The organism is Actinomadura sp. 3N508, assembly GCF_044326375.1.
GTDB lineage: Bacteria > Actinomycetota > Actinomycetes > Streptosporangiales > Streptosporangiaceae > Spirillospora.
The window spans coordinates 111,748-333,512 of record NZ_JBIRAX010000003.1 but is presented as its reverse complement, the minus strand read 5'-3'; the positions used below and the strand labels follow the sequence as shown (position 1 = coordinate 333,512).

Annotated in this window: 239 protein-coding genes, 1 pseudogene and 1 riboswitch (2 of these 241 only partly in view); of the genes and pseudogenes, 168 read left to right on the top strand and 72 right to left on the bottom strand. The window is 70.8% G+C overall.

The annotated features are described in order from the left end of the window. Positions 1-89 carry the start of a hypothetical protein gene (locus tag ACH34S_RS12880; RefSeq protein WP_395952788.1) on the bottom strand. The gene continues 184 nt to the left of window position 1, outside the view, so 89 of the gene's 273 nt are visible here — the first part of the coding sequence; it begins with the start codon at positions 87-89; its stop codon lies off the left edge, out of view. A 713-nt stretch (positions 90-802) separates the two neighbouring features. On the opposite strand from ACH34S_RS12880, the gene ACH34S_RS12875 reads away from it, so the two are divergent. From ACH34S_RS12875 to ACH34S_RS12855, 5 genes are all read left to right on the top strand, one after another. Further along, complete coding sequence (locus tag ACH34S_RS12875; RefSeq protein ID WP_395952787.1) at positions 803-1,672, top strand: hypothetical protein; 870 nt, start codon at positions 803-805, stop codon at positions 1,670-1,672. A 66-nt stretch (positions 1,673-1,738) separates the two neighbouring features. Next, positions 1,739-1,849, top strand: a complete 111-nt coding sequence (locus ACH34S_RS12870; protein ID WP_395952786.1) for a DUF397 domain-containing protein — start codon at positions 1,739-1,741, stop codon at positions 1,847-1,849. After that, positions 1,807-2,835: a tetratricopeptide repeat protein gene (locus tag ACH34S_RS12865; RefSeq protein ID WP_395952785.1), complete on the top strand. Its 1,029-nt coding sequence runs from the start codon at positions 1,807-1,809 to the stop codon at positions 2,833-2,835. Before ACH34S_RS12870 ends, ACH34S_RS12865 begins: the two co-directional genes overlap by 43 nt. A gap of 118 nt (positions 2,836-2,953) precedes the next feature. Continuing rightward, positions 2,954-3,637: a DUF6193 family natural product biosynthesis protein gene (locus tag ACH34S_RS12860; RefSeq protein WP_395952784.1), complete on the top strand. Its 684-nt coding sequence runs from the start codon at positions 2,954-2,956 to the stop codon at positions 3,635-3,637. Between the two features lie 16 nt (positions 3,638-3,653). Beyond that, positions 3,654-4,724 carry a DUF6348 family protein gene (locus tag ACH34S_RS12855; RefSeq protein WP_395952783.1) on the top strand — a complete coding sequence of 357 codons (1,071 nt, stop codon included), beginning with the start codon at positions 3,654-3,656 and terminating at the stop codon, positions 4,722-4,724. Positions 4,725-4,746: 22 nt separating this feature from the next. Here the strand turns inward: ACH34S_RS12855 and ACH34S_RS12850 are convergent, their stop codons facing one another. From ACH34S_RS12850 to ACH34S_RS12840, 3 genes are all read right to left on the bottom strand, one after another. Then, positions 4,747-5,814, bottom strand: coding sequence for a glycerophosphodiester phosphodiesterase family protein (locus ACH34S_RS12850; protein ID WP_395952782.1), 1,068 nt, complete (start codon positions 5,812-5,814; stop codon positions 4,747-4,749). Positions 5,815-6,034: 220 nt separating this feature from the next. Continuing rightward, a complete protein-coding gene (locus ACH34S_RS12845) occupies positions 6,035-7,291 on the bottom strand; it encodes a hypothetical protein (protein ID WP_395952781.1) in 1,257 nt (418 codons plus the stop codon). 50 nt (positions 7,292-7,341) lie between these two features. Continuing rightward, positions 7,342-7,797 (bottom strand): hypothetical protein, encoded by a 456-nt coding sequence (locus ACH34S_RS12840; RefSeq protein ID WP_395952780.1) that lies wholly within the window; start codon positions 7,795-7,797, stop codon positions 7,342-7,344. 247 nt (positions 7,798-8,044) lie between these two features. On the opposite strand from ACH34S_RS12840, the gene ACH34S_RS12835 reads away from it, so the two are divergent. After that, complete coding sequence (locus ACH34S_RS12835) at positions 8,045-8,548, top strand: HAD domain-containing protein (RefSeq protein ID WP_395952779.1); 504 nt, start codon at positions 8,045-8,047, stop codon at positions 8,546-8,548. A gap of 5 nt (positions 8,549-8,553) precedes the next feature. Here ACH34S_RS12835 and ACH34S_RS12830 read toward each other — a convergent pair whose 3' ends face one another. Together ACH34S_RS12830 and ACH34S_RS12825 are read right to left on the bottom strand one after the other, a co-directional pair. Then, a complete protein-coding gene (locus ACH34S_RS12830) occupies positions 8,554-9,267 on the bottom strand; it encodes a hypothetical protein (protein ID WP_395952778.1) in 714 nt (237 codons plus the stop codon). 40 nt (positions 9,268-9,307) lie between these two features. Beyond that, positions 9,308-9,814: a DUF1772 domain-containing protein gene (locus ACH34S_RS12825; protein ID WP_395952777.1), complete on the bottom strand. Its 507-nt coding sequence runs from the start codon at positions 9,812-9,814 to the stop codon at positions 9,308-9,310. A 202-nt stretch (positions 9,815-10,016) separates the two neighbouring features. Here ACH34S_RS12825 and ACH34S_RS12820 point away from each other — a divergent pair, with 202 nt between their 5' ends. The 3 genes from ACH34S_RS12820 to ACH34S_RS12810 all read left to right on the top strand — a co-directional run bounded on the left by ACH34S_RS12820 (position 10,017) and on the right by ACH34S_RS12810 (position 13,461). Continuing rightward, positions 10,017-10,466, top strand: coding sequence for a helix-turn-helix transcriptional regulator (locus tag ACH34S_RS12820; RefSeq protein WP_395952776.1), 450 nt, complete (start codon positions 10,017-10,019; stop codon positions 10,464-10,466). Between the two features lie 5 nt (positions 10,467-10,471). Continuing rightward, positions 10,472-10,885: a VOC family protein gene (locus ACH34S_RS12815; protein ID WP_395952775.1), complete on the top strand. Its 414-nt coding sequence runs from the start codon at positions 10,472-10,474 to the stop codon at positions 10,883-10,885. A gap of 185 nt (positions 10,886-11,070) precedes the next feature. Next, positions 11,071-13,461 (top strand): ATP-binding cassette domain-containing protein, encoded by a 2,391-nt coding sequence (locus ACH34S_RS12810; RefSeq protein ID WP_395952774.1) that lies wholly within the window; start codon positions 11,071-11,073, stop codon positions 13,459-13,461. Between the two features lie 53 nt (positions 13,462-13,514). On the opposite strand, the gene ACH34S_RS12805 is transcribed toward ACH34S_RS12810, so the two are convergent. Beyond that, positions 13,515-14,195, bottom strand: a complete 681-nt coding sequence (locus ACH34S_RS12805; RefSeq protein ID WP_395953316.1) for a peptidoglycan recognition family protein — start codon at positions 14,193-14,195, stop codon at positions 13,515-13,517. A gap of 185 nt (positions 14,196-14,380) precedes the next feature. On the opposite strand from ACH34S_RS12805, the gene ACH34S_RS12800 reads away from it, so the two are divergent. The 3 genes from ACH34S_RS12800 (at position 14,381) to ACH34S_RS12790 (ending at position 16,977) form a co-directional block, all read left to right on the top strand. After that, a complete protein-coding gene (locus ACH34S_RS12800; protein ID WP_395952773.1) occupies positions 14,381-14,857 on the top strand; it encodes a MarR family winged helix-turn-helix transcriptional regulator in 477 nt (158 codons plus the stop codon). 90 nt (positions 14,858-14,947) lie between these two features. Continuing rightward, a complete protein-coding gene (locus tag ACH34S_RS12795) occupies positions 14,948-16,045 on the top strand; it encodes an NAD(P)/FAD-dependent oxidoreductase (RefSeq protein ID WP_395952772.1) in 1,098 nt (365 codons plus the stop codon). A 17-nt stretch (positions 16,046-16,062) separates the two neighbouring features. Then, on the top strand, positions 16,063-16,977 hold the full coding sequence (locus tag ACH34S_RS12790; RefSeq protein ID WP_395952771.1) for an LLM class flavin-dependent oxidoreductase: 915 nt from the start codon (positions 16,063-16,065) through the stop codon (positions 16,975-16,977). Positions 16,978-16,980: 3 nt separating this feature from the next. On the opposite strand, the gene ACH34S_RS12785 is transcribed toward ACH34S_RS12790, so the two are convergent. Further along, positions 16,981-17,436 (bottom strand): DUF4260 family protein, encoded by a 456-nt coding sequence (locus tag ACH34S_RS12785; protein ID WP_395952770.1) that lies wholly within the window; start codon positions 17,434-17,436, stop codon positions 16,981-16,983. Positions 17,437-17,512: 76 nt separating this feature from the next. Next, positions 17,513-18,262, bottom strand: a complete 750-nt coding sequence (locus ACH34S_RS12780) for an FkbM family methyltransferase (protein ID WP_395952769.1) — start codon at positions 18,260-18,262, stop codon at positions 17,513-17,515. Positions 18,263-18,333: 71 nt separating this feature from the next. Between ACH34S_RS12780 and ACH34S_RS12775 the strand changes: the two genes are divergently transcribed. Then, the gene (locus ACH34S_RS12775) at positions 18,334-18,990 is read left to right on the top strand and encodes a class I SAM-dependent methyltransferase (protein WP_395952768.1); all 657 of its coding nucleotides are present in this window, start codon (positions 18,334-18,336) and stop codon (positions 18,988-18,990) included. Here the strand turns inward: ACH34S_RS12775 and ACH34S_RS12770 are convergent. From ACH34S_RS12770 to ACH34S_RS12750, 5 genes are all read right to left on the bottom strand, one after another. After that, positions 18,963-19,730 (bottom strand): SAM-dependent methyltransferase, encoded by a 768-nt coding sequence (locus tag ACH34S_RS12770; RefSeq protein ID WP_395952767.1) that lies wholly within the window; start codon positions 19,728-19,730, stop codon positions 18,963-18,965. The two genes, ACH34S_RS12775 and ACH34S_RS12770, sit on opposite strands and share 28 nt — an antisense overlap. A 231-nt stretch (positions 19,731-19,961) precedes the next feature. Next, positions 19,962-21,110, bottom strand: coding sequence for an acyl-CoA dehydrogenase family protein (locus ACH34S_RS12765; RefSeq protein ID WP_395952765.1), 1,149 nt, complete (start codon positions 21,108-21,110; stop codon positions 19,962-19,964). Next, positions 21,110-22,036, bottom strand: a complete 927-nt coding sequence (locus ACH34S_RS12760) for a hydroxymethylglutaryl-CoA lyase (protein ID WP_395952764.1) — start codon at positions 22,034-22,036, stop codon at positions 21,110-21,112. Before ACH34S_RS12760 ends, ACH34S_RS12765 begins: the two co-directional genes overlap by 1 nt. Positions 22,037-22,112: 76 nt before the next feature. Further along, on the bottom strand, positions 22,113-24,056 hold the full coding sequence (locus ACH34S_RS12755; protein WP_395952763.1) for a biotin carboxylase N-terminal domain-containing protein: 1,944 nt from the start codon (positions 24,054-24,056) through the stop codon (positions 22,113-22,115). 7 nt (positions 24,057-24,063) lie between these two features. Then, complete coding sequence (locus ACH34S_RS12750) at positions 24,064-25,677, bottom strand: carboxyl transferase domain-containing protein (RefSeq protein WP_395952762.1); 1,614 nt, start codon at positions 25,675-25,677, stop codon at positions 24,064-24,066. An 81-nt stretch (positions 25,678-25,758) separates the two neighbouring features. On the opposite strand from ACH34S_RS12750, the gene ACH34S_RS12745 reads away from it, so the two are divergent. The 3 genes from ACH34S_RS12745 to ACH34S_RS12735 all read left to right on the top strand — a co-directional run bounded on the left by ACH34S_RS12745 (position 25,759) and on the right by ACH34S_RS12735 (position 29,590). After that, positions 25,759-26,421, top strand: a complete 663-nt coding sequence (locus ACH34S_RS12745; protein WP_395952761.1) for a TetR/AcrR family transcriptional regulator — start codon at positions 25,759-25,761, stop codon at positions 26,419-26,421. Between the two features lie 163 nt (positions 26,422-26,584). Next, positions 26,585-28,135 carry an AMP-binding protein gene (locus ACH34S_RS12740; protein WP_395952760.1) on the top strand — a complete coding sequence of 517 codons (1,551 nt, stop codon included), beginning with the start codon at positions 26,585-26,587 and terminating at the stop codon, positions 28,133-28,135. An 87-nt stretch (positions 28,136-28,222) separates the two neighbouring features. Further along, positions 28,223-29,590, top strand: coding sequence for a chromosome segregation ATPase (locus ACH34S_RS12735; RefSeq protein WP_395952759.1), 1,368 nt, complete (start codon positions 28,223-28,225; stop codon positions 29,588-29,590). Between the two features lie 107 nt (positions 29,591-29,697). Here ACH34S_RS12735 and ACH34S_RS12730 read toward each other — a convergent pair whose 3' ends face one another. The 4 genes from ACH34S_RS12730 to ACH34S_RS12715 form a co-directional block, all read right to left on the bottom strand. Further along, entirely contained in the window at positions 29,698-30,417 is a 720-nt protein-coding gene (locus ACH34S_RS12730; RefSeq protein ID WP_395953315.1) for an adenosylcobinamide amidohydrolase, read from the bottom strand. Between the two features lie 8 nt (positions 30,418-30,425). After that, on the bottom strand, positions 30,426-31,319 hold the full coding sequence (locus tag ACH34S_RS12725; protein WP_395952758.1) for an ABC transporter ATP-binding protein: 894 nt from the start codon (positions 31,317-31,319) through the stop codon (positions 30,426-30,428). Beyond that, positions 31,316-32,353, bottom strand: coding sequence for a FecCD family ABC transporter permease (locus tag ACH34S_RS12720; protein WP_395953314.1), 1,038 nt, complete (start codon positions 32,351-32,353; stop codon positions 31,316-31,318). The genes ACH34S_RS12725 and ACH34S_RS12720 overlap by 4 nt, the downstream gene beginning before the upstream one ends. A 148-nt stretch (positions 32,354-32,501) precedes the next feature. Next, complete coding sequence (locus tag ACH34S_RS12715; RefSeq protein WP_395952757.1) at positions 32,502-33,416, bottom strand: ABC transporter substrate-binding protein; 915 nt, start codon at positions 33,414-33,416, stop codon at positions 32,502-32,504. A gap of 62 nt (positions 33,417-33,478) precedes the next feature. Continuing rightward, positions 33,479-33,603: riboswitch (cobalamin riboswitch) on the bottom strand. A gap of 485 nt (positions 33,604-34,088) precedes the next feature. On the opposite strand from ACH34S_RS12715, the gene ACH34S_RS12710 reads away from it, so the two are divergent. Continuing rightward, a complete protein-coding gene (locus tag ACH34S_RS12710) occupies positions 34,089-34,499 on the top strand; it encodes a RidA family protein (protein WP_395952756.1) in 411 nt (136 codons plus the stop codon). A gap of 796 nt (positions 34,500-35,295) precedes the next feature. Here ACH34S_RS12710 and ACH34S_RS12705 read toward each other — a convergent pair. From ACH34S_RS12705 to ACH34S_RS12690, 4 genes are all read right to left on the bottom strand, one after another. Then, positions 35,296-35,943 (bottom strand): hypothetical protein, encoded by a 648-nt coding sequence (locus tag ACH34S_RS12705; protein WP_395952755.1) that lies wholly within the window; start codon positions 35,941-35,943, stop codon positions 35,296-35,298. A 40-nt stretch (positions 35,944-35,983) separates the two neighbouring features. After that, positions 35,984-36,295 carry a hypothetical protein gene (locus ACH34S_RS12700; RefSeq protein WP_395952754.1) on the bottom strand — a complete coding sequence of 104 codons (312 nt, stop codon included), beginning with the start codon at positions 36,293-36,295 and terminating at the stop codon, positions 35,984-35,986. Between the two features lie 1,248 nt (positions 36,296-37,543). Next, entirely contained in the window at positions 37,544-38,824 is a 1,281-nt protein-coding gene (locus ACH34S_RS12695) for a VOC family protein (RefSeq protein ID WP_395952753.1), read from the bottom strand. Further along, positions 38,817-39,389 carry an RNA polymerase sigma factor gene (locus ACH34S_RS12690; protein ID WP_395952752.1) on the bottom strand — a complete coding sequence of 191 codons (573 nt, stop codon included), beginning with the start codon at positions 39,387-39,389 and terminating at the stop codon, positions 38,817-38,819. Before ACH34S_RS12690 ends, ACH34S_RS12695 begins: the two co-directional genes overlap by 8 nt. A gap of 181 nt (positions 39,390-39,570) precedes the next feature. Here ACH34S_RS12690 and ACH34S_RS12685 point away from each other — a divergent pair, with 181 nt between their 5' ends. Together ACH34S_RS12685 and ACH34S_RS12680 are read left to right on the top strand one after the other, a co-directional pair. Next, positions 39,571-40,323, top strand: coding sequence for an alpha/beta hydrolase (locus tag ACH34S_RS12685; RefSeq protein ID WP_395952751.1), 753 nt, complete (start codon positions 39,571-39,573; stop codon positions 40,321-40,323). Positions 40,324-40,517: 194 nt separating this feature from the next. Further along, positions 40,518-41,423 carry a hypothetical protein gene (locus ACH34S_RS12680; protein WP_395952750.1) on the top strand — a complete coding sequence of 302 codons (906 nt, stop codon included), beginning with the start codon at positions 40,518-40,520 and terminating at the stop codon, positions 41,421-41,423. 251 nt (positions 41,424-41,674) lie between these two features. On the opposite strand, the gene ACH34S_RS12675 is transcribed toward ACH34S_RS12680, so the two are convergent. Continuing rightward, a complete protein-coding gene (locus ACH34S_RS12675) occupies positions 41,675-42,022 on the bottom strand; it encodes an MmcQ/YjbR family DNA-binding protein (protein ID WP_395953313.1) in 348 nt (115 codons plus the stop codon). 1,172 nt (positions 42,023-43,194) lie between these two features. On the opposite strand from ACH34S_RS12675, the gene ACH34S_RS12670 reads away from it, so the two are divergent. Continuing rightward, positions 43,195-43,758: an HU family DNA-binding protein gene (locus ACH34S_RS12670; RefSeq protein WP_395952749.1), complete on the top strand. Its 564-nt coding sequence runs from the start codon at positions 43,195-43,197 to the stop codon at positions 43,756-43,758. 150 nt (positions 43,759-43,908) lie between these two features. Here the strand turns inward: ACH34S_RS12670 and ACH34S_RS12665 are convergent, their stop codons facing one another. Then, positions 43,909-44,505, bottom strand: a complete 597-nt coding sequence (locus ACH34S_RS12665) for an HPP family protein (RefSeq protein ID WP_395952748.1) — start codon at positions 44,503-44,505, stop codon at positions 43,909-43,911. 116 nt (positions 44,506-44,621) lie between these two features. Here ACH34S_RS12665 and ACH34S_RS12660 point away from each other — a divergent pair, with 116 nt between their 5' ends. Beyond that, positions 44,622-44,852 (top strand): hypothetical protein, encoded by a 231-nt coding sequence (locus ACH34S_RS12660; protein WP_395952747.1) that lies wholly within the window; start codon positions 44,622-44,624, stop codon positions 44,850-44,852. Between the two features lie 60 nt (positions 44,853-44,912). Here the strand turns inward: ACH34S_RS12660 and ACH34S_RS12655 are convergent, their stop codons facing one another. Continuing rightward, positions 44,913-45,764: a DUF72 domain-containing protein gene (locus ACH34S_RS12655; RefSeq protein ID WP_395952746.1), complete on the bottom strand. Its 852-nt coding sequence runs from the start codon at positions 45,762-45,764 to the stop codon at positions 44,913-44,915. Between the two features lie 120 nt (positions 45,765-45,884). Here ACH34S_RS12655 and ACH34S_RS12650 point away from each other — a divergent pair, with 120 nt between their 5' ends. The 8 genes from ACH34S_RS12650 to ACH34S_RS12615 all read left to right on the top strand — a co-directional run bounded on the left by ACH34S_RS12650 (position 45,885) and on the right by ACH34S_RS12615 (position 54,438). Beyond that, positions 45,885-47,003 carry a S1 family peptidase gene (locus ACH34S_RS12650; protein WP_395952745.1) on the top strand — a complete coding sequence of 373 codons (1,119 nt, stop codon included), beginning with the start codon at positions 45,885-45,887 and terminating at the stop codon, positions 47,001-47,003. Positions 47,004-47,485: 482 nt separating this feature from the next. After that, the gene (locus ACH34S_RS12645; RefSeq protein ID WP_395952744.1) at positions 47,486-48,337 is read left to right on the top strand and encodes an SAM-dependent methyltransferase; all 852 of its coding nucleotides are present in this window, start codon (positions 47,486-47,488) and stop codon (positions 48,335-48,337) included. Positions 48,338-48,825: 488 nt separating this feature from the next. Next, positions 48,826-49,407 carry a dihydrofolate reductase family protein gene (locus ACH34S_RS12640; protein ID WP_395952743.1) on the top strand — a complete coding sequence of 194 codons (582 nt, stop codon included), beginning with the start codon at positions 48,826-48,828 and terminating at the stop codon, positions 49,405-49,407. Between the two features lie 291 nt (positions 49,408-49,698). Then, entirely contained in the window at positions 49,699-50,181 is a 483-nt protein-coding gene (locus ACH34S_RS12635; protein ID WP_395952742.1) for a YdeI/OmpD-associated family protein, read from the top strand. Positions 50,182-50,639: 458 nt separating this feature from the next. Continuing rightward, positions 50,640-51,245 carry a dihydrofolate reductase family protein gene (locus ACH34S_RS12630; RefSeq protein WP_395952741.1) on the top strand — a complete coding sequence of 202 codons (606 nt, stop codon included), beginning with the start codon at positions 50,640-50,642 and terminating at the stop codon, positions 51,243-51,245. Positions 51,246-51,555: 310 nt separating this feature from the next. Further along, positions 51,556-52,113, top strand: coding sequence for a GNAT family N-acetyltransferase (locus ACH34S_RS12625; protein ID WP_395953312.1), 558 nt, complete (start codon positions 51,556-51,558; stop codon positions 52,111-52,113). Positions 52,114-52,333: 220 nt separating this feature from the next. After that, on the top strand, positions 52,334-53,371 hold the full coding sequence (locus ACH34S_RS12620; RefSeq protein WP_395952740.1) for a phosphotriesterase: 1,038 nt from the start codon (positions 52,334-52,336) through the stop codon (positions 53,369-53,371). Then, on the top strand, positions 53,368-54,438 hold the full coding sequence (locus ACH34S_RS12615; protein ID WP_395952739.1) for a phosphotriesterase: 1,071 nt from the start codon (positions 53,368-53,370) through the stop codon (positions 54,436-54,438). The genes ACH34S_RS12620 and ACH34S_RS12615 overlap by 4 nt, the downstream gene beginning before the upstream one ends. 24 nt (positions 54,439-54,462) lie before the next feature. On the opposite strand, the gene ACH34S_RS12610 is transcribed toward ACH34S_RS12615, so the two are convergent. Then, positions 54,463-55,053, bottom strand: coding sequence for a TetR/AcrR family transcriptional regulator (locus ACH34S_RS12610; protein ID WP_395952738.1), 591 nt, complete (start codon positions 55,051-55,053; stop codon positions 54,463-54,465). Between the two features lie 67 nt (positions 55,054-55,120). On the opposite strand from ACH34S_RS12610, the gene ACH34S_RS12605 reads away from it, so the two are divergent. After that, entirely contained in the window at positions 55,121-55,549 is a 429-nt protein-coding gene (locus tag ACH34S_RS12605; RefSeq protein WP_395952737.1) for a nuclear transport factor 2 family protein, read from the top strand. Between the two features lie 34 nt (positions 55,550-55,583). Here the strand turns inward: ACH34S_RS12605 and ACH34S_RS12600 are convergent, their stop codons facing one another. Further along, a complete protein-coding gene (locus ACH34S_RS12600; RefSeq protein ID WP_395952736.1) occupies positions 55,584-56,492 on the bottom strand; it encodes a cytochrome c biogenesis CcdA family protein in 909 nt (302 codons plus the stop codon). A 7-nt stretch (positions 56,493-56,499) separates the two neighbouring features. Continuing rightward, positions 56,500-57,057: a redoxin domain-containing protein gene (locus ACH34S_RS12595; RefSeq protein WP_395952735.1), complete on the bottom strand. Its 558-nt coding sequence runs from the start codon at positions 57,055-57,057 to the stop codon at positions 56,500-56,502. A 221-nt stretch (positions 57,058-57,278) separates the two neighbouring features. Here ACH34S_RS12595 and ACH34S_RS12590 point away from each other — a divergent pair, with 221 nt between their 5' ends. Further along, on the top strand, positions 57,279-57,932 hold the full coding sequence (locus tag ACH34S_RS12590; protein ID WP_395952734.1) for an MIP/aquaporin family protein: 654 nt from the start codon (positions 57,279-57,281) through the stop codon (positions 57,930-57,932). 33 nt (positions 57,933-57,965) lie between these two features. Next, positions 57,966-58,553, top strand: a complete 588-nt coding sequence (locus ACH34S_RS12585) for a ferritin-like domain-containing protein (RefSeq protein WP_395952733.1) — start codon at positions 57,966-57,968, stop codon at positions 58,551-58,553. A gap of 37 nt (positions 58,554-58,590) precedes the next feature. Here the strand turns inward: ACH34S_RS12585 and ACH34S_RS12580 are convergent, their stop codons facing one another. Then, positions 58,591-60,213, bottom strand: coding sequence for an FAD-dependent oxidoreductase (locus ACH34S_RS12580; RefSeq protein ID WP_395952732.1), 1,623 nt, complete (start codon positions 60,211-60,213; stop codon positions 58,591-58,593). 185 nt (positions 60,214-60,398) lie between these two features. Between ACH34S_RS12580 and ACH34S_RS12575 the strand changes: the two genes are divergently transcribed. Together ACH34S_RS12575 and ACH34S_RS12570 are read left to right on the top strand one after the other, a co-directional pair. Beyond that, on the top strand, positions 60,399-61,091 hold the full coding sequence (locus ACH34S_RS12575) for an IclR family transcriptional regulator (RefSeq protein ID WP_395952731.1): 693 nt from the start codon (positions 60,399-60,401) through the stop codon (positions 61,089-61,091). Between the two features lie 315 nt (positions 61,092-61,406). Then, positions 61,407-62,711 carry an MFS transporter gene (locus ACH34S_RS12570; RefSeq protein WP_395952730.1) on the top strand — a complete coding sequence of 435 codons (1,305 nt, stop codon included), beginning with the start codon at positions 61,407-61,409 and terminating at the stop codon, positions 62,709-62,711. A gap of 242 nt (positions 62,712-62,953) precedes the next feature. Here the strand turns inward: ACH34S_RS12570 and ACH34S_RS12565 are convergent, their stop codons facing one another. From ACH34S_RS12565 to ACH34S_RS12550, 4 genes are read right to left on the bottom strand one after another with little or no spacing between them, the layout of a single operon-like run. Then, entirely contained in the window at positions 62,954-64,138 is a 1,185-nt protein-coding gene (locus ACH34S_RS12565) for a homogentisate 1,2-dioxygenase (protein WP_395952729.1), read from the bottom strand. 12 nt (positions 64,139-64,150) lie between these two features. Then, positions 64,151-65,110: an MBL fold metallo-hydrolase gene (locus tag ACH34S_RS12560; RefSeq protein ID WP_395953311.1), complete on the bottom strand. Its 960-nt coding sequence runs from the start codon at positions 65,108-65,110 to the stop codon at positions 64,151-64,153. Beyond that, positions 65,104-66,201 (bottom strand): mandelate racemase/muconate lactonizing enzyme family protein, encoded by a 1,098-nt coding sequence (locus ACH34S_RS12555; RefSeq protein WP_395952728.1) that lies wholly within the window; start codon positions 66,199-66,201, stop codon positions 65,104-65,106. The genes ACH34S_RS12560 and ACH34S_RS12555 overlap by 7 nt, the downstream gene beginning before the upstream one ends. After that, complete coding sequence (locus ACH34S_RS12550; protein WP_395952727.1) at positions 66,198-66,866, bottom strand: peroxiredoxin-like family protein; 669 nt, start codon at positions 66,864-66,866, stop codon at positions 66,198-66,200. The genes ACH34S_RS12555 and ACH34S_RS12550 overlap by 4 nt, the downstream gene beginning before the upstream one ends. A 206-nt stretch (positions 66,867-67,072) precedes the next feature. Here ACH34S_RS12550 and ACH34S_RS12545 point away from each other — a divergent pair, with 206 nt between their 5' ends. Beyond that, a complete protein-coding gene (locus ACH34S_RS12545) occupies positions 67,073-68,245 on the top strand; it encodes an alpha/beta hydrolase (protein WP_395952726.1) in 1,173 nt (390 codons plus the stop codon). Beyond that, positions 68,242-68,751: an OsmC family protein gene (locus ACH34S_RS12540; protein ID WP_395952724.1), complete on the top strand. Its 510-nt coding sequence runs from the start codon at positions 68,242-68,244 to the stop codon at positions 68,749-68,751. Before ACH34S_RS12545 ends, ACH34S_RS12540 begins: the two co-directional genes overlap by 4 nt. Before the next feature lie 21 nt (positions 68,752-68,772). On the opposite strand, the gene ACH34S_RS12535 is transcribed toward ACH34S_RS12540, so the two are convergent. Further along, a complete protein-coding gene (locus ACH34S_RS12535; RefSeq protein ID WP_395952723.1) occupies positions 68,773-69,498 on the bottom strand; it encodes a S1 family peptidase in 726 nt (241 codons plus the stop codon). Between the two features lie 153 nt (positions 69,499-69,651). After that, positions 69,652-70,254 (bottom strand): HdeD family acid-resistance protein, encoded by a 603-nt coding sequence (locus tag ACH34S_RS12530; protein WP_395952722.1) that lies wholly within the window; start codon positions 70,252-70,254, stop codon positions 69,652-69,654. 205 nt (positions 70,255-70,459) lie between these two features. On the opposite strand from ACH34S_RS12530, the gene ACH34S_RS12525 reads away from it, so the two are divergent. Next, entirely contained in the window at positions 70,460-70,897 is a 438-nt protein-coding gene (locus ACH34S_RS12525; RefSeq protein ID WP_395952721.1) for a hypothetical protein, read from the top strand. Between the two features lie 196 nt (positions 70,898-71,093). Then, entirely contained in the window at positions 71,094-73,793 is a 2,700-nt protein-coding gene (locus tag ACH34S_RS12520; RefSeq protein ID WP_395952720.1) for a LuxR C-terminal-related transcriptional regulator, read from the top strand. A 15-nt stretch (positions 73,794-73,808) separates the two neighbouring features. Here ACH34S_RS12520 and ACH34S_RS12515 read toward each other — a convergent pair whose 3' ends face one another. The 6 genes from ACH34S_RS12515 to ACH34S_RS12490 form a co-directional block, all read right to left on the bottom strand. Beyond that, positions 73,809-74,852, bottom strand: a complete 1,044-nt coding sequence (locus ACH34S_RS12515; RefSeq protein ID WP_395952719.1) for a formylglycine-generating enzyme family protein — start codon at positions 74,850-74,852, stop codon at positions 73,809-73,811. Positions 74,853-74,855: 3 nt separating this feature from the next. After that, positions 74,856-76,199, bottom strand: a complete 1,344-nt coding sequence (locus ACH34S_RS12510; protein ID WP_395952718.1) for a radical SAM protein — start codon at positions 76,197-76,199, stop codon at positions 74,856-74,858. After that, positions 76,192-76,824, bottom strand: a complete 633-nt coding sequence (locus ACH34S_RS12505) for a hypothetical protein (protein ID WP_395952717.1) — start codon at positions 76,822-76,824, stop codon at positions 76,192-76,194. Before ACH34S_RS12505 ends, ACH34S_RS12510 begins: the two co-directional genes overlap by 8 nt. Positions 76,825-77,329: 505 nt before the next feature. Then, positions 77,330-78,526, bottom strand: coding sequence for a cytochrome P450 (locus tag ACH34S_RS12500; RefSeq protein WP_395952716.1), 1,197 nt, complete (start codon positions 78,524-78,526; stop codon positions 77,330-77,332). A 492-nt stretch (positions 78,527-79,018) separates the two neighbouring features. Further along, positions 79,019-79,708, bottom strand: a complete 690-nt coding sequence (locus tag ACH34S_RS12495) for a class I SAM-dependent methyltransferase (protein ID WP_395952715.1) — start codon at positions 79,706-79,708, stop codon at positions 79,019-79,021. Positions 79,709-79,723: 15 nt separating this feature from the next. Further along, positions 79,724-81,184 (bottom strand): MDR family MFS transporter, encoded by a 1,461-nt coding sequence (locus ACH34S_RS12490; protein WP_395952714.1) that lies wholly within the window; start codon positions 81,182-81,184, stop codon positions 79,724-79,726. 127 nt (positions 81,185-81,311) lie between these two features. Here ACH34S_RS12490 and ACH34S_RS12485 point away from each other — a divergent pair, with 127 nt between their 5' ends. The 4 genes from ACH34S_RS12485 to ACH34S_RS12470 all read left to right on the top strand — a co-directional run bounded on the left by ACH34S_RS12485 (position 81,312) and on the right by ACH34S_RS12470 (position 85,323). Continuing rightward, positions 81,312-81,710, top strand: coding sequence for a MerR family transcriptional regulator (locus tag ACH34S_RS12485; protein WP_395952713.1), 399 nt, complete (start codon positions 81,312-81,314; stop codon positions 81,708-81,710). A gap of 167 nt (positions 81,711-81,877) precedes the next feature. Next, a complete protein-coding gene (locus ACH34S_RS12480) occupies positions 81,878-82,378 on the top strand; it encodes a hypothetical protein (protein WP_395952712.1) in 501 nt (166 codons plus the stop codon). A 3-nt stretch (positions 82,379-82,381) separates the two neighbouring features. Next, the gene (locus tag ACH34S_RS12475) at positions 82,382-84,466 is read left to right on the top strand and encodes a hypothetical protein (protein WP_395952711.1); all 2,085 of its coding nucleotides are present in this window, start codon (positions 82,382-82,384) and stop codon (positions 84,464-84,466) included. A 44-nt stretch (positions 84,467-84,510) separates the two neighbouring features. Then, entirely contained in the window at positions 84,511-85,323 is an 813-nt protein-coding gene (locus ACH34S_RS12470; RefSeq protein ID WP_395952710.1) for an SAM-dependent methyltransferase, read from the top strand. Positions 85,324-85,357: 34 nt separating this feature from the next. Here the strand turns inward: ACH34S_RS12470 and ACH34S_RS12465 are convergent, their stop codons facing one another. Then, positions 85,358-87,163, bottom strand: coding sequence for a thiamine pyrophosphate-requiring protein (locus tag ACH34S_RS12465; protein ID WP_395952709.1), 1,806 nt, complete (start codon positions 87,161-87,163; stop codon positions 85,358-85,360). 228 nt (positions 87,164-87,391) lie between these two features. Here ACH34S_RS12465 and ACH34S_RS12460 point away from each other — a divergent pair, with 228 nt between their 5' ends. After that, on the top strand, positions 87,392-87,865 hold the full coding sequence (locus ACH34S_RS12460; RefSeq protein WP_395952708.1) for an FAD-binding oxidoreductase: 474 nt from the start codon (positions 87,392-87,394) through the stop codon (positions 87,863-87,865). On the opposite strand, the gene ACH34S_RS12455 is transcribed toward ACH34S_RS12460, so the two are convergent. Together ACH34S_RS12455 and ACH34S_RS12450 are read right to left on the bottom strand one after the other, a co-directional pair. After that, complete coding sequence (locus ACH34S_RS12455; protein ID WP_395952707.1) at positions 87,792-89,162, bottom strand: FAD-binding oxidoreductase; 1,371 nt, start codon at positions 89,160-89,162, stop codon at positions 87,792-87,794. The two genes, ACH34S_RS12460 and ACH34S_RS12455, sit on opposite strands and share 74 nt — an antisense overlap. Positions 89,163-89,246: 84 nt before the next feature. Beyond that, on the bottom strand, positions 89,247-90,155 hold the full coding sequence (locus tag ACH34S_RS12450) for a PaaX family transcriptional regulator C-terminal domain-containing protein (RefSeq protein ID WP_395952706.1): 909 nt from the start codon (positions 90,153-90,155) through the stop codon (positions 89,247-89,249). Between the two features lie 152 nt (positions 90,156-90,307). On the opposite strand from ACH34S_RS12450, the gene ACH34S_RS12445 reads away from it, so the two are divergent. Genes ACH34S_RS12445 through ACH34S_RS12430 form a run of 4 tightly spaced genes read left to right on the top strand, consistent with a single transcriptional unit; the run spans position 90,308 to position 95,043 of the window. After that, positions 90,308-91,351 carry a sugar ABC transporter substrate-binding protein gene (locus tag ACH34S_RS12445; RefSeq protein WP_395952705.1) on the top strand — a complete coding sequence of 348 codons (1,044 nt, stop codon included), beginning with the start codon at positions 90,308-90,310 and terminating at the stop codon, positions 91,349-91,351. A 1-nt stretch (position 91,352) separates the two neighbouring features. Further along, entirely contained in the window at positions 91,353-92,855 is a 1,503-nt protein-coding gene (locus tag ACH34S_RS12440) for a sugar ABC transporter ATP-binding protein (RefSeq protein WP_395952704.1), read from the top strand. Continuing rightward, positions 92,852-93,868 carry an ABC transporter permease gene (locus ACH34S_RS12435; protein ID WP_395952703.1) on the top strand — a complete coding sequence of 339 codons (1,017 nt, stop codon included), beginning with the start codon at positions 92,852-92,854 and terminating at the stop codon, positions 93,866-93,868. The genes ACH34S_RS12440 and ACH34S_RS12435 overlap by 4 nt, the downstream gene beginning before the upstream one ends. Next, positions 93,865-95,043 (top strand): acyl-CoA dehydrogenase family protein, encoded by a 1,179-nt coding sequence (locus ACH34S_RS12430; RefSeq protein ID WP_395952702.1) that lies wholly within the window; start codon positions 93,865-93,867, stop codon positions 95,041-95,043. The genes ACH34S_RS12435 and ACH34S_RS12430 overlap by 4 nt, the downstream gene beginning before the upstream one ends. A gap of 11 nt (positions 95,044-95,054) precedes the next feature. On the opposite strand, the gene ACH34S_RS12425 is transcribed toward ACH34S_RS12430, so the two are convergent. Further along, the gene (locus ACH34S_RS12425) at positions 95,055-95,669 is read right to left on the bottom strand and encodes a flavin reductase family protein (protein WP_395952701.1); all 615 of its coding nucleotides are present in this window, start codon (positions 95,667-95,669) and stop codon (positions 95,055-95,057) included. 118 nt (positions 95,670-95,787) lie between these two features. Between ACH34S_RS12425 and ACH34S_RS12420 the strand changes: the two genes are divergently transcribed. From ACH34S_RS12420 to ACH34S_RS12350, 15 genes are all read left to right on the top strand, one after another. Beyond that, positions 95,788-96,615, top strand: a complete 828-nt coding sequence (locus ACH34S_RS12420) for an alpha/beta fold hydrolase (RefSeq protein ID WP_395952700.1) — start codon at positions 95,788-95,790, stop codon at positions 96,613-96,615. After that, positions 96,612-97,430, top strand: coding sequence for an alpha/beta fold hydrolase (locus tag ACH34S_RS12415; protein ID WP_395952699.1), 819 nt, complete (start codon positions 96,612-96,614; stop codon positions 97,428-97,430). The genes ACH34S_RS12420 and ACH34S_RS12415 overlap by 4 nt, the downstream gene beginning before the upstream one ends. Then, complete coding sequence (locus tag ACH34S_RS12410; protein WP_395952698.1) at positions 97,423-98,772, top strand: LLM class flavin-dependent oxidoreductase; 1,350 nt, start codon at positions 97,423-97,425, stop codon at positions 98,770-98,772. Before ACH34S_RS12415 ends, ACH34S_RS12410 begins: the two co-directional genes overlap by 8 nt. Next, on the top strand, positions 98,769-99,884 hold the full coding sequence (locus tag ACH34S_RS12405; protein WP_395952697.1) for an LLM class flavin-dependent oxidoreductase: 1,116 nt from the start codon (positions 98,769-98,771) through the stop codon (positions 99,882-99,884). Before ACH34S_RS12410 ends, ACH34S_RS12405 begins: the two co-directional genes overlap by 4 nt. Positions 99,885-99,888: 4 nt before the next feature. Further along, positions 99,889-100,809: a 2-hydroxyacid dehydrogenase gene (locus tag ACH34S_RS12400; RefSeq protein ID WP_395952696.1), complete on the top strand. Its 921-nt coding sequence runs from the start codon at positions 99,889-99,891 to the stop codon at positions 100,807-100,809. Positions 100,810-100,821: 12 nt separating this feature from the next. Further along, on the top strand, positions 100,822-101,754 hold the full coding sequence (locus ACH34S_RS12395) for an LLM class flavin-dependent oxidoreductase (RefSeq protein ID WP_395952695.1): 933 nt from the start codon (positions 100,822-100,824) through the stop codon (positions 101,752-101,754). Continuing rightward, a complete protein-coding gene (locus tag ACH34S_RS12390; protein ID WP_395952694.1) occupies positions 101,751-102,227 on the top strand; it encodes an ester cyclase in 477 nt (158 codons plus the stop codon). Before ACH34S_RS12395 ends, ACH34S_RS12390 begins: the two co-directional genes overlap by 4 nt. 5 nt (positions 102,228-102,232) lie before the next feature. Next, positions 102,233-103,168: a zinc-binding alcohol dehydrogenase family protein gene (locus tag ACH34S_RS12385; RefSeq protein ID WP_395952693.1), complete on the top strand. Its 936-nt coding sequence runs from the start codon at positions 102,233-102,235 to the stop codon at positions 103,166-103,168. Continuing rightward, complete coding sequence (locus tag ACH34S_RS12380; protein WP_395952692.1) at positions 103,158-104,150, top strand: amidohydrolase family protein; 993 nt, start codon at positions 103,158-103,160, stop codon at positions 104,148-104,150. The genes ACH34S_RS12385 and ACH34S_RS12380 overlap by 11 nt, the downstream gene beginning before the upstream one ends. After that, positions 104,137-104,412, top strand: coding sequence for a hypothetical protein (locus tag ACH34S_RS12375; RefSeq protein ID WP_395952691.1), 276 nt, complete (start codon positions 104,137-104,139; stop codon positions 104,410-104,412). The genes ACH34S_RS12380 and ACH34S_RS12375 overlap by 14 nt, the downstream gene beginning before the upstream one ends. Next, complete coding sequence (locus ACH34S_RS12370) at positions 104,409-105,212, top strand: IclR family transcriptional regulator (protein WP_395952690.1); 804 nt, start codon at positions 104,409-104,411, stop codon at positions 105,210-105,212. The genes ACH34S_RS12375 and ACH34S_RS12370 overlap by 4 nt, the downstream gene beginning before the upstream one ends. 6 nt (positions 105,213-105,218) lie before the next feature. Further along, the gene (locus ACH34S_RS12365) at positions 105,219-106,061 is read left to right on the top strand and encodes an alpha/beta fold hydrolase (protein WP_395952689.1); all 843 of its coding nucleotides are present in this window, start codon (positions 105,219-105,221) and stop codon (positions 106,059-106,061) included. After that, positions 106,058-107,014 (top strand): MBL fold metallo-hydrolase, encoded by a 957-nt coding sequence (locus ACH34S_RS12360; protein WP_395952687.1) that lies wholly within the window; start codon positions 106,058-106,060, stop codon positions 107,012-107,014. Before ACH34S_RS12365 ends, ACH34S_RS12360 begins: the two co-directional genes overlap by 4 nt. A 2-nt stretch (positions 107,015-107,016) precedes the next feature. Further along, positions 107,017-108,579 (top strand): FAD-dependent monooxygenase, encoded by a 1,563-nt coding sequence (locus ACH34S_RS12355; protein ID WP_395952686.1) that lies wholly within the window; start codon positions 107,017-107,019, stop codon positions 108,577-108,579. A 119-nt stretch (positions 108,580-108,698) separates the two neighbouring features. Further along, positions 108,699-110,270 carry a sulfatase gene (locus ACH34S_RS12350; RefSeq protein ID WP_395952685.1) on the top strand — a complete coding sequence of 524 codons (1,572 nt, stop codon included), beginning with the start codon at positions 108,699-108,701 and terminating at the stop codon, positions 110,268-110,270. 46 nt (positions 110,271-110,316) lie between these two features. Here ACH34S_RS12350 and ACH34S_RS12345 read toward each other — a convergent pair whose 3' ends face one another. The 5 genes from ACH34S_RS12345 to ACH34S_RS12325 are packed head-to-tail and all read right to left on the bottom strand — an operon-like array spanning position 110,317 to position 115,525. Next, the gene (locus ACH34S_RS12345; protein WP_395952684.1) at positions 110,317-111,108 is read right to left on the bottom strand and encodes an ABC transporter ATP-binding protein; all 792 of its coding nucleotides are present in this window, start codon (positions 111,106-111,108) and stop codon (positions 110,317-110,319) included. After that, a complete protein-coding gene (locus tag ACH34S_RS12340; protein ID WP_395952683.1) occupies positions 111,101-112,135 on the bottom strand; it encodes an ABC transporter ATP-binding protein in 1,035 nt (344 codons plus the stop codon). Before ACH34S_RS12340 ends, ACH34S_RS12345 begins: the two co-directional genes overlap by 8 nt. Then, the gene (locus tag ACH34S_RS12335) at positions 112,128-113,018 is read right to left on the bottom strand and encodes an ABC transporter permease (RefSeq protein ID WP_395952682.1); all 891 of its coding nucleotides are present in this window, start codon (positions 113,016-113,018) and stop codon (positions 112,128-112,130) included. The genes ACH34S_RS12340 and ACH34S_RS12335 overlap by 8 nt, the downstream gene beginning before the upstream one ends. Beyond that, entirely contained in the window at positions 113,015-113,974 is a 960-nt protein-coding gene (locus tag ACH34S_RS12330) for an ABC transporter permease (RefSeq protein WP_395952681.1), read from the bottom strand. Before ACH34S_RS12330 ends, ACH34S_RS12335 begins: the two co-directional genes overlap by 4 nt. Before the next feature lie 33 nt (positions 113,975-114,007). Next, positions 114,008-115,525, bottom strand: a complete 1,518-nt coding sequence (locus tag ACH34S_RS12325; RefSeq protein WP_395952680.1) for an ABC transporter substrate-binding protein — start codon at positions 115,523-115,525, stop codon at positions 114,008-114,010. A 110-nt stretch (positions 115,526-115,635) separates the two neighbouring features. On the opposite strand from ACH34S_RS12325, the gene ACH34S_RS12320 reads away from it, so the two are divergent. From ACH34S_RS12320 to ACH34S_RS12305, 4 genes are all read left to right on the top strand, one after another. Further along, positions 115,636-116,835, top strand: a complete 1,200-nt coding sequence (locus ACH34S_RS12320) for an RNA-guided endonuclease InsQ/TnpB family protein (protein ID WP_395952679.1) — start codon at positions 115,636-115,638, stop codon at positions 116,833-116,835. A 272-nt stretch (positions 116,836-117,107) separates the two neighbouring features. Next, a complete protein-coding gene (locus ACH34S_RS12315) occupies positions 117,108-118,085 on the top strand; it encodes an amidohydrolase family protein (protein ID WP_395952678.1) in 978 nt (325 codons plus the stop codon). 41 nt (positions 118,086-118,126) lie between these two features. Next, positions 118,127-119,284, top strand: coding sequence for an amidohydrolase family protein (locus ACH34S_RS12310; RefSeq protein ID WP_395952677.1), 1,158 nt, complete (start codon positions 118,127-118,129; stop codon positions 119,282-119,284). A gap of 131 nt (positions 119,285-119,415) precedes the next feature. After that, positions 119,416-120,102 carry a TetR/AcrR family transcriptional regulator gene (locus ACH34S_RS12305; RefSeq protein WP_395952676.1) on the top strand — a complete coding sequence of 229 codons (687 nt, stop codon included), beginning with the start codon at positions 119,416-119,418 and terminating at the stop codon, positions 120,100-120,102. Here ACH34S_RS12305 and ACH34S_RS12300 read toward each other — a convergent pair. Continuing rightward, positions 120,095-121,627, bottom strand: a complete 1,533-nt coding sequence (locus tag ACH34S_RS12300; protein WP_395952675.1) for an AMP-binding protein — start codon at positions 121,625-121,627, stop codon at positions 120,095-120,097. The genes ACH34S_RS12305 and ACH34S_RS12300 overlap by 8 nt on opposite strands. 16 nt (positions 121,628-121,643) lie before the next feature. Next, the gene (locus tag ACH34S_RS12295) at positions 121,644-122,885 is read right to left on the bottom strand and encodes a CaiB/BaiF CoA transferase family protein (RefSeq protein ID WP_395952674.1); all 1,242 of its coding nucleotides are present in this window, start codon (positions 122,883-122,885) and stop codon (positions 121,644-121,646) included. A gap of 221 nt (positions 122,886-123,106) precedes the next feature. On the opposite strand from ACH34S_RS12295, the gene ACH34S_RS12290 reads away from it, so the two are divergent. After that, positions 123,107-124,078, top strand: coding sequence for a hydroxymethylglutaryl-CoA lyase (locus ACH34S_RS12290; RefSeq protein WP_395952673.1), 972 nt, complete (start codon positions 123,107-123,109; stop codon positions 124,076-124,078). 28 nt (positions 124,079-124,106) lie between these two features. On the opposite strand, the gene ACH34S_RS12285 is transcribed toward ACH34S_RS12290, so the two are convergent. Beyond that, complete coding sequence (locus tag ACH34S_RS12285; protein ID WP_395952672.1) at positions 124,107-124,730, bottom strand: TetR/AcrR family transcriptional regulator; 624 nt, start codon at positions 124,728-124,730, stop codon at positions 124,107-124,109. Between the two features lie 191 nt (positions 124,731-124,921). On the opposite strand from ACH34S_RS12285, the gene ACH34S_RS12280 reads away from it, so the two are divergent. Genes ACH34S_RS12280 through ACH34S_RS12240 form a run of 9 tightly spaced genes read left to right on the top strand, consistent with a single transcriptional unit; the run spans position 124,922 to position 134,853 of the window. Further along, on the top strand, positions 124,922-126,304 hold the full coding sequence (locus ACH34S_RS12280; protein WP_395952671.1) for a 4-hydroxyphenylacetate 3-hydroxylase N-terminal domain-containing protein: 1,383 nt from the start codon (positions 124,922-124,924) through the stop codon (positions 126,302-126,304). A gap of 3 nt (positions 126,305-126,307) precedes the next feature. Next, complete coding sequence (locus ACH34S_RS12275) at positions 126,308-127,540, top strand: acyl-CoA dehydrogenase family protein (protein ID WP_395952670.1); 1,233 nt, start codon at positions 126,308-126,310, stop codon at positions 127,538-127,540. 17 nt (positions 127,541-127,557) lie between these two features. Then, on the top strand, positions 127,558-128,652 hold the full coding sequence (locus tag ACH34S_RS12270) for a homogentisate 1,2-dioxygenase (protein WP_395952669.1): 1,095 nt from the start codon (positions 127,558-127,560) through the stop codon (positions 128,650-128,652). Next, positions 128,649-129,836, top strand: a complete 1,188-nt coding sequence (locus ACH34S_RS12265) for an alpha/beta fold hydrolase (RefSeq protein WP_395952668.1) — start codon at positions 128,649-128,651, stop codon at positions 129,834-129,836. The genes ACH34S_RS12270 and ACH34S_RS12265 overlap by 4 nt, the downstream gene beginning before the upstream one ends. After that, positions 129,800-130,939, top strand: a complete 1,140-nt coding sequence (locus ACH34S_RS12260; RefSeq protein ID WP_395952667.1) for an acyl-CoA dehydrogenase family protein — start codon at positions 129,800-129,802, stop codon at positions 130,937-130,939. The genes ACH34S_RS12265 and ACH34S_RS12260 overlap by 37 nt, the downstream gene beginning before the upstream one ends. Positions 130,940-130,968: 29 nt before the next feature. Further along, positions 130,969-132,180, top strand: a complete 1,212-nt coding sequence (locus tag ACH34S_RS12255) for a thiolase family protein (RefSeq protein ID WP_395952666.1) — start codon at positions 130,969-130,971, stop codon at positions 132,178-132,180. Further along, positions 132,177-132,926, top strand: coding sequence for an SDR family NAD(P)-dependent oxidoreductase (locus tag ACH34S_RS12250; RefSeq protein WP_395952665.1), 750 nt, complete (start codon positions 132,177-132,179; stop codon positions 132,924-132,926). Before ACH34S_RS12255 ends, ACH34S_RS12250 begins: the two co-directional genes overlap by 4 nt. Before the next feature lie 11 nt (positions 132,927-132,937). Then, on the top strand, positions 132,938-134,116 hold the full coding sequence (locus ACH34S_RS12245) for an acyl-CoA dehydrogenase family protein (RefSeq protein ID WP_395952664.1): 1,179 nt from the start codon (positions 132,938-132,940) through the stop codon (positions 134,114-134,116). After that, positions 134,113-134,853, top strand: a complete 741-nt coding sequence (locus ACH34S_RS12240; RefSeq protein WP_395952663.1) for an enoyl-CoA hydratase/isomerase family protein — start codon at positions 134,113-134,115, stop codon at positions 134,851-134,853. The genes ACH34S_RS12245 and ACH34S_RS12240 overlap by 4 nt, the downstream gene beginning before the upstream one ends. Before the next feature lie 168 nt (positions 134,854-135,021). Here ACH34S_RS12240 and ACH34S_RS12235 read toward each other — a convergent pair whose 3' ends face one another. From ACH34S_RS12235 to ACH34S_RS12220, 4 genes are all read right to left on the bottom strand, one after another. Continuing rightward, the gene (locus tag ACH34S_RS12235) at positions 135,022-135,213 is read right to left on the bottom strand and encodes a hypothetical protein (protein ID WP_395952662.1); all 192 of its coding nucleotides are present in this window, start codon (positions 135,211-135,213) and stop codon (positions 135,022-135,024) included. 228 nt (positions 135,214-135,441) lie between these two features. Next, positions 135,442-136,680, bottom strand: coding sequence for a wax ester/triacylglycerol synthase domain-containing protein (locus tag ACH34S_RS12230; RefSeq protein ID WP_395952661.1), 1,239 nt, complete (start codon positions 136,678-136,680; stop codon positions 135,442-135,444). A gap of 230 nt (positions 136,681-136,910) precedes the next feature. Beyond that, on the bottom strand, positions 136,911-137,921 hold the full coding sequence (locus ACH34S_RS12225) for a 3-oxoacyl-ACP synthase III family protein (protein ID WP_395952660.1): 1,011 nt from the start codon (positions 137,919-137,921) through the stop codon (positions 136,911-136,913). Continuing rightward, the gene (locus ACH34S_RS12220) at positions 137,918-139,393 is read right to left on the bottom strand and encodes a cytochrome P450 (protein ID WP_395952659.1); all 1,476 of its coding nucleotides are present in this window, start codon (positions 139,391-139,393) and stop codon (positions 137,918-137,920) included. Before ACH34S_RS12220 ends, ACH34S_RS12225 begins: the two co-directional genes overlap by 4 nt. A gap of 250 nt (positions 139,394-139,643) precedes the next feature. On the opposite strand from ACH34S_RS12220, the gene ACH34S_RS12215 reads away from it, so the two are divergent. The 14 genes from ACH34S_RS12215 to ACH34S_RS12150 all read left to right on the top strand — a co-directional run bounded on the left by ACH34S_RS12215 (position 139,644) and on the right by ACH34S_RS12150 (position 155,656). After that, on the top strand, positions 139,644-140,450 hold the full coding sequence (locus ACH34S_RS12215) for an SDR family NAD(P)-dependent oxidoreductase (RefSeq protein ID WP_395952658.1): 807 nt from the start codon (positions 139,644-139,646) through the stop codon (positions 140,448-140,450). A gap of 137 nt (positions 140,451-140,587) precedes the next feature. Next, entirely contained in the window at positions 140,588-141,670 is a 1,083-nt protein-coding gene (locus ACH34S_RS12210) for a type III polyketide synthase (RefSeq protein WP_395952657.1), read from the top strand. A gap of 1,019 nt (positions 141,671-142,689) precedes the next feature. Then, positions 142,690-144,819 (top strand): hydantoinase/oxoprolinase family protein, encoded by a 2,130-nt coding sequence (locus ACH34S_RS12205; RefSeq protein WP_395952656.1) that lies wholly within the window; start codon positions 142,690-142,692, stop codon positions 144,817-144,819. Beyond that, positions 144,816-147,014, top strand: a complete 2,199-nt coding sequence (locus tag ACH34S_RS12200) for a hydantoinase B/oxoprolinase family protein (RefSeq protein ID WP_395952655.1) — start codon at positions 144,816-144,818, stop codon at positions 147,012-147,014. The genes ACH34S_RS12205 and ACH34S_RS12200 overlap by 4 nt, the downstream gene beginning before the upstream one ends. Next, positions 147,014-147,832, top strand: a complete 819-nt coding sequence (locus tag ACH34S_RS12195) for a hypothetical protein (RefSeq protein ID WP_395952653.1) — start codon at positions 147,014-147,016, stop codon at positions 147,830-147,832. Before ACH34S_RS12200 ends, ACH34S_RS12195 begins: the two co-directional genes overlap by 1 nt. Then, entirely contained in the window at positions 147,829-148,083 is a 255-nt protein-coding gene (locus ACH34S_RS12190; RefSeq protein WP_395952652.1) for a hypothetical protein, read from the top strand. The genes ACH34S_RS12195 and ACH34S_RS12190 overlap by 4 nt, the downstream gene beginning before the upstream one ends. Before the next feature lies 1 nt (position 148,084). After that, a complete protein-coding gene (locus ACH34S_RS12185) occupies positions 148,085-149,629 on the top strand; it encodes a sugar ABC transporter ATP-binding protein (RefSeq protein ID WP_395952651.1) in 1,545 nt (514 codons plus the stop codon). Continuing rightward, positions 149,626-150,600, top strand: a complete 975-nt coding sequence (locus ACH34S_RS12180) for an ABC transporter permease (RefSeq protein ID WP_395952650.1) — start codon at positions 149,626-149,628, stop codon at positions 150,598-150,600. The genes ACH34S_RS12185 and ACH34S_RS12180 overlap by 4 nt, the downstream gene beginning before the upstream one ends. 57 nt (positions 150,601-150,657) lie before the next feature. Beyond that, entirely contained in the window at positions 150,658-151,662 is a 1,005-nt protein-coding gene (locus tag ACH34S_RS12175) for a sugar ABC transporter substrate-binding protein (protein WP_395952649.1), read from the top strand. 7 nt (positions 151,663-151,669) lie between these two features. After that, entirely contained in the window at positions 151,670-152,485 is an 816-nt protein-coding gene (locus ACH34S_RS12170; protein WP_395952648.1) for an IclR family transcriptional regulator, read from the top strand. A gap of 15 nt (positions 152,486-152,500) precedes the next feature. Further along, positions 152,501-153,247, top strand: a complete 747-nt coding sequence (locus tag ACH34S_RS12165) for a dienelactone hydrolase family protein (RefSeq protein WP_395952647.1) — start codon at positions 152,501-152,503, stop codon at positions 153,245-153,247. Continuing rightward, complete coding sequence (locus ACH34S_RS12160; protein WP_395952646.1) at positions 153,244-154,098, top strand: alpha/beta fold hydrolase; 855 nt, start codon at positions 153,244-153,246, stop codon at positions 154,096-154,098. The genes ACH34S_RS12165 and ACH34S_RS12160 overlap by 4 nt, the downstream gene beginning before the upstream one ends. Continuing rightward, positions 154,095-154,970: an alpha/beta fold hydrolase gene (locus ACH34S_RS12155; RefSeq protein ID WP_395952645.1), complete on the top strand. Its 876-nt coding sequence runs from the start codon at positions 154,095-154,097 to the stop codon at positions 154,968-154,970. Before ACH34S_RS12160 ends, ACH34S_RS12155 begins: the two co-directional genes overlap by 4 nt. After that, the gene (locus ACH34S_RS12150; protein WP_395952644.1) at positions 154,967-155,656 is read left to right on the top strand and encodes a class II aldolase/adducin family protein; all 690 of its coding nucleotides are present in this window, start codon (positions 154,967-154,969) and stop codon (positions 155,654-155,656) included. The genes ACH34S_RS12155 and ACH34S_RS12150 overlap by 4 nt, the downstream gene beginning before the upstream one ends. Before the next feature lie 298 nt (positions 155,657-155,954). Here the strand turns inward: ACH34S_RS12150 and ACH34S_RS12145 are convergent, their stop codons facing one another. Next, positions 155,955-158,774, bottom strand: a complete 2,820-nt coding sequence (locus ACH34S_RS12145) for a penicillin acylase family protein (RefSeq protein WP_395952643.1) — start codon at positions 158,772-158,774, stop codon at positions 155,955-155,957. Positions 158,775-159,484: 710 nt separating this feature from the next. Here ACH34S_RS12145 and ACH34S_RS12140 point away from each other — a divergent pair. From ACH34S_RS12140 to ACH34S_RS12125, 4 genes are all read left to right on the top strand, one after another. Then, positions 159,485-159,838 carry a peptidase inhibitor family I36 protein gene (locus ACH34S_RS12140; RefSeq protein WP_395952642.1) on the top strand — a complete coding sequence of 118 codons (354 nt, stop codon included), beginning with the start codon at positions 159,485-159,487 and terminating at the stop codon, positions 159,836-159,838. A gap of 295 nt (positions 159,839-160,133) precedes the next feature. After that, positions 160,134-160,445 (top strand): hypothetical protein, encoded by a 312-nt coding sequence (locus tag ACH34S_RS12135; RefSeq protein WP_395952641.1) that lies wholly within the window; start codon positions 160,134-160,136, stop codon positions 160,443-160,445. A 222-nt stretch (positions 160,446-160,667) separates the two neighbouring features. Then, positions 160,668-160,928, top strand: coding sequence for a hypothetical protein (locus ACH34S_RS12130; RefSeq protein WP_395952640.1), 261 nt, complete (start codon positions 160,668-160,670; stop codon positions 160,926-160,928). A gap of 357 nt (positions 160,929-161,285) precedes the next feature. Continuing rightward, positions 161,286-161,516, top strand: a complete 231-nt coding sequence (locus ACH34S_RS12125; RefSeq protein WP_395952639.1) for a hypothetical protein — start codon at positions 161,286-161,288, stop codon at positions 161,514-161,516. 105 nt (positions 161,517-161,621) lie between these two features. Here the strand turns inward: ACH34S_RS12125 and ACH34S_RS12120 are convergent, their stop codons facing one another. Continuing rightward, on the bottom strand, positions 161,622-162,101 hold the full coding sequence (locus ACH34S_RS12120; RefSeq protein ID WP_395952638.1) for a helix-turn-helix domain-containing protein: 480 nt from the start codon (positions 162,099-162,101) through the stop codon (positions 161,622-161,624). Between the two features lie 539 nt (positions 162,102-162,640). Between ACH34S_RS12120 and ACH34S_RS12115 the strand changes: the two genes are divergently transcribed. The 3 genes from ACH34S_RS12115 (at position 162,641) to ACH34S_RS12105 (ending at position 163,975) form a co-directional block, all read left to right on the top strand. Next, complete coding sequence (locus ACH34S_RS12115; RefSeq protein ID WP_395952637.1) at positions 162,641-162,832, top strand: hypothetical protein; 192 nt, start codon at positions 162,641-162,643, stop codon at positions 162,830-162,832. 73 nt (positions 162,833-162,905) lie between these two features. Further along, on the top strand, positions 162,906-163,070 hold the full coding sequence (locus tag ACH34S_RS12110) for a hypothetical protein (protein ID WP_395952636.1): 165 nt from the start codon (positions 162,906-162,908) through the stop codon (positions 163,068-163,070). After that, the gene (locus tag ACH34S_RS12105) at positions 163,070-163,975 is read left to right on the top strand and encodes a hypothetical protein (RefSeq protein WP_395952635.1); all 906 of its coding nucleotides are present in this window, start codon (positions 163,070-163,072) and stop codon (positions 163,973-163,975) included. The genes ACH34S_RS12110 and ACH34S_RS12105 overlap by 1 nt, the downstream gene beginning before the upstream one ends. 11 nt (positions 163,976-163,986) lie before the next feature. Here ACH34S_RS12105 and ACH34S_RS12100 read toward each other — a convergent pair whose 3' ends face one another. Continuing rightward, positions 163,987-164,223: a helix-turn-helix domain-containing protein gene (locus tag ACH34S_RS12100; RefSeq protein WP_395952634.1), complete on the bottom strand. Its 237-nt coding sequence runs from the start codon at positions 164,221-164,223 to the stop codon at positions 163,987-163,989. A 183-nt stretch (positions 164,224-164,406) separates the two neighbouring features. Here ACH34S_RS12100 and ACH34S_RS12095 point away from each other — a divergent pair, with 183 nt between their 5' ends. The 24 genes from ACH34S_RS12095 to ACH34S_RS11980 all read left to right on the top strand — a co-directional run bounded on the left by ACH34S_RS12095 (position 164,407) and on the right by ACH34S_RS11980 (position 178,504). After that, entirely contained in the window at positions 164,407-165,756 is a 1,350-nt protein-coding gene (locus ACH34S_RS12095; protein ID WP_395952633.1) for a YqaJ viral recombinase family protein, read from the top strand. Then, complete coding sequence (locus ACH34S_RS12090) at positions 165,753-166,802, top strand: recombinase RecT (RefSeq protein ID WP_395952632.1); 1,050 nt, start codon at positions 165,753-165,755, stop codon at positions 166,800-166,802. Before ACH34S_RS12095 ends, ACH34S_RS12090 begins: the two co-directional genes overlap by 4 nt. A gap of 184 nt (positions 166,803-166,986) precedes the next feature. Continuing rightward, positions 166,987-167,436: a hypothetical protein gene (locus tag ACH34S_RS12085; RefSeq protein WP_395952630.1), complete on the top strand. Its 450-nt coding sequence runs from the start codon at positions 166,987-166,989 to the stop codon at positions 167,434-167,436. Beyond that, positions 167,436-167,816 carry a hypothetical protein gene (locus ACH34S_RS12080; RefSeq protein WP_395952629.1) on the top strand — a complete coding sequence of 127 codons (381 nt, stop codon included), beginning with the start codon at positions 167,436-167,438 and terminating at the stop codon, positions 167,814-167,816. Before ACH34S_RS12085 ends, ACH34S_RS12080 begins: the two co-directional genes overlap by 1 nt. Continuing rightward, entirely contained in the window at positions 167,813-168,391 is a 579-nt protein-coding gene (locus tag ACH34S_RS12075; RefSeq protein WP_395952628.1) for a hypothetical protein, read from the top strand. Before ACH34S_RS12080 ends, ACH34S_RS12075 begins: the two co-directional genes overlap by 4 nt. Continuing rightward, positions 168,388-168,672, top strand: coding sequence for a hypothetical protein (locus tag ACH34S_RS12070; RefSeq protein ID WP_395952627.1), 285 nt, complete (start codon positions 168,388-168,390; stop codon positions 168,670-168,672). Before ACH34S_RS12075 ends, ACH34S_RS12070 begins: the two co-directional genes overlap by 4 nt. 79 nt (positions 168,673-168,751) lie before the next feature. After that, complete coding sequence (locus tag ACH34S_RS12065) at positions 168,752-169,600, top strand: hypothetical protein (RefSeq protein WP_395952626.1); 849 nt, start codon at positions 168,752-168,754, stop codon at positions 169,598-169,600. Between the two features lie 20 nt (positions 169,601-169,620). After that, positions 169,621-169,779, top strand: a complete 159-nt coding sequence (locus ACH34S_RS12060) for a hypothetical protein (protein WP_395952625.1) — start codon at positions 169,621-169,623, stop codon at positions 169,777-169,779. A 73-nt stretch (positions 169,780-169,852) separates the two neighbouring features. Continuing rightward, on the top strand, positions 169,853-170,326 hold the full coding sequence (locus tag ACH34S_RS12055) for a RusA family crossover junction endodeoxyribonuclease (protein WP_395952624.1): 474 nt from the start codon (positions 169,853-169,855) through the stop codon (positions 170,324-170,326). Continuing rightward, positions 170,323-170,853 carry a DUF6248 family natural product biosynthesis protein gene (locus tag ACH34S_RS12050; protein WP_395952623.1) on the top strand — a complete coding sequence of 177 codons (531 nt, stop codon included), beginning with the start codon at positions 170,323-170,325 and terminating at the stop codon, positions 170,851-170,853. Before ACH34S_RS12055 ends, ACH34S_RS12050 begins: the two co-directional genes overlap by 4 nt. Beyond that, positions 170,853-171,158, top strand: a complete 306-nt coding sequence (locus ACH34S_RS12045; RefSeq protein ID WP_395952622.1) for a hypothetical protein — start codon at positions 170,853-170,855, stop codon at positions 171,156-171,158. Before ACH34S_RS12050 ends, ACH34S_RS12045 begins: the two co-directional genes overlap by 1 nt. Further along, positions 171,155-171,325, top strand: a complete 171-nt coding sequence (locus tag ACH34S_RS12040) for a hypothetical protein (RefSeq protein WP_395952621.1) — start codon at positions 171,155-171,157, stop codon at positions 171,323-171,325. The genes ACH34S_RS12045 and ACH34S_RS12040 overlap by 4 nt, the downstream gene beginning before the upstream one ends. Positions 171,326-171,434: 109 nt before the next feature. Continuing rightward, positions 171,435-172,340, top strand: coding sequence for a ParB/RepB/Spo0J family partition protein (locus ACH34S_RS12035; protein WP_395952620.1), 906 nt, complete (start codon positions 171,435-171,437; stop codon positions 172,338-172,340). Next, the gene (locus ACH34S_RS12030) at positions 172,337-172,654 is read left to right on the top strand and encodes a WhiB family transcriptional regulator (protein ID WP_395952619.1); all 318 of its coding nucleotides are present in this window, start codon (positions 172,337-172,339) and stop codon (positions 172,652-172,654) included. The genes ACH34S_RS12035 and ACH34S_RS12030 overlap by 4 nt, the downstream gene beginning before the upstream one ends. Continuing rightward, complete coding sequence (locus ACH34S_RS12025; RefSeq protein ID WP_395952618.1) at positions 172,651-173,070, top strand: hypothetical protein; 420 nt, start codon at positions 172,651-172,653, stop codon at positions 173,068-173,070. Before ACH34S_RS12030 ends, ACH34S_RS12025 begins: the two co-directional genes overlap by 4 nt. Before the next feature lie 136 nt (positions 173,071-173,206). Next, entirely contained in the window at positions 173,207-174,448 is a 1,242-nt protein-coding gene (locus ACH34S_RS12020) for a hypothetical protein (protein WP_395952617.1), read from the top strand. Beyond that, positions 174,445-174,711: a hypothetical protein gene (locus ACH34S_RS12015; protein ID WP_395952616.1), complete on the top strand. Its 267-nt coding sequence runs from the start codon at positions 174,445-174,447 to the stop codon at positions 174,709-174,711. The genes ACH34S_RS12020 and ACH34S_RS12015 overlap by 4 nt, the downstream gene beginning before the upstream one ends. Next, positions 174,708-175,202 (top strand): hypothetical protein, encoded by a 495-nt coding sequence (locus tag ACH34S_RS12010; protein ID WP_395952615.1) that lies wholly within the window; start codon positions 174,708-174,710, stop codon positions 175,200-175,202. Before ACH34S_RS12015 ends, ACH34S_RS12010 begins: the two co-directional genes overlap by 4 nt. A 23-nt stretch (positions 175,203-175,225) precedes the next feature. Next, positions 175,226-175,570, top strand: a complete 345-nt coding sequence (locus ACH34S_RS12005; RefSeq protein WP_395952614.1) for a hypothetical protein — start codon at positions 175,226-175,228, stop codon at positions 175,568-175,570. Beyond that, positions 175,567-175,959 carry a DUF6283 family protein gene (locus ACH34S_RS12000; protein ID WP_395952613.1) on the top strand — a complete coding sequence of 131 codons (393 nt, stop codon included), beginning with the start codon at positions 175,567-175,569 and terminating at the stop codon, positions 175,957-175,959. Before ACH34S_RS12005 ends, ACH34S_RS12000 begins: the two co-directional genes overlap by 4 nt. Then, positions 175,959-176,738 carry a hypothetical protein gene (locus ACH34S_RS11995; protein ID WP_395952612.1) on the top strand — a complete coding sequence of 260 codons (780 nt, stop codon included), beginning with the start codon at positions 175,959-175,961 and terminating at the stop codon, positions 176,736-176,738. Before ACH34S_RS12000 ends, ACH34S_RS11995 begins: the two co-directional genes overlap by 1 nt. Continuing rightward, complete coding sequence (locus ACH34S_RS11990; protein ID WP_395952611.1) at positions 176,738-177,133, top strand: antitoxin Xre-like helix-turn-helix domain-containing protein; 396 nt, start codon at positions 176,738-176,740, stop codon at positions 177,131-177,133. Before ACH34S_RS11995 ends, ACH34S_RS11990 begins: the two co-directional genes overlap by 1 nt. Positions 177,134-177,177: 44 nt before the next feature. Then, the gene (locus ACH34S_RS11985; RefSeq protein ID WP_395952610.1) at positions 177,178-177,567 is read left to right on the top strand and encodes a hypothetical protein; all 390 of its coding nucleotides are present in this window, start codon (positions 177,178-177,180) and stop codon (positions 177,565-177,567) included. A 55-nt stretch (positions 177,568-177,622) separates the two neighbouring features. Then, a complete protein-coding gene (locus tag ACH34S_RS11980; protein ID WP_395952609.1) occupies positions 177,623-178,504 on the top strand; it encodes a hypothetical protein in 882 nt (293 codons plus the stop codon). A 107-nt stretch (positions 178,505-178,611) separates the two neighbouring features. Here the strand turns inward: ACH34S_RS11980 and ACH34S_RS11975 are convergent, their stop codons facing one another. After that, the gene (locus ACH34S_RS11975; protein ID WP_395952608.1) at positions 178,612-178,761 is read right to left on the bottom strand and encodes a hypothetical protein; all 150 of its coding nucleotides are present in this window, start codon (positions 178,759-178,761) and stop codon (positions 178,612-178,614) included. A gap of 165 nt (positions 178,762-178,926) precedes the next feature. Here ACH34S_RS11975 and ACH34S_RS11970 point away from each other — a divergent pair, with 165 nt between their 5' ends. The 9 genes from ACH34S_RS11970 to ACH34S_RS11930 all read left to right on the top strand — a co-directional run bounded on the left by ACH34S_RS11970 (position 178,927) and on the right by ACH34S_RS11930 (position 183,376). Beyond that, entirely contained in the window at positions 178,927-179,217 is a 291-nt protein-coding gene (locus ACH34S_RS11970; RefSeq protein WP_395952607.1) for a hypothetical protein, read from the top strand. Positions 179,218-179,557: 340 nt separating this feature from the next. Beyond that, entirely contained in the window at positions 179,558-179,893 is a 336-nt protein-coding gene (locus ACH34S_RS11965; protein ID WP_395953310.1) for a MerR family transcriptional regulator, read from the top strand. Positions 179,894-180,142: 249 nt separating this feature from the next. Continuing rightward, the gene (locus tag ACH34S_RS11960) at positions 180,143-180,397 is read left to right on the top strand and encodes a hypothetical protein (RefSeq protein ID WP_395952606.1); all 255 of its coding nucleotides are present in this window, start codon (positions 180,143-180,145) and stop codon (positions 180,395-180,397) included. Between the two features lie 133 nt (positions 180,398-180,530). Further along, complete coding sequence (locus ACH34S_RS11955; protein ID WP_395952605.1) at positions 180,531-181,049, top strand: hypothetical protein; 519 nt, start codon at positions 180,531-180,533, stop codon at positions 181,047-181,049. 3 nt (positions 181,050-181,052) lie between these two features. Beyond that, a complete protein-coding gene (locus ACH34S_RS11950) occupies positions 181,053-181,613 on the top strand; it encodes a hypothetical protein (protein WP_395952604.1) in 561 nt (186 codons plus the stop codon). Continuing rightward, positions 181,610-182,044, top strand: coding sequence for a hypothetical protein (locus ACH34S_RS11945; RefSeq protein ID WP_395952602.1), 435 nt, complete (start codon positions 181,610-181,612; stop codon positions 182,042-182,044). Before ACH34S_RS11950 ends, ACH34S_RS11945 begins: the two co-directional genes overlap by 4 nt. Then, complete coding sequence (locus ACH34S_RS11940) at positions 182,044-182,469, top strand: hypothetical protein (protein ID WP_395952601.1); 426 nt, start codon at positions 182,044-182,046, stop codon at positions 182,467-182,469. The genes ACH34S_RS11945 and ACH34S_RS11940 overlap by 1 nt, the downstream gene beginning before the upstream one ends. Before the next feature lie 11 nt (positions 182,470-182,480). Then, the gene (locus ACH34S_RS11935; protein ID WP_395952600.1) at positions 182,481-183,089 is read left to right on the top strand and encodes a hypothetical protein; all 609 of its coding nucleotides are present in this window, start codon (positions 182,481-182,483) and stop codon (positions 183,087-183,089) included. Positions 183,090-183,106: 17 nt separating this feature from the next. After that, on the top strand, positions 183,107-183,376 hold the full coding sequence (locus tag ACH34S_RS11930) for a DUF2829 domain-containing protein (protein WP_395952599.1): 270 nt from the start codon (positions 183,107-183,109) through the stop codon (positions 183,374-183,376). Positions 183,377-183,383: 7 nt separating this feature from the next. On the opposite strand, the gene ACH34S_RS11925 is transcribed toward ACH34S_RS11930, so the two are convergent. The 5 genes from ACH34S_RS11925 to ACH34S_RS11905 form a co-directional block, all read right to left on the bottom strand. After that, positions 183,384-183,866, bottom strand: a complete 483-nt coding sequence (locus tag ACH34S_RS11925; protein ID WP_395952598.1) for a hypothetical protein — start codon at positions 183,864-183,866, stop codon at positions 183,384-183,386. 210 nt (positions 183,867-184,076) lie between these two features. Next, complete coding sequence (locus ACH34S_RS11920; RefSeq protein WP_395952597.1) at positions 184,077-185,189, bottom strand: DUF3560 domain-containing protein; 1,113 nt, start codon at positions 185,187-185,189, stop codon at positions 184,077-184,079. Positions 185,190-185,263: 74 nt separating this feature from the next. Beyond that, on the bottom strand, positions 185,264-185,761 hold the full coding sequence (locus tag ACH34S_RS11915) for a hypothetical protein (RefSeq protein WP_395952596.1): 498 nt from the start codon (positions 185,759-185,761) through the stop codon (positions 185,264-185,266). 25 nt (positions 185,762-185,786) lie between these two features. After that, the gene (locus ACH34S_RS11910; RefSeq protein WP_395952595.1) at positions 185,787-185,951 is read right to left on the bottom strand and encodes a hypothetical protein; all 165 of its coding nucleotides are present in this window, start codon (positions 185,949-185,951) and stop codon (positions 185,787-185,789) included. A 338-nt stretch (positions 185,952-186,289) separates the two neighbouring features. After that, positions 186,290-187,039: a DUF2786 domain-containing protein gene (locus tag ACH34S_RS11905; RefSeq protein WP_395952594.1), complete on the bottom strand. Its 750-nt coding sequence runs from the start codon at positions 187,037-187,039 to the stop codon at positions 186,290-186,292. 300 nt (positions 187,040-187,339) lie between these two features. On the opposite strand from ACH34S_RS11905, the gene ACH34S_RS11900 reads away from it, so the two are divergent. The 10 genes from ACH34S_RS11900 (at position 187,340) to ACH34S_RS11855 (ending at position 194,596) form a co-directional block, all read left to right on the top strand. Continuing rightward, positions 187,340-188,050: a hypothetical protein gene (locus tag ACH34S_RS11900; protein ID WP_395952593.1), complete on the top strand. Its 711-nt coding sequence runs from the start codon at positions 187,340-187,342 to the stop codon at positions 188,048-188,050. Then, positions 188,037-188,738, top strand: a complete 702-nt coding sequence (locus tag ACH34S_RS11895) for a hypothetical protein (RefSeq protein ID WP_395952592.1) — start codon at positions 188,037-188,039, stop codon at positions 188,736-188,738. Before ACH34S_RS11900 ends, ACH34S_RS11895 begins: the two co-directional genes overlap by 14 nt. Positions 188,739-188,872: 134 nt before the next feature. Next, the gene (locus ACH34S_RS11890; RefSeq protein WP_395952591.1) at positions 188,873-189,322 is read left to right on the top strand and encodes a P27 family phage terminase small subunit; all 450 of its coding nucleotides are present in this window, start codon (positions 188,873-188,875) and stop codon (positions 189,320-189,322) included. A gap of 6 nt (positions 189,323-189,328) precedes the next feature. After that, positions 189,329-189,892 (top strand): hypothetical protein, encoded by a 564-nt coding sequence (locus ACH34S_RS11885; RefSeq protein ID WP_395952590.1) that lies wholly within the window; start codon positions 189,329-189,331, stop codon positions 189,890-189,892. A 456-nt stretch (positions 189,893-190,348) separates the two neighbouring features. Continuing rightward, positions 190,349-191,632: a PBSX family phage terminase large subunit gene (locus ACH34S_RS11880; RefSeq protein ID WP_395952589.1), complete on the top strand. Its 1,284-nt coding sequence runs from the start codon at positions 190,349-190,351 to the stop codon at positions 191,630-191,632. Positions 191,633-191,709: 77 nt separating this feature from the next. Then, positions 191,710-192,585: a hypothetical protein gene (locus ACH34S_RS11875; RefSeq protein ID WP_395952588.1), complete on the top strand. Its 876-nt coding sequence runs from the start codon at positions 191,710-191,712 to the stop codon at positions 192,583-192,585. Next, positions 192,582-192,770, top strand: coding sequence for a hypothetical protein (locus ACH34S_RS11870; RefSeq protein ID WP_395952586.1), 189 nt, complete (start codon positions 192,582-192,584; stop codon positions 192,768-192,770). The genes ACH34S_RS11875 and ACH34S_RS11870 overlap by 4 nt, the downstream gene beginning before the upstream one ends. A 5-nt stretch (positions 192,771-192,775) precedes the next feature. Beyond that, entirely contained in the window at positions 192,776-193,174 is a 399-nt protein-coding gene (locus ACH34S_RS11865; RefSeq protein ID WP_395952584.1) for a hypothetical protein, read from the top strand. Next, complete coding sequence (locus ACH34S_RS11860) at positions 193,174-194,226, top strand: YaaC family protein (RefSeq protein ID WP_395952583.1); 1,053 nt, start codon at positions 193,174-193,176, stop codon at positions 194,224-194,226. The genes ACH34S_RS11865 and ACH34S_RS11860 overlap by 1 nt, the downstream gene beginning before the upstream one ends. A 226-nt stretch (positions 194,227-194,452) precedes the next feature. Then, the gene (locus ACH34S_RS11855; protein ID WP_395952582.1) at positions 194,453-194,596 is read left to right on the top strand and encodes a hypothetical protein; all 144 of its coding nucleotides are present in this window, start codon (positions 194,453-194,455) and stop codon (positions 194,594-194,596) included. Here ACH34S_RS11855 and ACH34S_RS11850 read toward each other — a convergent pair. Then, positions 194,593-195,738: a pentapeptide repeat-containing protein gene (locus ACH34S_RS11850; RefSeq protein WP_395952581.1), complete on the bottom strand. Its 1,146-nt coding sequence runs from the start codon at positions 195,736-195,738 to the stop codon at positions 194,593-194,595. The genes ACH34S_RS11855 and ACH34S_RS11850 overlap by 4 nt on opposite strands. A gap of 40 nt (positions 195,739-195,778) precedes the next feature. Here ACH34S_RS11850 and ACH34S_RS11845 point away from each other — a divergent pair, with 40 nt between their 5' ends. The 7 genes from ACH34S_RS11845 to ACH34S_RS11815 all read left to right on the top strand — a co-directional run bounded on the left by ACH34S_RS11845 (position 195,779) and on the right by ACH34S_RS11815 (position 201,604). After that, the gene (locus ACH34S_RS11845; protein ID WP_395952580.1) at positions 195,779-195,973 is read left to right on the top strand and encodes a hypothetical protein; all 195 of its coding nucleotides are present in this window, start codon (positions 195,779-195,781) and stop codon (positions 195,971-195,973) included. A gap of 116 nt (positions 195,974-196,089) precedes the next feature. After that, complete coding sequence (locus ACH34S_RS11840) at positions 196,090-197,715, top strand: phage portal protein (protein WP_395952579.1); 1,626 nt, start codon at positions 196,090-196,092, stop codon at positions 197,713-197,715. A gap of 109 nt (positions 197,716-197,824) precedes the next feature. Further along, positions 197,825-198,781: a hypothetical protein gene (locus tag ACH34S_RS11835; protein ID WP_395952578.1), complete on the top strand. Its 957-nt coding sequence runs from the start codon at positions 197,825-197,827 to the stop codon at positions 198,779-198,781. A 51-nt stretch (positions 198,782-198,832) separates the two neighbouring features. After that, the gene (locus ACH34S_RS11830) at positions 198,833-199,894 is read left to right on the top strand and encodes a major capsid protein (protein ID WP_395952577.1); all 1,062 of its coding nucleotides are present in this window, start codon (positions 198,833-198,835) and stop codon (positions 199,892-199,894) included. Positions 199,895-199,897: 3 nt separating this feature from the next. After that, positions 199,898-200,491: a hypothetical protein gene (locus tag ACH34S_RS11825; RefSeq protein ID WP_395952576.1), complete on the top strand. Its 594-nt coding sequence runs from the start codon at positions 199,898-199,900 to the stop codon at positions 200,489-200,491. Continuing rightward, a complete protein-coding gene (locus ACH34S_RS11820; RefSeq protein WP_395952575.1) occupies positions 200,488-201,072 on the top strand; it encodes a hypothetical protein in 585 nt (194 codons plus the stop codon). Before ACH34S_RS11825 ends, ACH34S_RS11820 begins: the two co-directional genes overlap by 4 nt. Before the next feature lie 136 nt (positions 201,073-201,208). Then, positions 201,209-201,604 (top strand): hypothetical protein, encoded by a 396-nt coding sequence (locus ACH34S_RS11815; RefSeq protein ID WP_395952574.1) that lies wholly within the window; start codon positions 201,209-201,211, stop codon positions 201,602-201,604. Here ACH34S_RS11815 and ACH34S_RS11810 read toward each other — a convergent pair. Then, the gene (locus tag ACH34S_RS11810; RefSeq protein WP_395952573.1) at positions 201,598-202,767 is read right to left on the bottom strand and encodes a PIN-like domain-containing protein; all 1,170 of its coding nucleotides are present in this window, start codon (positions 202,765-202,767) and stop codon (positions 201,598-201,600) included. The genes ACH34S_RS11815 and ACH34S_RS11810 overlap by 7 nt on opposite strands. An 80-nt stretch (positions 202,768-202,847) precedes the next feature. Here ACH34S_RS11810 and ACH34S_RS11805 point away from each other — a divergent pair, with 80 nt between their 5' ends. The 20 genes from ACH34S_RS11805 (at position 202,848) to ACH34S_RS11710 (ending at position 217,741) form a co-directional block, all read left to right on the top strand. Further along, positions 202,848-203,192 (top strand): head-tail adaptor protein, encoded by a 345-nt coding sequence (locus ACH34S_RS11805; RefSeq protein WP_395952572.1) that lies wholly within the window; start codon positions 202,848-202,850, stop codon positions 203,190-203,192. Positions 203,193-203,248: 56 nt separating this feature from the next. Beyond that, positions 203,249-203,629 (top strand): hypothetical protein, encoded by a 381-nt coding sequence (locus ACH34S_RS11800; protein ID WP_395952571.1) that lies wholly within the window; start codon positions 203,249-203,251, stop codon positions 203,627-203,629. Positions 203,630-203,631: 2 nt separating this feature from the next. Continuing rightward, complete coding sequence (locus ACH34S_RS11795) at positions 203,632-204,087, top strand: hypothetical protein (RefSeq protein WP_395952570.1); 456 nt, start codon at positions 203,632-203,634, stop codon at positions 204,085-204,087. A 1-nt stretch (position 204,088) separates the two neighbouring features. After that, positions 204,089-204,496, top strand: coding sequence for a hypothetical protein (locus ACH34S_RS11790; protein WP_395952569.1), 408 nt, complete (start codon positions 204,089-204,091; stop codon positions 204,494-204,496). 82 nt (positions 204,497-204,578) lie between these two features. Next, positions 204,579-205,160: a hypothetical protein gene (locus ACH34S_RS11785; RefSeq protein WP_395952568.1), complete on the top strand. Its 582-nt coding sequence runs from the start codon at positions 204,579-204,581 to the stop codon at positions 205,158-205,160. 97 nt (positions 205,161-205,257) lie between these two features. Then, the gene (locus ACH34S_RS11780) at positions 205,258-205,635 is read left to right on the top strand and encodes a hypothetical protein (RefSeq protein WP_395952567.1); all 378 of its coding nucleotides are present in this window, start codon (positions 205,258-205,260) and stop codon (positions 205,633-205,635) included. Positions 205,636-205,700: 65 nt separating this feature from the next. Then, entirely contained in the window at positions 205,701-206,090 is a 390-nt protein-coding gene (locus ACH34S_RS11775; RefSeq protein WP_395952566.1) for a hypothetical protein, read from the top strand. A gap of 29 nt (positions 206,091-206,119) precedes the next feature. Beyond that, positions 206,120-209,431: an NlpC/P60 family protein gene (locus tag ACH34S_RS11770; RefSeq protein WP_395953309.1), complete on the top strand. Its 3,312-nt coding sequence runs from the start codon at positions 206,120-206,122 to the stop codon at positions 209,429-209,431. Further along, positions 209,431-210,375 carry a hypothetical protein gene (locus tag ACH34S_RS11765; RefSeq protein WP_395952565.1) on the top strand — a complete coding sequence of 315 codons (945 nt, stop codon included), beginning with the start codon at positions 209,431-209,433 and terminating at the stop codon, positions 210,373-210,375. The genes ACH34S_RS11770 and ACH34S_RS11765 overlap by 1 nt, the downstream gene beginning before the upstream one ends. After that, on the top strand, positions 210,372-211,514 hold the full coding sequence (locus ACH34S_RS11760) for a siphovirus ReqiPepy6 Gp37-like family protein (RefSeq protein ID WP_395952564.1): 1,143 nt from the start codon (positions 210,372-210,374) through the stop codon (positions 211,512-211,514). The genes ACH34S_RS11765 and ACH34S_RS11760 overlap by 4 nt, the downstream gene beginning before the upstream one ends. Before the next feature lie 15 nt (positions 211,515-211,529). Continuing rightward, positions 211,530-212,453 (top strand): hypothetical protein, encoded by a 924-nt coding sequence (locus ACH34S_RS11755; protein WP_395952562.1) that lies wholly within the window; start codon positions 211,530-211,532, stop codon positions 212,451-212,453. Between the two features lies 1 nt (position 212,454). Continuing rightward, positions 212,455-212,991, top strand: a complete 537-nt coding sequence (locus tag ACH34S_RS11750) for a hypothetical protein (RefSeq protein WP_395952561.1) — start codon at positions 212,455-212,457, stop codon at positions 212,989-212,991. 1 nt (position 212,992) lies between these two features. Further along, on the top strand, positions 212,993-213,934 hold the full coding sequence (locus tag ACH34S_RS11745; RefSeq protein ID WP_395952560.1) for a hypothetical protein: 942 nt from the start codon (positions 212,993-212,995) through the stop codon (positions 213,932-213,934). Beyond that, the gene (locus tag ACH34S_RS11740) at positions 213,934-215,007 is read left to right on the top strand and encodes a hypothetical protein (protein WP_395952559.1); all 1,074 of its coding nucleotides are present in this window, start codon (positions 213,934-213,936) and stop codon (positions 215,005-215,007) included. Before ACH34S_RS11745 ends, ACH34S_RS11740 begins: the two co-directional genes overlap by 1 nt. Before the next feature lie 3 nt (positions 215,008-215,010). Then, complete coding sequence (locus ACH34S_RS11735; RefSeq protein WP_395952558.1) at positions 215,011-215,304, top strand: hypothetical protein; 294 nt, start codon at positions 215,011-215,013, stop codon at positions 215,302-215,304. Between the two features lie 10 nt (positions 215,305-215,314). Further along, complete coding sequence (locus ACH34S_RS11730; RefSeq protein WP_395952557.1) at positions 215,315-215,992, top strand: hypothetical protein; 678 nt, start codon at positions 215,315-215,317, stop codon at positions 215,990-215,992. Positions 215,993-216,004: 12 nt separating this feature from the next. Continuing rightward, positions 216,005-216,262 (top strand): hypothetical protein, encoded by a 258-nt coding sequence (locus tag ACH34S_RS11725; protein WP_395952556.1) that lies wholly within the window; start codon positions 216,005-216,007, stop codon positions 216,260-216,262. Next, complete coding sequence (locus ACH34S_RS11720) at positions 216,262-216,390, top strand: hypothetical protein (protein ID WP_395952555.1); 129 nt, start codon at positions 216,262-216,264, stop codon at positions 216,388-216,390. Before ACH34S_RS11725 ends, ACH34S_RS11720 begins: the two co-directional genes overlap by 1 nt. 148 nt (positions 216,391-216,538) lie before the next feature. Then, entirely contained in the window at positions 216,539-217,249 is a 711-nt protein-coding gene (locus ACH34S_RS11715) for a peptidoglycan-binding protein (protein WP_395952554.1), read from the top strand. A 108-nt stretch (positions 217,250-217,357) separates the two neighbouring features. Next, positions 217,358-217,741, top strand: coding sequence for a hypothetical protein (locus tag ACH34S_RS11710; protein ID WP_395952553.1), 384 nt, complete (start codon positions 217,358-217,360; stop codon positions 217,739-217,741). A 125-nt stretch (positions 217,742-217,866) separates the two neighbouring features. On the opposite strand, the gene ACH34S_RS11705 is transcribed toward ACH34S_RS11710, so the two are convergent. Together ACH34S_RS11705 and ACH34S_RS11700 are read right to left on the bottom strand one after the other, a co-directional pair. Further along, the gene (locus ACH34S_RS11705; RefSeq protein ID WP_395952552.1) at positions 217,867-218,163 is read right to left on the bottom strand and encodes a hypothetical protein; all 297 of its coding nucleotides are present in this window, start codon (positions 218,161-218,163) and stop codon (positions 217,867-217,869) included. A gap of 735 nt (positions 218,164-218,898) precedes the next feature. After that, a complete protein-coding gene (locus ACH34S_RS11700; RefSeq protein WP_395952551.1) occupies positions 218,899-219,168 on the bottom strand; it encodes a hypothetical protein in 270 nt (89 codons plus the stop codon). A 56-nt stretch (positions 219,169-219,224) separates the two neighbouring features. Between ACH34S_RS11700 and ACH34S_RS11695 the strand changes: the two genes are divergently transcribed. After that, positions 219,225-219,611: a hypothetical protein gene (locus ACH34S_RS11695; protein WP_395952550.1), complete on the top strand. Its 387-nt coding sequence runs from the start codon at positions 219,225-219,227 to the stop codon at positions 219,609-219,611. Between the two features lie 63 nt (positions 219,612-219,674). Here the strand turns inward: ACH34S_RS11695 and ACH34S_RS11690 are convergent, their stop codons facing one another. Continuing rightward, complete coding sequence (locus tag ACH34S_RS11690; protein ID WP_395953339.1) at positions 219,675-220,619, bottom strand: hypothetical protein; 945 nt, start codon at positions 220,617-220,619, stop codon at positions 219,675-219,677. Positions 220,620-220,760: 141 nt separating this feature from the next. Then, a pseudogene (locus ACH34S_RS11685) lies at positions 220,761-221,765 on the bottom strand (pentapeptide repeat-containing protein) (its annotated part continues 66 nt past the right edge of the window); the annotation flags it as partial.

Below are 221,765 nucleotides of genomic sequence, written 5' to 3'. Positions count from 1 at the left end.
CGTAACTGATCCGTGACAGTGACCAACTGGGTGGTGTCATTCTCAGGATAGATCAGGAGGGTCTCGCAGAAGTGCGGCTGCTTCTCCACGTCACTGACGGGGTGCCCGACCAGCAATGCCGTGAGGTGACCAAGCTCTAGGAACGCATCGACCCCTCTGGTCTTGAGTGTTCGGAAGCCGGCGTCTTCCAGGCCGACGACTTCTGGCGAATCGTCTTCCGACTCGAGATCAAAAATCGTCAGTGCGGCTTCGGCGCGCTGAAGTAGTCGTAGTTGAAGTAGTCGTGTTTCTGGGTGAAGTAATCGTAGAGATCAGTCATGTCCATATGCTGCCAGCCTGACGGTGTGTTCGTGCGGCTTTGCAGCGAAAGAGCGCCAGGTCGAGGTCGGTTTCTCTCGCCATATCGAAGGTCACGCCCTCCTTGATTTTCCACCAGCGGTAGATGGTCTGTTCGCCCACACCCGCGCGCGCCGTGATCGCTCGCCGCCGTTGGTGGCAGGTGCGGGCCCGGGCTTGGTGGGGGCGGCGTCGGTGTGACCAGCGCAGGTGGTGGGCGGAGTGTCGGCAGCTGGGTCCGCCGGAACCGTCGTGGCCTTTGATCTCGCCACTTTCCATCGCGGCACGGGACTGGGAGCGACGTTCTGTGATTCGTCAGTAACTTAAAGTTGCGTGCATGTTCTCGGCTCTACTCTCCCCGGCCCTGACTGCACCGGCCCCCGGGCAGGATTCCTGCGACACACTCTGGAGCCCCATCGAAGCGGCGAAGGCCTCCGTGCCGTTCGCGGGGCTGCTCGCCGGGTTCATGTTCGCGGCGCTCATCGAGGTCGTCACCGGTTCCCGGCGATGCCCCAAGGCCGCCCTGGCCATGCGGCTGCTTCTCACGGCGCTCATGTCGTTCACGTTGACGGCGAGCGCCGGCATCAACATGGCGGGCGAGCGGGTCTGTGGCAGGGCAAGGACCCAGTGGGTGCTGGCGGTCAATATGTGCTGGTCCGCAGCGGTCGCCCTGGGCATGGTGCTGATCTGGCTGATCATCGCCTACGGATGGCAGGTCGAGGGTGTACTGCGGCTGATGATCGTCACCGTCCACGTCCTGCTCTTCGCGCGGCTGCTGGGCGCGGTGGTGGCCGCCGACACCTATGTCTCGGAAATGCTGCGCGGGGAGGAGCATTGGGGGTTCCACATCGGCTCTTGGGTCGTCGCCGCCTTGACGCTCGTGATCACCTTCGTGGTCGCCGTTCGCGGCCGTCCACCCCGCGGGCACGTGGCATGGCGGAGGCGGGTCAACCTGTTCTGTGGCGTCACCATGGCCTACCTCGTCCTGTCGCTCCCCGTCTTCGACTACGTTTCGGCATCCCACGCGTCCATGTGGGATCTCAGCCGTCCGACCCCCGGGCTCAGGACGGCGGTGTACGTGACCGGGACACTGGTGCTCATCCTTCCGCTGCTCGCGCTTCCGCTTGCGGTTCGGGCAATTCCCAACACCAGACGGCAGCTCGAACCGCTCTTGCATTCCGATGTCGATGAGATCGACCAGCCCGCCGCCGATGTGCCACGGCCACACCCGAGCCCGGGGCGTACTCCTCTCGTGCTGGTCCTGAGCGCGGCCGCCATCGCCGCTCTCGTCCTCGCCGAAAGGCGCGTCTGCCCGCGTTCCCGAAAGCCTTCTTGAACCGGTCGGCGGCCGAGTCTCAGCGGCCCTCTTTCTTTTTGACCGCAGGTGTCTAGTGTCAAAGACATGATCAGCCAAGAGTTGGTTCTTTCCTTATGGCGTAAGAGCACCCCCAGCGGCAGCGAAGGCCAGTTGTGCGTCGAGGTGGCCGCTTTGAGGCCTGGGTTCGCGACGTGAGCTCGGGTGAAGGCGGGGAGCCGTGGGCCGAGGCGGCGGAGCTGAACAATCGCGGCCTCTCGTTGGCTCGGGAGGGGCGGTATTCGGAGGCGATCACCGTCTACCTGCGGGCCGTCGACATCAGCCGGGCGGCGGGGCACCGGAAGGCCCTGGCCACGGCGCTGGACAACCTGTCGAGTGTGCTCGCATGGTCCGGCCGGATCGAGGAGGGCATCGCCGCCCATGAGGAGGCCCTCGCGATCTTCGTTGAGCTGGGGGACGTGGACGGGCAGTGCGCCGCGTTGTCCAACCTCGCGGCCATCCACGTCAAGTCGGGCTGGCCCGGTCTCGCCGTCGCGACGGCGCGGCGGGCCGTCGAGGTCGGCCGCCTGGCCGGTGACCGGTCGGCCGAGGCCCTCGCCACGTCGCATCTCGGCCAGATCCTCGCCGTGGCGAGCCCCGGTGATCTGGCGCGGTCGATCAAGGCCCATCGGGACGCACTTGCCATCTGGCGTGAAGTGGCCGACAGGAAAGCCGAGGCGGCGACGTTGGAAACGCTGGCCCAGCGGCTAGCTGAATCGGGCCAGTACAGCGCCGCGCGCGCGACCTTGGAACAGGCCCTCGTGGTGCTCACCGACTTGGGCCACCTGGAGGACGCCGCGGCTCTCAAGCAGTTCCTGGAGTCTTTCCCGGCGGGCAAGACCGGCGCGCCCGGCCATGCGATCCCGCCCGTGCCCGGGGTCATCTCCATGTTCGGCTGCCTGAGCCAACTCGCATCTATTGGCGTGGGCGCGTTCGTCATCTGGAAGAACTGGGGAACGTGGTGGTGGGTCGTTGCCGGCGTGGTTCTGGTGGTCTATGGCCTCGTCCCGAAGCGTCCTCAGTTCACCAGCTTCGGTACGAGCGGAACGCTCGGGGTAAGCACCCCCTTGGATCCTGGCGGGGATGGACGGCAAGAAGAACGACCCACGATGACGCGGGCCTACACCGGCGCCGGACACTTCTGATTGCCCGGTTCAAGATCAGCGACACTCGGGCAAAGTGGGAGCCGTGACCCGGCAACCCCGCCCCGAGTACGTGGATCTGTATCCCGAGATCGCCCGGACGGGGAGCCTGCGGGCCGCGATGCAGGCCGCGCTCGACGACACCGGGCATGACTTGACAGCGCAGCTCACCAGCTCCCCCGGATGGTGGGACTGCGTGACACGAGTCGGTGACGATCACCGGCACGTCACCACCATCGCGGGCAGCGAAGAACGCTGTTTCCGGATGGAGTTCTGGCAGCGGGGCGTGGCGATGGCCGGCGCGAAAGCCGCCGACCTTCCTGCGGCGGCCCGAGCCATAAGCCTCTGGCAGACGGGCCGGTGCCTCTCCGAGTTGCAGTCCGCGTGCTCGTTCGTCCAGTACGATCCGCTTGCCGAAGCCCATGAACGCGGCGACGCGGTCGAAGTCCGGTGGGCGATCTACCGGCGAACCTCGGCCCCGCACGTCGACCATGACCTGATCGAGGCCGCATACGCCCAACCGCGACTGCGAGCGCTGTTTCCCTTCCACAGCCACCGGTCGCTGAACTTCAGCCGCTGCACCGGGTTCCCGTACACCCATGACGTCCCCGTGATCGATCCCCGGCCGCATGGGACCTACCGCGTCGTGTGGTGGCAGAACCGCTCGCCGCATATCCCGGCGTCCATCGGAGAGGCCGACAACCCGCACGATGCGGTCGCCCTGGTCGTCGCCCACCTTCCGCGCAACTGCGGGCCGGCCGTCGCCGGCACCGCTGATGACCTTGATGGGACGGATTCCACCTGAGCGGTAGGGTTTCGCGATGATCGTTTCAGTGGGGTTCGACGCTGCCGTCGAGGCGGGGGTCGCGGCGTTCTGCGCGGGTGCGGAGCCGCCGAGTGATGGTGAGGTGCGAGACCGTCTGACCGGGGCCGGTGTCGAGCCGTGGCTGGCCGAGCGGCTGCTGCTGTTCCTGCCGATGGCGTTCACGCGGCGGTTGCTGCGGGAGGTCGCGTACCCGGACGAGGTGGAGGCCCCGGGCGGGCGGGTCGACCTGCGGGCCGAGCCGGTGTTCGTGGCCGCGCTGGCACGCGCCGAAAGGGCCGATCGCGGTGAGATCGAACGGATCGCGGTGCGCAGCGCCGAGTTCAACGCGATCAACAGCTCGCTGGGCGATGGGGCGCGGCTGGCGGACCTGGAGATCGGCGCGACCAGGCTGGCGCGGGATCTGGAGCCGGCCCGGCCGGGGGACGGTGGCGTACCGTCGCCCCGGGCCGTGTTCGAGGACTTGCTACGGGGCCATGGTGTGCCGCTCGGCGGCGAGACGAAGGTCGACGCGAAGCTGTTCGTCCACCCAGCTCCGGAAGGCCTGGTGTTGGTCCAGATCGACTTCGCCGTGTCGCACCCGGCGCTTGCCACACCATGGCTGGTGGAGAGCTTCGCCGGCCACGGCGCCACGTGGCGCGACGCGATCGGCTGGGCGTTGCGAAGCTTCGAGCGCGGCGCGTTGCATCCGATCGTCGACGGCCTGCTGCGTTCAGGTGCCGCGCCTGACCAGGTGGAGCGGGAGCGATACGAGCATCCGGACGGCGCGTTCGAGCTGGTTCTGGGGGCTCAGATCAACCTGTTCGCCGATCGGCCGGTGCCGTCCGCCGCGCCCCTGCTCGACCGGCTGCTGGAGGCGCTGCGCTCGCAGCCGCTCACTCGAAAGGTGCACGGGCTGCGCTTCTTCGTCGCCCACCACGACGGCCGGTTGGAGACCAACGAGGTACTCCTCGACAACCAGGAGTGGTCCGGCGGAAAGGCGGTGGTCGCCGACAGCGCGGCGCCGCTGCCCGAAGGGAGGGTCGCGGTCCGGCTCTTCGGCCTGCTCGTGCCCGTCGACAGCGTATAAGGACGGGTGCGGTGAACTCGGGTCAGCGGGGCCGGTATGCCTTGGGCAGCCGCATGCCGCGGTCTTTCATGATCTGGCGGAGGCGGTCGGGGTGGTTGGTGATGATGCCGTCGACACCGAGGTCGATGAGGGCCTCCATGGTGGCGGGGTCGTCGCAGGTCCACGGGACGACCTTCAGGCCGCGGGCGTGCGCCGCCGAGATCATGGCCCGGTCGGGGTAGAAGCGGAAGCCCGGGTCACCGATCTTGCCGTTCTGCGGGAAGCCGTAGTTGGGCGACAGGGCCGTGACGCCGCGGATGGCGGCGGCCGCCTTGACGAAGTCGCCGTCGTAGTCGTCGACGTCCAGTCCGCCCAGCCAGGGGGAGGCGCCGGGCCGGCCGATCTGGAGGAAGTCGTAGTTGGTCAGTGCCACCAGCGGCCACCGGGGCGCGAGCCGGTGCATGGACTTCAGTGCGCCCCAGTCGAAGGACTGGATGGTGACCTGCCGTTCGATGCCCGAGGCGCGGATCTCCTCGAAGACCCGGCGGACGAATAGCTCGCGCGGTGCGGTCTGGTGGGGCGCGCCCGCCTCGACCTTGGTCTCGATGTTGAGCGTGATCTGCTTGGCGCGGTAGCGCTTGACCAGGTTCAGCACGTCCTTGAGCTGCGCCATGCGGAAGTTGCGGACGACTTCCTGCTCGGGGAAGCCGGGTAGTTGCTGGTAGCCGCAGTTCATGGTCTTGATCTGGGCCAGGGTCAGGTCCTTGATGTATTTGCCGACGTAGGGATACATCGGGTCGCCGGGTGTGACCGGTGCGGTGTCGCGGCATTTCTGGGCGCTGACCTGCCGGTCGTGAGTGACGACGACCTTCTCGTCCTGGGTGACCTGGGTGTCCATTTCCAGCGTGGTGACACCCAGGCGCATCGCCTTTCCGAATCCTTCCAGCGATCCCTCGGTCGTCATGCCGATGCCGCCGCGGTGGGCCTGCAGATCGAAATGAGTCTTCTGAGGCAGGACACCGGGACCTGCGGTGGTGGACGCGTGGGCCGCCACGGGCAGGGCGGCCGTGGACGCAAAGGCCAGACCGGCAAGGGCAATGCGCATGGACATCGGAACCTCCGCTTCGTCAATGCTCCGATCAACTCCCGCGACGCTAGAACCAGCGCCACGGCCCGCAATTGACACGGTGTGATGGCGCCATGAACGTTCCCCGAACGGCAGGCGCCGGCAGAACCGGAAAATCGGCAGGTCAGAGCAACGGTCCGTTGGAAGGCCGGCTGGCCGGTTGGCTCGTCAGGGTCCGCAACGGCAACGCCCTGTCACTCAGCTCCTAGAGGCGATGGGCTTGGCGTAGTGCGCCGGCGGCCATGGCGTTGGAGCCGGTGACGAGGTGGCAGAGGGCCTGATCGGTCAGAGCCCGGATCAGCCGCTGGGGCCCTCGTCCCGGGGCGATGGCGCGGAGACGGCGCTCGACCTCGACGCTCTGTCGCAGTGCCGGGGTGATGGTCTCCAAGAATTGCGCCCAGTCGCGGTCGAACAGCACCGATGCGCGGATGTTGCGGCGGCGGAGGAGAGTCCCGAGCTCGGCCAGCCCGTGTGGGTCGTCTGGCGGCGGGTCCGCGGTGGCGGCGATCGCTTCGTTGATCGCCTCGTATCCGGCGCGGTAGCTCTGCCTGGCGCTGTAGGCCCAGTGGTGGAAGCTCAGCCCCGGAACCGGCTGACGAGGCTGTTCCGGGTCGACGCCGATCGGGGGTGTCCGCCCTGTGGGGGTCTGCTCGTCCGCTGTGCCGGACCGGGCGAACAACGCGGCCTGGAGAGCTTGGTAGCCGAAGGTGAAGCTGCTGCGGCCGCCCTCGGCGGGAAGCCGCTCACATGCGTGGATCGCTTCCTCCATAAGCCCTCGGGCGTCCTGGTGGTGGCCGAGGCCGGCGAACCTGAGCGATGCTCCGGCGGTCCACATCGCCAGCCCGGCGAGTCGGTCTGGAGCGTGGTGGGTCATGCGGCGCTCGAGGGCGAGAGCCTCGCGTTCGATCTCCAGGCTCGCGCCGGTCTGCCCGGCCAGGTCAAGGTAGATCGCCAGATCGAGCAGCGCCCACGTGATGACGTTGCGCCAGGCATGGCCGCCTGCTGTCTCCATCGCACGATAGATGGCGATCACTCCGCGCTGAACGGCGACGGCCTGAGCGAACTGCCCGGCTTCAGCCAGGCCGTACCCGAGTTCCATGAGAAGCCTGGTCTCTGCCTTGGTGCTCTCACGTCGCAGGTTGGCGCGTCGGCTGAGTTCCGCAGCCTCGTGCCTGGCCGCCAATGACAGCTCGTCGGCGTGTGCCAGGGAGTACTGGCGTCCGAGCGAGGAGATCGCGTGCGCGGCCGCCCTGAGGTGTTCTTCGGCCCCTTCGGCGACAAGGCTTCGGTAGACAGTGGCGCCTTCCTCGAAGTACGGGATGCGCAGCGACGGCTGGTCCTGGTCGATCTGCCAGCCGAAAAGCAGCAAGGAGCGAGCCAGTTCGGGGAGACCGGTCGCCGGGTGTTCTTTGGCCAGTCTCCGGTTGTGCGCGATGGTCTGCTCTGTGACCGGCTCCCTCATCGAGATCCTCCAGCGATGCTGGTGTCGAGCCTGGCATGGGCGCCGTGACGTCAGGTGGTCGAGTCTGCTACGCGGAGTTGGAGGGAGCGTAGGACCATCGCCATGGCCATCGCGCTCAGGGCCACGCCGAGGGTGACGTGGGCGGTGCCCGATCCCTCCACGCCCAGTGCGACCTGGGTGAAGGTGAAGACCAGGATGCTGATCGCCCCGGGGAGCGGCCATTTCAGCCAGCGGTTGCGGCGCCACACGAGGATGGCCAGCACGAGTTGGACGACCACCAGAAACTCCACCACGAAGGCGCTCGTCTGGTGCGGATCGATCGAACTCGCGTCGCCGTTCAGGAACATCCCGGCCGTCAAGCCCTGCGACAGGGTCCCGAGCAGGTTGAGAACCGCCACGGTCCGCAAGAGGGTGACCGCCGTCCTGCCCTGCACGGTCTGGTTCGTGATGGCCGCCGTGCCGGTCCCGGAGCCGGATTGTGCGCCCTCGGGAGGGGTGTCGTGCATCGGAGTCCCCATTTCTCTCTGCTGCTTGGCGTGTGGGGGCAGGGGTTCGACCCCGGCCTCACCCAATGACGAAATGGGCTGGTGGATTGTGACAGGTAGCTGTGCAAGAGACGTTCGACGACGGCGCTACCATTGCTCGGATTCCGCCATCCACCCTCAGGGCTGTACTTATGACGATCAGCTGGGCGCAGTATCCCCAAGTGGTCCTGGTGGCCAGGCTCATCGAGCGAGATCAACACGTCGCGGCATGACCGACCATGCGCGAAGCGCGGTTCTCTTCCTCGACGTCGATGGGCCGCTCCTGCCCTTCGGTGCGGCCCCGCAGCGCGAACCCCGGGGCACCACGCCGGATTCGCGCCTGGCCCGCCTCACCCCCGAGGTGGGGCGTCGGCTGGCGGCGCTGCCGTGCGAACTCGTCTGGGCCACGGCTTGGGAGGACGAGGCGAATATCGAGATAGCGCCCCGGATCGGGCTGCCGCACCTGCCTGTCGTGAACTGGCCGGAGGCGTCCGACGCGCGGGAACGCCTGGACCAATGGTTCGGGCTCAGCTGGAAAACCCGGACCCTGGTGAACTGGGCGGCCGGACGCCCCTTCGCCTGGGTCGACGACGAGATCACCGACGCCGATCGCGAATGGGTCTTTGAGCACCATGGCGGCCGGGCTCTTCTCCACCACATCGAGTCATCCCGAGGACTCGCCGACGAAGATTTCACAGCCCTCGATCAATGGCTTCGGGCTCTCCGGTCGTGATCCGGTTAGGACCAGGTGATCGGGCCGAGGTTGTAGTGCTTGTTGAAGTCCGGTGACGGGTCATCTTCGGCCTGGACGTCCTTGCCGTATGGCGGGTCGTCGTACTGCACTGCCTTCATGGGGCGGGAACGTGAGGACACACCGAGCAGGCAGGTCTTCCATACGGCGCCCTTGCGGCCGAACTCGTTGTCGTCGGGCGGATTCCCTTCCCGGCAGCCCGGCAGGCCCTCCTCGCCGAGCATGGTGACGGCGGGACCCCAGTCGCCGAAATCGGCGTTGAGGCCCGACGTGTCCGGAGTGAAGGCGCCGCCGCTCTCGTTGGTGATGGTGACCTTGGTGTAATAGGCGATGTGGCGGTTCAGGGTCGCTCTGTCCTCTTCGTCGAAGGCGCCCTGAACCCGCGAACCCGGGCTCGTCCGGATGCGGTGCACGACGATGCCGATCACGCCCTCGGTGTAGACCCTCTGCAGGCGATAGAACTCGCGGACGGGGACGATCGCCTTTTCGCCGAATCGCAGCCGCGTCCCAGGCCGGGTCATTTCATCGGTCAGCCGGAGCGGCCCGGTCGGGACCGCGGTGGTCCCGAATGTCGGCGCCGGCGTGGCGGGGTGCGATGGTCCCCTGGTCGCGGCGGGGGCCGCCGGTGGTTCGCCGGTCCCACCGGCGGAACAGCCCGCCAGCATCAGCCAGGAGATCAAGACGATGGCATGGCCGCGCATGGACGAAGTATCGCCGAATGCCATCGGGACCGGTCCTGCGTCACGAGTGGTCTGCTCGATCGCGGCGCTGGACGGTCAGGGCCCAGGTGAGGCAGGCGAAGGCGATCGTCGTCGCCAGGGCGCGGACGATGTTCCAGGCGGTCCACTTCGATTCGTCCAGCTCGGCGCGGGCGGCGGCGTAGTCGCTGGCGGTGGTGAGCGGTCCGGCTTCCATGATCTTGTCGTTCAGGGGGAGGTGGACGGCATAGGTGACCGCGTGCGCCACAACGTAGAACGCGAGTGCCGCGCCGATCCAGACCAGGGTCCGCCGGTGCTCCGCGCGCAGGTGGAGGACGAGGGACAGGCCGATGAACAGCAGCGCTCCCAAGAACTCCACACCGATGAACAGCGGATTCTCGATCGCGCTGTTGAGTGCGCGGAAGGCCGTCACGAAGGTGCGGTCGTCGGTGTCGCCCAGTCCCGGCATGATCGTGCTCGACCAGTCGGTGAAGACGCCCGCGGTCAGGCCGGTCATGATGGTGGCGATGATCAGGATTACGGTTCTCATGGTTCAAGGAAATCCGGATGGCGCCAGATCAGCCATGGCTGAGAAGCTCGCCTCCATTCGTGTCCGTCTAACCGGCCGCGGTCCGCTGACGGGCAGCGCCCAGGGTTCGAGGGCGCCGAGTAGCAGGGTGACCACCTGTAGGAGCCCGCTGCGGGGGCCGCGCGCTTAGACATATCGGGCGTGGCGTGGCACGATTTCGCAGGTGAGCAGCAGATCAGCGGAGGCGCAGCGGCTGAGCGACCTCGCCTTGCTGCGCCGCGTCCGCGACCGGATCGACCGCGAGTACCAGAAGCCGCTGGACGTCGAGGCGCTCGCGCGCGGCGTGAACATGTCCGCCGGGCACCTCAGCCGCCAGTTCAAGCTCGCCTACGGCGAGTCACCGTACGGGTACCTGATGACACGGCGCATCGAGCGCGCGATGGCGCTGCTCCGCCGCGGGGACCTCAACGTCACCGAAGTGTGCTTCGAGGTCGGGTGCTCGTCGCTCGGCACGTTCAGCACCCGGTTCACCGAGCTGGTGGGCGTGCCGCCGAGCGTGTACCGGCGGGAGCAGGCGGCCGCGACGGCGGGGCTGGCGCCGTGCGTCGCCAAGCGGGTCACGCGACCGATCAGGAATCGAGAAGCGCAGGTCACCGAGCCGCAGCTAGCGTGACGGGCATGGACATCAGCATTCACCAGACCTTCCTTCCGCACGCCGACCCGGACGCGTCGCTGGCCTTCTACCGCGACATTCTCGGCTTCGAGGTCCGCAACGACGTCGGCTACGGCGGCATGCGCTGGATCACGGTCGGCCCCGCGGGACAGCCCGGTACGTCGATCGTCCTGGAGCCGCCGGTCGTGGAGGGCTGCGGCATCACCGAGGACGAGAGCCGCATGATCACCGAGATGATGGCGAAGGGCACGTACGCGGGCATCAACCTCGCCACCTCCGATCTCGACGAGACCTTCGCGAAGCTGGAGGCGAGCGGCGCGGAGGTCGTCCAGGAGCCGACCGAGCAGCCGTACGGCGTGCGCGACTGCGCCTTCCGCGACCCGGCGGGGAACCTGCTGCGCATCCAGGAGCAGCGCTGAACCGCATGGCTTGACCTGCATGGACGAGGCCGCCGCCGGGGTCGGAGGCGGCCTCTCGCCCCGGCCGGGGCGCTCCCGCGGCCGGGTCCGGCGAACCGGACGTATCCTTCGGAGTCGGCGGGCTCGTGACAGGCGGCGCCGACGGAGACCGCGGAGGGCGGCTCCACCTGACAGATGGAGAGACGATGAGCATGACCAGGGGGACGGAGGCGGAGTCGCCTGCGGAGCACGTCGCCGACCGCCATGACCTGATCCGCGTGCACGGCGCGCGGGTGAACAACCTCAAGGACGTCAGCGTCGAGATCCCGAAGCGCCGGCTGACCGTGTTCACCGGCGTCTCCGGCTCCGGCAAGAGCTCGCTGGTGTTCGACACGATCGCCGCCGAGTCGCAGCGGATGATCAACGAGACGTACAGCGCGTTCGTGCAGGGCTTCATGCCGACGATGGCGCGTCCCGAGGCGGATCTGCTGGAGGGGCTGACGACGGCGATCATCGTCGACCAGGAGCGGCTGGGCGCCAACCCCCGCTCCACCGTCGGCACCGTCACCGACGCCAACGCGATGCTGCGGCTGCTGTTCAGCAGGCTCGGGCAGCCGCACATCGGGCCGCCGAACGCGTTCTCCTTCAACGTCCCGTCGGTGAAGGCGGCCGGGGCGATCACCGTCGAGCGCGGTGACGGGTCCAAGGCCGAGAAGGTGACCTTCAGCCGCGCGGGCGGGATGTGCCCGCGGTGCGAGGGGCGGGGTGCGGTCTCCGACATCGACACGCGGCAGCTCGTCGACGACTCCAAGTCGCTCAACGAGGGCGCGATCACCATCCCCGGGTACAAGGCGGACGGCTGGTCGGTGAAGATGATCGTCAAGACCGGCTACTTCGACCCGGACAAGCCCATCCGCGAGTACACCGACAAGGAACTCCACGACCTGCTGTTCCGCGAGCCGGTGAAGGTGAAGATCGAGAACACGAACATCACCTACGAGGGGCTGGTGCCGCGCGTCAAGAAGTCGTTCCTGTCCAAGGACAAGGACGCGATGCAGCCGCACATCCGCGCGTTCGTGGAGCGGGCGGTCACCTTCACCACCTGCCCCGACTGCGGCGGGACGCGGCTCGCGGCGGCGGCCCGGTCCTCGAAGATCAAGGGGATCAACATCGCGGACGCGTGCGCGATGCAGATCAGCGACCTGTCCGACTGGGTCCGGGCGCTGGACGAGCCGTCGGTCGCGCCGCTGCTCACGACGCTGCAGGGCACGCTCGACTCGTTCGTGGAGATCGGGCTCGGCTACCTGTCGCTGGACCGGCCGTCCGGGACGCTCTCGGGCGGTGAGGCGCAGCGCACCAAGCTGATCCGGCACCTCGGCTCCGCGCTGACCGACGTCACCTATGTTTTCGACGAGCCGACCATCGGGCTGCACCCGCACGACATCCAGCGGATGAACGACCTGCTGCAGCGCCTGCGCGACAAGGGCAACACGGTCCTGGTCGTGGAGCACAAGCCGGAGACGATCGCGATCGCCGACCACGTCGTCGACCTCGGGCCCGGGGCCGGGACGGCGGGCGGCACGGTCTGCTACGAGGGGACCGTCGAGGACCTGCGCGGGTCCGACACGCTCACCGGCCGGCACCTGGACGACCGGGCCGTGATCAAGGACACGGTGCGCAAGCCGACCGGGACGCTGGAGATCCGCGGAGCCAACGCCCACAACCTCCAGGACGTGGACGTCGACATCCCGCTCGGCGTGCTCTGCGTCGTCACGGGCGTCGCGGGCTCCGGCAAGAGCTCGCTGATCAACGGCTCGGTCTCCGGGCGCGACGGCGTCGTCACCGTCGACCAGGCCCCGATCCGCGGCTCGCGGCGCAGCAACCCGGCGACCTACACGGGGCTGCTCGACCCGATCCGCAAGGCGTTCGCGAAGGCCAACGGCGTCCAGGCGTCGCTGTTCAGCGCCAACTCCGAGGGCGCCTGCCCCGCCTGCAACGGCGCCGGTGTCATCTACACCGAGCTCGGGTTCATGGACGGCGTCACCACCACCTGCGAGGACTGCGAGGGCAAGCGGTTCGAGGCGTCGGTGCTCGACTACCACCTCGGCGGCCGCGACATCAGCGAGGTGCTCGCGATGTCGGTCGCGGAGGCCGAGGAGTTCTTCGGCTCCGGCGACGCGCGCACCCCGGCGGCCCACAAGATCCTCGCCCAGATGGACGCCGTCGGGCTCGGCTACCTCAAGCTCGGGCAGCCGCTGACCACGCTGTCCGGCGGCGAGCGGCAGCGGCTCAAGCTCGCCACCCACATGGGCGAGAAGGGCGGCGTCTACATCCTGGACGAGCCGACCACCGGCCTGCACCTCGCCGACGTCGAGCAGCTGCTCGGGATGCTCGACCGGCTCGTCGACTCCGGCAAGTCGGTCATCGTGATCGAGCACCACCAGGCGGTCATGGCGCACGCCGACTGGATCATCGACCTCGGGCCGGGCGCCGGTCATGACGGCGGCAAGGTCGTCTTCGAGGGCACGCCCGCCGATCTGGTGGCCGCCCGCTCCACCCTCACCGGCGAGCATCTCGCCGAGTACGTCGGCCGCTGACGATCCGGCCGGATGCGGGGCCGCCTCCCTCGTGGAGGCGGCCCTGTCCGCGTTTATGCGGCCGGGCCGTGGTCGAAGGTGAAGCGCGGCCCCGGCAGCCCGCTGGGCTTGGGCGGCGGGGATGTGCGGACGCGCCGCCGCAGGCCGAGCTCTCCGGCGACCTCGTCGCGGAGCCGCGGGAGCAGCGCGTAGAGGGCGTCGCCGGGACAGGCGGTGGTGTTGTAGTCGCGGTGCCCGACGATGGCGGCGTACGGGTCGAGGTCGTGGACGTCGCACAGCCAGGCGCAGGTCGCGACGAGGGCGTCCCACAGCGCGGTGGTGGGCTCCTCGGTCATGTAGGTGCCCTCGTTCTCGATGCCGATCGTGTGTTCGTTGTGCCCGCGCGTCTGCGCGCCGACGACGAGATCACCGGCGTTGATGGCGGCGAGGCTGCGGTTGCGTCCCTCCATGAGGTGGCCGCCGCGGCTGATGGTGAGCTGCTGGCCGGCGTCCGCCCAGCCGTTGGTGTCCATGTGGAAGTTCTGGATCGCGCGGGACAGGGCGAGCGCATGCTCCAGCGACAGGTCGGTGGCGTTCGCCGACGCGGTGTGGTGGACGACGATGTGATCGGGAGCGCGGTTCAGCACGGTCGCCGCGGTCGCGGGCGGGCGGGCCGCCCACTCGGCACGGGTGTACCGGCGGGGCATGACCCGCGCTACAGCGGTCGGCGGCGGGCCGAGCAGCAGGCCGCCCATGGCGGCGGCGGTGACGCTTCCGAGCAGGCCACGTCGGGTGAATGGAAGGTTGGCGGGCACGAGCGGCTCCCCTCTAGGTGTCGATCGGCCGGGGCTGCCGATCATGGGTGAGATCCGGCGCCACCACAACCCCGTCGCCGCAGAAGGAATCAGTTCGTGGTGCGAACTGTGGGTATGCTGGTCGGGTGGGTACGCAGGATGGTGAGCGGTTCGGGGTCGTGAGCGCGCTGGTGCAGAGCGCGTTCCTCGTCAATGCCGTGTACACGGAGTCGGCTCGGGAGCATGGCATCACGTCGCAGCAGGGCGTGCTGCTGTGCGTGCTGATGATGCGGCCGCGGGGGATGGGCGAGCTGGGCGCGATGCTCGGGCTGGCCAAGTCGAGCCTGACCGGCCTGGTCGACCGGACGGAGCGAAACGGCCTGGTCCAGCGGGAATCCGACCCGGACGACCTGCGGGCGGTGCGGGTCGCGCTGACGCCGCGGGGTCGCAAGCTCATCGACGAGTTCTATCCCGAGACGTGCCGGCGGGTGGAGAGGCTCGCCGAGGGGCTCGGCGACGCCGAACGGGACGCGCTCGCCGAGGTGCTGGGCCGCGTCGTCCGCGACAACGAGGTCCCGGTGGTCTTCATGGAACCGGGCGAGGGGCCGTTCTCCAAACACTGACTCCGCGAATACGAGGTTGAAGTTCGGAGTACGAACTAATATGGTTCGTAGTACGAACTCTTCCTCTATGTGTGTGCGGAGTGTGTGATCATGAGTCGAACGGTCGCCGTCATCGGCGGTGGTTACGGGGGATCGGCCGTCGCCAAGGCGCTGGACGCCGAGGCCGACGTCGTCCTCATCGAGCCCAGGGACGCGTTCGTCAACGCGGCGGGATCCCTGCGGGCGCTGACCCGGCCCGACTGGGCGGGCAACATGTTCTTCCCCTACGACACGCTGATGGCCAGGGGCACGGTGATCCGCGACCGCGCCGCCTCCGCCGACCCGGGCGGTGTCACGCTCGCCTCGGGACGGCGCGTCGAGGCCGACTACCTGGTCCTGGCGTCCGGCTCCAGCTATGCCTACCCGGCCAAGCCGGAGGCCGATTCGACGGACGCGGCGCTGGACGACCTGCGCCGCACCCACAAGGAACTCGCGGGCGCCGAGCGGGTGCTCATCACCGGGGCGGGCCCGGTCGGGCTCGAGCTGGCCGGTGAGATCAAGGACGTCTGGCCGGGCAAGCGGGTGACCATCGTCGATCCGGTCGGGGAGCTCCTGCCGGGTTTCCACCCCGAGCTGCGCCGCGACCTGCACCGCCAGCTCGACGAGCTGGACGTCCGGCTGCTGCTGGGCACGCGGTTGGCGGCCCCGCCCGCGACGCCGTCCGGGCGCGCCGGGACGTTCACCGTGCGGGCCGGCGGCGGTGCGGAGATCACGGCCGACATCTGGTTCCGCGCCCACGGGGTGCGCGTCAACAGCGGCTACCTCGCCGACGGGCGGCTCACGCCCCGGACGGCGCAGGGCGAGGTGCCGGTCTCGGAGACCCTCAACGTCCGCGGGCACGACCACGTCTACGCGATCGGCGACCTCACCGATCTGGCGGAGGCGAAGCGGGCCGGGCACGCCATGCGGCACGCCGAGGTCGTGGCGGAGAACATCCTCGCCCAGCTGCGAGGGGAGCGGGCGGCCGCGGTCTACCGGCCGTCGCCCGAGCCCATGATCCTGCTGCCGCTCGGTCCGCGCGGCGGCGTCGGCCAGATGCCCATGGAGGACGATGGCCCCGCCGTCCTGCCGGCCCCGGCGGTCGCCGAGTACAAGGGCGCCGATCTGTTCACCGGACGGTTCGCCGAACTCTTCGGCACCGCTGTTTGAGAAGGGAGGGCGGCACAATGCCTGTGCAGAACGTCGTCTTCGGCTTCGGTGCCCATACCGGCGTCGGCGACGTGCCCGGACTGCTCCGCCTGGCCCAGCAGGCCGACCGGGACGGTCTCGACATCGTCTCCCTGTCGGACCACCCCTACATCGGCGGACGCCTCGACGCCTACGCCGCCATCGGGTTCGTCCTCGGCCGGACGGAGCGCATCGCGGGCCTCGCGAACGTCACCAACCTGCCGACCCGGCCGGCTCCGATGCTGGCGCGGACGGTGACGTCGCTGTCGGCGCTGTCCGGCGGCCGTGTCGTGCTCGGCATGGGCGCGGGCGGGCTCTGGGACCGGATCACCGACATGGGCGTCCCGCGGCTCTCTCCGGGCGCTGCCGTGGACGCCTTCGAGGAGGCGATCGTCCTGGTCAGGAAGCTGTCGGGCGGCGGCCCGCCGGTCACCCACCGGGGCCGCCACTACCGGGTGGACGAGATCGAGCCCGCCCCCGTGGCCGCGCCTCCGGTCTGGACCGGATCGGTCGGACCGAAATCCCTGGCCGCAACCGGACGCGTCGCGGACGGCTGGATCCCCGGCCACGCCGCCGACTGGCTCAGCGACCGGTACCGGGAGTCGCGGCCGATCATCGATGAGGCCGCCGCGGCGGTGGGCCGCGATCCGGGGGAGATCCGCACGATCTTCAACCTTCCGGGGCGCATCACCGGCCGTCCGCTGGCCGCGACCCGTGACCGGTCGGGGCGCTGGATCGGCGGGTCCGCCGAGCAGTGGGCCGAGGAGCTGACGGGGGCGGTGCTGGAGCACGGTGCGTCGGGCTTCACGCTCTTCCCGGCCGGCGACGGGGCCCTGGACGAGGTGTTCCTCGGGCGCTGGGCCAGGGAGATCGTCCCGGCGGTGCGCGAAGCGGTCATGAAGGAGGAGGGGTGAAAGTCAGCGGCGCTGGAAGCCTTCCCTGGTGCGCAGGCCGTAGCCGAACGCGCGGTCGAAGGAGATGTGGGCCAGCCAGCCGCACAGCCCGGCAAAGATCGGCGCCCAGGTGAGCGGCCCGAAGGTGTAGGCCACGATCAGCGCGACCGGGATCAGCGCCCGGTGCGCGGTGTTGTAGTACCGGACGGCGCGCGGCGGGAGCTGGCCCTTCTCGACCTTGTGGGCGTCGCGAGCCCCGGCCAGGAAGGTCAGGTCGGGCGCGATGAAGAAGGCGACGGCGAGGACGACCGCGAGCCAGCCGTGGTTGACGCCTTCGAGGACGGCGAAGGCCGTCCAGAAGAGGGCGTTGGCCAGCCACGCGACCCGGAGGACGGCGCGGGCGGGGCTCGGCTTGACGGCGGTCGGGGTGACGGTGGCGGTCGGGGCGGTGATGGTGGTCGGGGCGGTGATGGTGGTCATGGCCTGGCTCCCTCGCGACAGCGGCGGCTAATGCTCTTAGCCATAACCATAAAGCTAAGAGCATTAGCCGTCAAGCTCAGCGGAGTCGCGCGTAGATGTCGCCGGACCTGCCGCGCGGGCGGATGCGTTCCAGCCGCCGTTCCAGGGTGGCGGCGTCCAGCCAACGCGGGGCGCCGAACCGCATCGACTCGATGGGGGAGTAGTTGTACTCGTAGCCGCCCGCCGTCGCGCCGAGCCGCTCCACCAGGCGCAGCGCCTCCAGCCCGGCCTCGTGCGCGGACGGGATGTACTCGAACGACAGCGCGGGCAGGGCGCTGCTGAGGCCGGCGAGGACGTCCGCCTCGAAGCCCTCGACGTCGATCTTGCAGAAGGCCGGGACGCCGTGCGCCGCGATGAGGTCGTCCAGCGTCGTCACGGCCACCTCGACGGAGCGGTCCCATCGGACGCGGGCGAAGCCGCGGTCCGCCGCGACCGACTCGATCCAGCCGCGCGACATCGAGGACACCGTCGGCGTCGCCGTCGAGAGGGCCAGATCGGCCCGGCCGCGCCGCGCGCCGACCGCGTCCGGCACGATCGTGACGGCATCGTCGCGGCCGTAGAGGAGGCGCAGGACGCGCAGGCAGTCGGGCTGCGGCTCGGCCGCCACGATCCGCGCTCCGAGCCCGCGCCAGACGCGCACCCGCCCGCCCACGTGCGCGCCGATGTCGAACGCGAGATCGCCCGGCTTGATGAACTCGCCGTAGAGGCGCGTCGCGCGGCGGTGCTTGCCCGGGACGCCGTAGTACATGACCAGGGAGCGAGCGATCCCGTAGGCGCGCAGCAGCATCCGCCGACACTACCGCGCGGGTCCGCCGCCCCGGCCGGATTCCTCGCGCCGTGTCAGGGAACGTCCCCGGGATGGAGACCAGGCCGTGGACCTCTGACCGGGCCAGCCGCTCGCCGTTCGTGCTGCCGCGCGGGCTGCGGGGACGGCTCGCCGGACGCCTCATGCTGCGGATGAACAGGCAGGACGAGGTCGCCCGCCTGCTCGCCGTCCGGCCGGGGGAGCGGGTGCTGGAGGTCGGGTACGGGCCGGGCGGGCTGATCCGCCGCCTCGCCCGCACGCCCGCCGAGCGGGTCTGCGGCGTCGACCCGTCCCCGGAGATGCGCGCCATGGCCGCGAGGCAGGCGGCGCGGGCGGATCTCCGGGTGGGGACGGCCGAGCACACGGGATTCGGCGAGGCCGAGTTCGACTGCGTCGTCTCGGTCAACAGCGTGGCGCTCTGGCCGTCTCTGGAGCGCGGGCTGGACGAGCTGCGCCGCGTCACGCGTCCCGGCGGACGGGTGCTGATCGCCTGGCACGGCGGCCGCCGGCCGCCGTGGATCGCGCGGCGGTTCAGGCTGCCGGGCGACCGGCTCGACCGCATCGAGGACGCGCTGCGCAGCCGTTTCGCGGACGTCGACCGGCACGAGCTGTCCGATCTCACGGCGTTCACGGCCAGGCGGGACCGCCCGGCCGGGCAGCGGGAGGGGCGCCGGGGCGCGGGTCAGGGCTTGCGGGCCACGCCGCCGTAGACGGAGACCTGCGTGTCGTCGATCTTCCGGGCCTCGTCGTCGGGGCGCCAGTGGTGAACGGCCGTCACACCCGGTTCGACCAGTTCCAGTCCGTCGAAGAACCTCGTGATCTGCGCCTTCGTCCGGCCCTTGGCGCGGATCCCGTGCTCGTTGTGCTTCTGCAGGGCCCTGCTCGGCTGGGCGGCGCTCTCGATGTTGATCGTGGAGAGCGCGAGGAAGCTGCCGGACGGGAGCGGCTCCAGCAGCCGCCGGACGACCCCCTGGGCCTTGTCGTCGTCGGGGATGAAATGGATGACGGTGAGGAGGCACAGCGCGACGGGCTCGTTCAGGTTGAGCGTCTCGTGCAGCTCCGGCGCGGTCAGTATGGCGTCCGGCTCGCTCAGATCGGCCTGGATGTAGCGAGAGCGGCCCTCAGGGGTGCTGGTGAGCAGGGCGCGGGCGTGCACGAGCACGATCGGGTCGTTGTCGACGTAGACGACCCGGGAGGTGGGATCGACGCCCTGGACGACCTCGTGCAGGTTGGGCGAGGTGGGCAGGCCGGTCCCTATGTCGAGGTACTGCCGGATGCCGTGGTCGACGGCCAGGTGGCGCGCGACGCGGACCATGAAGTTCCGGCTGGCCCGCATTGACGTGCGCATATACGGCGCGATCTTGACGATCTCCTCCGCGGCGTCCCGGTCGGCCGCGTAGTTGTCCTTGCCCCCCAGCAGGTAGTCGTAGACCCGGGCCGAGTGGGCCACGTCTGTACGCAGATCGGCCGAGCGCGGCCCACTGTCCGCTGTGTCCGGCACGTGAAGCCCCCATCGGTTGGTGCGGTGGCACGCCCACATACTAATGAGGCCGCTCACCCTTTGGATCACGTTTTGTGGGGGTTGAAGGCACGTTGCGGTAAAGGCAATCCCATTGGCAGGGCGAATTCCGTTCAGGACGGCCGGCCGCGAGGTCCCTTCAGGACGAAGTGTAAGGGCCGGTCAGGACGGTGGCAGGCCGAGCGCGCGGGCGATCAGCATGCGCTGCACCTCGGAGGTCCCCTCGCCCACCTCCAGGATCTTCGCATCCCGGTAGAAGCGGCCGACCGCGTACTCGTTCATGAAGCCGTAGCCGCCGAAGATCTGCGTGGCGTCGCGGGCGTTGTCCATCGCGGCGTTCGAGGAGACCAGCTTGGCGATCGCCGCCTCCTTCTTGAACTCCTCGCCCGCCAGCAGCTTCGCGGCCGCGGCGTAGTAGGCCAGCCGGGAGGTGTGGGCGCGCAGCTCCATGTCGGCGATCTTGAACTGGATCGCCTGGTAGCGGCCGATCTCCTTGCCGAACGCTTCGCGTTCGCGCACGTAGCGGAGGCATTCGTCCACGCAGCCCTGGGCGAGGCCGACCGACAGCGCGGCGATCGCGATGCGGCCCTCGTCCAGGATGCGGAGGAACTGCGCGTAGCCGCGGCCGCGCTCGCCGACGAGGTTCCCGGCCGGGACGCGCACGTCGTCGAACGACAGCTCGCGGGTGTCGGACGCCGACCAGCCGACCTTCGAGTACTTGCGCCCGACCGTGAACCCGGGCGTCCCGTTCGGGACGATGATCGTGGAGATCTCGCCGTCGCCGGTGAACGCGGTGACGGTCACGAACGCGGTGATGTCGGTGCCGGAGTTGGTGATGAACGCCTTCGACCCGTTGATCACCCACGAGTCGCCGTCGAGCCGGGCGGTGGTGCGCATCCCGCCTGGCACGTCGGAGCCGCCGCCCGGCTCGGTGAGCCCGAACCCGGCCAGCCGCTCGCCGGAGGTGAGCTGCGGCAGCCAGTGCGCCTTCTGCTCCGCCGACCCGAACCGGTAGATCGGCATCGCGCCCAGCGACACCCCGGCCTCCAGCGTGATCGCGACCGACGAGTCGACGCGCGCCAGCTCCTCCAGCGCCAGGCAGAGGGCGAAGTAGTCGCCGCCCATCCCGCCGTGCTCCTCCGGGAACGGCAGACCGAACAGGCCCATCTTCCCCATCGCGGCGACGATCTCGTACGGGAACTCGCCGCGCTCGTACAGGTCCCCGATCACCGGGGCGACGCTCTCGCGGGCGAACCGCTCGACCGTGCTCCGCAGCTCTTCCTGCTCCTCGGTGAGCGTGAAGTCGATCATCATGTCTCCGTTGCGGGTGAGAGGGCCTGGACGACGCGCGACGGGCTGGGACGGCCGAGATGGCTCGCCAGCCAGCGGCTCGTCGCGACGAGCTTGTCGAGGTCGACGCCCGTCTGGATGCCGAGCCCGTGCAGCATCCAGACGAGGTCTTCGGTGGGCAGGTTGCCGGTGGCGCTCCCCGCGAACGGGCAGCCGCCGAGGCCGCCGGCGGAGGCGTCCACGACCGTGACCCCGGCCTGGAGCGCGGCGAGCGTGTTGGCGAGCGCCTGCCCGTAGGTGTCGTGGAAGTGGACGGCGAGCCGCTCGGTGCCGATGCCCGCCGCGCCGAGCGCCTCGATCAGCGCGGTGACCTGTCCGGGCGTGCCGACGCCGATGGTGTCGCCGAGGCTGAGCTGGGAGCAGCCGAGATCCATCATCCGCGACGCGACGGACACGACCTGCTCGATCGGCACGTCCCCCTCCCACGGGTCGCCGCACACCATCGACACGTACGCCCGCACCCACAGCCCTTCGGCGCGGGCGCGCCCGACGACCGGGGCGAACATGGCGAGGGACTCGTCCACGGTGCGGTTCAGGTTGCGCTGGGAGAACGTCTCGGTCGCGGAGCCGAAGATCGCGATCTCGGTGACGCCGTTGGCGAGCGCCCTTTCGAGACCCCGCTCGTTGGGGACGAGAACGGGATAGCGCAGCTCGGGGGACCGGGGGAGGACGTCCAGCAGCTCCTCGGCGTCGGCGAGCTGCGGCACCCACTTCGGGTGCACGAAGCTGGTCGTCTCGATCGTGCGCAGGCCCGCGTCCGCCAGCCGGGTCACGAACTCGGACTTGACGTCCACCGGGACGACGGCCTTCTCGTTCTGCAGCCCGTCCCGCGGCCCGACCTCGTAGATCGTGACCTCGGCCGGGAGACCGGAGAGAGGAACCCGCATCGTCATGCCCTTCCTTTCTGGGGGGCGCCCCCCAGACCCCCGAGTAGCCGGCCCGATGATCCTCGCTCCGCTCCGGTCATCCGGCCTCCTCGATCACGGCCAGCACCGCGTCGAGCGCGACCTGCGCGCCCGCGCGGACCGGCAGCTTCGCCACGACCCCGGCGAGCGGCGCGGTGACGGTGTGCTCCATCTTCATCGCCTCGACGACCACGAGCGGCTGCCCCTCGGCGACCCGGTCGCCCTCGGCCGCCTTGACGGCGAGGACCGTCCCCGGCATCGGGCTGCGCAGCACCCCGTCGCCCGCCCCGGCCGCGTCCGGGCCGCCTTCGGCGCGGACGTGCTCGCTCAGCGCCCAGGCGTGCCCGGCGCGTCCGAGCCAGAGCGTGTGGCCGTCGCGGGCGGCCTCGAACGAGGTCGTCCTTCCAGCGTAGGTGAGGGTGAACGGCCTGGTCAGCGATGCCGCGACCGGTGGATCATCGCCGATCGCGACGCGGGCGTCCGCGGCCCGCCCCTGCACGCGGACCTCCACCGGCTCGCCGCCGGACGGGGTGATGATCCACGGCGTCCAGGCGTGCGCGCCGGGACGCCAGCCGTCCGGGACGTCCCAGGGGTCGTCGCCCGAGCCTTCGAGGGCGAGCATCCGCTCCAGCGCGGCGGCGGCCAGCACCTCGGGCGGGACGGACGCGTCCGCGGTCAGCTCGTCCAGGGCTCGCTCGACCAGGCCCGTGTCGAGATCGCCCGACACGACGTCCGGATGCGCGAGCAGGCGCCGCAGGAAGGCGACGTTCGTCGGGACGCCCAGCAGCGTGTACGAGGCCAGTGCCTGGTCGAGGCGGCGCAGCGCCTCGGCCCGGTCGGCGCCGTGGACGATCACCTTCGCGAGCATCGGGTCGTAGGCCCCGCCGACCTCCGTCCCGACGTCGAGCCCGGAGTCGACGCGGGCGTGCTCGGGCTCGGTCAGGGCGAGGACGCGCCCGCCGGTCGGGAGGAATCCGCGCGAAGGGTCTTCGGCGTAGACGCGGGCCTCGATCGAATGGCCGTCGAGGGTCACGTCGTCCTGGGTGAACGGCAGCGGCTCGCCCGAGGCCGCGCGGAGCTGGAGCTCCACCAGGTCGAGGCCGGTGACGAACTCGGTCACGGGGTGCTCGACCTGCAAGCGGGTGTTCATCTCCATGAAGAAGAACTCGTCGGGGCGGTCGGCGGAGACGATGTACTCGACCGTCCCGGCGCCCACGTAGCCGACGGCCTGCGCGGCGGCCACGGCGGCGGTGCCCATCCGCTCGCGCGCGGCGCCGTCCAGCAGCGGCGAGGGCGCCTCCTCGATGATCTTCTGGTGGCGGCGTTGCAGGCTGCATTCGCGTTCGCCCAGGTGGACGGCGTTGCCGTGGGCGTCGGCGAAGACCTGGATCTCGATGTGCCGCGGGTTCTCGACGAACCGCTCGGCGAGCAGCGTGTCGTCGCCGAACGAGCCGCGCGCCTCGCGGCGGGCGGACGCGATCGCGTCGGGCAGCTCGGCCGCGTTCCAGACGAGCCGCATGCCCTTGCCGCCGCCCCCGGCCGACGGCTTGATCAGCACCGGAAGCCCGACCTCCAGGGCCGCGGCCTTCAGCTCAGCGTCGGAGAGGCCGGGCTCGTCCCGTCCCGGGACGACGGGCACGCCCGCCGCCGCGACGGTCCGCTTCGCGCGGATCTTGTCGCCCATCGCCTCGATCGCCCCGGCGGGCGGGCCGATGAACACCAGCCCCGCCGCGCCGCACGCCCGCGCGAACGCGGTGTTCTCGGCGAGGAACCCGTACCCGGGATGGACGGCGCCCGCCCCGGACGCCCGCGCCGCCCCGATCACGGCGTCGATGTCGAGATACGACGGGACGCGGAGCGCCTCGTCCGCCTCCCGCACATGCCGGGCCCGCGCGTCGGCGTCGGTGTGGACGGCCACCGAACGCACGCCCAGCCGCCGCAGCGTGCGGAACACGCGGACGGCGATCTCCCCCCGGTTGGCGACCAGGACGCTGTCGAACATCACACCCTCACATCCGGAAGACGCCGTAGCCGACCGGCTCCAGCGGTGCGTTCGCGGCGACCGACAGCCCGAGCCCCAGCACGCGCCGGGTGTCGGCCGGGTCGATCACCCCGTCGTCCCAGAGCCGCGCCGTCGAGTAGTACGGGTTGCCCTGTGCCTCATACTGCTCGCGGATCGGCGACTTGAACGCCTCCTCGTCCTCGGCGGGCCATTCCTCGCCGCGCGCCTCCAGCTGGTCGCGGCGGACGGTCGCGAGGACGCTCGCCGCCTGCTCGCCGCCCATGACGGAGATCCGCGCGTTCGGCCACATCCAGAGGAAGCGCGGCGAGTACGCGCGCCCGCACATCGCGTAATTGCCCGCGCCGAACGACCCGCCGATGACGACGGTGAACTTCGGGACGCGCGCGCACGCGACCGCCGTGACCATTTTCGCGCCGTGCTTGGCGATGCCGCCCGCCTCGTATTCGCGGCCGACCATGAACCCGGTGATGTTCTGCAGGAACACCAGCGGGACGCTGCGCCGGTCGCACAATTCGATGAAGTGCGCGCCCTTCTGCGCCGATTCGCTGAACAGGATGCCGTTGTTGGCGACGATCCCGACCGGGTGCCCGTGAATGCGCGCGAAGCCGGTGACGAGCGTCGCGCCGTATTCCTTCTTGAACTCCTGGAAGCGGCTGCCGTCCACGATGCGGGCGATGACCTCCCGCACGTCGTAGGGGGTGCGCGGGTCGGGCGGGACGACCCCGTACAGCTCCGCCGGGTCGGCGGCGGGCTCCTCCGGCGCCGCGACGTCCCACGGGCGCGGCTCGCGCGGCCCCAGCGTGGACACGATCTCGCGGACGATCCGCAGCGCGTCCGCGTCGTCGTCGGCGAGGTGGTCGGTGACGCCGGACGTCCGCGAGTGCAGCTCGCCGCCGCCCAGCTCCTCCGCCGTCACGACCTCGCCGGTCGCGGCCTTCACCAGCGGCGGCCCGCCCAGGAAGATCGTCCCCTGGCCGCGGACGATGACGGCCTCGTCGCTCATCGCCGGGACGTACGCGCCGCCCGCCGTGCACGACCCCATCACGGCCGCGATCTGCGGGATCCCGAGCCCGGACATGGTCGCCTGGTTGTAGAAGATGCGGCCGAAGTGCTCGCGGTCGGGGAACACGTCGTCCTGGCGGGGGAGGAACGCGCCGCCGGAGTCGACCAGGTAGACGCAGGGGAGGCGGTTGTGCAGCGCCACCTCCTGCGCCCGCAGGTGCTTCTTGACCGTGACCGGGTAGTAGGTGCCGCCCTTCACGGTGGCGTCGTTGGCGACAATCACGCATTCGCGGCCGGAGACGCGCCCGACCCCCGTGATGATCCCGGCGCCGGGCGCCTCGTCGTCGTACATGCCGTTCGCGGCCAGCGGGGACAGCTCCAGGAACGCCGAGCCCGGGTCGAGGAGCGTGTCGACGCGGTCGCGGGGGAGCAGCTTGCCGCGCGCGACGTGCCGCTCGCGGGCCCGCTCGGGGCCGCCGCGCCCGGCCCGGTCGACGTGCTCGCGCAGCTCCGCGGCCAGGGCCTCGTTGTGCGCGGCGTTCGCCTTGAACGCCTCGGCCGTCACGTCCGCGCGGGAGCCGATCCCGGGTCCGCTCATGACCGTCCGTCCCTCCGGTTAACGATCGTTAACAATGCCGATGTTAATGCCTGTTAACAACTCTAGTCTAGACTGGCGGCCATGACATCCCACCCGGCCGGGGACCCGGCGGCGGAACCGGCCGGCGCACCGCCGGCCGGCCCGCCGCCCGGCAGGCCCGCGCCCGGGGCGCCGCCTGCCGGGCCGCCGCCGAACCCGCGCCGGGCCGAGATCCTCGCCGCCGCGGCCGAGCTGTTCGCGCGGCGCGGCTACCACGGGGTGTCCATCGGCGACCTCGGGCGGGCCGTCGGCCTCACCGGCCCGGCCCTCTACCGGCATTTCCGCGGGAAAGAGTCCGTACTCGCCGAGATGCTCCTCGACATCAGCGAGCGGCTGCTCGCCGAGGGCGTCCGCCGCGCCGCCGACCCCGATCCGGGACGGGCGCTGGACGCGCTGCTCCGCTGGCACATCGCGTTCGCCCTTGACAACCCGGCGCTCATCACCGTCCACGAGCGGGAACTGGACAACGTGCCCGAGCCGCAGCGGCACCGCGTCCGCCGGCTCCAGCGCGCCTACGTGGAGGAATGGGTCGCCGTCCTGCGCCGCCTGAACCCGGCCCTGCCGGACGACCGGACGCGCGCCGCCGTCCACGCCGCCTTCGGCCTCCTCAACTCGACCCCGCGCAGCGCCACCGGTCTCGACCGCGCCGCGATGTGCGCTCTCCTGCACGGCATGGCCCGCGCCGCCCTCGAAAACGCGCGCTGACGCCATTCACCGGTATGTGAACGGTCAATTAAATCGCCGACTCGGACCGGCCGATTTACCCGGGTGCACGATTGTGGACCGTCCACAATCTTGACTTGATCCCCGCGCCATAGGTCAGATGGACGTGAAGGTCACCCGCTCTGACCGAACTAAGGAGTAACCCATGGACGTCGAGGACGTCGGCTTCTACGAGATCGCACAGAAATACCCGGACCGTCCCGCCGTGCTGGCACCCGGCGTGCCGATGTCGTACGGCGGGCTTCACGCCGAAGTGAACCGCCTCTCGAACTCGCTGGAGGGGCTCGGGCTGCGTCCCGGAGACGCCCTTGCGACCGTGCTCGGCAACCGTCCCGAGTTCCTGACAGTCATGCTCGCCGCACTGCAATCAGGCCTCTACCTCGTGCCCGTGAGCCGCCACCTGACCAGGCCCGAGATCGCTCACATCCTCGCCGACAGCGGTGCCAGGGCGGTCGTCACGGAAAGCGCGTTCGCCGACGTTGTGTCGGGCGCGGCCGACGAGGCGGGCATCCCCGCCGAAGGGCGCGTGAGCGCGGGCCCCGCGAACGGCTTCCGCTCGATGGCCGGGCTGTGCGCGATGGGCAGCGCCGAACCGCCCGGCAAACGCCGGACGGGTTCGATCATGCTGTACACGTCCGGGACGACGGGACGCCCCAAGGGGGTCCGGCGGCCGCTGCTCGACATCGCGCCGGAGACGGTGGCCGGTGTCCTGCGGCGGACCCTGATGCGCCAGCTCGGCCTGGAGCCCGGCGACGACGAGGTCCACCTGGTCGTCGGCCCGCTCTACCATTCGGCGCCCTGCGTCCACGCGCTGATGTCGCTGCACCTCGGGCACGCCGTCGTGGTCGCGTCGCGGTTCCGGCCCGAGCACACCCTCGAGCTGATCCAGCGGCACGGCGTCACCAACACGGTCATGGTGCCGACGATGTTCCACCGCATGCTCGCCCTGCCGGACGAGGTCAAGGCCCGCTACGACGTGTCCTCGCTCCGCCGCGTCTACCACACCGCCGCGCCCGTCCCCGTGGAGACCAAGACACGGATGCTGGACTGGTGGGGACCGGTCCTCTACGAGTACTACGGGTCGACGGAGAGCGGCCCCGTCGTCCTCGCCGAGCCGGACGAGTGGCTCGCCCGGCCCGGCACGGTCGGCCGCCCGGTCGACGGCGTCCAGATCAAGATCCTCGACGCGGAGGGCCGCCCGCTGCCCGCAGGGGAGACGGGCCTGATCTACGCGAACGGCCATCTGGGCTTCGAGTACCACGGCGACCCCGCCAAGACCGCCTCCTCGATGCACGACGGCTTCTACACCGCCGGCGACCTCGGCCACCTCGACAAGGACGGCTGGCTCTACATGAGCGACCGCCGCACCGACCTCATCATCTCCGGCGGCGTGAACATCTACCCGGCCGAGATCGAGAGCGTCCTCCTCCAGCATCCGGCGGTCGCCGACGCGGCCGTCATCGGCCTCCCCGACGACGACTGGGGCCAGGTCGCGGTCGCGCTCGTCGAGCCCGCCGAGGACGCCCACCCCGGCGACGCCCTCGCCGCCGCGCTCCTCGCGCACTGCGAGCCGCGGCTGGCGAAACAGAAGCATCCGCGCCGGGTGGAGTTCCGCGCCTCGCTGCCCCGCACACCCTCAGGCAAGCTCAGCCGCCGCCGCGTACGGGACGACTACCTGCACGGATTCCCCGACTGACCGCGCCTCGCCGTTCCGCGCGGAACGCTCCCGAACTATTCGCGGCGGACGTCGAACGCCGCCGGGCGCCGCTGCGTACAACGGCACATGAAAGACCTGAAGGTCGCCCCACTCGACGACGTCGCCCCGACCCAAGCCGCTCCGACGAAGACCGACCTTCCCGTCCTCCCCGACCCCACCGTCCACACCGAGGCGGCGACCGCTTCGGCCGATCACAGCGCCCCCGCTCCACGCGCGAGCACCGCACCAGGCCAGGCGTCCGGCGACGAGGCGCCCGGCGCCGACGACGACCGCGACGGGATCACACGCCTCGGTGACCTGGTCGCGGTCTGGCCGTGCGCCGGCTGCGGACGGCCCGTGCCGCAGCCGGTGCGCGGCGTCCGCACCGTCCGCCACTGCCAGGACGGCGACGGCGCGTGCGAACGGTCCGCGCGCGACGCCCGCGAACGCGGCCTGGAGTCCCCGGGCCTCACCGGCCAGGTCGCCTGGACATGGGAGATGGTCGACCGGCTCGAAGGCGCCGCCGACCGGCTCGCGGGCGCGCTGATGTCCGAACTGAGCGTCGCGGGCGTCGAACGGCGGATCGCCAACGCCCGCGCCGACGCCGCGGGAGAGATCGCGATCGCGCAGCGGGAACGCGACGCGTCCGAGCGGCAGGCGGAGGCCGCCTGGCGCGAAGTGGCCTCCGCCCGCGGCCGCGCGGACCTCGCCTGCGACCGCGCGGACACCGCCCAGCGGGACGCCGCGGCCGCCCGCGCCGACGCCGAACGCCTCACCGCCGAACTCGACACCGCCAGGCGCGAATGCCGCGACGCCCAGGACGACGCCGAAGCCGCCGGCGCCGCCCGCCTCGCCGCGGAACGCGACCGCGACCGCGTCGCCGCCCGCGAGGGCGAACTGCTCGCCTCGCTGGAGAACGCCCGCGCGGAACTGGTCGCCCTGCACGGACGGCTGTCGGACGCGGAGACCCTCGCCGAGGGCCAGCGCGTCGAGGCGGACGCCGCGAAACGCTCCGCCGAGGACCTGCGCTCCGCCGTCCGCGACGCCGAGGCCAAGCGCGGCCAGGCCGTCGCCGACCGCGACCAGTTCCAGGCGCGGGCACGGGAGTTCGAGCGGCACAACTGGCAGCTGTCCCGCATCGCCGAGGAACTGCGCGCCGCGGTCAAGGCCCTCACCGCCGAACGCGACGCGGCCCGCGCCGAAGCCGACCGCGCCCGCCGCCGGGTCGACGCCATGACCGCCGTCAACGACGGCCGCCCCGACTTCGCCCCCCGCGACGCCGGCCCGCACCGCTTCGCCGACCGGGAGCCGCCGACAGGCCTGCACCCCCTCCCGCCGCTGAACGGACCGCCGCTGAACGGATCGTCCCTGAACGGACCGCCGCTGTATGGCGCCGACCCGCTGGCCGTCGACCCCAGGACCGGCAGCGGACATCGCCTGCCCCACGCCGGTTGACCTTCGCTGGCAGGACGTTGAACAGCTAGGAGGTGAGGCCCTTCCCCACACTGCACTGGCCCTGAACCGGCCGCCGTATCGCACCGGGGTGGTACGGCGGCCGGTACCTATCTGCGCGCCTGCAAGAAGGCCGCGTAGCCGAGGGCCCCGGCATGGACGGCGGCGTGCACGGCGCGGGCGATCCTCGCCCCCCACGTGGAACGCGGCCCCGCGAACGGCTCCTGTGCCCCGCCACCGGTCGTCGCGGCGACGCAGATGACGTCGGACGCGGTGCCCGTGCACGGATATCCCGCTTCGAGAAGCGCCTGGGTCTTGGCCTCGGTGGCGGTGACGACCGCGTTCACCAGCGCCCCGTCGCTCAACGGCACCGGAATGGCGACGACGATGTTGACGGTCCCGGGCGTCCACGCCGACGGCGACTCACCGCTCGGCTGCAGCGGTGGCGAGGGAGGCGTCGCGCCGTCCAGAAGCATCGGCGCGAGCTCGGGGTCGACGGCCCCGGCGGGCGCGGCGGCCCAGGTCGGGACGCGCAGCCCGACCGTCGCGGACACGCTCACGCCCTCGTCGTCCCCCCGCATCGTGCGGGACACCGACGCCGCCGTGAGCATGCCGACGCCCGGCCCGTCCAGGCCGTGCGACGCGGCGAGCTCCTCCAGATGGACGACCGGGTCCATCCGCGAGTAGCCGCCCGGGACCTGCGCGTTCAGCACCCAGCGGGCCGGGCCGATCCCGCCGCCGAGCATCGCCGAGGAGATCATCCGCTGCCCGTCCCCGGCCCGCCACACGGTGGACGCGAGCCGCTTCCCGCCCTCCACCCGCCACGTCATCTCAACCTTCACGAACGCTCCCACGCCCCTTCATCCGACGACCGCCCCGATGGCCGTTCCGTCGGCCTTCCCGCAGGCCGTTCCGCAGGCCGTTCCGTTGACCCTCCCGCAGGCCGTTCCTCAGGGCGTTCCGTAGGTCGTTCCAGCGACAGGATCGGTCGCCCGCCGGGGCCGGGCCCGACATGCACCCGCGCGTCGAAATGCTCCTCGACAGCGCCACGGGTGAGGACCTGCGCCGGCGAACCCGCCGCGGCGACCCGCCCGTCCGAGAGGAGGACGAGGTCGTCGGCGTACTGCCCCGCCAGCGTCAGGTCGTGGATCGTCGTCACCACGGTCAGCTCGTCGGAGAGCCGCAGCTGGTCGACCAGCTCCATCACCTGCTGCTGATGGCCGATGTCCAGGGCGGTGGTCGGCTCGTCCAGCAGCAGCACCGACGTCTGCTGCGCCAGCGCCCGCGCCAGCACCGCCCGCTGCCGCTCACCGCCCGAGAGCTCGTCCAGCGGACGGGACGCGAACCCGGTGAGATCCAGCCGGTCGAGCACGTCGGCCGTGATCGCCCGGTCGCGGGCGCTCTCGCGTCCGAGATGCGAGATGTACGGGGAACGCCCGAGAAGCGTGTAGTCGAAGACGGTCATCCCGGCCGGGATGTTCGGGCTCTGCGGCGCGTAGGCGATCAGCCGGGCCCGCTGCCTCGGCTTCAGCGCCGCCACGTCCGAACCGGCCAGCGTGATGCCGCCCTCGGACGGCACCAGGCCCAGAACGGCGCGCAGCAGCGTCGACTTCCCGGCCCCGTTCGGCCCGATGACGGCCGTCCACGACCCGGACGGGACGTCCAGCGACACGCCCTTCAGCACCGGCCGCCCGCCGAGCGCCACGTCCAGTCCCCGGATCTCGATGGTCACGTGTCCACCCGCCTGCGGCTGGCGCGCAGCACGGCGACGAAGAACGGCCCCCCGACGAACGCCGTCACGACGCCGAGCGGAATCTCCCCGGGCTTGATCGCCGTCCGCGCCACCAGGTCCGCGACGCCCAGGAACGCCGCGCCGCCGAGCAGCGACAGCGGCAGCACGATCCGGTACGAACCGCCCGCCAGCCGCCGCACGATATGCGGCACCACGATCCCGACGAACCCGATCAGCCCGCTCACCGCGACCGCGCACGCCGTCGCCAGCGACGCCGCCATCAGCACCGTCAGCCGCACCCGCGCCGCCGACAGCCCCAGCGCCGCCGCCTCCTCGTCGCCGACGCTCAGCACGTCCAGCAGCCGCCCGTGCACCAGCAGCACCACGGTCGACACCAGCGCATACGGGGCGACCATGGCGAGCTGGTGCCAGTCCGCCGACCCGACGCCGCCGAGGATCCACGAGAAGATCCGCTGCAGCTCCTCGGTCTTCAGCTGCTGGACGAACGTCTGCACCGCCGAGAGGAACGTCGACACCGCGACCCCCGCCAGCACCAGATTCGCCATCCCGTTCCCGCGCCCCGCCGTGTTGCCCAGCGCGTACGCCATGAACACCCCGGAGATCGCGCCGACGAACGCCGCCAGCGGCACCCCGTACCCCGGGTCGCCCGGCACCAGCGCGATCACCAGGGTCGCCCCGACCCCGGCACCGCCCGCCGCGCCCAGCAGATACGGATCGGCGAGCGGGTTGCGGAACACCCCCTGATACCCGGCCCCCGCCAGCGCGAGCATCCCGCCCACCAGCGCCGCCATCAGCGCCCTCGGCACCCGCAGCTCGAACAGCACGTTCTCGTCGATCACGGCGAGCCCGGAGTCGACGTCCACGAACGGCAGCCGGTCGGCCAGCGCCTTCAGCACTCCGCCGACGGGCAGCCCCGCCGACCCGACCAGCACCCCCGCCAGGAGGGTCGCCGCCAGCAGCGCCACCGCCACCCCGAGCGGCACCACTCGCAACCGCGCCTGCTGCCGCGGCACCGAGTACGCCCCCCGCCGGAGCGAACCACCACGTCCCCGGACGTCCTCGCGGACGTCCGGGGACGTCCCGGCCGGAAGCCGGTCGGCCGGGACGACTCCGGAACGGCGGCGCCGAAGGCTCACGAGCGAACGTCCATCAGGGCAGTGATCACTGGGTCTTCTGCACCGCGGCGCCGATCGCCTTCGCGAACTCGGGCAGGCGCGGCCCCCACCGGGAGGCGACGTCGTCGTCGAGCTCGACCACGCCCTTGTTCTTGACCGCGTCCAGGTCCGGCCAGCCGGGCCGCTTCGCGACCGTGGCGGCGTTCTGCCCGCAGCACTTGGTGTCGGCCAGGAAGATCAGGTCCGGGTCCTGCTTGAGGAGGTATTCGCGGGACAGCTGCGGGTACCCGCCGGACGCCTTGTCCGCCGCGTCCGCGATGTTGCGGAGCCCGAACAGCCCGTACACCTGGCCGACGAAGGTCTGGGACGTTACGGAGTGCAGCTGGTTGTCGAGCTCGTGGTAGTACGTGAGCCCCTTCGCCTTGGACGACGCGGCGACGGTCTTCGCTATCTCGGTCCGCATGCCGTCGACGACCTTCTTCGCCTCCGCGGCATGTCCGGTCGCCAGGCCGAGATCGTTGATCTCGTCGTACGCCTCGTCCAGCTTGGTCGCCGCGGGCTCCAGCAGAACGGGGACCTTGACCTTCTCCAGCGCCTTCACGATGCCGTTCAGGTCATCGGACAGGACGACGAGATCGGGCTTGTACGCGATGATCGCTTCGGCGTTCGGCTTGAAGCCGGACAGCTTCGTGCGGGGCGCGTTCGCCGGGACGTTCGAGTAGTCGTCCACCGCCACGACCTGCGGCCCGGCGCCGATCGCGAACAGCGTCTCGGTGTGCGTGGGGGAGAGTGACACGATCCGCTTCGGATCGGCCGGAACCTGCACCGCGCCGTTGGCGGCCTGAACGGTGACGGTCTTCGCGCCTGACGTCTTGGTGGTGCCGTCGTCGCCGCCACATGCACCGGCGAGTGTGACGACGCAGGCCGCCATCACCACGACGAGGGAACGTACGGGTCTCACTGAAGCCTCCTGGCTACAGGGAAGCCGCGGCCCGTTCATGACGGATCGCCCTTCCACGAGGTCGAAAATCGTCGACGCGCGGGAGGCGACCTGGCTCGGCCCTTTCGGGCACCACAGTTGCGGGACAGCACCGGATTCACACCGGATTTCGCTCCTCGCGCGCAGCACCGCAACGGTATCAGCCGCCGAATCCGGATTCGTCCTGCTCGGAGCGCGATAATTCACTACCCGCCCGATACGGAGTGAGCTCCCACTAACGCTCCGTAAGACTCCGCCACCCTCCACGGCCCGACCGCCACACCGCGCACGTCACCGCCTTGGCGACCTCCGTCACCGCCACGATCCCCGCCCACGCCGTCGCGACGGCTTGCAGCACGTTGTCGAGGAACGGCCTTGCTCGACGGCTTGCCGACCAGGGCTCGCAGCCGGATGCGGTCGTCGGCAAGCGGCCGGACGCGCAGGCGCCTGCCGAGAGTGCCCACAGCATCGGCATGGCGGGTGCCTTCCCGTGACGCCACGCATCAGGGGTGTCTCTTCGAGCACGTGAGATCCATCGGGCGGCCGACGGCCGTGCTCCATCGCGGGAGTCGACGGGCCAGAAAAATGTGTCGAACGCGGAGCCGAGCTTTGAGAAGGTCGTGAATGACCCGGAACTGCTGCGAAAGGAAGCCCGTGCCGCGTGCCGTCACATTGATCCGCTCCGCCTCCCTGTCCGATGTTGCCGAGTACGCCTACGCGGCCACGGCCCCGGCCGAGTCACGGCTGATCTTCCTGGCCGGAGCATGCCCACTGAACGAGGACGGTTCCACTGCGGCGCTCGGGGACTTCGCGGGGCAGGCGGCCAAGGCCGTGGAGAACATGCGGACCGCTCTGACGGACTCCGGCGCGTCTCTGCACGATGTCATCAGCACCCGCGTTCTCGTTGCCTCCCAGCGGCAGGAGGACCTGGTGACCGCATGGGAGGTCGTCCGGGAGGCGTTCGGCGACCATGACGTGCCCAGCACATTGATGGGTGTCACCGTGCTCGGCTATGACGGCCAGCTCGTAGAGATCGAAGCCATCGCCGCCGTGCTCGATTCCTGAGCCGACGAGCCGTCCCTGCCGAGGACCAACCGCCCCGCCCGGGTTTGGCTCCGGTTGCGATCGGAGCCAAACGAGGAGGGCGGCAGCGGTGACGATGCCGAGATAGCCCTGCCCGCGCTTGTCGTAGCGGGTAGCGACGGCTCTGAACTAGCTGAGCTTCCCGGTAGCCCGCTCCACCGTGTTGCGATCTTCGTACCGGTCCTTGTTGAAGCCCGGGGCCGTCCGCCACATGACGCCCGGCGCAGGCGGGCGCCCGTGTGGTCCTTCTTCTCCGGGATCACGTGCCGGATACCGCGCTCACAGAGGCAGACGCGGATCTGCCATTGCTGGACGCCTCGTCTGCTGGACGCCTTGTCGAGGCTCACGCTGTCCGGGATGCGGCGGGGACGCCCGAGCCCCACGCGGGGAACCGGATCTCGTCCATGACTAGCTCCAACTGGGTGCGGTCCGTCCGTTGTCCGGGGGTGACGAGCAGGGAGAACGGCGGCGGCGGCCCTCCGCGGCCAGGTGGGTTTCGGTCGCCAGTCCGCCGCAGGAGCGGCTAGGGCCTTCACCTTCATGCCCAGTTCGCTGACCCAGCCCCAGCTGGCCGCTGGACTCTCCCAGAAGCGAACGGGGTCGGTGACCACGGCTGGGGCTGGCTCTCACACAGAGTTCTGCCGGCTTATGGGCACCCACCGTCGCGACCGTCGCCGCCGCCACGACTGCCACCACCAGCGCACTGGCTCAACCGCTCTGGCTCGCCGCTGGGACGGATTGCCATGCAGTGCGGTCGTGAACGGGCGACGGTGACCGTTCAGGAGTGGGGCGGGTTGTCGGCTGCGGCCTGATCCATGGCTTCTGCGTAGAAGTCGTGCAGGGCAGTGGGGTCGGGGAGCAGTCGCATCGGTCGTGCCGCCCCGAATGGGGCGTTCCAGAAAGTCCCGTGGCGTGGCGTCCACGGCCCGGCGTACGCATATGGCTCGTCCAAGTAATCATCACCCAGGCTTACGCCGTAGTTGACCTCGACGAGGCTTACTCCCACATCGAAATGTTCAGGCCAAAGTACTGGTATGGAATTCGGTGCAAACCTGGAAAGAGCCTCATGGCCTTGGTGGAAACAATCCGCGATGTACTGTGCTGCCTGCGCGTCGACTCCGAGGATGTCGTCCGGTCCGACGCCGCTGCCCTCCTTGTAGAGGTCCTCCACGCCACCGGCATCGATGCCCGCCGCTGCGGCGAGTTCTCTGCAGGTGGTGCCGTTCAGCGGAATCTCCCGGTCGCCGGCCACGAGCTCTGTCCCGTTCACCCGCAGGTCAGGGTCTTGGACGGTGCCGAACCCTCCCGGGACGATCCTCAGCCGAATCGTCCCGCTCTGCCGGTACTGCGGCCCGGCAAGCACCAGCTCGGCCACTCCATGCAACGAGCGACGGGCCGTGTCCAATGTCTGCCGATCGACGTCCATGCTCCGTCCTCCTGCTGGGGCTCCCGCACAACTCGGGCGATCACAAACCGTCCGGGTCTCCGCTTCGCGTCGCGTACTGTTCCGCCAGTTTCCGGTCGTTCTTCGCCCACATGCGGTGCCGAGCTGCCGACTGCAGATGCAACTCGGCCTCCTCCGGATCGGACGTGGCCATCCGTTCCAGCAGATTCGCCGCCCGGTCGTGCGCTCGCGCCGAGGAGACCATCGCCTGACGCGCGTACTCCTCGGTCTCACGCCTGCGCTCCGCGGGATCCGGCAGCTCGCCGCCGCGGACACTGGCCGTCCGCCGACTCCCGCGCGCCTTCAGCGGCAGCGCGCGGTCTCTGCTGCCCATACCAGCCAACCGGACGCCCAAGCCCGTCGATCAACCAGCTCTCCAGACACGTTCGACTATCTACCCAGTAACCCAACTGTTCAGCCCACCCAAGGCACCAGCGACCATCAGCTACGAACAAACCGGGACAAATCTCATCTCGTGCCCGCCGCCTATCCGATCATGTAATCGATGTTGCGACGAAGTCATGATTTGTGCCCATCACCGGAATTGTCGTCGGTCTGTGCGGTCCAAGGCGCACACGACAGTTCGTCGGCGATCTTGATGCGGAGACGGCGCATCACAGTCCCGGAGCCCATGCCGAGCCGCCGTGCTTGCGGGCCTCGTGGTCGGCGTCCGGCAGGTCCTGCCAGCCGGCGAGTGAGGTGTGCGTGGAGACCATGACGGCGCGTTCGCCGGGCGGTCGAGCGGATGCCGTATCCACAGTCCTCGAACTCGTGGATCTGGGCGTGTTCAGCACGGGTACGTTCGGCGATCCTGGCCAAGCCCCTACGTTCCAGGCTGAGCGGTGCGCTCTCCGGCTTGGGGAGCACGGATCGCACAGATCACACAGACCGGAGCGGTACCGGGAGACGGGTTGCTCGATGGCCCGAACCGATTTGTGCCCCAGTCGCCACCTCCCGGTGCACCGGATCGCTCCGGGAGCACCGTGGCGGGCTTCCTCGGTGTGGCGCGGGGCGCGGTTGCGGTGCTTGACTTCGGCGGTCGGCGGTCGGCGGTCGGCGGTCGGCGGTCGGCGGTCGGCGGTCGCGAGCTGGGCGGCCGGGTTATCGGCTCGTGGTCGGGCAATGGCGGTGGGGTTCTCCGCCTGGCTCTGGTAGTAGGCGACGGCCGGTCCGCCGCCGCTGAACCCGGCGAGCACGACCCGCTCGTTGGTATCCATGCCGATCAAGCGTTTCTGATCGCCGCCAGTGAGCGCTACACCGACTTTGGATCAGATCCGCCGGGCGGCGGGCCAGCGCCATCGGGTGTAGGCCCGTGCCCCAAAGATTCGCAGGGTTGGACTCCTACTGGATGGTGTCTGGGCAGGTGGCCGGGGTGTCGGCTTGGTGGTCGGGCAACAGGTCGATCGGACGTTGGGTGTCCATGCCGATCAAGCGGCTCCTGATCGCCGCCCGTGAGCACTTCAGCGCCTTTGGGTCGGCTCCGCCGGACGCCGGGGCTGCGCCATCGGGTGCAGGCGGGTGCCCGAAAGATTCGCAGGGTTGAACTCCTACGGGATGGTGGTCTGGGCGGGCGGTCGGGGTGTCAGTGTTGGCCCAGGTAGAAGCGGCTTCCTTGGTCGTCGGTGCATTCGGAGGTGATGCCGTAGGGCTGCTGGGCGGGGGCGGTCGCCGATCCACCGGCTTCGCGGACGCGGGTGACGGCGCTCTCGATGTCGTCGACCGCGTACATGGGGACTACGACGGGACGTTCGGTGCCGCCGTGCATACCGGTCATGGGACGTACCTCGGTGTCGCCCAGCCGGACGCTCCAGCCGCCTGGAGTGTGGCCGGGGATGAAGTCCCAGCCCAGAACGGTGCCGAAGAAGGTGCGGGCGCGGGTGATGTCGGGGACACCGATGGTGAGGTAGGAGATCTCGCCGTGGGAGACTCCGGCGGATTGTGCCAGCCTCTCCTCGACGGGGCTGGTCCTCTCCGGGGGCTGGTAGATGGAAAAGCTCATGCCCTGGTCGTCCGTGCACATGGCGGAGAGGCCGTACGGCTCATCGGTCGGTTCTTCCGCGTGACCCCCTGCGGCGCGGATTCGCTGGATGGCGTCACGGATGTCTTCGACGGCGAACGCCAGGAACATCGTCCGGTGCTCTTGTCCGCCGAACATGCCGATGTGCTGTTCGGGCAGTCCTTGGACGTGGCGGCTGGAGCCGCTAGCGGGCGAGGCGTGCCAGCCGAGGACGGTTCCGTAGAACGTGGCCGCACGGTCGACGTCCGGAACCCAGATCGAGGCGTAGCCGACGTCGCCTTCACGCAGTCGTGGGCGTCCGGGTGAGGGCGGGGTGGTGATCATCCAGCGGTGTCCGAACGGGTCGGTGACGACGCCGTTTCGGCCGTAGGGGTAGTCCGCCACGGGACGGTCGGGTGCGGCTCCGAGCTCGACGGCGCGTGAGAAGACCACGTCGACGTCCGGGACCGTCAGGTAGAGCGACTGACTGGGGCCACCGCGCGCGGTGGGGCCGAGGAGGCCCTCCTCGGGCCATTCGTCGGCGAGCATCATCACGGAGTCGCCGATGGTCAGTTCCGCATGCCCGACGCGCCCGTCGTCCATGACGATCGGCTCGCTGCGGAGCTCGGCCCCGAACGCTTCCGCGTACCAGCGCAGGGCGTGCTGTCCGTCGTCGACGCAGATGTACGGCGTGAGGGTGCGCACCGGTGCTGGTGCCGGTGCCGATGTCTCCTGGACGGTGGTCATGGTGTCTCCCATGGGTTGCAGCAGCGCGCGGCGCAGGCGTTCGCGCAGCCGCGCCGCGAAATCCGGATCGGGGTCGACCGGGACGATCGGCGTGTGGAGAGCCTCCAGCGGATCAGTCATCGTGGCCCTCCTTTCTGCCGCGGGGTCCTGATGGTCGTCTTCGTGGTGAACGGTGGTCGGTGTAGGCCTTGCGGAACGCGGCCCGGGCCCGTACCAGCAGCGCCTCGGTGGCTTGGAAGGTGCGGCCGAGATGCTCGGCGACCTGCGGGACGGGTAGCCCGTCGAGGTAGCGGAGAGTCAGGGCCGCCTGGTGCTGGGGGCTGAGCGTGCCGAGAACCTCCCGGGCGAGGAGTGCGTCCAGGCGCTCGTCCCAGGGGTCTTCGGTGGCCTCCCGGGCACCCCCGTCCAAAACCTGGAGGCTGCGTTCCTCTCGTGCGACGCGCCGCCAATGGTCGGCGAGCTTGTGCCGGGCCACGCCGACCAGCCACGCGACCGTCAACGCTGGTGGCGGCTCCTTGCGCACTGCTTCGACCGCGGCCAGAAAGGTCTCTGCCGTGAGGTCTTCTGCCAGGGCACGGCGTCCGCACCGGGGCAGCAGGTAGCCGTAGACCTGGGGGAGCGCCGTGTCGTACAGATCGAGCAACGCCGGCCCCGGGTCGGGCTGAAGATGTCCCGGGTGGTTCATGCCCCTCCATCGTTCGCCGGGCAGGTTCTCCGACGGGTCAATCCAAGATTTTCGAGGAAAGTTGATGATGATCTTGAGGTTGGCGCTCGTTCGTCCTGGTCACGCAGGCGACCCCGCAGATTCGAGGACGGTGCGGCCGGGTGGCGCTTCGTGGCCGGTGCGATGGCCGACCATGGGAAGCGTGGTGATTCCCGAACCGCTCACGCTCTACACCGCTGACGATGTCCGGATCGATGCAGGTCATCTGCAGGGAGACGGCGATCTGTGCTTCGTCCTGGCACACGGGTTCACCTGCTCGTGGCGGCAGCCCGTACTCCAGCGGATCGCCGGTGTTCTCAACGGGCACGGCGGTGTCATCGGGCTGGATTTCCGTGGCCATGGGAGATCAGGTGGCCGCTCCACCGTCGGTGACCGTGAGGTCTTCGACATCGACGCGGCGGTCGCCGCCGCACGCCGGAGAGGGTACGGCCGGGTCGCTGTGACCGGGTTCTCCATGGGAGGTGCCATCGTCGTCCGTCACGCGGCGTTGCACGGCGGAGTGGACGCGGTGGTCTCGGTCAGCGCCCCGGCTCGCTGGTATTACCGCGGGACGGTACCGATGCGTCGCGTGCACTGGGTGATCGAACGACGTGTTGGGCGGATGGCGGTACGACTGGCCCGGGGCACCAGAGTTGCGCCAAGTGGGTGGAATCCGGTGCCAGAGGCGCCGTACGAGGTTGCCGGACGGATCGCTCCGATCCCCCTACTGGTCGTTCACGGAGAGGCGGACCCGTTCTTGCCTCTGGACCATGGCCGACAGCTGTACGACGCGGCGCGCGATCCTCGTGAACTGTGGGTGGAGCCCGCGTTCGGCCACGCGGAAGTCGCCGCCACGCGTGACCTGATCAAGCGCATCGGTGAATGGTCAGAGACCGCTGCTTCCGCCACGGCGTGACGAGTGTCGGCTTTCGTCTGAAATGCGCCTGGCCCAGGTCAACGGCTTTGAGGGTGGTGCGAAGAGCTGTTGGACGGCGTCGGCGATCTAAGTCATGATCACGACTTCGGCGGGGATGAGCTGCGGCGATCTGAGGTTATCCACATTTTCGCGGCGGCTTTCACGGTGGCGGGCCGGCGGGCAGGATCAGGGACGTGAACGGATTCAGCATCACCTGGAAGCGAGCGTCCGCCGATTCGATCGTCCCTGTCGGAGCCGGTGTCTATTTCGTGCCCGTCAAGGGGGCTTCGTTGGCCTCGCGTGCCGCAGCGCTCAGCGATCTCCTGCCACAGGACGTCGTCGTCGCCAGGCGCACCGCCGCGTGGATCTGGGGTCTTGACGTCTTACCACCGGGAGTGGACGAGGCCGACTGGGACGTCGAACTCATCACTCCCGAATCAGCGGAGAACCCACCGTCACGGGCCACCGCAGAAACCGTCGAACTTCCCGCAGACCACGTCGCGGAAGAGTTCGGGGTGCGCATGACGACATTCGCACGTACTGCCCTGGACTGCGCCCGTTGGCTTCCTCGCTACGAGGCGGTCGCGGCGCTCGATCAATTCCTGCGGAGAGGAGTGAACAGCGATGAACTCACTGCAATGGCCCGGGGCCTGCCGGGATATCGCGGCAACAAGCGGCTGCGGGAGATCGTCCGCCTCAGCGATCGCGGTGCCGCGTCACCAGGCGAGAGCTGGACCCGTGTGGCCGTCGTGGACTCAGGTCTTCCGAGACCGAAGACCCAGGTTCCGGTAAGGGGCGAGGACGGCCAGTGGCTATACGTAGACCTTGGCTACCCGGAGTTCCGCGTAGGTCTCGAGTACGACGGCGAGCGTCATCACACGGGTCCCGAGGCCAGGGCTCATGACGCGCGACGGCGAGCTTGGCTCACCAAGGAGATGGGATGGGAGATCCTCCCGGTGACCAAGAACTTCTTAAACCATCCCGCAGCTTATCTGGAGGCGCTTCTGACCACACTAACCCAACGAGGATGGAACCCCGATAATTCAACAATGGAGAAAATAGCCTGCCGGTTCGCTCGCCTTAGCCACCGACGATGGTGACCATTCCGGCTCGATCGAAGTCGCGGTCCGTGGGCAGAGTATCTGTGCAGGCGGTGTTTCGGGAGGGGGAGCTTTCAGTGGCGCCCTCCACCGATGCGCTGGGTTTTTGCGGGAGACGCTGATTCTGCTCACAGGTGTGAGGGTGCGGCTCTGGCCGCCCTGTTCGGGCGGTCTCGGATGGAGATGCCGACGGGATGAGGGTCGGCTTCCATGGAGCGGTTCCAGCGCATTCCTTAGGTTTCTGTGCGAGGCTAGTCCCGATCCAGCAGTCTCACTAGGCTCTTCGGCGCGATCAGGCGGTAGCTGTCCTCGATGAGTTCGGCCATTTCGTCCCAGTCGTGGTCGACGTTGAGATGCGCCCCCACCCATCCCTTGCTGCCGACATACTTCGGGACGAAGAAGCGATCGGGATTCTCGGCTACGAGCGCTTCTTGCACACCCGGGCCTGCCTTGAACGTCATCGAAAGGCCGTCTTCGCTGGTCATCACGAACAACTTATCGCGAACTCGGAAGGACGGTGCCGTGTGCCCGCCAAATGGCTTCTCAGTCGCGTCCGGCAACGAAAGGCATATTTCTCGTACTCGAGATTGCGCATCCATGGCGGTCATTGTACTTCTTCGGATTGAGGGGCACCTGTACCGAATCGTGGAGGCCGACATGCGCGTCCCCCGGCGAGATTGTCCGCGTCCCGTCCCGCGACGCTTGGCCTCGCCCTGCCCTGCCCGCCCCGCTGCGACCGCGATCAGCGCCTGTCACGTCCAGACATAGGAAGAGGAACGGTAGGTCGTGGGCCGTTGGCCAGACGCCCCACCTGCGTAGCCATCATCTCGCTCGACAGTGTGTCTCGCACTGGGCAGGCATCAGCCACGCGCAGGCGTCCGGCTCGTCGGTCCGGCAACGCTGAAGTGGGCCTGAGCGGGCATTGTGTCTGGTGACGCTGCGCTCGCTCACGGCCGGGCTCGGGAGCGGGGCTCGCAGGCGAGCGTCGTGACGGGTCCTTGAGTTCCGCCGCGACCTGAGCTGGCACGAGATGAGGCGGCGCGAGCGGGCGGCGCGGACTGCGGCTGCGGGTGGCCGCGCCCCCCGGGCGCAGCCGCCGCCCGACCGGTTCGGCGCGCGGAACAGGCCACCCGCCTCCCGCGACGACCGCCCCGAGCCCCTGGACGCGAACCGGCAGTTCGACGCGCGCAACGAGCGGCCCGGCCCGGCGATGGAGGCTCCCCCTTCAATCGACAGTGCGAAGGTCGGGAGGCGCATGGCGCACAGCGGAACCGATGACCGACGAATCCAACCGGTGCGGCTCCGCCAACCCGAACGCGCCTGCCCCACTGCAAGGGCATCGGGCTGTCCGGTACCTGCTGTGCTCGTCTGAGCAGGTCTGCGGGCTCCTCGGGTGGATTGCCATGGTGGACCCGAGCGTCGTCCCAATGGCGAGGTGGCGCCCGGACTCGGTTCCGCTATGTGTTCCTGCGGTCGCCGACGGCGGAGGCGGCTTCACATCGGGCATGCGTAGACAGCAACACAGGCTGGTGTTCGAGCACGTGCTGGCAGCCGGAAGACAGGGGGGAGGGCCGGGTTTGAGCCTGTGCCCCCAACGGAGGGAGGACGGAGGGAGGTACGACGCCGGGCGTGTGTCGGGATCGCGGCACCTCGGCACGCTCGGCGGCGTCGGCCGGGAAGACACGCTGATTCCGACGCGGATGTCCGGCTCCGGAACATCACGCAGGTTTACGCTGGGCCGTACATTTCACTGCAGTGGAGGGCAAGGCGTATGAACCGCAGCGAACTGGTCAGAGCCGTGGCGGAACGCGCGGGAAGCGACGAGGCCGCCGCCCGCCGGCACGTGGACGCCATCGTCGAGACGGTGATGGAACGGGTGTCCGCCGGGGAACGTGTCATCGTCACCGGATTCGGCACGTTCGACCGCCTGTCCCGTCCAGCCCGCAGTGCCCGCAATCCGCGCACTGGACTTCCGATCGAGGTGCCCGCCGCCGAGGTGCCGCGGTTCAGGTCCGGGCAGACGTTCCGGAACCGCGTCGCGGAGAGCGGTCCCGCCGCCGTTCACACGCCGGTTGCGGCGGACCCGGTCGTTGAAGAGCCGGCCGTGGCGGCCGCCGCTGCGCCGGACACGGCAGTGAGTGTCGTTGTCGATTCGCCGTCCCGCAAGAAGGCCAAGAACGAACAAAAGCCCGAGAAGTCGGGGAAGAAGGCCAAGAAGGACGCGGTGGCGAAGAAGGCGTCGAAGAAGGGCAAGGCGGTTAAGGCTCCCAAGGTGGAGGCCTCCTCGAAGAAGCGGCCGCGCAAGTCCAAGCCCCGTTCCAAGGCCTCCAAGTAGCATCGCGCGGCCAGTCGTTGCTGCGCCCTGGCGGCGGGTCGGACGAACGCGGTCTGGCAAAACGGCGTCGCACCTGGACGGTTCGGCCGTCGAGTGCCAGATGGTAGTGCCAGAGTGGGCGGTGCCGTGTTCTCGGCGAGGATCGGTGCGTCAATCTCGGATGGAGACGTGGGTGACGCCTGGGACCGTCTGCGCCAGGACGTCAACGATCCGCAGGGCCGATGCGTCCGCGCGGCCGTGCACCTCGACCGCGCCGTCTCGCACCGATACGTCCCAGAGCGCGACGTCCGGTCCGTATTCTGCGATCGCGGCCAGGACGTCGTCACGGATGCGGCTGTCGTCGTGGGCCAGGATTGCGATGAGGTCCCGGTAAGTGACGATCCCGACGATGTCGGAACCGGCCAGGACCGGGACGCTTCTGATCCGCATCTTCATCATCGTCTCGGCCAGCACCGCGATGTCCGTGTTCGGCTGGGCGACTTCGACGTCGCGGGTCATGACCTCCGCCACGCGACGCGGTGATGGCGCCGCACCGGTGGCGGCCGCCTGGGCCAACGCTCCCGGGTCGTGCTCGAACACGTCGCGCAGGAGGTCCGTCTCGTCGGCGATGCCGGCCAGCTGCCCTGACCGGTCCACGATGGGCAGCGCGGTCACGTCGTGCTCGTGGAGGACGCGGATGGCCTGACGGACCGTGGCCGTCGGCGGAATCGTCACGACGGGCGAGGTCATCGCCTCCCGGACCAGCATGGCGCGTCTCTCCTTCCGGCAAGGACGCCCCTTCATTTACCCGGGCGGCGACAGTTTGACCCATTCGTCCGAAATTGTCCGAGGTTGGTTCACTGGCCGCGGCGCCTGGGCGCCTCATGTCAACGATCACGAGGAGAGCTCTTGAACGAGCCCAGAAGTCGCTCCTCGGGCTCCGCCACAAGGTGCCGATCGACCATGTCGGGCTCGACCAGGGTGGCGATGTCGTCGAGGTCGATGGCATAGACGTTGCCATAGCGGTGGGTCTCGACGACCAGGCGGCCATTGGCGCGCAGCTTCTGCGGATCGGCGCGCGGTGTCGGGCCGGGGGGTGTGAAGCCGGGCGGTGATGAGTGGTGTAGGCCGTGCGGTCGGGCGGTGCGGTCGGGCGGTGCGGGGTGGGTGGGGTGTTAGAAGAGGGTTGGTGGGCCGGTTGGTTCTGGGGGTGGTAGAGGGGCGATTTCGGGGAGGCGGGTTCTTGCCTCTTCGTGGAAGCGGCGGGCGAGGGTCAGGGCGTCCGCGTTGTCGGGGGTGTGGATGAAGACGGTCGGCGAGCGTCCCTCACGGAGCCAGTCGGTGACCCTCTCGACCCAGAACTGCCATCCTTCGACCGTTTCCGTCGTGTCGTCCCGTCCGAGGTAACGGACGATCGGACGGTCGGTCAGGGCCTCCGACCGGCGTGGAACGCGGGGCTTCTTCGTCCAGGCGTCTCGTTCGGCGTCGCTGCCGGGCCGTTTCTGGAAGAACATGGTGGTGTCGAACGGAACCCACTCGGCCTTGGCGGCGTCGAGGACGCGTTCAAGACTCTGTGCGCACCCGGCGTCCTCGAAGAATGCGCGGTGACGCACCTCGACCGCATACCTGTGCATTGTCGGAAGGCGACGCAGGAATCCGGCCAGCGTCCCGAGGTCTGCGGGGCCGAATGAACCCGGAAGCTGCACCCACAGCGCATGCGCCCGCGAGCCGAGAGGCTCCATGGCGCTCAGGAACGTGCGGAGCTCGTCATCGAATCCGACCAGCCGCCGCTCGTGCGTGATCGACTTCGGCAGCTTGACCACGAACCGGAAGTCCGGCGCCGTCTGCTCGGCCCAGGACTGCACCGTGCCGCGTGACGGCGTCGCGTAGAAGGTCGTGTTGCCCTCCACGGCGTTGCACCAGCTCGCGTAGGCGCGCAGGCGCTCGCCCGGAGCCAGCGGATGCGGGAGGAAACGCCCTTGCCATGGCGGATGAGCCCACATCGCGCACCCCACATGAAGCCGCATGAACACGACGCTATCGAAATCGGCGCCTGACGGTGTCCGTGACCTGCGTGCGCTCCCGCGCTTGAACTCCGTCCGGCCGTGCGCCGTATCTCCACGCACAGACCGGACCTTGGAGGACGAATGACCCGCCGTAACGCCGCGAGGAAGACTCGTCTGCGCACCGTGGTCACGTGGGCCGCGGTGACCGCCGGATCCGCCGGACTCGTGGCCGGCTCGCTGTACGCGGTCCGGATGCCGGACCAGTCCGGCGGTGACCGGCAGGCCGCGCTCGCCGGACAGCAGGCATCGAACACCCGGGAGAGATCGGCCGGCGCCCTGGCCGCCGAACTGGCCGACCGGCTCGGGCCGCGCACCGCCGGTGCGTACCTCGACCCGTCCGGCCGGCCCGTCGTCACGGTCACCAACCAGGCGGACGCCGCCATGGTGCGCGCCGCCGGTGCCGTGCCGAAAGCGCTGCAGAGAAACCCCGCGACGTTGAAGCGGATCACCGCCGCCCTTCGCGAGTCGACGTCCGGCGTACCGGGCACGGGCTGGGCCGTCGACCCCGTCACATCCAAGGTGACCGTCTGGACGGACGATTCCGTCACCGGCACGCGCATGGCCGCCGTCCGCCGGATGGCCCGGGAGATGGGACCGGCGATCCGCATGGTCCGGATCCCGGGACGCCTCCGCACCTTCGCGCTCGGTGGTGACGCGATCTTCGGGCAGGGTACGCGCTGCTCGCTGGGCTTCAACGTCAAACGCGGTGACCAGGACTTCTTCCTCACGGCCGGGCACTGCGGCAACGTCGTCCGCACCTGGACCGCCGACCAGCAAGGCGGTCAGGCCCTCGGTACGACGGTGGAGAGCAGCTTCCCGGGTGACGACTTCGCGATCGTCCAGGCCGAGGAGGCCGGGGAAGGAGCCGTGAACCTGTACAACGGCCAGTCGCAGGAGATCACCGAGGCCGGGGAGGCCGTCGTCGGCCAGCGCGTCACGCGCAGCGGCAGCACCACCGGCCTCCGCGACGGCACCGTCACCGCCATCAATGCGACGGTGAACTACCCGGAAGGCACCGTCACCGGGGTGATCCAGACGACCGTCTGCGCCGAACCGGGTGACAGTGGCGGGCCGCTGTTCAGCGGCAGCACCGCGCTGGGCCTCACGTCCGGTGGCTCGGGAGACTGCCAGTCCGGTGGCGTGACCTTCTTCCAGCCGGTGACCGAGCCCCTCCAGGAATTCGGTGCCGAAGTCAGCTGACGATCGGGATCTCGCGAGGGGGCCGGTTCCGGCGTTCGGAGCCGGCCCTTGATCTGCTCTCGGACGGTCGCTTCCGAGGTCGGTCCCGAGCTTCCGAGGGCCCGAGCTTCTGAACTCCCGGGTTCTGGGCTTCTGGGCTCCTGCGCCGCCTCGTCTCGTGAGGAGGTCTCTTTGCTCTCGTGCGGCTGACTCACGATCTTCCCTTGGGCGCCTCGATCCGGGTTGCTCCGGGTTCCCGTTCTCAACGGCAGTCTGCATTAGGGGCTCGTGCCTCTAGGTTGTGCGGTCATCCTTTGCGGCTGTGTCGGATCTGTGGAATCGAACTGACCTGAACCTGGGTGCCACGGTGCTGAGTGGCTGTATGGCGATGCCCAGGCGTCTGGGCAGCGGTAATTACGTACCGTACGGTCTTCTCCCTTGACTGTCGCGCCGGTAGGATTCCCGGGCTCAGTCAGCCTGGCTTGGACGATGTGGAGCCTGCCGTGTCAACGGATGATCCCTCGTATTCCGCGAAAATCTCGGTCGACGTTCCGACGCCCGCGCGAATGTACGATTACGCGCTGGGTGGCAAGGACAACTACGCCGTCGATCGTGCGGCCGTCCGGGCGGTCAATACCAGGTTTCCCGAAGCTCTCGACGCGACGCGGGCCAACCGGCTCTTCCTCTACCGTGTGGTCCGATTCCTGGCACGCGACGCGGGGATCGCGCAGTTTCTCGACCTCGGCAGCGGATTGCCCACCCAGCACAATGTGCACCAGGTGGCGCAACGCTTCCGGCCGGACGCGCACGTGGTCTATGTCGACAACGACCCCATCGTGCTGACGCACGGCCGGGCCGTCCTGGCCGAGAACGAGCACACCACGGTGATCGCGCGGGACCTGACGCAGCCCGACGAGGTGCTCGATCACCCCGACGTGCAACGCCTCATCGACTTCACGCAACCGGTCGCTGCGCTGTTCCTGTCGGTTCCGCACTCGATTCCCGATGACGAGACGGCTCGGTACACCATCGGCACCATCACGGACGCTCTGGTTTCTGGAAGCTACGTCGCGTTGTCCCAGTTCGTTGGCGCCGACCAGCAGACGGCCGACGAGTTCACCGCGATCATGCACAGCGTCGGCATGAAATGGAAAAGCCGTACGCCCGGCCAGGTCGCGGAACTTGTGAGCGGGTTGGAAGCCGTCGAACCAGGAATGGTCAACGTCATGGACTGGCGTCCCGACCCCACGCAGCCGGCATTGGCCCCAGTCGACCCGGCCTTGCGATCCGTCCTCGGCGCCTCGACCGAACGCGAACTCGCCAGGGAGTTCGGCGGAGTGCTTCGCAAGCCCTGATATCTGCGATTCTGCAGGTCACCCGTCCTAACAGCCTGCCTGCCGCGGGCTTGTAGTAGCTCGGACGGAATGGCGGTGGCCCAGAGCGGCCGCCGGTCGCCCATCGCTGGTCGCCGATCGCCGATGCGCAAGGGCGCGGGCTCTGGCGGGCGAACACTACGCGAGTGGGCGAACGACAGCCCAGCGGCATCAGGGGTACGTATTCCAGGGTGGCAAGGGCATTGGCGTTCGCGTCTAGGCCTGTTCTGATGTGCCGTTGGACGGACGGTGCGCTTTTGTCAACGGTTGACCTGGAGGATAGACGGTGACGAGGTCTCCCAGCGCGATCTGGTTGGGAGAAATATTCGAGGCCCGCAGATCGGCGTGCTATGTTCCTTCTTCCCGCTCGTGGTGTTGCCGACAGCACTGGCCTGATGGCGATGAGTTTCGGCGTGATTTCAGTCTGTGTCCATACCTGAACAACCGCATCCGAGAGAGAGCAGAGCATCATGACCGCTATCTATACCTTCGACGTATTCTCCACTCTCGACGGTTTCGGTTCCTACGACGGCGGCGACTGGGGCGGCTACTGGGGTAAGCACGGACCCGAGTTTCTCGACCGCCGTCTCGCCCTCTACGGCGAGGAGCAGCGGATGGTTCTCGGCGCCACCACTTTCCGGCAGTTCGCGCAGCTGATGGGCCCGCGCTCCGGGGAGTTGAAGGAGCTCGACCCGGTGAACAGCCGGATGCGGGACATGCCGACGACGGTGGTGTCCACGACGTTGGAGGGTCCCCTCGACTGGCCGGACGCGACCCTCGAGAACGGCGACGCCGTCGAAGTCGTCGACCGGCTCAAGACGGAGTCCGAGGTGCCGTTGCGCTCCCATGGCAGCCTGTCGCTGAACCGGGCACTGATGGCGGCCGGCCTGGTCGACCGCGTCCAGGTGACGATCTTCCCGGCGCTCACGGGGCAGACCGGGACGGACCCGATCTTCCAGGGTGCGGCCGACTTCGACCTGGAACTGATCGAGAGCCGGACACTCGACGGCCATATCCAAGAGCTCATCTACCGGCCCACCCTGCATGTCTGAGCACGTTCCCGTGTCCTGCCGATCAGGCGGGCGAACCTGACGCGGAAAGTCCGGCGACATAGCGGCCGGGTTCATGGATGGCCCTGTTCGCGCGGGTTGACGATCTCATCCCAATTCGCCGGCCCGTCCGACGGGCCTGCCTGCCGTTCTCGGACTTCGCAGACGGCACGGACGATGCGGACGAGCCCGACCAGGTGCTGCGCGTTCGGCGCCCGGTATCGCCGTGGGCGTGGGCATCGTCCTGCCGCGTCCAGCCGCTTCTGTTGCGTCGTTGAACGGCGGTGTGCTTTCGTGATCGGGCTGATCGGGAGGGGGCGCACGATGGTGAAGTTCCGCACCACAATCGAACTGGGTGGGAAGACCGCGACCGGTTTCGAGGTCCCGGCCGATGTGGTCGAACAACTCGGGGCGGGCAAGAAGCCGAAAGTGAATGTGACCATCGGCGCCCACAGCTACCGCAGCACGATCGCCGTCTACGGCGACCGGTTCATGCTGCCGTTGAGCGCCGAGAACAGGGCCAAGGCCGGTGTCGAGGCGGGGGACGAGACCGAGGTCGCCCTTGAATTGGACACCGCGCCTCGTGTGGTCGAGGTTCCCGAAGACTTTGCGCAGGCCCTTGCCTCCGACCCGGCCGCGCAGCAGACCTGGAACAGCCTGTCGTACAGCAACCAGCGGTATCACGTGCTGCAGATCGAGGGCGCCAAGACCGAGCAGACCAGGCAACGGCGCATTGCCAAGTCGGTGGACACGCTCAGCCAGGGCAAGCAACGCTGACCCGACCGACCGACCGACCGGCACCGCCGCCGTCACCACTGGCCTGCCGGCCAGTCCACCCATGGGGCCCGCTAGCCCCTCATCGGCTCATCGGCCCGGCGGCCTCAGTGGCTCACTAGTTCGGCGGTCTTGCCGGGGCGATCGGGCCGGGAACCCACCGTTGGGTGATCTCGAAACTGCTCCCGAAGGCCGGACGGCGCGGGAACCTGCCGAGTAGCCGGTTAGGGAATGTGTCCGCCTAGACATCGCGTGGGTAGAGATAGTCGTTGCGAGCGTCGCATCCCTGGGATGCCTCGCAAGGCGCGGGTGCGAAGGCGTGCTGGGCGCACGTCGAGTGCTCCGCAACGCAGGTTCGGTGGGGGTGTACTGGCGAGGCGCTGGGTTACCCCACAGCGCGGCCGATGAGTTTGTGGCTCCCGGCCGGTCAACCTGGTGACACCCAAGGAAAGGACATCGCAATGTCGGAGCTTCTCGTCGACTTCATCACCTCCCTTGACGGCTACGCATCGGGAGAGGGATGGCCCGGGTTCTGGGGCCTGGAGGGTCCGGAGTACCTCGCGTGGCTCGGTGAGCAGCCCGAGGCCACCCTCCTGATGGGAGCGAACACCTACCGCCTGATGTCGGGCTTCGCCGCCGGCGAGGTCCCGAGCGGCCAGGACGAGTTCAGGCCCGAAGAAGAGGCGTCCGTCGACGAGCTCACGCGAGCGTCCAAGGTGGTCTTCTCCTCCACACTCCAGGAGCCACTGACGTGGGCCAACTCCACGCTCGTCCGCGACGACGCCGTCGAGGCGGTCCGCGCCATGAAGTCGAGCGGCTCGGGGCTCCTCAGCACGATCGGCAGCCTGAGCCTGTGCCGGTCCCTGCTACGAGCCGGGCTCGTCGACCGGTTCCGGGTCGTGATGTTCCCGGTGATCACCGGGGCCACGGGCGCGGAACGCATCTACGACGGCTATCCGGACGTCGCCCTCGAGATGACCGACCACCGCACCTTCGACGGCCGCATCCAGCTGGTCGAGTACAAGCCCCGCGTGCTCGAGCACCCGCCGCTCGGTGCCCCCGCGTGACGTCGCCACGTCCGCCGGTCTGGACCGTCGCCGGGCCGGCGGTCACGGAGCAAGCCATAGAAATAGCTGTGCAAAAATCGCCCGGGTAAGTGCGTGTCGGTGATGCAGAACAGGCACGAGCCTCGGCAATAGAAGCGGCCATGGGGAGTCAAGGGCGGCCTTGCCCCTGATCCTCAGGAAGGCCTTCTTCAGGTGAGATCGTCCATAAAATTCCATCGCCTCAGCCCACCAGGACGTTAGTCGGGCTGCCATTGATCGGCTTCCGGCCGATGCGTGATCAGTGATGGAGGTGTACTCTCCGATCGTGAGCATGGGGGCACGTAGCGCGACGGAGGAGACGGAGGATCTGTTCCTTCGCCGCGGGGAGAGAGTGGGTCTCCGCAGGGTCGCCGCCGGCGATCGGGATGCCTTTGTCGAACTGTCCAGGCGGAGCGAGTCGTACTTCCGTCCCTGGATCGTGGCTCCGAAGACCGCGGACGAGTTCGACCGGTACATCAAGCGATTCGACCGGGTGTCCGCCGACGGGTTCGTGATCTGCCTGCTCGATACGAAGGCCATGGCGGGGTTCGTGAACATCAACGAGATCGTTCGCGGGCCGTACCAGCGCGGGGTCATCGGTTATGGGGCATTCGTCTCCGGTGCCGGGCACGGTTACATGACCGAAGGGCTTCGACTGCTGCTCAATTACGCCTTCACTGACCTGGGCCTGCATCGCGTCGAAGCCGATATTCAGCCGGGTAACCACAGGTCGCGGAACCTGGTCGAGCGACTCCAGTTCCGCAAAGAAGGATTCTCGCCCAACTTCATCAAGATCAATGGGCGATGGATGGACCACGAACGCTGGGCGATCGTGAAAGGCCAGATCTAACGCCGACCGCTGCCGGTCACCGGAGACGGCGACCCGAGCCGCGATGGCCCTCCGGATGAGGCCGGTTGCTGAAAGCAGGGGCAGGCCTCGACCGCTCCGGGGGGTGATCGGTGTGCGGGGAAGGTCAACAAACGTGCGGTGACGCACAAGGGGGTGTCCGGGCGGCGGTCGATACATTGACCGGCGTGGAGCCAGTAATGACGACCGTCCTGTCCGCGGGATGAGCATGCCGAACACGACCGGGCAGGTCGTGACCGTCACCGGGCCGGTCGATCCGGGGTCCCTAGGGCACACGGTCACCTCCGTGCACCTGGTCAGCGACCTGAACGGCCGCTCCGAAACGGATACGAACGGTCTCCTCGAAGACGAGGCGCCGGTGCGCATGGACATGCTCGGTGCGCTCGCCCTCGGCGTCGTGAACCGGGACGACCGGCGGCTCACGGAGGCGATCGTCCGGCCCGAGCTCGCCGATTTCGCCGCCCTGGGCGGCGGCGCCGTCGTCGAGGTGACCGGCGTCGACCTCGGGCGCCGGGCGCGGGCGCTGGCCGATCTCTCCCAGGCGACCGGTGTCGCCGTGGTGATGGGCTGCGGCGGATACGCCCCGGCCCGCACACCCGACCTCGCGACCGAGCCGGATGGTCAGGCCGAGCGTCTCGCCGCGGAGATCGTCGGTGCCCTCCGCGAAGGCGTGGACGGCGTCCGAGCGGGTGTGATCGGCGAGATCGCGGCGCTGGATCTCGACCGGCCCGCCGACCGTGCCCTGGCGATGGGCGTCGCGTATGCCGCCCGGCGCACCGGGGCTCCCGTGCTGGTCGGCCGCGCCGCGACGGCGGACGCCACGCACGAACTCCTCGACCTGATGGCCGCGTGCGGCGCCGACCTCGGCCGCGTCGCCATCGGGCACTGCGACGGTCTCGCGACCGACGCCGACGCCCTCGCCCGGCTCGCCGACCGCGGCGTGTTCCTGCAGTTCGACGGGCTCGGGCGCCTCCCGACCGTGTACCGGGAGGTGGACGACCAGGACGTCGCCGCGGCCGTCCTGGCTCTCGCCGGACGCGGTCACGCCGAGCGGATCCTGCTGTCGCCGCGCGTCGCCCGCAAGATCGATCTCAAGGCGTTCGGAGGCGGCGGGTACGGCTTCGTCGCCGAGCAGTTCATCCCCTACCTGGGGTTCATGGGCGCGGACGACGACCTCGCGCGAACCCTCACGGTGGCGAATCCGCGCCGCTGGCTGACCATGACGGAGGGCCGCGGATGAACCTGCCGCCGACCATTCCCGACCTCGCCGGTCAGGTGCTCACGGTGACCGGGCCGGTCGACCCGTCGGTGCTCGGCCCCACGCTGATGCACGAGCACCTGTTCGTCGATCTTCGCCGTCCGGCCCATGCGCTGCGGCCGGGCGAGGACGCGCCGCAGGCGAGCGAACCGCTCACCCTGGCCAACCTGGCCCGCACCCGGCACGGCGCCGTCAACGCCGACAACGACGTCCTGGCCGACTTCGACGAGATGCTCGCCGAGGTGGGGGAGTTCCGGCGCGCGGGCGGCGGGACGGTCGTGGAGGTCACCAGCCTCGGCATCGGCCGCGATCCCGGTTCGCTGCGGCGGATGGCGCAGGCCAGCGGGCTCCACATCGTGATGGGGGCGGGCTGGTACACCCCGACCTTCCACCCGCGGGACATGGACGAACGCACCGTCGATGACCTTGCGGCCGTGATCGTCCGCGACATCGTGGACGGCGCGGACGGCACCGGGATCCGGGCCGGGATCATCGGCGAGGTCGGTGCCGAGAGCGCGCCGCTGACGCCCGGGGAGCTCAAGAGCGTCCGGGCCGCCGGACGTGCGAGCCGGATCACCGGCGCTCCGATCACGTTCCATGTGGGCGGGGTCGGCGAGGAGAAGTTCACGGTCCTGGACATCCTGGACGAGGAGGGCGTGGACCCGTCCAACGTCGTCATGGGCCACGCTGGAACCATGGCCGTCGACCTGCCCTTCGCGCGGCGGGTGCTCGCCCAGGGCGTCTTCATCGAGTTCGACTTCCTGGCCTCGCCGGGCAGCCCCTGGGGACATCTCGTGCTGCTCGGCGACCACAAGGTCGCCCGCGGAATGGCCGACCTGGTCGAGGACGGGTACGCGGGCCAGATCCTGCTCGGCCACGACGTCTGCCAGAAGATTCAGCTCAAGCGGTACGGCGGCCAGGGATACAGCTACATTCCCGACCATTTCCTGCCGGCGCTGCGCCGCCTCGGCGTTTCGGACGAGGCCATTCACAAGATCATGGTGGACAACCCCGCCCGTGCTCTGACCTTCACCGCCCCGTCCCCCTGACGGGCACGGCGCCCCGCCGGCGCGTCAGCGCTGCGGGGCGAGGCCGTCGAAGATGATGCCGAGCGTGCGGGAGCGGACCGGCTCGTCCAGGCGGAGATGGGCGGCCGCGCGGGAGGCGCCGATGAGGAGCGCGTAGACCTCGTCGAGGCGGACGTCCGCCCGGACCGCTCCGGCCTCCTGGGCCCGCCCGAGCAGGACGCCGACGGCTTCGCGCAGGTCACGCGGGCCCTGCGCCGCCCTGCCCGCGTCGCCGCCGCCCGCGTCGCCGTGTGTGTCGCCGCCCGCGTTGGTGAACGCCTCGATGATGGCGAGTTTGCTTGCGGCGTCCTCCACCAGATGGCGGAAGAAGCCGAAGAACGCCGGGCCCGGATCGTCCGCGTCGGCGAGGCTTCGCGCCTCCGCGCACAGGCGGTCGAAATGCCCCACCAGGACCGCTTCCACCAGCGCCCGCTTGGTGGGGAAATGGCGGAAGACGGTGGCGATGCCGACCCCGGCGAGCCGTGCGACCTCCTCGGTGGAGGCCGCCGAGCCGCCCCTGCCGAAGACGTCCTCCGCCACTTCCAAAATCCGCGCGCGGTTGTCGCGGGCGTCGGCGCGCATAGGTTCCGTTGACATCCGAAGTCTCCACTCCGTATATTCGGAGTCATCACTTCGGAAGCTTACCGTGCCGCCGGGAGGCATCATGGCGTCCAGTCCTCGCGAGGTATTCCTCCAGCTCGTGCATGGCGTCGCGGAAGGATGCTGGGACGAGCTGCCCGACCTCTACGCGGACCAGACCTGCGTCGAGCATCCGTTCTCGCCGTTCGAGGGCGAGCCGATGCGCTCCCGGGAGGAACTGCGCGAGCACTTCTCGGCCGGCAAGAACCTGCCGCCCCTCCGCCAGGAACCCGCCAACATCACCGTGCACGAAACCGCGGATCCGGAGGTCATCGTCGCCGAGTTCGAATACCGCGGGACGACCGGGAGCGGCGAACCGTTCCGGGTGCCGTGCATATTCGTCCTGCGGGTCCGGGACGGAAAGATCATCGCTTCGCGCGACTACATCGATCACATTTCGTCGGCCCGCCGCCGCAATGCTCTCGGCGAGTTCATTGAGGCCATCCGCCCCTGAACGGCTGGGCGATCGGGCTCTGCCCCGGGTCACGCTAAGGGCGTTCCTGGGTGGGGGCTTCCTGTTCGGCGGTGGCGGCACTGCGGGAGTGCTCGTCCAGCACAGCGATTCCTGATCCGCTGCGACGGCGGCGCCACAGCCTGCGCGACGTCACCGTTCCGGCGGCGAGGACGCCGAAGGCCGCGGTGATCCACCAGATTCCGATCCGATCGATCCCGTCGGTCAGCGCGCCCTGAATCTCGGTGACCGTCCGGACGACGGGGGAGTCGGCGGCGGCGCCCGCGTTGACGCGCTTTTCGTACCAGCCGTAGTAGGTGACATAGATCCCGGCCAGGAGCAGCAGGCCGCCGCTGACGCGGGAGACGTACGGCAGGATCCGGCGGGTGCGCGCCACCGCGGCCTCGTGTGCCAGCGCCACCAGCATCGACAGGAACCCCACGACCAGGCCCATTCCGGCGCCGTAGGCGGCGAACGCCGCAAGCCCGGCCACGATGCCCGTGCCATCGGACACCAGTCCGGTGACGGCCAGGAACGGTGCGATCGTGCACGACAGGGACGCGATCGCGTACGAGGCTCCGTAGCCGTACAGGCCCGCCAGCGAACCCGACAGCCCGCCCGTCTGAAGGCGTGGCAGCCGGACCAGCAGTTCCCGCCCGGTCACCAGCCACCCGCCGAGCGCGACCAGGACGAGGCCCACCACGATGGTGAGCCAGGGCAGGTACTGGTGGATCGAGGTCGTCAGCGCCGAGATCAGCAGGCCGAACGCGCCGAAGACGGTCACGAACCCCGCGGTCATCGCGGCCGACAGCCGCAGCGCCCGCCAGATGCCGCCGGTGCCCGGCGTCGCGATCAGCAGGGTCAGGTAGGACGGCAGGAGCGCGAAGCCGCACGGATTGAACGCCGCCACCAGCCCGGCGGCCAGCGCGAGCGAGATCTCCTCCATCGGCGCGTCAGCCGAGGAGCTTGCCGACGTGCCGGTTCAGCTCGGACTCCCCGAGCGGCCCGGAGTCCTTGGACGTCGTCCCATCGGGTGCCATGAACACGAACGACGACTGCGAGGTCACCTTGAAATGGGCGTACAGCCGCCCGGTCCGGTCGTCGAGGTGGGTGAGCCCTTCGGTGCCCGTCCGGGAGACGAATTCGTCCAATCGGCCCTTGTTCTTCTCCAGCCCTCCGATGCCGACGAAGGACGCGCGGCCCTTGAACTTTCCGGCGGCCTTCGCCACATCGGGGCCTTCGGCCAGGCATTTGGGGCACCAGGGGGCCCAGAACCAGAACACCACCGGCTTGCCCGCGAGGCTCGTGCCGTCGAAGGCCTTGCCGTCGAGCGTCTCGCCCGTGAACCGCAACGTTCGCGGCGCCTCCTGGCCTGCTCCGCCTGGGCTCTGCGCAGCGGGGCTCCGGGACGCGGTATCCGCCGGCTCGACGGCGGCCGTGCCATCGCCGCCGCCCCCGCAGCCGGCGATGAGCGACACCGCACCGATCACGATCGCAAGCGCCTTCTTCATGCCGGTCACCCTATTGTCCGGCGCGGGCGGCGGGTCCTTACGAAGCAATGACGTCCCTGCGACGAAATGCGGAGCCTCGCAGGCAGGAGCGGAACTACGCCGCGCGCGGCGCCGACCGTAATCGCCCCGTAAGGCCCGCCGGGCTCGGCAGTGGCGAAACACGGTGACAGGCTCAGGGCGCTGCGGGGTCGGAGCCATTTCCCAAACGCTGGAGGTCGATTATGCGGAGTTACGTTGCGGAGTTCATCGGCACATTCTTCCTGGTCTTCACCGTGGGCTGCACCGTCCTGGCGACGGCTCCGTTAGCCCCGCTGGCCATCGGCGCGGTGCTGATGGTCATGGTGTACGCGGGCGGGCACGTCTCCGGCGCCCACTACAACCCGGCGGTGACGCTGGCGGTCCTGCTGCGCGGGCGGATCCGCTGGGCCGACGCCCTCGCCTACTGGGCCGCGCAGCTCATCGCGGGCGTCGCCGCCGCGCTCACCGCCCGCTATGTGGTGGATCCGGGCAAGGTCGCGGAGCTGTCCCCGTCCGGCCGCGCGGTCGGGACGGCGCTCCTGGCCGAGGTGGTGTTCACCCTCGCCCTCGCCTACGTCGTCCTCAACGTGGCCACCAGCAGGGACCACCCGGACAACGGCTTCTACGGGCTGGCCATCGGATTCACCGTCGTGGCCGGGGCCTTCGCGGTCGGCGGCATCTCCGGGGGAGCGTTCAACCCCGCGGTCGCCACCGGTGCGGCGACGATGGGCCTGTTCGCCTGGTCGAAGCTCTGGATCTGGCTGCTGGCCGACCTGGCCGGGGGAGCCCTGGCCGCGGTGGCGTTCCTGGCCCTCAACCCGGAGGACCGCGCCCCGGCCGAGTCCTCCGCGGCGTGACGGGCCGGCGCCGTCTCGCGAAGGGATCGACGCATGAGCAGAATCGCACGGGAACTCGTCGAGCGCGCCGGTGTCGACGTGGACGTCCTGATCGGGGACCTGACGGCGGCCGCCCGAGCGAAACTGGCCGCCCACTACCGCTACACGATCCTGCACGCCGGCCTGGCGGGTCTGATGGGCGCACATCTGCAAGAGGTGCTCATGGACGTTCGCGCCGAGCATCTCCACCATTTCGACGCCCTGGTGGCGCGCATTTACGAACTCGACGGCCGCCTGCCGGACGAGCTCGTCCATTTCGCGATCACCGACCCGGCGGACGGGAGTCTGCCGGACGGCATCGGAGGTGATCCGAAAGCGCTGGTGACCGCACTCATCGATGCCATCAGGCGCGCGACACCCCTCTACACGGGCCTGTGCGAACTCACGGAAGAGAAGGACGACCGTACCTATGACCTCGCCCAGGCGATCCTCTTCGAGGAGAGCGAGCACGACGCATGGTTATGCGAGTTCCTCGGGACGGGCTCGCCGCCCCGCTTCCAACGCGGCTTCCGTGGCCGGTCCCCGTACGTGACCCGGCTGCCTCCCACCGATCCCGCCGGCCCGGATGCACCGGACCCATGACCCTCGCTGTGCGCGGGGGCGGGGGCGGGTCTGGCCATCAGGCCGGTTGGCGGTCGGGGGCGGACGGGCGGCTCGCGAGCGGGGGGTTGAGCGTGGCGGCCAGCGTCCGGGTCACGATCGCGGCGGTCTCGCGGGCGGTCCTGGGAAGCGGGAGGCTGGCGCCGACATAGCAGTCCGGGCGGACGATCAGCAGGCGGTCGGTGTGGTCGGGCAGCCAGCCGGTGAGGCCGCCCGTCCGGTCGTGGAGGGCCGTGGTCGCGGGGTCCGGCGCCGGACCCTGCGGCCTGACCAGCGTGAGACGGTGGTCCGCGGCGATCGCCGTGGCGTCCGCGAGCCGTTCCTCGACGTCCCGCGGCGAGGTAGTGGAGGCGGGGACGGCCAGCAGGGAGAAGTCGCCCGCCAGCCGGGCGCGCAGCGTGGTCGCGCCCGCCGCGCCGTCGGGGACCAGGGCGCCCGCGCCCTCGCCGGGAACGGTCAGCGGGGAGCCGACGTAGGGGAACGGCTCGTACAGGCGCCCGCTGTCCACGTCGGACCGCCGCGCCGGATCGGTCGCCGCGGCGGCGAGCACCGCGTCGCGCCGGGTGACGCCCTCGGCGGACGCGGGCGTCATGAACTTCATCGTGGCGCCGGTGACCGCGACGTGGTGCTCGGCCGCGGCACGGCGCTCCATGTCGTAGGTGTCCAGGAGGGCGGCGTCCGCGCGTCCGGTGAGGACGAAAGCGAGTTTCCAGGCGAGGTTCTCCGCGTCCTCGATCCCGCTGTTCATCCCGCGCGCGCCGAACGGGGAGACCACGTGCGCGGCGTCGCCCGCCAGGAACACCCGGCCCTGGCCGAAGCGCTCGGCGCAGCGCTGCTGGAAGGTGTAGGTGTTGGCGCGCAGGATCCGCGTGTCGTGCTCGCCGATGACGCCGCGCAGCATGTCGTCCAGCCGGGACAGGTAGTGGTTCTCGTCGGCGTCGGGTTCGATCTGCCAGTCGACGCGCCACCGGTCGGGGCCGAAGCTGTGCATGAGGACGATCCGGCCCGGGTGGAACGGCGGGTCGAACCAGAGCCGCCGCTCCCGGCTGAAGGGCAGGTCGGCGGCGAAGTCGCAGACCAGGAAGCGGCCCTCGGTCTGCCAGCCGGAGTAGGCGATGCCGAGCCCGCCGCGCACCCGGCTGCCGATCCCGTCGGCGGCGATGACGTAGGGGGCCCGGTGGGTCTCGGTGCCGTCGGGGCCGTCGGCGGTCACCACCACCTCGTCGCCTCTGTCGTCGACCGAGGTGACCGTGTGCCCGTGCCGGAACCGCACCAGGCCGCAGGCCTGCGCCCGGGCGTGGAGCAGCTCCTCGGTGCGGAACTGCGGGAAGTTCACGAACGGGGGGTAGAGCTCGTCCGCCGAGGTGGGGAAGCGGAGCTGGAGGAGTTCCCGTTCGCGGAAGTAGGTCCGTCCGAGCGACCAGCTCGCGCCGTCCCGCAGGATCTCCTCCGCCACCCCGAGCCGGTCGAGCAGGGAGAGGACGTCGCGCTGGACGGTCACCGCACGGGACTGCCCGCAGCTCGGCGTCGTGCGCCGCTCCAGGACGGTGCTGCGGACGCCCTGACGAGCCAGCAACAGTGCCGCGGTCATCCCCACCGGTCCGGCCCCGATGATGACGACCGGGCTCTCGGTTGTCGACACTCGTCCACCTCCACAGCTCTGACCGATAATCGGTCATATAGATCGCATATAGAGCAATCCTGACGGCTGGCAGCCGAATGTCAACCCTTCGGCCCGGCCTTTTGCATCAATCGATCAAGGTGTGCGATAATCGGTGTCCGATTATCGGTGGGTTGATGACGCACGGCGGACGGGGTGGGGGGCGCATGAACACGCGTTCGGGCAAGCCGGTGGAGGTCGCCCAGACGCTCGATCGCGGTCTCCAGGTGCTCGAAGCCCTCGCGGACGCGTCGGACGGCATGACCGCGACCGACGTCGCCGCGGCGCTCGGCGTGCACCGCTCGATCGTCGCCCGGCTGCTGACCACGCTGCTCAACCGCGGCTATGTGGGCAGGCGCCGCGACGGCCGGTACGTGCTGGGCACCACGCTGCTCAGCCTCGCCCGGCAGGTCTCGAACAACCTGCTGGTCGTCGCGGGCCCGGAGCTCTCCGAGGTGTCGGAGCGGCTCGGGCTCACCGCCGTCCTGCACATCGCGGACGGCGCCGACGCCGTCGCGCTGGCCTCGGTGGAACCCCGCAACGCGGCCTTCCACGTGGGCCTGCGCCCGGGTTCCCGGCATCCGCTGCCGCAGGCCGCCTCCGGCATGGCGATCCTCGCCGGCCGGCCGCCGGTCGAGGGGGAGGACCCCGAGATCACCGAGGCCCGCGCCCTGGGGTACGCCAAGACCACCAGCAGGCTGGTGCCCAACTTCACCGGCATCGCCGCGCCGATCACGATCGCGGGCGAGGCCGAGGCCGCCGTCGGGCTGATCGTCCCGGCGCACGAGGTCCACGACGACGACATGCTCGCCCGCGAGGTCGTCGCGCTCGCCGGCCGCATCGGCCGCGCCCTCCACTGACCAACCTCGCACTGATCGGCAGGACGCTGACCAACCGGGTGTGCCGCGCCTCGTCGCGGCGGTCCTGATCCTGCTCTCCTGCCCGCCGCTCAGGCGGTGTGGTGCCTTCCATCGCCCGGCCCGATTCGGCGTTCCGTTCTGACGGTGGGCCGCTCACCTGCCCGTTCCCGTGCCGCCGCGCTCGCGCGCGGACGGCGCGGATCCGTTCGCCGGGATGCCGTCACGTCGTTGACAGTGGCCGCCGTCACGGTGCATGCTCTCGCTATCCGGTCTATGAAACCGATTATCGGTGAAGACATCGGCGAAAGGCGGCGCATGACGGTCCCCACCCCACCCACACCCCGCGGCCTCAGACGCGTCGCGCTCGCCAGCCTCGTCGGCACGGCGATCGAGTGGTACGACTTCTTCATCTACGGCACGGCTGCGGTGCTGGTGTTCGCGCCGCAGTTCTTCCCCGGGTCCTCCGACCTCGCCGGGACGCTCGCCGCGTTCAGCACCCTGGCGGTCGGCTTCCTCGCCCGGCCGCTCGGCGGCGCGCTGATGGGCCACTTCGGCGACCTCGTCGGACGCAAGGCGATGCTGGTCCTGTCGCTGCTGCTGATGGGCAGCGCCACCTTCGCCATCGGCCTGCTGCCCACCTACGCCGACATCGGCGTGTGGGCGCCGATCCTGCTGGTCCTGCTGCGGTTCCTGCAGGGCTTCGGCGTCGGCGGCGAGTGGGGCGGGGCCGTCCTGCTCGCGGTGGAGAACGCGCCGCCCGGAAAGCGCGGCTTTTACGGGAGCTTCCCGCAGATGGGGGTTCCGGCCGGGGTGATCCTGTCCAACTCGGTCTTCCTGCTCATCCTCGCGACGGTGGGGAAGCAGGGGTTCGTCGACTGGGCCTGGCGGCTCCCGTTCCTGGGCAGCATCGTGCTCGTGGCGGCGGGCATGCTCATCCGCTCCAAGATCGGTGAGACCCCGGAGTTCGCCGAGACCCGGGACCAGGGCCTGCGCCGCAATCCGCTGCTGACGGTGGTCAGGGACAATCCGCGGCAGCTGCTGCTGGCCGGCGGGACCTTCCTCGCCAACAACGCCATCGGCTACGTGATGATCGTCTACATGCTCAGCTACGGGACGAAGACGCTCAAGCTGAGCCAGAACACGATGCTCACGCTGGTCCTGATCGCCAGCGTCGTATGGCTGGTCACGCTGCCCGCCTTCTCCGCGCTCTCCGACCGCGTCGGCAGGCGCCCGGTGTTCCTCGGCGGCGGGCTCGTGCTGCTCGTGTGGTCGATCCCGTTCTTCCTCCTGCTGGACACCAAGACCATTCCGCTGATGGTCGTCGCCGTCGTCATCACCGCGCTCGGGCTTTCCGCCACCTATGGGCCGCAGGCCGCCCTGTTCGCGGAACTGTTCGACGCGGACGTCCGCTACAGCGGCGCTTCTCTCGGATACCAGCTGGGTGCCATTTTCGGCGGCGGATTCGCGCCCTTCATCGCGGCCTGGCTGTATGGGACGACCGGTTCCACGTTCTGGATCGGCGCCTATCTCACCGTCCTCTCGCTGATCAGCTTCGTGTGCATCACCGTGCTACGCGGACGGGAACGGGCTACCGTGGAGGCCACTCCCCAGCTCGTGTAGCGGCGGTGCTCACGGGCGGGCTCAGGGCCGCCGGCCACCACCTGGCCGGCGGCCCTCGCACGTCCGCCCAGAGCACGCCGCCACGCCCAGAGCATGTCCGCTCGCCGTATCGGGTACGTCCGCCTGCCGTCCTTCAGGCCGCCCGCTCGCCGTCCCGGGCGGGGGTCTTCTGCGCTATTCCTGGAATGAGGAAGGGGCCCCGCTGGCTTGTCGCGGGGCCCCTTCCGGGAGTTAGGAAATGGTCAGGCGTCTACGTGGATGCCTTCGCCGCGTGCCCAGCTCCATGCGTAGTCCTGGTCCTCGATCTCGGCCGCCGCGGCGCCCAGGCGCAGCGGGCGGAACGTGTCGAGCATGACCGCGTACTCTTCGGTGCGGACCGCGTCCCGGCTCTTCTCCGCGCTGCCGGGCTGCGGGCCGTGAATGTAGCCCGCCGGGTGCAGCGACATGGAGCCCTGGCCGATTCCGCTGCCGGACCGGCTCATGAAGTCGCCCTCGAAATAGAACAGCACTTCGTCGGAGTCGACGTTCGCGTGGTTGTAGGGCACCTTCACCGCGTCCGGGTGGTAGTCGAACATGCGCGGCACGAACGAGCAGATGACGAATCCGGGGCCCTCGAAGGTGATGTAGGTGGGCGGCGGCAGATGCAGCGCGCCCGTCGAGGGCGTGTAGTCCCTGATCGAGAGCGCGTACGGGTAGTTGTAGCCGTCCCAGCCGACCACGTCGAACGGATGGTGGGCGTAGGTGTAGCGGGTCATGCCGCCCCGGTGGCGGACGAAGACCTCGGCCTCCCCCGAATGGTGCGGAAGGGGGTCTGCCGGGGCGCGCAAGTCGCGTTCGTTGTACGGGGAGCCGTCCAGGAACTGGCCGACGGGGGAGAGGAACCGCTTCGGCGGGCGGATGTGCCCGCCGTCGGCCGCCGCGATCACCAGCAGCCGCAGCTCCGGCCCGTCCAGCAGCCAGCGATGCGTGGTGGACGTGGGAATGACCACGTAGTCCCCGCTGGTCACGGCCAGGGTGCCGTACGCCGATTCCAGCACGCCCGACCCGCTCTCGACGAACACCAGCTCGTCGCCGGACGCGTTGCGGTACAGCACGCCGTCCCGGTCCGCGCACACCGACGACACGCGCACCTGCCCATTGCCCAGCAGCACGCGGCGGTCGAGCGCCGGGTCACCGCCGGGCTTCAGGTCGTGCGTGCGCAGGTGCCGGGGGAGGAGCGGCGCGTTGTCGACCAGCCCCTCGTCGGGCGGCTCGACCGTCGTCGCCGACGTGATCACCGTGGGCGCCTTGCGGTGGTACAGGAACGACTGGGTCCAGCTGAACCCTTCCTCGCCCTGCATCTCCTCGTGCAAGAGGGCGCCGTCAGCGCCGGTGAAGCGGGTATGGCGCTTGCGCGGGATCTCGCCCGCGCTGCGGTAGAAGACCATTTGTGTCGTCCTTCAGCCGGTGAGTTCGTCCCAGACCTGGTGGTCCCGGTCCGTCGTCCAGATGGCGGGCGGCTCGCCGGCCAGTTCCTCCCAGACCCGCTGGGTGTCGAACACCAGCGCGTGCTCGAACACGGGCATGCCGCCGTAGACGGGCAGCAGCGCCTCGCGCGCGGCTCGGTAGGCGTCGCGGCGCGAGCCGCCCTTGTCGCGGACCTCGCCGACCGCGCGCAGCAGCGTGGTCAGGAAGTCGCGGGTGCTCTCGACGGCCTGGACGCTGTCGGCGGCGGTGCGCGCGATGTCGCCGCGCCCGCCGACGAGGATCTCCGGGCGCAGCGCCTTCACCGCGTCCAGCGTGCTCGTGCTCCACTCCTGGTGGTAGGCGTCGCCGGTGTAGACGGCGGAGCCGTTCTCCACCAGGTCGCCCGCGTACAGGACGCGCTGCTTCGGCAGCCAGGCGTAGATGTCGCCGGAGGTGTGGCCGCGTCCGGCGAAGCCCAGCTCGACGGTGCCACGGTCGCCGCCCAGCTCGATCGACAGCTGGTCGGCGAAGGTCAGCGTCGGCCAGGTCAGGCCCGGGATCTCCTCGTGCCCCTCGAACAGGCGCGGCATCCGGCCGAACTCGACGGCCCAGTCCTCCGCGCCGCGCTCGCCGATCAGCCGCCTGGTCTCGGCGCTCGTCACGATGATCTCCGCGTCGAACGCCGCCGCGCCCAGCACCCGCACCGCGTGGTAGTGCGACAGGACGAGGTAGCGCACCGGCTTGTCGGTGTGCTCGCGCAGCCGGTCGAGCCAGCGCCGCGCCATCAGCGGGGTCGCGCGGGCCTCGAAGCAGACCAGGAAGTCCTCGCCCTCGATCGCGCCGACGTTCGGGTCGCCGCCGGTCGTGAGCGCGTACACGCCGTCGGCGAGCACCTCCAGCGTCTCGGTCTTCTCCTGCGTGTCCGCGGTGGACGCGAACGGCTTGCTCATGATCCCTCCTCGGGAAGCTCGATGGTGTGGCGGTCCAGCGCGTCCGGATCCCAGCGGATGCCGTGGCCCGGACGGTCGGGAGGCGTCGCGTGCCCGCCGTCGACCGCGACGGTCTCGGTCAGCACGTCGTCGATCAGCGGGAAGTGCTCGACGGTGGGGCAGTTCGGCACCGCGGCCGCGAGGTGGACGTGCAGTTCCGGCAGGAAGTGCGGTGCCAGGACGGCGCCGAACGGCTCGGCGATCGCGCTGATCCGCAGCCACTCGGTGACGCCGCCGGTCAGCGGGACGTCCGGCTGCAGCACCGACGCCGCGCCCGCCCGCAGGTAGTTCGCGAACTCGAACCGGCCGTGCAGGTGCTCGCCGACCGCGATCGGCAGCCCGGCCCGCTCCGCGAGCTGGACGTGCCCGGCGATGTCGTCCGACACCAGCGGCTCTTCCATCCAGTACACGCCGAGGTCGGCGAGCCGCCCGCCCATCCACAGCGCGGTCGGCAGGTCGAGCCGCTCGTTGCAGTCGACCATGATCCGGACCCGGTCGCCGAGGGCGGCGCGGACGGCGGCGACGCGCTCCACGTCCTCCGCCGCCGGACGCGCCCCGACCCGCAGCTTGACCGCGTCGTACCCCTCGGACACGTACGCCTTGGAGCCCTCGATCAGCTCGTCCACGCTCATCGCGTGGGTGGCGCGCCCGCTGCCGTAGATCGGGACGCGGTCGCGGTGCGCGCCGATGAAGCGGTAGAGGGGCTCGCCGGCGCGGCGGGCGCGCAGGTCCCACACCGCGATGTCGGCGGCGGACAGCGCGGGGAGGGCGACGCCGCGTCCCAGCCGGTGGGTCTTCGCCCAGATCTCCTGCCAGGTGGACGGCCAGTGATCGAGCCGGGAACCGGCCACCAGCTCGCGGACGAGCCCGGTCGTGAGCGCGTGCACCGCCTCGATGCCGCCGGTGAGCGCGTAGGTGAAGCCCGTCCCGGACGCGCCCTCGTCGTCGGTCACGGTCACCAGCAGCAGATCGACCCGCGTCGCGCCGGAGCCGCCGCGGCCCGCGCCGAGCGGGATCCGGGCGACGCGCGCCCGCACCCCGGTGATCACGCTCATCGCCGGGCCGCCTCGTTGATCTCGCGGACGGTCCGCAGCGCCTCGGCGGGCTCCATCCTGGTGCGGTAGGCCATGGTGGCGTGCCTGGCGCGCACGACCCCGTCCCGGTCGAGGACGAAGGTGGCGGGGACGGGCAGGCTCCACTCGCCGTCCGGCTGCTGCTTCGCCAGCGCCTTCGCGGTCCCGTCGAGCAGGTACGGCAGCGCGACCGCGGGGAAGACGAACCGGACCTTGTAGGCGGCCAGCACTTCCTGCGACAGGTCGGACAGCACGTCGAACTCCAGGCCGTGCTTGTCGCGCATGTCGAGCGAGTCGTCCGGCGCCTGCGGGCTCACCGCGACGATGTGCGCCCCCTCCGCGCGGAACGCGGGCAGCGCCTCCTGGTAGGCGTGCAGCTCGATGTTGCAGTAGGGGCACCACGTGCCCCGGTAGAAGGTGAGCACGACCGGTCCCGCGGCGAGCCGGTCGGCCAGCCGCACCGGGTCGCCCACCGCGTTGGGGAGCGTGAAGTCCGGCGCGGTCTCGCCGACCTTGAGCCCCGGGGCGATCCCCTCGCGCTCCAGCTCGGCGAGCGCGTCGTTGATCGCCTTCTTCGCCTCCTCCGGCCGGTTCACCGACGCGGCCTTGGCCAGCAATCGCTCACTCAGGGACGGCAGTTCCCCCACGATCCTCCACCTCGCCTCGTTAACACCGATAATCGGTTAGCATGTTCGTCTAACGGTTACACACTTCCCTCCCGGGGTCTCCCATGTCAACCGGCCGGCGGGCGGGCGAGTCAAGGCTCACGCTCGCTTGACACTGCGCGCCGACTGACCCGACAGTGTTCAATATACGCATTCAATGACCGATAATCGGTAATCTGTTGGAGGCCGTGAACGTCATGACCCTGCTCCACGAGCTGCAGGCCATCCCGATGGACCCCGGCACCACCGCGAGCCGCATCGAGATCCACTCGGGCCTGGCCAGGCACTATCCGCGCATTCACGGCAACCTGGTGCGGCGGGACGGCGCCGGCCGCGATGTGGGCCTGATCTTCATGCACCCGACGTCGAACTTCCTCACCCATTTCATGCTGGAGCCCCTCGCCGAGGCGGGGCTGCCGGTGCTCGGGCTGAACACCCGCTACGTCGGCAACGACGCCACCACGATCATGGAGAACGTGGCGCTGGACATCGGCGCCGCCGTCCGCTGGATGAAGGAGGAACTCGGCTACGAGCGGGTCGTGCTCGCCGGGTTCAGCGGCGGCGGCCCGGCCGTCGCCTACTACCAGAGCCAGGCGGAGAACCCCACCGTCACCGCCACCCCCGCCGGGGACCCGCCGGACCTGACCCGGGCCGGCCTCGAACCGGCGGACGCCGTCCTGCTCCTCGCCGCGCACGCCGGCCGGGGCAGGCTGCTCGCGAGCTGGATCGACCCGTCCGTCCTCGACGAGTCCGACCCCGATCGCCGCGACCCCGGCCTCGACCTCTTCGCCCCCGGGCGCAAGCCCCCGTTCGACCCCGACTGGGTCCGGGAGTACCGCAAGGCGCAGCACGCCCGGATGGACCGGATCAGCGACTGGGCCGAACGCGAGCTCGCCCGCCTGACCGCGCTCGGCGTCGGCGACCGCGCGTTCGTCGTCCACCGGACGGTCGCCGACCCGCGCTTCGTCGACCTCACCATCGACCCCAGCGACCGCGAGGCCGGCAGCATGTACGGCGACCCCCGGGTGGCCAACGAGGCGGGCGCCGGCCTCGGCCGCTACCACACGCTGCGCAGCTGGCTCAGCTCGTGGAGCCTGCGCCATTCGCGCGCGGACGCGGTCGAGGCGCTGCCGCACACGACCGTCCCCGTGCTGATCTGCAGCCTGCTCGCCGACCAGGGCGCGATGCCGGACAACTCCCGGCTGATGCACGAGGCGATCGGCTCGGACCGCTCCACCCTGGTCGAGTTTCCGGGACTGAACCACTACATGGTCAACCAGGAACACGGCCGGGCCGAGGTCGTCGAGCGGATCAGGACCTGGCTCGGCGCGCAGGGCCTGCTGCCGGGGGCCGCCCGATGAGCGACACCACCACCGCCACCGAGGCATTGCCGATCGTCGAGCGCTCCCGGGTCTCCGTGGTGCCCGCGCCGGGCCGGACCAAGCTCGTCACCGTCCCGGTGGACGGCGGCCCGGTCCCGATGGGGGTGCACGGCCCCGTCGCCGAGCACTACCGGGTGCCGATGGACCAGGTCGAACCGCACGCCACCACGCTGGACTACGTGGTCGGCGCGGCCACCGGCTGCCTCGCCGGCACCTTCGGCGGGATGCTCGGCGCGCTCGGCCAGCCCGTGACCGATGGCGCGCTGGTCGCCGAGGGGGAGGGCGAGATCGTCGACGACGGCGGCGTGCTGAGGATCGCGCGGATCACCGTCCGGTACCGCCTTCGCCTCGCCCACGGCGTGGACGAGGCGAAGGTCAGACGGGCTCACGACCGCCACACCCAGCGCTGCCCGGTCGCCCGGTCGCTGGCCGGCGGCATTCCGATCCACACCCGGCTCGACCTCGGCGAAGCCGCCGCCGAGTAGGGGTCTGGACCGTCCGGGCGGTCAGACGCCGGCGACCGAGCGAATCCAGGAACGGCCGGCGGGGACGCTTCCATAGGTCTGCGTCGACCGTCCGTCGGCGGTGGACGCGACGCCGACCTGCTGGTTGTTGTAGCGCTGCGGGCCGCCGGAGTCGCCGCTCCAGGCGTTGCCGGTGATCCTGCTGCTGCAGATCGCCTGCCCCTGGTGGTAGTCGCGGCACGAGGTGGACGTGACGCGCACGTCCGCGCACTTGAGCTGTTCCGAGATCGGGCCGTTGTAGCTGGTGTAGCCCCAGCCGCAGATCTGGTTGGTCGAGCCGTTCGGCGGGTTGGCGTCGGCGAGCTGGGAGAAGGTGGTGTTGTGCGCGGTGGACAGCTGCACCAGGGCCAGGTCGCCCGTCGGCGCCACCTGGTAGTTGGTGACGGTGATCGGGGTGGCGCGGCCCCGGTAGACGCTGCCGACGCGGACGCTGATGCCGCTGCTGACGCAGTGCCGCGCGGTGAGCACCCAGGTCGGGGCGATGATGGTGCCGGAGCAGACGAACGATCCGCCGCTGCGATAGATCGAGGCGGCCCACGGCGCCTGGGCGTCGGTGGCGAACGATCCGCCGATGATCGGCGGTGCGGCCAGGGCGGCCGGCGAGCCGGCCTGGTGCGGTGACTGATCGGCGGCTGTGACGGGGAGGGCCATCCCGAATAGCAGGGCGAGAACGGCACCCAGGACGATGCCGACGCGGCGGGGGGACATTACGGCTCCTGATGTGGGGGTATAAGCAAGGCCTCCTTAAAATAGACCATCGGCCGGATTCCGAGCCCTTTCAGAGGCCCTTGGATTTTTCAGTGTTAATACTCTTGGCATAGAGCGCCGATAATGAATTCACCCGGTACGCCAGAATGGTATCTATTGATCATCGGCGTGCCGGATCCAGAGGGCCAGGGCGGCGGTCAGCAGGCCCCAGGTGATGAGCCACAGGCCGACGATCCAGATCAGCGCGGTCAGGGTCATCCCGGGCCAGACCAGCAGGAGGAGCCCGGCGAGGACGCACAGGCCCGCCAGCAGGGCCGGTCCGCCGCGTCCTCGCGGGCCCGGCGCCGTCAGCGTCGAGACCAGCCCGACCGTGCCGCTGATCAGCCAGAACATGCCGAGGAGGAGGGCCAGGATCTCGACCGTCTGGAGCGGGTCGCGCATGACGAGCACGCCGACGGCCAGCGACAGCACGCCCAGCAGCGTGAACAGGACGCGTGCGGCTCCGCCCGCCTCGTCGGCCGCGATGGCCAGCACGATCTGGTAGACGCCGTGGATCACCAGGTTGAGGCCGAAGAGGAAGGCCACGACGCCGATGGTGGCGTCCGGCCAGGTCACGATGGCCAGGCCCAGCAGCGTCGCGAGGATCCCGGCGACCGCTCCGGCGCTCCCGGCGCGGGTCGCCGCCCGCACGGTGAACCCTCCGTGGGACGTCCGCGGGCCTGCCGGCCCGGCCGCCCCCGATGGCGCTGAGGTCATGAGATCCCCCTCCGCTCGTCGACTCCGCACCCGGACGTGACGAACCGGGCGCGATCCTTCACTACGAGCACACCGCGCGGGACCGGAACCCGCATCATCCGCGGCGGGTGACCCCGCGAACTCATCCGCCGCGGGTGATCTGGCCGCCGCCGCCCCTGGCGGACGATGAGGCGCAACGCACCTTCGACATGGGGGAGGGGTCGACATGACCCAGAAAGCGCATCCGCAGGCGGACGCGGGCCGTGCGCCGGTGAGCGGCTGGGCCGTCGGGCTCGCCGTCTTCGCCGGCTGCATGATGATCATGGCCGGGCTGTTCGGGGCGATCGCGGGGATCGCCGCGATCGTCGACGACGACCTGTACATGATCCGCGGCGACTACGTCTTCAAGTGGGACGTGACGGCCTGGGGCTGGATCCACCTGGGGATCGGGCTCCTCGTGATCGCGGCCGGGATCGGGGTGCTCGGCGGGCGGACCTGGGCGCGGATCGTCGGCATCGCGCTCGCGGTGCTCAGCGCGGTCTCGAACTTCATCTTCCTGCCGTACTACCCGCTGTGGTCCATCGTGATAATCGCGCTGGACGTCGCGGTGATCTGGGCGCTGGCGAAGTACTCCAGGCAGGCCGCCGCCGGCTCCTGGAGCTGACGCGCCGCCGCCGCGCTCACAGGATCGGCGGGATGAGGATCACGGGTCCCCACCGTCGGGTGGCGTTGTTCCGACGGTGCAATGGGGGGTAAGGAGGGAACAAGGGGGATTTGCCCGAGGTCAGAGCGCCGCGGTGACGCATACGCCCCCTTTTCGGGGGATGATCTCAATGAGTGCGACGGGGATTTCCATACCTATGGCACCGGAGGCCGCGCCGGGGACGACGGCGAAGGGATCCGGCCCGGCCGGCTCCCTGCCGGACCTGCCCCACTGGGCCGTTCCGCGTCCGGAACTGACCGAGCGGATGAGCGAGGCGGTCCAGGGCCCGGTCACCTTGATCACCGGGCCTCCAGGGGCCGGCAAGACCACCACGGCGCTGGCGTGGGCGGCGACCGCCGCGGGACCGCCGGGGCCGATCGCCTGCTGGGTCGCCTGCGACGACTCGACGGCGACGGTCCGCGGGTTCTGCCTCGCCCTGCGCGGCAGCCTCACCCGGGCGGGGATCGACGTGCCGTCCACGGAACGAGGGCCCGGCCACCATCCCGAGGCCCGCGACGACGACATGCTCGACGCGATCACGACGGCCCTGCGGACCGCGCGCACCCCGGTCGTGGTCGTGGTCGACGACGTCCCGGCGCGGCCCGGCTCGGCGGCCGCCGACGTGCTGAGCCACCTGCTGCGGCACACGGGCCCGCGGTTCCGGGCGGCCGTCCTCTCGCGCGGCGACGCGCCGCTGCCGCTGCACCGCCACCGGCTCGCGGGCGAGCTCACCGAGATCCGCGCCGCCGACCTCGCCTTCGGGGACCGCGAGATCGCCGCGGTCCTGGCCCAGCACGGCGTGCGGCCGGACCCCGCGTCCGTGCGGGCGCTCCGCGAGCGGACGGGCGGCTGGCCGGCGGCGATCAGGCTCGCCGCGATGTCGATGGAGCACCACCCCGACCCCGAAGGCTTCGCGGCCCGGTTCGGCGGCGACGACCAGGGCGTCGTCGGCTACCTGATGGAGGAGGTCGTGGACGCCCAGCCACCCGGCGCGCGATGGCTGCTGCTGGCGACGAGCGTCACCGACCGCGTCAACGCCGAACTGGCCCGCGACCTGGCCGCTCCGGCGGGACGCGCCTTCCCGGACCTGGTCCGGCAGAACGCGTTCGCCGAGCCGCTCGGGCAGGGCTGGTACCGCTATCACCCCATGCTCGGCAGGGCGCTGCGGCAGATCCTCCAGCACGAGTCACCCGGCATGGTCCCGGAACTGCACCGGCGGGCGGCGACCTGGTTCGAGCGGGCGGGACTGCTGCCCGACGCCGTGCGCCAGGCCGTCCTGGCGGGGGACTGGCACTACGCGTCGCGGATGGTCGTCGAACGGCTCGCGATCGGGCCCGTCCTCGGGCTGCGGCCGCACGACGCGCTGCTCGGCGTCCTCGACGGGATCCCGGACACGGCGGCCTTCACCGGCGCCGGGCCGGAACCGGCGATCGTGGCCGCGGCGGTCGCGGCGCGGCGCCGGGACGAGGCGTCCTGCACGGCCGCGCTGCGGCACGCCAAGCGGGTCCTGCGGCGCTCACCGCCCGACGTGGCCCGGCCCGCGCGGTGGTGCCTGGCGGCCGTCGAGCTGTCCCGCCTCGGCGCGACCGGCTTCGCCGGCCTGGCGGGCGCCTCCGGCGAGGCCGCCCTGCTGAGCCAGGCCCCCGCCCGGCGGCTCGACGACCGTCCGGAACTGCGGGCGCTGGCGCTGTCGGGACGCGGCGCCGCCCACGTGTGGCACGGGGAACTGCACCAGGCGGCCCGCCACTTCGGCGCGGCGCTGACCGCGGCCGAGCGGGCCGGCGGCGACTTCCAGACGAAGCGCTGCCTCGGCGACCTGGCGCTGACCGAGGCGCTGCTCGGCAACGCCGCGCGCGCCACCGAACTGGCCGGCCGCGCCCGCCGGCTCCCCGACGTCCCCGCCCCGCCGGACGGCGGCGCCAGTGCCGCGGCACTCCTCGCGGAGACATGGGCCGACGTGGATCGATGGCGCCTCCAGGAGGCGCGAGGGCGGCTCGGCCAGATGGCGCGGGCGTCGTCCGGGCCTGCGGATCCCGTGTCCAGCGCCGTCCACCACCTGCTGAAAGCCCGCGCCGACCTGTGCCAGGGACGTCCCGACCACGCCCTCGACGACCTGCGGGCGGCCGAGGAGATCACCCCGCGGCCCCGCTGGCTCGACCGCAGGCTGGCGCTCATCGCCGCCGAGGCGAACGTGGCCCGCGGCGAGGTCGAGGCCGCCCGCCGGGACGCTCGGCGCGCCGATGGCCCGGACGCCGGACGGGCGGCGTCCCTCGAATCGTCGCTGGCGCTCGCATACGCCGACGTGCGCGCCGGCGCCGACCGCACCGCGTCCGCCCTTCTGAAGGAGGCGCTGCGCCGCCCCGCCAGGGCGCCGCTGGACGTGCGCGTGGACGCCTGGCTGCTCGACGCCTGCCTGGCCTACCGCGACGGCGACCCCCGGCACGGCCGCCGGTCCCTGGACCGGGCGCTCGGCCTGGCCCGGCGCGAGGAGATCAGGCGGCCCTTCGCGATGGCGCGAAGCTGGCTGCGGCCCGTCCTGCACCATGATCCCGAGCTGCTCCACGCCCATCACCCGCTCCTGGAACCGCTGGGGCTGCTGGTGCGAACCGGCGCGGTGCCGTCCCCGGGCACGAACGAGCCTGACATGAACGGGACGGCGCCGGTCGAGCGGCTCAGCCCGCGCGAACTGGAGGTGCTGCGGTCCGTGGCGCAGCTGATGACCACGCAGGAGATCGCCGCGAACCTGTACGTGTCGGTGAACACGGTCAAGACACACCTGAAGAGCATCAACCGCAAACTGGCCGTGACCCGCAGAGCCGAGGCGGTGCGCCGGGCGCACCAGCTCTCCCTCCTCTGACCCGCCCCGGGGCGGCTACCGGGCGGGCTCCTCGCGGCACAGGCGGAAGCCGATGCTGGGGGTGAGCCCGTCGTCGGGTTCACGGGACATGCGGAAGGAGACGCCGACCGCGTCGGCGCAGTCGGACCAGGAGCCGCCCCGGAGCACGCGTTCGGTTCCCTCGACCGGGCCGCGCGGGTCGGCGGCGGGGGAGTTCCGGTAGTACTCGGCGTCGTACCAGTCGGACGTCCATTCCCACACCGAACCCGCCATCCCGTAGAGGCCGTAGCCGTTGGGCGGGGTGTCCTTCACCGGGCGGATCGCGAATTCGGAGAAGCGGTCGAAGTCGCAGCGCTCGGGCGTGGGCGGCTCGTCGCCCCACGGGTAGCGGCGGCCGGGCAGCCCGCCGCGCGCCGCGCGTTCCCATTCCGCCTCGGTCGGCAGGCGGTACCGGACGCGGTCGTCGGACATCCGCTCACCGAGTTCCGCGGCGGCCGTCCAGGAGACGCCGACCATGGGCTTGCGCTCGTAGCGCCATGGGGCCTCGGGGTCGCGGGGCACGCTGCCGAAGAACTCCTCGGCGGACACGCTCTCCCCGTCGCCTCGGGTCAGCCTGAGTTGAGGGTTGTGGGCGTGCCAGTCGGTCGCGCGGGTGGTGGCGTCCTCGCAGTACTGCCAGCGGATCTGGTTCCCGATGTGCAGGCCCCACCTGAAGTCGCTGTCGATGCCCTCCGGCGGGACCCCGTCGGGTGGGAGCGCCCAGCCCATGAGATTGCAGAACGTCCACCAGCTGGTCGGGGTCTCGGCCATCCAGACGTCGCCGAGCCGCACCTTGTGGGCGGGGTGCTCGTCCAGGTCGCCGTCTGGTGAGCCCATCAGGAACGTCCCGGCGGGGATGTAGCGGAAGGTGATGCCGTGCTCGGTGACCGCCATCCGGTCGAGCAGCGCGGCGCGGGCCTCGGCCACCTCGGTGTCGGCGGGGTTCAGCGCGTACGCCTGGTCGTAGCGGGACGCGGCGTCGCGCAGTTCACCGGCCGCCTCCAGGCCGCGTGCCTGGGTGAGGAGTTCTCGCTGGTCCATGGCTCAGCCGCACGCCCCTCCGCACGACCCGGCCCCGCCCGCGTTGACGTCCAGGACGACCAGGGGGTTGCGGGCACCGGAACCGGCGTGGTCGAGGATCCAGGGGTCGGGGGCGTTGACCGATCCGCCGAGCACCAGCGCGCGGGCACGGCAGCCCCCGGCGAACGCGGCACCGCCGTCCGGTTCCGTCGACGGCAGCGCGCGGATCTCCTGGAAGCCCGTGCTGCGATGCCAGATCTCGGCGAGGGAGGTGTCGCGGATGTTCGCCGCCACGAAGCCGGGGCCGAGGAAGCTGCACGGGTTGACCTCGCCCGAGACCGAGATCGAGCAGACGAGGTTGCCCGCCCCGCACCCGTAGTTCTGCTGGACGACCGACTGCGTTTCGGTCCGCGCCTGCGGGCTGAACGGGTCGATGTGATGCAGCGACACGGGCGCGTTCGCCTCCATCGAGGCGAGTTCGTTCAGCGCGGTGCTGTATTCGGCGAACGTCGGCATCAGGTCCATGTGCCGGGACGCGACGCCCACCGGGTACAGCGGGCGGAACACCGCGGTGTCGGCGCCCACCTCGTGCGCCAGCCGCGCGCAGTCCGCGATCTCCGCGAGGTTCGATTTCATGATCGTGAAGGCGAGCGTGAACCGCGAATGGCGGCGCAGCACCGCGAGCCGGTCGATGACCTTGGCGAAGACGCCCTCTCCGCGGACCGCGTCGTTGGTCGCGGCGGTGGCGCCCTCCAGGCTGACGTTCAGCCACACCAGCTCGCGCTTGCCGAACTCGCGCGCGATCTCCTCGGTGATCAGCAGCCCGTTGGTGGTGACGCAGGGCGCCAGCCCGTGGCCGAGCGCCAGGTCGATGATCTGGAAGAGGTCCTTGCGCAGCAGCGGCTCGCCGCCGGTCAGCCCGAGCCGGTAGCTGCCGAGGCGCGCCATCTGCGCGAACAGCCCGTCGATCTCGTCCAGGGTGAGCCGCTTGTCGCGGCGCGGCAGGTCGCCGGCGAAGCAGTGCGCGCATCCCAGGTTGCAGGACGCGATGACCTCCAGATGGACGGCGAGCGGCCCGGTCAGGTGGCCGGGCGGCACTTCCAGGCCCTCCAGGATCGTCCCGGCGAACCGCCCGTCCGGTGTGAAGAACCCGAGGTCGTCGAAGTGCTCGTAGAAGCGCAGGAGCCGGCCGTGGCGCTCGTCGTCGGCCTCTTCCTGGAGGAGCCGGTCGATCGGGCGGTCGCGCAGGTCGCGCAGCACGGCCGTGGTCTCGGCGTCGAACGGCAGGTACCGGGACGTCCGCCGGTCGAACACCAGGGAGCCGAAGTACTCCGGGATCAGGGCGAGAGGGGCACGCCGCTCATGCATCGCCGTCCTCCCCGACCTCGAAGGTCTTGCGGATCCAGATCCGGGCCGCCGGTTCGGGCACGCCCAGCCCGGCGCCGCCCCGCCGCCGCACGGCATCGAACCGCCAGCGGCCCGTGTCCCGCTCGGGGTCCTCCGGCGGTTGCAGGTCCTCGTTGGCGACCATCGGACGCCACGACGAGTCGTCGAACCCGCCCGACGTCCAGTCGTCGCCGGGTGCCTGCGCGGTGTACTTCCACGTCCCGTCCGCGGCCGAAAGCACGGAGACACTCGGCTCATCCGGACCGGTGGCACGCACCCTGGGCGATTCCGGAGGGAAGAGCGCGGCGAAACTCAGCACCGCGTAGGCCGGATCGGCCAGGGCGAGCTCGAGTGCCAGCACGTGCTCGCCGAACGGCACCACCGGTATCCCCGAGGGCGGCGGCTCCCCGTCCAGATACACCTCGCCGTCGCCGTTCACGTAGAGGAGCATCCGCAAGGGGACGCCGTTCCGTGGATTACGCCACCGCAATACGACACCGCCGCAGCCCGCAGGGACCTCACAGTGCCCGTACTCCTCCAACACGAACATCGATGACGACTTCGAGTAGCGCGACAGCGAGTTCAGCTTGAGTTCGCGTTCGTCCATCAGGCCCCCGTCCGTTTCGACGGGGACCACCCTAATGAACCACGTAGCGGAAGGGCGATCAGTTAGCGAAGCGTCCGGATGCCCGTGCGGCCCACTCCGCAGAACAGCGCGGGCTGTTCCCAGCCGGCGAAGTGCCCGCCCTTTTCGAGCCTGTTGTAATGGATGAGCTTGGGATATGCCCGCTCCGCCCTCCGCGCGGGCCGTCCTCTGGAACGGCCTGGGCCGGTACAAGGACGCCCTGTCCGCCGCCCAGGAGGCCGCCGCCTGCCTACTCGAACTCGGCCCCACCAAGTGGGCGCTCGCCGAACTCGTCGAGGCGGGCGTGCGCAGCGGCCAGACCGGCGCCGCGGCAGACGCGTTCGCGACGCTGTCGGCGATGGCCCGGGCCAGCTGCACCGCTCTCCCTACGCCGACTGGAAGGACGCCTCCCGGGGCCGCCGCTTCCGCTTCGCGCCAGGGTGGTGAGCCACCGGTTCGTGTCCGTGTGCAGTGCCTGACAGCCCGGCTACCAGGTGACCATGAGCTTCTGCGGACGGCGCACGAACCTGTCGATGTGCCAGGGCACCTCGTCGGGCGGCTGGGCGAGCCGGAGACCCGGAAGCCGCGTGACCAGCGACGCCAGGGCGACCTGGAGTTCCATCCGCGCCAGGGCGGCGCCCACGCAGCGGTGCAGCCCGTGGCCGAAGGCGATGTGCGGGTTGTCCCGCCGGGTGATGTCCATGTCCTCCGCGTCGCGGAAGGCCCGCGCGTCGCGGTTGGCGGCGGCGAGCTCGATCAGGACCTGGTCGCCGCCGTGCAGCTGCACACCGCCCACCTCGACGTCTTCGAGGACGAAGCGGACCATCGACCCCTGCGCGATCAGCGGCACGTACCGCAGCAGTTCCTCGACCGCGGTGGGAACCAGATCGGGGTCGGCGACCAGCCGCGCGTAGTCGCCGCCGGTCAGCAGCAGGTAGACGAAATTGGGGATCTGCGAGGCGGTGGTCTCGTGGCCGGCGCCCAGCAGGGCGCGCAGGAGGTTGTTGACCTCGTCTTCGGTGAGCCGGTCCCCTTCGACCTGCTCGCGCACGAGGGCGCCGATCAGATCGTCGGTGGGGTGGTGGATCCGCTGGGCGGCCAGGTCACCCAGGTAGGCGTTCATCTCTCCGATGGCGGCGTGGACCTCCTCGATGGTCAGCCCGGTGCTGACCAGGGCGTCGGTCCACGCGACGAAGCGGCTCCGATCGGTGGCCGGGACGCCGAGCAGATCGCAGATGACCTCGACGGGCAGTGCGAGCCCGAACACGTCCATCAGGTCGGCCGGGGGCCCTTCCCGGATCATCGCGTCGAGGAGGCGGTCGGCGATCCGCTGGGTGCCGGGGCGCAGGTCCTCCACCCGGCGCGGGGTGAAGGTGCGGTAGACGAACCGCCGCAGCCGGGTGTGGTCGGGCGGGTCAGTGGTGAGCAGGGTGCCGCTGGAGGGGTCGATGGGCGTCATCCCGGCGACCTCGCCGGCCGGGACCCCCGCCCGTTCGTGATCGCGGCCGAAGGCCGGGCTGCTGAGGACGTGGCGCGCGTCCTCGTAGGAGGTGACCAGCCAGGCGGGCGCCCCGTACCCGAGCTGAACCCGGACGGGCGTCCGCCCGGCGCGCGCCTTTTCGAGCAGCGGAGAGGGACGCAGGGCATGGTCGGAGGGGAAGGGAAAGGCCGGAGGTTCTGGCATTGGTACTCCGTGGACGTGCATCGGACGACGGGAATTGGTCCAGACCCGCGGGGTGGCGGTCCGCCATATCACCTGATGCCCGTGAATTGCCCACTCGAAGATGACCGGCACGTCAGCCGGGGGTTGCGTCAAGAATACTTTATGCTGACTAATCCGAGCCGCGTTCGGCGGGGATTCATGAACTTTCATGCAGCATTTTCGGAAGCTGGCTCGGCCGTCCTGGACCACCGTTATTCGATCTCCATCGGATATAAAGCAGCACGTCAGCCACGACTGGTTCGCTATCTGCACCAGGTGATCGACCCCGACTTGTGGGCGATCATTTCCTGGCGCATCTCCGGCCGATATTTCCAGGCGAGTCCGAAAACATTTCCGAGTAGCACCGGCCAGAAATCGCGCCGACCCGCCAAGAGACTCAATGCCAAGCGGGCCGAGCCCTCGGGAGCCCCGCCGACCCGGCGGGGCCCCGGCAGGGGCCGCCCTTGCTCCGGATCACTCCACGTTGCTGCCCAGGTCGGCCGGTCGGGCGGCCGTGAGGCTGAAGCGGACGATCGGCGTGATCGGCAGCCGCCAGATCCGGACCGGCACGCGTTCCACGGCCCGGCCGGTGAAGCGCGATTGCTCGGCGACCGCGTCCTTCAGCCGCCGGCCGGACACGAACCGGAAGTCATAGATCCACAGATCGCCGCCCGGACGCAGCACGCGCGCCAGTTCGGCGACCGCCGTTCGCACCGACTCCCAGTGGTGCATGCTCAACGTCGAGATCACGAAGTCGACGCTGTCGTCCGCATAGGGCAGCCGTTCGATATCGCCTTGCTCGATGACGATGTCCGAATACTGGACGTTCCGGGCGGCGACCCGGACCATTTCGGGAGAGATGTCCACGCCGAACAGTTCCAGATCCGACCGCCGGCGTGTCAGTAACAGGAGCAGCCGGCCGGTGCCCGCGCCCACGTCCAGAACCGTCGCCCCGGACGGGGCCGCCACCGCCACCTCGCTGGACACCTCGCGGTACAGCGGCCGCAGCAGCCGGGCCGCAACGCGGTCGTACCGGTCGCCGTTCCAGCTCTCATGACCTCCCCGGCTCTTTCCCCGATGATGCGAATGGCCGAGGCGGTGACCGATCCGATGGATCAACCGGTGCGCGGTTCCCGCGCGATTGCCGAAGATGCGTTCCCCCATGGGTCTTTCTCCCTCTCAAATAGTGGCTTCTGCTTCCTTGCCCTGCGCCGACGGCTGCTCACCCGAGGCGGAACGCCTCGGAATGGCGAGCGTGAGAACGAACAGCAGGACCGCGAGCGGAACGCCGTAGACGAAGGTGTCGGGGATCGTCGCCGACAGGTTGCCGGCTGTGGGGGGCTTGCCGTCCAGCCGCCGGACGAGGATGTTCGCGAAGAACCCGACCCCGAGCGCCATACCGAGCCCGCGGACGGACAGCACCGCCGACGTGGCCGCCGACAGCAACCCGGGCTCGACAGCGTTCTGCGCGACGACGACGAGCAGCTGGAGGAGGAACCCGACCCCGATGCCGGCGATCGTGCTGTACATGGTGACCATGAAGTAGCTGCTGCCGGCCTCGATCTGCGCGAACAGCGTGAAACCGATCACGATGAGCCCGCCGCCGGCGACGAGATAGCGCTTGTACCGGCCCGTCGAAGCGGCCCGCCAGCCCGACAGCGCGGACGCGGCCACGAAAGCGGCGACGCAGGGGTTGAGCGCCAGTCCCGCCTCGATCGGCGACATGCCATGGGCGGCCTGGAAGTAGGTGGGCAGGAACACCACCATGCTGTAGAGCAGCGCACCGAGCAGCACCGTCGTCGGCAGCACGATGCGCATCACCGTGTTGGTCAGAAGGCTCAGCGGCAGCAGGGGGTTGCCGGCGCGTCCCTCCCACCAGCCGAAGAGCCCGAACAGCGCGACCGAGGCGGCGATCAGCCCGAGTACGAGCCCGGACGTCCAGGAGTGCTCCCGGCCGCCCCACTCCGCCACGAGCATGATCGCCACCACCGCGCTCGCCAGCAGGGCGGAGCCGAGGATGTCGATCCCGGCCCGGGCGTCCGTCCGGGGAATCCGTACCGCCATGGCCACCAGCACGATGGAGAGGATGCCCAGCGGCAGGTTGATGTAGAAGATCCACCGCCATCCGGCCGTGTCGGTGATGACCCCGCCGGCCAGCGGGCCGCCGAGCGTGGCGATGGCGAAGATCGCGCCGAGCAGCCCGATCACGCGGCCGCGCAGACGCTCGGGGAAGAGTTCGGCCAGCGCGATCGTCGGAATGGCGAACAGCGCGCCCGCGCCGATTCCCTGAACAGCCCGGTAGAAGATCAGCTCGCCCATCGAGGACGCCTGCCCGCACAGCGCCGAGGCCACGGTGAAAAGGGTCATCGCGACGATGAACGTGTTCCTGCGTCCGAACCGGTCACTGAGCCGCCCGTAGAGGGTGCCCGTGGCGGTCGACGCGAGCACGTAAGCGGTAACGATCCAGCTGATCGAGTCGAAGTTCTTCAGGTCGGCGGAGATCGCAGGCAGGGCGATCGCGACAATGGTCTGGTCGAGGACGGAGAGCAACACGCCCAAGGCCAGGCCGATGGACGCCAGGGGGACGTTGCTCGTCCCGGACCGCCCCGAGGTCGTCGGGGCGGAGGAAGTGGTTGTCATGCCGGTCGGCTCCTCGTGCTCACATACGCACCGCCGTTGACGTACCGCGGCCTGGGCGCGCCGGGCGGTGACCTTGACGACCCGGACCACTCTGCAAGTTAATGTTCACATGAAGTCAAATGCCGGTATGAGCATCGGTGAGCTCGCGGCGCGCTTCGGTGTCGCCCCGCATGTGCTGCGACATTGGGAGAGCGCAGACCTCCTGCAGCCCGCCGCGCGAGTGAACGGCCGGCGCCGCTACCAGCAGGAACACGTCGCCCGGGTCGCGATGATCGTGCGCGGCAAGGAGGCCGGTTTCAGCCTCCGGCAGCTGGCGGAGATGTTCGCCACCCCCGAGCCGCAGCACCGCAGGGAACTGCTCCAGGAGCATCACGCCCGGCTTGTGAAGCGCATCGCGCTGACGGAGGCCGCGAAGGAGCTGATCGAGCATGTGCTGAACTGCCCGGCCGAGGATTTCATCCAATGCCCGGAATTCCAGCGCCTTGTCGAGGCAGTGGAGCGCCGCGTGCCATTCCCTCCCACCTGACCTCGAAGCCTTGATCGGGCTTGTGGTGGCACTACACGGGCGGGTCACTGGATTTCCTGGTCGGCACACTTGAGGGACGGTGGTGACGACATACGGGCCGCCCTGCGCCCGGGGAACGGGACGGATGTGGGCCACGTCCAAGCGTGCGGTTGGGCGTGGGAGGGGCCATGGGCAGGATGGCGCGGTATCCGGTGCCCCTTGATGCGGCCCGGATCATCGGGCTCGTCGCCGAATTACGGATCGCCGGGCTGGTCGTTGACGTGGAGCCCTTCGTGACCTCGTGGGACGTCACGCGGGCAGAGTTCGCCCAGCGGGCCGTCGCGCTGCAGGAGGCCATTGCGCAGGGTGCGCCTTCGGTGCGGGAGCTGGTCTTCGCCTCGAATTCAAGCCGCGCGGGGACGTTGAGCATTCCCGCTCGTCCTCCCAAAACAGCCCTTGAGCCCAACGCGCGGAAGCCCTGGCGAATCGCTTATCTGGGGGAGTTGCCGCGGCCGATCGCCGTGATCGGGGATCAGGTGCTCACCGACGGGCTGCTGGCCTGGCGGCTCGGCGCGGCCTTCCTGCACCTGCCGACCGCCGTTTCCGCGCCCTGGTACCCCCGGGCGCAGGCGGCAGGTGGGAGGCCGCTCGCCCACCTTTTCTTCGTCACCTGCCCACCCGGGAGGTAAGGAATGTCCGCCGCACAGCCCGTTCCGGACGACGGCCGGCGCCTTGAGATCCTGCTCAAGGACTACGAACTTGCCCGGATGGACGACCGGAGCCTGAACACCATCCAGGGAACCGCCTTCAACGTCATCGCCGTGGTCGTCGGAGTGATCGCGGCCGGTGCCAGCAGCGGAGACAGGGGATTACCGGTCGCGATTCTGATCGGGGCGCCGCTAGTGCCGGTGGCCATGCTGGCGTACGTGCTGTGGCTCGGCGCGCAGGCCACGGTGAGGTCGTTTTACATGCGCGGGCTGGAGGCGGAGCTCAAGAAGTACAGCTCGGCTCCGCTGACCTCCCTCAAGATTCCGCCGGCCTCACTGGTCGAGCTGACCACGGTGGTCATCAGCATGCGGCGCGGCCGCAGGCCGCTCCTGCTGGTGACCAACCTGATCTTTGTGGTCGTCGCCATCGGGCTCGGCGGGCTCATCGTCTTCATCGCCGTCGAGCGCATTCAGGAGAACTGGCAGCGCGCCCTGATGGGCGCCGTCTACGCCCCGATCGGGCTGCTGATGTTGTGGGAGACCTTGATGGCGACGGTGAGGGGACGCAGCCTGTTCCAGTACGCCGCCGACAGATTCGTCACCCTCGATCCCGAGAAGACGCTGCCCAAGGCGGGCGGTAACGCGCGTGCCACCACGCACAAAGGCGAACGCGGGATCCTGTCGTACCTCTTCTATCCCCGTCCCGAGGAATGGACGAAGGGCCTCTTCGCGCCGATCGCGTTCGGTTGCGCTGCGTGGGCGACGGGCGAGTGGGGTGCCCTGCCGGCCTTCATCTGCCTGTGGCTGACCCTCGACCTTCTCATCTACCAGGTGCGTTACCAGCTCAACGACGTCCGCGGAATCGGGGAGGACAGGACACACGCGGAGCGGCGGTCACGATCGCGGCTGCCGGCCGGGAGTACGGACGAGGAGACGCGCCGCAACGTGCTGCTGAGCCTGGCCGTCGCGGCGGCGCGGATCGGCGCGGCCCTGCTGATCGGCTGGTGGACCGGGCTGCTCGCCCCGGTCGGAGTGCTCGTCCTCCTGGTACTCGTGATCACGATCCCCTACGAATTCCTGCGGGGACGCTCGGCCGCCATGGCACGCGAGGCAGCGCGACGGGGGCGCAATCCGCTGGATACGACGTGGGCCGTGGCCGGGGTGTGGATGACCGTCTCCTTGGGCTACGCCCTACGCGGCGGGCTGGGCGTCGACCTCGGCGGCCTGGCGCTGACCGATCCCACCGCGATACTCGCGACGACGAGCATCGCCGTCTTCGGAACGATGTTCGTCCTGCTGACCTGGGCGCTGGAGGCCACGAGTTACTGCCGTCATGCCAAGGACGGGCCCACAGGCCCCGGCGCCACGTGGTACCGGCTTCCCGAACTGGAGCGCAAACCCAATGTCGGGGCGATGCTGGCGTTCGCCGGAAAGAACCCCGTCAAGCCGGGACCGGACGTCCTGCCCGAGGGGTGGATCGCCCTTGACGACGCCCGTTACTGCGGCCGTTACCCCATCCTGAGGGAATCCTCCCGGCTCCGGACTCCCTGGAACATCGCGCTGATGTTCAGCGGTCTGCTCGCAGCTCCGCTCGGCGTGCGCCTTGCCCTGATGGACGGCCCGCGCCCGCTCGTCCAGGCGGCGGGGGTGGCGCTGGTGGCGATCGGCGTCGCAGTGCTGATCCGTGCCCGGGCCGGATGGCGGCACGGCGTGACGATCGTGGCCGTCGCCGCGGCTCTGGTCATGCTCGCCGGATTCGCCGGTTCGGGTAAGCCGTTCCTCGCCGGGGTGCCGTGGCTGGCCGCGAGCAGCCTCTACGCGTTGTGCCGCGCGAGTTCCTACCGGGACCTGAAGGTGTTCAGTCCCAGCGAGCTAGCGCCCCACATCAAGCGCCTCGGCGGGTCCGTTCGCCTTCTTGGGCAGTTGCTGGTCGCGCTCGTCCTCACCAAGGAAACCGCCACTCTGCTACGGGACGCGAGGCCCGGCTCATCCGGGCAGCGGCCTTCCGCGCCGACCCCGCAGGCGCCCCCGCCACAACAGCAGCCGACCCCGGCGGGCGGCGGCACGTAGCCGTGATGGCGGACAGGCCGGGCCGTGACTGCGACAATCCGGATATGGTCGATGACTCCGAAGCGCCTCAGTGGCCGCCTATCGATAGCTCTGTTCCGCATTCGGCGCGAATCTGGAACTACTGGCTGGGTGGCAAGGACAACTATCCGATCGACCGAGCGGTCGGCGAGGACATCAAGAAGGTCTTTCCCGGCATCGTCCTGACCGCTCTCGCCGATCGGGCGTTCCTCGGCCGCGTGGTGTGGCATCTCGTCAACGAGGTGGGCATCCGGCAGTTCCTGGACATCGGCACCGGCCTGCCGACCGTGGACAACACCCATGAGGTCGCCCAGCGGATCGCACCGGAATGCCGGATCGTCTACGTCGACAACGACCCGCTCGTCCTGACGCACGCTCGGGCCCTGCTGACCAGCAGCGCCGAAGGTGCCACCGCGTACATCGACGCCGACGTGCACGACCCCGAGCACATCCTCGCCCAGGCGCGCGAGACTCTCGACTTCGACCGGCCGGTCGCCATCATGCTCCTGGGGATCGTCCATTTCATCCTGGACGACGAGGAAGCCCAGGCGATCATCAAGCGTCTCCTGGACGCCGTGCCCTCCGGCAGCTATCTCGCCATGACGCATGCCTGCGACTTCGTCAACGCCGAAGAGATCCACGCCAACATCAGGGAATGGAACCAGCACGGCACCCCGAAGATGACCGTGCGCTCCTACGACCAGGTCAGCCGTCTGTTCGACGGCCTGGAACTGGTGGAGCCGGGGCTGGTGTCGCTACCGCGGTGGCGCCCCGAGGCCAGCCTGTGGGGCGAGCCCCCCGAACTCCCCGGAATCTGCGCCCTCGCCCGGAAGCCCTGACAGCCCGGCCGGACGAGACCCCGGCCGCCTCCAGTCAGTCGTGTTTGCGGCCGGGGAGGTTCTCGTACATCTCGGTGAGCTTCTGCCGGAAGCCGCGCTCGGCGATGCCGAACTTCTGCGGGTCCTTGATTCCGGCCTTGACCGTCTTCTTGGCCTGGTCGGACATGATGTGCGGCGGAATCGGGGGGATCTCGTTGTCGACGACGAACTCCAGGACGACGGGGCGGTCGCTCGCCAGCGCCGCGTCCCATGCCGCCTTGACCTTCTTCGGCTCGTCGCAGTAGATGCCTTTCAGCCCGCACATCTCGGCGTACTTGGCGTAGGGGAAGTCGGGGATGTACTGCGAGCCCCTGTATTTGGGGTCGCCGCCCATCGCCCGCTGCTCCCAGGTGACCTGGTTGAGGTCCTGGTTGTTGAAGACACAGAAGATCAGCGGGGGAGAGCCGGCCATCCGGTCGGCGTACCGTTTCACCGTGATCATCTCGTTCATGCCGTTCATCTGGAACGCGCCGTCCCCGACGAACGCGATGACCGGACGGTCCGGGTAGGCGAAGCGCGCGGCGATCGCGTACGGGACGCCCGGTCCCATCGTCGCGAGGGTCCCCGACAGGGACGCCTTCATGCCGTCGCGGATCTTGATGTGCCGGGCCCACCAGTTGGTGCCCGAGCCGGAGTCGGCGGTGAGGATGCACCCGTCGGGCAGCAGCGGCGACACCTGCTCCACCACCGCCTGCGGGTTGATCTTGCCATTGAACGTCTGCGCGGCCCGCTTCTCCAGCACGGTGTTCCAGGCGCGGACGTTCTCCTCGATCTCCTCCCGCCAGGATCGGTCCTCCTTGCGCGGCAGCAGCGGGATCAGCTGGCGGAGCGTCTCCTTGGCGTCGCCGACGACGTGCGCGTCCATCGGGTACCGGATGCCGATCATGCGGCCGTCGATGTCGATCTCGACGCCGCGGCAGCTGCCCTCCTCCGGCAGCCACTCCGCGTACGGGAAGCTGCTGCCGATCATGAGGAGGGTGTCGCAGTTGCGCATCATCTCATCGCTGGCCTTTGAGCCGAGCAGCCCGATCGGGCCGGTGACGAACGGCAGGTCGTCCGGCAGCACCTCGCGGCCGAGCAGCGCCTTGGCGACCCCGGCGCCGAGCAGATCCGCGACCTCGATGACCTCCTCGCGGGCGTTGGCCGCGCCCTGCCCGATGAGGATCGCGACCTTCTCGCCCTCGTTGAGGATGCCGGCGGCCTTGCGCAGCTCCTCCGGATTCGGCAGCACACGCGGCTGGCTCCACCCCACGCTGGAGTACACGGAACCGTGCTCCTTGGGCGGTGACGGCATCGCGTCGGACTCCTGGACGTCCTCGGGAATGATGATCGTCGCGACGCCGCGCGTGGTCAGCGCCGTCTTGAACGCCCGGTCGATGACGTGCCGCATCTGCCCGGGGTGCATGACGATCTGGCAGAATTCGGACACGTCCGAGAACAGGTTCTCCAGGTTCACTTCCTGCTGGTAGTGGGCGCCTTGCGCCAGCCGCGCCTGCTGCCCGACGATCGCGACGACCGGCTGGTGGTCAAGCTTGGCGTCGTACAGGCCGTTCAGCAGGTGGATCGCCCCCGGGCCCGAGGTCGCTACGCAGCAGCCGACCTCGCCGGTGAACTTGGCGTGGGCGCAGGCCATGAACGCGGCCATCTCCTCGTGGCGCGTCTGGATGAACTCCGGGTCGCCTTTCGCGCGGTCGAACGCGCCCAGCATGCCGTTGATGCCGTCACCCGGATATCCGTAGACCCGCTTGACACCCCACTGGGTGAGGCGCTGGAGGACGTAGTCGGCTACTTGCTGGGCCATGATCTTCAACCCCTTCCGGTGGTCGACGCGGCCTCGATGCCCGTACCAACCCCGAGTCCCCGGGCAGCGGGTGGCCAAACCCGCTGGTAACGGCACCGCACATGGCCGCCAAGACCCAGCAGGTGCCGGCGAAGAGCGTCCCCTCGATACCGGGGACCGCCCCGCGGCCGGACGACGATCGCGGTCGGGAAGCTCGCGAAGGCTCTGGCCAACGCCGTCGAGGCCGAGGTGCGGTTCGACGACGGGTCCCGCGCCCTGTACGCCGGCGACGCGTCGAACTTCCGGCAGGTGCCGATCGGCGTGGTGATCCCGCGGACGCTGGACGACGTCGTCGCGGTGCACCGGATCTGCCGCGAGTTCGGCGTGCCGATCCTCAACCGCGGCGGCGGGACGAGCCTGTCGGGCGAGACCGTCAACCACGCGGTCGTCATCGACCACTCGAAGTACCTCACCGAGATCGGCGAGGTGGACCCCGAGGTGCGGACGGTCACCTGCGAGACCGGTGTCATCAACGAGGAGCTGAACCGGTCCACCGGGCGGTGGAACCTGGTGTTCGGCGGTGCATCGGTTGGCGCCCTAGGCCGCCGCTGGTCTGAAAGACAGGCGGCAGTTGGCATTTCCCCGCTCCTTACGAATGCGCGGCGCCGGCTGTCGTCCAGGGTGGTGGTTGGAAGAGTTCCTGCGGGTCGTATGTCTGCTTGATTTTCGCGAGGCGGGCCAGGGTGTCCCGGGAGTAGGCGGCGTTCACGCGCGGGGACTTCTCATCCAAACCCAGGTGGTTGACGTCGGGGCCGCCGGCCGACAGGTGCGCCAGGCCGGCGAGGCCCTTCTCGGCCCAGGACCGTCCGGCCGCCGCGCGTTCCGGTGCGCCTTCGCCGTGCGCCCAGTTGGCGATGATCTCGGTCATGAAGGCGGCGTGCCGGAAGGAGAAGGGCGTGTCGGGGGCGTCCGGTGCCGAGATCGCGCCGCCGAGCGGGCGGAAGAGGAACTCGCTGAGCGGTGAGGCGACGTCTTCCATCGCGGCGACCGCGTGGTCGATGGCGGCCGCGTCGAGATCGGTCAGCCATTCCGAGCGGACGTCCCAGCACATGCCGTCGGGTGCGGCCTCGTCGGTGGAGGTCTGGAAGGTGCAGAAGTCGGTCGGCGCGATGGTGTCCAGGACGGGACGGCCGATGCTCCGCGCGGCCTTCACGTGGGCGTCGTCCTCGCTGGAGGAAAAGACGGGGACGAGCAGGACCGGACGGCCTTGGACGCCGGACGGGAGCCCCGGAATCGGCGGCGCGGTGGTGAGCACCGCGGCCCAGTTGAAGTCCGGTGGCGCCGACGCGGTCGCCTCGACCATCTGGCGGAGGACGGACGGCGCATCGGCGAGGCGATGGATCAGGGTGCCGGTGACCGGCCGGACGAGCGGGAACAGCCGCATCCGGAGCTCGGTCACCACCCCGAGTCCGGTTCCGGCGCCGCGCAGCGCCCAGTAGAGGTCGGGGTCGCCGTCGGGGCCGACGTCGCGGACGGCGCCGTCGGCCGTGACGACGGTGGCGCCGAGGAGGTTGTCGCCCGCGAGGCCGTGGCGGCGTCCGAGCCAGCCGAGCCCGGTGCCGAGGGTGAACCCGGCGACGCCGACCTTGGAGACCGAGCCGCCCGTGGTGACCAGGCCGTGCTCTTGCAGGACGGGATCGGCCCGCCCCCAGCGCAGGCCGGTGCCGATCCGGGCGACGCGGCGTTCCGGATCGACGGAGACGCCGTCCAGGTCACGGACGTCGATGACGAGCCCGCCGTCCGCGAGCGAGCGCCCGGCGAAGTTGTGGCCGCCCGCGCGGACGGTGAGCGGCAGCCCGTGGCGGGCGGCGTGGCCGATGGCGAGGGCGACGTCGTCGACGTCGGCGCAGCGGGCGATGAGCGCGGGCCGTGCCCGCACGGCCTCGTTCCAGATGCGCCGCTGGTCTTCGTAGCCGGCGTCGTCCGGCGCGGTGAGCCGTCCCTTGAATCCCCTGATCACGGGGTCACGGTAGGTCGGCGAGCGGTGCGGGCGGGAGGCTCGCGTCTCGCTGAACGGACTCGCCGAGCGGGCTCCGCGTCCGGCTCAGAAGGCGCACACCTTGCGGACGTGGTCGATCGCGCCCGCCTCCAGGCGGTTCCGGAGGTCGAAGAAGAGCTCGGCGGCGCGGTGCCCGGCCCAGTCGTCCGGGAGGAGGTCCTTGGGGAGACCCGGGTCGAGGTAGGGGAACTTGCGCCAGTGGTAGAGGGCGAGGGTGTAGTCGATGAACGCCTGCGGCCCGGCGGGGCTGCGGACGTCCTGCCACCGTTCGGCGATCGGGGCGCACCAGTCGACGAACTCGGTGTAGAGGGTGGCGAGTTCGGCCAGGTCCCATGCCTCGCCGACGAGTGCGGAGAGTTCGGTGAAGCCGGTGTACTGCGCCTCGAACATCAGCACGTACTGCTGGAAGCCGAGCTGCTCGACGGTCTTCTTCAGCGCGTCCCGCATGCGCCGGGGGGCCATCCACAGGCCGTTGCCGAGGTTCCCGAAACCGAGCCACGACAGCTGCGAGCGCAGGACGTGCCGCTTGGCGCGCTGGTCCTCCGGGACGGAGAACGACAGCAGGATCCAGCCGTCGCCCAGGTAGGCGGGGGGCCGGGGGCCGAAGATCCGGCGGTCGGTGTCCTCCAGCGCGGTGAGGGCCTGGTCGGTGAGGCGCAGGCCGCGCGCGCCCGGCCGGTTCTCCGGTTCGAGCAGGCCCTTGCGGCGCATCCGGAGCAGCGCCGACCGGGTGGCGGCCTCGTCCACGCCGAGTTCGTTCATCAGCTGGACGATCTTGGCGATGGCGAACCATCCGCCGAGCGGCCGCATGTAGGCGCCGCACACGTCCATGATGAGCATCTTCGGGCGTCCGGCCCCGGAGTCGGCGGCGGCTCCGCTGCGCGGTGTGGTGGCCATGGACGGTGTCGCGCCAGTCCAAGTCCCGTCGATGCGGTCGCTTTCGGATTCCTGCATGGCACCCAGTGTGCACCGTCCGGTGGGGTGGCCCGGGCGGTTCGTCCAGCGGAACGGTGGCCTCACGGCGATGCCGCAGGTGGCGGTAGAACCGTGGTCCGAGTCGTCATCGATGTGACGACCGTCATGCGAAAGATTGCCGGAGGTGGCTTATGACCGGGCGTGCACGGCGCACCGCGGCCGGGATGGTGGCGGCCGGACTGCTGTTCGGCCTGGCCGCCTGCGGCGAGGGCGGCGAGAAGCGGGCCGCCGCGTCGGGAGGCGACGACGGGACGGGCTGCGCGGCGGCCAAGGGCAAGACCGTCGGGTTCAGCGAACCGCTGCCCGACCCGAACTTCCAGGCGATCGAGCAGATCGTCGCCAAGGCGCTCGCCAAGTACGGCGCGAAGCTGAAGGCCGTCAACGCGAACCTGAACCCGGGCAAGCAGATCTCCGACATCAACACCCTGATGCAGCAGCAGGTGGACGCGCTGATCGCCAACCCCGTCGACCCCAACGCGACGCAGGGGGTGTTCGCCCAGGTCCGGCAGAAGAAGATCCCGATCATCGTGCTGGACACCAAGGTCGGCGGGCCGTACTTCACCACGATCCACGACGACGTCGACTTCGCGGGCGCGGACGGCGCGAAGGAGCTCAAGCGGATCGTCGGCGACGGGAAGGTCGCGGCGATGTTCGGGCCGAGCTTCGCCGAGCTGCTGAACTGGGAGAAGGCCGCGTTCGAGGCCGGGGCCAAGGAGTCCGGACTGAACGTCGTGGAGCGCCAGGTCAACCAGAAGATCACGCCCGCGGACGCCAAGGCGATCGCCGAGTCGTGGCGGCAGAAGTACGGCGCCGACCTCAAGGGCATCTGGACGTTCAACGACACCTCGGCCATCGGCGCGGCGTCGGCGCTCGGGGGCGGCTTCGCGCCCGCGATCGTCTCCATCAACGGGCAGCCCGACGCGATCCCGCTGGTGAAGGCCGGGAAGATCAGCGCGACCTACGGCGTCCCCTACGACAAGACCGGCCAGGCGCTGGCCTACGCGGCGCTGCGCGCGATCTGCGGCGCCAAGGTGCCGCAGGAGATCTGGATCCCGACGGTGAAGCTCGACAAGACCAACGTCGATACCTGGCAGCCGATCGCCCAGCGGGTGAACAACCCGTTCTCGATCGCCTTCGAGCAGCGCGAAGGCAAGACCTACGCCAAGCTCGACTGACATGCCGGACACCGATGACGCGGTGGGCGTGCCGCTGCTCCGGGCGCTGGGGGTGGCGAAGAGCTTCGGCCCGGTCGCCGCGCTGCGCGGCGCCGACCTGACCGTCCACCGGGGCGAGGTCGTGTGCCTGGCCGGGGAGAACGGCTCCGGCAAGTCGACGCTGGCGCGGATCGTGGCGGGCGCGCTCGCCCCGGACGGCGGGACGGTCGAGCTGGACGGGACGCCCGTGACGTTCGGCGGCCCGAAGGACGCGCTCGCCGCCGGACTCTGCCTGGTCTCGCAGGAGCCGACGCTCGTGCCCGGCCTCTCGGTCGCGGAGAACGTCCTGCTGCCGCGGCTGAACCGGGCGGCGCGGGGCGTGCGGCGCGCGGCGCTCGCGGCGGAGGCCGGACCGTACCTCGCCGGGGCCGGGCTGCACGCCGATCCGCTGTCGCCCGCCGGGGCGCTCCCGCCGGGCGAGCGCGAGCTGGTCGAGGTCGCCAAGGCGCTGGCGACCGAGCCCCGGCTGCTGATCCTGGACGAGGTGACCTCGCGGCTCCCCGATCCGGAGCGGCTGTTCGCGGTGGTGGAGCGGCTCGCGGCGGCCGGGACCGGGGTCATCGTGATCACCCACCGGCTGCGGGAGATCCGCCGCGTCTGCGACCGCGCGACGGTGCTCCGCGACGGCGTCTCGGTCGCGGAGCTGGGCCGGGACGAGCTGTCCGACGAACGGCTGTCGTCGGCCATGGTCGGGCGGGACCTCGGCGAGTACTTCCACAAGCGGCCAGTCGCGGCCGGCGACGCGCGGCTCAGGGTCGACGGCCTGGTGACGGACCGGTCGCCGCATCCGATCTCGTTCACCGTCCGGGCCGGGGAGATCCTCGGCGTGGCGGGGCTGGTCGGCGCCGGGCGCAGCGAGCTGCTGGAGACGATCGCCGGAGCCCGCAGGCCGCACGGCGGCGCCGTCACGATCGACGGCGAGCGCCTCGGGCGGGCGTCACCGCGCGCCGCGCGGCGGGCCGGGGCCGCGCTGGTGCCCGAGGACAGGTTCGGGCAGGCCCTCACCGCCGCCCACTCGATCCGCGACAACCTCGCCGTGCCCTGGCTGCGCGCCGTCCGGCGGACGAACCGGTCCCGCGACCATGACCGGGCGGAGCGGGCCGTCGCCGACCACCGGGTCCGCTGCCCGGGGGTGGACGTCCCGGTGGGGACGCTGTCCGGCGGGAACGCGCAGAAGCTCGTCCTGGCCCGCGCACTCGGCCACGCCCCGAAGGTGCTGCTGCTGGACGAGCCCACCCGCGGCGTCGACATCGGCGCCCGCGCGGACATCTACGAGCTGATCGGGGACCTGGCCGCGGACGGCGCCGCCGTCGTGCTCGCCTCCTCCGACCTGCTCGAACTGCTGGGCCTCGCCGACCGGATCATCGTGCTGGCCGAAGGCCGTCCGGCCGGGGAACTGCACCGCGACGAGGCGACCGAAGAGGCCATCGCGCTGCTGGCGCTAGGGGGAGGGGAATCGAGATGACGCCGTCCGAGAAGGCACTGGAGGCCGCCGTCCCGCCGGGGCGGGCCGCCGCGACCGGCCGCCGGGCGCGGGGTGCGGCCCAGGCCACCTCCCAGTACCTCGGGGTGCTCGCCGTGCTCGGGCTGCTGATGGTGCTGCTCGCGGTCACGCAGCCGCAGTTCCTCACGGCCGAGAACTTCGTGAACATCGCGGAGACGAACGTGGTGCTGCTGCTCGTCGCGACCGGGATGACGTTCGTGCTGCTGACCGGCGGGATCGACCTGTCGGTCGGCGGCATGATGGGGTTCTCGGCGATCGTGTGCTGGCAGCTGCTGGACGTCCTGCCGGCGCCGGTCGCGCTGCTCGCCGCGATCGGCGCCGCGCTGGCGATGGGCCTGGTCACCAACGGGCTGCTCATCGGCAAGGCGGGGCTGTCGTTCCTCGTCGTGACCATCGGGACCGGGACGCTCCTGCACGGCCTCGCGCAGATCTGGTCCGGCGGGCAGTCCCAGACCATCTTCGAGCACGCGTTCCTGGTGAAGCTCGGGTCGCAGCGGATCGGCGGCGTCCCGATCACCGTGCTGATCGCGGTGGCCGTGTTCGTCCTGGCCGTGCTCGTGCTCCGCTACACCGGGTTCGGGCGGATGGTGTACGCGGTCGGCGGCAACCCGGAGGCGGCGCGGCTCGCGGGCATCAACGTCGGCGGCGTCCGCATCGCCGTCTACACGCTGTGCGCCGCGCTCGCGGGCATCGCGGGCGTCGTCGGCGCCGCGCGGCTCACCTCCACCTCGCCGGACGCGGGCATCGGCATGGAGCTGACGGCGGGCGCGGCGGTGCTGCTCGGCGGGACGTCCTTCATGGGCGGCCGCGGCTCACTGCTCGGCACACTTCTGGGCGTGCTGTTCCTCGGCGTCCTGCAGAACGGCGTGACGCTCGCGGGGATCAGCCCGTTCTGGAGCAACGTGGTCAGCGGCGTCGTCCTCGTCGTCGCGATCGGCATCGACCGGCTGCGCAGCGGGAAGGCGATGCCATGAGCGGCGAGGAGCGGGCGGCGCTGCGCGAGGCGGTGGCGGGCTTCGCCCGCCGCCGTGTCGCTCCCGCGCTGCCGGCCGGCGACGCCGAGATGGCGGCGCACACGCACCGTGTGCTGCTGAAAGGCGCGGCCGGGCTGGGCCTGCCCGGCCTGCTCATCCCGGAGCGGTACGGCGGGGGCGGCGGGACGCAGCTCGACAACGTCGCCGTCGCGGAGGAACTCGGGGCCGTCGACGCGGGATTCGCCGCCGGGCTGAACCTCACGATGACGGTCCCCGGGCTGATCCTGGCGGCCGGTACCGCCGAGCAGCGCACGAGCTGGCTTCCCTCCATCGCCGCGGGGGAGACCGTCCTGGCCGGTGCCATGAACGAGCCGGACGTGGCGGGCTCGGAACTGTTCGACCCCGCACCGGGCGCGGAGTCCGGCTACCGCACGCGGGCAAGGCGCGACGGCGACGGGTACGTCATCGACGGCGCGAAGGCCCAATGGGTGACCAACGCGGGAGTCGCCGACGCCTACGTCGTCTTCGCCCGGACGGCGACCGGCCGTCCCGGCGTGGAGTCCACCAGCGCGTTCTGGGTTCCGGCCGCCACCGCGGGCCTCACCTGCGGGCCCAGGTCCCGGCTGCTCGGCCTGCGCACCGGGTTCCATGCCGAGGTGTTCCTGGACGGCGTACGGGTACCCGCCGCCGCGCGCATCGGCCCCGAAGGCGAGGCGTTGCGGCTGCTCATGACCGCCACCCCCGGCATGGCGGTGGGCCTGGCCGCGGTCTTCGTCGGCGTCGCCCGCGCCGCCGAGGAGCTCGCCCGCGCCCACACCGCCGAGCGCCGCAGCTGGGGACGGCCGCTGCGCGACCATCAGGCCGTCGCGCTGGAGCTGGCCGACATGGCGATCACCGTCCGGTCGGCGCGGCTGCTCGTCCGCGAGGCGGCGACGGCCCTGGACGAGGGCGCGGCGCCCGACGAGCTGGCCGTCCTGGTCCCGGCGGCGAAGACCCGCGCGGTGGACGCGGCGATCGACTGCGCGCAGCGCGCCGTCCGCCTGCACGGCGCCACCGGCGTCACCACCGGCGCGGGTCCGGAGCGGCTGCTCCGCGACGCCTGGACGGGCTACTCCTGCGACTTCACCCGGGAGATGCTGCATCTCGGCATCTCCCGGGCCCTGCCGGCCCGCTAAGGGGCCGCAGGTCATCGGGACGCGGCGTCCAGCCTCGCCGACAGGACACCGAAGAACGGCGACTCCGCGTCGAGGCCGCGCGGGCCGGCGGATCTGGCCCGCCGGCTCGCGGACGTGTCGCCGCCGCCGTCCTCCCGCTGTGCCAGCCCGGTGAACCCGCCCCGGAAGAACACCAGGGGTTCACCGCCGGGCGCGGCGCCGAGATGCGTCACCCGGCCGAGCACCAGCTCATGGTCGCCGGCCTCCTGCATCGTGTGCGGGACGACATCGAGCCAGGCCGGCGCCCCGTCCAGGACCGGGTGACCGGCGGGGGTCAGCGACCACGGCACGGCGGCGAACCGGTCGGCGCCCTTGGCGGCGAACGTCCGGCACGCGGCCTCCTGGTCCGCGCCGAGCATGGTGATCGCGAAGCCTCCGGCCCGGCGCAGGCGCGGCCAGGTCGACGACGAGGCCGCCGCGCAGAAGGCGATCAGCGGGGGATCGAGGGACACGGAGGTGAAGGAGTTCACCGCCAGCCCCTCCGGCCTGCCGTCCACCATCGCGGCGACCACGACGACGCCGGTCGGGTACCGGCCGAGCACGGCGCGGAATTCGGCCGCATCCAGTAGTTCAGTCACGGTCGTCATAGAACCGCAGTGGATCTGGCCAGGGAACGGAAGAGGTCCGCCCAGCAGAACAAGCCTTCCCAAGGTGCCAACTTCTCGTTAATGTCCTTACGACCGTCACAAGAATGAAGGAGTGCAGGTGATCGGAGTCGACTCCCGCACGCTCGACGTGGACGGCGTGCGCACCCACCTGCTGGAGGCGGGGGACGGGCCGCCCGTGGTGCTGCTCCACGGCGGGGCGTGGGGCGAATGCGCCCGCACCGCCTGGGAGGCGGTCATCCCGGAGCTGGCGGCCGGGCATCGCGTGATCGCGCCCGACTGGCTCGGCTTCGGCGGCACCGCCAAGATCGTCGATTTCGCGGACCGGGCCGGCCGGATGCTCGCCCACCTCGCCCGCCTGCTGGAGATCCTCGGGGTGGGCCGGGCCGACGTGGTGGGGCTGTCGATGGGCGGCTCCCACCTGCTGCGCGACCAGACCGCGCAGGTCCCGGCGCTGGACGTCCGGCGGATGGTCCTCGTCAGCGCGGGCGGCCCGCCGATCTCCGGCCCCGCCCGCGACGCGCTGATGGACTTCGACGGGACGCCCGACTCCATGCGGAAGCAGATCCGGCTCGCGTTCGCCGACCCCGCGTGGGCCGACGACGACGCCGTGGTCGCGCAACGTCTGGAGGCGGCGCTCGCACCCGGCGCGTACGAGGCGTTCGCCTCGCTCGGCCTGCGTCCCCCCGGCGCGAAGCCGCCGCCGCTCGGCGACCCCTTCGACTACTCAAGGGTCCGGGTGCCGACCCTCGTGACGGCGGGCGGCGCCGACCGGCTCAAGCCGGCCGGTTTCGCCGAGGAGGTCGCGCGCCGCATCCCCGGCGCGCGGCTGGAGATCTTTCCCGGCTGCGGCCACTGCCCGCAGCTGGAGGCGGCCGCCGCCTGGAGCGCGGCGGTCCTGGCCTTTCTGGACAAGGAGACATCGTGAGCGACGTTCTCGACGCCGGCGTGCGCTGGCGCACCGAGCCCGACCGGATCGAGGTGGACGGTGTGCCGATCGCCTACCGCCGGGACGGGACGGGCGACCCCGTGCTGTTCTTCCACGGCCACTGGCTCACCCGCTGCTGGAGCCCGCTGCACGCCGGGATCGCCGAGGGCGCCGACCTGATCGCGCCCGAGGCGCCGGGCTTCGGGGACACGCCGTGCCCGTCCTGGGTCACCGGCCGCGACGACGTCGTCCTGCTGTACCGGAGCCTGCTCGACGCCCTCGGGCTCGACCGCGTGCACGTCGCCGGGTACGGGCTCGGCGGCTGGCTCGCCGCCGACTTCGCCGTGTTCAACCCGCACCGCGTCCGGAGCCTGGCGCTGCTCGCGCCGTACGGGCTGCGGGTCCCGGGACGCCCGATCGCGGACGTGTTCATCATGAACCCCGCCGACTACGACGACATGTACTACGGCGGCGATCCCGTCGACGGTGTCGTCCCCGGCCCGGGTACGCCGGCGCAGGGCGGGCCCGAGGGGTTCGCGGCCCGCTACGGCGACATGGGCGCCGCGGCCCGCCTCATCTGGGACTTCCGCTACGACCTGAAACTGGAGCACCGGCTGCCCGCGCTCGGCGTCCCCGCCCTCGTGGTCGCGGGCGACGGCGACCGGATCGTCCCGGCCGAGCATCCCGCCCGGTGGGCCGAACTGCTCGGCACCGGCGTGCGGACCGTGCCCGGCGGCCACGCCTTTCCCGTCCAGCGGCCCGCGGAGACGGCCGCGCTGATCACCGCGTTCGTCTCGGGGGTGTCCGATGCCTAACCGGCTCGAGTTCCACGTCTTCCACCTGATGCCCTACCCGTTCATCCCGCCGGGCGAGGACCTGGAGTCGACCTGGGTGACGCTGCCGAACACCCATTTCGAGCCGCAGGTGGCGCACAAGCTCTACACCGAGAACCTCGACCAGCTCGTCGCCTGCGAGCGGCTCGGCTTCGACGGGATCATCGTCAACGAGCACCACCAGAACGCGTTCGGCACCATCAACGCGCCGAACGTGTGGGCCGCCCACCTCGCCGCCCGCACCGCCCGCATCCGGATCGGCGTGATCGGCAACGCGCTGCCGCTGCACCAGAACCCGCTGCGGGTCGCCGAGGAGATCGCGATGCTCGACATCGTGTCCGGCGGGCGGATCGTCTCCGGGCACGTGCGGGGGATGGGCGCCGAATACCACTCCTCGGGGATGAACCCGACCACGTCCAAGGCCCGGTTCTGGGAGGCCCACGACCTGATCGTGAAGGCGTGGACGGAGCCCGGACCGTTCACCTGGCAGGGCGAGCACTACGACATCGAGCACGTCAACCCGTGGCCGCGCCCCCTCCAGGACCCGCACCCGCCGGTGTGGATGCCCGGCACCGGGTCCACCGACACGATCGACGAGGTCGCCAAGCGCCGGTTCTCCTACATGCAGACGACGACGTCCAACTGGGTGACCAAGAAGTCGTTCGCGCTCTTCCGGGAGATCTGCCGGGACAAGTACGGGTACGAGCCCGACCCGGCGCAGCTCGGACGGGTCGTCCCCACCTACGTGGCGGAGACCGACGAGCAGGCCCGCCGCGAGTTCATGCCGCACGTGATGTGGTTCTTCCGCACCGGGCTGAAGATCCCGATGCACCATCTGATGCCGCCCGGCTACAACACCGCCGACTCGATCCTGCGGACGATCAAGGGACGGCAGGCCGCCGGGGTCAAGGACTTCTGGGAGCTGACCTACGACGAGCTCATCGACCAGGGCTACATCGTCGTCGGCTCGCCGCAGACCGTCATCGAGGCCTACGAGCGGATGATCGAGGAGTACGGCCTCGGCATGGCGATCAGCGCGGGCGGCCCGCTCGGCTCGATGCCGCACTGGATGGTGATGAAGAACCTCCAGATCATGGCGGAGGAGGTCGTCCCGCACTTCCGCGAACCGGACGGCCGCCCCGGCCACCTGCGCGCCTCCCGTCCCGCGCCGGAGACCAACGCGGAGATGGCGGCGCTGCACGGGGCGCCGAAGCTGAGCCCGGTCGTCCGGCTCGCGGACGGCCGCGACCTGCCGACCCCGCTCGGCCACATCCCCGAGATCGCCGCCGGCGCCGACACCCGCCCACCGGCGAGGCGCCCATGAACAGCGACCGGTCGACCGGGCCTCTATTGGGCAGTCCCAACCGGCTCAAGCTGGCCGTGTTCTCGGCGAACATGGCGGGCGGCGCCAACCTCACCCATGCGCCCGAGGCGCCCCGGGCCACCTGGGCGGAGAGCGTCCGGATCGCGCGGGCCGCCGAGGACGCGGGCTTCGAGGCGCTGATCCCCGTCGCCCGCTGGCGCGGCATGGCCGACCCGGCGCGGCGGGACGCGCACCGCTCGTTCGAGTCGTTCACCTGGGCGGCCGGGATCGCGGCGGTCACCGACCGGATCCAGGTGTTCGCGACGTTCCACATCCCCGTCACCCATCCGGTCAGCGCGGCCAAGCAGATCGCGACCGTCGACCACATCGCGGGCGGACGGTTCGCGGTCAACATCGTCGCGGGCTGGAACGAGGACGAGTTCCGCATGTTCGGCCTGGAACAGCGCGAGCACGACGACCGGTACGCGGTGGCGGACGAATGGATGACCTTCCTCGACCGGATCTGGGCGGCCGAGGAGGAGTTCGACTTCCAGGGCCGCTATTTCCAGGCGCGGAGCGTGCTGTCGGAACCGAAGCCGGTGCAGCGTGGCCGTCCCGTCATCATGAACGCGGGCTTCAGCCCGGCCGGACGCGACTTCGCCGCCCGGCACGCCGACCTCACGTTCGCGATGGTGCCCGACCCGGCGTCCGCGGCACGGATCGTGCCCCAGCTGAAGGCGGAGGTCGATGAGCGCCACGACCGCAAGCTGATGGTCTTCGCCGGGGCGCACGTCGTCTGCGCGGCCACCGAGGACGCCGCCCGCCGCGAGTACGACCGCATGGTCGGGGAGCTAGGCGACCAGGACGCGGCGGCGAACGCCATCCGCCTGCTCATCCCGAACTCCGCGAGCGGCGACTTCGACGCCGCCGGGATGGCCGCCGCCGCGATCGCCGGGTTCTTCGCGTTGCCGCTGGTCGGGACGCCCGACTCGGTGGTGGAGCAGATGGCCGGACTCGCCGACGCGGGGCTCGACGGGCTCGCGCTCTCGTGGCTGGATTACGAGTCCGGGATCGATCAGTACGCCCGGGAGCTGCGCCCCCGGCTGGTCGAGGCCGGGCTGAGGGAGAGGTGAGCGCGTGATCGCCCTTGTACCGGCCGACGCCGGGACCGACGCGATGGGACCGCTGCCGGACGGCGTCGAACTCGCGGTGCTCGGCACCGGCGTCCCGGCGAAGGCGGAGTTCTGCGTCCTGGGCCCGCCGGACGGGGACCGGTTCGCCGAGATCCTGCCCGAGCTGACCGCGCTGAAGGTCGTGCAGACGCTCAGCGCCGGGATCGACCGGGTCCCGGAGCTGCCGGCCGGTGTCACGCTCTGCAACGCCGGCGGCGTCCACGACGGCCCGGTCGCCGAGTGGATCATCGGGGTGATCCTCGCGATGAACAAGGACCTGCCCCACTACCTGGAGCGGCAGCGGGCGGGCGAGTGGGACACCGCGGGCAACACCGCCTTCTCCGGCGCGGCGGGGGCGGCCGACCTCGCCGAGCAGCACGTCCTCATCGTCGGCCACGGCTCGATCGGGCGGGCGCTGCACGACCGCCTCGCGCCGTTCGGGACGAAGGTCACCGGCATCGCCCGGCATCCCCGCGACGGCGTCCTGGGCCCGGACGACCTTCCGCGTCTCCTTCCCGGGGCGGACGTCATCGTCCTGCTCGCGCCCCTGACCGCCGAGACCAAGGGCATGGTGGACGCCGCGTTCCTGGCGGCGATGCGGCCGGGCGCGCTGCTCGTCAACGCCGCGCGCGGCGCCCTCGTCCAGACCCCGGCGCTGCTCGGCGCGCTGCGGGCCGGACGCGTCCGCGCCGCGCTCGACGCCACCGACCCCGAACCGCTGCCGCCGGGCCATCCGCTGTTCTCCGCGCCCGGCGCGCTCATCACCCCGCATGTCGCGGGCTCGTCCGAGCACTGGCGCGACCGCGCCTACCGGATGGTGGGCGACCAGCTCCGCCGGTACGCCGCGGGGGAGCCGCTCGCCAACGTCCGCCGCCACGGTTACTGATCTGGAGCCCGCATGTCGAACGAGATAGGCGTCCTGCTTCCCAACGGGGTGCCCGGCTGCACGGGGGAGACCCTGCGCACCTGGATCCGCGAGATCGAGGACGGCCCGTTCTCCTCCCTCGGCGTCGCCGACCGGTACGTCTACGTCAACCACGAGATCATGATGACGATGGCGGCGGCCGCCGCGCTGACCGCCCGCGTCCGGCTGATGACGGCGGCGTTCCTCGGCCCGCTGCGCCCTACACCGCTGTTCGCCAAGCAGGTCGCCACCCTCACCGCGCTCGCGCCCGGCCGGGTCTCGCTCGGCGTCGCCGTCGGCAACCGCGTCAACGACTACGAGGCCGCCGGGATCCCCTGGGAGCGCCGCGGCCGGATCATGGACGACCAGCTCCGCGCCCTCGCCGCCCTCCGGGACCTCAAGGGCGAGGACAACGCGGTCGGCCCCGAGCTCGGCGAGATCGAGCTGCTCATCGGCGGCGCGTCCGACCCGGCGCTGCGGCGGCTGCTGGAGCACGGCGACGGGCTGGTCAGCGGGGGTCTCAAGCCGGAGGTCTTCGCGTTCGAGGCGTTCGCCGCGGGTCAGGCGTGGGAGGGCGCGGGCAGGCCCGGCCGTCCCCGGCTCGTCGCGAGCACGTGGTACGCCTCCGGCGAGAAGGCCGGCGACCTCGCCGAGGCCCGCCTCGCCTCCTACCTGAAGAACGGCGGCCCGCCCGAACACGTCATCTCCGGCATCGCCCGCGGGCGCGACGGCATCGAGGCCGCGTTCCGCGGCTACCGCGCCCAGGGCGCCGACGAGGTGCTCTTCTTCCCGCTGCTCGACGACCCGGCCGAGCTGGAATGGCTCGCCGCCGTCATCGGCGACCTCCCCGACGTCGAACGCGGCGCGCCCGCACCCGACTTCTCGCTGTTCGACAACACCCCCGACATGAAGGGACGGCACGGATGACGGCGGCCGACCTGCCCCGCGTCGAGCTGCCGGGCGCCGACCGTCCGCTGCCGGACGCCGATCTGCGCGCGCGGCGGGAGGCCGTCGTCATCGAGCACCTCACCACCGAGATGGCCGGCGACCTCGACGCGTGCCTGGCGACCATGCCGGAGGGCGCGCACTACCGCATCCTCCCGACCGGCCGCGTCCACGCCGGAGACGACCAGGTCCGCGAGCTGCTGAGCGACCTGCTCGGCGCGTTCCCGGACCTGCGGCTCGTCCCGGAGCTCGTCCACCACGCGGCCGACGCCGTCATCATCGAGGGCCGGACGGTCGGCACCCAGCACGCCGACTGGGCGGGCATCCCCTGCAAGGGGCGGGTCATGGACGTCGAGGGCGTCATCGTGTTCCGGTTCGAGGGCGCCACGATGGTCAACGAGACCGTCTACTACGACCACGCCGCCGTCGCCGCCCAGCTCGGCGCGGGGGAGTGAACCGCATGCGCGGGCTGCGGATCGAGAAGCCGGGACGGCCGCCCGAAGTGGCCGCCGACCTGCCCGTGCCCGCCGCCGGCAGCGGCGAGACGCTGGTGCGTGTCGCCGCCGCCGCGCTCGGGCACCTCGACCGCAGTGTCGCGTCCGGCACGTTTCCCCGTAACCCGCCGCCGCCGTACGTCCCGTGCGGCGACGGCGCGGGCCGGGTCGAGGAGTCGGAGCGGTTCCCGCGCGGCGCGCTCGTCTGGCTGCGCGGCGGCGGCCTCGGCGTCACCCGTGACGGGGTCGCCGCCGAGTACGCGGCCGTCCCGGACGAGGCGGTGCATCTCGCGCCCGAGGGCGTCGATCCGATGCTCGCGTCCTGCTTCTTCTCGCCCGCCACCTCGGCCTGGATCTCGGTGCACGAGCTGGCCGCCGTCCGGGACGGGCAGCGGGTCCTGGTGACGGGCGCGGCGGGCGCGGTCGGCTCCCTCGCCGTGCAGCTCGCGTCGCTCGCGGGCGCCGACGTGACGGCGCTGGTGTCGCGTGAGGAGCGGGCCGCGCTGGTCCCCGGCGGTGTCAGGACGATCGTCGGCACGGTCGACGCGGGCCCGTACGACGCGCTGATCGAGACCGTCGGCGGGCCAGGGCTCCCCGCACGGCTCGACGCGGTGACGCCCGGCGGCGTGGCGGTCATCGTCGGGTACACGGCGGGCGCCCGCCTCGAACTCGATCTCCCGTCCCGCTGCGCGCACGATGTCGACCTGCGCTTCCTCAACATGATCCGGCGGGCACCGCAGGCGTTCGCGCTGGCCGACGACCTGCTCGTCCGGTTGTCCGAAGGCGAGCTGATCCTGCGCACCGACCGGTACGACCTCGCCGAGGCACCGGCCGCCTGGCAGGCGCTCACGGACGGCCGCGCGCGAGGACGCGTCGTCCTGGAGGTGTCCGTTGATCGATGACGTCTTCGTGTTCGACCTCGTCGTCCACCTGCACGACATGAGCGAGGCGAACCTGCTCACCGCGAACCCGTGGGCCCGGCACGTCCGGGACCTGTCGCTGGGCCTCGGCGAGGGGCTGCGGCCCCTGCACGGAGACCCGGAGACCTACGACCGCCGGTTGTCCGCCGCGACGATGGGACGGATGGTCTTCGGTGATCCGCCCGGCAGCGAGCCGACCGACATCGCGATGGCCCAGGTCGTGCCCGTCTTCGACTGGTACGACGACTGGTGGGCGCCGGTCGAGCTGCAGGCGGAGTTCGCCCGCGCCTACCCCGGCCGCGCGCTGTTCTGCGGCGGCGTCGACCCCGGTCACCGCGGCGTGGACGTCGCGCTGGAGCACCTCGAACGGCAGGTCGAGGAGCTGGGCGCGGTGTCGCTGAAGTTCTACAACGGGCACGTCGACCGCGGCTGGCGCTGCGACGACGAGAAGCTCGCCTACCCCGTCTACGAGCGGGCCCGCGACCTCGGCATCCGCGTCCTGCAGTTCCACAAGGGCAACCCGTTCGGCACCGAGAACCTCGAACAGCTCCACCCCGGCGACCTGCAGCGCGCGGCCCGCGACTTTCCCGACCTCACCTTCGTCATCCACCACCTGGCGATGCCCTACTTCGACGAATGCGTCAACATCGCCGCGCGCTTCCCCAACATCCACCTGGCCCTGTCGGCGACGGTCAACTTCACACCCGTCCGGCCCCGGCTCATCCAGCGGCAGATGGGCGAGCTGCTCGCCACCGTCGGCGCCGACCGCCTGCTGTGGGGCTCGGAGGCGGCGCTCGCCGGCCCGCCGCGCCCCTACCTGGAGGCGTTCATGGCGCTCCAGATCCCGGACGACCTGCGCGAGGGCTACGGCTATCCGCAGATCACCCGCGAGGACAAGCGCAAGATCCTGGGCCTCAACGCGGCCCGGCTCTTCGGCATCGAGGTGCCCCATGAATGTTCCTGACACCGTCGAGGCCCTGTCCCGCATGATGCGCGGCCACGGGGGCGGGCTCGAACTCGTCGCCGACGGCGCCGTGCCGACCGTCCGCTACACCGGGATGTGCGCCGGATGCCCGGGACGTCCCGCCTGCCACGAGGGACTCGTCGCGCCCGCACTGCTCGCCGTGCCCGGCGTGCGGGACGTGGACGCCCCCGGCACCCGCGTCGACCCGGCCGCGCGGGCCAGACTCCAGCAGTTCACCGGAGACGAGGGAGAGCCCCGATGATCACCGCTGCCGTTCCGCTCACCGCCGTCGACCCCGTCCAGGGGGAGGCCGACTCGGTCCTGTCCAAGGTCCGGCTGATCCTGGAGGCGTTCCGTCCCGATGACGAGGCCGTCGCGCTCGCCGAGCTGGTGCGCCGCACCGGCCTCCGCAAGGCGACCGTGCACCGGCTCAGCCAGGAGCTCGTCGCCTGGGGCGCGCTCGAACGCGCCGGGCTCGGCTACCGGCTCGGGCTGCGCCTGTTCGAGCTCGGCCAGATCGCGCCGCGGCAGCGGGTGCTGCACGAGATCGCGCTGCCCTACCTGGAAGAGCTCGCCCACATCACGCAGGAGACCGTGCACTGCGCCGTCCGCGACGGCACGGACGTCCTCTACATCGAGAAGCTCGGCGGGCACCGCAGCGTCACCCGCCCGTCCCGCACGGGCGGCCGCATGCCGCTGCACTGCACCGCCACCGGCAAGGTCCTCCTCGCGCACGCGCCGTCCCGCGTGGTGGACGACCTGCTCGCCCGCCCGCTGCGGCGGCTCACCGGGCACACCGTGATCGCGCCCCGGCTGCTGCGCGCCGAGCTGGACCGCATCCGCCATGCCGGGTACGCCGTCGAGACCGAGGAGACCCGGCTCGGCTACCTGTCCGTCGCGGCGCCCGTCCGCGCCGTCCGCGGCCGCGTCGCCGGGGCGATCTCGGTCGCCGCGCCCACCTCCCGGACCCGGCTGCCGAGGCTCGTTCCCGCAGTCCTCGCCGCCGCCGGACGGATCTCCGAGCGCCTCATCGACCACGAACTGGACCGGGAAGGCCGCTGAGCGCCGGTGAGTGAGATCCGCTTCGCCTATGCCGGGACGCCGCAGGGCCAGGTGCACTACGCCGAATGCGGAAGCGGCGCGCCGGTCGTCCTGCTGCACCAGACCCCGCGCTCCTGGGACGAGTACCGGGAGGTGCTTCCGCTGCTCGGGCGCGCCCGGCGCGCTATCGCGCCCGACACCCCGGGATTCGGCGCCTCCGCCCGGATCGCCGAGCACACCATCGAGAACTACGCCAGGGGCCTCCTTCACCTCCTGGACGCGCTCGGCCTGGACGAGTTCGACCTGGTCGGGCATCACACGGGCGGGGTCGTCGCGGTCGAGCTGGCCGCGCGGGCACCGGACCGCGTCCGGAGGCTGGTGCTGTCGTCCACCCCGTACATCGACGCCGCCGCCCGCGAGCGCCGCGCCGCCCGCGAGCGCCGCGCCGCCCGCCCGCCCATCGACGCGGTCGGCGAACGGCCGGACGGCGCGCATCTGACCGAGCTGTGGGCCCGCCGCGCCGCCTTCTATCCGGAGGGGCGCCCCGACCTGCTGACCCGTTTCGTCCGCGACGCGCTCCGCGTCTGGCCGGACGTCGAACACGGGCACGCGGCCGTCAGCGCCTACCGCATGGAGGAGCGGATCGGCCTCATCGGCTGCCCGGTGCTGTGCGTCGGCGCGTCCGCCGACCCGTACGCGTTCCCCGAGCTCGGCCCGCTCACCGAGCGGATACCGCACGCCGGAACGGCCGTGATAGAGGGTGGAGCCGTGCCGCTGGAATTCCAGGCCGGACAGTTCGCCGACCTCGTCGCCGCCTTCCTGGACGGGGCCGGTGTCTCCCTCACCCAGGAAATGGAGCCCAGAGAATGAAACCGTTCGCGTCTTCGGCCGACCTCGTGGAGAAGGACCGCAGCCTGGACGTGCTCGCCGACGGCGTCTACGCGCTGACCGCCGAAGGCGACCCCAACGTGGGTGCGGTCGAAGGCGAGGACTTCGTCGTCTGCTTCGAGGCGCTGGCGACCCCGGTCGCCGCCCGCGAATGGCTCGCGCTGCTGCGCGAGCACACCGACAAACCCGTCCGCTACCTGGTGCTGTCGCACTACCACGCGGTGCGGGTGCTGGGCGCGAGCGCGTTCGACGCCGGCGTGATCGTGGCGCACGAGAAGACCCGGGAGCTGATCGCCGAACGCGGGAAGCAGGACTGGGAATCCGAATACGGGCGCATGCCGCGCCTTTTCAAGGAACCGGACTCGATCCCGGGGCTGACCTGGCCCACCGCGACGTTCAACGACCGGTTCACGATCCCGCTCGGCGGGGACCGCGGCGACCTCGTCCTGCGGTACTGCGGCCGCGGCCACACCGAGGGCGACATCGTCGCCTGGCTCCCCGAACACAAGATCCTCTTCGCCGGTGACCTGGTGGAGGCGCAGGCCGCGCTCTACACCGGTGACGCGTTCCACCGCGACTGGGCCTCGACGACCTTGGACACCGTCGCCGCGCTCGGCGCCGAGGTGCTGGTCGGCGGGCGAGGCGCGGTCGCGAAGGGCGCCGCGGCGGTCGAGGCGGCGATCGGCCAGACCCGGCACTTCCTGGACGTGATGATCAGCCGGGTCGGGGCCGTGCGGCGGCGCGGCGGGACCCTCAAGGAGGCGTTCGAGGCCGTCCACGCCGAGCTGGAACCCCGCTACGGCCGGTGGCCGATCTTCGAGCACTGCCTGCCCTTCGACGTCTCCCGGCTCTGGGACGAGCTGTCCGGCATCGAACGCCCCGTCATCTGGACGGCGGAACGCGACCGGGCGGTCTGGGACGAGCTGCAGGGGTGACCATGAACCAGACGGAGCCGGTGCTCATCGCCGGCGCCGGGCCCGTCGGGCTGGTGACGGCCCTCCTCCTGGCACGCTTCGGCGTGCCTACGGTCGTCCTCGAAGCAGCCGAGCGGCGCGACCCCACGGGATCCAAGGCGATCTGTTTCCAGCGCGACGTCCTGGACGTCCTGGACCGGGTCGGCTGCGCCGAGCAGATGATCGCGCGGGGCGTGACCTGGACGACCGGCCGCACCTACTACCGCGACACCGAACTCTTCGCGGTCACCTTCCCCGACCCCGGCCGCAGCGCGGTCCCGCCGTGGATCAACATCTCCCAGACCGAGGTCGAGGCGTACCTCCAGGACCTGGTCGACGCGGAACCGCTGGTGGACGTCCGGTACGGCCACCCGGTAACCGGCCTGCGGCAGGACGATTCAGGGGTGGAGGCGGACGTCGCCGCCAGGGGTGTCGTGCGCGGCAGCCACCTCGTCGCGGCGGACGGCTCCCGGAGCACCGTCCGGGAACTGCTGGGCATCGGCTTCCCCGGCCGCTCGTTCAGCGACAAGTTCCTCATCTGCGACATCCGCGCGGACCTGCCGTTCCCGAGCGAACGCCGCTTCTACTTCGACCCCGTGTGGAACCCGGGCAGGCAGGTCCTCGTCCATCAGTGCCCTGACGGAACGTGGCGGATCGACTGGCAGGTCCCCGCCGACTACGACCTGGACGCCGAACGGGAGAGCGGGGCGCTGGACGCCCGCATCCGGAGGATCACCGGCGACATCCCCTACGAGTTCGTGTGGACCTCGGCCTACCGCTTCCAAGAACGGCGCGCCGAGAAGTTCGCCACCGGACGGGTCTTCCTGGCAGGGGACGCGGCACACCTCTACGCTCCCTTCGGCGCACGCGGCCTGAACTCGGGGGTTCAGGACGCAGAGAACCTTGCCTGGAAACTCGCATTCGTCCGGCGCGGCTGGGCCCCGGAGAGCATTCTCACCACCTACCACACCGAACGCTGGGCGGCGGCTGGGGAGAACCTCCGCGTGACCACCGAGACCATGGAATTTCTCGTCCCGCACACGGAGGAACAACGAGAACGACGGGTGGAGGCACTGGAGCGCGCCGTCACCCACCCCGACGCGCGAGCACTCATCGACTCCGGGAAGCTGGCCGAGCCGTACTGGTACGTGGACTCGCCACTGACGACGCGAACGCTCCCGACCGGCAAATTCCCGCGCGAGGCGGGAGCCGTCCGTCCTCCGGTCCCCGGCGTCCTGTGCCCGGACGGCCCCTGCGCGGTCGACGGCGAACCGACCCGCCTGCGCCGCCTGTTCGGCACGACCTTCGTCGTCCTGGCGGGAAACGCCGACCGCCGTAGGGAAATCGCGGAACTCTCCGTAGAAGGCCCCCTCGCAGTGCACGCCCTGCCCGAGATCGACACCGACGGGGTCCTGCGCGAAGCGCTGCGAGCGGGCCCGGACACCGTCCACGTCATCCGCCCGGACGGCCACCTGGCAGCCGTGCTGCCCGCCTACCACCCTGAGGCCCTCGAACAAGCCCTGAACCAAGCCCGCGGCCACGCCTGACGGCCCGGACGCGACCCGCGTCCGGGCGGTGGGTGCCGGCATGGTGATTTAATAATTCTGAAGTTAGTATCATTTTTGGAGTCGCCGATCGCCTGCCCGCACCTTCCCGGAGGAGTCATATGGGACGCAGGATCCTGTTCATCACCACCGACCAGCAGCGGTACGACGCGTACGGGTGCAACGGAGGGGACGTGGCGCGGACCCCCGTGACCGACGCGCTCGCCGCCGAGGGCGTGCGGTTCGAGCGGGCCTACTGCCAGAACGTCGTGTGCACTCCGGCCCGGTCCAGCATGCTGACCGGGCAGTACCCGCGGACGCACGGCGCGATCGCCAACGGGGTGCCGCTGCCGGACGACGCGCCCAGCGTCGCCCAGGTGCTGCGGGACGGCGGGTACCGCACGGCGCTGATCGGCAAGGTGCACTTCGAGCCGATCGCGGACCCGTCCGGGAAGTGGGAGCAGAACCGGATCCCGCTCGCGGGCGAGCACGGTCCCTACCGCGGTTTCGAGTACGTCGAGTTCGCCGGGCACGGGCCGCAGGGCGCCTCGCACTACGCGAACTGGCTGCGCGCGGAGCACCCGGACGAGACCGGCGGGTTCCTGCGGATCTTCTCGGCGGCGCCGGGCGGCGACACCGGCGCGCCGGGCGTGGCCCACAACCCGGTGCCGCGCGAGCACTACCACACCGACTGGGTGGCCGACCGGACCGCGGCCTGGCTCGACACGCTGGACGATGACGACGACTGGTTCTGCTGGATGAGCTTCCCCGACCCGCACCACCCCTGGGACGTCCCCGCCTCCGAGGTCGGCCGGGTGGACTGGCGCGAGCTCGACCTGCCGCCCGGCCACCCCGGGTCCGGCGAGCGGATCAGGGAGATCCTGGCGGGCCGTCCGGAGCACTGGCTGGCCTGGTACGACGGCTCGGTGCCCAACGTCGACGCCGCGCCCGGCGACTTCGTCCCAGCCGACCTCACCCATGACCAGATCCGGGAGCTGAACGCGCTGGTCCACGCCAAGAACGAGCTGCTGGACGAGGCGTTCGGCAAGGTGCTCGCCAAGATCGAGGAACGCGGCTGGGGCGACGACACCGACGTCTTCGTGACCACCGACCACGGCGAGTTCCAGGGCGAGCTGGGCCTGCTGTTCAAGGGGCCCTACCACGTGGACGCGCTGATGCGGCTCCCGATGGTGTGGCGTCCGGCGCGGTCGGCGGGCGTGGCGCCCGCGGTGGTCCCCGAGCCGGTGGGCCAGATCGATCTCGCCCCCACCTTCTGCGCGATCGCCGGCGTGCCCGTGCCGGACTGGATGCAGGGACGCCCGCTGCCGATGGCCGCCGGGTCGGGCCGCGAGCGCGCGCTCGTGGAGTGGGACAGCCAGCTCGACACCGGCTACCGGCTGCGGACGATCGTCCAGGACGGCTGGATCTGCACCGTCTACGAGCCGACCGACCGCGAGTACGGCATGCCGAAGGCCGACCGGTACGCGGACTTCGGGATGCGCCCGCCCCAGCGGGAGATCATCTACGACGGGACCGAGGGCGAGCTTTACCACCTGGCCGACGACCCCTACCAGTGGGTCAACCGGTGGGACGACCCCGCGGTGGCCGAGGTCAAGGCCGGGCTGATCCGGGACCTCTACGAGAACCTGCCCCCTGTGCGCGAGCCCCGGCTCAGGCCCCAGGCCATGGGCTGAGAACGCGCCGTCCGGGCCGGAGCGCCAGACGCTCCGGCCCAGAGGCTCAGCTCACCACCAGTTCGGGCACCGCGGACAGCAGCCGCTTGGTGTACGGGTGCCGCGCGGCCTCCTCGGTGAGGCCCTCCGCGGTGCACTCCTCGACGACCGCGCCCTCGTTCATCACCAGCACCCGGTCGCAGACCAGCCGGATCACGCTGATGTCGTGGCTGATCAGCAGGTAGGACAGCCCGTCCTCCCGCTTCAGCTCCAGCAGGAGCTGGAGGATCTGCGCCTGGACGGAGACGTCCAGGGCCGAGACGGACTCGTCCAGCACCATCAGCTCGGGGGAGACCGCGAGCGCCCGCGCGATCGAGGCCCGCTGCCGCTGCCCGCCCGACAGGCTGGCCGGCCGCCGCGACGCCACCTGCGAGCCCAGCCCCACCCGGTCGAGGATCTCCGCGGCGCGCTCGCGGGCGTCCGCGGCCGGCAGCTCCCGCCACAGCCGCAGCGGCTCCGCGACGATCTCCTCGACCGTCATGTAGGGGTTCAGCGAGGTGTACGGGTCCTGGAACACCATCTGGACCGTGCGCCATACCTCCCGGTCGACGCGGCGGCCCGCGTGGATGTCGCGCCCGGCGATCCGCACCCGGCCCGCGTCCGGACGGGTGAGGCCGCAGATGATCCCCGCCAGCGTGGACTTGCCCGACCCCGACTCCCCGACGACCCCGAGCGACTCCCCGGCGGCCATGGCGAGGCTCACCCCGCCGACCGCGACGACCGGCCTGCCGCGGCGCGGCCAGCCGCCGGTGCGGTAGGTCTTGGTGACCGCCTCGACTTCGAGCAGTGCCTCAGACATCGGCGTCCTTCCGCGTCGTGACCCGGTCATCGGGGTCGCCGGCGAGAGCGGGCTCCCCGGCGCGCAGGCACCGGACGCTCCGCCCGGGTTCGTGCTCGGCGAGCGGCGGATGATGCTCGGCGCAGGCGTCGATGCCGAACGAGCAGCGCGGCAGGAACCGGCACCCCGACGCGATCTGCCCCGGCTGGGGCACCGTCCCGGGCAGGGACCGGATCGTGCCCAGCTCGATGGCGCGCTCCGGGATGCAGCGGGCGAGCGCGTTCACGTAGGGGTGCAGGGCGTCGCCGAGCACGGCCGCGGTCTTACCGGTCTCGACCAGCTCGCCCGCGTACATGATCAGCAGCCGGTCGCAGCGCTCGCTGACCAGCGCCAGGTCATGGGAGACGAGCAGGGTCGCGAGCCCGAGGTCGCGGCGCAGCCGGTCGATCAGGTCCATCACGCCCTGCTGGACGGTCACGTCCAGGGCCGTGGTCGGCTCGTCCGCGATCAGCACCGACGGGTCCCCGGCGACCGCGATCGCGATCATCACGCGCTGGCGCATCCCGCCGGAGAACTCGAAGGGGTACTGCCGCGCCCGCTCCGCCGCCCGGTCGATGCCGACGTCGTCGAGGATCTGTATCGCCCGCTTGCGGGCGTCCCGGCGGGAGATGCCCTTCCGGCGCGCCCGCAGCGCCTCGGCGACCTGGTCGCCCACCCGCATCGACGGGTTGAGGCTGGTCATCGGGTTCTGGAACACCATCGCCAGCGAGTCGCGCCGCCGCGGCCTGACGCCGTCCCCGGCCACGACCTCACCGGCCAGCTCGATCCGCCCGCCGGCCAGCCGGACGCCGCGCGGCAGCAGCCCCGCCACCGCGGACGCCGTCAGGCTCTTGCCCGAACCCGACTCGCCGACCAGCCCCACCATCTCGCCCGGCCGGATCGCGAAGGACACGTCCGTCACGAGCCGGGCGGGGGAGTGGCCCCGGTCGAGCTCGACGGTCAGGCCGTCGACGCGGAGCGCGGGCCCGCCATCGTCCCGGTCAGCCATGCCGCTCCTCCTTGTCCTCGACGTCCCCGAGCAGGTTCAGGCAGAGGATCAGCACGGTGATCACCACGGCGGGGACGAGCACCACCCGCGGCTCGGACGCGAGCATCGCCGACGCGCCCGTCAGCAGCGTGCCGAGGCTCGCGCCCGGCGGCTGGACGCCGACGCCGAGGAAGCTGATGCCCGCCTCCACGACGAGCGCGAGACCCAGCAGGTAGCTGATCTGCACGGCGACCTGGTCGCGCACCCCCGGCAGCAGGTAGCGCCACACGATCCGGGTGTGCGAGCAGCCGGACATCCGCCCGGCGGTGACGAACGGGCTGACCGCGAGCCGCATCGTCTCGGCCCTGACCACCCGGTAGATCCGCGGGGCGAAGATCACCCCGAGCGTCACCATCTGCCCCGTGATCCCGGTGCGCAGCGCGGCCTGCACCGTCAGCAGCAGGATCAGCGCGGGCACGGTGAGGACGACGTCCGCGATCCGCCCGGTGATCCCGTCGATCCAGCCGCCGCGGTACCCGGCGAGCAGCCCGGTGGGCACCCCGACGGCCGCCGCGACGCCGATCGCGGTGAGCGCGGCGAGCATCGAGGTGTGGACGCCCCACAGCAGCCGGCTGAACAGGTCGCGGCCGAGCTGGTCCGTGCCGAGCCAGTGGTCGCCGGAGATGTCGGCGAGCGTCCGGGCCACGTCCTGCCGAGACGGGTCCGCCACCGGGAGGAACGGCACCAGCACGGTCACGAGCAGGCACAGGACGACGAAGCCCAGCGCCGCGAGCCGTCCCCAGCCGAGCCGCAGGGACCGCCTTCGCGGGACGGTCTTCACCGGGGCCGCCTCCGCCACCCCGGGCGCCTCCACGACGCCACCCTCCACGACGCCACCCTTCATGACCGGCTCCTCGCCTCGGGATTGAGCCAGGACGCGACCAGGTCGGCGACCAGGTTGGCGCCCAGCACGACCAGGGCGAACAGCGCCACCAGCGCCTGCACGACGGGGAAGTCCTGGCCGCGGACGGCGTCCAGCGTCAGCGTCCCGATCCCGGGGATCGCGAACACGACCTCCACCAGCAGCGCCCCGGTGATCAGCACCCCGACCTCCAGGCCGATCACCGTCACCAGCGGCGCGGACGCGTTGCGGCTCACATGGCGGAAGAAGATTCCGCGCCGCGAGACGCCCTTCATCCGGGCGGTGCCGACATAGTCGGCGCCGTACTCCTTGACCAGCGAGGCCCGGAACGTCCGCAGCTGCTGGCACATCAGCGACAGCGCCAGCGCGAGCGCGGGCAGCAGCAGGTACCACAGGGCCTCGCCGAGCCCCACCTCGGACGGGCTGCGGTACCCGCCCGCGGGCAGCCACGGCAGCCACACCGCGAACACCAGGATGAGCATGAGCCCGACCAGGAAGTTGGGAACGGCGATCCCGAGGACCGCGACCCCGCGCAGGATCCGGTCCAGCAGCCCGCCGGGACGCAGGCTGATCGCCGAGCCCATCAGCACCGAGGTCACCACGGCGATCACCATGGCCAGCAGCGACAGCAGCAGCGTCGGCGCCAGGTTCTCCCCGATCAGCGCGGTGACCGAGCCCCGGTGGTGCAGCGATTCGCCGAGGTCGCCGCGCGCCGCGTCGCCGAGCCACGACAGGTACTGCGCCACCAGCGGCCGGTCGAGGCCGAGCTCCTGCCTGACCTGCTCCACCTGCTGCCGCGAGGCGCTCTCCCCGGCGACCACCGACGCCGGGTCGCCGATCGAGAACAGCATCAGGTAGGTGCCGAACGTGACGACGATCAGGATCGGGACGGCCGCCAGCAGCCGCCTGGCGATCAGCTTGACGATCAGCGCCGCCATGGCGTCACTCCCCGGACGGTCTCTGGCATCCGATCAGCCCTTGACGCCGCGGAACGACGGGAACGACGGCGCCCAGGGCGCCTTCCAGCCGGACACTTCCGGCGAGATGACGTAGGCGGTCTCCGGGGTCAGCACCGGCACGAGCAGCATGCTCTCGGTGATGACCTTGGAGATCTCCTGGTAGATCGCCATGCGCTTGGCCTGGTCGGTCTCCTTGAGGGCGTCCTTGGCGAGCTTCTCGACCTTGTCGTTCTTCAGCCCGCCGGGGTTGTAGAGGCCCTTGGCGAGGCCGTAGCGGTCCAGGGTGTCGGACGGGTCGAACGCGTTCCCGGTGGCGCCGAACGCCATCGCGACGTTCTTCTCCGCCGTGAACCGGCTCACCACCTGCGGCGGCGCCACGGCCGCGACGGACGCGTTCAGCCCGATCTTCTTCAGCTGCTCCTGCACGATCGTGGCGAGCTGCTCGAAGACCTGGTTGCCCGCGACCGTGACGATCTCGACCTTGGCGCCGGTCGCGCCGGCCTCCTCGACCAGCGACTTGGCCTTCGCGAGGTCGAAGGGGACGAGGCTCAGGTCCACGCCCTGCGCGTAGGCCTTGGTGCCGGCGCCGAAGAACTGCCCGTTGGGCTCGCACTTGCCGTCCAGCAGGCCCTGGCAGATCGCCTTGCGGTCGAGCGCGGAGCCGACCGCCCGGCGGACCCGGACGTCGTCGAACGGCTTCATCGCGGTGTTGAAGGAGAACGTGTAGTTCTCCGAGCCCATGTGGCGCTCGATCTTGTAGCCGGCGGTCTCCGCGGGCTTGACCATCTTCTCGGGGAGGATGGTGACGTCGAGGTCACCCGAGCGGACCGCGTTGAGCTTGGCGTCGTCGGCGAGGTAGTCGATCTCCAGGGTCTTGGCCGCCGCGGCCTTCGCGTCCCAGTAGTTCTTGCTGGCGGTGTAGACGACCCGGTTGCTCTGGACGCGCTGGAGCGTGAACGGCCCGATCCCGGCCGACGTGCGGCTCAGGTCGGTGCCGGCCGCGATCGCCTTGTCGGAGATCATCTGCCCGGCCGAGCCGGCGAGGATGCGCGGCAGCGCCCCGACCCCGCTCTTCGCCCGGAACCTGACCTCGGCGGCCCCGCGCTCCTCGACCGTCACCCCGGCGAGCTGCGGCGCGTTGGTGCTGCCCTTGAGGGTCTGCGAGCGCTTGACGTTGGCCGCCACCGTCTTGGACGTGAACGCGGTGCCGTCGGGGAACGTCAGCCCGCCGCGCAGGGTCATGTCGAGATAGGGGCCTTCGCCGTCGCTGCCGGACGTCCACTTGGTGGCGAGCAGCGGCTGGACGCTCTCGTCCGACCCGAGGAGGGTCAGCGAGTCGTACAGGGGAGCGGTGTACATGGCCATCTGCCGGATGGGCAGCCGGGCGGGGTCCAGGGTGGTCGAGGCGAAGGTGGCGCCGACCTTCAGCACCCCGTCGTCCGACTTGGTCCCGCCCTCGCTCGGCCCGCAGGCGGCTGTCAGCCCGAGGAGCGCCGCCGCCGCGGCCGCGAGCGCCGTCCGTCTGTTCATCGGACACCTACAGCGTGGAAATCCCGTCCTTCAGAGCGGGGAGGAGGCGCGGAGTGGTGCTGCACGGTGGTCTCCTTGGCTTGTCGGTGGTGGTCGGTATCTTGCGGGGCGTGTCCCGGTACCGGCTGTGCCCGACCCCCGCCCAGGAGGCAGGGCTGCTGGAGCATTGCGGGCATGCCCGGTATGTGTGGAATCTGGCGGAGGAGCAGCACACCTGGTGGACGCCGCGTCGCGGCCCTGCCCCGGGGTATGGCGTCCAGGCCCGTCAGTTGACCGAGGCCCGCGCGGCCAACCCGTGGCTGGCGGCCGGGTCGCAGACGGTGCAGCAGCAGGCGCTCAGGGACTTCGCCCAAGCGATGGCGAACTTCTTCGGCGGGACGCACCGGCGCCCTACCTGGCGGAAGGCCGGAGTGCACGAGGGGTTTCGGATCGTCGGGGCCCGGGGCCGGGCTTGGGAGGTGCGGCGGTTGTCCCGTCGTATCGGTGCGGTGCGGGTCCCGAAGGTGGGGTGGGTGCGGTTCCGCCCGTCCCGGCCCGTGCCCGCGGGCGTGAAGTCGTTCCGGGTGACGCGTGACCGCGCCGGCCGGTGGCATCTCGCGTTCGCGCACGTGCCCGACCCGGTCCCCGCCCCTGGCAATGGCGAGGTGGTCGGTGTCGACCGGGGTGTGGCGGTGTCGGCTGCTCTGCCGACGGGCGAGACCCTGAAGGTGCCCGGGTTGGGGGCGGGTGAGGCGGAGCGGCTGAACCGGCTGCTGCGCCGCTTGGCCCGCGCCCGGCAGGGGTCGAATCGCCGCGCCCGTGTCAAGGCCGCCATCGCCCGGCTTCGCGCCCGCGAGAGTGACCGCCGCGCCGACTGGGTGGAGAAGACCAGCACGGAGCTGGCGCGCCGGTTCGACGTCATCGCCGTCGAGGACCTGAACGTTGCCGCCATGACCCGGTCGGCGCGCGGCACCCTTGAGGCCCCCGGCACAGGCGTACGTGCCAAGGCCGGGCTCAACCGGGGCATCCTCGCCCACGGCTGGGGTCGGCTCGCCGCCCGCCTGGAGCACAAGCCCCCTGGACGCCTGATCCGGGTCGACCCGGCCTGCACCTCGCAGACCTGCCATTCCTGGGGGCACCGCGCCCCGGAGAACCGCGAGAGCCAAGCGGTGTTCCGGTGCGTGGCCTGCGGACATCGGGACAACGCCGACGTCAACGCCGCACGCGACATCCGAGACACCGCCGTGGGGCGCACGGTGGCTGCGCGGGGAGGCGGGGCGCTGGCCCGGCCGGTGAACCGCGAACCTCAACCCGTTCTCCTCTCTGTGTAGCGGACGGGTTGGAATCCCTCGCCTACAGGCGAAGGAGGACGTCAAGCTCCGACCATCGAGTCAAGATCCCGCGCCATCCGGTGCGACCAGCAACGATGGCCGGACGATTCCCTGAAAGTGATTTTATACTCAGTTTTTTTCTAGTGGGCAAGGGTTTGGTCGGGTTCGGTCTCGCCCGGAGTTCGTTGACTTGGTCAACCTTTGCGGGCACTCCGCCGGCCGGGCGCCTTCGAGGGTTTACTAATTCTAAATTCATCTTCATACTGACGTCGATGACGGACGACAACGGCAAGCTGAAGCGGATCGCCCTGGAAGAGGCGTTCTCCCTGCCCGGCATGGGCTCCGAGGTCGGCGGGATGGTGGGGAACCCGCACTACCGGGCGGAGGCCGTCGAGCGCTGGAACCGCAGGCTCACCGACTTCACCGAGTTCCGCATCCCCGAGATGGACGCGCACGGCATCGACGTCCAGGTGCTGTCCCTGACCGCCCCCGGGATCCAGGCCGAACGCGACACCGCGACCGCGATCGCGAACGCGCGGGCCGCCAACGACTTCCTGGCCGCGACCATCGCCGCCCACCCCACCCGCTTCGCGGGCCTGGCGGCGCTGCCCCTCCAGGCCCCGGCCGCGGCCTGCGCCGAGCTGGACCGGGCGATCGGCGAACTCGGGCTGAACGGCGCCCTGGTCAACGGGCACACCTTCGGCCGGTACCTCGACGAGAAGCAGTTCCGCCCCGTCTGGGAGAAGCTGGAGGAGCTGGGCGTCCCGCTGTACCTCCACCCCGGCGCCCCGCCGCAGGACGACTGGCAGGTCTTCCGCGGTCACCCGTACCTCAAGGGCCCCACGTTCGGCTGGGCGGCGGAGACCGGGGCGCACGCGCTCCGCCTGATCTACGCGGGCGTCTTCGACGACTTCCCCGGCGCGACCCTCATCCTCGGCCACATGGGCGAGTTCCTGCCGTTCCAGAAGGCCCGGCTGGACGCGCGCTACGAGTTCATGACGCTCCGGCTCGGCAAGCGGCCCTCGGAGTACCTGGAGAGCAACGTCATGATCACCACGACCGGGGTGTGCTCGGCGGAGGCGCTCACCGGCGCCATCGCCGCGGTCGGCGCCGACAACATCATGTTCGGCGTCGACTACCCCTTCGAGCGCACCGACGTCGCGGTGCGGTTCCTCGACGGCGCCCCGATCTGCGCGGCCGACCGCGCCAAGATCGCCCACTGCAACGCCGAGCGCGTGCTCGGCCTCTGACGGCCCCCGTCATTTCCCGACGACCGGAAGGAGCGCCCGCCATGGTAGAAGCAGCAGAGGAATGGGCGGTCATCTCAGTCGACGACCACGTGATCGAGCCGCCTCACACGTGGACGTCCCGCGTCCCCGCCAAGTACAAGGACCGCGCGCCGAAGGTGGTCGAGCGCGGGGACCAGGGCATCGCCTGGGACTTCGACGGCGACGTCCGGTTCTTCTCCGGGATGATGTGCTCGGTCGACCAGCTCGCGGAGAGCGAGCGGCGGCGGATCGTCCCCCGGTTCGAGGACCTGTACGACGGGTGCTCCGACGTCGGGCGCCGCCTGGCGGACATGGACGCCGCCGGCGTGCTCGCCTCCATGTGCTTCCCCACCATGCCGGGCTTCGGCGGGACGTACCTCAACCTCAACACCGACCGCGACCTGTCCTACGCCTGCATCCGGGCCTACAACGACTTCATGACCGAGGAGTGGTGCGCGGCCGCGCCGGGACGGCTGATCCCCGCCGTCCTCGTCCCGATGTGGGACCCGGCCCTCGCCGTGAAGGAGCTGGAGCGGGTCGCGCCGCGCGGGGTGCGCAGCGTGGTGTTCTCCGAGCGCCCGCACCACCAGGGCTTCCCGTCCCTGTACGACAAGGACCGCTACTGGGACCCGCTGTTCGCGGCGGCCCAGGAGATGGACCTCCCGCTGTCCTGCCACATCGGATCGTCGTCCCGCGTGGACTGCCCCGAGGACGGCGACTACCTCACCCACATGAGCGAGGTGTGGCTGAACGCGCCGTACTCCATGACCGAGTACATCTTCTCGGGCGCGTTCGACCGCTTCCCCGGCCTCCGGGTCGTCTACTCCGAGGCGAGCATCGGCTGGATCCCGTACCAGCTCCAGACGATGGACCGGTACTACGACGACCGTCCCGACTGGGCGGACTCGACGCTGGAGCACCGGCCCAGCGACTACTTCGGCAGGAACGTCTTTGGCGCGTTCATCGACGACCCGGTCGGCATCCGGTTCATCGAGGACCTCGGCGCCGACGCGGTGATGTGCGAGGTCGACTACCCGCACGGCGATTCGATCTGGCCCGACGTCCGCAAGGCCATCGACGCGCAGATAGCGGGCCTCCCGGAGGACGTCCAGTACAAGCTCCGGATCGCCAACGCCAAGCGCGTCTACGGCTTCGAGCCGTCCGGCCTGGGCCGGCGCTAGGAGGGGAAGGCCGGGCCGGACGTGGGGCGTCCGGCCCGGCCTTCGGCTCTTTTCTGATGATAGATTCATGTTCAGCTTGATGTGGGATCCGGCCATGACGAGCGCACGCACCCAGTGGAGGACCGAGCGGAATGGCTAACACCCCGAAGGGCCGGCGCACCGAGGCGGCCTTCCTGGAGGCCGCGCGCAAGGTGTTCGCCGAGAAGGGCTACTTCAACACCAAGATCTCCGACATCGCGGAGGCCGCCGGGCGCTCGGCCGGGTCGTTCTACAACTACTACGACAACAAGGAAGAGCTGCTCGAAGCGCTGCTCGGCCAGTTCTCGTCCGAGGTCCAGGGCACCACCGCCCGGCTGCACCACAAGGGCGACCCCTACGAGAACATCGTCGAGGCCGTGCGCGCCTACTGGTCCGGCTACCGGAAGTACCTCCCCGAGATGATCGGGGTCTTCCAGATGTCGATGACCGACCCCGAGTACGCGCTCAAGTGGCGCCGCAACCGCGCCGCGGGGGTGCGGAGCATCGTGGACGGCATCGTCCGGGCCCGCAGCGAGGGCTACGACCCGGGCCTCGACACCGAGGTGCTGGCCTCCGCGCTGGTGTCCACGCTGGAGTCGTTCTGCTGGGTGTGGATGGTCGGCGGCGGCGACGAGGGCGTCCCGGCGCCGGACGACGAGACCGCCATCCGCACCCTGGCCGCCATCTGGTACCGGACGGTCTTCTTCACCGCGCCGGACGACGCGCCGGACGGCAACGGCAGGCAGCGGCAGACCGCCCAACCCGCCCTGCACGCGGCGACCCCGGCGCGCGTCAGCTAGGGACCGCGGGCCCGCGGCCGCGCAGCTCCCTGCGCAGGATCTTGCCCGACGCGTTGCGCGGCAGCGCCTCCACCACCTGCACGCGGCGCGGGCACTTGTAGTGGGCCAGCCGCTCCCGGCAGAAGGCGATCACCTCGCCGGCGTCCGGCTCGGCGCCGGGACGCGGCACGACGACGGCGAGCACCGACTCGCCCCACCGCTCGTCGGGCCGCCCCACCACCGCGGCCTCCAGTACCGCCGGATGCTCGGCGAGGACGTTCTCCACCTCGGCCGGGTAGATGTTCTCGCCGCCGCTGACGATCATGTCGTTGATGCGGTCGGTCAGGTACAGGTGGCCGGACTCGTCCAGGTGGCCCGCGTCGCCGCTGCGGAACCAGCCATCCGCGTCCACGACCTCGGCGGTCTTCTCCGGCATGCCCCAGTAGCCCGCCATCATCCAGGGCATCCGCAGCGTCACCTCGCCCACCTCGCCGGGTCGCAGGACGTGGCCGCCCATCGGGTCGACGACCCGGACCTCGGCGCCGGGCACCGGACGTCCCGCCGACGACAGATGGGGCCCCGCCTCGTCATGCTCGTCCGCGCCCAGGGTGCAGACCGTCCCGCAGGTCTCGGTCAGCCCGTAGACCTGGACGAAGTCGCAGCCCAGCGCCGCCCGCGCCGCCTTCAGCAGCGCGGGGGTGATCGGGGAGCTGCCGTAGGCGACCAGCCGCAGCGCCGACAGGTCGTGCGCGCCCACCTGCCCGCTGTCGACGATGGCGCGCAGCATCGCCGGGACGAGCTGCGCGTGCGTGATGCCCTGCTTCTGCAGCGTGCCGAGGACGTGGGCGGGGGAGGCGTCGGCGGCCAGCGAGATCCGGGCGCCGAGGCGCAGCCCGTACATCGTCCAGACGCCTCCGGCGACATGGAACACCGGCGCGACGATCAGCAGGGCGGGGGACTCCGGCCACTCCCACCCCGGGTAGGCGTCCAGCGCCTTCACCCAGCGCCCGGCCTCGTAGAGGACGCCCTTGGCCCGTCCGCTCGTGCCGGAGGTGTAGTACAGCAGCGTCCCGTCGCCCTCCCGGGTGCCCCGCGCGCCCGGTTCCGCGGGGAAGCCGCCGTACCAGGCGCGGAAACCGCCGTCCGCGCCCCCGCCGCGGATGACGACGACGGGCGCGGTCGCGTCCGCGGGCAGCGAGTCCCGCAGCAGCGGCTCGAACTCCTCCTGGACGACGAGGATCCCCGGCCCCGCGTCCGCGACCACCGCGGTCAGCTCGCGGGCCGACAGCCGCCAGTTGAGCGGGTTGGTCACCGCGCCCACGCGTTCGGCCGCCAGGTGCAGCAGGGCGTAGTCGGGATGGTTGCGGCCGAGCCAGGCCACCCGGTCGCCGGGCCCGATCCCGGCGGCGCGCAGCCCGCCGGCGATCCGGTCGGCGGCGTCGTCCACGTCCCGGTAGGTGAGCGGCGGGCCGTCATGGCCGGCGAAGGCGACGGCGTCCGGCCGCTGCTCGGCGTGCCCGCGGACGAGGGCCTCGGTGGTGCGCATCCTCGATTCTCCCTTGCTAGTGCCGGACGGCGGAGGTGGGAAGGGGAGCGGCGGCGTCCGCGCGGCGGACGACCCCCCGGGAGGCCAGCAGGTCGATCTCCTTCTCCGGGCACCCGGCCCACTCTCGCAGCACCCGCGTGGTATCGGCGCCGAGGATCGGGCCGGGGGTGCGGACCGCGCCCGGCGTCCGGCTCAGCTTCGGCACGACGCCCGGCATCGGGATCTCCAGGCCGGTGCCCGGGTCGGTGAGCCGCACGATCATCTCCCGGGCGGCGTAGTGCGCGTCGGCGAGCATGTCCGCCGGGGTGTAGATCCGGCCGCGGGGGACCGCGTGCTCGTCCAGCAGCCGCTCGGCCTCCTCCAGCGGGAGCCCGGCGACCCAGCCGCCGACGATGGCGTCCAGCTCGGCCATGTTCCGGCCGCGGGCCTGGTGCGTGGCGAACCGGGGGTCGGCGGCCAGCTCCGGGGCGTCCATCGCCGCGCAGAGGCGGGCGAACAGCGCGTCCCCGTTGGCGGCGATCAGCAGCTCGCCGCCGTCGGCCGCCCGGTAGACGTTGGACGGCGCCACCCCCGGCAGCGTGCTGCCGGTGCGCGTCCGGGTGGATCCGGCGAGCTCGTGTTCGGCCAGCGTGGACTCCATCAGCGCGAACACGGCCTCGTACAGCGCGACGTCGATCTCTTGGCCGCGCCCGCTGCGGTGGCGCTCCTGCAGCGCGGCGAGCACCCCCATCACGGCGAACATGCCGGCCAGCGCGTCGCCGAGGCTGACCCCGACGCGCGTCGGGGGACGGTCGGGATGCCCGGTGAGGGCGCGGATCCCGCCCATCGCCTCGCCCACGCTGCCGAACCCCCGGTCGTGCGACCGCGGCCCGCTCTGCCCGAAGCCGGACACATGCGCCATGATCAGCCTCGGGTTCGCGGCCGAGAGCGCGGGGTAGTCCAGGCCCCAGGCGGCGAGCCTGCCCGGGGCGAAGTTCTCGACCACGACGTCGGCCTTGCCCGCCAGCCGCCGCACCAGGTCACGGCCGCGCGGATCGCGCAGGTCGACGGCCACGGAGCGCTTGTTGCGGGCGAGCTGGGCCCACCACAGCGACTGGCCGTCCCGCATGAGGCCCCAGCGGCGCATGGCGTCGCCGTCGCAGGGCTCTATCTTGACGACCTCGGCGCCGTAGTCGCCGAGGAGCTGGCCGGCGAACGGGCCGGCGATGAAGCTGCCGAGTTCGAGGACCCGGACGCCGTCGAGGGGAGTGCGGCTCACGGGGCGTCCCATGGCCGGACGGGCGAGCGGTGGGGCACGGAGATCGATCCCTTCTAACAAACTGAAACTGAAACTAGTCTCAGTCTTGGCTCTGGCGCAATCCCTTGACAGGCGGCAGCGGTCTTGATTTTTCTGAATCTGAAATTAGTCTTGGTGGTCGGCTCCGGGCAACCATCGCGCCGGCGCCCGGCCCATCGCCGCCGCCCCAGAAGGGAACCCGCATGCCCGTCCAGTCCGCCGACTCACCCTCCCCGCTGCCCTGGAACTGGCCGGAGCGGCTGCCCGCCGCGATCGAGGTCCGGGAGGTCGGCCCCCGGGACGGGCTGCAGAACATCGACGTCACGCTGACCGTCGAGGACAAGGTACGGCTGATCCGCGCCATCGCGGCGGCGGGGGTGCGGCGGATCGAGGCGGCGTCGTTCGTCAGCCCGCGCGCCGTCCCGCAGATGGCGGACGCGGAGGAGGTGGTCCGCGCGGTGCGCGACCTCCCGGGAGTGTCGGTCGAGGCGCTGGTGCCCAACGGCCGCGGCGCCGAGCGGGCGATCGGCACCGGCGCCGTCGACCGCCTGGTGTTCGTCGTCGCGGCGAGCAGCACGTTCAACGAGCGCAACGTGCGGATGACCACCGAGGAGTCGGCGCGCGAGCTGCATCGCGTCGCGGGGCTCGCCGGAGAGGCCGGGACGCCGCTGAGCGTCGTCGTCGCCACCGCGTTCGGCTGCCCCTATGCCGGCGACGTCCCCGCCGAGACCGTGCTCTCGCTGGTGAGTCTTGCGGTCCGGGAGGGCGCCGGCGAGGTCTTCCTCGCCGACACGACCGGCATGGCCACGCCCGCGTCGATCGCCTCCCTGGCGCCCGTCGCGCGATCCGCCGCGGACGGCCGTCCCGTCGGGCTCCACCTGCACGACACCCGCGCCCTCGGCATGGCCAACGCGCTGACCGCGCTCACGCTCGGGGTCACGCTGTTCGACGCCTCGGTCGCCGGGATGGGCGGCTGCCCGTTCGCGCCGCCGTCGGCCCGCGGCAACATCAGCACCGAGGACTTCGTCCATCTGGCGCATGAGCTGGGCTCTGCCACCGGCCTCGACCTCTCCGGGCTGGTCGGTGCCGCGCGGCTCGCCGAGGAGCTCACCGGACGCGAGCTGCCGGGCCAGATCATGCGCGCCGGACCCAGGCTGCCGGTGGCCGCGGGCTGACCGCCACGGCGACGGCCGGTCTGCGGATTCAGCCCTTGGTCTCGGGGTCGTGGTGGTAGACCGCGCGGTACCACAGCTGGCTGAGCGTTTCGATCGCGGCCTCGTCGTCGGGGGCGTCCACGTCGGTGTCGCCACCCGACACCATCCAGACCCAGCAGAACGACTCCAGCACCGAGACGATCGCCGAGGCGAGGAGCCCGGGCGCGGCGCCGACGCGGTATCCCGACCGCTCCGCGTTCCTGATGCCCGCCCGGACCACGCGGATGCCGATGGCGCGCTGCTCCCGCCACCGCTGCGCGAAGGTCTCGTCCGTCATGGACATCTGGAACACGCCCACCATCTCGGCGAGGTACTTGCGGTAGGTGGTCCAGTAGGCCCGGACGGCGCCGCGGATGCCCTCCAGCGGGTCGTCGCCCTGCGCCTGGAACGAGCTCTCGAGGACCTCGACGGAGAACTGCTCCAGCAGCGCTTCGAGCAGCTCTTCCTTGTTCTCGTAGTAGTTGTAGAACGAGCCGGGGGACTTGCCCGCCGCGCGCGCGATGTCGGAGATCTTGGCGTTGAAGTAGCCCTGCTCCGCGAAGACCTTCCGCGCCGCGTCCAGGAACGCCGCCTCGGTCCGCCGGCCCTTGGGCGTGGGTGGCCTCGCAGGCATCCTGCAACCCCTTCTGATGACGGCGGACCGCTCCCGCGCACCTGGTGATGTGAACCGAAGTTTAGAGGATCGGCGCCCGCCCAGGACGCGTTCCGCACCCCGTTGACTAAAACTGAATTTAGCATCAGTATTATCCGCAGCACGCGGCGTGCCCGCCGCACGACCGGACGGCCGATCGAAGGGACGCACCCATGGCGATGATGACCGGGGAGGAGTACCTCGCCTCACTCGACGACGGCAGACGGATCGTCGCCGAGGGCGAGGACATCAAGGACCTGACCACCCACCCGCAGTTCGCCACCGCGCTGAAGCTGGTGGGTGCCGGGTACGACCGGCATCACCGCCCCGGGGACGACGCCAGCGGCCCCTACTTCAAGATCCCGCGCAGCCCCGCGGACCTGAAGGACATCCTGGAACTGCTCCTCGGCTGGGACATGGTCACCGTCACCACGTCCCAGGGGCTGCTGGCGCTGCTCACCGCGGCGGCCCGGATCCGCCCGGCCGACGCCGAGTACGCGCGGCGGATCGAGGACTACTTCGCCCACTGCCGCGACAACGACCTGCGCTGCGTGCAGGCGATCACCGACGCCAAGGGCGACCGCAAGCGCCCGCCGAGCGCGCAGGACGACCCCGACGTCTACACCCGCATCGTCGAGCGCCGCCCGGACGGCATCGTCGTCCGCGGCGCCAAGCTGCACATCTCGTCGGCGGCGGTCAGCCACGAGCTGGTGGTGATGCCGACCAAGAACATGAAGCCGGGCGAGGAGGACTGGGCGGTCGCGTGCGCGATCCCGGTGAACGCGCCGGGCGTGACGATCGTCAACACCAGCTACGCGCCGCGCGAGCGGCTGGCCGACTTCCCGGTCAGCTCCCGGCACAACATGCCGGAGGGCTTCGTCATCCTCGACGACGTCTTCGTCCCCAACGAGCGGGTGTTCCTCGCGGGCGAGATCGAGCACTCCGCGACGTTCGCGCACTCCCTCGGGCTGTGGGAGCGGCTCGGCGGGACCGCGCACCTGGCCGAGTACGGCGACACCCTGGTCGGGCTGGCGCAGCTCATCGCCGAGGCCAACGGCACCGACCGCGTCTCGCACATCCGCGAGAAGATCGCCGAGATGGTCATCTACGCCACGCTGGTGCGCGGCTCCCTGGAGGCGGCCATCGCCAACGCCGAGGCCAGCCCGGAGGGCTGGTACTTCCCGAGCGAGCTGTACACCAACGCCGCCAAGCACTACGGCGCCGCCGAGTTCAGCACGATGATCCGGCATCTGCACGACATCGGCGGCGGGGCGATCGTCACCGCGCCGTCCGTCGCCGATCTGGAGCACGCGGAGGTCGGCCCGTTCATCCGCAAGTACATGCGGACCAAGGACGGCATCGACGGCGAGTACCGCACCCGGCTGTTCCACGCGATCCGCGACTTCACCGCCGACGCCTACGGCGGCTGGCAGCTGGTCACCATGCTCCAGTCCGGCGGCGGGCTGTACGCGCAGCGGCTGGTGGCCCGCAAGCACTACCCGATGGACGACGCGAAGACCCTGGCGCTCAAGCTCGCCGGGCTCGCAGAGGACTGAACGGTGCCGAACGACAACGACTCCCTCAGCCTGGACGCCTTCCGCGCGGAGGCCGAGCGGTTCCTGCGCTCGATCGCCGGCGAGTTCACCGGCGACGCGGCCGCCGGGCCCGCCGGGGGACGCCGCGCGTCCGACCGGATCGCCGCCGTGGAGGAGCTGGGCGAGGGCCACGAACTCCAGGTCAAGCAGGCCAGGCGGCTCCAGGCGCGGCTGTTCGACGCCGGGCTGGCCTGGCCGAGCGGTCCGGCCGACTGCGGCGGGCGCGGGCTGACCCGCGAGCACGACCAGATCGTCGACGGGCTGCTCACCGACATGGGCTTCCCGTCCCGGGAGATGCTGTTCGTCGGGCTGCACATCGTCGCGCCCGCGATCGACGCGCACGGCACGGCGGAGCTGCGGCGGCGGATGCTGACCGCGCTCTACCGCGCCGACATCATCGGCTGCCAGCTGTTCTCCGAGCCCGGCGCCGGCTCCGACCTCGCGGGCGTCGCCACCCGGGCCGTCCGGGACGGCGAAGACTGGGTCCTCACCGGCCAGAAGGTGTGGACGTCGATGGGCCACCTCGCGGACGTCGGCGAGGCGCTCGTCCGCACCGACCCGGCGGCCGGCAAGCACGGCGGGCTGACGGTGTTCCTGGTGGACATGCACGCGCCCGGCGTGACCGTCCGGCCGATCCGGCAGATGACCGGCGGGTCCGCGTTCAACGAGGTGTTCCTGGACGGCGTGCGCGTCCCCGACTCCCACCGCGTCGGCGGCGTCGGCGAGGGCTGGCGGGTCGCCGGGACCAGCCTCGGCAGCGAGCGCGAGACCATGATCGGCGGCGACGGCCCGGTCAGCCCGTACGTGCTGGAACGGCTGGCGGCACTGGTCGAGCGGCTCGGCGCGGCGGACGATCCGGTCCACCGGCCGCGGATCGCCCGGACCGTCGCCGCGGTCACCGCGATGCGCGCCGCCGCCGCCCTGCCGCCCGGCTCCTGGGGCCACAGGACGGAGTCGGTGTCCGGGTCTGTCCTGAAGATGCTCATGACCCGGGCCGTGGACGAGATCGCCGCGCTGGCGGCCGAGGTGCTCGGCGAGCGCGCGTTCACCGACGGCGGCGAACCGGACGCCTACGCCTGGTCGGAGTTCGTCCTCGGCGCCCCGGCCATGCACATCGCGGGCGGCACCGACGAGATCCAGCTCAACATCATCGCCCAGCGCGGGCTCGGCCTCCCCCGGCCGCCCAAGCCGGGCTGACTTTAGGACGGCACACGATGGAATCCTTCATCCAACTGCGCAAGGGAACCACGCCACGCCAGGTCCACCGCGACCTGGACGGGCTGAAGGAAGACGAGATGGGCAGGTCCGGGTTCACCGGCCGGACCACCTTCTTCTACCGCCGCAACGACCCGTCCAGGTACCGGGTCGAGGGCGATCTGCGTCCCCTGGACGTCCAGACCGGGACGCTCGAACCGAGCGACCTGCACGACGCGGCGGGCGAGCCGCTGCCGCTGCTGAGCAACGACGACTGCCGCATCCTGCTCAGCCGCCGCGGGCAGGCGGCGCCGTTCTACGAGCGCAACGTCGACGGCGACGAGCTCTACTTCGTCCACAAGGGCACCGGGCACTTCGAGACCGAGTTCGGGCGGCTGGCCTACCGTCCGGGCGACTACGTCTACCTGCCGAAGGCGACGACGTACCGGCAGGTACCGGACGGTGAGTCGCACCTGCTCATCGTCGAGGCGCGGGAGGAGTTCCGGGTGCCCGAGGCGGGCTCGATCGGCCGGTACTTCCCCTACGACCCCGCGCTGATCACGATCCCCGAGCCCGAGGTGTTCGAGGAGCCGCGGCGGGACGAGCACGAGATCCGCCTCCGCCACCTCGGCGGCCGGACGTCGCTGTTCACCCCCCACCATCCGCTGGACGCGGAGGGCTGGCGGGGCGACAACGTCGCCTTCACGTTCAACGTCGACGACTACGACGTGATCACGTCGGAGAGCGTCCACCTGCCGCCCACGGTGCACCTGTTCATGCAGGCCACCGGCGTGTACGTGATGAACTTCCTGCCGCGTCCGGCCGAGCTGGTCCCGGGCGTGGAGCGCATTCCCTGGTACCACCGCAACGTCGACTACGACGAGGTCGCGTTCTACCACGGCGGGAGCGTGTTCGGCGTGGACATGCCGGAGGGGCTGCTCTCCGTCGTCCCGCAGGGCATCCACCACGGCATTCCGGAACGGGCGCGGGAGCGGTCGCGGCGCAGGTTCGACGTCGACCAGCGCGTGGAGTGGAAGGTCATCGCGATCGACACCCGCCGCCGGCTCACCCCGAGCCGGGCCCTGCTGGACGCGGCCCCCGGGGAGGGCGCATGACCGCCGCCGACCGCCACGAGTACGACCGCGTCCCGTACCTGGTGATCTTCAAGGACGACTCCGCGTACCGCGACACCTACGGCGGCGTGGTCGAGGACGTGGTGCTGGAGAGCTACCTGCTCAAGCCGCGCGGCGTCCCGTCCGACACGGTGATCGTCTTCATGCACCCGATCGGCGGGGGCGCCTACCTGCCGATGTCCAACGCACTGCCCCGGGCGGGGCACCACGTCATCTACTGCAACAGCCGGTACCGCGGCGTGGACAGCGCGCTGATCATGGAGAAGGTCGTCCAGGACCTCGGGGCCTGCGTCCGGGACGCCCGCGAGCGGCTCGGCTACCGCAACGTGATCCTCGGCGGCTGGAGCGGCGGCGGCTCGCTGTCGCTGTACTACCAGCAGCAGGCGCAGTCGCCGACCGTCACCGCCACCCCCGCCGGTGAGGCGCCCGACCTGACCAAGCTGGGGCTGCAACCCGCGGACGGCCTGATGCTGCTCGCCGCGCACATCAGCAGGCACGGCACGCTCACCGAATGGATGGACGCCTCCATCCTGGACGAGCGCGACCCGGAGAACCGCGACCCCGAACTCGACCTCTACGACCCCGACAACCCGAACCAGCCGCCGTACACCGAGGAGTTCCTCACCCGGTACCGGCAGGCGCAGATCGACCGCAACCGGCGGATCACCGCATGGGTCAAGGAGACGCTGGAGGACCTGCGCGGCAGCGGGCGGCCCCTGGAGGAGCGGGGATTCGTCACCCACGGCACGATGGCCGACCCGCGCTGGCTGGACCCGGCCGTCGACCCCAACGACCGGCGTCCCGGCCGGTGCTACCTGGGCGATCCCAAGGTCGTGAACATGGGGCCGGTGGGGCTGGCGCGCTTCTCCACGCTGCGGAGCTGGCTGTCGCAGTGGAGCTACGACGACGCCAACGGCGACGGGCTCCGCTGCGCCGCCGACCTGGAGATCCCGACGCTCGTCATCGGCAACTCCGCCGACGACGCCTGCACCCCGAGCCACACGCGAAGGCTCTACGAGGCGGTCGGGCACAAGGACAGGACGCTGCACACCGTCCAGGGCGCCAACCACTACTACTCGGGCCGGAGCCAGCGCCCGTACCTGGCGGAGGCCGTCGACACGATCACCGGGTGGCTGGCCGAGCGGGGCTGGGCGGGCGCGAAGTGAGCGAGGAACTGCTGAGCCCGGAGGAGGTGCGGTCCGCGCTGCGCGCGTACTTCGCCGGCTCCTCCGTGCTGGACGAGGCGAGGGCGCTGCGCGACGACGCGGCCGCGTTCGGCGAGGACGGCTTCGACCGCGACCGCTGGCGGGCCCTCGCCGGGGATGTCGGCCTGGTCGCGATGGCCGGGCCGGAGGCGGCGGGCGGTCTCGGCCTCGGGCTCGTCCATCTGACCGCGGCACTCGAAGAGGCGGGCGCGTGCCTCTACCCGGGGCCGGTGCGGGCGTCCGTCCTCGCCGCCTGGACGCTCGGCCTCCCCGGCGCGAGCCTGCCGGACGGCGCCGGGGCCCTGCTGGACGGCACCGAGATCGCCGGAATGCCGCAGTCGTTCGCCGGCCGGGCCCCGGGGCTGGTGCTCTCCGGCGGGCGTGTTTCCGGGACGGTGCGTGCCGTCACCCACGGCATGTCGGCGGACGTGCTGCTCACCCTTGCCGACTCACCGCAGGGGCTCGTCCCCGTGCTGGCCCGGCTGGCGGAGGGCGACGTCGCCCGGCGGGCCGTCCAGGCCACCGACCTGACCGCCGGCCTGGCGGACCTCGAGCTGCGGGCCGTGCCCGCGGTCCCCGGTGACACCGGCGCGCTCGATCGGACGCGGGACGCCGCCCGGCTGCTGCTGGCCGCCGAGCAGGTCGGCGGCGCGCAGGGCTGCCTCGCGCAGATGGTGGACTACGCGAAGATCCGTACGCAGTTCGGCCAGGTCATCGGCGGCTACCAGGCGATCCAGCACCGCTGCGCGCGGGTCGCGATCGCGGTCGCCGGGGCGCGGGCGCTGGTGCTCGCCGCCGCCAAGGCGATCGACTCGGGTGAAGGCGAGGCGGCGCACCGGCTCGTCCTGCTGGCCAAGGCCGAAGCGTCCGAGGCGTTCGACGGCGCCGCCGACGCGCTGATCCAGGTGCACGGCGGCATCGGGTTCACCTGGGAGCACGACGCCCACCTGTACTTCCGGCGGGCGCGGGCGTCGTCGGCGCTGGAGGGCGCCCCGTCCCGGCTGCGGGACGACGCCGTGACCGCCGGCTGCCTGTCGCTGCTCACCCGCGCCCCCGTCAGCTGATCTCCGAGACGATCGTGAAAGGACATGCCGTGCCGACTCCCGTCATCGTGGAGGCCGTCCGTACCCCCGCGGGCAAGAGGGGCGGGTCGCTGTCAGGGTGGCATCCCGCCGAACTGGCCGCCGAGACGCTCAAGGCCCTCGCCGCCCGCGCCGGGATCGACCCCGCCGCCGTCAACGACGTGATCATGGGCTGCGTGACCCAGGTGGGGCCGCAGAGCACCAACATCGCGCGGAACGCCGTCCTCGCGGCCGGGTGGCCCGCCGGAGTGCCGGGGACGACCGTGGACCGCCAGTGCGGCTCGTCCCAGCAGGCCGTCCACTTCGCGGCGCAGGCCGTGGCGTCCGGCTTCATGGACGTGGTCGTCGCCGCCGGCGTGGAGTGCATGAGCACCGTGCCGATGTTCTCCAACGCCCCCGGCGGCGACATCCGGGCCGTGTACGGGGACGAGGTCCAGGCCCGGTACGCCGGCCGCGTCTCCTATGGGACGTCCGGGCTCGTCCCGCAGGGGATCTCCGCCGAGCTGATCGTGGACCGCTGGAACCTGACCCGTGAGGAGCTCGACGCCTACGGCCTGCGCAGCCAGGAGCGTGCGGCGACCGCGACCGCCGAGGGACGGTTCCGCCGCGAGATCGTCCCGGTGGCGCGCAAGGTCCGCGACCGCGAGACCGGTGAGGTCACCGCGCCGGGCGGCGCGCCGCTCACCGAGGACGAGTGCATCCGCGCCACCTCGGCGGAGGCGCTGAGCGGGCTCAAGCCCGCGTTCGTCCCCGACGGGCGGGTGACCGCCGGGAACTCCTCGCAGATCGTGGACGGCGCCGCCGCCGTCCTCGTCATGAGCGACACCGCCGCCGAACGCCTCGGCCTGACGCCGCGCGCGGCGATCAGGGGCATGGCGGTGGTGGGCGACGACCCCGTCGACATGCTCACCGCGCCCATCCCCGCCACCCGTGACGTCCTCGCCAGGACCGGCCTGACCGTGGACGACATCGCCCTGTTCGAGGTCAACGAGGCGTTCGCGCCGGTCGTCCTCGCGTGGCAGCGCGAGCTCGGCGCCGGCATGGAGCGGCTCAACGTCAACGGCGGCGGCATCTCGCTGGGCCATCCGCTCGGCGCGTCCGGCGCCAAGCTGATGACGACCCTGCTGCACGAGCTGGAGCGCACCGGCGGCCGGTACGGGCTGCAGACCATGTGCGAGGGCGGCGGCATGGCCAACGCGACGATCATCGAGCGCCTGTCATGAGCGGCCTGTTCGCCCTGGACGGGCGGGTCGCGATCGTCACCGGCGCGTCCAGCGGCATCGGGCGGCACATGTGCGGCGTCCTGACCGGGGCGGGCGCCCTCGTCGTCGCCGCCGCACGCCGCGAGCCGAAGCTGCGGGAGCTGGCCGCGGCGGACGACAGGATCGTGGCCCAGGCGTGCGACGTCACCTCGACCGCCGACTGCGAACGCGTCGTCGAGCGGGCGGCCGAACTCGGCGGCCCGCACATCCTGGTCAACGCGGCCGGCTTCGGCGACCCGGTACCCGCCTTCGACCTGACCGCCAAGGAGTTCCGGCGCACGCTCGACGTGGACCTGACCGCCACGTTCGAGATGAGCGTCCACGCCGCGCAGGCCATGCGGGGCCGGGGCGGCTCCATCGTCAACATCGCCTCGATCCTCGGCCTCGGGGCCTCGTGGCCGGTCACGCAGGCGGCCTACTGCGCGGCCAAGGGCGGGGTGGTCAACCTCACGCGCCAGCTCGGCGCGGAATGGGCGGACGAGGGCATCCGCGTCAACGCCATCGCGCCCGGCTGGTTCCCCAGCGAGCTGACCGAAGAGATGTTCGCCGACGAGAAGGCGATGCGATGGCTCCGGCGCAACACGCCGATGCGCCGTCCCGGCCGGCTGGCCGAGCTCGACGGGCCGCTGCTGCTGCTGGCCGGTGACGCGGGCGGCTTCATCACGGGCCAGACCATCGCCGTGGACGGCGGCTGGACCGCGCGATGAACGGAGGAACCGTGCGCAGACGCCTCTACGACGACGTCCACGAGGACTTCCGGCAGAGCTTCCGCTCCTTCGTCGCGGCCGAGATCCTCCCGCACCACGACCGGTGGGAGGAGGCCGGGCGGGTGGACCGCGAGATGTTCACCGCGGCGGGCGAGGCCGGATACCTCGCGATGGCGGTCCCGCCGGAGTACGGCGGGCTCGGCACGGACGACTTCCGGTTCAACGCCGTCATCGGCGAGGAACTGCAGCGGGCCAACGTGATCGGGTCGGGCATGTGCATCACGCTGCACAACGACGTGGTCCTGCCGTACCTGCTGCACTTCGCCGACGAGCGGCAGAAGCGGCGCTGGCTGCCGGGGATGGTGACCGGCGAGCGGATGGGCGCGATCTCCATGACCGAGCCGGGCGCGGGCTCGGACCTCGCGGCGCTGGCCACGAGCGCCCGCCTGGACGGCGACGACTACGTCGTCAACGGCGCCAAGACGTTCGTCACCAACGGCCTCAACGCCGACCTCGTGATCCTGGCCGCCCGCACCGACCCCGCGCAACGCCACAAGGGGATCAGCCTCCTGGTCGTGGAGGACGGCACGCCCGGCTTCACCCGCGGGCGCCACCTGGACAAGATCGGGCTGCGCAGCCAGGACACGGCGGAGCTGTTCTTCTCCGACGCACGCGTCCCCGCCGCGAACCTCCTCGGCGGCGTGGGCGAGGGCTTCTCCATCCTGATGCGGAACCTCGCCCAGGAACGGCTGGGCCTCGCGGTGTCGGCGATCTCGGCCGCCCGCGCCGCCCTCTCCTGGACGGTCGAGTACTGCAAGCAGCGCGAGGCGTTCGGACGGCCGCTGATGGCGCACCAGAACACCCGGTTCACCCTCGCCGACCTCGCCGTTCAGGTCGACGTCGGGCAGACCTTCGTCGACGCCCTCATCGAGGCCCACGGCCGGGGCGAGCTGACGGCCGAGGACGCGGCCAAGGCCAAGTACTGGACGACCGAACTGCAGCAGACGGTCGTCAACCGCTGCCTGCAACTGCACGGAGGCTACGGGTTCATGCGCGAGTTCCCGATCGCCAGGGCCTACCTGGACGCCAGGATCCAGACGATCTTCGGTGGCACGAACGAGATCATGAAGGAGATCGTCGCGCGGACCCTGGACGGCGGCGGCGGCGACCGTCCGGCGGCGCGGCGATGAGCGTCGACGTCACCCGCGACGGCGGCATCACCGAGATCACGCTGAACCGTCCCGCCAAGCGCAACGCCATGACCGACGCGATGTGGAGCGCACTGGGGGAGATCCTCACCGACCTGGGGGACACCCGCGTTGTGATCATCACCGGCGCGGGCGGCTCCTTCTGCGGCGGCTCGGACGTCACCGGCCTCCTCGACGACCCCGATTCGCTGCCCGACCGCATCGCCGTCTCGAACCGGTGCGTGCTGGCGATGCGCGAGCTGCCCGTCCCGACGATCGCGAAGGTCGGCGGCCCCGCCGCAGGGGCGGGCGCGAACCTCGCGCTGGCCTGCGACTTCGTCCTCGCCGCCGAGGACGCCTACTTCGCGCAGCTGTTCGTCCATCGCGGCCTGTCGGTCGACAGCGGCGCGAGCTGGCTGCTGCCCAGGCTGGTGGGGGAGCGGCGGGCCCGCGAACTGTGCCTGCTGGGCCGGCGCGTCGGCGCCCCGGCGGCGCTCGACATGGGCATGATCACACAGGTCGTCCCGGCGGATAGCCTGGACGGGACGGCGGCCGAGCTGGCCGGCCGCCTGCACGACCTGTCCGCGCCCGCGCTGGCCGGCACGAAACGCATGCTGAACCGGACATGGCGGTCCACATTCGCCGAGGCCTTGGACGCCGAGTCCGCCAACCAGGTTCAGGTCATCCAAAGCCCCGAAGCCCGCGCCGCGATCAACGCCTTCACCACCCACCACCCCTGACCACCTCAGGCGGGCAGCCTCACCGGACCGCAACGAACCGACGAGCCACTTGCGGCCAACCTTCCCTCCTGGTCTCCATCGGCCAAGGACTGCGCCCACCGCCACAGCCTCCGCAGTTCGCTGAGGCGAGCACCCCCAGGGAGTTGCGGACCGCTTCGGCCAGTGGCTCTACTTCCGCTGCGGTGAGCACTCCGGCGACGACGCGGGCCGGCACCAGCACGGCGCAGCGTGCTGCCCGCCACCGGTCCTCTGTTCCAGCAGCCCTTCGCCGGTGGTGGGGTCGACGTCGGCCGGATGCGCGCCGTCCAGCGCGATGGTGATGATCGCGGGCGTCTGGCCCATGTCGCCACGCAGCGGCAAGCGCGGTTCCGGCGACTCCTCCTTCCAGCAGGGCCCCGAACGCCATGTTGATCACCGGCATTTCGCTCGTGCTCGTCCTCGAACACCTCGGTCAGCTCCAACTGCACAAGTGATCGGCCAGAGCGGGGAACAGGTTGCCGAGTTGGGCGGGCTGCTGGAGGTCGAGGACGACCGGCTGACCCGGCTCCCGAAGAATTTCTTGGGGACGGTGATTCGCCGAGAGTGCGTTCAACCGCCTAGCGCGGAGTGGAGTTCGTCGAGCGCGTGCTGGATAAGGGTGGGGATCTGGCCGACGTCGGGGAGGTCGGCGTTCATTGCGCAGGCGACGTTGACTCCGGTGCTGGTGTGCAGGGCGATGAAGTCGGCGCCGGCGTGGAAGGGAAGTGGGGGGACGGCGAACAGGTCGATCGCCCCGGGGATATCGATTGTCTGGGTGGGGAGCATGGTGAAAGTGACGAGCCCCGGAGCCACTAGCGGCGCTGCGAACGCGAGTGCGGACGCGGCTATGAGGGCGGGCAGGAACCCGAGCCTTTCGATGAAGGCTTGGTTTCTACGAGCGTGGACGATGTGTTGCAGGGTCAGCCCTTCCCGGATGGCTTGGAGCCGCCGGTACGGCGATGGGTCACCACCGGGCAGGGTGAGGGAAACGATGCAGGAATGGTTTCCCAGGGCGCCGTTTCGGCGTCCATTGCCGAAGCCGGTCGGGACGCTGAGGTAGATGTTGCGGCGGCGCCAGTCACGCGGTTTGCCCTGCCGGGTGGGGTTCCAGTCGTGCAGGGCGCCGGCGACCGCGGCGAGCGTGACGTGGGCGATGGTGGATCCGGTGCGTTCGGCGACCTCGTGCAGGATGTTCGGGTCGAGGTCGGCGACGTCCAGCAGCGGGATGTTGGTGGTGGTGGCGGGGGGCCGCCAGCGCGGGTCGGTCGGGTAGGGGCGCTGTGCGGCGAGGGTGCGCAGGGCGCCGCAGAGCGTGGATCGTCCGGGGTGCCGGGTGAGGGTGGGGGGTTGCAGTGGGCGGCCGGTCAGCGTGGCCCGGAGGGTCGCGACGGCGCTCATGCCGTCCTGGAATGCGTGGTGGGCCTGATAGCACAGCGTGTACTCGTCGGTGCTGTAACCGTGGATGATGTGCGCCCTCCACAATGGCTGGTCTTTCGGCAGGAGGGTGCACCGGGCCCGCATTACGGCGTCGTAGAGGTTGGCGCCTGGTGGGATGCGGTGGTATTCGATGTGACGGTCGGGGTCGAGTTCTTCGAGCGGGGTCCATTGTGCGGTGGGCAGCGGGCCGGTCAGGCGGTAGCGGAGGGCGGGAACGGCGGCGATGGCCGCGTTGGCGAGTTGGCGGAAATGGTCGTGGGCAGGGAGCGGTCCATTGAAGCGGATAGCGGCGCCGATGTTGCAGTTCTCTTCGTCCATCGGGCTGAGGAGAAGCATGAAGCGGTCGCCGCAGTTGGCTGGTACTGAGTCCATGAGTCAACACCGCCTGTCGTTGGGTCGGGCACTTTTGGCGCGGTATGTCGGGCCGCTTGGCCGGACTGCGGTGAGGGATGGGGCGAGCGGGCTCAGCGGCATGAGCGTGTCGGGGGTTGCGCGAGGTTCACGGTACCGGGCACGCAGTGCGCCGCCAGGGTTCGCGGGCCGGGGCGGTCGGAGCATGGGATCTGCCTTTGTGGTCTGGGCCGCTCTTGTCCGGTGCTCGTTCACCAGCGCATGAGCAGGGTGCCGCCGCTGATACCGCTGGCCAGTCCGACCAGGGCGATGAGATCGCCGGGTTGGACGCGGCCTGCGGTGGTGGCGGCGGCCAGCTGGGCCGCCAGGGTGGCCGCCACGAGGTTGCCGTGGTCGGTGATGGTGGTCTCGACCTTGTCGGTGGGGATGCCGGCGTGCCGGCAGAAGGTCTGCAACGCGGGCCGGGAGGTCTGGTGCAGGCAGATCGCGGCCATGTCGTTCCAGCCGACCCCGTGCTCGGTGAGGGGTTTCTCCCAGACGGCGGGGTCGAGCTTCAGCACCACGGCGGCCAGCCGTAGGGAATCGACGCTGAAGCGGCCGATCTGCCAGTTGCATGAGCCGGTGCGGACCAGCGGCACGATGGCTGCCTGGTAGGAGTTGGAGACGGCCAGGGTGTGGCGGCCGAGGATGCCCGGAGTGCTGCTGGCCTCCACCAAGAGTGCGGCGCCGGAGTCGGAGACGGTGTAGGACGGGATCGCGGCGGTGAACTCGTCGGCGGATGCCAGATCCCAGCGGATGGCCTCGCTGCCCCGTTCACCGCAGGCGACCAGGACGGTCTGACAGCGCTCGGTGAGGATGAGCGCCTCGGCCACCTCGATGGCGTTCAGCACGCTGCTGCAGGCGTTGCGCACGTCGAACACTGGGCAGCTGGCGCCGAGCTTGGCGGCGACCATGTGGGCGGTGGCCGGTTCGATCGCGTCGAGGCCGACGCCCGCGTAGATGATCAGATCGAGGTCGGTGGGTCGCCGCCCGGCCCGCTCCAGCAGATCGCGGGCCGCGGCTACGGCGAGATCGGACGGCATCATGCCCGGGTCGGCCAGATGCCGGTACCGCACTCCGGTGACGCGCTGGATGACGCCGCGGGGTACCCGCAGCCCCGGGTTGCGGGCGGCGAGTCGTTCTTCGAACTCGGGGGTGCTCACCACGGTCTGGGGGAAATGTGCGGCGACCGCCGTCACTCGCGCGTATCGCTGCGGGTTCATGGCTCAAGGCCGCAGGAACCCTCGGGCGCGGACTCGGGCGGGGCGGCGGCCGGTCCGTCCGATGAGGCGGCCGGGCAGGTGTCCGCGGCGGGGCCGCGGCGGCCGGGACGCGGGGGTGGCTGGTGCGGGGGGCGCCGGGCTGTGGTGCGTGGTTCGGTGGTGACCATGCAGCCGTGGGCCGGGTGATTGTTGATGACGATCCGGTGGAGGGGTTCCTCGCGTGTCTCGACGGGTCGCAGGACGACGCGGCGTGCCATTACCTGCAGGAAGGTGGTGGCCTGCAGCATGGCAAGGTGCCGGCCGATGCACAGCCTCGGCCCGACGCCGAACGGCATCCAGGTGTTGCGCGCGGGGCGGTCGTCGAGGAACCGTTCGGGCTGGAACAGGTGCGGGTCAGGGAAGTATCTCGGGTTGTGGTGCAGCGACCGGATGGCCACCAGGATCCCGGTCCCGGTCTCGACCCGGTAGCCGCCCAGGGTGAGAGGTTGCCGGGTGACGCCCAGGGGCGCGGCCACGGCGGGAGGGCGCTGGCGCATCGCCTCGCTGGCCACCGCGGTGGCGTACGCGTCGCTGTCCGCGGCCGTCGCCTCGTCGGCCAGCCGTTCCAGTACCTGTGGGTGCCGGATCACTCGTTCCACCGACCAGGCGATGGCCAGGCTGTTGGTGACGTGCCCGGCGGCCATCAAGGTGATCGACTGGTCGATCAGGGCCGGATCGGTCAGCCGTGCCCCCTGGGGTGTGCGCGCCTTCATCAGCACGCCCAGGATGTCGTCGCCCAGGTCGCCGCACTGTCTGCGGCGGTCGATCTCCTGCTGCACCAGGGCCCCGCAGGCGGCGCGCGCCTGATGAAACGCCGGCCATACCCGCATCGCTCCGGCCCGCCGTAGCGCGAATCGCACCGCTGTCCGCTGCGACATCCCCGCCCGCAGCAGGGCGCGGATCGGCGGCAGCCAGGCGCGCATCGCACGATCGTCCAGGCCGAACAGGTGGCGCAGTGTCGCGTACAGCACCGGCCGCTGAACATGTGCCAGCAACGGGAAGGGGGTCCCCGCGGGCGGGAAGGAGTCGACCATCTGCTCGGCGAGCGCGGCGATGTCGGCCCGATACCGTCCGACTGCCTTGTGCCCCAAGCCGGGCAGCAGCAATGTACGCAGCCGCTGGTGTTCGGCTCCTTCCTGCCCGAACAGCGACCGCGGACCCCACAGGATGGCGTTGGGGCGCGCGTTGAAGGAGGCCAGCCCTGGTTCGGCGGCCAGCGCACCGGTGATCATGTCCGCGTCACGCAGCATCACCAACGGCCCGAAGTTCGGCGTCCATACGCCGGCGATGTCGCCGTAGCGCTCAAACGCCCATTCGAACTGCTCGATCCGCAGCAGCAGCGCGTGCCACGTCCGCGGGTCCCACCGGCTCGGGCCGGGTACAGGACGGGCCGGTGAGGTGCCGGAAGCGGGCGAGGCCTGATGCGTGGTCATGCGGTTGCTTCCCTTCACTGGTCGTGCTGAGACCGGGGAACACCGGCGACGCTGAACACTGGCCATGCCGGCCGCACCGGACGCCGGCTCACGTTGCATCGACCTGCACTATCTGCCTCGTGAGATGACACGCGCACTACGGCCACACCTGCCGGAAATTTCAGCGTTGGTACGCTTCGAAGTTGATTAACTACTATTGGTGACTATAGGTCGCCTTGTTGATCACCTACAGCGCGCGAAGGGCACACCCATGCGACCGACTGGAAAGACCGCCCTCGTCACCGGCGCCACTGGAGGGCTCGGCCAGGTCATCGCCCACACGTTCACCGCCCGAGGCGTCCGTCCCGTGCTCACCGGCCGAAACTCCGACACCCTCACCCGCCTGGCCGACGAACTGGACTGCCCGGCCATCACCGCCGACATCACCGCCGACGGCGACTTCGCCGCACTGATGCAACAGGCCGGACCGATCGACATCCTGGTCGCCAACGCAGGCATCTCCGGCCCCGTCAGCCTGGCCGACGCCACCCTCGAGGAGATCGACGCCTTCGTGGCGGTCAACCTGCGCGCCCCCATGAGGATGGCGCGCATCGCCGCCGAGCAGATGGCCCGCCAAGGCGGCGGGCACATCGTCTTCATGAGCTCACTGGGCGGCAGGATCCCCCTTCCGCGCATGTCGCTGTACTGCAGCACCAAACACGGCCTTCGCGGCTTCGCCCACGCCATCCGCGCCGACCTGGCTTCCCACGGCATCGGCGTCTCGGTCATCTGCCCGACCTTCGTCCGTGACGCCGGCATGGTCACCCGCCAGCCGGTTCCGCTGCCCCCCTGGGCCCCCACCTGCACCGCCCAGCAGGTCGCCGACGCCGTCTACCGGGCCATCGTCACCAACACCGCGGAGATCCTCGTCGCGCCCTGGTACCTGCGCCAGATCACCCGCCTGTCCGGCCTGTCTCCGGCCATTCCTGCCGGCATCAACCGCCTGACCAGACTCGACCGCCACGCCGAAGCCATCACCGACGGCCTCGCCCGCCGCCAGACCTCCCACATCCTGTGACCCATGGCCGGCCTCGGCCCGCCGCCCGCACGCATGGCGGCCGGTACACCACCACGCCCTACAGCTTCTGCGAAATCCCTCCGTCAAGCTCCGCCGCAGCCAGAGCGCCCCATGAGTGACAGACAGCGAGGACTCCCGTGCCCGCATCCGGCTGGAGCCAGGTACTTCACGCCCGCGTCGATCTTCCACCTCACCGGTACGACAACGCCGAGGTCATCGCCGCGGTCAAGCGCCTGATCGCCGACACCGGACGCTCGCCGTGCAGCGACGGCGTGATCCGCCGGATGTTCACCAACTCCGGCGTCCGCACCCGCCACACGAGCCTCCCACTGGAACAGCTCGGACGGCGTTCCTTCACGCAGGCGCTGACGCAACAGCGGCAGGCGGTGATCGAGCAGAGCGTGACCGCGATCCGCAGCGCACTCGACGACCTGACGATCCCCCCGAACCAGGTCGACATGCTGGCCACCACGGCCTACACCACCCTGACTGCACCCCACGTGGACGTGGAGATCGCCACCGCCCTGGGGCTGCGCACCGACGTGCGGCGCATCGGCATGCCGCCCGCCGGCTGCGCGGGCGGTGCTGCGATGACCGGGAGGATGCACGACCACCTGCGCGGCCACCCCGATCACCTAGCGGTCGGTGTCGTGTGCGATCTGCCCTGCTTCCTGCTCGGTACCTCACCGATGACCCTGACCCGCATCGTGGAAACCGCTCTGTTCGGCGACGGCTGCGGCGTGATCGTGATGGCCGGGGCGCACCGCGCCGGCACCCACCCGACAGGTCCGCGCATCCTGGACACCCACAGCTCCTTCATCCCCGGGACCCAGCACATGGTGGGCTGGCACGTCGAAGATCAGGGCCTGCGCACCTTCCTGGAACCCGGCACCGCGGAAGCCTTCGAGCAAGCCGCACCCGCAACGGTCAGCAGCCTCCTGTCCCCCCACAGCCTGAATACCACCGACATCGGAGCATGGATCTGCCACCCCGGCAGCGCCAAGATCCTCCAGCACGTCGCACGCGGCCTCGGCCTCGACCACGACGCGTTCGAAGTCTCCTACGACGTTCTGGCCCGCACCGGCAACATGGTCGGCGCCACCGTCATTCACGCCCTCCACCACGTGCACACCGCCAACCCGCCCACGGGCACATGGGGCGTCCTGATGGCCTTTGGGCCCGGCCTCAGCTGCGAACTGTCGCTCCTGCGGTGGCCCTGAGTGGTCTGCAGCTGAACCCCTCCCACTCGCCACCCGGAACCGTGGCCTCCTCCGGCCCCGTGCCGGAGAGTGAACGATCACTCAAGTTGAGGATGAGGACGTCATCGCCGGTGAGGACGTAGTGGTGTGGAAAGACCCCGCCAGAGGTCCTCTGGCAGGGTCTTGGTGCGTAGCGTGACCGCTTGGTGTGCAGCCAGCTTGTCGGCTTAGGCCTGGGGTCGGTTTCTACGTCAAGCTCGGCGAACAGACCTTCGCCCGCGTCACCGCCGAAACCGACCCCGCCGCACCCGCTGAGAAGACCCCCAGCGGCCCCGTCTTAGCGATCTGGCTTTGGCCGGGCCACGAGAACACCCGTATTGCGATAGCGATCATTCCGATATGGAAGGACGAGCGTGACCGTCGACGCGTTACCAGGGTGCCTGCTCATCGTGCCAGGCCCGCTGAGGGCCGCGTGGAATCGCGGCCACTAGAAGATCGAGGCTCGGCACCGCATCCGCGACGTCACCTACGCCAAAGACGCCTGCCAGACCCGTACCGGCCTGTAGGAAGGGCGGCACCTCACAAGGTGCTGCATCGGTGCGGGCCAACGCAGAGCGACCACGCTGCACGCCTGCACTCCTTGGCAACTGAGTCCGGCCCCTTTCCAGCGGGGGAGGCTTGACCGCACTCAGCTCGCGGGTGAGCTGAAGAGGGCTGTGCTGCGGGCTTGGTTGGGTGAAGTCGCGCTGGTTGTGCCGCTGCTCGTGTCGTTTGCGTTGGTGATGACGGCGCGGCGAGACCTCGGGCGCTTGCGGCCTCCGGCGGTTTCGCCCAGCGGGTCGGCTATGGCGTCGAGATTCTGGCCGACTCCCTGTGTCGGCGGTGTTTCCGCAGGTCCCCGCCCCAGTCCGCTGTGCGGACTGGGGCGTTGTGTGTGAGGCGGGCCACCTCGCAGAGTGTCATCCACGGCGCTACACGGTCGTCATATCGACGGCATGTCGTGTTTGCGCTGACGTTTTCGTCGACTCTGTGGGGAGAGCGTGGACAGTTCATCTGGTTCCAGCCCGCGGTTCTTCGTGGGGACGGACGTGGGCGGGACGTTCACCGACCTCGTCGTCCTGCGGGACGGGCGCCCGCCGCGGTTGTTCAAGTCGCCGACGACTCCGGACGACCGCTCGGAGGGTGTGGTGAACGCCCTGCGGCTGGCCGCCGAGTCCTACGGGCTGGACCTTCCGGGCTTCTGTGGCGCCGTCGTCTACTTCGCGCACGGGACCACCGCGGCGACCAACGCGCTGATCGAGCGCAAGGGCGCGCCGACCGCGCTGCTCACGACCCGCGGTTTCGGCGACACCATGCTCATCCAGCGGTCGATGACGTCCTGGGTCGGCATGGGCGCCCGCACCGGGCACTACAGCGCCCGCCGCAACCCGGACCCGATCGTGGCGCGGTCGCGGATCGTGGAGATCACCGAGCGGACCGACGCCGGCGGCGAACATGTCGTCGCGCTGGACGAGGACGAGGTGCGCGCGGCGTTGCGCCGGTTGCGGGACGAGGGCGTGCGGGCGCTGGCGGTCTCTTTCCTGTGGTCGTTCGTGAACGGCGCGCACGAGGAGCGGGTCGCCGAGATCATCGCTGCGGAGTGGCCGGAGGCGTACGCGACGCTGTCGCACGAGGTCGCGCCGGTGATCGGCGAGTACGAGCGGTCGGCCACGACGGTCGTCAACAGCTACCTCGGGCCGGTCATCCGCGACTACGTCGCGAACCTGGAGGGGCGGCTGCGCGCGGCGGGGTTCACCGGTGACTTCTCGATCATGGATTCGGGCGGTGGCGTCATGCGCGCCGAGGACGCGGCGCGCCGGGCGGCGTCGATGCTCACCTCCGGGCCCGCGGGGGGCGTGCTGGCCTCGACGGCGCTGGCCGCGCGGCTCGGGCACCGCAACGTGATCACCTCGGACATGGGCGGGACCAGCTTCGACGTCGGCCTGATCATCGGCGGCGAGCCGCTGGTGGAGCGGGTCAGCGAGGTCGGGGATCTGCATCTGGCGCTGCCGCGGATCAAGGTGACCGCGATCGGCGCGGGCGGTGGGTCGCTGGCGGCCGTGGACGAGTCGGGCGTGCTCGTCGTCGGTCCGGAGAGCGCGGGGTCGGTGCCCGGCCCGGCCTGCTACGGGCGCGGCGGCGACCGTCCGACCGTGACCGACGCCGACGTGGTGCTGGGCATCATCGACCCGGCCCGCTTCCTGGGCGGGCAGATGCCGCTGGACCGCGCGCTCGCGGAGAAGGCGATCCGCGTGCATGTCGCCGACCCGCTCGGGCTGAGCGTGGAGGAGGCGGCGGCCGGTATCCGGAAGGTCGCCGACAACCAGATGGCCGACCTGTTGCGGAAGGTGACGGTCGAGCAGGGCCACGATCCGCGGGACTTCGTCGTCTACGCCTATGGCGGGGCGGGCCCCACTCATGCCTACGCCTATACCGAGGCCGCGGGGATCGCGACGCTGGTCGTCCCGCCGACGTCGACGGTCCATTCCGCCTATGGTGCCGTCACCTCCGACCGGTACCGCGCGGTGCAGACGACGGAGGTTCACCGCACCCCGCCCGGCGTCCCGGATCCGGCCGTCCACCTGGACGCCGAGGCCATCTCCGCCACCCTGGACGCGCTGGCCGCCCAGTGCCGGACTGATCTGGACGACGACCCGCGCGTCCGGCTCTCGCGGGTGGCGTATCTGAAGTTCCGCCGGCAGTCGCACGAGCTGCCGCTCGCCGTTCCCGACGGCCCGGTCACGACCGGCGTCCTGCGCGGGCTGATCGAGGACTTCCGCACGGCCTACGAGCGGATCTACGGCGCGGGCACCGCCCTGTTGGAGGCGGGCGTGGAGATCCACACGCTGCGCGTCGAGGGACGGGTGAAGATCACCGACGTCCGGGCGGGACGGTACCCGGGCGCCGCCGACCCCGACGCCGCCCTGATCGGCGAGCGCGAGGTGCATTTCCCCGAGACCGGCCGGATCGCCACCCGCGTCTACCGCGGCGAGGGCCTCGGTGGCGGCGCCGCCCTGCACGGTCCCGCGATCTTGGAGTTCGCCGGCACGACCGTCGTGCTCGGCCCGAACCAGTCGCTGGCCGTCGACCACCACAGCAACCTCGTCATCGACTGCAAGGGGGAGGCGTGACGACCACCGACGCCATCGACCCGATCACCTTCGAGGTGATCCGGCATCGGCTGCTGGCCATCACCGATGAGCAGGGCGCGACGCTGGCGGCCATCTCCGGGTCCACCCATGTGGTGGAGGCCAGCGACTACAACGTCGGCCTCTACCTGCCGGACGGGTCGGTCGCCGCGATGGGGCGCACGATCCTGTCGCACGCCTCGTCCATGGCGGCGATCACGCGCTCGGTCATCAGCGACTGCGCCGAGTCGCCCGGTATCAATCCCGGTGACATGTTCATCGTGAACGACCCGTGGAAGGGCACCGTCCATGCCCAGGACGTCGGCCTTATCGCGCCGATCTTCTTCGACGGCGAGCTGCTCGCCTGGACCGGCGCGATGTGCCACATGGTGGACGTCGGCGGCATGACGCCGGGCAGCTTCTGCATCGACGCGACCGACTCCTACCAGGAGGGTCTGCAGATGCCGCCGACCAAGCTCGTCGACGGCGGCGAGGTCCGCACGGACGTGTGGAACCTGATCCTCGGCCACACCCGCATGGCGCCGACCGTCAATCTGGATCTGCGGGCGCTGATCGGCGCGAACAACACCGCGGTCCGGGCGATGACTGCGCTGGCCGAGAGGTACGGCGCGGCGACGGTCCGGACCGTGATGGCCAACCTCATCGGCCTGTCCGAGCGGCGGCTGCGCAACCGGCTCGCGCTCCTGCCCGACGCCCGGCTGCGCTCTCGTGCCTTCCTCGACAACGACGGCGGCCTCGCCCAGTCGTCGGAGAACGCGACCTACGAGGTCGACCTGGTACTGACCAAGCGCGGCGACACCCTGCACTTCGACTTCTCCGCGTCGTCCCCGCAGGCCAAGGGGTACATCAACTGCGCCCACTCGGGGATGATGGCCGGGATCGCGGCGGCGCTGCTGCCGACGCTGGCGTTCGACGCGCCGTGGAACGAGGGGCTGTTCCAGCCGGTCGAGGTCGAGTGCCCCGAGGGGCTGATCTGCAACGCGGCGCGTCCGGCGGCCGTCAGCGGCGGTGCGCTGGAGGCGGGCTGGCTCGTCGAGATGACGGCGCTGGAGTGCCTGTCCAAGCTCGCGGCGTGCTCCGATGAGCTGCTGCGCGAGGCGCAGGCGGGCCCTGCGGGCGGGCCGGACAAGTTCGTCCTCACCGGCGCGGGCGAGAACGGCGCCCGGCAGACGTACGTGATCATGGACTGCCTCGCCACCGGCGGCGCCGCCTACGCGCACCGCGACGGCGCCTGGACGCAGGGCCAGCACAACATCGAGCGGCAGAAGATCTCCAATGTCGAGGCCGTCGAGATGGACGCCCCGCTGCTGTACCTGTGGCGCGGCCTGGTCGCGGACTCCGGCGGCGCGGGCCGCCACCGCGGCGGCATGAGCATGGGCGCGGTCTACACCGTGCACGGCGGCCGGGACGTCACCGCGCTGAACTCCGCGCACGGCTGGGAGGTGCCCAATTCGACGGGCATCTTCGGCGGCTACCCGGGCGCGCAGAACACCCGCACCGTCGTGCACGGCAGCGACGTCAAGGCGCGGCTGGCCGCCGGGGTGGTCCCGGCGGTCGCGGAGCTGTCCGGCGAGCGGCCCGTCATGCGGGGCCGGCAGGGGCTCTACCAGCTCGGCGACGACGACGTCCTGGCCACCGTGCCGCAGGCGGGGGGCGGCTGGGGCGATCCGCTCGACCGGCCCGCCGCGTCCGTCCAGGCCGACCTGGACTTCGGGGCCGTCACCCCGGACGCCGCCGCCCGCCTCTACGGGGTGGAACTGGCGGCGGACGGCCGGGTCGACGACGCCGCCACCGCCGCGCGCCGCGAGGGCCTGCGCGCCGAGCGCCGGACGCAGCCCGCCGACCGGCCCCTTCCGGAGCAGCCGCGGGGCGAGCGCATCCGGATCCACCCGATGGGCGACGGTCTGGAAGTGGTCGAGGCCGGCGGGTCCCGCTGGATCGCGTGCGCGTGCGGGTGCGTCCTGTCGCCGGTCGAGGAGCCCTGGCGGCCCCGCGCGGCGCTCCGAACCAGCCGTGACGTGCACGCCTTCAGCCATGCCACGCGCCTGGACGAGGGTCTCGAACTGCGCGCCTACTCCTGCCCGTCGTGCGGCCGGCTCCAGGCCACCGACGTGGTGCGGCGCGGCGCCGCGCACCCCGACGACATCCGCCTGCTCACCGGCAAGGAGGAGGAGTGATGGGACGGCTCGCGTTCGCCGCGGCGACCTCGCACGTCGGCGCGATCGTCAAGAACCCCGGCGCCGACCCGGAGATCTCCGGGGAACTGCACGAGGCGTGGCGGACGCTCGACGCCGAGATCGCCGCCGCCCGCCTGGACGCCGTCATCCTGGTCGCCACCGACCATTACGAGACGTTCGGGCTGGAGAACTATCCGGCCTTCTGCCTCGGCCTGGCCGATGAGCACGAGGGCTGGGCGGAGTTCGGCAACCCCGGTGGAACCGTCGCCGGCCGTCCCGCCATCGGGGAGGCGCTGCTCGCGGACCTCACCGCGAGAGGGTTCGACCTCGCGCGCTCGCACACCATGGCGCTCGACCACAGCTTTACGGTCCCGCTGGCCAAGCTCCCGGCGGCCGCGGCCGCCGGGGTGGTGCCGCTGTTCGTCAACTGCAACACCCCGCCGCTGCCGACGCTGCGCCGCTGCGCGGAACTCGGCGCGGCGCTGCGGGAGGCGGTGCATGCCCTGCCCGGCGACGCCCGGGTCGGCGTGATCGGCACCGGCGGCCTGTCGCACTGGGTCGGGCTGCCCCGCTTCGGCGACATCAACGCCGAGTTCGACGGCCGGCTGCTGGGCCTGCTGGAGCGGGGCGACGCCGGGGAGATCCTCGCCTGGGACGACGCCACGATCCTGGACGAGGCCGGGAACGGCGCGCTGGAGATCCGCACGTGGCTCATCGCGGCGAGCGCGGCGGGCGGCCCGGCCCGGGTACTGGCATACCGCCCGATGCCCGCCTGGACGGTCGGGATCGGCATCGCCGCCTTCGAGGTGGCCGCATGAGCATCGTCGCGCTCAACCGGCTCGCACGGGAGCTGGAGCACACGCCGGGCCTGCTCGCGCGCTACCTGGAGTCGCCGGAGACCGTCCTCGACGGGTACCGGCTGACCGGGCCGGAAGGGCGTGCGGTGACCGCCAGGGACGCCTCCTGGCTGCTGGACGCCGGGATGAACCCGGTCGCGCTGCGCAACCTGATGGTCGTGCTCGGCGTCGCCCACCAGGACATGTATCCCGCCCGGAAGGACGGCACCTGACATGGCCGTTTCCGACGCGAAGGGAACAAGCCCGAACCTGGAGGCGGCGTCCGGGGGAGTCGCCCCGGTCCTGGAGTTGCGCGGCGTGCGCAAGGCCTTCGGCGGAGCGCAGGCGCTCGCGGGCGTCGACTTCACACTGCGGGCCGGCGAGGTGCACGCGGTCGTCGGCATGAACGGCGCCGGGAAATCGACCCTGGTGGAGCTGATCTGCGGCTCCATCACCCAGGACGACGGCGACATCATCATCGACGGCCGCCGCCAGGGCCCGCTCACCCCGCGCCGTGCCCACGCGGCGGGAGTGAGCATCGTCCACCAGCGGCGCACGCTCGTCGGCGAGCTGAGCGTGGCGGAGAACCTGCTGCTCGGCAGGCTCCCCACCCGCGCGGGACGGGTGCTGTGGCGCCGGGCCCGCGAGGAGGCCGCCGCCGCCCTCGCCGACCTCGGCCTGGACATCGCCCCCGGCACGCCCGCCGGGAGCCTCGACCCCGCCGAGCAGACGCTCGTCGAGATCGCCCGCGAGGTCCACCACGGCGGCCGGGTCCTCATCCTGGACGAGCCGACCGCCGCGCTCGGCGCCCGCGACGCCGAGCGCGTGCACGGCCTCGTCCGCACCCTGCGCGACCGGGGCAGGGCCATCATCTACATCTCGCACCACCTGGAAGAGGTCCTGTCCCTCGCCGACCGCGTCACCGTCATGCGCGACGGCCGGGTCGCGGCCGTCGAGGACAGGGCCGCGCTCGACCTGCCCGCCCTCGTGCGGGCGATGGTCGGCGACCGGCTGGTGCAGGGCAGGCGGCCGGAGACCTCCCGGAGCCCCGGTGCCGTGGTGCTGACGCTGTCCGGGCTCGGCCGGGGCCGGCTGCGGCCGTTCGACCTGGAGATCCGGGCCGGTGAGGTCGTCGCCGTCCTCGGCCCGGCGGGCGACGGCCAGTCGGAGCTGTTCGGGCTGCTCAGCGGGCTGCGCCGGGCGCGCAGCGGCACCGTCGCCGTGCGCGGCGCGGTGCTGCGGTCCGGCAGCGTCACCGCCGCCCTCGGCGCCGGGCTGCGCTGCGTCACCGGGGACAGGCTCGCCTACGGGCTCGTGCCGGGCCTCGGCGTCGACGAGAACCTCGACCTGGTCCGGCGGGGCAGGCGTCGGCCCTGGCTGGTGCGCTGGCGCGACGTGCACGCCCGCGCCCGCGCGTCGCGGGAGCGCTACGGCGTCACCACGATCCAGGAAGACCCGCCCGTGGCCGCGCTGTCGGGCGGCAACCAGCAGAAGGTCCTGCTGTCGGCGTGGCTGGACGGCGACGTCGCCGCCTGCCTGCTGGAGGAGCCGACCAGCGGTGTCGACGTCGCCGCCAAGGGCGACATCCACCGGATCGTGGACGGCCTCGCCGAGCGCGGGACCGCCGTCCTGCTCACCTCCTCCGACATCGACGAGGTGATCCGGCTCGCCGACCGCGTCGTCGTCGTGCGCGGCGGCCGGGCCGTCGCCGACCTGCCCATGGACCACGTGAGCCGGGACGACCTCGGCACGCTCATCGCCGGAGGAGACCAGCCATGACCGCACTGACCGCGACGAGCGAACGCCTGCGGCTCGCCCTGCCGCCGGGCCTGTCCCGCCACCTCGGCCTGCTGGCCGTGCTCCTGGTCGTCGGGGCCTTCACCGCGCTGCGCAGCGACGTCTTCCTCACCGGCCCGAACCTGCTCAACGTGTCCCAGCAGATCGCCGTGGTCGCCGTCCTCGCGGCCGGGCTCACCCTGCTGATGACCGCGGGCGGCATCGACTTCTCGCTCGGCGCGATCGCCGCCGTGACCCACGGCGTCACCGCCCAGCTCATCGTCGCGGGCCTCGACCAGTGGGCCGCGGTCGTGCTGGCGCTCGCGCTCGGCGCGACGATCGGCCTGGTCAACGGGATCGTGGTGACCTACCTGCGGGTCACCCCGTTCGTGGCGACGCTCGCCACCTCCACCGCCCTCAGCGGCGCCGCGCTGCTGATCATCGACGGCAAGAGCGTGTCCATCGGGAAGGCGCTGGAGACGCTCGGCTTCGGCGAGGTGTTCGGCGCGATCCCGGCCCTGGTCGTCGTCGCGGTCGCCGTCTGCGTCGCCGCGGGCCTGATGCTGCGCTGGACGGCGTTCGGCCGCAACGCCTTCGCGATCGGCGGCAACGAGCAGGCCGCCCGGCTGGCGGGCATCCCCGTCGCGCGGACCAAGCTGCTGCTCTACACCCTCGGTGGCCTGCTCGCCGGGCTCGGCGGCGTCATGCTCGTCGCCCGGCTCGGCGCGGCCAGCCCCGGCACCGGCGGCCTGCACCTGGAGCTCACCGTGGTCGCCGCGGTCGTCATCGGCGGCACCGCCCTGCACGGCGGCAGCGGCACCCTCGTCGGCACCGCCCTGGGCGTGCTGCTGCTCGGCGTGGTCACCAACGCCATCAACCTGCTCCAGATCGACTCCCACTACCAGGACGTGGCGCTCGGCGCCGTCCTGCTGGTCGCGGCCATCACCAACCATCTGCGCGGACGCCCCCGCTGACCGGTTCCCCAGCCCTCCGCCGACCACCTCACCTCACCCCGACCCGGAGGAATCACGATGTTCGCCAGCCTGGGCCCCGTCCCGAAAGCCACTCGCACCAGGACCACTCGCCCCAGAGTCACCGCCACCGCCCTCGCCGTGGCCGCCGGCCTCGCGCTCTCGGCCTGCAGCGTGGACGAGGGGAACAAGGCCGCCGCGCCCGTCAAGTCCGGCAAGCAGCTGACGATCGGTTTCGTCAACGGCAACTCCATCGAGTTCCACACCTGCCTCCAGAACGCCCTGCAGGGGCGCGCCGACCGCGCCGGGGTGAAGGTCCTGACCGCGAACTCGGCCATGGACCCGGCCAAGGAGCTGTCCAACATCGACGACATGATCGTCAAGCGGGTCGACGTGATCGTCGTGCAGACGGTCAACATCGACTCGCTGGAGGGCGGGATCGGCCGCGCCAACCGCGCCGGCATCCCGATCTTCCTGACCTCCGTCGCGTCGGTGGACCAGAGCAAGATCCTGGGCGCGGTCGTCACCGACGTGAAGAAGGTCGGCCGTGAACTCGGCGCCTGGCTCGCCAAGGACAGCGAGGGCAAGCCCGCCGAGGTCGGCATCATCGGCGGCGCGCCGGGCGCCGCCGCCGACCTGATGAACGACGCGTTCAAGCAGAGCCTCGGCGGCAACGCCAAGGTCGTCTTCGACCAGCCCGCGATGTGGCAGCGGGCCAAGGCACAGGACGTGGCCGAGAACATGCTGCAGGCCCGGCCGAAGGTCTCCCACGTGTTCGTCCACAACGAGGACATGGCGTTCGGCGCGCTCGCCGCCTTCAAGGCCGCCGGACGGGACGACATCAAGATCCTCACCAACGGCGGCAGCGCGGCCGGTGTCAAGGCCGTCAAGGACGGGGAGTTCGCGGTCACCGTCAGCAACACTCCCAGGAGCGTCGGCGAGCTGGCCGTGGACAACGTCGTCGGCCTGCTGCGCGGGACGGAAGGTGTCAAGAAGATCGCCACCGTGCCCGACGTGGTCGTGACCAGCGACAATGCGAGCAAGGCACCGCCGTACTGCTCGTGAGGTCACCGTGAACGATTCGCCTGGGCCCCTTCCCGCCGACGATCCCGCGCGCCGCCGCGGAGTACGCTCCGTAGACCGCGCCCTGGACGTGCTCGGCGCCTTCAGCGCCGCGCACCCGCGCTTCCAGCTCACCGAGCTGGCCGAGGCCGCCGGGGTGCCGAAGACCAGTACCCACCGCATCGCGGTGACGCTGGTCGAGCGCGGGTTCCTCCGGCAGGAGGCCGACGGCGCCTACGTCCTGGGCAACCGGCTGCTGGAGCTGGGCAGCCTGGTCTCGACGACCAACGCCCTGTCCCACCTGACGCAGGGCGTCGCCGAGGAGCTGATCCGCTCGACGGGCGAGACCGTCCTGATCGCCGAGATCGACTGGCGGGACAGGTCGCTGCTCATCACCGGCAAGCGGGAGGCGCCGCACTCGCCCGAATCGCTGTCGCCGCTCGGCCGGCGCTCGATGCTGGCCAACGGCTGCATCAGCCGCGCCATCCTCAGCGCCCTGCCGCGGGAGGAGACCGAGGAGATCGTCACGCGGCTGCCGCTGGCGCAGCGCACTCCGGCCAGCATCACCGACCCCGACGCGCTCCGCCGCGAGCTGGAGACCACCCGCCGGTACGGCTACGCCGTCGAGATCGGCGAGTTCATCGCCGGCATCGCCGGCGTCGCCGTCCCGGTGATGGTCGGCGGCCGTCCCGCCGGCGCGATCGCGGTCTGCGGGCGGATCACCCGCATGCCGCGCCAGCGGCTCGAAGCCCTCGGCACCCACATCAAGCACCTGCTCGGCCGGACCGCGGCCGGGCAGCCACCCTCCTCGCCACGCGCGGGCTGACCCGGAGACACCAGCATGAACGAAGCCGCTTGGACGACATTCCCCGCCGGCGCCGACGAGATCCGCGGCTATCTGGCCCTGCCGTCCCGCCGCCCCGGCGGCGCCCCGCCGCCGGTGATCGTCATGGCGCACGAGAACCTCGGCGTCACCGCCCATCGGGAGCGGGTCACCGAACGCTTCGCCGCCGAGGGCTTCGCGTGCCTGACCGTCGACCTGTACAGCAGGATCGGGGGCCGCCCCCCGCAGGACTACACCACCCCCGAGGAGCGCCGCGCCAAGGCGTTCCTCGCCGCCCGCGACGAGCAGGCGCTGCCCGACCTGGAAGCGGGCCTGGACCACCTGGCCGGACGCGACGACGTCGACGCCTCCCGAGCCGCCGTCGTCGGGTTCTGCCTCGGCGGCGGCCTCGCGCTCGCCTGGGCGACCCGGACCGACCGGCTGGCCTGCGCCGTTCCGCTCTACGGACTGCCCGAACTGCCGCCGTCCTACAGCCCCACCGGCCAGGTGCGCTCCCGCATCGCCATCGCCGACGCAGTCCGCTGCCCGGTCCAGGCCCACTTCGGCGGCGCCGACGAGGTCATCCCGCTCGACCAGGTCGCCCGTCTCGGCGACGCCCTCAAGCGGTCCGGCCAGGAAACCGAGATCCACGTCTACGACGGCGCCGGACACGCCTACCACGACGACACGCACCCCAACCACCATCCCGAGGCCGCCCGCCTGACCTGGGAGCGGACCCTCGCCTTCCTGAGGAAGCACCTGTGAGCCTGTGGACCGACCTGCTCGGCGCCCAGATCCGGCATGTCACCGCGGCGGGGGTGGCGACGCGCGTCGCCGATCTCGGGACGGGGGACCCGGTCGTCCTGCTGCACGGGCGCGGCGGCCACCTGGAGACCTTCGCGCGCACCCTGCCCGCGCTCGCCGCCGCGGGACACCGCGCGATCGCCGTCGACCTGCTCGGCCACGGGCTCACCGGGCGGTCGCCGTCCGGCTCCTACACGGTGGAGGCGCTGACCGATCACGTCCTGGCCGTCCTGGACGCGCTCGGCCTGGACGCCGCCGACCTCGTCGGCCAGTCCCTGGGCGGCTGGGCGGCCGCGCTGGCGGCGACGCGCGCGCCGGAGCGGGTACGGCGGCTCGCCCTCATCGAACCCGCCGGGCTCCAGCCCGAGGCCGAGCGGCTCGCCGACCCCGCGGTGAAGGCGGCCTACGAACGCGGCGGACGGGCCTACGCCGAACCCACAGCCGAGGCCGTCCGGACCCGGCTCGCCGGCCTCCTCGCCGACCCCACCGGGGTCGACGCCGAACTCGTCCAGGTCCGGACCGCGCTCTACCGCCCCGAGGAGGCCCGGCGCGTCCACCTGCTGGTGCGAGCCGCCGACAACGCCCCATCCCTTCTCACCCCGCAACGGCTCTCCACCCTGACGGCGCCCGTCCTCCTCATCCGCGGCGAGCACGGGCACACCCCCGTGGCCGTCGTCGAGGCGGCGGCCCGCGCGATCCCGAACGTCCGCCTCCTGACCGTCCCGGCCGCCAAGCAATGGCCGCAGTACGAGCGGCCCGACCTCGTCAACGCCGCCCTCAACGACTTCCTCGACAAGGAGAACCCCGCATGACCCTGTGGACCGACTCCCTCGGCGCCGAAACCCGCTTCCGCGACGCCGCCGGCTGGCGCACCCGCTCCATCGAGGCAGGGGAGGGCGACGCCGTCATCCTCATGGGCGGGCTCACCGGCCACGCCGAAGGATTCCTGCGCAACGTCGTGCCGCTGTCCGAGCGCGGCCTGCGCGTGTACGCGATCGACGTGCTCGGCCACGGCCTGACCGCCCGCCCCACCGACGTCACCTACCACGCGCCCGTCTTCACCCGGCACCTGATCGGCTTCCTCGACGCCATCGGAGCCGAACGCGCGCACCTGGTCGGCCAGTCCCTCGGCGGCTGGATCGCCTTCCACACCGCGCTGAACCACCCCGACCGCGTCGGCAGGCTCGTCTCGGTCACCGGCGCCGGTCTGCTGCTGTCCGATCCCGGACGCGCCGCCGAAAGCGAGCGGGTGCACGCACAGGTCAAGGCCGTCACCACCAGGGCGGCGTCGGCGCCGACCCGGCAGAGCGTCCGCGAACGGCTGGAATGGCTGATGCTGGACCCCGCGTCCGTCACCGACGAACTCGTGGAATGCCGCTACCGCTACTACACGCTGCCCGGCACCGAGGACGCGCTCGCCAAGCTCGTCGCCGAACAGCCCAGCGAGGCCAACCGCGCCTACATGCTCGGCGAGGACGACCTCGCCCGGATCGACCACGAGACCCTCGTCCTTTGGAGCGACCACAACCCCACCACCCCTGCCGAGGTCGGCCGCCGCGCCAGCGAGATCCTGCCCAACGGCACCTTCGACATGATCACCGACGCCGGGCACTGGCCCATGTTCGAGCAGCCCGCCCAGTTCAACCGCATCGTCGGCGACTTCCTCGCCAAGGACGCGCAGTGACCCCTGCCGACGAGGTCTCCATCGGCTGCCGCGTGCTGGCCGCGCACGGCAACGCCGACCTCATCTGGGGTCACCTCTCCATTCGCGACCCCGGCGGCGCGGGCGTCTGGCTCAAGGCCGCCGGCTACGGCATGGAGGAGATCACCCCCGACCGGGTCGTGCTCATCGACCGTGACGGGACGCGCCTGCGCGGGGACGGGCGCGTTCACCTCGAATACCCCATCCACACCGAGATCATGGCCGCCCGCCCCGATGTCGGCGCCGTCGTTCACAGCCACGCCGAGTCCGCCGTCGCCTTCGCGGCGACCGGCCTGCCTCTCCGCCCGGTCGGCCACGAAGGCACCCTGTTCTGGCCGCCCGACATCGCCCGCTTCACCACCACCGGAGACCTCATCCGCGACCGCGCCCTCGGCAGCGCGGTCGCCGAAGCCATCGGCGACCGCAACGCCCTCCTGCTGCACAGACACGGCCTGGTCACCGCCGGCCCCGACGTCCCGACCGCGGTCCTGACCGCGATCTTCCTCGAAAAGGCGTGCCGCCTCCAACTCCAGGCAGCCGCGGCCGCCGACACCTACGACCACTCCGACGAGGCCGAGGCCCTGGCCAAACGCGCTCGCTGCTACGCCCCCGCACAACTGGACGCCGCCTGGTCCTACCTGGTCCGCCGCCTGGCTTCCAGCGCGTGAGATCCGCTGCGTATCGGTTCTGCCGGCGCAGGTCGCCGAACTCGGCGGGAGCGTCAAGATCGTCGCAGGAGTGTGGTGGAGCACCCCCTGGCCCAGGACACCGAGCACCACAGCTACGACCCGGACCAGTTCTGCTACGAGCTGCTGCGGTCGCGCATCCTGGACGGAACGTACGTACCGGGGTACAGGCTGGTCATCAAGGAACTCGCCCGGGAGACCGGGCCAGCACGGTCCCGCTGCGCGAGAAGCCCTGAGACACGGCCGTGCCCCGGCCGGGACGGCCGGGGCACGGGTGCGGTCACTGCTGCCGGAGGGGCGCGAACTGCGTCACCGAGTGGGTGGCGCCCTTCAGGTCCGACGGGTACATCCGGATCGGATAGGTGTCATTGGTCAGCCAGCCTGGCAGCAGGTTCTGCTCGAACTCGCCGCCGAGGTCCTCGCTGGAGCCGCCGAACAGCGAGTCCACCCCGCGCATGCCGAGTGGTGTGGCCTGGTGGACGCCCCGCCGGACCGGGACGAAGGTGAAGGTGAATCTGTCCGGCGAGTCGGCCCTGATCGGATGGCTGGACGCGTCCACGATGCCCGCGCCGCCATCGGCGGGAATGCCCGGCAGGCCGGGCAGCGGTGAGGTGAACCGATTGCCCTCCGACGGAACGGAGTACGGCGCGCCGAGCGGCGACGGGAAGTTGTAGCGGTGCAGCTTGCCCCACCGGTACGCGCTCTGGTCGGTGGAGTTGCCGAACGCCTTGGCGAAGTCGTCGCCGGCGGCCAGGTTCAGCGCGTCCCGGACGCTGCGCAGCACCAGCAGGTCGCGCCGGTCGTCCGGGTCGGCGACGTCCGGCACGGCGAAGAAGTCGATTCCGGACCGGCCGACGCCCTTGCGCTCGTCGAAGTCGACCAGGAGTTGCCGGATCGCCGGCAGCGCGTAGAAGTCGGCGGGCGCCGGAAGCTTCGGCGAGATCTGCGCCAGGTGCTTGTCGAAGACGTTGATGAGGAACCGGCCGCGCCACAGCGTGTAGAGCGTCGCGGCGACGCTGTTGTCGATTTCGTGTTGCGACGGCTTGCCGAGCTTGCCGTTGCGGTCATTGCCGTCGTATCCCTCCGGGATTCCGGTCGGGTAGGTGAGGTCCCACTTGGCCAGCCGGTTCACCGCCTCCGCCACGCGCGGGTCCGCGGCGAGCGCGGTCAGTTCCGCGTTCTTGCTGCCCTTGGCTCTCTTCAGCGCGCCGGTGATGAATGGTGTGAAGAGCCGTCCGTCCACCGACGATGTGTCGGACTGCATGGTGACCACGTCGTCCGACGTGATCCGGCCCTTGGCGACGGCGGCCCGCAGCATGTCGGTGATGCGGCCCGCCCGGGTCCCGGTGTGGAGGAAGCCGAGGTAGGAGATTCCGCCGCCGGGACGGAGCTGGTTGAGCATGTCGTTGTCGAACGAATTGCCGGTCGGGTCGTTGTTCGCCGAGACGATGAACCCGGCGGGCGGATTGACCACCTGCGGAAGCTCACTGTTCGGCACGATCTCGTACGGCACGGCCTGGTTCGGCTGCCGGTTGGCGACCGGGAGCCATTCGTTGCCGCCGGTGCCGTTGCGCAGCAGATAGGGCGGGTTGCCGTTCACCTTGCCGGCCTGCAAATCCTCCCGGATCGGCACCTCGGTGTTGGTGAGGTAGGCGATGTTGCCCTTGATGTCGGCGTAGACGAAGTGCTGCCCGCCCATATCGAACAATGTCAGCGCGTCGCGGAACTCGTCGTAGTTCCGCGCCTTGTCCAGCAGCCGGAACGCATCGAGCTCACGCGTCACCGAGTACCCGGTGTACTGCACTGACAACGCGGTCCCGGTGGCCTGGTCGACCGACAGCAGCGGCCCGTTGTTGCGGCGCGGGACGATGTACGTCTGCGCCGGGATCCCGCCGCCCGCCGGCACGGGCGTGATCGCGTCCTGCCGGCCGGGGGTGCGGGCGTTCACGCGGTACGACTCGTCGATGGCCACGACCGGCTCGAGCTTGCCCTTGTACAGGGTCGACAGCCCGCTCGGCGAGGCCGGGTCGGGCCGGACCTGCTCGACGTAGGTGTCGCTGACGTCGACCGCGTGCTGAGTGGAGCCGAACGCGATGTCGCGGTTCTGGCCGAGCACGATGAACGGAGCGCCCGGGACGCTCACGCCCTGGACGTTGTAGCCCCCGCCGTCGTAGCCGATCGGATGCATGATCGATGGGGCCTCCTGGCCCAGATGCGGGTCGCTGGCGAGTAGCGGCCTTCCGGTCGCCGTGTGCCGCCCGCCGATCACCCACGAGTTCGACCCCCGGTCCGCGTCGCGGCGCAGGATGTCGGCGAGCAGTGGCGTCTTCTCGGCCTTCTTGAGATAGTCGGCCGCCAGTTTCGCCGCGACGCCGGACACGCCCTTGTTGCTCTCCACCGGCCGCGAGCCACCACCCGGGTCGGCCGGTTTGCCGGTGGAATCGAAGACGGGCGAGGCGTTGGTGAACGCGGCGAACGGGGACACGTCCTTGAACACGGCGGCGTGGCCGTCGAATCCGGCCGCGTTGTACGCCTGGACCTGTGCCGTCCGGTCGATGTCGAGATCGAACGAAAGGCTGAACGCCAATATCTTGGCGACCGTCAGGCTGTCCAGCACCGTCCAAGGCTCGACCTTAGTCACCTGGACGGCCGCATATTGCGACGGCAGTTTGTTCCGCGCGATCCACGAATTCACGCCGTCGGCGTACGCCTTGAGCGCCTCCCGCGTCTCGCGCGACTGCGCCTGGAAACTGCGTTCGACGGCGCGGCGCACTCCCAGCGTGCGCATCTGGACGTCGCCCGGAATGGCCGAGCTGCCGAGCAACTCGGCCGCCCGGCCGGACGCCCGCTTACGGGTCAGGTCCATCTGGAAAAGCCGGTCGTCGGCGTGGACCCAGCCGTTGACGAAGAAGAGGTCGTGCGCGTTCTTCGCCTTGATGTGGGGAACCCCGTCGACATCGCGCACGATGAATGCGGGGTCACGCAGACCGGGTACGGCCACACGCGTGGTGTCGTCCGCGTGCACCGTTGCTGGTGCCGCGACCAGCAGACCGGTTGCGAGTAGGCCGGCCGAGATGAGAGCGACGCGTGTTCTACGCATCGAGTGCTCCTTACCCTCGAAGAAGGACCTGCTGTCCGCCGTGGGTGGGCCGCTGCCGGTCCCCCTCGGCCCAACACACTTCGTCCGAGGACGCCGGATGGATGAAATTTGAACCAACCGGTCGTCAGCGCTCATGCAGAAAGGTCGCCCCTGCGTCAGCGTGGACCAGGCCGGGGCGCCTCCCAGGTACTCCTGAGAAGTGCCGCTTCCAGGTCCACGACCTAAGAGACGGCACATGCCGATGGAGTCTTCGGCCTCACACCTTCTTCAACGCTTCCGCAGCAGGGTGACGCAATTGATGACCCGCGGGCACAGCGGGCTTCATCTCAGATGGATAAACCAGGAGATGTGGATATTCAGCGACAAGCGTGGCAATATGCGGCGGCTCACCGCACGTCTGCGGGAGCTCTGCCGCCGGGGAAGGTGATCAGTAGCCAGTTCGGGCGCAGCGAGCGGTGGGAGAGGCCGAACAAGCAGACTGGACGCGCTGGGCGGCTCGATGTACCGAGGCTGCCATCCGCTCCACGTTGACGCTCTGGCCTTCTGAGGACGTCCTGGCCTTGACGTACCTGTGGCCGTCATGACCGGTTGCTGCCGTGGATATGGGGTCGTGGTGGTGGCGGGCATCAGGTCGGACATGCAAGTTTCGTCACTGAAAGTAGTCGTTCAAGCACTACAAGTGGCAACATCTCACCAAAGGAGCCAACCTCATGCGCCCGATCGCCACCGGTCTTGCGGTCCTGGCCGCGTCCACCGTGCTCACCGCGACCGCCTCCACCACGGCTTCGGCCGCCACCGCGGCCAGACAGGATTGCCCGGACAATGCCGTCTGCTTCTGGACGGGCCCCTACTTCACCGGCCAAAGGTCGGTCCGGCAGAACCCGGCACCGCCCTCGGTCTGCGCCAACATCCCCGGCCAGTACGCCCGGTCAGTCGTCAACCACACCGGCTACACGCGCATCATGTACCACGACCCGAACTGCGCGCCGCCCTCGCAAGTCGACGAGATCGGCCCGGGAGAAGAACGGGAGGACATCGAGCCTCCCGCGCAGTCCTGGAGGTGACACTCGGCCTCCACCGCCGGGCACCGGCCCCGCACCCGTCTGCTGGGCCGGCGCCCGGCCGGGCATCGGCACCGATAACGCTGGCCGGGGGCCACAGGCAGCCGCCCCCACCCAGTCGGACAAGGCACGGTGCACCTCGTGCGACGACACCGCGGCGTGGCAGCACCGCTCCGGCCAGCCCGCCGTCGGCTACCGGGGGTGCGCGAACTTCGGGCTGGGGTTGCCTGAGGGTTCGCGGTCGTCGCGGCGGTATTGCGGTGCTGCGTGCCGGTCGGATGTTGGTCATATCCGGCCGGTGCTGATCGACGAGCGGATGGGGCGCGAGGACGGCTCGATGCAGCGGCGCTACACGCACGTCACGCAGGCGATGCGCGGCGACCTGAACGACGAGTTGACGGCGCGATGGGAGGCGTCCCTGGCCGCCGGGTATGCCATATCCGCGAACTCGCCGGTGGCCGCGCTGGACGAGCTGCTGCGAGCCCGCCAGCGGGCGAGGAAAAGAGGCGATCGGAAGATCGTCCCACGGAATTCCCGTAGGGATCCATTTCTGTCCTGCGTGCTAGGCCGCAAAAGCGGGCCTGGCCTGTGTCGGGACGGCGGGATTTGAACCCACGACCCCTTGACCCCCAGAGGGCTACCAGGGGTCCACGCCAGTCCGCACAGGCCGTTGACGTAGGTCAGGGTCCGGTCAAAGTCCAGACCAGACGCCCCGATCCACGACCGTCCGCCCCTTCCGTGAGACGGATGTGAGACGGATGTGAAACGGGGCGGCCCCGGACACGGTGAGCCGATCACCGCCCGGGGCCTTGATCCGAAGAGGCCCGGACCCATGAGTAAGCTGCCAGCCGACCTCGGCCCGTACGAGACAGAACAGCAGGCCGCCGAAACGACCCGCGACGCCTACGCGCACCCGCACGTCCCCGGCCACATGGGCGCGGCGAACCGGGCTCGCCTCGCCGCGGCGTGCGAGGCCGCCGGAGTCGAGCTCGGCGCCTACGATCTCCGCATCCTCGGGTGGCTCGCCATCTGGGAGCCCGAAGTGGTCGCGTCCATCGCTGGCATCATCTCCCGCGCCAGAACGGCCCCGTGAGCGTGGGGAGTGGCGTCCGGGGGCTGACCACAGAGGCCCTGGCGTGGTGTCGCGAGGGCCCGTCGCGTTTCGGAGCGTCTGCAGGCGCCGGCCAGACGGGCTGGGCCGCAGTGCTAGCAGAAGGCTCTGGGGACGCTCGCGGCCGCGCTCCTCAACGTCGAGCACCCGCGGCATGACTATGCGCCGCCGGCCCAGCTCATCACTCCGCGTATCGAGGTCAATTCGTCACGCGTCCGTAACGTCTCGTTTCAATTACGGTCAATCGGCCTGTAGCCAGGCACCCAATCCAGGGCGTCCAATACATGCACAGCTGGGGGTATGGCGATTTCGGAGGTCGTATTTGCAGGGGAGGCGTGAGTGCGAAACCTGATGCTCCTCGGCAGCGGAGTCGCAGCCATGCTCGTGTGGTTGCTGGCGCCGCTACCCGAGAGGGTTCGTCTGCCGGTACTCGCCTGGGCGGTCGTCGTCACGACCGTGTGGCTTATCAAGTCCGAGCGTCAATCGGAGCCCAGCTACACCGCCGGCTTCGTGGACGGCTACGACGCGGCAACAGGGGGCAGGAAAGCGAGCCGCACGCACACTGCGTAGCGTGCTCAGACGACAGGGCCCCGGCGCAACGTGCGCGCCGGGGCCCTTCACGTGGTCAGTCGATCCCGATGTCCGCCCACTCGCCTCTGGCCAGCTCCTCGGCCGTCAGCGCTGACTGGAGATACCGAGCTTCCGCCTCGCGGCCGGAGATTCCGTAATCGGAGCCATCACCTTGCCCATCGCCTTCTGCGGCTCCTGCTGAATCCAGTCGTACAAGGCGTCGAGGGTCTCCTCGGGATGCCCGCGGATCCACGTCAACACTTGATCCCGAGTTCGGACCGGCGCCTGGACACCGCCGAGCTCCTCCGGACGGAAGAAGCCGACCAGCACCGCCAGTTGCGGCGCCGGCGTCTCCATAGCGTCGGCCAGCATCCGCAGAGTCGCCCAGTCGTCGGGCATCCGCAGCCCCCGGCGCCAGAACCCGATCGTGGAGTTGTTGATGCCGATGAGGTCCTGAAGATCGACGTTGCTCATGCTTCGAGCGGTCATTTCCGCCTCTAGCCACTCCCCGAAGCGCGCGGCGGCTTCGGCCTTGGCCTCTTCCCGGCGTCTTCGGGTTTCTTGCATGCGCTCTCGATCGGACATCGCTCCCACCCTCTGAGGTCTGAGTCCGCGCCGATGCAGACGGTAGTCGCTAGCACAGCGCTGCGCCGGGGGAGGACGCTAGCACGACACGCGATCTGCCGGACTTCTCCCCAGGTCAAGCAGCACAATCTTTCCGGACTGCTACACCCTCGTTCCGCTTTGGCGCAGAGCGGGAACTCTCGAATCTCTCGGCTATTGCGCAGAGTCAGAGCACTGTCCTAGTCTCTGGGCACACGCAGAGCTGATCGAGGGATGAATGCATTGGGCCTGACCCCAGAAGAGCGAACCGAGCGAGCGCGCCAGGCATCGCTCGCCTCATGGGAGCGAACAACGGATCGGGCCGAGCGGACCAGGCCGGCCCGGGATGCAGCCCTGGAACGGTTCAAGAACCAGGTCGACCCTGACCGGACCTTGCCGGGCGCCGAGCGAGACCGGCTAGCCCGTGAGGCCATGCAGGCCTTCTTCCGCGCCATCGCCGCCAAGTCCGCCGAGTCGCGACGAGCCCGCCGTGCCCTCCGGGAGACAAGCGGAGCGCCGCGATGACCTCCCTCACCTGCCAGCGCGCCTTGGCCGAGACCTGGGCGACCACGGCGCGAGAAGTCGCCGAAAACGCGCACGCACCGGCGCCGAAGCACATCGCCCGACTCGTCCCGCCATTCGTCGGCCAGGTCGAGCACCTCATCACCCGCCACACCGAACGTGACGGGCGGGAGCACACCACCGCGGCGTAAACGGCGAACGGCTCCCAGACCACGAATCCGGGAGCCGTTCCAGGCCGTGACCCGCAGACAGGAGAAACGGGTCGTGAACAAGAGTATGCAGCAGCAGGCCAACGCCCCCAAGCGCGGCCGTCGCAGCGCGCAGGACACCACGTATAAGCGCCTGGCCGACCACCGTCAGCCCCTGCCGGAGACGGTCGTCGCGCGTTGCGCCGACACCAGCTCCTCACACGGGTTCCGGACCGTCTGATGCCGCGCATCGAGTACGTCCCGCGAAAGTTCAGCGCCGACAGCAAGGCGATCATCCGGCGCGCGAACGAAATCTGCGCCGACTACGCCGCGCAGGGCTACGACCTCACCCTCAGGCAGTTGTACTACCAGTTCGTCTCGCGCGACTGGATCCCGAACAAGCAGTCCGAATACAAGCGGCTCGGGTCGATCGTCTCCGACGCGCGCCTGGCCGGCCTGATCGACTGGCACTACATCGTTGACCGCACCCGGAACCTGCGGGGCCTGTCGCACTGGGACGACCCACGGCAGATCATCGACGCCGTCGCCGCGCAATACCTCACCGATAGATGGGCCGACCAACCCGCACGGGTCGAGGTGTGGATCGAAAAAGACGCACTCGTCGGCGTGATCCAGCGGGTCTGCAACCGCAGCGACGTCCCGTACTTCTCCTGCCGCGGCTACACCAGCCAGTCGGAACTGTGGAGCGCCGCCCGCCGCCTGACCCGCTACGCCGAGGCCGGCCAGGGCACCGTGGTCATCCACCTCGGCGACCACGACCCAAGCGGGATCGACATGACCCGCGACATCGCCGCGCGGCTCGCCCTGTTCGGCGCGGAGGCCGCTGAGGTGCGGCGGATCGCTCTGAACCGCGACCAGGTCGACCGGTACCAGCCGCCGCCGAACCCGGCAAAGCTCACCGACTCACGGGCCCGCGGCTACGTCCGCGAGCACGGAACGTCGAGCTGGGAGCTCGACGCGCTCGACCCCGCGACGCTGTCCGACCTGATCGAGAACGAGATCAGCGCGTGGCGCGACGACCGGCTGTGGGCCGCAGCGACGCGGCGGATGGAGAAAGAGAAGGCGCTGCTCGGTCAGGTGTCGGCGCGGTGGGGCGAGGTCCGGGCGCTGGTCGGTGACCAGTGAACGCGCGGCGGTCACAGCCCCTGCCGGGCCTCCTCCTCGCTGAGCACCCCCGCGGCGACCATCGCTTCCAGGATGGGGCGGTCATATGCCTCAGCGAAGGCGCGGACGGACTCGATGCGCGGGGTCGCGCCCTGGGGCCATTTGTTGAGGCTGGACGGGTGGCGGCCGATCCGGGCGGCGATCTCCGATTGGTTCTCGGTGCCAGCGTGCTCGACCACGTACTTCCACCACGTCCTGTCCTCCGCCATGGCGGCAAGTGTATGGCCACACCCGCGACACCCGCGGCAGGCCGGCGGAGCCCACTCGGCGAAATTGTGGGCGTAACCACAATTCCCTCTTGTGGCCTGTGGTTGCTCCCACTATGGTTGTGGCCACACCCATAGACATGCAGATCAGAGCATGTCTTCCTCCCTGGAACTGAGGTACCCGCCTTGTCTCAACCGTCCGCGCAGCCCCCCGGCAGCCGGGGGACCGCCGTCAAGGAGCTGGCCCGCCGCCACCAGGCCAGCCACCCGCACCGCTCCCGCAGGCCGGAGCTGGCTACCCCCACCGGCCGGCTGCTGCTGCCGCCCCGCACCCGCAAGGCCGCCTGGGACGCCGCCCGCGCCCGGCGGATGACCGCCTCCCGGATCGCGGCCTGCATGGGCCTGGACAACTACTCCTCCCCGCTGACCGTGTGGCACGAGATGCGCGGCACCCGCCCCGACACCAAGCCGGCCCGTGTCCACGAGGCCGCCCGGTGGGGACAGCGGATGGAACCGGTGATCGCCGAGGCGTTCGCCGAGGAGTCTCCCCACGGGATCCGGCCCAACCCCGGGATGCTCGTCCATGAGGCCGCCGACTGGATGGGCGCGAACCTCGACTTCCTGGTCGTGGAGGCCTGCGGCTGCGGCAGTCACCAGCCGGGCATGCCCGCCGAACCAGGTGAGGTCGCGCCGTGCTGCGACCCGAAGACGTGTGAGGCGTGCTGCGAGCACTGCCCGACCTGCCCGAGCCTGGCCCGCGGCCGCCGCCGCCGCTCCAAGCTCCGCCGCCACCGCGCCGCCGCTCCGCAGGCCACCGCGCTCCTGGAGTGCAAGCAGAGGTCCGCCTACCAGGACCACGAGTGGGGCGACGACGAAGACTCCATCCCCGACTCGGTCGCGATCCAGGTCCACTGGGGCCTGGCCGTGTCCGGCCTGAACGCCGGGTACGTCGCCGTCCTCCTCGGCGGGAACCAGCTGAAGTGGTACCGGATCCAGCGGGACGAGGAGTTCCTCGCCTCCCTCGTGGAGTGGGCGAAAGGCTGGTACGACACCCACATCGTCGGGGGCGTCGAGCCCGCCGTGGACGGGTCCAGGGCCACCACCGAACTGCTCAACCACCTGTGGCGGGTCAAGCCCGGCACGGTGACGCTGCTCGACCCGGAGGAGACCGGCCGACTCAAGGCCGCCAAGGACACCATCAGGGGCCGCATCAAGGCCGAGGAGGAGAACCTCCGCGAGGTCGAGAACCAGCTCCGCCGCTCGATGGGCGACCACGAGATCGGGATGGTCGACGGGCACAAGGCCGTGTCGTGGTGCCAGAACGGCACCTTCAACAAGACCCGGTTCACCGAGGACCACCCCGACCTGGCCGCCGAGTACGTCACCACCGCCGAGGTGTTCGACCTCGACCGTCTCAAGGCCGAGCAGCCTGACCTGTACGGGCGGTACCGCGCCCGCGTGCTCCGCACCCACAACCCGCCCAAGACCAAGACCAGGCCGAAGGCCGCCAAGGCGAATGCGGGGGCCTCCGAATGAGCGCGCTGAAGGACCGCGTCCGCCGCCTGGTCATCCCCGGCCAGGGCCACGACGCCAACGGTGACCGTCCCGCCCCCGGTGAGGGGGCGGGGCCCGCCCCGACCGTGAACCCGTTCAACCCCACCGGCACCGGCCAGGGCCAGAGCCGCCCGCAGGGGCTGCTCGGGCACGCCGACCAGCACGCCGGCGGCGGCCTGGTGAACCTGGCCACCCGCGACGTCCTCAAGGGCTGGATCGACGCGCACTCCCCGTTCTGGGCCGAGTCCCTCCCCGACTGCGTGAAGCCGGGCGCGTTCGCCGCCGCCGCACTCACCGCCCTCTACAACGACAACCGGCTCCAGCGCTGCCACCCCCAGTCAGTGCTGATGGCCCTGGTGCAATCCGCCTACTTCGGGCTCCTCCCCGACGGCAAGCACGCCGTGATCGTGGCGCGCGGAGGTCACGCCGAATTCATCCCGATGTACCAGGGCTACCTGGACCTGATGTACCGGTCCGGGCTGGTCAAGAGCGTGGTGTTCGACCACATCCGCCAGGGCGACACCTGGAGGGTGGACCAGGGCAAGCCCGCCCCCGACGACTTCACCCACAACAAGAACATCGTCCTGCCCGGCGCGCCGCTGGTGGCGTACTGCTTCGCGTGGCTGCCCGGCAACGTCCGCTCCCAGATCCACTTCTGTGACCGGGCCCGCGCCGAACACATCCGGGACGAGTGGTCCGAGGACTACAAGCGCGCCGAAGCCGCGGGCACCTTCGACAGCCTCTGGCACACCCGGTTCACCGACATGTGGCTCAAGACGGTGGTCCGTCAGGCCGCCAGGGGGTTGCCGACCTCCCCGGAGATGCGGCAGCTCATGGACTACGAGGACCAGGCCGGCCGCCGGGACCGGGTGCCGCCCGGTGTGGTGAACCTGCCCCGCGAGGCGTGGGCCGCCACCAACGCCGATGACCTGGCCGCAGACGCCCACCACGCCGCCCAACAGGCCGCCAGGGATGCCGCCGAGGAGACCGGCCAGCAGTCCGAGCAGGACGCGGGGGACCGGCCGTGAGGCGGCCCCAAGCACCGCACAGCCGCACTGTGCCGCGGCTGCCGGGGCGGACCGGCGCTCACAACGCCCGCCCCGCCGAGAGCGGAACCGACCCCGCCCCGGGGCGTGCGGCCCCGGGCTCCTACGTCACCCCCGCGACGCCGGAGACCGAGGCCGCACGACCCACCTACGACAGGACAGGAACATGACCGATTTCGCGCTGGTCGACGACGACCAGCAACTCCACGTGCGTGACGGCGCGTGGAAGCCGGAACTCGGCCCGGAGGGCTTCGACCGGGTGCCGCTGCACCCCGGCGCCGGGATTACCGCGTTCGTCAACGACTGCGGGTTCCGGCTGCCCGACAGGTACCCCCGCAACATCCTCGGCGCCCTGATCGCGATCCGGCTCGGCGCCCACATCCGGCCGCTGGCCGGGCCGGTGGTGTTCACCGGCTGGAACCCCGCCGGGTGCGGCAGCGAGATCCGGCCCCTCAACCCCGCCGACATCCAGTCCCTCACCGCCATCCACGCCGACTTCACGGCCGCGCTCAACGGCACCCACCACAACCAGGCCTGGGCGGGCAAGGTCCTGGCCGCTGCCGACCAGCTCCGCAGCATGCCAACGCCCACCATCACTCTGATCGGGGGGCTCTGATGGCGGCGCAGCCTTCCCGCCGCCGGCAGATCGCCGACGCGCGGCTTCTCCTGGACTGGCTGGAGGCCCATCCGGCGGTGCCGCTGCCAGACCTGAACCTGCCCGCGATCCTGCACAACTCCCCGAAGGCCGCGGCCGCCGTGATGAACCGGGCCTCGTCGACGACCGACACCCCGTTCCAGATCACGCCCGGCGGCGGCAAGGTCCTGCGCCGCTCCTTCGGGTCCGCCTCGTACCGGCTGGTCAGCCTGCCGCCGCCACCCGCCGCCGAGCCCACGCACCTTGTCACCCCATACGAGCCCCGCCGGACCGCAAGCGTCCGCAAACCCCAGAAGCGGCAGACCCCGCGGCCGCCCCAGACCGAAAGGCCGAGCAGATGACCATAGACGACAACGACGCGCAGGCCACCGACGCCGTCCTCGACGAGTACTGGGCGATGCACCTGCGCGCCGAGCAGGCCCAGGACAGTGCCCGCGAGGAGGCCGCGCCGTTCCAGCAGGACCACCAGCAGCGCACCAAGGACCTCGCCGAGCTGAACCGCAGGAAGGGCCTGATCGAGCAGGACATCCGCGCGCAGGAGGGGATGCTCCGCACCGTCGCCGCCCAGCTCGGCGAGCTGACCGGCCGGCAGGAGCAGGCGAGGCTGGTCAAGGAGAAGCACGCGGCGACCGTCGCGCGGATCGTCCAGGAGACCGGCCGCCCCCACCCCAAGGACCGGTTCGACCACGCCAACCGCCAGGCACTCGCCGCCCGAGCCGCCCACAACGCCCAGTTGGCCCCGCCCGCGCAGGCCCTCGCCGCACCGTCCACGCCCGAGCAGGTGCCGTCCAACCCCCCGGGCGACGCGCCGACCGGACACGGGTCGGCGGCCGACACAGTCGGCGACAGCGGCGGCGGTACGGGCGGTTTCAGCCTGTTCCGCGGCAGGCAGATCCTCAATGGGGCCAAGCCGTGACCGGCCCCAAGGGCCTACGGCTTGGCCTGATCAGGTCCCGGTGCCTTCACCAGGCCCTGACCGTCGCCGGGGCGCTCACGGCGGCCGCGGGCGTCGGCGCGATCGTCCTGGCGGTCAGCCCGTTCCTGAGCGCGCTGCCGACGGTGATCGTCGGCGTCCTGTGGCTGGTGCCCGCGCTGGCGTTCGTCGTGCGGGTCCGGATGTACGCGGGCCTGGTCCACCTCCGCCGTGTCGACGCCGGCCGCCGCTGCTACCGGCTGCTGCGCCCGCGTTCTCGCTAGCCCACCCCCGGACGGGGTTGGCCCGCCCCGACACCCCGCCCCGGGGCGGGCCAGCCTCCAACACCAAGGAACTTGCCGAGTGCTGATCGTGTACCTCACCACCCACATGGACGAGTGGCTGCACCTGGACCAGCCGGGTATGCCGCCGCTGTTCGTCAGCCACCGCAGGCTCGCGCGGCGCCTCGCTTCACGGCGCCCGCTGCGGCCTGCGGTGAAGGGGTGGGCGCTGGACTCCGGCGGGTTCTCCGAGCTCGACCTGTACAGGGGCTGGAAGACGACCCCGGCCGAGTATGTCGCCGCGGTGCACCGCTACGACACCGAGATCGGGCAGCTGGCGTGGGCGGCGTCCCAGGACTGGATGTGTGAACCGGACAAGCTCGCCAAGACCGGCCTGACCGTCCGCGAGCACCAGGCCCGCACCGTCGCGAACTTCGTTGAACTGACGCGCCTGTGGGCCGACGTGTCCGACGAGGATTGCCCGTTCATGCCGACCCTCCAGGGTTGGACCCTCGCGGACTTTCTGACCTGCTGGGACATGTACGGCGACGCCGGTGTGGACCTGACGTGGCAGGCGGTCGTCGGTCTCGGGTCGGTGTGCCGTCGCGAACGCGTTGAGGAGGTCGGCGACATCCTCCTCGCGCTCCGCGACCTCGACCCCGAACTCCCCATCCACGCCTTCGGTTTCAAAACGGTCGGTGTCCGCCGGTACGCCGACCTGATGGACACCTGCGACTCGGGCGCCTGGTCCAAGGGCGGCCGGAAACGCCCCGACCCCGTATGCCCCAAGCGCAGCTGCTCGAACTGCCTGCACTACGCCCTCGACTGGTACGCGCGCGTCACCGGGTCCCTGGCGTTCATCCCCGACCCGATCCAACGGTCCATCTTCCCCGCCAGCACCCTCGACGCGGCGGCCGGCCCTACGCCGTGAACAACGCACAGGAGATCACCTTGACCGGTCCCAACGGCTTGCAGATCCTCCAGAAGGCCGCGGAGGTCGTGTTCGACGCGGCCGTGAAAAGCACCCGGTTGCAGGTCGCCACCGACTACCGGCCCGTCAAGCCCGCCACGCAGGCGGGCTGCGCACAGAGCGACGCGGCCGATGGTTGACCGGCTCGGCTCGGACACGGCTGGAGAACAGCCGACGCGCCGCCCTCACGGCGGCAGGGAGGGCCGGGCGCCGGTGACCGTCACCGTCACCGGAACGCCGGCAGGGCAGGGCAACCTCAGCGCCGGCAGGCACGGGAAGCTGTACCACTCCAACAGCGCCGAGCTGAAGACGTGGCGGACGCTGATCCAGGTCGCTGCCGTCCGCGTCTCCGGCTACCACCCGCTCACCCTGTTCGGCGCGCGGAAGACGTGCATGCGCTGCGGCAAGAGGGCCGCCGAGCACGGCCTGTTCAGCGGGCCCGTCGCTCTGGACGCGGTAGTGGCGCTCGCCCGGCCCCCCTCGGTCACCCGGCCCTACCCCACCAGCCGCCACCATTCCGACTGGGACCACCACGCCCGTGCCCTCGGCGACGCCCTCACCGGCGTGCTGTACGCCGACGACTCGCAGATCGTGGACGGCCACGTCCGCCAGGTGTACGTGGACGGCCCCGGCTGCCCGCTCCCTCGGCCCGGCGCGCGGATCACGGTTTCGGAGATGCCCCGGTGACGCACCTCGACACCATCGACTGGGAGCGGCTCCGCGCCCTCCCGGCGCTGTGCCTGCACCGCACCCTGCTGCTCGGCCTCGCCGACCCGGTACCGATGCCCTCGCCCATGAGCGAGGCCGAAGGTGCGTGGGTGCGTGAGCACGTGTGGCCCGCGGCGATGCGCGGCCTCGACGCCGGGTACCCGTTCGGGTTCCACCGGTGGTGCTTGTGCCAGCACGGCACCTGCTGGAACTGCCTCAACCGGCGCTGCGACCTGTGCGTACACCGACAACAGCGCGGCCCGGACGTCGACGACCGCGACCCGTCCCACTGGATCACCGGACCACGCGGAGCCGTGATCGCGCCGATCGTGCTGCGCGAGGGGCAGCAGCCATGCCGGTGGGTGTGCCGCTGCCCGTGCGCCAAGACCGGGCCCGCCCCACGAAACCCACGGCCCTGCCGCGAAACCGGCCCGGCCCGCTCGCCCGAGCGGGTGCCCCAGGCCGAGCCGGGGCAGCCGGCACTGTTCACCCTGGAGATGCCCTGATGAACGACCTGGCCGTGGTCAGCGTCGCTGACCTTGCCGTATGGACCGCTCTGGTCGTCGTCATGACGGTGACCCTCATCGGCCTGTGCTGGTCGGCGGTCCGCCTCCGCCGCGAAGCCACCTGCACGCGTCTCCCGGCCTACCACACGCCGGCCACGGCGATCGAGGAGATGGCAGGCCACCCCGAGGGCCCCGGCACCCTGCCCGACCCCGTGGAAGAACGCGCCTTCGGCGCCATCGCCGACCGCCTCCTCCAAGACGCCGACCTGGCCGCCGCACTTCACGACCTCGGATGGCACGAATGACAGTCCAGACTTTGGGGCCCCGGGGGTGGGCGCAACGCCCCTCCGGCCTCCTCATCCCCGCCGGAACGCAGACCGCAGTCCGCGGGCAGCCCCCGCAGGCCACCGCGCAAGGCGGCGTCGGCGAGACCGACGCCGAACAGGTCCAGCTGGGCCTGTTCGACAGCTGAGCCGGGCGCCCGCCGCCGTGCCGGATGACCCCGCGGCCGCGGGCGCCCACCACCCCTCACGGAAATGGGAAGGACAGGACGGATGCCTCATGCTCCAGCATCGGAGGTTGTGCGGCGGTTGAAGGCCGGTGCCACGACCATGCAGGTGGCCGAAGCCTGCGGGTGGCCACGTCAGCGAGTCCTCGCCGTCATCAACGGCCAGCGGGGCTGGCTGCTGAACCCGTCCACGGACCGAATCGAGCAACTGGCCAACCGGGACGTCCCGATCGCCAAGACCGCCCCGGCCGGTGCCGCTGAGGCGCGGTCGGTGCTGCCGCTGGGGCCGGTGGTGATGGTTCCGATCGAGCTGATCGAGCCGCATCCCCACAACCCGCGCAGCACCCTGGGTGACCTGGAGGAGCTCACCGACACGATCCGCCGGCACGGGCTGCTGCAACCGCTGCTCCTGGAACCGCACCCCACGAGAGCGGACGCATACCGGGTCCTGATCGGGCACCGCCGCCGCGCCGCCGGGCACCTTGCCGGCAAGACCGCACTGCCCTCGGTGATCCGCCCCGAGGTGATGTCGGCGGACGAGGCGGTCGAGACGATGCTGATCGAGAACGACCACCGCGAGGACCTGAACCCCATGGACCGGGCGGCGGCGTACGGGAGACTCGCGACGCGTGGCCTTTCACCGTCCGAGATCGCGCAGCGGGCGCACCGGGCGGAGTCGACGGTGCGGCGGCACCTGGCGCTGCTCGACCTGGACCGGGCGTCACAGGACCTCGTCCGCGCCGGCGAGTTGACGGTCGGCGACGCCACCGCGGCGGTGCGGTCCACCCGCAAGAAGCTCGGTGGGCGGCCGTCGCAGCAGCTGAGGATGGAACCGCCCTACCTCGCCGACACGCACCGGCTCGCCAAGGCCGCCAGGGAACGCTGCGAGGACCGCGACCATTCCATGCGCCCGAAGGTCGGCAAGGTCGCGTGTGGGCAGTGCTGGGAGGTCGTCATCCGGGCCGGTGGCCCGTCATGACGATCCCGACCCTGGACAAGATCCACTACCGGTCCGTGCGGCCCCAGCCGCGGCCCGGCCCCGATGCCCCTCCGGCACCATGCAGCCTCACCCCTGACTTTTGGTGCGTCCGCGGCAGGGAGGACGAGGCGATGGCGGGGTGCCGCCGCTGCCCGATCCTGCGGGACTGCCACGCCTGGGTCCTCGGCCTGGCCCAGGCGCAGGACTCCGGCGGTGTCGTCGCCGCGATGACCGCCCGGACCCGCGCCGCGATCCGCAACAGCGACCGGGCGGCGGCCATGCATGAGCGTCGACGGGCGCGGGAGGGCCGGTGACCGAACCGGTCGACGAACGCGACGTGCGGCTGCAGGCCCGCCTGCCGGCCGTCACGGACATCATCTGCCTCGTCCGGGACCTCGACCCTGATGGTGTGAAGGACTGGTGCGCACGCCACGGCGTCATCGACCCGGCTGCGCAGGAACTCATCGTGCTGCTGGCCGCGATGGTCCCCGCCGATCGGCCCATCGACGACCTTCTCGCCTGGACGTGGGCGACTCCCGCCCCGTCCGGGGCGCGTGTGGTGCAGATGCTGCGCCGCTGCTCGTGCTGCGGCTCCGAGCTGTCCCTCGCCCAGTTCTGGCGGGATCGCACCAAGCCGCTGGAGCGGTCGTACCGCTGCATCGGCTGCATGCGCACCTACCGCGAGCACGGTGCCTGCGAGCACCCGGCCCGGCGCAGGGACAGCGGGTGACGGCCGCCAGAGCGCCGTAGAGCGCCAGGGGGCGAGGTGCGCCCCGCTAGTTCTTCATCCACGTAAGGGCCTCAGGACCCATAGGAAGGGCCACGAGTGACATCGCGTACGGCGCGCGGCGAGGGGACGGTGGCGCATGCCCTGGCTGCGCGATTCTGACGACTACACCCAGAGGGCCGAATGGGATGGCGTCTCCTACGAGGCGCGGTGGCATTACAGGGCGATGGTGGAGTACTGCTCGCGGTCTCACCGATGGGACGGGCGGCTGACGCTGGAGCAGGCCCGCCGGGTGTCGGACGTCCCGGACCCGGACACGTGCATCGCCGAGCTGGAGGCGATCGGCTACGCCATCGTTACGCGTAATGCGCCTGTGGATAACCCCGCCCAGACCGGAAGTGTTACGCGTAACGTTACGTCACATGTGACGTCACAAAGTCCGTCACATGTGACGCTCGGGACCGTCACCCTGCCCCGGATCGACGAGCACATTCCGCCGCGCGGGATGCGCGACAACGCCTCGAACTCCAAACTGCGGATGCAGCGAAAAAGGGCGCATGACCGGGGCGAACACCACCTGTGCCTGCCGAAGCGCTGCCCCCATGCGACACCTCCGGACGACCCTCCCGGCGATACGCGTAACACCCGAACCGTTACGCGTAACCCCGGGACGGGACGGGATAGATCTGTCAGTCCCCGCGTCGAGAGCAACGAAGACGCCAGCAGCAGCGGCAACGAGATCAGTCAGTCCGGTCCGGTGGGGGGTGCGGGGGGAGGTGCGCGTGACGTTACGCGTAACAAGCCTCATCGTGGCGAGCCCCGCGGAGAGTTCGGCGAAGCCGTCCAGGACCGTCGAGGCATCCGCTGGCTGAGCGAGAACCTCCACGCCGACGACCAGGCCGCAGCACTCACGGTCCGGCAGGTCCGCGCCGACGCGCACGCGCGAGGCATCCCGATCCACAACTTGCCGGACTACCTGGCGGCGATGCACAAGAACGGCGACCTGGAGGACATCGTCATGGCCGCCCAGGACCGCATCGAAGGCCGCACCCACCCCTGGGGGAGCGCCGAGCCGGACCCTGCGGCCGAGGACGAGCACCCGGACTTCCGCGTCATCGACGGCCGGCCCGTGAGCCCCCGCGCCCGCCGCGCCGCCATCGACGCCTGCCCCCGCTGCGACCACAACGGCCTGACCCGCGAGGACAAGCCGCGCCGATGCGATCACCGGCCGCCCGGGCTCGGTTCCCAGCCGCCCCTCCTCAACCCGGTCCGCGACCAGGAACCCGGCAAAGAGGGTCTTCCCGCCGCCGACGACCGCCGGGATGCACGCGCCGTCCTGGACCGCGCGAACGACGACCGCGCCCGAAGGAAGCACGGATGACCAGGCCCCCCCGGCGCACCCTCAAGATCGCCGCCGCGGCCGGAACCGCCGCCGTCCGCATCCTGAACCGCTACTTGCCCCGAACAGGCGCCAACGGCCGCCACCGCCCCACACAGCCGTGCCCCGAGATCCGCATCGAGTCGGCGGAGCTGAGCCGACGCGACCGCCACGAACTCGCCGCCGGCCTCGCCCGCCTCGCCCGCCTCACCGACAAACACGACGACCCCGCAGCCGCCGCCCGCCACCTGTGGGGCGACCGGTGACCCGACACCCGCGCCCGACCCTCGCCGCGACCGACTCCCACACCTGCCTGAAGTGCGGCAGACCGATCCACAAATCCAAAGAGTGGTTCGTCGGCGACGACTGCGCGGGCAAGCTCGGCCCGGACCGCGTCGAGGCCCTCCGCCTCTACGCCGAACAGCAGGTCGACCCCTTCACGATCCCCGCCGGGCAGCGGCCGCCGTCGCCCCAGGCACGCCTCAACCACCACAACGCCCGCGCCGCCGCCGACCCCGGCCAGCTCCAGCTGTGCCGCCACGAGAACCAGGCGGGCCGGTGCGGATCCTGCCGCGACGAAGCCAAACCGAAAAACGCATCCAAACGGATCATCCGCGTGATCTGCGCCCAGCCCCTCGACCAGCGCCGCGCCGAGCGGACCGCCGTCGTGGCCGCCCGAGCTCCCGCACCACCGCGGCGCGCGCCTCCTGCCGCCACGCCCACCCCCGCACGCCCCATCCAGACCGCGCTGATCTGACCCGCGACAACGAACAGGAACCGATGAGCACCTTCACCGCCGCAGAGCGCGAGGTTCGCGCCGAACGCGAACGCATCCAAGCCCGCTGGGGCGAACAGAACCACCCCGACGGCACCGGCGGCTTGCTCGCCGCCGCCCACCGCGACACATCCCGAGAGTGTTGCCAGCGGGCCGCCGCCGCAGGCAACGTGACCTGGCGACTGATCCTCGCAGAAGAGGTGGCCGAGGCGTTCGCCGAAGACGACCCGGGCCAGCTCCGTGGGGAGCTGGTCCAGGCCGCGGCCGTCGTCCTGGAGTGGATCGACGCGATCGACCGCCGCAACACCGGGACGGCCCCGCCAGCGACGGCGACCGGCGGCGCCGAGTGAAACCCACCCGGCACGCGGCGGACGACGGCACGCCGCCCCCCATCGAGCGGTGCGCCCGGCCATGCCGCACCTGCCCGTGGCGAGTCGACACAGCCGGCCGCATCACCTACGCCAACCTCGCAGAGTACGCCGCGGGCACCATCGGCGGCCCCGGTGAGGAGGCGCCGCTCGGCGCACCCATGTTCGCCTGCCACGCCGTCGAGGGCCGGCTGTGCGCCGGGTGGCTCGCCGTCGCCGGCCACGAGCACCTCACCGTCCGGTTCGCCGTCGCCGTCGGCGCGCTCCCCGCCACCGCCCTCGCGCCCGGCGCCGGCTGGCCGGAGCTGTTCCCCACCTACCCGGCGATGGAATCCGCGCACCGCCACGCCCCGACCCCCACGGAGACCTGATGCCCGAACACCACGACCACGACTTCGTGAGGCGAATCAACCTGGCGCTGCTGACCGGCGCCGCGAACCTCGACACCACACACCTGGCCGCCATCACCGGCCTGCCGTCCGGCGTCGTCGGCACCGTCCTGACAAACCTCGAGGTCGACAACCGCGCCGAAGGGAAGTGGCGCGACGGAGTCCGGTACTACCGCCTCACCCCCGCCGGGCTCCGGCGCGCGCACCAGGCGTTCGACCTCGAACTCGTCGCCCTATCGCCCAAAACCACTGAGATCCCGACCATGACCCGGGCGCAGATCACCCGCATCATGAGCGAACTCTTCGGCTTCCCACTCGCCGACCCCGCCGCCCGCGGCCAGCTGTACCTCGTCGACGTCGACGGGACGGTCGCGCTCCGCGACGAAACCCGTCCCGACGTCCGGCACCCGTTCGCCTGGGACCGGGTAGGGGAGGACCTCCCCAACCGGCCGGTCGTGTCGATCGTCCAGGCGCTCGACGCGGCCGGACGCCGAGTCATCTACCTGACCGGCCGGTCCTCGGTGTGCCGCGCCGAAACCGCGGCATGGCTGGCCGCGAACGTCGGCGTCCCCGGCGAGGCCCTGCTGATGCGGACCGTCGAGGACTACCGGCCCGACACGGTCGTCAAGCGGGAGCTGTACGACCAGTTCGTCGTGCCGGTCGGCCCGGTCACGGCGGTACTGGAGGACCGGGCCAAGGTCGTGGCGATGTGGCGAGACCTCGGCCTCACCGTCCTGCAATGCGCGGAGGGCGACTTCTGATGGAAACCACCGACCGGACGGTGCTGGACGACCGGGAACGTGCGGCGCTCACCGCGATCGCGATCGGGCTGCCTCAGGAGCAGGCGGCACGACGCGTCGGCCTGTCCACGCGAACGTTTCGCCGCGTGCTGGCCGGCGCGGCGGAGAAGCTCGGCGCGACCGAGACCATCCACGCCGTGGCGCTCGCCGCCGCCACCGGGCAGATCGACCACGCTCACATCCAGGCCCGCACCAGCCCCCTCTACCCTGCGCCCATCCCGAAGGACGTGCGCGCGTGGGCCGCCGAGCGAGGCGTCCACTGCCCGCCACGCGGCCCGATCCCCTGTGATCTGCGCAGCCAGTACGAGGCGGATGTCCTGTCCAGCCGGCGGCACCGAGCGAAGGCGCACCGTTGAACACCCAATGCACCACGAAATGCGCTGTCTGGGCCCATCGGGCCTTGGCGGCGGCCGCCTTCATCGGCATGCTCGGCGGCGGGTTCGCGGTCGCCGCGTGTGTCGCCCAATCGGCTCTCGGGTTCCCGGTGAACACGGCCAGCCTCGCCAGCGGCTTCGTCAGCCTGCTACTCGGGATCATCACCCGCGAACGTCTCCGCGGAACCAGCGGCGGCGTGAACGCCGAGCACTCGCAGACAAGCCGGGACCTCGAAGCAGAGGCCGACGCGGCGCGCCGGGCCGACGAAGCCGACTTCGACCGCCGGATCGCCGCCGCGGAATGCGACGCCATCGGCCACGTCCCGCCATCCGCGACGCGCGACGCGATCTTCTCCTGGGGGAGCGAGGACCGATGCTCGCGGTGCGGGGCCCGCGCCCGCCTCCCCACCTCATGAACCGGCCCCGGCCAGGGGCGGCGACACCGCATCCACACCAAGAGGAGGGAAGCCAATGAACCACAGCACCTACGCGGGCGACGACCGCAGGCCATGCGCGCGGGGGACCCGCTGCGCGTCGGCGTCGATCGTCCGGGAGGGCGGCCACACCCTCCGCCAGCCCGCACCCACCTACCGGGCGTTCTGCGACGCGGACCGGGCCGCGCTCGTCCGCGCCATCAACGCCCTGCCCGTCCTCTACGACACCGCCGTGGCGCTACTCGGTGATCACCCCAAGGCCCGGCAGGACACCGGCGCTCGCCCCACCGGACGCCTGGCGCCACCCATCCCCGTCAACACCGGCATGGACGAAATGATGGGCAGCATCCACCATCTGCTGGCGTCCTGGTACGAACGGGTCGACGCCGTCGCCGGCGGCCGCGGCTACACCACCGCGCAGACCGGCCGGATGAACCATCGGACCGGTATCCAGCGGATGGCGTGGTCCCTCGCCGAGCGGGTCGACGCGCTGCTGGCGTTGCGGCCGGACGCGATGATCCGCTACATCACCCTCGAAGAGGCCGACAACCTCCCCGACGGGGTGATGGTCCGCCGCCACTACGACGCCGGCTACGCCGCATCCTTCCCGGCGCTGGACGGCGGCGACGCCGGCAACGAACTCCTCGACCTGGCCTTCCGCGCCCGGCGCCGCCTCGGCCTCTCCAGCTCCGACGTGGACCTGCCCGTCCCCTGCACACAACCGGCATGCGGCGAACGCGGCCACATGGTCCGCCCTGACGGCGCCGCAGGGCTGGAGGATCACGTGATCTGCCGGTCCTGCGGCCACCGCTACGAGGACACCCCCGGCGACCCTGCCTTCACCGATGTGATGCGGGATGTGGCCGCCTGGAACGCAGCTCGGAGCAAGAAGAACCCGGCCAAGGGCCTCGCATCATGACCGGGCCGGCAACTGCCCGGCCCTTCCCACGCGAACGGGACGGCCACCCCTGGCTGGGGTGGCCGTCCCGATGCTCAGATGCCCCGATCAGTTCAGGCCGGTCATGATCAGGACTGCTTGAGTCCCTCGTCCACGGCGCACTGGTCGTGCGCGGTGATGGACTCACCGCCCTTGATGTACTGGCTGGCCTCCTCACCGGCTTCGGTCGAGCCTGGCTTGATCGGCTCCCCGCAAAGGCCGCATTCTTCCTGGTCCATTTTGTCTCCCTGGTTGGTGCTTGCCCCAAGCGTATGGCAATCAAATAATCATGTCAAGTCAAGTGGGCTTGAGTTGATGGTCTGCCGGTGGGGGAGAGGCCGGCTCGTGGCAGATTGACGCCTGCCCCGTCTCTCCGGCGGGTCCTGGACCTTGGAAGGACGCCGATGGCGACGCAGGAAGCCCTCACGCCCGAGTACGTTGCGGCCCTCGCCACGGCGTTCGCTGACGCCGTGGCCTCCACGTCACCCGATGAGCCGTTCCCCGACCGGGCCCGTGCCGCGCTCGATCGGCTGCCCGACCGGGTCGTTCAGCAGCTCGGCGACGCGGCCGCCGCGCTGGTCACCCTCACCCGCGAACGCCTGAACCCGCCGGCGCCGGGGAAGATCCGCCTCGAATTCCTGCCCGATCCGCCGCACGTCGCGGACGCTGTCCGCCGAGCCCGCCGAGGGTACTGAATGGCCCGGAACACCCCCAAGGCCGGAATCGCATTCTGTCCGCCCCGCCAGCGACAATGACGACTACCCCGCCGCCCCACCCGCCACGTCACATCGAGGAGTCGTGCTGTCTACCGCTGCGGGCCCGCGCCTCTCGGGGCCCGGCACCGAAGACGGACTGTTCGTCGACGGTCCGATGCTCCAGCCGCTGCTGCCCGTGATGCACATCGTCCACCCCGACGCCGATGGTTGGGTCTGCGTCCGACCAGCGCATGCCGGGCAGTCCTGCACCAAACGGCTACCCGCCTCCCCACAACCCGCATGAGCGAAGATCAGCCTGCCGCGTTGACAACGCTCTGACCTGCGGTCCAAACTAAGAATCGCTTGGAACACCTTTGCCCTCAGCCCGACACGCCGGCTGGGGGCATTCGCGCGTCCAGGGGGTGATCCCATCCAAGGCCCCGACGGCGAGGAGTATTGGACGACCAAGCAGGCGGCTGAAGCGATGGAAGTCTCACCGTCCACGATCAGCACCTGGCGGACGAACGGCTACCTGAAACCCGCAGACGGGTCACCGCCCCGCCGACCCCTCTACCGCCGCGCCGACGTCGTCAAGGCCGAGAAAGCCGCCTACGACGCCGCGGTACGTACCAGCGGCAGCGCGAAACGCACCTCCCGCGCGGCCCTCGCCGGCTGACACCGAACCTCCAGGCTGCGCACCCCCTCGGGCTTCAAGACCAGGGACGAGTGCGCCGCTCCGGACGAACCTTTCACGAGGCGGACGTCCGGAGATCACGCGGCCCCTTCGACCCCGGAGTCCTAGCGGGGGGTTACGGGGCGAAGGGGCCGCACCCGCCCGCGCAACACCACCCCGACCCCGCCACCACGCGAAGGAACCCGCGATGCCCGACAACACCCACGCCTCCGCCGGCGAGCAGCAGCCGGCATGAGCCGCGCATCCCTGCCCCTGAAAGTCGTGCTGGACGACCTGACCATCGCCGAGGTCTCCGTCACCTGCGAGATCAGCACCGAGTGGGAAGAGACCGACGCCGACACCACGCCGCCGGTACGGCGCGTGAAGGCCACCATCCACTCCTCGGTGCTCGCCGACAACGTCGCCGACGCTCTCCGCAAACTCGCCGCCGCCCTCGAAGGCACCGAGCTTTCGCCCCGCGAACTGCGCCCGCGCCCCGCCCCCTGATCGCACCCCCATCACCACCCCACGCCGGGGCGGCCCGCCCCAGGTCGAGCATGCGGCACCCACGCAGGCGTGCCGCACCGGGGACGGCCGCCCTGGCACCCCTCTCCTTCCGCCCGCAAAGGAACCCTCACCCATGCACCCCGACGACGTCGTGCGCGAGCTCGACAAGGTCACACACGCGCTGGCCTGGACCCGCAAGCACCTCACCAGCACCAACGAGGCGAACGCGGCCCTGCACATCGCCGACACCGTCCTGTACTCGCCGCTCACCCAGGCCGTCACCCGCGCCACCGAATCGGTCGCGAAGATCCGCGCGCATCTCGAAACCCTCGCAGAGGACGAGCCCCGCGGCGACCGTGACGCATGCGGCACCGTCTCAGGCGACGACACCGCCGCGGCCGACCCCGCCCGGGCACGGTCTTTCGCCGACATGTGGACCGACCTGGACCGCTGCCCCCACGGCCGCCACGAAGGCGACACCTGCACCGGCTGGACTGGCCCCGGCGTCTACCAGGGCGGCTGCGAGGGCGGCGTCTCCCTCGGCAATCCGCACATCCAGACCGGCTCACACGTGGGGTTCGACTACACCGCCCAGCCGTACGTGATGCCCGAGCGGGCCCGCCGCCACGACCCCGAAGCGTGGAGGGCCTGACCGATGCGCATCTACTACGACTGCGAGTTCATCGAGGCCGGCCCGGACCACCCGATCGAACTCGTCTCCATCGGCCTCGTCGCCGACGACGGCCGCGAGTTCTATGCCGTCTCCTCCGAGTTCGACACCCGCCGGCTCCTCGCCAACCCCTGGCTGGTCGCCAACGTGTGGCCGTCGCTGCCGCAGCGGCAGGACCCGCCCGGCCACCGCTGCCGCTGCATACACGGGCACCTGGACCTCGACCACCCCGACGTGCAGCCCCGCGCGCAGATCGCCTCCGCCGTCCACACGTTCATCGCCGCCACCCCCGACCCCGTCCTGTGCGCCTGGTACGGCGCCTACGACCACGTCGTGCTGTGCCAGCTGTGGGGATCCATGGTCGATCTGCCGCCCGGCGTGCCGATGTGGACCTACGACCTCCGCCAGGAGACCGAACGGCTCGGGAACCCGCAGCTGCCCGAGCAGCCGGAAGGGCTCCACAACGCGCTCGCAGACGCCCGCCACAACAAGGTCCGCGCCGCACACCTCGACCGGCTCGCGCGAGCGAAGGACTCCGGGCGGTGAAGACGGTCATCTGCGCGCTGAACGCCGCCGACGCCGACCAGGCAGCCCGCGCCCTCAACATCGCGGCCGGCGACCGCGTGTTCCTCCACCAGCTCGACCGGCTCGACGGCGCCGACACCTTCGACGTGACGGTCACCGCCGACTTCGCGCGCCGCCCCGACGCGCACCAGGCGTGGCGGGATCTCCTCCGCGCCGCCGAACGCGCCGCGAACCCGCCGGAACTGCCGCCGCAGCCGCCGCAGGTCAACGCCGTCTACACCACCGCCATCGATGACCGCGCCGTGGACGCCCTCGCCGCGCTGATCGAGCCCTTCGCCGACGCCACGGGCCGCACCGTGAAAGTGCGGGACGCCGCCCGCACCTTCGCGATCGTCCTGGACCGGCTCCAGCTGGCCGACCAGAACGCGCTCGACCGCGAGGGTGGCGTCTGATGCTGACGGTCGTGTGCGCCTTCGACCACGCCCAGGCCATCACGGCGGCGCGAGACTACGGCATACCCCGCCGCGACCTGATCGTGGCGGACAACGACAGCAAACTCATGGGCCTGACCAGGTTCGACGTCCTGGCCGTGACGGGTTTCATCACTCGCCGCGACTCCTTCGACCTGTGGGCGCTGCTCCGGTACCGGTTCGAGCGCGGCCGCGCCGATCCGGCCGACGGGCCGGTCTTGCCGGAGTACCCGCCGGGCGGCACGGTCCTGTACCGCGCCGGCGGCGACCCGGCCGCCGACGCGGTCGCCGCGCTCCTGCGGCCCTTCGCCACCGGCACTCCGCCTTCGGTGCCCGTGGACACCGCCGCCACCGTCGTCGCCAGCCATCTCAGCCGCGACGGCGCAGGCTGGCCGTCGAAACGGTGAAAGGGGGAGCGGTGCGCCACCAGCAGCACGAGGAGCAGGAACCCGACCGCCGCACGCGCCGCATCATCGACGCCGTCGCCGCCGCACTGCCCTCCGGCCCGTCCGCGCTCCGGCGGGCACTCTCCCCGCTGCGGCTCGCCGCGGCGGCGATCCGCGCCGCTGCCCGCCTCGCACGCCGGATCCCACCCGACCGGCCCCCACACGCCGCCAGGACCGCGGCCGCCCGCAACCAGCGGTCCGCGCGCTGGTACCGGGCCTGGTACCTGGTCAACGCCGCCCGACGCTTCCACACCGCCATCACGACCCGCCCCCGGCGCCAAAGCGTCGCCGACGCGGTCCGCCAAGCCATGCCCACCGAACTGCGGTACCTGCGGCAGCACCTGGCCGCCCAGGCCAACCGCCGCCGCACCGCCACCGAGGTCGACCGCCTCGCCGCCATCTACGGGGACCGCCTCGGCTGGTCCACAGTCCACGACGGTTCCACCACCGCCGACTGCCGCCACGCCCACCGCCAAGACTTCCTCGTCTCAAACCCCCCGCGGATGGGCCTGCCCGGCGCGGTACACCCGCGCTGCCGATGCCGGCCCGTACGCCCCTGGGGCACCCGCCTCCTGACCTGAAAGAGAGTGACCCACGCATGCACTTCGGAGAAGCACTCGAACGGCTCCGCGACGGCGAACGACTCGCCCGCGACGGGTGGAACGGCCGAGGCATGTTCATCGTGCTCCAAGCCGGCTACCCGAACGGCATCCCGATCAACGCCAACACGGCGCAGGCCGCCGGGATCAGACAGGGCACCGTCTGCAAGTTCCGGCCCTACCTGATGATGTTCACCGCCGAACGTGACTTCGTGCCGTGGGTCGCGTCTCAGACCGATCTGCTCGCCGCCGACTGGACCACCGTCTGACCAGGGTTCAGGTCGTGGCGGCGAGGAGGTCCTCGCCGCGGATCTCCCGGCTGCAGTGCGGGCACAGGGCGGGCAGTTCCAGGCTTCGCCTGCTGCGGGTCTTCGTGCCCTCCGGGAGGTCTTTCCGCCGGACCGCCTTGCCGCAGTGAGGGCAGTCGCCGGGCAGCTGGAGCGTGCGCGGCGCGCGAGGCGAGTAATTCCCTCCCGTGCCCTTGGGACGGCCCGCGCCGAAGCCCTTACCGGGCTTGCTCGCATCCCACTCGCGGTAGGTCGCCATCAGCCAGAACGGGCTCCGGCCGATGGTCCTGTCCTCTTCCGGCATGTCACCGGGCCGCGCGTCGGGCGTGCCGCGCCGCGCGTTGTGCCGGGACCGGTTCTGCTGCACCGTCGCCTTCGACACGCCCTGCAAGGCCGCCCACACGTCGACACTGACCAGGGCCTCAGCGGGGATCTCGTCCCGGTTCTCGGGGATCTCTTCCGCCGACTGCAAGACAATATTCCCGTCAAGCTCCATGGGGGCAGAATACTGCGCGGCCACGCGGGCGCAGCCCCTGCGGGCCGGAACCGGTCTCGCCAGAGCCGTACCCGGTACGCGTCGACCGGCCACCTGCCGTACCCGTGCCTTCATGCTCGTCTCCTGCCTCTCCGGGAGGCCCGGGGGTTCCCACCCGCAGGGAGGAACCCCCGGGCCCGTGGGGGGTTACCCGGCCTGGGGCTCTGCCGGCTGCGCCAGCTTCGCGGTCATCTCCTCCGCCGACATCCGGCCCTGAACGTCGTCATAGGGGAACCGGTCGGTGTTCAACCGGCCGCCGCTCTGATGAGCCTTGGTCGCCGCCTCGACCGTCAGCACCTTCAAACTGAACATGTAGTGCTGCCACGGCACCGTCAGGGTCTTGGGGTTGACCCGGATCACCTCGAACCAGCGGCCCCGGTGCAGCGCGAAGTCGCCCTTGGAGAAGTCCGCAGGCCCCCACACCTTGGCGCCCTCGGCCTCCAGGCGGGCGACGTGGTCCCGCCAATAGGCCAGCTGCCCGGCAGTCTGCTCGCGCGTCGTCCGCAACCGGACCACCCCAGGGGAGTCCGGCACCGGCACCGGCTCGCGGCGCAGCAGCCGCCGCCAGAAGGCCCGCAGCCTGTCCGCCCGCCCGTCCGGGCCGGCATCGGCGGCGCGCTCCGCCGCTTCGGCGAGCCGCCGGTCCAGCGACCGGAGTTCGGCGTCGAGCTTCTCGATCCGGCGGAGCGTCGTCGGCAGCGCCTCCCGCCGGTCCTTGTACTTCTCCGCAGCCGCGGCCCGCGCCGCCCAGTACTCGCCGCGCTGCATGTCCTTGACCGCGATGCCGTCGCTGCGCCACAGCTTCCGCAGGAAGTTGCGGTGCCGCCTCTCGGAGTGGTGCCCGACCAGGATCGGCTGCCCCATCGGGATGTGCGATGCCCGCTCCCGGTTGCGCGCCCACCGGGCTTCCCCTGCCTGGGCGGCGCGCACGCCCCGCGACCCGTACCGCTCGGCCCGGGTCTCCGCCCGCTCGTTCCGCTCGGCCTCCGCCTCGGCGAAGTTCCGGCCGGGGGAGGCGTCGTCGATCTCCACGGTGACGGTGTGGCCGGCCGCGGTGAGTCGCTGCTCGGCGTCGCGGATGACCCAGGACTTGGATACCCGGTCCCGCGAGTGCGGGAGATACCAGGCACCCAGGTTCCGGGAGAACCGGAACCCGCACCCGCCTTTGCCGCCGAGGATCTTCCCGGTCCCATCACCCTGCTCGGTACCGTGCACCAGCGTGCCCTCGGCCAAGCCGTGCGTGATCTTGATACTTCCCATGCTGGAGAAAACTCCTGTCTGTTGAGGGGGTGGGCTCCGCCCGGGCGGGCGGACGGAGCCCGGCTATTGGGGGGTCAGGCCGCGATCTCTTCAGGGGCCTGTTCGCGGGACCGCTGCTTGAACTCCGAGTAGGTGACCCGCGGCCGCATCTCCCAGAAGGCCAGCAGCTCCGGGCTGGCGTACTTGCGCGCCCGCGCCCACTGCCCGGAGAACAGCGACATCGGGTCGACCCCCAACGCCCATCCCTCCTTGGTCAGGAGGTGCCCCCGCGTGTGCTCCTCGGCCATCTTGTAGTGCGCTTCGAGCCACAGCGCGTAGGCGTCCTTGTACTCGGCCTCCTTGATGCGTCGCCGTTCTTTCCGCGCCCGCTCCTTCCTTGCCTTCTCGTTCACCAGGTCGCGCCGCGCCGCCTCGCCGAGCACCACGGCGGCCAGGTGCGGGCGACGGTCGACCCACTCCTGGTACTTGCCGGCGAGTTCGTCATCGGTGAGGGCCTGGAGCCGCTCGGGCCGGATGGCCCGCCGGGCGGGGCTGAGCAAGTGGGCCAGCGCGGTCAGCTTGGTCTTGATCATGAGCAGGCTCTTTCAGGTCAGCGGGCTAGGAGAGCAGGTCGGTGGTGCCGCAGGCGTCCGGCTCGGGGAACAGCGCGTCCTGCTGGTAGTCGGCCTCCGGGCCGGCCTCGATGTCGAAGTCACGCGCGCCCATGCCCAGCCAGGACCGGCCGCCACCGGGCTCCGCGTCCGGACCGTCACCGATCTCCATGTGTCCTCCCGGTTCTTGCCTTGCTTGCTTCCAACACCCCCAACTTATGGCAATCCAATAATCAAGTCAAGTTATCCGGGAGAAATAATGAATGGCCACAGTTTGACCTGTGACCGCCTGATACCGCCCCCGCCATCCCCGGTGACCCGGTAGCTCTCAAGGGCCCTCACAGGCCACTACAGGGCCCGTGCCCGTCCGTCCCCGTCCCCTTGCCCGTCCCCGTGCCCGTCCGTCCCCGTGCCGCAGCTCTTCCCCCGGTAGCCGGCTGCCGGGGGTCGCGGTGAGTGCATGCGAAAACCCCCGGCAGGAGGACCCTGCCGGGGGTGGGAGCCGGTGGCTCAGTCGAGAGCGCGGCGGGTGCCGCTGGCGCCACCGTTGACCCGGGTGTCCCCGATGTCGGTGTTGCGCCCGTCCCTGGCACCCCGGCGGATCGCGTCCGCGTTCTGGATGCGCTGCCCCTTCAGGGGGACCGTGTTGGGGAACTGCTGCCGGAACCAGTTCCGGATCCGGTCCGCCTCGGTCTGAAGCACCAGGGCGTTGCCGGGGGCTTCGTCAGCCAACTCCCCGACCCGCTCCCGGATCTTGGCGGCCAGCCCACCCCCGTAGCCCCGGATGTAGTCCCACACCCACTGGTCGACCGCGTCCCCGACCTGGCCGTAGGACCAGTGGGGGTTCTGGCGCCGGAGCTTCGCCTCGTACTCGTCGCCCGCCTTGTTGGCGGAGCCGATCATCTGAATCTGAACGCTGGCGATCAGGATCTCAATGCCGCCCAGGAGGGAGCGGGTCCCCACGACGGTCAACTCGCCGGTGTAGGAGTTGTAGAGAGCCTCCGCGCCCATGGCCTTGATCATCGGGGAGACGGCCTCGCACATCACCGTCCCGTGGTCGATGGACAGTTCGACCACCAGGAGGGTGATCTCCTCCGGGTCGTCGCCGCGCGTCTCCCGGATGTGAGCCTCTTCGATGCCCTTGGCCTTCATCAGCTTGGCCGCCAGGGCCATGTACGCCTCGGCCTCCGCGGGCGACGTGTTGGGGTGCTCCGCCTTGGCGAGCAGCGCCTTGATCTTGCCGACGAAGTCCTGAGCCATCTTGACCTCCGGGTGGTGGTGGCCGGGACCCTGTGTCCCTGCCGATGACCACAACAATATGGCAAGGCAATAATCATGTCAACTCTGACATGAAATATGATCCTAACCAGGGAGTACTGCCGACCGCCCCCACCCCTGCCTGTGCCCGCTACACAGCACCACAGGACAGGTCCCGCCAGGGACTGACCTCTACTGCCGTCCGCCGGTCCCTGGCAGGTTGAAGGGCCGGACAGTCCTGCCAGTGGCAGGATCCGGCCAGAGATCTACACAAACACAATCCGACTTGATAAGAATATTTGCATGCCTGTGATTGAGATTGAGGGAGTCACTCCCTCCGCCATCCTCCGTAAGGAGCTGGCAGAGGCCGGCAAGCCGGTCCTGCTCAGCTTCAGCCGCGGCAAGGACTCCCTCGCGGCCTGGCTCGCACTCCGTGACGCCGGTGTGCAGGTGATCCCGTACCACCTGTACCTGATCCCCGGCCTGAGGTTCGTGGAGGAGTCACTCGCCTACATGGCCGACTTCTTCGGCTGCGACGGGCCCATCCTGAACCTGCCGCACCCCTCGCTCTACAGGTGGCTGAACGCGCTGACCTTCCAGCCGCCCGAGCGGTGCCACGTCATCGAGGCCGCGAAGCTCCCGGAATTCACCTACCGCGAGCTCAACGATCTCGTGCGCCGGCACTACGGCCTGGGCGACGACTCGTGGGTGTGCGACGGTGTGCGCGCCGCGGACTCCCCGAACCGCCGCATGGCCCTGAAAAGCCACGGCCCCATCAACGCCAACGCCCACACCCAGAAGGTCGTGTGGGACTGGCGCAAGGCCGACGTCATAGGCGCCATCGAAACCGCCGGCGTCCGGCTACCGCCCGACTACCTGTGGTTCGGCCGCAGCTTCGACGGCCTCGACCGCAGGTTCCTGGCCAAGCTCAAAACGTACGCGCCCGAGGACTACCAGCGAGTGCTGGACTGGTTCCCGCTCGCAGATACGGACCTGTACCGTGCCGATCTCTGACGAGGTGCGCCGCCGCCTGGAGGCCCTGGGCGGCCGCGGCACCACCGCACCGGCCGCCGAACCGCCCGCCGACCCCGATCAGCCGCAGTTGCGGCCCGGCGACGAAGACGCCACCCCCGAGGAACTCGACAAGCGACTGGGGTTCCGCGCCCGCGCACGCCGCGAGGACGAACGGTTCCGCCTCGCCACCGACTCCGAATTCTGGGTCGCCCTCTGCTTCCGCGACCCGCAAGACCCCGCCCGGTTCTGCCGAGCCACCGGAACCACCCCCGACGGCCGCTACGTTCCCGGGCCCCGCCTCGCCGAGGTAGCCGGAAGGACCATCTTCCAGAACGCGCGAGACCGCGCCAAGGCACTCCTGGCATCCCGAGCCCTCCCCGCAACCGGAGAGTCGGTCACCGACCGCCTCACCGCCACCCCACACCCCGACCCACTAGCCGGCCTCACCGGCCAGGGCGGCTTTCAGCAGGAATGCCTGGACGAACTGGCCGCCCTCCACGCCGCATTCCAGACCCCCGACGCCGCCCCCACCAGCGTCCTGGACTCCCCGCACTGGCTCGCCGCGGTGTTCCCCTCCCGCGAAGCCAAGGACCGTTTCCTCACCGACACGGGCCTGGACATCCTCGGCGACAAGTACCTCGACGGCCACCAGGCCGCGAGCATCCTGAAAATCCATCTAGGGAAATGAGGACCCCAAGATGCGGAACCGAATCCGAAACGCCTTCGGTGGCCTGCGCCGCCGAGGCACCGGCGACAGCACGCCGCCGCCGTCCCGCCGCGCGGCTCCGCCCGAGCGGGCGAGGGCCTCGGGCACCTGATCCGATGACCAAGCGCGGCAACCGCCAGCCTGGCCAGGAGGCTCCCGAATCAGCCGCGCTCCAGCTACTCGACGGGGGCGGCACCAACACCACGGTGCCTGCCCCCGTCGACCCGCCGGACTGGCTGTCCGACGAAGCCACCACCATCTGGCACACCCTCGCCCCCCGCACCGCCCCCGGAACCCTCACCCAAGGCACCGCCCCCGCCTTCGCCCTCCTCGCGACAGCCCTCGCCACCTACATCGACGCCGACCAGATGATCCAGACCGCCGGCGTCCTCATCGCCGAAGGCCAGGGCCTCGCCCCCAACCCAGCCCTCTCCATCCGGGACCGCGCCGACGCCGCCGTCGGGAAGTGGGCGAAACTGTTCGGCCTGCTCCCCGACGCCCGCACCGCAGCACCCGCCACCCCCGAGCAGCCCCGCACGCTGCCCCACCTCGTCGAAGGCGGGTGATCCCGTGTGCCCCCACGCATCGACGACGACACCCGCACCAAGATCCTCAACGCGATCAAGGCCGGGAAACTCTCCCGCAACGCCATAGCCCGCAAGCACGGCGTCAGCGTCGGCACCGTCACCAACATCGCCAAAGCCGCGAACCTCACGTCTGCGTTTGACCGGTCAAAAGGCAAAAACGCGCGCGCACGCGAGGCCGCCAAGTTCGACGCCGAACATGCCCGCGCGCGTCTGCTGATCGACCTGTACGGCGACGCGCAGCGGCTCCGTGAGCGGGCCTGGTCGCCGTACACGCAGATCGTGACCGGGCCCCTCGGCCCCGAACTGGTCACCACCAAGCTGCCGCCGCTACGCGACCAGCAGGCCGCCTATACGGCCATGGCGATCACCCTCGACAAGGCCCTGAAGATCGAGGCGCTCAACACCGGCGACGGTGCCGAGAAGGGCAAGACGATGATCGGAGACCTCCGCGCCGCGCTCGGCCTCGCCTACGAGGCGATCGAAGCCCAGGAGGACCAGGAAGCGCAGGAGGCCCAGGACACCGGCGAGGGGGCGGCGCCGGCCGAGTAATACGGGTTGCCGCGTTTCCGCAGGTGGCATCCGAGCGACCTGCGGAAATGCGGTGAGAGGTTGGGGGAGCGCGGGCCTGAGACGGCGGCATTAGCGACCGCCTCGCTTCCCGCGAGGTCGCACCAGGTCACTGATGCACTGGAGCACGAGTTTGAGTGCGGCTCGCGCGTCTCGACGGCGAGTGCTGTCAGCCGACCACACGGCGGGGAGTAGAACGCCCCCCAGGATTGTGACCACCACGAGGGTGATCAGCGCCATCACCCAGATCGAGCAGGTTGCCGCGAGAGCGAGCAGAGCGGTCGCTCGTCCTTCGAGGCTAATCAAACACGGGTCATGGCCTGCGGACCTCTTTCTCTACGAAGAGAGCCGACGACCTGTCGTCAGTGTATGCATCCGCAGCCACTTGCCAAATGAGGCCCGCATCGGTGTCTGAGGGCACAGGCAGAGGGGGTGCGCATGCCCCTCGCGGTCGACCTGGATCGCGTTACCGGTGTGATGTCCCGCAAGCAGATCCGCTCGATCGTCGAGTCCGAGCGGGTGAAGATCTCCCTGTGGGAAGGCGCAGTCTCCTCCGGCAAGACGATCGCGAGCCTGGTGGCGCTGCTGATCGCGGTGGCGCAGGCACCCGAGAACGGGCTGATCTTCATCGTCGGCCGCACCCTCCAGACGGTCGAGCGGAACATCATCGAGGTGCTGATGCAGCCCCTCGGCCCGTTCGGGCCGCTGGCCCGCTACGTGGACCACACACGCGGCTCGAACGTCGCGACGATCTTCGGCCGCACCGTCCACCTGGTAGGCGCGTCCGACGTCCGCGCCGAGGGCCGCATCCGCGGCGCCACCGCCGCGCTGATCTACATCGACGAGGCCACCCTCGTCCCCGAGGGCTTCTGGACGATGTGCCTGTCGCGTATCCGCGTGCCGGGCGCCCGCATCATCGCCACCACCAACCCCGACGGGCCCTCCCACTGGCTGCGGAAGAAGTTCCTGCTCCGCGAGCACCAGCTGAACATGCGCAGCTGGCATTTCGTGCTCGACGACAACCCGTTCCTCGAAGAGTCGTTCAAGAACGAACTCCGAGCCGAATACGTGGGCCTGTGGCACCGGCGGTTCATCGCGGGGGAGTGGTGCCTGGCCGAGGGCGCCGTGTACGACATGTGGTCGGAGGACCGGCACGTCGTCACCGCGCTCCCCGAGATCACGATGTGGCCGGCGTGCGGCATCGACTACGGCACCTCGAATCCGTTCGCCGCGGAGATGATCGGGCTCGGCGTCGACGGCCGCCTCTACCTGACCAACGAGTGGCGGTACGAGGCGAGGGTCACGCGCCGGCAGCTCACCGACCCCGAGTACTCCGCCAGGCTGCGGGACTGGGCCGCGAACATCCCGATCCCCGGCACGACCGCGCGGGGTGTCCAACCCCGCTACTGGGTCGTGGACCCGTCCGCCGCATCGTTCATTCAGCAGCTCCACCGCGACAAAGTCCGCCCGACCCTCGCCGACAACAGCGTCCTCGACGGGATCCGGCTGCTGTCGTCCCTGCTGGCGACCGACCGGCTCCGCGTCCACGAGTCCTGCACCGGCTGGATCGAAGAGGTGCCCGGGTACACGTGGGATCCCGACCAGGCCGAGAAGGGCCTCGACGAACCGATCCAGGTCAATAACCACTCGCTCGACGGCGGCCGGTACGGGGTGAAGACCACCGAGTTCCTGTGGCGCCCCCACCTCGCTCTCGCCGCCTAACCCGGCGGGTGCCACGTTTTCCGCAGGTCGCATCCGAGCGACCTGCACAAACCCGCGTTCCCCTGGAAGGACCCGCGATGCCCCAAGACCCCGCTGACGCCGCGCCCGCCGGCCCGCCCCGGCACGGGCGGCTCCCCGCAGCGCCGGACCGGCGCCCCTATCAGCTGCAGCCGTCGGCCGACGGCGAGATCGTCCACGTGGCCACCAGCGCCACCGGCCGCTGCTACCGGTACAGGTGGCGGCAGATCGGATGGCACGGTCAGTCCGGCGCCCTGTACGCCCTGGGCGACGACGCCAAGCCAGGCGACCACGAGCCCGGCTCGTTCGCGCCGCTGTACCTGCTCGTCGACCGCGACGAGATCGAGGACCCCGCCCCGGATGAGACCGGCGAGCTCGAACGGTTCCGGCTGGAGGGGGACGAGAACTGCGGCGTCGCGCTGCACTGCCGCGACTGCGACCGAGGCGGCCGCCCCCTGGCCTACCTGACCGGCGTCGGCGGCGGCTACGACCACCCGGAAGTCGAGGAAACCGACACGATCATGGGGCTCCTCACCTACGCCGACGTGCACGCCTGGCACGCCCACGGCTGCCCGCCCTGGTTCAACCCCTACAGCCGCGCCCGGTTCGACCTCGCCCGGCGCGGCGCCTGGACCGTCCAGCGGATCCCGCACGAACCCCGCCCGGTCGGCCCCCGCATCCAGGACGGGATGATCCGCCGCGATGCCGGCGACTCCACACCGGCCCACGCGCGCCGGTACGCCGCGCAGCTCCTCGCCGCCGCCGACGAAGCCGAAAACCGCGCCTACCCGGGGGCCCTGCCCGTACCGGTCATCGAGCGGGACGAGGCGCGGCCCGGTGAGGTCCTCGTAGTGTCACCTCCGGTCGCCCCCTGCGACCCCGGCCCCAACCGGGCGGTGATCGCCCGCAAGGTCGGCGGCGAGCCCCGGGAATGAAACTCGTGCTCCGGCTCCTCGGACGGGAGGTCCTGGCCGTCGAGCTCGACACCGAACCAGACGCCCCGGACGCGGGCCTCGCGCCGCCGTTCGGGTTCTCCGGCAGCGGCGGCGGGCACGTCGAGCGCGCCGACACCTGGCCCATCGAAGCCCCCGCGCCGGGCGGCCGGGCGGTGAGACGATGACCGGCATGAAGACGCAAGTATGGGCGGACACGGCCGCCCCGCAGGCCCGCTGGTTCGCCACCGCCGACGGGACCACCCCGATGGCCTGTAGCCGCTGCGGCGTCGTCCTCGGCGCGGAACCGTTCAGCACCGGCCCGGACGGCGCCGCCTGCTCCAACTGCGTCCCGATCGTCCAGCCCACCCCCGCCGCGCGCCGCCGCGCCGGCGCCCGCACCCCAGCGAACCGGGTCCTGGCCAGGGCGGGCCTGATGCTGGTCCCGCGGCCGCCGTTCTCGGGGAAGGCGCTCCACGAGACCGCGAACGTGACCGAGGTCCACCACCCGGCACGCGGCGGCAACGCCACCCGCTGGCTCCGCCACGTCGCGGCCCTCACCGACCAGTCCCGGGGTCGGGGCGAGCGGTGATGAACGCGGAAACAGCGAAGACCTGGGAGCGCCTCCGCGCGACGCGTTCCGCTCCTCCCGCACCCGCCAGGAGCACACCAGAGCGCCGCAGAACCTACTGCACCTCGCTCGAACAGGCCCAGCAAATGTTCCACGCGGCGGAGCAGGCGGGGCCGGAGACACAACCCCTGCACATCTTCTACGGGCTCAGCCAGGCTGGCCGAGCCATCGCCGCGGCGTCGGCGTCCCCCCTCGCGGCCGGGGACGGGTGGCAGCTCCTGGGTCACGGCATCCGCGCACGAAGCCTCGATGGTCCGCTGCCCGAGATCGAGGTCAGGAGCGACGCTTCAGGCAATGCGGGTAGTTTCGTGCGGCTCTCGGAGATCCTCCAATCACCCCTGCTGCCCAAGACCGCGGACGTGCGGCTGCGGGAGCTGTGGGACTGCATACCCGCCAATCACGAATGGCCCATCGGCGGGGATGAGGCGAGCAGGCGGATGCCGCTACGGGTCGATCACCGCAGCCTCGCCCCGGACCCGCAGCCTCAATGGAGCGTGGGAGTGGCGGGTCTCCCGGCATGGCTCACGCAGGCCGTCCAGCCCCGCGAGCGCCTGGAGGAGTACATGGGCGCCTTCCCCTACGCGCAGGGATGGGAACTCGCGGGTCCGAGGTCTGACGGCAGCCCGGTGTTCCAGCCTGGCGGTGAATGGCCGGGGTCGGCGATCTACCTGTACTGGAACCTTCCGGACCAGGATAAGAGGGACTTCCAGGACGCTCAGGCCGAGTTCCGCGACTTCCTGATGGCCCGCACCCGCGGCTATAAGGGCGACCGGTGGTTCTTTCCCGCCGTCGCCGGAGCGGACGCCATCCACCCGCTCATGGCTTGGTGGGCAGTCCTGCATGCGCTGTCGATGCTGGCCCGCTACCAGCCCGACCAGTGGGTTCAGCACATCGACGTCGACGTCGACGGGTCCCGCGCCGTCGCGATCGAGCAGCTCCTACGGGAAGCACTCACGACCGTGCCGCAGCTCATCGCCGAGACCATCGAACACGTGGCGAAGCCGACAACATGAGCGACCGCGACGCCGACGGCTACTGGACCGGCCATGGCGGGCACCTCTGGAAGGAAAACCGAGGACCAGACAGCGCGTGTGCGCGCCCCGGGTGCAGGCTCTACTACGCCCGCTGGAGCGGCGACCGCTGCCCCGGAGCGCCGGACTGCAAGGCGACGCTTAATGGCCTCCGGTGCGATCAGAACGACGGGCACTCGGGGCCGCACCTTGCGACGCGGGTGTGGTCATGAATGAGCTACTTGCGTTCCTCCGCGCCCAGCTCACCGCGGACGAGCAGGCCGCGCTCGGCGCGATGCCGCGCAACTCCGTGCCGCCGCCGACGAAGCCGAACACCCCCGCGCGCTACCGGGCTAGGCTCGATGGGTACTAGCCGAACGTAGTCTTGCGGTCGACCATGGCGTGACTCCGGATCTCGGCCTCGGTCACTCCCTCAACGCCGGTCAGGTCCGCTCCGCTCAGGTCCGCGCCGTCCAGGGTGGTATTGGTCAGGTCCGCTCCGCTCAGGTCCGCTCCGCTCAGGTCCGCGCCGGTCAGGTCCGCTCCGCTCAGGTCCGCTCCGCTCAGGTCCGCGCCGGTCAGGTCCGCTCCGCTCAGGTCCGCGCTGTACAGGGTGGCATTGGTCAGGTCCGCGTCGGACAGGAGGGCACCGGTCAGGTCCGCGTCGTACAAGAGAGCGCCGGTCAGGTCCGCGTCGTATACGAGGGCGCCGGTCAGGTCCGCGTTGTACAGCTCCGCGCCGGTCAGGTCCGCGCGGGCCATGTTGGCCTTGGACAGGTTCGCGCGGGACAGGTTCGCGCGGGACAGGTTCGCTCTATGGGGAAACTGGGCGCCGGAGATGCGGGCTTGGTGCAGGTCAAGGGGCAGGAATACGTGCGCGGGGCTGGGAGTCGAGTGAAGCACTGAACTGTGGCGGGTGAGGACAGTGAGGGCGGCGGCAACGTCGGTCTCAGGTTCTTTGGGCAGATCGGCGGATTTGATGGTGGGAGCGGGGTCGTGTTCGCGGACGTAGGCGGCCAGGACGTCACGGATGGTGAGGCGGTCGCGGTGGGAGTCGGCGGCGATGCGTTCCAGGGCGTAGATTGCGGCGGTACGGACTTCTCGTTTGCTGGAGGCCAGTAGTTCGGTGGCCTTGGTGTAGCGGTCGGTGACCTGGCCTTCCTTGGTGGTGTGTAGTTCGTCCTGGCCGGTGCGTAGGGTCGCGGCGGTGGCCAGCAGGCTGCCGCCGGCGAGCATCGCTCCGATGAGCAACACCCCACTGTTGATCCACTGGTGCAGGCTTTGGCGCCGTCGTTCGCGAGCGGCGTCTAGGCGGTCACGGCGACGGTCAAGACGTTCCTGCTGCAGCTCCAGCAGTTCCAGTCGCCGATCGGCGGGAAGAGCATCTAGCTCGGCCGGGGCCGGTACGCTCACCTGCGGCAGCGGAGCCACCGGCTCGGGAGCTGGGCGTGCGGCATCCTCGCTGTCGAGGGCCTGATCGGGTGGGGACGGAAGAGATGCGTCGCGCTCGGTCACAACTGTTAGACGCTCAGTGGTGCCCAGGTGCTCCCATCTGGTGGGTGAGCCGGAGCCGCTCGCTGCGCGGGAGAAGTGCCCGCACCGGCACGCCTACCCGACGCACGGGGCGTACCTCGAAGGACGGCGGCAGTGGCGCGCGTACCGCCGCGACGAGCACCTGAACCCCGCCGAGGCCGCCGCCCGGTGGGCGGTGATCGAGGAGCACTACCTCGGCGCACTGTCACCGCCGTGAAACCGTAGCCCGCGTTTCCGCAGGCCGTGCTGATGCCACCTGCGGAAACGCGGCACCCGCTGAACCTGTCGGCCTGAACCGGGCCCCCGAGCACGAGAAAGGGGGCCTGGATCCGCATGTCCGACGTGTGGCCGCCGCCGGAGCTGGCGCCCATCCATGACCGCATGGCCGTCTGGTCCGCGTGGTGGACCGGTGAGCCGGACGAACTCGAGTACGTGTACGGCGGGTCCGGTGCGGCCGCGGTCCGGCCGCCGAACTGGCCGCGCCGCCGGCCGCTGAACCGGCCGTCGCAGTACCGCGGCGGGATCGTCGGGGCGCTCGCGCGGATGTTCTGGGGCCGGCCGACCCCGGAGGGGGAACAGCGGTCGAAGCTCCACATGCCGATCGCGTCGGACATCTCGACCGTGTCGGCGAACCTGCTGTTCGCCGACCCACTCACCTTCAAGACCGATCACAAGGCCACCACGGAGCGGCTCCAGGAGTTCCAGGACGACGGGATGCAGGCCACCCTGCGGGAGGCGGCGGAGACGGCGTCCGCGCTCGGAGGCGTGTACCTGCGCACCTCCTGGGACAAGGCGATCTCCGACCGGTCGTGGCTGTCTGTGGTGCAGCCCGACTGTGCCATCCCCACGTTCCGGTACGGCCGGCTCCGCGAGGTGCAGTTCTGGACGGTGATCGAGGACGACGGGCAGCAGCGCGTCGTCCGGCACCTGGAGACCCACGCGCCCGGCGTGATCCGCCACCAGGTGTACGCCGGAACGCCCACCAGCCTCGGAGCCCTCGTCCCGCTCGGCGACTACGAGGAAACCGAACCCTTCGCCAAGCTCGTCGAGAACGGCGACGCGATCCCCACCGGGATCGACCTGCTGACCGTCGGGTACATCCCCAACATTCGCCCGAACCGGATCTGGCGGACCCTTCCGGAGGGCGTGAACCTGGGCCGGTCCGACTACCAGGGCGCCGAGCAGTTCATGGACGCGCTCGACGAGGCTTGGACGTCGTGGATGCGCGACCTCCGGCTCGGCAAGGCCCGCATCCTCGCCGACCGGGCGCTCCTGGAATCGGAGGGCCGCGGGCAGGGCGCGCGCCTCGACCTGGACCGTGAGGTGTTCACGCCGGTCGAGATCAACCCCATGTCGTCGCAGGCCCTCATCAACGAGGTCCAATTCGACATCCGCGTGCAGGAGCACCAGGACACCACGCAGGCGCTGCTGGAGACCATCGTCCGCGCGTGCGGCTACTCCGCGCAGTCGTTCGGGCTGGCCGGTGAGACCGCGCTGACCGCGACGGAGGTCCAGGCCCGCAAGGAGCAGTCGTTCCAAACCAAAGCCCACAAGATCAACTATGTGCGTCCGGTCCTCGCGCACATGAACCACGCCCTGCTGGCGCTCGACGAAGCCGTCTTCGACCGGCGGGGCCTGCGGCCCCAGCCGCCGGCGATCGAGTGGGCGCCCGGCATCACCCCGGACCCGGCCGACACGGCACAGACCGTGTCGCTGCTGGTCTCCGCACGCGCCGTCAGCCTGCGGACCCGCGTGGAGATGGTCCACCCGGACTGGGACGAGCCCCGCGTCCTGCAAGAGGTCGACCGGATCAAGGCGGAGACACCGTCGCCGCTCGACCAGATCCCCAGCGCGACCGGCGGCCCGTCCGCCGCGCAGGCCGCCGGAAACCGCGACCAACCCGCCAGCGAACGCGACCCCGAGCCTGAGCCCGAGCCTTCGGGCTCGGCCCGCACCTGACCTTCCCCGCGATCACGCGGGGCCGCCTGGCGCGAGCCTCGCACACCACCCAGAGAACCGGCCCGCCTGGTGCGGTCCGGCCACTCGCATGCCCTGGAGGCATCCCTGTATGAACACCACGCCCAAACCGGCACTCAACCTGCCGGACGTGTCGACCCTGCCCCTACACGACCGCACCGGGCTCCGCGCGGTCGGCGTGCTGCCCTCCGGACGGATCGTGTGGCCGGTCCTGGGCGGCGCCGACGACGACAGCGGCAAGGACGACACGGACGGTCAAAGCGGCCGGGACACCGACGGCGGCCAGGGCGGCGCCAGTGGCGACGACCACGGCCGCGACGACGATGACGACGATCGCGGCAAAGACGACGCCGACGACCCCGACGACGATGACGACGACGGGGACGGGGACGGCGGCCGGGACAGCAAAGACCGGTCCCGGACCCGCAGCCGTGCCCGCGGCGGGGACGACAAGACCGCCCGCACCGTCGCCGCGATCCGCGAGGAGTTCAAAGGCGAGCGGACCAAACGGCAGCAGGCCGAGAAGAACCAGGCCGCGCTGCAAAAGCAGCTCGACGACATGCAGGCCGCGCAGGCCAAGCAGATGGACGCGCTCTCCAAGGCGCTCGGGCTGAAGAAGGACGACACACCGCCCTCCCCGGAGGAGGTCGCCAAGGACTTCGCCAAGCAGCTGGAGGCGGCGAACACCGCGACCGAGACCGAACGCGAACGCGCCGACACCTACACGGAGAAGTACCGCGACGCCGCGACACAGCTGGCTGTGTACCTCGCGGCAGACGACCACGACGCCAACCCCCAGGCGCTGCTGGACAGCGCCCGCTTCCTGAAGACTGTCGCCGGGCTGGACCCGGCAGACAAGGCCTTCAAGGACGAGATCGGCCAGGCCATCAAGGACGCGGTCGAGAAAAACGACCGCCTCCGCAAGGCCAAGCCGCGCGCGGCCGCAGACCGGTCCGGCGGCGAGATGAACACCGGCGCCAAGCGGCAGCGCGCCCGGCCCGGATCCCTCAACGAGGCGGTCCAGAAGCACTACGACCAGGCCAGGTAGCCCGCCCGCGGGCGCGGCGCTCGGCCCTTGCCAAAACCGAAGGAGAACACCGTGCCCGTAACCCTCGCCCAGGCGCAGGTGAACGCGGACGATGACGTCAACTACATGGTCATCGACAACTTCCGGCGCTACAGCTGGCTGCTGGACCAGATGGTCTGGGACGACACCGTCACCCCCGGAACCGGCGGCGGGTCCAGCCTCACCTACGCCTACACCCGCCTCATCGAGGCGGCGCAGGCCGCGTTCCGCAAGCTGAACACCGAGTACAGGCCCGGCCAGGCCAAGCGGCAGCGGTTCAGCGTGGACCTCAAACCGCTCGGCGGCGCCGTCACTATCGACCGGGTCATCGCCCGGCTCGGTAACCCGGCCACGACCGAGGTCAACTTCCAGATGCAGCAGCTGATGGCATCGGTCCGCGGCAAGTTCCAGCAGGCGCTGATCCTCGGCGACCCGGCCACCGAAGAGGACGAGGACGGGTTCGAGGGCCTCGACCTCGCCCTCACCGGCACCGGAACCGAGTACTTCCCGGGCGGCGCGAGCATGTACACCGACTGGACGTCCGCGGCCGTGGACACCGCGGACAAGGCCCTCACGCGGCTGGACGAGTTCGACGACTTCCTGTCCCGCCTCGTCCCCTCCACCGTCGGAAGCATCGACCTGGGCGCGCCCGGCGCGCTGCCGCCCGGCGTCCGCGCGATCCTCGGCAACACCCGCTCGATCACGCGGATCAAGTCCATGGCGCGCCGCGCCGGCCAGTTCACCGAGACCAAGGACGACCTCGGCCGGCAGATCCAGCGGTACGGGCCGTGGGTCCTCGTCGACGTCGGTGACCGCCTCGACGGAGCGTCGCCGATCATCCCGATCGAGTCCCGCGACCCGGACGGCGGCGGTGCCGGCGGCCTGATCACGGGGCTGACCGACATCTACGCCGTGTGCTTCGGCCTGGACTCCTTCCACGGCGCGTCCATGGCCGGGGTTCCGCTGGTGGAGACGTGGCTGCCCGACTACACGACCTCCGGCGCCGTCAAGTCCGGCGAGGTCGAGATGGGGCCCGTCGCGCCGGTCCTGAAGAACACCAAGGCGGCCGGCGTGCTCCGGAACGTGAAGGTCTGACCCATGCAGTTCGATGTGGAGACGCCTCTGGCGGGCTACAACGGCACGGTCGGCGCCGTCACGTTCGCCGCTGGCCGCGCCCGCGTGGACGGCGACCGGAAGGCGGAACTGGGGTACTTCCGCCGCCACGGCTACAGGATCACCCCCGTAGCGGAACCGACCGACGCCGGCGAACCCGGCGGTCCCGCCCCGGCGGACCCGGCCGCCGAACCGCCCGAGCCCACGGAGACCCCGCAGGCCAAGGACGAACCGCCCGGCCCGCCCGGCCCGGCCGGGCCGGGCGGTGAGTCCGAGCCGACGGTGGCCGAGGGCGCGGCGCAGCCCGACAGCGAGCAGCCCGACCCCACGGGGACGGGGAACGGCACGGGCGAGGACCCGGCTCCCTCCAGCACCGCCAGCCAGGACACACCCACCGTCGGCGGCAGTGAGGGCGGGACGGGCGAGCAGCTGCGCAGGCCGCCCAAGAACGCGCCCGTCGCCGCCTGGACCGCCTACGCCAGGCAGCTCGGTCTCACCGACAGCGAGCTGGGCGGCAAAACCAAGAACGAGCTCGTCGAGCTCGTCGCCCAACACGAGAAGAGGGAGGCCGGCAAGTGACCGTCCACGGCCGATACACCGGAGTCCTGGCCGACTCCCCGGTTTTCGACGACCCGTTCAACGCCCTGCCCGGCGTCGACCGCGACACCTTCGTCCGGACCAACATCCCCGCCTGGGCGGCGGTGGCCGACCTGACCGCCACCGCCACCGGCGTCGCGATCGGTGCCCGCATCTGGCTCGCGCGCGGCGACATCGTCACCAACCTGGCGTTCACCTCCGGCGGCACCGCCGGCGTGACGTACACGCACTGGTGGCACGCCCTGTACGACCCGGACGGGGCCCTCCTCGCCCAGACCGCGGACCAGGTCGCGGCGGCGTGGGCCGCCGACACGACCAAGAAGCTGCCGCTCACCGCGCCGGTGGAGATCAAGTCGTCGGGCTGGTACATCGCCGCGACCATGGCGGCCGCGGGGACGGTGCAGACCCTCGCGGGGGCGGCGGCGCGCGCTTCGGTAGCGACGCTCCACACCGGGTCCAAGGCGCCCGGCTTCACCTTCGGGGCCGCGCTGACCGACACCGCCCCGGCGGTGGCCGGCGCGCAGACCACGGTCGCCAAGGTCCCGCTCGTCGTCGTCTCCTGACGGCGGCGGGCCCCGATGACGTGCCAGGCCCCGGGGGCGCCCCGGCGAGGTGGGCCTCCGGGACCCCCAGCCCTTCCAACCCCCGGGCGGGGCGGCCGCCGGGGCCTGGCACCCGTCCCCCTTCTGCGAGACAAAAATGGTTGTTTACGCAACGATCGTTGATCTTGAAGACTTCCTCGTCACCATCCCCGCCTGGCCCGGCGCGGCACGCCACCTCCAGCAGGCGTCCGAGGACATCGACGAACTCCTCATCGGCGCCGTCTACGACGTCGACGAGGCCGGGCTGGCGACCGACCCGGTCCAGGCCGCCGCGATCAAACGCGCCACCTGCGCCCAAGCCCATTACATCCGCGAATCCGGCGATGAGACCGGCGGCAAATCCCAGTTCACCAGCGTGAACGTCGGAGGCGTGAGCTACTCCCGCAAGCAGGCCGCGCCGTCGCCCTCACGGAAACCCTCCAAGTACGCCGACAGGGCCGTGACGATCCTGCGGGCCGAACGGCTCCTCCCCATCAACGCGCGGACCTACTGACCTTCATCTTCCTCGGAGTCGTTGGCATCAGGTTGATCGCCTCTTGTCAGCGGGGCGTCCATTTGCAGAAGCGCCGACAATGCCGTGAGCGTCTCCGGAAGGCGGCTCTGCTCGAAGCCTTCCCTAATGTGCGCCACTTGGTTTCCGGCCAGCGTGATATTCCGAGCGAATTTGAGGAGCTCGGCGTTGAGCCTGCCCTGATCCAATTGCGCCAGCAGGACTCTCTCAATAGGGGAGATCTCTGATTCGCTCAAGGGGCCAAGGACGTCGATGTCGCTGGCCTGCTCGATCGTCTCCTCGCTGACCCCCGCGTCGAGATGAGCGTTCGCCAGCTTCAGGAAAGAGCGGACGTTGACGAGCTGGAAGGGCTGGTGTGCTCGCTCCCAGACCTCGGCCGCGAGTTCCGGGCGTGGAAGTGGGGAGGCGCCGCCCTGCTGCTTGGCGACCCAGTCCTCTTTCCTCTCGTTGGTGACGAATAGGACCGGAACCTTCCTGCGTGCCGTCTCTTCCAAGAGCTGAACCCACAGGACGTAGTCGCCGATGGCCTCCTCGGGATCCTTGTCGGCTGTGTCGGCGTACCCGGGTGGGATACACCGCTTAAACCGGTAAGCAGCATCCTCCCGAACGGCCTGCATGTCGGGCAGCGGCGGCCCGACCCGGCCGCGGAGAAGCGTGTCGACTTCGGTCAGGATCGGGTCGTTGTCCCGGCAATCGGCCGGCTTGAGCTCGAAACGGTAGAACTCGGCGGCCTTGTCGATGATCTGCTGCTTCGCCTGAGCGAGGATGTCGGTCAGCTCGGTGGCGCGTTCCTTGCCCAAGCCCCGGCGACCGCCGAAATCCTCGATCTCGCCCTTGGCCTTGTTGAACAGACCGGTGAGATCCTTCTTCAGTTCGGCGATGGCGCCGGAGCATTCTGTGATGACGGTGAGCCGGTTCCTGAGGAACTCGTCCATGACGCGGTGCGGCACCCACAGCCTGTCGCCGAGCAGCCCGAGGGTGTGGAGGAACTCGGCGCGGCCGGTCGGGTTCAGCCGGTAGGCGTCGAACAGGGCGTTGGTGTCGAACACCACCAGGCCGCCGGTCAGGTACTGCTTGAGCTGGTCGCCCGTGGGCCGGAAATGCCATGGGAACAGGTCGCGCAAGGACGGGGCGTCATCGGTCACACCCCGAGCGTAGAGCGCTGTACTACCCGTGCGCGTCGGGTTTCTGGTGAATGCCCGTTCCGGTCACGGGAGGAGACACGATGCTTCCGATCGTCACTGACCTGGTCACGATCGTCCGCGCCGCCAAGGCGGTCGGGTACGGCAACAACACCACCCTCGACTGGGGGCCCGCCGCTGCCCGCACGACCGTCGAGGCGTGCGTACAGCCCGCCGGTGCCGGCGAGTCGACCAACGGCGGCGCCGACCGGGTCTCCACCCGCATCCAGGTCTTCCTGCACCCCGGCACGGACGTGACCGCGACCGACCGCATCGAGTGGGACGACCAGCTGTGGAGGATCGACGGCACGCCGGCGGTGTGGCCCGACCCGACCGGCGGCAGCGAGCACCACATCGAGGTGACCGCGACGCGCGTCACCGGAGGCTGACCGGACACGGCGCACCGCGCCGACCCAATCGGCAGACCAGAAGAAGGGGCCACGAGGTGGTCGACGTGCAGATCAACGACGCGGAGATCGCGCGGATTCCGGGCCTCCAGGGCGTGCAGAACCACCTGGACACCGTCGCGGACCGGGTCGCGGCCGCGGCCCGGACCAGCGCGGCACGCCACGTCGGGAACGGGTCCTACCTGCGGTCCATCAAGGTCGTCCGCGCCGCCCCGGACGGGCACGGCCGCCTGGTGGTCAGTGAGGACGAGCAGGCCGCGGCCGTGGAGTTCGGGGTGCGGCCGCACATCATCCGCGCCGCGCCCGGCCAGGCGCTGTGGTGGGCAGGCGCGGCCCACCCGGTCAGGCAGGTCAACCACCCGGGCAGCCCCGCGTTTCACGTGCTCGGCAACGCGGCTGATGCCGCAAGAGGAGGATGACGATGCCGCATTTCCTGGTGGCCCACCCCCACAAGGGCTACGACGGTCAGAGCCGCACACCGGGCGCGGTAGTGCTGATCGGCGAGGACGAGGCCGCCGTACGGTCCCGGGACGGGTTCGGCCGGGTCGTGGCCGCCGCCGAGGCCGGCGCCGCGCAGGGCCAGGCCGGGGCCGAGCCCGGCGGCACGGCGGCACCGGGCTCCGATCAGGGGGCGGCCGCGTCCGTCCCGTCCGCCGCGCTCGGGCAGCCCGCCGCGTCGACGCCTGCCGCGCCCGCTACGCCTGCCGCGCCCGCTACGCCTGCCGCGCCCGCTACGCCCCAGCCGCCTCGGCCGCCGAAGATGTCGGCGCCCCGGACGGCCTGGCTCGAATACCTGATCCAGACCGGCAAGAACCCCGCCGATCTGCAGGACCTTTCGCGCGGTCAGCTGATCGACCTGGCCCAGACCCGAACCTGAGATGACCACGCCCGTCACCTTCCCCGACGCCGAGGAACTCGTCCGCGCCCATCTCGCCGAGCAGCTGCCCGGACGGCACGTGTGCACGCAGCTGCCCGACCCCGACGAGTTCGAGGGCCTGCTGACCGGCGGGATCGTACTGCTGGAACGGATCGGCGGAACGTGGACGGCCCGCAAACGCATCGACAACCCCCGCCTAGAGATCTCGGCGCTGACCAGATCCCTGGAAGCGACCAACGACCTGCTGAAGAACCTGCGGGCGCTGGTGGAGGCCATGACCGGCCTGACCCGCAACGGGGGAGTGGTCACCCACACCGGTGAGGAGACCGGGCCGCGCACGATCCCCGACCCGTCTCCCGACGTGATCCGCCGCGGATTCGTGGCGTCCCTGCACATCCGCCCCGCCTGAGCCGGGGCGCAGACCCGCGAAGCTCGCGCCCCACCCGTGCCCGGGTGCTGGGCTCCGTCCGAATGCCCCAAGGAGCAACAGCATGGCTGACAACGTCACCTGGATCAGGGTCGGCGTCGGGCCCGGCAAGGTCCGCGTTTCGCCCCTGGCGACCATCGCCCCGACCAACCCCACCGACGCCTACGGCGCCGGGTGGAACGACCTCGGCGCGCTCGACCCCGCCGGGCTCTCCGAAGGCGTCAACGAGGACCGCGCCCAGCACACCCCGTGGGGCTACAAGAGCCCGGTCCGGACGGACATTACGTCCTCGACCCGCACGTACAAGTTCAAGTGCTGGGAAACCAATGTCCATACGTTGTCGCTCTTCGATCGGGTGGCGTACGAGGACATGACCATCGTGGGCGCCGGCCCGTCGGCGTACCTGGCCTACGACGTGGTCCGCCCCAACAAGGGCGACGAACGCTCCTTCGCGATCGACCTCATCGACGGGGACGACAACTACTTCCGCTACATCATCCCCAGAGGCGAGGTCACCGAGCGGACCGAGATCACCTGGAAAGGGGACGAAGTCGTCGGCTACGAGTACACCGTCACCGCCTACGAGTCCTCGGACGGGCTGACGGTCCGCAAGTACATCCAGGCCGGCATCGTCTTGCCGGCCTGACGAGCCGGCGGCCGGGACGGCCTCGCGGGTCACCGCCCTGGCCGCCGCCACCCCCATCCGACCCGCAGACCCGCAGACCCGCGAAAAGGGGACACGCATGGCCAAGGACACGCCCGGCGCCGGCTACGACGACGAGGCCGTCGACATCGACATCGACGCCGAGGAAGCCGCCGAAGCCCAAGAGCGCGAAGCCACGGGCGGCCGCATCGCCGTCCGCCTCGGCGGCCGCGTCTACCACTTCAAGCCCATGACCGAGTGGGCGTACGCCGCCACCAGCGAGGACGACCTGGAGGCCATCGCCGAGGACGCCCTCCCCGAGGAGGAAGTCAAGGCGTTCCTGGACTACACCGACACGCCGGACTTCAGCCTCGGGAAGTTCCGGCGGCTGATGGACCGGCTGACTGAGCGGTCCGGGCTCGGCCGGGGAAAGCAGCGTGGATCCTCCAAACGCTCCAGGCCGCGCCGGAAGAGGTAGAGGCAGACCTGGCCCAGTACTACCCCCGCGGCCGCGACCAGCTGGCCGCCTACCACCGGGGGCGGATGACGCTGCGGCGCCTGTTCGTGCTGGTGTCGCAGCTTCCACCCAACAGCCGCACGAAGGCCCGGCTCGGCGGCGACGTCGACGGGCGCCGGTGGTCGGACGACACGCATCTCCTCGCCGACGTCCAGGAGCTGCTGCAGGAACTCCGGATCGCGCAGCTGGCCTCCATCCCCACGACCGAGCCCATCGAGCTGCCGGAGTTCCATCGGCTGCCGCGCCCCAACCATGGCGATGACGGCCACGGCGACGGTGAGGGCGGCGAGCCCGCCGAGGCGGCAGAGGGTGGCGCCGAGGCGATGGCCGAACGGTTCGAGCGGATCCAGCGGTACCTGGCGCAGTTCGACCCGCCCCCGGCGCCGGGGGGTGCAGGACCACAACAGGAGACTTGACCAGCGGCTGGGGGTGAGCAGCCGTGACGATGATCCAAGCCGCTGCAGTCGGCGTCCAGATCCTCCCGGAGATGACCGGCTTCCGCGAACTGCTCCGCATCCGGCTACTCGAAGCGCAGCGTGGCCTGGGCGTCGACATCCCGGTACGCGTCGACGAGCGGCTGATGCAGCGCGCGATGGGCCGCGTCCAGGCACTGGCCGCCAACATCCGCCGCGGCCTGGACGCCGTCGGCTCGTCCCGCGCTTTCGACGTGCTGAACTCCAGGGCCGCGGCACTGGTCGCGACCCTGCTCACCCTGGCGCCGGCGGCGACGACCGCGGGCATGGCTTTAACAGCCGGGGCCGGGGCGGCGGCCGCAGCGTACGGCACCGCGCTCGCGGCGCTCGGCGCGTTCGCGCTGGCGGCCAAGCCGCAGCTCGGGGCGGTGACCAAAGCCTCCGACCTGTACACCAAGGCGCAAGAGGCCGCCGCGGTCGGCGGCGCGCAGGCCGCAGCGGCACAGAAGGCATACAACGACGCGCTGGCCAAAATGCCGCCGGCCACCCGCGTCTTGACCATCGAGTTCATCAAGCTGAAGGAGGAATTCAAGGACTGGTCCGACGCGCTCGCCGTGGACACCATGCCGGTGTTCGCGAAAGGCGTGCAGATCGCGCGGCGGGCCCTGCCCGGCCTGACACCACTGGTGCGCACCGGCGCCGACGCCCTGTGGGACTTTCTCGTCCCGGTCGAGCGGGCCGTCAAGGACGGCCGCTTCGCCAGGTTCACCGGCGAGATCAACAAGGTCGCCCGCAAGGCGCTGCCGTCGATGCTGCGGTCGACCGGCAACGTCGCCAAAGGCATCGGCGGCATCTTCAGCGCCTTCCTTCCGCACGCGCCCCGGATGGCCTCCGGGATCGAGCGCCTCACCGCCCGGTTCGCCCGCTGGGGCCAGTCGCTGCGGTCGTCGGACTCCTTCCGGGAGTTCATGGACCACGTCCGCCAGCACCTCCCGGCGCTGACGGTCATCTTCAACAACCTGGTCCAGATCGTCTCGAACCTGGTCCCGGCGCTCCTGCCCCTGTCGGGCATCAGCCTGGAGATCGTCAAGGGGTTCACCGGCATCCTGGCCGCGCTGCCCCCGGACGTGCTGACCGCGCTCGTCGGCGGATTCGTCGCCCTCACCGCCGCAGTGCGGATCCTCACCCCGGTGATCCGCGTGCTGAACATCGTCATGGCGATGAACCCGATCGGGATCGTCGTCCTGGCGGTCGCCGCGCTCGCGTTCGGGCTCTACACCGCCTACCGCCGGTCGGAGACCTTCCGCAAGATCGTCAACAGGGTCTGGCTGGAGGTCCGGCAGGCGATCTCGTCCGCCTGGACGAGGTGGATCCGGCCTGCCCTGCGCGGCTTGGCCGAACTGTTCCGCGACGCCTACGACACCTGGCAGACGTGGTGGCCGAAACTCTCCGAGATCCTCGGCGAAATCGTCGTGTTCTTCAAGGAGGACCTGCTCGCGACCGTTGACGACATCGCAGGCGCTTTCGGACGCGTCGGCGGCGCCGCCGAGAACGCGACCGGCAAAATCTCCGGGGTCGGGGAGGGGCTGAAGGGCGCCGAGGACGACGGGAACCGTTTCCTTTCCTGGGCGCAGATCTTCGGAACCGGCATCGGGCTCCTCTTCGGCGGCCCGTTCGGCGCCGTGATCGGGTACCTCGCGGTCACCTTCTGGCCGCAGATGAAAGACCAGTTCACCTCCGGTTTCAAGACCCTCGGCGACGAAACGGCGCGGTTCGCCGACTGGCTGCCCGGCGCGCTGCAGGGCGCCTTCCGCGACTCCACCGAGGCCGTGGGCACCGGGCTGCGCGGAATGCACCGAACCCTGTTCGGTGGGCTCCCGCCGCTGCGGCTCAGCTGGTCCGGGTTCTGGGGGTGGACGTTGGCGCTGACCAAGCGCATGACGTCCGTGGTCAGCGGCGCAGTCCGCGACCTGATGACGGCAATGCGCATCGCCTTCCACCGCGGGGTCCAGGCCATGCGGGATGCCTGGGACCGGCTGCCAGCAGGCGTGAAACGCCCCATCAACTGGATCATCAACGTCGGATACGGCAAGGGCATCCGCCCCCTGTGGAACAAGGTCATCAACTGGCTGCACCTTCCCGGCGGGCTCCAGCTCGGCCCCGTCCCCGCGCTCGCCGCCGGCGACACCCTGGCCAACGCGGCCCGAGCCGTGCCGATGAAGACCAACCGCCCCATGGCGATCGTCGGCGAGGGCGACCCCCGGCACCCCGAGTACGTCATCCCCACCGACCCCAAATACCGGGGCAGGGCACGGGCACTGTGGGCGGCCGCCGGCGGCGACCTCCAGATGCTCGCCAAGGGCGGCGTCCTCGGTGACGTGCTGGGCGGAATCCGCAAGGCCGCGTCGAAGGTGACCGACATCGGCAGCGCCGGTCTCGCGCTGCTCGACGACCCGAAGAAGACCTGGGACCGGCTGGCGCGCGAGCTCGTCCCGAGCGCCAGACACCTAGCCGTGGACCCGTGGGGCACGGCGATGAGCAAGATCCCGCAGCGGCTGCTGGACGCCGCCTGGACCGCAGCCAGCCAGGTCATCGGCGCGTTCAAGAAAGGCTTCGGCGGCGGCAGCCAAGCCGCGGTGAACGCCGCCCGCAAATACATCGGCACCTGGTACAAGTGGGGCGGCACCAGCAAGGACGGCATCGACTGCTCCGGGCTGACGATGCGGGGATGGCTGGACGGCACCGGCCGCGACATCACCCGCACCACCTACACCCAGCGGCAGCACCTTCGGACCATCCCCGGCCCGCGCCCCGGCGCGGTCGGCCAGCCCCACCCCGGGCACACCTACATGGCCTCGCGGGTCGATGGTGGCCGGACCTGGGTGGTGGAGGCGGCCCGGACCGGCACCCGCGTGTCGGAGCATCCGCTGACCCGCTCCACGCCCTGGTGGGGGTACCCGCCCGGGTTGGAGGCGGGCGGCATCGTCGGCCGCGCGCTGGCCGATCGGTTCCTGGACGGCCGCAGCGGCGGCCAGGCCGCCAAGTTCCTCGGCCTGGCCGGCGACCCCGGCGGCGTCGTCCCCGGGTACGGGCCGCTGCTGTACGACGACGGCGGATACGTGCCGCCTGGCCGCGCGGTGGTCGACAACCACACAGGCCGTCCCGAGGCGCTGCTGAACCCGCGGCAATGGGACATCGCCGAAAAGGCCCTGGACAACAGCAGCGGCGAACGCGGCGGCGACACCTACAACTTCTACCCCCGCACCCTCGACCTGACGGTGCGGGACGTGGAGCTGCTGCAGCGCCAGCGCGACGCGCGTAACCGGACGGGGAGGCCGCGCTAATGCCGATCCTGGCAGCACCGCCCGGCGCCGGGCCCGGCGCCGGCTTCCCCAAGATCGGGTTCGCGGTCGCGACCTGGCGGGCGCCCGACGGGACCACCTGGCCGCTGACCGACTGGCCGCGCGGCTGGTTCACCGAGTCCGAGGGGGTATCGGGCCTGGACGCCGCGCCGATCGAGCTGGCCACCGACGACCGGACTCGTGGCGGCGCCGGCGTCCGGCACATCCAGCCGCAGCCACGGAGCATCGTGTGGCCGCTGCACGTCTACGGCGACGACCACAGCGAGTTCCTGGGGCGCTGGCGGGCGCTGATGGCGGCGTTCACCCAGACGACGCGTCTCGGCCCGGGCACGCTGGAGATCGCGCGCCCGGACGGCACCGCCCGCCGTATCGACGCCTACTACCAGGGAGGGTTCGAGGGACAGGGCAAGCAGGGCACCGGCATCACCAGCGACAACGCCGTGATCACGCTGTTTTGCGAGGACCCGTACTGGCGGGACACGGTCGCGCAGCCGGTTCACCGCGAGTTCGCCACCGGCGAGGACTACCTTCAGCCGTACCCGTCGATCTCGTCGGGGCAGGTGCTGGGCGCCACCACCATCCTGGTGCGTGGCGAGGTGGACGCCTGGCCCGACTGGGTCATCACCGGCCCGGCCAGCCTCATCACCGCCACCCATGAGGACACCGGCGAGGCCTTCGCCCTGGACCCAGACGCCCCCGACATCGGGCACGGGAACCTCCTCGCCGGCGAGCAGGTCACCATCTCCACCGACCCGCCGCGCGTCCGCTACCAGGACGGCTCCAACTGGACCGCCGCGCTGAACTGGCCCGGCGCCGTGCTGTGGCCGTTGCGGCCGGGCCCGAACAGCGTGACCTTCCAGTTGGACGGCGCCGCCGCCGGGTCTGCGGTCGACCTGTCGTTCTTCCCGCGCTACGAGTCCGCATGATCCGGCTGCTGGTCACCGACCAGGACCTGGCCGTGCAGGGCGACCCGGTGACGACCTGGACGAGCCTGGACATCACCAGCAAGTTCAACGAGCCGGCGTCCGGGACCCTGGTGGTGCCCGCCTCGAACGAGGTGCTCGCGCAGCTGCAGCCCGGCGCGCGGCTGGTCGTCATCCGCGACGGGCAGGTGTGGTGCGCCGGGCCGATGGAGGTCCCCCAGCAGGGCGACCGCAACGCCACCAGCGGGCCTGGCCCGATCACCGTGAACGTCACCGACGACCTCGCCAAGATCGTCGGGAACCTCACCTACCCCGATCCGGGCCTGCCCGCCGACAGCGCCAGCCAGCCCCTCGAACGGGCGTTCTCCGCGACGGGCACCGAGACGATCCTGCGGACCCTCGTCTCCGAGAACTGCGGCCCGACCGCGCTGGCCGCCCGGCAGATCCCGACACTGGCCCTCGGCGCCGTCGCCGGCGTCGGGACGGCCGCGACGTTCCGGACCCGGTTCGAGCCGCTCGGCGACGCGATGCGGACCGTCGCCGCGATCGACGGGCTGGGGTTCCGCACCCGCCAATCCGGCGGCCAGGTGCTGTTCGAGGTGTACCAGCCGGTCGACCTCACCGGCACGGCGCGGATCTCGGAAGGCCTGGGCAACCTCACCAGCCTCAGCTACAAGCTGACCGCGCCGACCGTGACCACCGCCATCGTCGGCGGCGGCGGGGAGGGCACCGACCGCGTCATCGTCGTCGTCACCGACACCGCCGCCGAAGCCGACTGGTGGCGCATCGAACAGTTCGTCGACCGGCGCGACGTCGCCGACGACTCCGCCGGCGAGCTCACCGCGGCAGGGCAGGAAGCCCTCGCCACCGGGGCGGGCTCGGTCGAACTGTCCACCGTCATCCGCGACACCGAGGACCTGGCCGCCGGCCGCGACTTCGGGCTCGGCGACCGGGTCACCGTACAGCTGCCGACCGGCGCCCAGGTCGCCGACATCGTCCGCGAGATCCACCTGACCGCCACGCCCCGCGGCGGCGAGCAGGTCACCAGCGTCGTCGGCACCGCCGAGGCGAGCACGGACCGGACCACCGTCGGCGCCGTGCGGGAGCTGGCCCGCCGCGTGGGCCGCCTGGAAGCCCGATAAGGAAGGAGGCGTGCCGTGGCGCAGAACTCGTGGCCCAGCCCCAATCACAACAGCCGCAACGTCACCGAGGCCGAGCTTGAGAAGATCACCGCCCGGTTCAGCGACGACGGCCTCTACGGATCGCCCGCCGACCCCGCGCCCGTGGTGGCCGGCACCGGGCTGCAAGTCCTGGTCAAGAAGGACCTGTACGGGTCCCTGCGGGGATTCACCTGGGCGTCCGGGTCCACCGACGTCCCGCTGACCATCGCCGCCAACGCCAGCGGCCTGCCCCGCACCGACCGGGTGGTACTGCAGTTGGACCGCGCGACCTGGGACGTGCGCGCCGTCGTGCTCACCGGCACCCCCGGCGCCGGCCCGCCCGCCCTCACCCGCACCGAATTCGACACCGGGAAATGGGAAGAGTTGCTCGCCGAGGTGCCTGTCCCCAACGGCGCCGCCGCGGTGACGGTGACGCCCCGGCCGGTGTACGTCGGCACCCGCGTCCGCGCGGCCAACTCCGGAAAACGCCGCGCCAACCCCGGCCTCGGAGAGATCAACTTCGAGCCCGACACGGGCCGATGGACCGGCTACAACGGCACCACCGACACCGTCCTCCATCAGGACACCGACTACGTCACCTACACGCTGAACGGCCCGCAGGCCACCCACTGGACCAAGAGCTCTGACTGTTTCATCCGCAAGATCAACAACGTGGTGCATTTGCGGATGACAGTGCGCAGGTGGAACACCAACGGACTCGACACCGCCGCCGAGTCCACCCCGTTGATCTTGGCGCAGCAGTTCCGGCCGCCTTTCAGGATGCTTGGAAGCGGGTTCCAGTCACGGTCCCCGGTCGCCCTGTTCGTCGAATCCAGCGGCGCGGTCACGATCCTCCCGCTGACAGCGGACATCCCCGCCGGCCGAACGGTCTATACGGCGGCTACGTGGATGGTGGGCTGAAATGGCGCGGCACACCTTCGGCCTGAGCCTCACCGATTGGACTATGACCCTCGGCGCCGAGGACCAGGTCCTCGTTGCCGGCGGCGCGGTCGTCACGTTCTGGTCGGCCCAGGTCGGCGGTGTCCAGCACCTCGACCTGCTGGACGCCGCTGGCGCCGCGGTCACCTCCATCACCTCGGCGGACGGCGCCGGTGCCCTGCCCAAGGGCACCATCGCCCAGTTCTCCGGCCCGGACAACATCACCGAGCTGTGGGCCGATGCAGGCGGTGGCACCCGCTACAAGATGCTCGCGACCGACCTCGGCAGCGCGGTCACCGACCTCGACAACCGTGTCACGGCGCTGGAGACGGCGGTGGCCGAGCTGGACACCGTACCGGTGTGGGTGCGCCGCGACCCGGCTACCGGCGGCTGGCCGAATCGGCCGCCGACCGGTAGGCCCTGCATCTGGCTAGACACGCAGCCGCTGACGCCGTCGCCGCCAGCGATCGGCGGAACGGGCATGGCCGAAGGGCTCGACCAGTACTGGGGCGGGGCCTGACATGCCGCTGCTGCTGTACGGCGTACAAGACGGTCGGCTCGTCTCCTACACCGCCCGGGCGTCCAGCCCCCCGCCGCTGCGGCTGCTGGTCGGCGCGTACGTCGGGCGGCCGGACACCTCGCCCGGCTCGTTCCAGGCGGCGAACGCCGTCTACGGCCCACTAACGGTGCGACGGCAGTTCAACCACAACATCCCGTCCTCATTCGGCGGCAGCGCGTCCGGTGCCGACGTCGGGCAGCCCTGGACCAGCTTCCTCAGCATCAAGGCGCCGCCAGTCGAGGTGATCGACGGGGTGTGGGACTCGGCCATCACAGCACTCGCCGCGAGCGGCCCGACGGACCGCCGCTGGTGGATGACCATGTGGCACGAGCCTGAAAACGATACGCCAGTGTCACAACCGGCTCCGCCCGCTCCGGCGTTCGCTGGCGGCGCGCAGCAATTCGTCGAGATGTTCCAGCGGTTCTACGAGGTGGCCAAGGCCGCCAACCCCAACGCCAGCATCGGGCCCGTCCACCTGGGGTCGGCGTGGAAGAGCGGGGCGCCGGTCACCGGCGGCGCCGGCAGTCCGCGGTACGCGGCCGAGGACTGGATCGTCCCGGCCAGCCACGCGGATTTCTATGGCATTGACACCTACAACGCGGCAACTGTGGCCGGGCGGACGAGCCTGGCGACGGCGGCGAATTTCCAGCGCTGGTACGCCTACTTCCGCGGGCGCGGCCGGCCCCTCTCCGTCCCGGAGTTCGGCCGGGTGATCCATCCGACCGATCCGGCCGCGCGTCCCGCCGAGCTCCTGGAGTCGGCCGCGTGGCTGCGCAGCACGGGCGAGTTTGACCTGTTCATGTACTGGGACGCCGATGACCCGCAGACCGGCGCCTGGTCGCTCACCGACCCGGAATCCCGCGCCGCCTGGGCGCAGATCGCCGAGCAAGGGAAGGCCCTCTGATGTCCATCGCGTATCGAGCGTCTGCGGGCGGCACTCTCGCGACTGCGGGCGGGCGCCTGGCCGTCACCATCCCCCCGGAGACCGTGGGGCAGGACGGCATGCTCATGGGCGTCACCATCTCCGCCGACCTGCCGGCACTGGCCGGGTGGGACCTCCGCCGGAAGATCATCACCAGCAACGGCACAACCCGCACCCACGTGTACTCCCGGGTCGCCAAACCCGACGATGCCGGGACCCTGGTCACGCTCCTGGACCCGGCGCCGCCCGGGGTGGAGCGCGGCGCTGTCGGCCTGGGCGTGTGGTCGGGGACCGATCCGGGCGACCCGGTCCGGGCGATCGTCTCCACCAGCGACGCGGTGAACCACGCCACGCACGTCTCCCCGACGGTCGTCACCGACATGGACGGGTGCTGGCTCGTCGAGATCGTCTGCTCCCAGTCTCCCAACAGCAACAACATCACGGCCTGGACCAAACCCGCCGAGCTCACCGCGCGCCGCATCGTCTACTCCGGCGCCACCGCCGGCCAGTCCCAGCGCGAAGTCGCCATCGGCGACAACGCCGCGGCGATCGCCGACCTGACCGAGGTCGGTGGATACACCTGGACCGCCGACGTACCCTCGCCCAACACGGCGCTGTACGGGGTGCTGCTCGCCCCCGCCACCGGTGTCCAGACCGTGCACCCCGCCTCGGACATCACCCCGTGGCCGAGCATCACGCCGACGCTGCCCTCCGGGCTGGCGCAGGCCGCCTATCTCAATGACGGCCGTGACAGCACCTACGTCGAGACCGGGACCGGTCCGGTCGCGGTCGTCGGTGAATGGGCCCTGAGCATGACCGTCCCGCCCGGCGCCGACGAGGACATGATCCTCACCATCCGCTGCAGGGACACCTCGGCCTCCTCCGTGACGCGGCTGATCGAGCTTCGGCAGGGCGCCACCGTGATCTCCAGCAGCATCGACTCCACGGTCCGCGCCACCTGGACCGACGTCCAGGTGACCGTCCCCGCCGAGGACCTTGCCGCCGTCACGGACTGGTCCGCGCTTCGCGTCCGGGTCACCCAGACGGCGGCGTAGCCGATGGCGACCACGCAGATCGCGGCCATCTCCCTGGTCGGCCCGGCGCCGACCCAAGCCACCACGCGCATCGCCGCGGTGGCCCTGACCGGCCCGGCCCCGTCGCAGGCCACGACGCGTATCGCCGCGGTGAGCCTGGTCGGGCCGCTCGTCACCCAGGCCCGGACGCGGATCTCGGAGATCTACCTGACCGGGCCGCGGCCGGCGACCGCACCGGCAAGCCCGTGGTGGATCACCAGGGACGGCCGCCTGTACCCGATCCAGCTCTACTCGGTCGCCGACGGGCGCCTCATCTGAAGGAGAGACCATGCCCCTACCGGTCAATATCTCAAAGGTCACGGTGTCCGGCACCTATTTGCAGCTCGACGGCACGGCCGCGGTCGGGTCGGTGACCTTCGCCACCAAGCAGGGCGTCGTCGACGGGACCGGCAACGTGCTGCTGCCCAGAGGCGGCATCGTCAAGCAGCTGGACGCGGGCGGCGCCTTCACCGTCGACCTGCCCGCCACCGACGACAGCGACCTCTTGCCGACCGATTTCACGTACCTGGTCACCGAACAGCTCACCACGCCGCAGTCCACCCGCAGCTACGAGATCCAGCTGCCCGCCGCCGCGCCCGCCGTGAACCTCGCCGACCTCGCCGAGGTCGCCCCGGTCGGCGCCGTCGCGCCCTACCTGCGCACCACCGGCGGCACCCTCACCGGCGACCTGTCGATCGGCCCCGCCGGATCCGGGCTCAATATCAAGGAAGGCGCCAACGCGCGGATGGGGCAGGCCACCCTCGCCGCCGGCGCCGCCACCGTCGCCACCAACCAGGTCGGCGCCACCTCGCGGATCTTCCTCTCCGTCCAGGAGCTCGGCACCGTCGCCGCCCCGAAAGCGGTCGCGGTCACCGCCCGCGTCGCCGGCACCAGCTTCACCATCACCAGCGAGGACGCCACCGACACCTCCAAGGTCGCGTGGTTGATTCTCGACCCTGCGGCCTGAGAGGGGCCCCTTGTGACCATCAAGGAACTCGGCGAGGTCGTGATCTGGGTCGGCGGCGTCGCCGCCGCGGTCGCAGCGATCGGCTTCCTTCTCCGCGGGGCCTGGAGGACGAACCGCAGGTTCGTGCGCATCGCCGACGCCGTCACCGAGCTGTCGCCCAACAGCGGCCACTCGATCAAGGACACGGTGGATCGCATCGAGACGAAGGTCGACGGGCTCGACGAGCGCCTCACCCAGCACATCAACCATCACCCGGGAGGAACGAACTGATGGCGCGTATCGACATCCCCGACCCGGAAGCCGGGCCCACCGAACCCGACGAGGAGCAGATCCTCGGGGAGCTGTACGGCGAGCCCGACGAAGGCGGGTCCTTCCGCGGCGAGGGGCGGCAGCCGTGACCCACCTACGTATGCCCGGCGGCTACGCGTGCGGGGTCGGCCGCCGCTGGCCGTCCCAGCAGATCACCAGTGCGACTGGGCTCGGCCGGGTCACCTGCGGCGGGTGCAAGCGCACGCATGCCTTCCGCAGCGGCGCGGGGGCATCCGCATGAGCGCGGCAGGGATGATCGCCGAGGCCCGCAAGTGGATCGGCACCTCGGGCCGGCCGAACAAGATCACCCGCGAGTACGCCGAGCGGCACGGGGACGAGTTCCTCCGCGCGGCCTGGTGCCAGATGGCCATCACCTACTGGGCGAGGCACAGCGGCAACGCCAGCGCCGTCCTCCTGGGCGGTGACCGGGCCTACACAGTGTGGGCGGCGACCGATTTCCAGAAGGCCGGGCGCTGGCACAGCGGGACGACAGCGAGCGTCAACGACGCCAAGCCCGGCGACATCGTCTTCTTCGACTGGGGCGCCACCAACGCCATTGGCGCGATCGACCACGTCGGCCTGGTCGAGGTCGTGCTCGGCGGCGGGCGGCTCCAGACGATTGAGGCGAACACCTCGGATGCGGTGAAGCGCCGCGTCAGGAACTCCAGCGTGATCGCCGGTTACGGACGTCCCGCGTACGGCGGGGGCAACTGGACGGAGGACATCGTGAAGAAACTCCCTGAACTGAATAGGGGCGACGCGGGCGAGCACGTCCAGTCGCTTCAGGGTCTGCTGCTCGCGCGCAGCCACCCGGAGGTGCGCGTGACCGGCAGGTTCGACGACACGACCGAGGCGGCCGTGAAGGCCGTCCAGCGGTGGGGCGGCGTCGACGACGACGGGATCGTCGGCCCGAAGACCTGGCCGGTGATGCTCCGCGTCCACGACTGAGCCCGTATGCCGCAGACGTAGGCGGCCGCCTGGACCTCCCCGATCACCTGACCGACCCGTGAGCGACCGGCGGCACCGGCCGCCCGGCGTAACCCCCAGGAGGCAACTGTGAAGAAGATCCTCGGACGAGACCCGGCGACCATCCTCGCGTTCGTATCCGCCGCGATCCAGATGGCGGTCGCGTTCGGCCTCGACTGGTCCCACACCCAGACCGCCGCGGTGAACGCCGGCGCCGCCGCCGTGCTCGGCCTGCTCACCGCCTGTTTCGTGGCCCGAGACCAGATCCTCCCGGCCATCATCGGCTTCACCCAGGCCGCCGTGACGGTCGGGCTCGCGTTCGGTCTCGACTGGACCGCCGACCAGACCGCCATGTTCATGTCGGCCGTCGCGGCCGGCGTCGGCCTGTTCGGTGTCCGCCCGCACGTCGTGGCCGTCGTGGACGACAAGTGGAACCCGGTCCCGCGCGAGCTGCCGTTCCGCCGCGCCGCCTGAACCCTGCCGGCCCCTGAACAGCCGAGGGCCCCTCCGTCTCCTCTTCCGGTGAGGAGACGGAGGGGCCGTTCTGTCGTTCCCGGGAAGGGTGCCCCGCCCGCCTCAGGCGGGGCGGGGCTGCTGGTTCAGCGGATGGTGCTGGGGATGGCGGCCCTGGCGTGCTCGGCGGTGATGACCCTCTCCCGGACCGCGTCGGCGAGGTCCTCGGCGCCGACCTGGAGGACGAACGCGGCCACCATGTCCGCCTCCATCCGGGTCCAGCCCCGTTCGAGCGCGGCCTTGTGGACCTCCTGGGCGGCGAAGAGCGCAGCGGCGGGGAGGGTCCGCCGCTTCCACGTCACGCCGAGGTCGGCGGCCTGCGTGATGACCGTCATGGCGGCCTCGACGGCCTTGGGGTGCTGGGCAAGGTCGAACCTGATCACGGGTGCCTCCGGGAGTGTGGGTGACAGGGAGAACCGGGTAAGGCCGGGTGTTGCTGGGCCATCCACAAACCACATTATGGCAATCAAATAATCATGTCAAGTCGGCTTGTGTTTGCTCCGATGGGCATGCGGCAGCTCAACCCGCACCGCCGGCCCACGCCCCACCTCCAGCACCGGCAACCCCCGAAGCCGGGAACGTCAGGACACGAAACGCCCCGCACTCTCGACCGCTTCGGCGGCGGGGGGCGGGCGTTTCGGCGTGTCCAGGGATAGCCCTTAATGTCCTTCAGGAACCCGAGCTGCCTTGCACGGCGCGGGAGCGGATCACCTCAGCAAGATCGGCAGTAGTGAGGCCGGCACGGGCGAGCACGGCCTCCAGGGCGAGGACGCTCGCGCAGTAGCCGGGCTAGGCAACGGTGCTGCCTAGCCCGGAACATGGGCCGTCCGTCCAAGCGGATCAGCTCGACGTCCCATCCCCTCGGCCCGACCCACTGCATGCGCACATGCTATGACCTGCAGAAACGTGCTCTACGCGGCCAACGGCCCGTCTGGCGTACGCTGAGCGGAGCGCGCCACCTCGCCGCCGAGTCGACAGCGGCGGAGGAGCGCGTCAGGGGACCCACGGGCCTGAGATGGCACGAGCCGGGAACGCGGGTACGACGTAGCTCTTCACGCACCCGGCGGGCCCCACCCTTTGCCCTGCGCCGATACGTGACCGATCATTCGTGGTGCCTGTCAGGCAGGCTCCGGCGCCGACGGCATCTGTTCCGGGATCGCCTTCGGGAAACCCTCCGGCAGAGCGGCCCTCGCAGCCTTGATGAGCGCCATCCGGGCATCGAAAGCGTTCTCGGCAGTCGCCCACCAGGGGTGGCCCTGGATGAGGTCGGTCAGCTCCCGCAGCCGCTGCATCGCGGCGGTGAAGTCGTAGTGCCCGGAGAGGCCGGCGTCGATGATGAGGAAGTCGCGCTTGAGGGCCACCAGGTCTTGCGGGGGTATGTACGTCACGCGCATATCGTACGAGACCGGACATTCAACGCTCGAATAAGTGTTCTACTGGGGGTGTGTACCGCCAAGACCCGGACCGGCTGATCGTCGCGAGGCTTCACGCCGTCGCGACCCGGCACGGCTGGACACGCCCCGAGGGCGAAGTGTGGGCGGCGACGGTCGCGGAGCTGCGGGAGATCGCGACCGTCCGCGCGAAGCCGCGCCGCCGCTCGGTGCACCCCCCGGCCGAGACGCTACGAACCGACCTGCTCGGGCAGGTCGCCGGGATCCTCCTCGGCACCGCACCGAGCGCGCACCCGGAGAAGCACCTGATCGGGGTCGAACTGCTCCGCGATGCCGGCGCGGACGCGGAGCAAGTGCAGCGGTGGATCCTGATCGGGCTTGAGCGTGCGGGGTCGGGCGGGCCGCCGTCCACGGACGCGCCGCCACGCGGATGGCCGTGAGCACGTGAACGTTCCGCCTCTGGAGCGGGGTGTTTCGCCGTCTCTGGGGATGCTCGTTAGCGGTCAGCGTTTGACCTGGTTGCGGATGGCCAGGATGGTGAGGCCCAGCAGGATCGGGCCGAGGATCCGGACTGCGATGTTGAGGTAGCGGCCGCCGATGGTCAGGTCGGCGTCGGGGTTGCGGAAGATCACCGCGTTGAGGGTGACCTCGGTGGCCTTCTCCACCCGGGCGGCCAGGGATGTGACCGGGTTGGACTGGCGGATGGTCAGGGTGATCGGCTGCGGCCCCGTCGGGGTGGTCACGGCGCCGGTGGCCTGCTGGTCCTTGGCGGTCTGCGGGAACCCGAACCACGCCATCCCGCTGATCGACAACACCGTGAGCAGCGCCAGCCAAGCCAGGCCGCGACGGGCCCGCAGCCCGTACCCGGAGATCGCCCAGTACAGCCCGAGCAGCCACCGTTCGGGAGGGCGCGTGGCGGCAGCGCGGCGCATCTCCATCTCGCCGTAGTAGAAGTCGGCCGCACCCGGCTCGTTCTTGCCATCCTCCAGCGCCTTGCGCAACTGCCGGTACAGCACCTCCAGCCGCGCCGGGCCCACCACCTCCACACGTTGCCCTGCCTGCTCAGGCAACCGTCGCCACCCGCCCGACTCCCGGTCCCGGCCGGACCGGACGGCGCGGGCGGCCCGCCAATGATGTTCCTCGGCCAGCACCCGCCGTCGGCCGTGCGGGCCATCGGCGAATACGCATCGGCCATCCAGCACGACCTGGTCTGCGCGCTGCAACCCCGCGAAGCGGCACTGCGACAGGTCCACATCAGTCAAGGTCAACTGGAGAACGTCCAGCCCCCGCACCGACACCACCCGTACCGGCGGCACCTGCCCAGTCTCATCGGCGAACGCGGTCTCATCCGCGCCTTTGATGGGGCGGTCCAAACCATGCACGCTCACCGGACCGGCCAACACTCCGCCGCTCAGATCCACCCGGGCCGCCCGCAGCCGCAAACTCACACGCCCCTCTCCCCTCAGATTTCTGGCATCCACATCCTTCGCAATCCCCATAACCTGCAACTCGCCCTGCACAACCGCTGTGGCAAAAAGAGCGGTCCCGGAAAAGGTCGCGCCGTCGAACCTGGCGGCGCCGGTGAAGGTCGCGCCGTCGAACCTTGCGGGGCCGGTGAAGGTCGCGCCGTCGAACCTTGCGGTCCCGGTGAAGGTCGCGCCCCCGAACCAGGCGGTCTGGGAGAAGGTCGCGCCCCCGAACCAGGCGGTCTGGGAGAAGGTCGCGCCGTCGAACCTTGCGGGGCCGGTGAAGGTCGCGCCGTCGAACCTTGCGGTCCCGGTGAAGGTCGCGCCACTGAACCTGATGATCCCGGAGAAGGTCGCCCTGTCGAACCTGGCGTCCCAGGAGAAGGTTGCGCCGTCGAACCTGGCGGCGTCGGCGAAGGTCGCGCTGCGGAACCAGGCGGTCTGGGAGAATGCCACGCCGTCGAACCTTGCGGTTCCGGAGAAGATGGCGCCGCCGAACCCGGCCCAAAAGAAGGTCGCGCCGCGGAACCAGGCTTGGCCGGAGAAGGTTGCCTCGTCGAACCCGGCGGTCTGGGAGAAGGTTGTGTCGTTAAACCTGGCGCCCCCGGAGAAGATGGCGCCGCCGAACCTTGCGGTCCCCGTGAAAGTCGCGCCGCCGAACCTTGCGGTCCCGGTGAAAGTCGCGCCGCCGAACCTTGCGGTCTCGGTGAAGGTCGCGCCGTCGAACCTGGCGGCGCCGGTGAAGGTCGCATCGTCGAACCTTGCGGTCCCGGTGAAAGTCGCGCCGTCGAACCTTGCGGTCTCGGTGAAGGTCGCGCCGTTGAAGGTCGCGGTCTCGGTGAAGGTCGCATCGTCGAACCTCGCGACGCCGGTGAAAGTCGCGCCGTCGAACCGCGCGGTGCCGGTGAAGGCTGCATTACTGAAGTTGGCAGTTCCTATCCGGCGAGGTCCTTGCGGAGTACGCGGAGTACAGAGCGCGGTCAGTAGCTCGGTGAGCAAGTCCTCGGAGAAGGTGACGCCGCGGACGTCGATGTCAGATCCGGGGCTCAAGGTGGCAAGGTAGGCGGTTCTCGCGTCCGGAGACAGGTGTGTCAGGCACCGCCGATCCGCAGCAACGGCGGCCCCGCA

Bases quoted from the DNA above. Each gene is read 5' to 3' on its own strand.
- ACH34S_RS12875 (WP_395952787.1), top strand. From the start codon at position 803: ATGTTCGCGGCGCTCATCGAGGTCGTCACCGGTTCCCGGCGATGCCCC.
- ACH34S_RS12870 (WP_395952786.1), top strand. From the start codon at position 1,739: ATGATCAGCCAAGAGTTGGTTCTTTCCTTATGGCGTAAGAGCACCCCC.
- ACH34S_RS12860 (WP_395952784.1), top strand. From the start codon at position 2,954: ATGCAGGCCGCGCTCGACGACACCGGGCATGACTTGACAGCGCAGCTC.
- ACH34S_RS12855 (WP_395952783.1), top strand. From the start codon at position 3,654: ATGATCGTTTCAGTGGGGTTCGACGCTGCCGTCGAGGCGGGGGTCGCG.
- ACH34S_RS12850 (WP_395952782.1), bottom strand. From the start codon at position 5,814: ATGTCCATGCGCATTGCCCTTGCCGGTCTGGCCTTTGCGTCCACGGCC.
- ACH34S_RS12845 (WP_395952781.1), bottom strand. From the start codon at position 7,291: ATGAGGGAGCCGGTCACAGAGCAGACCATCGCGCACAACCGGAGACTG.
- ACH34S_RS12840 (WP_395952780.1), bottom strand. From the start codon at position 7,797: ATGCACGACACCCCTCCCGAGGGCGCACAATCCGGCTCCGGGACCGGC.
- ACH34S_RS12835 (WP_395952779.1), top strand. From the start codon at position 8,045: ATGACCGACCATGCGCGAAGCGCGGTTCTCTTCCTCGACGTCGATGGG.
- ACH34S_RS12830 (WP_395952778.1), bottom strand. From the start codon at position 9,267: ATGCGCGGCCATGCCATCGTCTTGATCTCCTGGCTGATGCTGGCGGGC.
- ACH34S_RS12825 (WP_395952777.1), bottom strand. From the start codon at position 9,814: ATGAGAACCGTAATCCTGATCATCGCCACCATCATGACCGGCCTGACC.
- ACH34S_RS12815 (WP_395952775.1), top strand. From the start codon at position 10,472: ATGGACATCAGCATTCACCAGACCTTCCTTCCGCACGCCGACCCGGAC.
- ACH34S_RS12810 (WP_395952774.1), top strand. From the start codon at position 11,071: ATGAGCATGACCAGGGGGACGGAGGCGGAGTCGCCTGCGGAGCACGTC.
- ACH34S_RS12805 (WP_395953316.1), bottom strand. From the start codon at position 14,195: ATGGGCGGCCTGCTGCTCGGCCCGCCGCCGACCGCTGTAGCGCGGGTC.
- ACH34S_RS12795 (WP_395952772.1), top strand. From the start codon at position 14,948: ATGAGTCGAACGGTCGCCGTCATCGGCGGTGGTTACGGGGGATCGGCC.
- ACH34S_RS12790 (WP_395952771.1), top strand. From the start codon at position 16,063: ATGCCTGTGCAGAACGTCGTCTTCGGCTTCGGTGCCCATACCGGCGTC.
- ACH34S_RS12785 (WP_395952770.1), bottom strand. From the start codon at position 17,436: ATGACCACCATCACCGCCCCGACCACCATCACCGCCCCGACCGCCACC.
- ACH34S_RS12780 (WP_395952769.1), bottom strand. From the start codon at position 18,262: ATGCTGCTGCGCGCCTACGGGATCGCTCGCTCCCTGGTCATGTACTAC.
- ACH34S_RS12775 (WP_395952768.1), top strand. From the start codon at position 18,334: ATGGAGACCAGGCCGTGGACCTCTGACCGGGCCAGCCGCTCGCCGTTC.
- ACH34S_RS12765 (WP_395952765.1), bottom strand. From the start codon at position 21,110: ATGATCGACTTCACGCTCACCGAGGAGCAGGAAGAGCTGCGGAGCACG.
- ACH34S_RS12760 (WP_395952764.1), bottom strand. From the start codon at position 22,036: ATGCGGGTTCCTCTCTCCGGTCTCCCGGCCGAGGTCACGATCTACGAG.
- ACH34S_RS12755 (WP_395952763.1), bottom strand. From the start codon at position 24,056: ATGTTCGACAGCGTCCTGGTCGCCAACCGGGGGGAGATCGCCGTCCGC.
- ACH34S_RS12750 (WP_395952762.1), bottom strand. From the start codon at position 25,677: ATGAGCGGACCCGGGATCGGCTCCCGCGCGGACGTGACGGCCGAGGCG.
- ACH34S_RS12745 (WP_395952761.1), top strand. From the start codon at position 25,759: ATGACATCCCACCCGGCCGGGGACCCGGCGGCGGAACCGGCCGGCGCA.
- ACH34S_RS12740 (WP_395952760.1), top strand. From the start codon at position 26,585: ATGGACGTCGAGGACGTCGGCTTCTACGAGATCGCACAGAAATACCCG.
- ACH34S_RS12735 (WP_395952759.1), top strand. From the start codon at position 28,223: ATGAAAGACCTGAAGGTCGCCCCACTCGACGACGTCGCCCCGACCCAA.
- ACH34S_RS12730 (WP_395953315.1), bottom strand. From the start codon at position 30,417: ATGACGTGGCGGGTGGAGGGCGGGAAGCGGCTCGCGTCCACCGTGTGG.
- ACH34S_RS12705 (WP_395952755.1), bottom strand. From the start codon at position 35,943: ATGGACGTCGATCGGCAGACATTGGACACGGCCCGTCGCTCGTTGCAT.
- ACH34S_RS12700 (WP_395952754.1), bottom strand. From the start codon at position 36,295: ATGGGCAGCAGAGACCGCGCGCTGCCGCTGAAGGCGCGCGGGAGTCGG.
- ACH34S_RS12695 (WP_395952753.1), bottom strand. From the start codon at position 38,824: ATGACTGATCCGCTGGAGGCTCTCCACACGCCGATCGTCCCGGTCGAC.
- ACH34S_RS12690 (WP_395952752.1), bottom strand. From the start codon at position 39,389: ATGAACCACCCGGGACATCTTCAGCCCGACCCGGGGCCGGCGTTGCTC.
- ACH34S_RS12675 (WP_395953313.1), bottom strand. From the start codon at position 42,022: ATGGATGCGCAATCTCGAGTACGAGAAATATGCCTTTCGTTGCCGGAC.
- ACH34S_RS12670 (WP_395952749.1), top strand. From the start codon at position 43,195: ATGAACCGCAGCGAACTGGTCAGAGCCGTGGCGGAACGCGCGGGAAGC.
- ACH34S_RS12665 (WP_395952748.1), bottom strand. From the start codon at position 44,505: ATGCTGGTCCGGGAGGCGATGACCTCGCCCGTCGTGACGATTCCGCCG.
- ACH34S_RS12660 (WP_395952747.1), top strand. From the start codon at position 44,622: ATGTCAACGATCACGAGGAGAGCTCTTGAACGAGCCCAGAAGTCGCTC.
- ACH34S_RS12655 (WP_395952746.1), bottom strand. From the start codon at position 45,764: ATGCGGCTTCATGTGGGGTGCGCGATGTGGGCTCATCCGCCATGGCAA.
- ACH34S_RS12650 (WP_395952745.1), top strand. From the start codon at position 45,885: ATGACCCGCCGTAACGCCGCGAGGAAGACTCGTCTGCGCACCGTGGTC.
- ACH34S_RS12640 (WP_395952743.1), top strand. From the start codon at position 48,826: ATGACCGCTATCTATACCTTCGACGTATTCTCCACTCTCGACGGTTTC.
- ACH34S_RS12630 (WP_395952741.1), top strand. From the start codon at position 50,640: ATGTCGGAGCTTCTCGTCGACTTCATCACCTCCCTTGACGGCTACGCA.
- ACH34S_RS12625 (WP_395953312.1), top strand. From the start codon at position 51,556: ATGGGGGCACGTAGCGCGACGGAGGAGACGGAGGATCTGTTCCTTCGC.
- ACH34S_RS12620 (WP_395952740.1), top strand. From the start codon at position 52,334: ATGAGCATGCCGAACACGACCGGGCAGGTCGTGACCGTCACCGGGCCG.
- ACH34S_RS12615 (WP_395952739.1), top strand. From the start codon at position 53,368: ATGAACCTGCCGCCGACCATTCCCGACCTCGCCGGTCAGGTGCTCACG.
- ACH34S_RS12610 (WP_395952738.1), bottom strand. From the start codon at position 55,053: ATGTCAACGGAACCTATGCGCGCCGACGCCCGCGACAACCGCGCGCGG.
- ACH34S_RS12605 (WP_395952737.1), top strand. From the start codon at position 55,121: ATGGCGTCCAGTCCTCGCGAGGTATTCCTCCAGCTCGTGCATGGCGTC.
- ACH34S_RS12600 (WP_395952736.1), bottom strand. From the start codon at position 56,492: ATGGAGGAGATCTCGCTCGCGCTGGCCGCCGGGCTGGTGGCGGCGTTC.
- ACH34S_RS12595 (WP_395952735.1), bottom strand. From the start codon at position 57,057: ATGAAGAAGGCGCTTGCGATCGTGATCGGTGCGGTGTCGCTCATCGCC.
- ACH34S_RS12590 (WP_395952734.1), top strand. From the start codon at position 57,279: ATGCGGAGTTACGTTGCGGAGTTCATCGGCACATTCTTCCTGGTCTTC.
- ACH34S_RS12585 (WP_395952733.1), top strand. From the start codon at position 57,966: ATGAGCAGAATCGCACGGGAACTCGTCGAGCGCGCCGGTGTCGACGTG.
- ACH34S_RS12575 (WP_395952731.1), top strand. From the start codon at position 60,399: ATGAACACGCGTTCGGGCAAGCCGGTGGAGGTCGCCCAGACGCTCGAT.
- ACH34S_RS12570 (WP_395952730.1), top strand. From the start codon at position 61,407: ATGACGGTCCCCACCCCACCCACACCCCGCGGCCTCAGACGCGTCGCG.
- ACH34S_RS12565 (WP_395952729.1), bottom strand. From the start codon at position 64,138: ATGGTCTTCTACCGCAGCGCGGGCGAGATCCCGCGCAAGCGCCATACC.
- ACH34S_RS12555 (WP_395952728.1), bottom strand. From the start codon at position 66,201: ATGAGCGTGATCACCGGGGTGCGGGCGCGCGTCGCCCGGATCCCGCTC.
- ACH34S_RS12540 (WP_395952724.1), top strand. From the start codon at position 68,242: ATGAGCGACACCACCACCGCCACCGAGGCATTGCCGATCGTCGAGCGC.
- ACH34S_RS12535 (WP_395952723.1), bottom strand. From the start codon at position 69,498: ATGTCCCCCCGCCGCGTCGGCATCGTCCTGGGTGCCGTTCTCGCCCTG.
- ACH34S_RS12530 (WP_395952722.1), bottom strand. From the start codon at position 70,254: ATGACCTCAGCGCCATCGGGGGCGGCCGGGCCGGCAGGCCCGCGGACG.
- ACH34S_RS12525 (WP_395952721.1), top strand. From the start codon at position 70,460: ATGACCCAGAAAGCGCATCCGCAGGCGGACGCGGGCCGTGCGCCGGTG.
- ACH34S_RS12520 (WP_395952720.1), top strand. From the start codon at position 71,094: ATGGCACCGGAGGCCGCGCCGGGGACGACGGCGAAGGGATCCGGCCCG.
- ACH34S_RS12515 (WP_395952719.1), bottom strand. From the start codon at position 74,852: ATGGACCAGCGAGAACTCCTCACCCAGGCACGCGGCCTGGAGGCGGCC.
- ACH34S_RS12510 (WP_395952718.1), bottom strand. From the start codon at position 76,199: ATGCATGAGCGGCGTGCCCCTCTCGCCCTGATCCCGGAGTACTTCGGC.
- ACH34S_RS12505 (WP_395952717.1), bottom strand. From the start codon at position 76,824: ATGGACGAACGCGAACTCAAGCTGAACTCGCTGTCGCGCTACTCGAAG.
- ACH34S_RS12500 (WP_395952716.1), bottom strand. From the start codon at position 78,526: ATGCCAGAACCTCCGGCCTTTCCCTTCCCCTCCGACCATGCCCTGCGT.
- ACH34S_RS12495 (WP_395952715.1), bottom strand. From the start codon at position 79,708: ATGGGGGAACGCATCTTCGGCAATCGCGCGGGAACCGCGCACCGGTTG.
- ACH34S_RS12490 (WP_395952714.1), bottom strand. From the start codon at position 81,184: ATGACAACCACTTCCTCCGCCCCGACGACCTCGGGGCGGTCCGGGACG.
- ACH34S_RS12485 (WP_395952713.1), top strand. From the start codon at position 81,312: ATGAGCATCGGTGAGCTCGCGGCGCGCTTCGGTGTCGCCCCGCATGTG.
- ACH34S_RS12480 (WP_395952712.1), top strand. From the start codon at position 81,878: ATGGGCAGGATGGCGCGGTATCCGGTGCCCCTTGATGCGGCCCGGATC.
- ACH34S_RS12475 (WP_395952711.1), top strand. From the start codon at position 82,382: ATGTCCGCCGCACAGCCCGTTCCGGACGACGGCCGGCGCCTTGAGATC.
- ACH34S_RS12470 (WP_395952710.1), top strand. From the start codon at position 84,511: ATGGTCGATGACTCCGAAGCGCCTCAGTGGCCGCCTATCGATAGCTCT.
- ACH34S_RS12465 (WP_395952709.1), bottom strand. From the start codon at position 87,163: ATGGCCCAGCAAGTAGCCGACTACGTCCTCCAGCGCCTCACCCAGTGG.
- ACH34S_RS12450 (WP_395952706.1), bottom strand. From the start codon at position 90,155: ATGCAGGAATCCGAAAGCGACCGCATCGACGGGACTTGGACTGGCGCG.
- ACH34S_RS12445 (WP_395952705.1), top strand. From the start codon at position 90,308: ATGACCGGGCGTGCACGGCGCACCGCGGCCGGGATGGTGGCGGCCGGA.
- ACH34S_RS12440 (WP_395952704.1), top strand. From the start codon at position 91,353: ATGCCGGACACCGATGACGCGGTGGGCGTGCCGCTGCTCCGGGCGCTG.
- ACH34S_RS12435 (WP_395952703.1), top strand. From the start codon at position 92,852: ATGACGCCGTCCGAGAAGGCACTGGAGGCCGCCGTCCCGCCGGGGCGG.
- ACH34S_RS12430 (WP_395952702.1), top strand. From the start codon at position 93,865: ATGAGCGGCGAGGAGCGGGCGGCGCTGCGCGAGGCGGTGGCGGGCTTC.
- ACH34S_RS12425 (WP_395952701.1), bottom strand. From the start codon at position 95,669: ATGACGACCGTGACTGAACTACTGGATGCGGCCGAATTCCGCGCCGTG.
- ACH34S_RS12410 (WP_395952698.1), top strand. From the start codon at position 97,423: ATGCCTAACCGGCTCGAGTTCCACGTCTTCCACCTGATGCCCTACCCG.
- ACH34S_RS12405 (WP_395952697.1), top strand. From the start codon at position 98,769: ATGAACAGCGACCGGTCGACCGGGCCTCTATTGGGCAGTCCCAACCGG.
- ACH34S_RS12395 (WP_395952695.1), top strand. From the start codon at position 100,822: ATGTCGAACGAGATAGGCGTCCTGCTTCCCAACGGGGTGCCCGGCTGC.
- ACH34S_RS12390 (WP_395952694.1), top strand. From the start codon at position 101,751: ATGACGGCGGCCGACCTGCCCCGCGTCGAGCTGCCGGGCGCCGACCGT.
- ACH34S_RS12385 (WP_395952693.1), top strand. From the start codon at position 102,233: ATGCGCGGGCTGCGGATCGAGAAGCCGGGACGGCCGCCCGAAGTGGCC.
- ACH34S_RS12375 (WP_395952691.1), top strand. From the start codon at position 104,137: ATGAATGTTCCTGACACCGTCGAGGCCCTGTCCCGCATGATGCGCGGC.
- ACH34S_RS12370 (WP_395952690.1), top strand. From the start codon at position 104,409: ATGATCACCGCTGCCGTTCCGCTCACCGCCGTCGACCCCGTCCAGGGG.
- ACH34S_RS12360 (WP_395952687.1), top strand. From the start codon at position 106,058: ATGAAACCGTTCGCGTCTTCGGCCGACCTCGTGGAGAAGGACCGCAGC.
- ACH34S_RS12355 (WP_395952686.1), top strand. From the start codon at position 107,017: ATGAACCAGACGGAGCCGGTGCTCATCGCCGGCGCCGGGCCCGTCGGG.
- ACH34S_RS12350 (WP_395952685.1), top strand. From the start codon at position 108,699: ATGGGACGCAGGATCCTGTTCATCACCACCGACCAGCAGCGGTACGAC.
- ACH34S_RS12345 (WP_395952684.1), bottom strand. From the start codon at position 111,108: ATGTCTGAGGCACTGCTCGAAGTCGAGGCGGTCACCAAGACCTACCGC.
- ACH34S_RS12340 (WP_395952683.1), bottom strand. From the start codon at position 112,135: ATGGCTGACCGGGACGATGGCGGGCCCGCGCTCCGCGTCGACGGCCTG.
- ACH34S_RS12335 (WP_395952682.1), bottom strand. From the start codon at position 113,018: ATGAAGGGTGGCGTCGTGGAGGGTGGCGTCGTGGAGGCGCCCGGGGTG.
- ACH34S_RS12330 (WP_395952681.1), bottom strand. From the start codon at position 113,974: ATGGCGGCGCTGATCGTCAAGCTGATCGCCAGGCGGCTGCTGGCGGCC.
- ACH34S_RS12325 (WP_395952680.1), bottom strand. From the start codon at position 115,525: ATGAACAGACGGACGGCGCTCGCGGCCGCGGCGGCGGCGCTCCTCGGG.
- ACH34S_RS12315 (WP_395952678.1), top strand. From the start codon at position 117,108: ATGACGGACGACAACGGCAAGCTGAAGCGGATCGCCCTGGAAGAGGCG.
- ACH34S_RS12310 (WP_395952677.1), top strand. From the start codon at position 118,127: ATGGTAGAAGCAGCAGAGGAATGGGCGGTCATCTCAGTCGACGACCAC.
- ACH34S_RS12305 (WP_395952676.1), top strand. From the start codon at position 119,416: ATGGCTAACACCCCGAAGGGCCGGCGCACCGAGGCGGCCTTCCTGGAG.
- ACH34S_RS12300 (WP_395952675.1), bottom strand. From the start codon at position 121,627: ATGCGCACCACCGAGGCCCTCGTCCGCGGGCACGCCGAGCAGCGGCCG.
- ACH34S_RS12290 (WP_395952673.1), top strand. From the start codon at position 123,107: ATGCCCGTCCAGTCCGCCGACTCACCCTCCCCGCTGCCCTGGAACTGG.
- ACH34S_RS12285 (WP_395952672.1), bottom strand. From the start codon at position 124,730: ATGCCTGCGAGGCCACCCACGCCCAAGGGCCGGCGGACCGAGGCGGCG.
- ACH34S_RS12280 (WP_395952671.1), top strand. From the start codon at position 124,922: ATGGCGATGATGACCGGGGAGGAGTACCTCGCCTCACTCGACGACGGC.
- ACH34S_RS12270 (WP_395952669.1), top strand. From the start codon at position 127,558: ATGGAATCCTTCATCCAACTGCGCAAGGGAACCACGCCACGCCAGGTC.
- ACH34S_RS12265 (WP_395952668.1), top strand. From the start codon at position 128,649: ATGACCGCCGCCGACCGCCACGAGTACGACCGCGTCCCGTACCTGGTG.
- ACH34S_RS12250 (WP_395952665.1), top strand. From the start codon at position 132,177: ATGAGCGGCCTGTTCGCCCTGGACGGGCGGGTCGCGATCGTCACCGGC.
- ACH34S_RS12240 (WP_395952663.1), top strand. From the start codon at position 134,113: ATGAGCGTCGACGTCACCCGCGACGGCGGCATCACCGAGATCACGCTG.
- ACH34S_RS12230 (WP_395952661.1), bottom strand. From the start codon at position 136,680: ATGGACTCAGTACCAGCCAACTGCGGCGACCGCTTCATGCTTCTCCTC.
- ACH34S_RS12225 (WP_395952660.1), bottom strand. From the start codon at position 137,921: ATGAACCCGCAGCGATACGCGCGAGTGACGGCGGTCGCCGCACATTTC.
- ACH34S_RS12220 (WP_395952659.1), bottom strand. From the start codon at position 139,393: ATGACCACGCATCAGGCCTCGCCCGCTTCCGGCACCTCACCGGCCCGT.
- ACH34S_RS12215 (WP_395952658.1), top strand. From the start codon at position 139,644: ATGCGACCGACTGGAAAGACCGCCCTCGTCACCGGCGCCACTGGAGGG.
- ACH34S_RS12195 (WP_395952653.1), top strand. From the start codon at position 147,014: ATGGGACGGCTCGCGTTCGCCGCGGCGACCTCGCACGTCGGCGCGATC.
- ACH34S_RS12190 (WP_395952652.1), top strand. From the start codon at position 147,829: ATGAGCATCGTCGCGCTCAACCGGCTCGCACGGGAGCTGGAGCACACG.
- ACH34S_RS12185 (WP_395952651.1), top strand. From the start codon at position 148,085: ATGGCCGTTTCCGACGCGAAGGGAACAAGCCCGAACCTGGAGGCGGCG.
- ACH34S_RS12180 (WP_395952650.1), top strand. From the start codon at position 149,626: ATGACCGCACTGACCGCGACGAGCGAACGCCTGCGGCTCGCCCTGCCG.
- ACH34S_RS12175 (WP_395952649.1), top strand. From the start codon at position 150,658: ATGTTCGCCAGCCTGGGCCCCGTCCCGAAAGCCACTCGCACCAGGACC.
- ACH34S_RS12165 (WP_395952647.1), top strand. From the start codon at position 152,501: ATGAACGAAGCCGCTTGGACGACATTCCCCGCCGGCGCCGACGAGATC.
- ACH34S_RS12155 (WP_395952645.1), top strand. From the start codon at position 154,095: ATGACCCTGTGGACCGACTCCCTCGGCGCCGAAACCCGCTTCCGCGAC.
- ACH34S_RS12145 (WP_395952643.1), bottom strand. From the start codon at position 158,774: ATGCGTAGAACACGCGTCGCTCTCATCTCGGCCGGCCTACTCGCAACC.
- ACH34S_RS12140 (WP_395952642.1), top strand. From the start codon at position 159,485: ATGCGCCCGATCGCCACCGGTCTTGCGGTCCTGGCCGCGTCCACCGTG.
- ACH34S_RS12130 (WP_395952640.1), top strand. From the start codon at position 160,668: ATGAGTAAGCTGCCAGCCGACCTCGGCCCGTACGAGACAGAACAGCAG.
- ACH34S_RS12120 (WP_395952638.1), bottom strand. From the start codon at position 162,101: ATGTCCGATCGAGAGCGCATGCAAGAAACCCGAAGACGCCGGGAAGAG.
- ACH34S_RS12115 (WP_395952637.1), top strand. From the start codon at position 162,641: ATGACCTCCCTCACCTGCCAGCGCGCCTTGGCCGAGACCTGGGCGACC.
- ACH34S_RS12105 (WP_395952635.1), top strand. From the start codon at position 163,070: ATGCCGCGCATCGAGTACGTCCCGCGAAAGTTCAGCGCCGACAGCAAG.
- ACH34S_RS12100 (WP_395952634.1), bottom strand. From the start codon at position 164,223: ATGGCGGAGGACAGGACGTGGTGGAAGTACGTGGTCGAGCACGCTGGC.
- ACH34S_RS12090 (WP_395952632.1), top strand. From the start codon at position 165,753: ATGAGCGCGCTGAAGGACCGCGTCCGCCGCCTGGTCATCCCCGGCCAG.
- ACH34S_RS12085 (WP_395952630.1), top strand. From the start codon at position 166,987: ATGACCGATTTCGCGCTGGTCGACGACGACCAGCAACTCCACGTGCGT.
- ACH34S_RS12080 (WP_395952629.1), top strand. From the start codon at position 167,436: ATGGCGGCGCAGCCTTCCCGCCGCCGGCAGATCGCCGACGCGCGGCTT.
- ACH34S_RS12075 (WP_395952628.1), top strand. From the start codon at position 167,813: ATGACCATAGACGACAACGACGCGCAGGCCACCGACGCCGTCCTCGAC.
- ACH34S_RS12045 (WP_395952622.1), top strand. From the start codon at position 170,853: ATGAACGACCTGGCCGTGGTCAGCGTCGCTGACCTTGCCGTATGGACC.
- ACH34S_RS12040 (WP_395952621.1), top strand. From the start codon at position 171,155: ATGACAGTCCAGACTTTGGGGCCCCGGGGGTGGGCGCAACGCCCCTCC.
- ACH34S_RS12030 (WP_395952619.1), top strand. From the start codon at position 172,337: ATGACGATCCCGACCCTGGACAAGATCCACTACCGGTCCGTGCGGCCC.
- ACH34S_RS12020 (WP_395952617.1), top strand. From the start codon at position 173,207: ATGCCCTGGCTGCGCGATTCTGACGACTACACCCAGAGGGCCGAATGG.
- ACH34S_RS12015 (WP_395952616.1), top strand. From the start codon at position 174,445: ATGACCAGGCCCCCCCGGCGCACCCTCAAGATCGCCGCCGCGGCCGGA.
- ACH34S_RS12005 (WP_395952614.1), top strand. From the start codon at position 175,226: ATGAGCACCTTCACCGCCGCAGAGCGCGAGGTTCGCGCCGAACGCGAA.
- ACH34S_RS11995 (WP_395952612.1), top strand. From the start codon at position 175,959: ATGCCCGAACACCACGACCACGACTTCGTGAGGCGAATCAACCTGGCG.
- ACH34S_RS11990 (WP_395952611.1), top strand. From the start codon at position 176,738: ATGGAAACCACCGACCGGACGGTGCTGGACGACCGGGAACGTGCGGCG.
- ACH34S_RS11980 (WP_395952609.1), top strand. From the start codon at position 177,623: ATGAACCACAGCACCTACGCGGGCGACGACCGCAGGCCATGCGCGCGG.
- ACH34S_RS11975 (WP_395952608.1), bottom strand. From the start codon at position 178,761: ATGGACCAGGAAGAATGCGGCCTTTGCGGGGAGCCGATCAAGCCAGGC.
- ACH34S_RS11970 (WP_395952607.1), top strand. From the start codon at position 178,927: ATGGCGACGCAGGAAGCCCTCACGCCCGAGTACGTTGCGGCCCTCGCC.
- ACH34S_RS11960 (WP_395952606.1), top strand. From the start codon at position 180,143: ATGAGCCGCGCATCCCTGCCCCTGAAAGTCGTGCTGGACGACCTGACC.
- ACH34S_RS11955 (WP_395952605.1), top strand. From the start codon at position 180,531: ATGCACCCCGACGACGTCGTGCGCGAGCTCGACAAGGTCACACACGCG.
- ACH34S_RS11950 (WP_395952604.1), top strand. From the start codon at position 181,053: ATGCGCATCTACTACGACTGCGAGTTCATCGAGGCCGGCCCGGACCAC.
- ACH34S_RS11940 (WP_395952601.1), top strand. From the start codon at position 182,044: ATGCTGACGGTCGTGTGCGCCTTCGACCACGCCCAGGCCATCACGGCG.
- ACH34S_RS11930 (WP_395952599.1), top strand. From the start codon at position 183,107: ATGCACTTCGGAGAAGCACTCGAACGGCTCCGCGACGGCGAACGACTC.
- ACH34S_RS11920 (WP_395952597.1), bottom strand. From the start codon at position 185,189: ATGGGAAGTATCAAGATCACGCACGGCTTGGCCGAGGGCACGCTGGTG.
- ACH34S_RS11915 (WP_395952596.1), bottom strand. From the start codon at position 185,761: ATGATCAAGACCAAGCTGACCGCGCTGGCCCACTTGCTCAGCCCCGCC.
- ACH34S_RS11910 (WP_395952595.1), bottom strand. From the start codon at position 185,951: ATGGAGATCGGTGACGGTCCGGACGCGGAGCCCGGTGGCGGCCGGTCC.
- ACH34S_RS11905 (WP_395952594.1), bottom strand. From the start codon at position 187,039: ATGGCTCAGGACTTCGTCGGCAAGATCAAGGCGCTGCTCGCCAAGGCG.
- ACH34S_RS11900 (WP_395952593.1), top strand. From the start codon at position 187,340: ATGCCTGTGATTGAGATTGAGGGAGTCACTCCCTCCGCCATCCTCCGT.
- ACH34S_RS11890 (WP_395952591.1), top strand. From the start codon at position 188,873: ATGACCAAGCGCGGCAACCGCCAGCCTGGCCAGGAGGCTCCCGAATCA.
- ACH34S_RS11880 (WP_395952589.1), top strand. From the start codon at position 190,349: ATGCCCCTCGCGGTCGACCTGGATCGCGTTACCGGTGTGATGTCCCGC.
- ACH34S_RS11875 (WP_395952588.1), top strand. From the start codon at position 191,710: ATGCCCCAAGACCCCGCTGACGCCGCGCCCGCCGGCCCGCCCCGGCAC.
- ACH34S_RS11870 (WP_395952586.1), top strand. From the start codon at position 192,582: ATGAAACTCGTGCTCCGGCTCCTCGGACGGGAGGTCCTGGCCGTCGAG.
- ACH34S_RS11865 (WP_395952584.1), top strand. From the start codon at position 192,776: ATGAAGACGCAAGTATGGGCGGACACGGCCGCCCCGCAGGCCCGCTGG.
- ACH34S_RS11860 (WP_395952583.1), top strand. From the start codon at position 193,174: ATGAACGCGGAAACAGCGAAGACCTGGGAGCGCCTCCGCGCGACGCGT.
- ACH34S_RS11855 (WP_395952582.1), top strand. From the start codon at position 194,453: ATGAATGAGCTACTTGCGTTCCTCCGCGCCCAGCTCACCGCGGACGAG.
- ACH34S_RS11840 (WP_395952579.1), top strand. From the start codon at position 196,090: ATGTCCGACGTGTGGCCGCCGCCGGAGCTGGCGCCCATCCATGACCGC.
- ACH34S_RS11835 (WP_395952578.1), top strand. From the start codon at position 197,825: ATGAACACCACGCCCAAACCGGCACTCAACCTGCCGGACGTGTCGACC.
- ACH34S_RS11825 (WP_395952576.1), top strand. From the start codon at position 199,898: ATGCAGTTCGATGTGGAGACGCCTCTGGCGGGCTACAACGGCACGGTC.
- ACH34S_RS11815 (WP_395952574.1), top strand. From the start codon at position 201,209: ATGGTTGTTTACGCAACGATCGTTGATCTTGAAGACTTCCTCGTCACC.
- ACH34S_RS11805 (WP_395952572.1), top strand. From the start codon at position 202,848: ATGCTTCCGATCGTCACTGACCTGGTCACGATCGTCCGCGCCGCCAAG.
- ACH34S_RS11795 (WP_395952570.1), top strand. From the start codon at position 203,632: ATGCCGCATTTCCTGGTGGCCCACCCCCACAAGGGCTACGACGGTCAG.
- ACH34S_RS11790 (WP_395952569.1), top strand. From the start codon at position 204,089: ATGACCACGCCCGTCACCTTCCCCGACGCCGAGGAACTCGTCCGCGCC.
- ACH34S_RS11785 (WP_395952568.1), top strand. From the start codon at position 204,579: ATGGCTGACAACGTCACCTGGATCAGGGTCGGCGTCGGGCCCGGCAAG.
- ACH34S_RS11780 (WP_395952567.1), top strand. From the start codon at position 205,258: ATGGCCAAGGACACGCCCGGCGCCGGCTACGACGACGAGGCCGTCGAC.
- ACH34S_RS11775 (WP_395952566.1), top strand. From the start codon at position 205,701: ATGACGCTGCGGCGCCTGTTCGTGCTGGTGTCGCAGCTTCCACCCAAC.
- ACH34S_RS11770 (WP_395953309.1), top strand. From the start codon at position 206,120: ATGATCCAAGCCGCTGCAGTCGGCGTCCAGATCCTCCCGGAGATGACC.
- ACH34S_RS11765 (WP_395952565.1), top strand. From the start codon at position 209,431: ATGCCGATCCTGGCAGCACCGCCCGGCGCCGGGCCCGGCGCCGGCTTC.
- ACH34S_RS11760 (WP_395952564.1), top strand. From the start codon at position 210,372: ATGATCCGGCTGCTGGTCACCGACCAGGACCTGGCCGTGCAGGGCGAC.
- ACH34S_RS11750 (WP_395952561.1), top strand. From the start codon at position 212,455: ATGGCGCGGCACACCTTCGGCCTGAGCCTCACCGATTGGACTATGACC.
- ACH34S_RS11745 (WP_395952560.1), top strand. From the start codon at position 212,993: ATGCCGCTGCTGCTGTACGGCGTACAAGACGGTCGGCTCGTCTCCTAC.
- ACH34S_RS11740 (WP_395952559.1), top strand. From the start codon at position 213,934: ATGTCCATCGCGTATCGAGCGTCTGCGGGCGGCACTCTCGCGACTGCG.
- ACH34S_RS11735 (WP_395952558.1), top strand. From the start codon at position 215,011: ATGGCGACCACGCAGATCGCGGCCATCTCCCTGGTCGGCCCGGCGCCG.
- ACH34S_RS11730 (WP_395952557.1), top strand. From the start codon at position 215,315: ATGCCCCTACCGGTCAATATCTCAAAGGTCACGGTGTCCGGCACCTAT.
- ACH34S_RS11720 (WP_395952555.1), top strand. From the start codon at position 216,262: ATGGCGCGTATCGACATCCCCGACCCGGAAGCCGGGCCCACCGAACCC.
- ACH34S_RS11715 (WP_395952554.1), top strand. From the start codon at position 216,539: ATGAGCGCGGCAGGGATGATCGCCGAGGCCCGCAAGTGGATCGGCACC.